The 230,686-nt window shown below is 42.8% G+C and carries 176 protein-coding genes, 11 tRNA genes, 2 other RNA genes and 1 pseudogene; 90 read left to right on the top strand and 100 right to left on the bottom strand.

All coding sequences use genetic code 11. The features are described 5' to 3' along the window. Positions 1 to 179: 179 nt before the first annotated feature. The 3 genes from ADJ77_RS01955 to ADJ77_RS01965 all read right to left on the bottom strand — a co-directional run bounded on the left by ADJ77_RS01955 (position 180) and on the right by ADJ77_RS01965 (position 4,333). Positions 180 to 1,439, bottom strand: a complete 1,260-nt coding sequence (locus ADJ77_RS01955) for a nucleotide sugar dehydrogenase (protein ID WP_050695972.1) — start codon at positions 1,437 to 1,439, stop codon at positions 180 to 182. A 441-nt stretch (positions 1,440 to 1,880) separates the two neighbouring features. Then, positions 1,881 to 2,606, bottom strand: coding sequence for a nitroreductase family protein (locus tag ADJ77_RS01960; RefSeq protein WP_025078335.1), 726 nt, complete (start codon positions 2,604 to 2,606; stop codon positions 1,881 to 1,883). 221 nt (positions 2,607 to 2,827) lie between these two features. Next, positions 2,828 to 4,333, bottom strand: coding sequence for a glutamine synthetase family protein (locus ADJ77_RS01965; RefSeq protein ID WP_025078334.1), 1,506 nt, complete (start codon positions 4,331 to 4,333; stop codon positions 2,828 to 2,830). Between the two features lie 222 nt (positions 4,334 to 4,555). Between ADJ77_RS01965 and ADJ77_RS01970 the strand changes: the two genes are divergently transcribed. Both ADJ77_RS01970 and ADJ77_RS01975 read left to right on the top strand, forming a co-directional pair. Beyond that, a complete protein-coding gene (locus ADJ77_RS01970) occupies positions 4,556 to 5,071 on the top strand; it encodes a hypothetical protein (protein WP_042740942.1) in 516 nt (171 codons plus the stop codon). Positions 5,072 to 5,443: 372 nt separating this feature from the next. Further along, positions 5,444 to 6,421: a hypothetical protein gene (locus ADJ77_RS01975; protein WP_025078332.1), complete on the top strand. Its 978-nt coding sequence runs from the start codon at positions 5,444 to 5,446 to the stop codon at positions 6,419 to 6,421. Between the two features lie 402 nt (positions 6,422 to 6,823). Here ADJ77_RS01975 and ADJ77_RS01980 read toward each other — a convergent pair whose 3' ends face one another. From ADJ77_RS01980 to ADJ77_RS01995, 4 genes are read right to left on the bottom strand one after another with little or no spacing between them, the layout of a single operon-like run. Continuing rightward, the gene (locus tag ADJ77_RS01980) at positions 6,824 to 9,367 is read right to left on the bottom strand and encodes an outer membrane beta-barrel family protein (RefSeq protein ID WP_050695973.1); all 2,544 of its coding nucleotides are present in this window, start codon (positions 9,365 to 9,367) and stop codon (positions 6,824 to 6,826) included. Between the two features lie 25 nt (positions 9,368 to 9,392). Continuing rightward, positions 9,393 to 11,945 carry a TonB-dependent receptor domain-containing protein gene (locus tag ADJ77_RS01985; RefSeq protein ID WP_244148550.1) on the bottom strand — a complete coding sequence of 851 codons (2,553 nt, stop codon included), beginning with the start codon at positions 11,943 to 11,945 and terminating at the stop codon, positions 9,393 to 9,395. Between the two features lie 4 nt (positions 11,946 to 11,949). Beyond that, on the bottom strand, positions 11,950 to 12,642 hold the full coding sequence (locus tag ADJ77_RS01990) for a DUF4974 domain-containing protein (protein ID WP_025078435.1): 693 nt from the start codon (positions 12,640 to 12,642) through the stop codon (positions 11,950 to 11,952). Beyond that, a complete protein-coding gene (locus ADJ77_RS01995) occupies positions 12,639 to 13,133 on the bottom strand; it encodes a sigma-70 family RNA polymerase sigma factor (RefSeq protein ID WP_025078436.1) in 495 nt (164 codons plus the stop codon). The genes ADJ77_RS01990 and ADJ77_RS01995 overlap by 4 nt, the downstream gene beginning before the upstream one ends. Before the next feature lie 364 nt (positions 13,134 to 13,497). On the opposite strand from ADJ77_RS01995, the gene ADJ77_RS02000 reads away from it, so the two are divergent. The 4 genes from ADJ77_RS02000 (at position 13,498) to ADJ77_RS02015 (ending at position 20,125) form a co-directional block, all read left to right on the top strand. Further along, on the top strand, positions 13,498 to 14,136 hold the full coding sequence (locus ADJ77_RS02000) for a DUF4827 domain-containing protein (RefSeq protein WP_025078437.1): 639 nt from the start codon (positions 13,498 to 13,500) through the stop codon (positions 14,134 to 14,136). A gap of 76 nt (positions 14,137 to 14,212) precedes the next feature. Then, complete coding sequence (glmM, locus tag ADJ77_RS02005) at positions 14,213 to 15,604, top strand: phosphoglucosamine mutase (protein WP_025078438.1); 1,392 nt, start codon at positions 14,213 to 14,215, stop codon at positions 15,602 to 15,604. 344 nt (positions 15,605 to 15,948) lie between these two features. Further along, positions 15,949 to 17,499: an ATP-binding protein gene (locus tag ADJ77_RS02010; RefSeq protein WP_025078439.1), complete on the top strand. Its 1,551-nt coding sequence runs from the start codon at positions 15,949 to 15,951 to the stop codon at positions 17,497 to 17,499. A 583-nt stretch (positions 17,500 to 18,082) separates the two neighbouring features. Continuing rightward, entirely contained in the window at positions 18,083 to 20,125 is a 2,043-nt protein-coding gene (locus tag ADJ77_RS02015; protein WP_050695975.1) for a TonB-dependent receptor, read from the top strand. Between the two features lie 412 nt (positions 20,126 to 20,537). On the opposite strand, the gene ADJ77_RS02020 is transcribed toward ADJ77_RS02015, so the two are convergent. From ADJ77_RS02020 to ADJ77_RS02050, 7 genes are all read right to left on the bottom strand, one after another. Next, complete coding sequence (locus ADJ77_RS02020; RefSeq protein ID WP_050695976.1) at positions 20,538 to 25,478, bottom strand: DUF4132 domain-containing protein; 4,941 nt, start codon at positions 25,476 to 25,478, stop codon at positions 20,538 to 20,540. Between the two features lie 140 nt (positions 25,479 to 25,618). Next, positions 25,619 to 26,023 (bottom strand): hypothetical protein, encoded by a 405-nt coding sequence (locus ADJ77_RS02025; protein ID WP_025078440.1) that lies wholly within the window; start codon positions 26,021 to 26,023, stop codon positions 25,619 to 25,621. A gap of 645 nt (positions 26,024 to 26,668) precedes the next feature. Then, positions 26,669 to 26,744: transfer RNA gene (locus tag ADJ77_RS02030), tRNA-His, on the bottom strand. An 88-nt stretch (positions 26,745 to 26,832) separates the two neighbouring features. Continuing rightward, a complete protein-coding gene (gene secG, locus ADJ77_RS02035) occupies positions 26,833 to 27,219 on the bottom strand; it encodes a preprotein translocase subunit SecG (protein ID WP_025078441.1) in 387 nt (128 codons plus the stop codon). A 9-nt stretch (positions 27,220 to 27,228) separates the two neighbouring features. Then, complete coding sequence (locus tag ADJ77_RS02040; protein ID WP_025078442.1) at positions 27,229 to 27,999, bottom strand: hypothetical protein; 771 nt, start codon at positions 27,997 to 27,999, stop codon at positions 27,229 to 27,231. Between the two features lie 122 nt (positions 28,000 to 28,121). Beyond that, on the bottom strand, positions 28,122 to 28,658 hold the full coding sequence (locus ADJ77_RS02045; protein WP_025078443.1) for an LptE family protein: 537 nt from the start codon (positions 28,656 to 28,658) through the stop codon (positions 28,122 to 28,124). A gap of 42 nt (positions 28,659 to 28,700) precedes the next feature. Then, a complete protein-coding gene (locus ADJ77_RS02050; protein WP_025078444.1) occupies positions 28,701 to 29,942 on the bottom strand; it encodes a sigma-54 interaction domain-containing protein in 1,242 nt (413 codons plus the stop codon). A 137-nt stretch (positions 29,943 to 30,079) separates the two neighbouring features. Between ADJ77_RS02050 and ADJ77_RS02055 the strand changes: the two genes are divergently transcribed. After that, entirely contained in the window at positions 30,080 to 31,120 is a 1,041-nt protein-coding gene (locus ADJ77_RS02055) for a hypothetical protein (protein ID WP_148301599.1), read from the top strand. 44 nt (positions 31,121 to 31,164) lie between these two features. Then, on the top strand, positions 31,165 to 32,355 hold the full coding sequence (locus ADJ77_RS02060) for a hypothetical protein (RefSeq protein WP_042740963.1): 1,191 nt from the start codon (positions 31,165 to 31,167) through the stop codon (positions 32,353 to 32,355). 6 nt (positions 32,356 to 32,361) lie between these two features. On the opposite strand, the gene ADJ77_RS02065 is transcribed toward ADJ77_RS02060, so the two are convergent. The 5 genes from ADJ77_RS02065 to ADJ77_RS02085 all read right to left on the bottom strand — a co-directional run bounded on the left by ADJ77_RS02065 (position 32,362) and on the right by ADJ77_RS02085 (position 38,391). After that, entirely contained in the window at positions 32,362 to 33,360 is a 999-nt protein-coding gene (locus ADJ77_RS02065) for a lysylphosphatidylglycerol synthase transmembrane domain-containing protein (RefSeq protein ID WP_025078447.1), read from the bottom strand. A gap of 365 nt (positions 33,361 to 33,725) precedes the next feature. After that, complete coding sequence (locus tag ADJ77_RS02070; protein WP_025078448.1) at positions 33,726 to 34,859, bottom strand: PdxA family dehydrogenase; 1,134 nt, start codon at positions 34,857 to 34,859, stop codon at positions 33,726 to 33,728. 69 nt (positions 34,860 to 34,928) lie between these two features. After that, positions 34,929 to 35,993: a 23S rRNA (adenine(2503)-C(2))-methyltransferase RlmN gene (rlmN, locus tag ADJ77_RS02075; RefSeq protein ID WP_025078449.1), complete on the bottom strand. Its 1,065-nt coding sequence runs from the start codon at positions 35,991 to 35,993 to the stop codon at positions 34,929 to 34,931. A gap of 178 nt (positions 35,994 to 36,171) precedes the next feature. Further along, positions 36,172 to 37,620: a hypothetical protein gene (locus ADJ77_RS02080; protein WP_025078450.1), complete on the bottom strand. Its 1,449-nt coding sequence runs from the start codon at positions 37,618 to 37,620 to the stop codon at positions 36,172 to 36,174. A 342-nt stretch (positions 37,621 to 37,962) separates the two neighbouring features. Further along, on the bottom strand, positions 37,963 to 38,391 hold the full coding sequence (locus ADJ77_RS02085; protein ID WP_025078451.1) for a DUF6078 family protein: 429 nt from the start codon (positions 38,389 to 38,391) through the stop codon (positions 37,963 to 37,965). A 385-nt stretch (positions 38,392 to 38,776) separates the two neighbouring features. Here ADJ77_RS02085 and ADJ77_RS02090 point away from each other — a divergent pair, with 385 nt between their 5' ends. The 6 genes from ADJ77_RS02090 (at position 38,777) to guaA (ending at position 44,823) form a co-directional block, all read left to right on the top strand. Continuing rightward, a complete protein-coding gene (locus ADJ77_RS02090) occupies positions 38,777 to 39,208 on the top strand; it encodes a DoxX family protein (protein WP_025078452.1) in 432 nt (143 codons plus the stop codon). A gap of 144 nt (positions 39,209 to 39,352) precedes the next feature. Continuing rightward, complete coding sequence (locus ADJ77_RS02095; protein WP_025078453.1) at positions 39,353 to 39,901, top strand: glutathione peroxidase; 549 nt, start codon at positions 39,353 to 39,355, stop codon at positions 39,899 to 39,901. Positions 39,902 to 40,256: 355 nt separating this feature from the next. Beyond that, positions 40,257 to 41,441, top strand: coding sequence for a hypothetical protein (locus ADJ77_RS02100; RefSeq protein WP_025078454.1), 1,185 nt, complete (start codon positions 40,257 to 40,259; stop codon positions 41,439 to 41,441). A gap of 14 nt (positions 41,442 to 41,455) precedes the next feature. Further along, positions 41,456 to 42,109, top strand: coding sequence for a hypothetical protein (locus ADJ77_RS02105; RefSeq protein WP_025078455.1), 654 nt, complete (start codon positions 41,456 to 41,458; stop codon positions 42,107 to 42,109). A gap of 338 nt (positions 42,110 to 42,447) precedes the next feature. Next, the gene (locus ADJ77_RS02110) at positions 42,448 to 43,254 is read left to right on the top strand and encodes a nucleotidyltransferase family protein (RefSeq protein WP_025078456.1); all 807 of its coding nucleotides are present in this window, start codon (positions 42,448 to 42,450) and stop codon (positions 43,252 to 43,254) included. A gap of 24 nt (positions 43,255 to 43,278) precedes the next feature. Then, on the top strand, positions 43,279 to 44,823 hold the full coding sequence (guaA, locus tag ADJ77_RS02115; protein ID WP_050695977.1) for a glutamine-hydrolyzing GMP synthase: 1,545 nt from the start codon (positions 43,279 to 43,281) through the stop codon (positions 44,821 to 44,823). A 506-nt stretch (positions 44,824 to 45,329) separates the two neighbouring features. Here guaA and mscL read toward each other — a convergent pair. Continuing rightward, positions 45,330 to 45,755 (bottom strand): large-conductance mechanosensitive channel protein MscL, encoded by a 426-nt coding sequence (mscL, locus tag ADJ77_RS02120; protein WP_050695978.1) that lies wholly within the window; start codon positions 45,753 to 45,755, stop codon positions 45,330 to 45,332. A gap of 271 nt (positions 45,756 to 46,026) precedes the next feature. On the opposite strand from mscL, the gene gap reads away from it, so the two are divergent. The 3 genes from gap (at position 46,027) to ADJ77_RS02135 (ending at position 49,066) form a co-directional block, all read left to right on the top strand. After that, positions 46,027 to 47,055 carry a type I glyceraldehyde-3-phosphate dehydrogenase gene (gene gap / locus ADJ77_RS02125; protein WP_025078457.1) on the top strand — a complete coding sequence of 343 codons (1,029 nt, stop codon included), beginning with the start codon at positions 46,027 to 46,029 and terminating at the stop codon, positions 47,053 to 47,055. Between the two features lie 110 nt (positions 47,056 to 47,165). After that, positions 47,166 to 48,134: a tRNA (adenosine(37)-N6)-dimethylallyltransferase MiaA gene (gene miaA, locus ADJ77_RS02130; protein ID WP_025078458.1), complete on the top strand. Its 969-nt coding sequence runs from the start codon at positions 47,166 to 47,168 to the stop codon at positions 48,132 to 48,134. After that, positions 48,128 to 49,066, top strand: a complete 939-nt coding sequence (locus ADJ77_RS02135; protein WP_025078459.1) for a diacylglycerol/lipid kinase family protein — start codon at positions 48,128 to 48,130, stop codon at positions 49,064 to 49,066. The genes miaA (ADJ77_RS02130) and ADJ77_RS02135 overlap by 7 nt, the downstream gene beginning before the upstream one ends. Before the next feature lie 570 nt (positions 49,067 to 49,636). On the opposite strand, the gene clpB is transcribed toward ADJ77_RS02135, so the two are convergent. Together clpB and ADJ77_RS02150 are read right to left on the bottom strand one after the other, a co-directional pair. Beyond that, positions 49,637 to 52,225 (bottom strand): ATP-dependent chaperone ClpB, encoded by a 2,589-nt coding sequence (gene clpB / locus ADJ77_RS02140; protein ID WP_025078460.1) that lies wholly within the window; start codon positions 52,223 to 52,225, stop codon positions 49,637 to 49,639. A gap of 538 nt (positions 52,226 to 52,763) precedes the next feature. Then, complete coding sequence (locus tag ADJ77_RS02150; protein ID WP_025078462.1) at positions 52,764 to 53,675, bottom strand: TIGR01212 family radical SAM protein; 912 nt, start codon at positions 53,673 to 53,675, stop codon at positions 52,764 to 52,766. A 55-nt stretch (positions 53,676 to 53,730) separates the two neighbouring features. Here ADJ77_RS02150 and ADJ77_RS02155 point away from each other — a divergent pair, with 55 nt between their 5' ends. Next, complete coding sequence (locus ADJ77_RS02155; protein WP_025078463.1) at positions 53,731 to 55,920, top strand: S9 family peptidase; 2,190 nt, start codon at positions 53,731 to 53,733, stop codon at positions 55,918 to 55,920. Positions 55,921 to 56,500: 580 nt separating this feature from the next. On the opposite strand, the gene ADJ77_RS02160 is transcribed toward ADJ77_RS02155, so the two are convergent. From ADJ77_RS02160 to ADJ77_RS02180, 5 genes are read right to left on the bottom strand one after another with little or no spacing between them, the layout of a single operon-like run. After that, the gene (locus ADJ77_RS02160; protein ID WP_081784438.1) at positions 56,501 to 56,950 is read right to left on the bottom strand and encodes a PqqD family protein; all 450 of its coding nucleotides are present in this window, start codon (positions 56,948 to 56,950) and stop codon (positions 56,501 to 56,503) included. Between the two features lie 44 nt (positions 56,951 to 56,994). Then, on the bottom strand, positions 56,995 to 57,480 hold the full coding sequence (locus tag ADJ77_RS02165) for a S24/S26 family peptidase (RefSeq protein ID WP_025078464.1): 486 nt from the start codon (positions 57,478 to 57,480) through the stop codon (positions 56,995 to 56,997). A 5-nt stretch (positions 57,481 to 57,485) separates the two neighbouring features. Continuing rightward, the gene (locus ADJ77_RS02170) at positions 57,486 to 58,388 is read right to left on the bottom strand and encodes a hypothetical protein (protein ID WP_025078465.1); all 903 of its coding nucleotides are present in this window, start codon (positions 58,386 to 58,388) and stop codon (positions 57,486 to 57,488) included. Next, positions 58,375 to 58,872: a hypothetical protein gene (locus ADJ77_RS02175; RefSeq protein ID WP_025078466.1), complete on the bottom strand. Its 498-nt coding sequence runs from the start codon at positions 58,870 to 58,872 to the stop codon at positions 58,375 to 58,377. The genes ADJ77_RS02170 and ADJ77_RS02175 overlap by 14 nt, the downstream gene beginning before the upstream one ends. A 32-nt stretch (positions 58,873 to 58,904) precedes the next feature. Then, positions 58,905 to 59,768, bottom strand: coding sequence for a sigma-70 family RNA polymerase sigma factor (locus tag ADJ77_RS02180; RefSeq protein WP_025078467.1), 864 nt, complete (start codon positions 59,766 to 59,768; stop codon positions 58,905 to 58,907). Between the two features lie 1,092 nt (positions 59,769 to 60,860). Between ADJ77_RS02180 and ADJ77_RS02190 the strand changes: the two genes are divergently transcribed. Both ADJ77_RS02190 and ADJ77_RS02195 read left to right on the top strand, forming a co-directional pair. Further along, positions 60,861 to 61,760 (top strand): DUF1266 domain-containing protein, encoded by a 900-nt coding sequence (locus ADJ77_RS02190; protein ID WP_042740967.1) that lies wholly within the window; start codon positions 60,861 to 60,863, stop codon positions 61,758 to 61,760. Positions 61,761 to 61,824: 64 nt separating this feature from the next. Beyond that, a complete protein-coding gene (locus ADJ77_RS02195; protein WP_025078469.1) occupies positions 61,825 to 62,733 on the top strand; it encodes a DUF1266 domain-containing protein in 909 nt (302 codons plus the stop codon). A gap of 305 nt (positions 62,734 to 63,038) precedes the next feature. On the opposite strand, the gene ADJ77_RS02200 is transcribed toward ADJ77_RS02195, so the two are convergent. Beyond that, positions 63,039 to 64,502: a trypsin-like peptidase domain-containing protein gene (locus ADJ77_RS02200; RefSeq protein ID WP_025078470.1), complete on the bottom strand. Its 1,464-nt coding sequence runs from the start codon at positions 64,500 to 64,502 to the stop codon at positions 63,039 to 63,041. An 802-nt stretch (positions 64,503 to 65,304) separates the two neighbouring features. On the opposite strand from ADJ77_RS02200, the gene ADJ77_RS02205 reads away from it, so the two are divergent. The 6 genes from ADJ77_RS02205 (at position 65,305) to ADJ77_RS13710 (ending at position 67,908) form a co-directional block, all read left to right on the top strand. Then, positions 65,305 to 65,952: a hypothetical protein gene (locus tag ADJ77_RS02205; protein ID WP_148301601.1), complete on the top strand. Its 648-nt coding sequence runs from the start codon at positions 65,305 to 65,307 to the stop codon at positions 65,950 to 65,952. Between the two features lie 143 nt (positions 65,953 to 66,095). Further along, positions 66,096 to 66,481, top strand: an RNA gene (gene rnpB / locus ADJ77_RS07445) — RNase P RNA component class A. Between the two features lie 93 nt (positions 66,482 to 66,574). Next, a complete protein-coding gene (locus ADJ77_RS02210) occupies positions 66,575 to 67,003 on the top strand; it encodes a hypothetical protein (RefSeq protein WP_050695979.1) in 429 nt (142 codons plus the stop codon). Between the two features lie 24 nt (positions 67,004 to 67,027). Next, positions 67,028 to 67,435: a YkvA family protein gene (locus ADJ77_RS02215; protein WP_025078472.1), complete on the top strand. Its 408-nt coding sequence runs from the start codon at positions 67,028 to 67,030 to the stop codon at positions 67,433 to 67,435. Positions 67,436 to 67,452: 17 nt separating this feature from the next. After that, positions 67,453 to 67,638 (top strand): FeoB-associated Cys-rich membrane protein, encoded by a 186-nt coding sequence (locus ADJ77_RS02220; protein ID WP_025078473.1) that lies wholly within the window; start codon positions 67,453 to 67,455, stop codon positions 67,636 to 67,638. A 199-nt stretch (positions 67,639 to 67,837) separates the two neighbouring features. Beyond that, positions 67,838 to 67,908: transfer RNA gene (locus ADJ77_RS13710), tRNA-Cys, on the top strand. A 164-nt stretch (positions 67,909 to 68,072) separates the two neighbouring features. Here the strand turns inward: ADJ77_RS13710 and ADJ77_RS02225 are convergent. Further along, entirely contained in the window at positions 68,073 to 68,474 is a 402-nt protein-coding gene (locus tag ADJ77_RS02225; RefSeq protein ID WP_025078474.1) for an FKBP-type peptidyl-prolyl cis-trans isomerase, read from the bottom strand. A 115-nt stretch (positions 68,475 to 68,589) separates the two neighbouring features. On the opposite strand from ADJ77_RS02225, the gene ADJ77_RS13995 reads away from it, so the two are divergent. From ADJ77_RS13995 to ADJ77_RS02255, 7 genes are all read left to right on the top strand, one after another. Then, positions 68,590 to 68,730 (top strand): hypothetical protein, encoded by a 141-nt coding sequence (locus ADJ77_RS13995; protein WP_167336707.1) that lies wholly within the window; start codon positions 68,590 to 68,592, stop codon positions 68,728 to 68,730. Between the two features lie 14 nt (positions 68,731 to 68,744). After that, complete coding sequence (locus tag ADJ77_RS02230; RefSeq protein WP_050695980.1) at positions 68,745 to 70,088, top strand: MATE family efflux transporter; 1,344 nt, start codon at positions 68,745 to 68,747, stop codon at positions 70,086 to 70,088. A 214-nt stretch (positions 70,089 to 70,302) separates the two neighbouring features. Further along, the gene (locus tag ADJ77_RS02235; protein ID WP_025078475.1) at positions 70,303 to 71,103 is read left to right on the top strand and encodes a polysaccharide biosynthesis/export family protein; all 801 of its coding nucleotides are present in this window, start codon (positions 70,303 to 70,305) and stop codon (positions 71,101 to 71,103) included. Positions 71,104 to 71,464: 361 nt separating this feature from the next. After that, positions 71,465 to 73,369 (top strand): amidophosphoribosyltransferase, encoded by a 1,905-nt coding sequence (locus ADJ77_RS02240; RefSeq protein ID WP_025078476.1) that lies wholly within the window; start codon positions 71,465 to 71,467, stop codon positions 73,367 to 73,369. 133 nt (positions 73,370 to 73,502) lie between these two features. Continuing rightward, positions 73,503 to 74,579 carry a glutamine-hydrolyzing carbamoyl-phosphate synthase small subunit gene (gene carA / locus ADJ77_RS02245; protein ID WP_025078477.1) on the top strand — a complete coding sequence of 359 codons (1,077 nt, stop codon included), beginning with the start codon at positions 73,503 to 73,505 and terminating at the stop codon, positions 74,577 to 74,579. Then, positions 74,579 to 77,803 (top strand): carbamoyl-phosphate synthase (glutamine-hydrolyzing) large subunit, encoded by a 3,225-nt coding sequence (gene carB / locus ADJ77_RS02250; RefSeq protein ID WP_050695981.1) that lies wholly within the window; start codon positions 74,579 to 74,581, stop codon positions 77,801 to 77,803. Before carA ends, carB begins: the two co-directional genes overlap by 1 nt. 198 nt (positions 77,804 to 78,001) lie before the next feature. Further along, positions 78,002 to 78,583, top strand: coding sequence for a hypothetical protein (locus tag ADJ77_RS02255; protein ID WP_025078478.1), 582 nt, complete (start codon positions 78,002 to 78,004; stop codon positions 78,581 to 78,583). 130 nt (positions 78,584 to 78,713) lie between these two features. Here ADJ77_RS02255 and ADJ77_RS02260 read toward each other — a convergent pair whose 3' ends face one another. From ADJ77_RS02260 to nrdD, 4 genes are all read right to left on the bottom strand, one after another. Further along, a complete protein-coding gene (locus ADJ77_RS02260; protein ID WP_050695982.1) occupies positions 78,714 to 80,021 on the bottom strand; it encodes an IS5 family transposase in 1,308 nt (435 codons plus the stop codon). Positions 80,022 to 80,520: 499 nt separating this feature from the next. After that, positions 80,521 to 81,768, bottom strand: a complete 1,248-nt coding sequence (locus ADJ77_RS02265; RefSeq protein WP_167336708.1) for a DKNYY domain-containing protein — start codon at positions 81,766 to 81,768, stop codon at positions 80,521 to 80,523. A gap of 320 nt (positions 81,769 to 82,088) precedes the next feature. After that, positions 82,089 to 82,241, bottom strand: a complete 153-nt coding sequence (locus tag ADJ77_RS02270; RefSeq protein WP_154663379.1) for a hypothetical protein — start codon at positions 82,239 to 82,241, stop codon at positions 82,089 to 82,091. A gap of 120 nt (positions 82,242 to 82,361) precedes the next feature. Further along, on the bottom strand, positions 82,362 to 84,521 hold the full coding sequence (gene nrdD, locus ADJ77_RS02275; RefSeq protein WP_025079010.1) for an anaerobic ribonucleoside-triphosphate reductase: 2,160 nt from the start codon (positions 84,519 to 84,521) through the stop codon (positions 82,362 to 82,364). Between the two features lie 483 nt (positions 84,522 to 85,004). On the opposite strand from nrdD, the gene ADJ77_RS02280 reads away from it, so the two are divergent. Then, positions 85,005 to 85,694, top strand: coding sequence for an HAD family hydrolase (locus tag ADJ77_RS02280; RefSeq protein ID WP_025079011.1), 690 nt, complete (start codon positions 85,005 to 85,007; stop codon positions 85,692 to 85,694). Between the two features lie 145 nt (positions 85,695 to 85,839). On the opposite strand, the gene ADJ77_RS02285 is transcribed toward ADJ77_RS02280, so the two are convergent. From ADJ77_RS02285 to ADJ77_RS02295, 3 genes are all read right to left on the bottom strand, one after another. Further along, positions 85,840 to 87,027: an AGE family epimerase/isomerase gene (locus ADJ77_RS02285; RefSeq protein ID WP_025079012.1), complete on the bottom strand. Its 1,188-nt coding sequence runs from the start codon at positions 87,025 to 87,027 to the stop codon at positions 85,840 to 85,842. A 714-nt stretch (positions 87,028 to 87,741) separates the two neighbouring features. Further along, the gene (gene uvrA / locus ADJ77_RS02290) at positions 87,742 to 90,570 is read right to left on the bottom strand and encodes an excinuclease ABC subunit UvrA (RefSeq protein WP_050695984.1); all 2,829 of its coding nucleotides are present in this window, start codon (positions 90,568 to 90,570) and stop codon (positions 87,742 to 87,744) included. Positions 90,571 to 90,777: 207 nt separating this feature from the next. After that, positions 90,778 to 91,461 (bottom strand): gliding motility-associated C-terminal domain-containing protein, encoded by a 684-nt coding sequence (locus ADJ77_RS02295; RefSeq protein WP_025079013.1) that lies wholly within the window; start codon positions 91,459 to 91,461, stop codon positions 90,778 to 90,780. A gap of 220 nt (positions 91,462 to 91,681) precedes the next feature. On the opposite strand from ADJ77_RS02295, the gene ADJ77_RS02300 reads away from it, so the two are divergent. The 3 genes from ADJ77_RS02300 to ADJ77_RS02310 are packed head-to-tail and all read left to right on the top strand — an operon-like array spanning position 91,682 to position 95,410. Further along, complete coding sequence (locus tag ADJ77_RS02300; RefSeq protein ID WP_025079014.1) at positions 91,682 to 93,070, top strand: amino acid ABC transporter substrate-binding protein; 1,389 nt, start codon at positions 91,682 to 91,684, stop codon at positions 93,068 to 93,070. A gap of 28 nt (positions 93,071 to 93,098) precedes the next feature. After that, a complete protein-coding gene (locus ADJ77_RS02305) occupies positions 93,099 to 93,848 on the top strand; it encodes a porin family protein (RefSeq protein WP_025079015.1) in 750 nt (249 codons plus the stop codon). A gap of 8 nt (positions 93,849 to 93,856) precedes the next feature. Continuing rightward, positions 93,857 to 95,410, top strand: a complete 1,554-nt coding sequence (locus tag ADJ77_RS02310) for a peptide MFS transporter (RefSeq protein ID WP_025079016.1) — start codon at positions 93,857 to 93,859, stop codon at positions 95,408 to 95,410. Between the two features lie 566 nt (positions 95,411 to 95,976). Here ADJ77_RS02310 and uvrA (ADJ77_RS02315) read toward each other — a convergent pair. After that, complete coding sequence (uvrA, locus tag ADJ77_RS02315) at positions 95,977 to 98,853, bottom strand: excinuclease ABC subunit UvrA (RefSeq protein ID WP_050695985.1); 2,877 nt, start codon at positions 98,851 to 98,853, stop codon at positions 95,977 to 95,979. 153 nt (positions 98,854 to 99,006) lie between these two features. On the opposite strand from uvrA (ADJ77_RS02315), the gene ADJ77_RS02320 reads away from it, so the two are divergent. After that, entirely contained in the window at positions 99,007 to 99,411 is a 405-nt protein-coding gene (locus tag ADJ77_RS02320) for a hypothetical protein (RefSeq protein ID WP_025079017.1), read from the top strand. Positions 99,412 to 99,851: 440 nt separating this feature from the next. Here ADJ77_RS02320 and ADJ77_RS02325 read toward each other — a convergent pair whose 3' ends face one another. From ADJ77_RS02325 to ADJ77_RS02345, 5 genes are all read right to left on the bottom strand, one after another. Beyond that, entirely contained in the window at positions 99,852 to 100,517 is a 666-nt protein-coding gene (locus ADJ77_RS02325) for a hypothetical protein (protein WP_025079018.1), read from the bottom strand. Positions 100,518 to 100,760: 243 nt separating this feature from the next. Continuing rightward, on the bottom strand, positions 100,761 to 101,138 hold the full coding sequence (locus tag ADJ77_RS02330) for a YccF domain-containing protein (RefSeq protein WP_025079019.1): 378 nt from the start codon (positions 101,136 to 101,138) through the stop codon (positions 100,761 to 100,763). A gap of 265 nt (positions 101,139 to 101,403) precedes the next feature. Continuing rightward, entirely contained in the window at positions 101,404 to 101,913 is a 510-nt protein-coding gene (locus ADJ77_RS02335) for a nitroreductase family protein (RefSeq protein WP_025079020.1), read from the bottom strand. 146 nt (positions 101,914 to 102,059) lie between these two features. Further along, positions 102,060 to 103,097 (bottom strand): DHH family phosphoesterase, encoded by a 1,038-nt coding sequence (locus tag ADJ77_RS02340; RefSeq protein WP_025079021.1) that lies wholly within the window; start codon positions 103,095 to 103,097, stop codon positions 102,060 to 102,062. A gap of 149 nt (positions 103,098 to 103,246) precedes the next feature. Further along, positions 103,247 to 104,158 (bottom strand): sugar phosphate nucleotidyltransferase, encoded by a 912-nt coding sequence (locus tag ADJ77_RS02345; protein ID WP_025079022.1) that lies wholly within the window; start codon positions 104,156 to 104,158, stop codon positions 103,247 to 103,249. Positions 104,159 to 105,667: 1,509 nt separating this feature from the next. Between ADJ77_RS02345 and ADJ77_RS02350 the strand changes: the two genes are divergently transcribed. The 7 genes from ADJ77_RS02350 to ADJ77_RS02380 all read left to right on the top strand — a co-directional run bounded on the left by ADJ77_RS02350 (position 105,668) and on the right by ADJ77_RS02380 (position 111,319). Continuing rightward, positions 105,668 to 105,740, top strand: a tRNA-Lys gene (locus ADJ77_RS02350). Between the two features lie 39 nt (positions 105,741 to 105,779). Beyond that, positions 105,780 to 105,852: transfer RNA gene (locus tag ADJ77_RS02355), tRNA-Lys, on the top strand. A 99-nt stretch (positions 105,853 to 105,951) separates the two neighbouring features. Continuing rightward, entirely contained in the window at positions 105,952 to 107,376 is a 1,425-nt protein-coding gene (locus ADJ77_RS02360; protein WP_025078776.1) for a S8 family peptidase, read from the top strand. Positions 107,377 to 107,401: 25 nt separating this feature from the next. Continuing rightward, entirely contained in the window at positions 107,402 to 108,715 is a 1,314-nt protein-coding gene (gene xseA, locus ADJ77_RS02365) for an exodeoxyribonuclease VII large subunit (protein ID WP_050695986.1), read from the top strand. A 121-nt stretch (positions 108,716 to 108,836) separates the two neighbouring features. After that, positions 108,837 to 109,025 carry an exodeoxyribonuclease VII small subunit gene (xseB, locus tag ADJ77_RS02370; protein ID WP_025078775.1) on the top strand — a complete coding sequence of 63 codons (189 nt, stop codon included), beginning with the start codon at positions 108,837 to 108,839 and terminating at the stop codon, positions 109,023 to 109,025. A gap of 124 nt (positions 109,026 to 109,149) precedes the next feature. Next, positions 109,150 to 110,166, top strand: a complete 1,017-nt coding sequence (locus ADJ77_RS02375; RefSeq protein WP_025078774.1) for a branched-chain amino acid aminotransferase — start codon at positions 109,150 to 109,152, stop codon at positions 110,164 to 110,166. Between the two features lie 667 nt (positions 110,167 to 110,833). After that, entirely contained in the window at positions 110,834 to 111,319 is a 486-nt protein-coding gene (locus ADJ77_RS02380; protein WP_025078773.1) for a ferritin, read from the top strand. Positions 111,320 to 111,447: 128 nt separating this feature from the next. On the opposite strand, the gene ADJ77_RS02385 is transcribed toward ADJ77_RS02380, so the two are convergent. The 8 genes from ADJ77_RS02385 to ADJ77_RS02420 form a co-directional block, all read right to left on the bottom strand. After that, positions 111,448 to 111,963: a hypothetical protein gene (locus tag ADJ77_RS02385; protein WP_042741034.1), complete on the bottom strand. Its 516-nt coding sequence runs from the start codon at positions 111,961 to 111,963 to the stop codon at positions 111,448 to 111,450. A gap of 3 nt (positions 111,964 to 111,966) precedes the next feature. After that, on the bottom strand, positions 111,967 to 113,739 hold the full coding sequence (locus ADJ77_RS02390) for an AAA family ATPase (RefSeq protein ID WP_025078772.1): 1,773 nt from the start codon (positions 113,737 to 113,739) through the stop codon (positions 111,967 to 111,969). Between the two features lie 253 nt (positions 113,740 to 113,992). After that, entirely contained in the window at positions 113,993 to 116,518 is a 2,526-nt protein-coding gene (locus tag ADJ77_RS02395; protein WP_025078771.1) for a transglycosylase domain-containing protein, read from the bottom strand. A 92-nt stretch (positions 116,519 to 116,610) separates the two neighbouring features. Further along, positions 116,611 to 117,522 carry a tRNA (adenosine(37)-N6)-dimethylallyltransferase MiaA gene (gene miaA / locus ADJ77_RS02400; protein WP_050695987.1) on the bottom strand — a complete coding sequence of 304 codons (912 nt, stop codon included), beginning with the start codon at positions 117,520 to 117,522 and terminating at the stop codon, positions 116,611 to 116,613. Positions 117,523 to 117,769: 247 nt separating this feature from the next. Further along, positions 117,770 to 118,540 (bottom strand): acyl-ACP--UDP-N-acetylglucosamine O-acyltransferase, encoded by a 771-nt coding sequence (gene lpxA, locus ADJ77_RS02405; RefSeq protein ID WP_025078770.1) that lies wholly within the window; start codon positions 118,538 to 118,540, stop codon positions 117,770 to 117,772. Positions 118,541 to 118,558: 18 nt separating this feature from the next. Continuing rightward, on the bottom strand, positions 118,559 to 119,947 hold the full coding sequence (locus ADJ77_RS02410) for a bifunctional UDP-3-O-[3-hydroxymyristoyl] N-acetylglucosamine deacetylase/3-hydroxyacyl-ACP dehydratase (protein WP_050695988.1): 1,389 nt from the start codon (positions 119,945 to 119,947) through the stop codon (positions 118,559 to 118,561). Between the two features lie 5 nt (positions 119,948 to 119,952). Further along, the gene (gene lpxD / locus ADJ77_RS02415; RefSeq protein ID WP_025078769.1) at positions 119,953 to 120,993 is read right to left on the bottom strand and encodes a UDP-3-O-(3-hydroxymyristoyl)glucosamine N-acyltransferase; all 1,041 of its coding nucleotides are present in this window, start codon (positions 120,991 to 120,993) and stop codon (positions 119,953 to 119,955) included. A gap of 50 nt (positions 120,994 to 121,043) precedes the next feature. Then, positions 121,044 to 122,264: an HD domain-containing protein gene (locus ADJ77_RS02420; RefSeq protein ID WP_025078768.1), complete on the bottom strand. Its 1,221-nt coding sequence runs from the start codon at positions 122,262 to 122,264 to the stop codon at positions 121,044 to 121,046. A gap of 1,106 nt (positions 122,265 to 123,370) precedes the next feature. Between ADJ77_RS02420 and ADJ77_RS02425 the strand changes: the two genes are divergently transcribed. Further along, positions 123,371 to 125,452: a GDSL-type esterase/lipase family protein gene (locus ADJ77_RS02425; protein ID WP_025078767.1), complete on the top strand. Its 2,082-nt coding sequence runs from the start codon at positions 123,371 to 123,373 to the stop codon at positions 125,450 to 125,452. A 408-nt stretch (positions 125,453 to 125,860) separates the two neighbouring features. Here the strand turns inward: ADJ77_RS02425 and ADJ77_RS02430 are convergent, their stop codons facing one another. The 10 genes from ADJ77_RS02430 to ADJ77_RS02475 all read right to left on the bottom strand — a co-directional run bounded on the left by ADJ77_RS02430 (position 125,861) and on the right by ADJ77_RS02475 (position 136,603). Beyond that, positions 125,861 to 126,421 carry a 5-formyltetrahydrofolate cyclo-ligase gene (locus ADJ77_RS02430; protein WP_050695989.1) on the bottom strand — a complete coding sequence of 187 codons (561 nt, stop codon included), beginning with the start codon at positions 126,419 to 126,421 and terminating at the stop codon, positions 125,861 to 125,863. Further along, complete coding sequence (locus ADJ77_RS02435; protein WP_025078765.1) at positions 126,421 to 128,097, bottom strand: S41 family peptidase; 1,677 nt, start codon at positions 128,095 to 128,097, stop codon at positions 126,421 to 126,423. Before ADJ77_RS02435 ends, ADJ77_RS02430 begins: the two co-directional genes overlap by 1 nt. 303 nt (positions 128,098 to 128,400) lie before the next feature. Further along, on the bottom strand, positions 128,401 to 128,886 hold the full coding sequence (locus ADJ77_RS02440) for a dCMP deaminase family protein (protein WP_025078764.1): 486 nt from the start codon (positions 128,884 to 128,886) through the stop codon (positions 128,401 to 128,403). Between the two features lie 123 nt (positions 128,887 to 129,009). Further along, positions 129,010 to 131,100, bottom strand: coding sequence for a M3 family metallopeptidase (locus ADJ77_RS02445; protein ID WP_050695990.1), 2,091 nt, complete (start codon positions 131,098 to 131,100; stop codon positions 129,010 to 129,012). 577 nt (positions 131,101 to 131,677) lie between these two features. Continuing rightward, on the bottom strand, positions 131,678 to 132,340 hold the full coding sequence (locus ADJ77_RS02450) for a Crp/Fnr family transcriptional regulator (RefSeq protein WP_025078759.1): 663 nt from the start codon (positions 132,338 to 132,340) through the stop codon (positions 131,678 to 131,680). A gap of 59 nt (positions 132,341 to 132,399) precedes the next feature. Beyond that, positions 132,400 to 133,416 (bottom strand): FAD:protein FMN transferase, encoded by a 1,017-nt coding sequence (locus ADJ77_RS02455; RefSeq protein WP_025078758.1) that lies wholly within the window; start codon positions 133,414 to 133,416, stop codon positions 132,400 to 132,402. Positions 133,417 to 133,588: 172 nt separating this feature from the next. Continuing rightward, the gene (locus tag ADJ77_RS02460) at positions 133,589 to 134,281 is read right to left on the bottom strand and encodes a DUF6048 family protein (protein ID WP_025078757.1); all 693 of its coding nucleotides are present in this window, start codon (positions 134,279 to 134,281) and stop codon (positions 133,589 to 133,591) included. Next, a complete protein-coding gene (locus ADJ77_RS02465; RefSeq protein WP_025078756.1) occupies positions 134,235 to 134,738 on the bottom strand; it encodes a DUF6452 family protein in 504 nt (167 codons plus the stop codon). The genes ADJ77_RS02460 and ADJ77_RS02465 overlap by 47 nt, the downstream gene beginning before the upstream one ends. A gap of 251 nt (positions 134,739 to 134,989) precedes the next feature. After that, positions 134,990 to 135,943, bottom strand: coding sequence for a glycosyltransferase family 2 protein (locus ADJ77_RS02470; protein WP_025078755.1), 954 nt, complete (start codon positions 135,941 to 135,943; stop codon positions 134,990 to 134,992). Positions 135,944 to 136,063: 120 nt separating this feature from the next. Then, entirely contained in the window at positions 136,064 to 136,603 is a 540-nt protein-coding gene (locus ADJ77_RS02475; RefSeq protein ID WP_025078754.1) for a DUF4199 domain-containing protein, read from the bottom strand. A 161-nt stretch (positions 136,604 to 136,764) separates the two neighbouring features. On the opposite strand from ADJ77_RS02475, the gene ffs reads away from it, so the two are divergent. The 3 genes from ffs (at position 136,765) to ADJ77_RS02485 (ending at position 137,917) form a co-directional block, all read left to right on the top strand. Further along, positions 136,765 to 136,857: signal recognition particle sRNA small type (gene ffs / locus ADJ77_RS13165), an RNA gene on the top strand. An 8-nt stretch (positions 136,858 to 136,865) separates the two neighbouring features. Next, a tRNA-Thr gene (locus tag ADJ77_RS02480) sits at positions 136,866 to 136,939 on the top strand. 905 nt (positions 136,940 to 137,844) lie between these two features. Continuing rightward, a tRNA-Lys gene (locus tag ADJ77_RS02485) sits at positions 137,845 to 137,917 on the top strand. Positions 137,918 to 138,042: 125 nt separating this feature from the next. Here the strand turns inward: ADJ77_RS02485 and ADJ77_RS02490 are convergent. The 3 genes from ADJ77_RS02490 to rfbA are packed head-to-tail and all read right to left on the bottom strand — an operon-like array spanning position 138,043 to position 141,930. Beyond that, entirely contained in the window at positions 138,043 to 138,468 is a 426-nt protein-coding gene (locus ADJ77_RS02490; protein ID WP_025078752.1) for a BT0820 family HAD-type phosphatase, read from the bottom strand. Between the two features lie 40 nt (positions 138,469 to 138,508). Next, complete coding sequence (locus ADJ77_RS02495) at positions 138,509 to 141,007, bottom strand: GumC family protein (RefSeq protein WP_025078751.1); 2,499 nt, start codon at positions 141,005 to 141,007, stop codon at positions 138,509 to 138,511. A 41-nt stretch (positions 141,008 to 141,048) separates the two neighbouring features. After that, positions 141,049 to 141,930 carry a glucose-1-phosphate thymidylyltransferase RfbA gene (gene rfbA / locus ADJ77_RS02500; RefSeq protein ID WP_025078750.1) on the bottom strand — a complete coding sequence of 294 codons (882 nt, stop codon included), beginning with the start codon at positions 141,928 to 141,930 and terminating at the stop codon, positions 141,049 to 141,051. 494 nt (positions 141,931 to 142,424) lie between these two features. Between rfbA and ADJ77_RS02510 the strand changes: the two genes are divergently transcribed. The 5 genes and pseudogenes from ADJ77_RS02510 to ADJ77_RS02530 all read left to right on the top strand — a co-directional run bounded on the left by ADJ77_RS02510 (position 142,425) and on the right by ADJ77_RS02530 (position 147,112). After that, positions 142,425 to 143,057, top strand: a complete 633-nt coding sequence (locus ADJ77_RS02510) for a hypothetical protein (protein WP_025078748.1) — start codon at positions 142,425 to 142,427, stop codon at positions 143,055 to 143,057. A 66-nt stretch (positions 143,058 to 143,123) separates the two neighbouring features. After that, on the top strand, positions 143,124 to 143,417 hold the full coding sequence (locus ADJ77_RS02515) for a hypothetical protein (protein WP_025078747.1): 294 nt from the start codon (positions 143,124 to 143,126) through the stop codon (positions 143,415 to 143,417). A gap of 11 nt (positions 143,418 to 143,428) precedes the next feature. Next, the gene (locus ADJ77_RS02520; protein ID WP_025078746.1) at positions 143,429 to 143,722 is read left to right on the top strand and encodes a cell division protein ZapA; all 294 of its coding nucleotides are present in this window, start codon (positions 143,429 to 143,431) and stop codon (positions 143,720 to 143,722) included. 34 nt (positions 143,723 to 143,756) lie between these two features. Further along, positions 143,757 to 145,298, top strand: a complete 1,542-nt coding sequence (gene rny, locus ADJ77_RS02525) for a ribonuclease Y (protein WP_025078745.1) — start codon at positions 143,757 to 143,759, stop codon at positions 145,296 to 145,298. A gap of 150 nt (positions 145,299 to 145,448) precedes the next feature. Further along, positions 145,449 to 147,112 (top strand): annotated as a pseudogene (locus tag ADJ77_RS02530) (IS1182 family transposase). Between the two features lie 853 nt (positions 147,113 to 147,965). Here ADJ77_RS02530 and ADJ77_RS02535 read toward each other — a convergent pair. Both ADJ77_RS02535 and ADJ77_RS02540 read right to left on the bottom strand, forming a co-directional pair. Beyond that, on the bottom strand, positions 147,966 to 148,262 hold the full coding sequence (locus tag ADJ77_RS02535) for a hypothetical protein (protein ID WP_025079256.1): 297 nt from the start codon (positions 148,260 to 148,262) through the stop codon (positions 147,966 to 147,968). 110 nt (positions 148,263 to 148,372) lie between these two features. Beyond that, the gene (locus tag ADJ77_RS02540; protein WP_025079255.1) at positions 148,373 to 148,603 is read right to left on the bottom strand and encodes a YecH family metal-binding protein; all 231 of its coding nucleotides are present in this window, start codon (positions 148,601 to 148,603) and stop codon (positions 148,373 to 148,375) included. Positions 148,604 to 148,872: 269 nt separating this feature from the next. Here ADJ77_RS02540 and ADJ77_RS02545 point away from each other — a divergent pair, with 269 nt between their 5' ends. Further along, positions 148,873 to 149,322 carry a hypothetical protein gene (locus ADJ77_RS02545; RefSeq protein WP_025079254.1) on the top strand — a complete coding sequence of 150 codons (450 nt, stop codon included), beginning with the start codon at positions 148,873 to 148,875 and terminating at the stop codon, positions 149,320 to 149,322. Positions 149,323 to 149,464: 142 nt separating this feature from the next. Here the strand turns inward: ADJ77_RS02545 and ADJ77_RS02550 are convergent. Together ADJ77_RS02550 and ADJ77_RS02555 are read right to left on the bottom strand one after the other, a co-directional pair. Further along, positions 149,465 to 149,535, bottom strand: a tRNA-Gly gene (locus tag ADJ77_RS02550). 3 nt (positions 149,536 to 149,538) lie between these two features. Further along, positions 149,539 to 149,614 (bottom strand) — tRNA-Thr (locus tag ADJ77_RS02555). 622 nt (positions 149,615 to 150,236) lie between these two features. On the opposite strand from ADJ77_RS02555, the gene ADJ77_RS02560 reads away from it, so the two are divergent. Beyond that, positions 150,237 to 151,538 carry a M64 family metallopeptidase gene (locus tag ADJ77_RS02560; protein WP_025078828.1) on the top strand — a complete coding sequence of 434 codons (1,302 nt, stop codon included), beginning with the start codon at positions 150,237 to 150,239 and terminating at the stop codon, positions 151,536 to 151,538. 366 nt (positions 151,539 to 151,904) lie between these two features. Here ADJ77_RS02560 and glyA read toward each other — a convergent pair whose 3' ends face one another. Beyond that, positions 151,905 to 153,185 carry a serine hydroxymethyltransferase gene (glyA, locus tag ADJ77_RS02565; protein ID WP_025078827.1) on the bottom strand — a complete coding sequence of 427 codons (1,281 nt, stop codon included), beginning with the start codon at positions 153,183 to 153,185 and terminating at the stop codon, positions 151,905 to 151,907. A 210-nt stretch (positions 153,186 to 153,395) separates the two neighbouring features. On the opposite strand from glyA, the gene ADJ77_RS02570 reads away from it, so the two are divergent. Then, positions 153,396 to 153,776 (top strand): hypothetical protein, encoded by a 381-nt coding sequence (locus tag ADJ77_RS02570; protein ID WP_050695991.1) that lies wholly within the window; start codon positions 153,396 to 153,398, stop codon positions 153,774 to 153,776. A gap of 197 nt (positions 153,777 to 153,973) precedes the next feature. Here ADJ77_RS02570 and ADJ77_RS02575 read toward each other — a convergent pair whose 3' ends face one another. The 5 genes from ADJ77_RS02575 to ADJ77_RS02595 all read right to left on the bottom strand — a co-directional run bounded on the left by ADJ77_RS02575 (position 153,974) and on the right by ADJ77_RS02595 (position 162,982). Then, complete coding sequence (locus ADJ77_RS02575; protein WP_025078826.1) at positions 153,974 to 154,297, bottom strand: cupin domain-containing protein; 324 nt, start codon at positions 154,295 to 154,297, stop codon at positions 153,974 to 153,976. A gap of 840 nt (positions 154,298 to 155,137) precedes the next feature. Further along, positions 155,138 to 156,217: a tRNA epoxyqueuosine(34) reductase QueG gene (queG, locus tag ADJ77_RS02580; RefSeq protein ID WP_025078824.1), complete on the bottom strand. Its 1,080-nt coding sequence runs from the start codon at positions 156,215 to 156,217 to the stop codon at positions 155,138 to 155,140. Positions 156,218 to 156,356: 139 nt separating this feature from the next. Further along, positions 156,357 to 156,992, bottom strand: coding sequence for a polysaccharide deacetylase family protein (locus ADJ77_RS02585; protein WP_025078823.1), 636 nt, complete (start codon positions 156,990 to 156,992; stop codon positions 156,357 to 156,359). Between the two features lie 209 nt (positions 156,993 to 157,201). Further along, complete coding sequence (locus ADJ77_RS02590; protein ID WP_050695992.1) at positions 157,202 to 160,522, bottom strand: glycosyltransferase family 117 protein; 3,321 nt, start codon at positions 160,520 to 160,522, stop codon at positions 157,202 to 157,204. Positions 160,523 to 161,044: 522 nt separating this feature from the next. Further along, the gene (locus tag ADJ77_RS02595; protein WP_050695993.1) at positions 161,045 to 162,982 is read right to left on the bottom strand and encodes a DNA topoisomerase 3; all 1,938 of its coding nucleotides are present in this window, start codon (positions 162,980 to 162,982) and stop codon (positions 161,045 to 161,047) included. A gap of 443 nt (positions 162,983 to 163,425) precedes the next feature. Here ADJ77_RS02595 and eno point away from each other — a divergent pair, with 443 nt between their 5' ends. Together eno and ADJ77_RS02605 are read left to right on the top strand one after the other, a co-directional pair. Beyond that, entirely contained in the window at positions 163,426 to 164,733 is a 1,308-nt protein-coding gene (eno, locus tag ADJ77_RS02600) for a phosphopyruvate hydratase (RefSeq protein WP_025078822.1), read from the top strand. 169 nt (positions 164,734 to 164,902) lie between these two features. Beyond that, complete coding sequence (locus ADJ77_RS02605; protein WP_025078821.1) at positions 164,903 to 165,103, top strand: hypothetical protein; 201 nt, start codon at positions 164,903 to 164,905, stop codon at positions 165,101 to 165,103. 938 nt (positions 165,104 to 166,041) lie between these two features. Here the strand turns inward: ADJ77_RS02605 and rpmA are convergent. Both rpmA and rplU read right to left on the bottom strand, forming a co-directional pair. Continuing rightward, positions 166,042 to 166,332 carry a 50S ribosomal protein L27 gene (gene rpmA, locus ADJ77_RS02610; RefSeq protein WP_009011165.1) on the bottom strand — a complete coding sequence of 97 codons (291 nt, stop codon included), beginning with the start codon at positions 166,330 to 166,332 and terminating at the stop codon, positions 166,042 to 166,044. A 16-nt stretch (positions 166,333 to 166,348) separates the two neighbouring features. Next, entirely contained in the window at positions 166,349 to 166,666 is a 318-nt protein-coding gene (rplU, locus tag ADJ77_RS02615) for a 50S ribosomal protein L21 (RefSeq protein WP_050695994.1), read from the bottom strand. Positions 166,667 to 167,816: 1,150 nt separating this feature from the next. Between rplU and ADJ77_RS02620 the strand changes: the two genes are divergently transcribed. After that, entirely contained in the window at positions 167,817 to 168,383 is a 567-nt protein-coding gene (locus ADJ77_RS02620; RefSeq protein ID WP_025078820.1) for an NUDIX hydrolase, read from the top strand. Between the two features lie 42 nt (positions 168,384 to 168,425). Beyond that, positions 168,426 to 168,668 (top strand): hypothetical protein, encoded by a 243-nt coding sequence (locus ADJ77_RS02625; RefSeq protein ID WP_025078819.1) that lies wholly within the window; start codon positions 168,426 to 168,428, stop codon positions 168,666 to 168,668. Here ADJ77_RS02625 and ADJ77_RS02630 read toward each other — a convergent pair. Next, a complete protein-coding gene (locus ADJ77_RS02630) occupies positions 168,655 to 169,326 on the bottom strand; it encodes a DUF4230 domain-containing protein (protein WP_025078818.1) in 672 nt (223 codons plus the stop codon). The two genes, ADJ77_RS02625 and ADJ77_RS02630, sit on opposite strands and share 14 nt — an antisense overlap. A gap of 2 nt (positions 169,327 to 169,328) precedes the next feature. Further along, positions 169,329 to 169,997: a DUF4230 domain-containing protein gene (locus tag ADJ77_RS02635; protein WP_025078817.1), complete on the bottom strand. Its 669-nt coding sequence runs from the start codon at positions 169,995 to 169,997 to the stop codon at positions 169,329 to 169,331. A gap of 527 nt (positions 169,998 to 170,524) precedes the next feature. Between ADJ77_RS02635 and ADJ77_RS02640 the strand changes: the two genes are divergently transcribed. Then, positions 170,525 to 171,733: an L-serine ammonia-lyase gene (locus ADJ77_RS02640; RefSeq protein WP_050695995.1), complete on the top strand. Its 1,209-nt coding sequence runs from the start codon at positions 170,525 to 170,527 to the stop codon at positions 171,731 to 171,733. Positions 171,734 to 172,046: 313 nt separating this feature from the next. Here the strand turns inward: ADJ77_RS02640 and ADJ77_RS02645 are convergent, their stop codons facing one another. The 4 genes from ADJ77_RS02645 to ADJ77_RS02665 form a co-directional block, all read right to left on the bottom strand. Beyond that, the gene (locus ADJ77_RS02645; RefSeq protein WP_316931909.1) at positions 172,047 to 173,063 is read right to left on the bottom strand and encodes an XAC2610-related protein; all 1,017 of its coding nucleotides are present in this window, start codon (positions 173,061 to 173,063) and stop codon (positions 172,047 to 172,049) included. An 827-nt stretch (positions 173,064 to 173,890) separates the two neighbouring features. After that, positions 173,891 to 175,249 (bottom strand): histidine--tRNA ligase, encoded by a 1,359-nt coding sequence (gene hisS, locus ADJ77_RS02655; protein WP_025078813.1) that lies wholly within the window; start codon positions 175,247 to 175,249, stop codon positions 173,891 to 173,893. Between the two features lie 100 nt (positions 175,250 to 175,349). Continuing rightward, positions 175,350 to 176,624, bottom strand: coding sequence for an adenylosuccinate synthase (locus ADJ77_RS02660; RefSeq protein WP_050695996.1), 1,275 nt, complete (start codon positions 176,622 to 176,624; stop codon positions 175,350 to 175,352). Beyond that, the gene (locus tag ADJ77_RS02665; RefSeq protein WP_025078812.1) at positions 176,621 to 177,127 is read right to left on the bottom strand and encodes a Fur family transcriptional regulator; all 507 of its coding nucleotides are present in this window, start codon (positions 177,125 to 177,127) and stop codon (positions 176,621 to 176,623) included. The genes ADJ77_RS02660 and ADJ77_RS02665 overlap by 4 nt, the downstream gene beginning before the upstream one ends. Positions 177,128 to 177,495: 368 nt before the next feature. Between ADJ77_RS02665 and nrfH the strand changes: the two genes are divergently transcribed. From nrfH to ccsA, 4 genes are all read left to right on the top strand, one after another. Continuing rightward, complete coding sequence (nrfH, locus tag ADJ77_RS02670) at positions 177,496 to 178,125, top strand: cytochrome c nitrite reductase small subunit (RefSeq protein ID WP_025078811.1); 630 nt, start codon at positions 177,496 to 177,498, stop codon at positions 178,123 to 178,125. Between the two features lie 22 nt (positions 178,126 to 178,147). Next, positions 178,148 to 179,644 (top strand): ammonia-forming cytochrome c nitrite reductase, encoded by a 1,497-nt coding sequence (gene nrfA, locus ADJ77_RS02675; RefSeq protein ID WP_025078810.1) that lies wholly within the window; start codon positions 178,148 to 178,150, stop codon positions 179,642 to 179,644. A gap of 195 nt (positions 179,645 to 179,839) precedes the next feature. After that, positions 179,840 to 181,168, top strand: coding sequence for a cytochrome c biogenesis protein ResB (locus tag ADJ77_RS02680; protein ID WP_025078809.1), 1,329 nt, complete (start codon positions 179,840 to 179,842; stop codon positions 181,166 to 181,168). Beyond that, a complete protein-coding gene (ccsA, locus tag ADJ77_RS02685) occupies positions 181,165 to 181,953 on the top strand; it encodes a cytochrome c biogenesis protein CcsA (protein WP_025078808.1) in 789 nt (262 codons plus the stop codon). The genes ADJ77_RS02680 and ccsA overlap by 4 nt, the downstream gene beginning before the upstream one ends. A 350-nt stretch (positions 181,954 to 182,303) precedes the next feature. Here ccsA and ADJ77_RS02690 read toward each other — a convergent pair whose 3' ends face one another. From ADJ77_RS02690 to ADJ77_RS02705, 4 genes are all read right to left on the bottom strand, one after another. After that, positions 182,304 to 183,872: a peptide chain release factor 3 gene (locus ADJ77_RS02690; RefSeq protein WP_025078807.1), complete on the bottom strand. Its 1,569-nt coding sequence runs from the start codon at positions 183,870 to 183,872 to the stop codon at positions 182,304 to 182,306. A gap of 181 nt (positions 183,873 to 184,053) precedes the next feature. Beyond that, positions 184,054 to 184,941 carry a dTDP-4-dehydrorhamnose reductase gene (gene rfbD / locus ADJ77_RS02695; protein ID WP_025078806.1) on the bottom strand — a complete coding sequence of 296 codons (888 nt, stop codon included), beginning with the start codon at positions 184,939 to 184,941 and terminating at the stop codon, positions 184,054 to 184,056. Positions 184,942 to 184,953: 12 nt separating this feature from the next. Further along, positions 184,954 to 185,562, bottom strand: coding sequence for a DUF4924 family protein (locus ADJ77_RS02700; protein ID WP_025078805.1), 609 nt, complete (start codon positions 185,560 to 185,562; stop codon positions 184,954 to 184,956). 15 nt (positions 185,563 to 185,577) lie between these two features. Continuing rightward, the gene (locus ADJ77_RS02705) at positions 185,578 to 186,264 is read right to left on the bottom strand and encodes a LysE family translocator (RefSeq protein ID WP_025078804.1); all 687 of its coding nucleotides are present in this window, start codon (positions 186,262 to 186,264) and stop codon (positions 185,578 to 185,580) included. Positions 186,265 to 186,395: 131 nt separating this feature from the next. On the opposite strand from ADJ77_RS02705, the gene ADJ77_RS02710 reads away from it, so the two are divergent. The 4 genes from ADJ77_RS02710 to fmt all read left to right on the top strand — a co-directional run bounded on the left by ADJ77_RS02710 (position 186,396) and on the right by fmt (position 191,551). Then, positions 186,396 to 187,397 (top strand): ROK family protein, encoded by a 1,002-nt coding sequence (locus ADJ77_RS02710; RefSeq protein WP_025078803.1) that lies wholly within the window; start codon positions 186,396 to 186,398, stop codon positions 187,395 to 187,397. A 582-nt stretch (positions 187,398 to 187,979) separates the two neighbouring features. Next, positions 187,980 to 188,549: an L-threonylcarbamoyladenylate synthase gene (locus ADJ77_RS02715; protein WP_025078802.1), complete on the top strand. Its 570-nt coding sequence runs from the start codon at positions 187,980 to 187,982 to the stop codon at positions 188,547 to 188,549. Between the two features lie 12 nt (positions 188,550 to 188,561). After that, positions 188,562 to 190,358 carry a chloride channel protein gene (locus ADJ77_RS02720; RefSeq protein ID WP_050695997.1) on the top strand — a complete coding sequence of 599 codons (1,797 nt, stop codon included), beginning with the start codon at positions 188,562 to 188,564 and terminating at the stop codon, positions 190,356 to 190,358. A 167-nt stretch (positions 190,359 to 190,525) separates the two neighbouring features. Beyond that, the gene (gene fmt, locus ADJ77_RS02725) at positions 190,526 to 191,551 is read left to right on the top strand and encodes a methionyl-tRNA formyltransferase (RefSeq protein ID WP_025078956.1); all 1,026 of its coding nucleotides are present in this window, start codon (positions 190,526 to 190,528) and stop codon (positions 191,549 to 191,551) included. A 204-nt stretch (positions 191,552 to 191,755) separates the two neighbouring features. Here fmt and ADJ77_RS02730 read toward each other — a convergent pair whose 3' ends face one another. Together ADJ77_RS02730 and ADJ77_RS02735 are read right to left on the bottom strand one after the other, a co-directional pair. Next, positions 191,756 to 193,000: an acyloxyacyl hydrolase gene (locus ADJ77_RS02730; RefSeq protein WP_025078955.1), complete on the bottom strand. Its 1,245-nt coding sequence runs from the start codon at positions 192,998 to 193,000 to the stop codon at positions 191,756 to 191,758. 16 nt (positions 193,001 to 193,016) lie between these two features. Beyond that, complete coding sequence (locus ADJ77_RS02735; protein WP_025078954.1) at positions 193,017 to 193,754, bottom strand: outer membrane beta-barrel protein; 738 nt, start codon at positions 193,752 to 193,754, stop codon at positions 193,017 to 193,019. Between the two features lie 477 nt (positions 193,755 to 194,231). On the opposite strand from ADJ77_RS02735, the gene glf reads away from it, so the two are divergent. The 18 genes from glf to ADJ77_RS02830 all read left to right on the top strand — a co-directional run bounded on the left by glf (position 194,232) and on the right by ADJ77_RS02830 (position 214,757). After that, positions 194,232 to 195,407 (top strand): UDP-galactopyranose mutase, encoded by a 1,176-nt coding sequence (gene glf / locus ADJ77_RS02745; protein WP_025078953.1) that lies wholly within the window; start codon positions 194,232 to 194,234, stop codon positions 195,405 to 195,407. 199 nt (positions 195,408 to 195,606) lie between these two features. Further along, positions 195,607 to 196,062 (top strand): DUF6078 family protein, encoded by a 456-nt coding sequence (locus ADJ77_RS02750; protein WP_042741065.1) that lies wholly within the window; start codon positions 195,607 to 195,609, stop codon positions 196,060 to 196,062. Positions 196,063 to 196,441: 379 nt separating this feature from the next. Next, positions 196,442 to 197,968: an MATE family efflux transporter gene (locus ADJ77_RS02755; protein ID WP_050695999.1), complete on the top strand. Its 1,527-nt coding sequence runs from the start codon at positions 196,442 to 196,444 to the stop codon at positions 197,966 to 197,968. After that, on the top strand, positions 197,955 to 198,998 hold the full coding sequence (locus tag ADJ77_RS02760; protein ID WP_050696000.1) for an acyltransferase: 1,044 nt from the start codon (positions 197,955 to 197,957) through the stop codon (positions 198,996 to 198,998). The genes ADJ77_RS02755 and ADJ77_RS02760 overlap by 14 nt, the downstream gene beginning before the upstream one ends. Continuing rightward, on the top strand, positions 198,995 to 200,269 hold the full coding sequence (locus ADJ77_RS02765) for a nucleotide sugar dehydrogenase (RefSeq protein WP_025078950.1): 1,275 nt from the start codon (positions 198,995 to 198,997) through the stop codon (positions 200,267 to 200,269). The genes ADJ77_RS02760 and ADJ77_RS02765 overlap by 4 nt, the downstream gene beginning before the upstream one ends. Next, positions 200,256 to 201,245 (top strand): glycosyltransferase, encoded by a 990-nt coding sequence (locus tag ADJ77_RS02770; RefSeq protein ID WP_025078949.1) that lies wholly within the window; start codon positions 200,256 to 200,258, stop codon positions 201,243 to 201,245. Before ADJ77_RS02765 ends, ADJ77_RS02770 begins: the two co-directional genes overlap by 14 nt. Before the next feature lie 37 nt (positions 201,246 to 201,282). Further along, entirely contained in the window at positions 201,283 to 202,494 is a 1,212-nt protein-coding gene (locus tag ADJ77_RS02775; RefSeq protein WP_025078948.1) for a glycosyltransferase, read from the top strand. A gap of 125 nt (positions 202,495 to 202,619) precedes the next feature. Continuing rightward, entirely contained in the window at positions 202,620 to 203,789 is a 1,170-nt protein-coding gene (locus ADJ77_RS02780) for an EpsG family protein (RefSeq protein WP_082224140.1), read from the top strand. 51 nt (positions 203,790 to 203,840) lie between these two features. Beyond that, a complete protein-coding gene (locus ADJ77_RS02785; RefSeq protein WP_025078946.1) occupies positions 203,841 to 204,836 on the top strand; it encodes a glycosyltransferase family A protein in 996 nt (331 codons plus the stop codon). Between the two features lie 25 nt (positions 204,837 to 204,861). Beyond that, positions 204,862 to 205,902: a glycosyltransferase gene (locus ADJ77_RS02790; RefSeq protein ID WP_025078945.1), complete on the top strand. Its 1,041-nt coding sequence runs from the start codon at positions 204,862 to 204,864 to the stop codon at positions 205,900 to 205,902. After that, positions 205,892 to 206,794 carry a glycosyltransferase family 2 protein gene (locus tag ADJ77_RS02795; protein WP_025078944.1) on the top strand — a complete coding sequence of 301 codons (903 nt, stop codon included), beginning with the start codon at positions 205,892 to 205,894 and terminating at the stop codon, positions 206,792 to 206,794. Before ADJ77_RS02790 ends, ADJ77_RS02795 begins: the two co-directional genes overlap by 11 nt. A gap of 26 nt (positions 206,795 to 206,820) precedes the next feature. Then, the gene (locus tag ADJ77_RS02800) at positions 206,821 to 207,936 is read left to right on the top strand and encodes a glycosyltransferase (RefSeq protein ID WP_025078943.1); all 1,116 of its coding nucleotides are present in this window, start codon (positions 206,821 to 206,823) and stop codon (positions 207,934 to 207,936) included. Positions 207,937 to 207,964: 28 nt separating this feature from the next. Further along, a complete protein-coding gene (locus tag ADJ77_RS02805; RefSeq protein ID WP_244148554.1) occupies positions 207,965 to 208,897 on the top strand; it encodes an acyltransferase family protein in 933 nt (310 codons plus the stop codon). 570 nt (positions 208,898 to 209,467) lie between these two features. Next, complete coding sequence (locus ADJ77_RS02810) at positions 209,468 to 210,439, top strand: O-fucosyltransferase family protein (protein ID WP_234398160.1); 972 nt, start codon at positions 209,468 to 209,470, stop codon at positions 210,437 to 210,439. Between the two features lie 2 nt (positions 210,440 to 210,441). After that, positions 210,442 to 211,620: a glycosyltransferase family 4 protein gene (locus ADJ77_RS02815; RefSeq protein ID WP_025078940.1), complete on the top strand. Its 1,179-nt coding sequence runs from the start codon at positions 210,442 to 210,444 to the stop codon at positions 211,618 to 211,620. Positions 211,621 to 211,626: 6 nt separating this feature from the next. Continuing rightward, positions 211,627 to 212,742 carry an ATP-grasp domain-containing protein gene (locus tag ADJ77_RS02820; protein WP_025078939.1) on the top strand — a complete coding sequence of 372 codons (1,116 nt, stop codon included), beginning with the start codon at positions 211,627 to 211,629 and terminating at the stop codon, positions 212,740 to 212,742. Between the two features lie 9 nt (positions 212,743 to 212,751). Then, complete coding sequence (locus ADJ77_RS02825) at positions 212,752 to 213,387, top strand: sugar transferase (protein WP_025078938.1); 636 nt, start codon at positions 212,752 to 212,754, stop codon at positions 213,385 to 213,387. An 8-nt stretch (positions 213,388 to 213,395) separates the two neighbouring features. After that, positions 213,396 to 214,757: a DegT/DnrJ/EryC1/StrS family aminotransferase gene (locus ADJ77_RS02830; protein WP_050696001.1), complete on the top strand. Its 1,362-nt coding sequence runs from the start codon at positions 213,396 to 213,398 to the stop codon at positions 214,755 to 214,757. A gap of 313 nt (positions 214,758 to 215,070) precedes the next feature. Here ADJ77_RS02830 and ADJ77_RS02835 read toward each other — a convergent pair whose 3' ends face one another. Both ADJ77_RS02835 and ADJ77_RS02840 read right to left on the bottom strand, forming a co-directional pair. Beyond that, positions 215,071 to 215,853 carry a tetratricopeptide repeat protein gene (locus ADJ77_RS02835; RefSeq protein ID WP_025078937.1) on the bottom strand — a complete coding sequence of 261 codons (783 nt, stop codon included), beginning with the start codon at positions 215,851 to 215,853 and terminating at the stop codon, positions 215,071 to 215,073. Further along, the gene (locus ADJ77_RS02840; protein WP_025078936.1) at positions 215,844 to 216,170 is read right to left on the bottom strand and encodes a 2-amino-4-hydroxy-6-hydroxymethyldihydropteridine diphosphokinase; all 327 of its coding nucleotides are present in this window, start codon (positions 216,168 to 216,170) and stop codon (positions 215,844 to 215,846) included. The genes ADJ77_RS02835 and ADJ77_RS02840 overlap by 10 nt, the downstream gene beginning before the upstream one ends. Before the next feature lie 116 nt (positions 216,171 to 216,286). Here ADJ77_RS02840 and ADJ77_RS02845 point away from each other — a divergent pair, with 116 nt between their 5' ends. After that, the gene (locus ADJ77_RS02845) at positions 216,287 to 217,240 is read left to right on the top strand and encodes a glucosaminidase domain-containing protein (protein ID WP_025078935.1); all 954 of its coding nucleotides are present in this window, start codon (positions 216,287 to 216,289) and stop codon (positions 217,238 to 217,240) included. 741 nt (positions 217,241 to 217,981) lie between these two features. Here the strand turns inward: ADJ77_RS02845 and ADJ77_RS02850 are convergent. The 11 genes from ADJ77_RS02850 to sppA all read right to left on the bottom strand — a co-directional run bounded on the left by ADJ77_RS02850 (position 217,982) and on the right by sppA (position 229,403). Continuing rightward, the gene (locus ADJ77_RS02850) at positions 217,982 to 219,184 is read right to left on the bottom strand and encodes a CobW family GTP-binding protein (protein ID WP_025079272.1); all 1,203 of its coding nucleotides are present in this window, start codon (positions 219,182 to 219,184) and stop codon (positions 217,982 to 217,984) included. A gap of 180 nt (positions 219,185 to 219,364) precedes the next feature. After that, a tRNA-Tyr gene (locus ADJ77_RS02855) sits at positions 219,365 to 219,446 on the bottom strand. Between the two features lie 2 nt (positions 219,447 to 219,448). Further along, positions 219,449 to 219,526 (bottom strand) — tRNA-Val (locus ADJ77_RS02860). A gap of 225 nt (positions 219,527 to 219,751) precedes the next feature. Continuing rightward, entirely contained in the window at positions 219,752 to 221,062 is a 1,311-nt protein-coding gene (locus ADJ77_RS02865) for an NCS2 family permease (RefSeq protein ID WP_050696212.1), read from the bottom strand. Between the two features lie 18 nt (positions 221,063 to 221,080). Continuing rightward, entirely contained in the window at positions 221,081 to 221,857 is a 777-nt protein-coding gene (nudC, locus tag ADJ77_RS02870; protein WP_025078910.1) for an NAD(+) diphosphatase, read from the bottom strand. 205 nt (positions 221,858 to 222,062) lie between these two features. Then, positions 222,063 to 223,811, bottom strand: coding sequence for a bifunctional metallophosphatase/5'-nucleotidase (locus ADJ77_RS02875; protein ID WP_025078908.1), 1,749 nt, complete (start codon positions 223,809 to 223,811; stop codon positions 222,063 to 222,065). 520 nt (positions 223,812 to 224,331) lie between these two features. Then, positions 224,332 to 224,404: transfer RNA gene (locus ADJ77_RS02880), tRNA-Phe, on the bottom strand. A gap of 131 nt (positions 224,405 to 224,535) precedes the next feature. Next, positions 224,536 to 225,645, bottom strand: a complete 1,110-nt coding sequence (locus ADJ77_RS02885) for a thiamine-phosphate kinase (RefSeq protein ID WP_025078907.1) — start codon at positions 225,643 to 225,645, stop codon at positions 224,536 to 224,538. A gap of 100 nt (positions 225,646 to 225,745) precedes the next feature. After that, entirely contained in the window at positions 225,746 to 226,555 is an 810-nt protein-coding gene (locus ADJ77_RS02890; RefSeq protein WP_082224141.1) for a purine-nucleoside phosphorylase, read from the bottom strand. Then, positions 226,440 to 227,618 (bottom strand): tetraacyldisaccharide 4'-kinase, encoded by a 1,179-nt coding sequence (gene lpxK, locus ADJ77_RS02895; protein ID WP_050696003.1) that lies wholly within the window; start codon positions 227,616 to 227,618, stop codon positions 226,440 to 226,442. The genes ADJ77_RS02890 and lpxK overlap by 116 nt, the downstream gene beginning before the upstream one ends. Before the next feature lie 6 nt (positions 227,619 to 227,624). Beyond that, on the bottom strand, positions 227,625 to 229,403 hold the full coding sequence (gene sppA / locus ADJ77_RS02900) for a signal peptide peptidase SppA (RefSeq protein WP_025078906.1): 1,779 nt from the start codon (positions 229,401 to 229,403) through the stop codon (positions 227,625 to 227,627). A gap of 94 nt (positions 229,404 to 229,497) precedes the next feature. On the opposite strand from sppA, the gene ADJ77_RS02905 reads away from it, so the two are divergent. Next, positions 229,498 to 230,580 carry a glycerate kinase family protein gene (locus tag ADJ77_RS02905; protein ID WP_050696004.1) on the top strand — a complete coding sequence of 361 codons (1,083 nt, stop codon included), beginning with the start codon at positions 229,498 to 229,500 and terminating at the stop codon, positions 230,578 to 230,580. Positions 230,581 to 230,686: the final 106 nt, after the last annotated feature.

Raw genomic sequence — 230,686 nt, forward strand, 5'->3', positions numbered from 1 at the left:
AATATATTAGGATAAACTCAGATAGACGCTTTACCGTATGGAAAAGTACAATATAACCTTTGTCGGAAAGCTCATTCTCTGGCAGTTGCTGCTCTTTATGGCAATAGCAACATTGCAGAGTCCCCCCTCCGCCTTGCTGCAAGCTGGATTTTGGGTTCAGACATGTTCTCAAGAGATATTTAATCCCTTTTAAAAATATCCCTTGTGTACACTTTCTCCTTCACATCATCGAGGCATTTGTCATAGCGGTTTGCGATGATGGCATGGCAACGTTGCTTGAAAGCAGAAAGGTTGTTGACAACAAGGCTGCCGAAGAAGGTGGCACCGTCCTCGAGTGTAGGCTCATAGATGATGACTTGTGCGCCCTTTGCCTTGATACGCTTCATGACTCCCTGAATGGAACTCTGGCGGAAATTGTCGCTGTTTGACTTCATGGTGAGCCGGTAGACACCGATAATACACTCTTTTTCTTCTTCGGGGCTATAGTCGCCGCGGTCGTAATAATCATAATATCCGGCTGTGTGCAACACCTGGTCAGCAATGAAATCCTTGCGTGTGCGGTTGCTTTCAACGATAGCCTGAATGAGGTTCTCGGGCACGTCTGCATAGTTGGCAAGCAACTGTTTGGTGTCCTTAGGCAGGCAATAGCCACCATAACCGAAAGAGGGGTTGTTGTAGAAGGAGCCGATACGTGGGTCAAGACAGACGCCTTGAATGATGTTTGACGTGTCAAGTCCTTTCACTTCAGCGTAAGTATCCAGTTCGTTGAAGTAGCTTACACGCAGTGCAAGGTAAGTGTTGGCAAAGAGTTTCACCGCCTCTGCCTCCGTCAAGCCCATAAAGAGGGTAGGGATGTCCTCTTTGATAGCACCTTCTTGCAATAACCGGGCAAAGAGATGGGCTGCATGGTCAAGTCGCTCATCGCCTTCAGGACGTCCGACAATAATACGGCTCGGGTAAAGGTTGTCATAAAGTGCCTTGCTTTCACGCAGGAACTCCGGCGCAAAAAGAATGTTGTTGCATTGGTATCTGGCTCTGATATTCTCCGTGTAGCCCACAGGGATAGTAGACTTAATCACCATGACTGCTTCGGGGTTCACCTTCATTACCACTTCGATGACCTCCTCAACATGGCGTGTGTCAAAGTAATTCTTTACCGGGTCATAGTTGGTAGGAGTGGCAATAACGACGAAGTCAGCATCTCTATAAGCCGCCTCAGCATCCAATGTGGCGGTGAGGTTCAGTTCCTTCTCTGCCAAATACTGTTCAATATAATCATCTTGGATAGGCGAACGGCGGTTATTGATCAGTTCAACCTTCTCCTTTACCACGTCAACAGCCGTCACATGATGGTGCTGGCTCAGCAGTGTGGCAATGCTGAGACCGACATAGCCAGTCCCGGCAACAGCTATCTTTAAGTCTTTAATATCCTTGTTCATTGTCTTGTTCAGATTGTTTGCAAAGATACGTATTTCTGTTTGAATAAGATAATGGATAGGGATAAAACCTTACTAAAATCCTTTATGTCTCTGTTTTGCTTTTCAGCTGTTTCTTCAGCGTTCTTTTTTCGTTGCTCGAAAAGCTGGCTATTTTGCATTGGTAATATTCAAGGAAGTAGACATTGCTCATCTGTCTTTACTGGTGTCCGATAAAACTATTCCATGTAAGTTAGCCATTAGTGCCTTACTATATACTATTATAATGACCATAATCAACCTCTCTTCCCGTTTTCTGCCGATGTGTTGTTGCCCAGCACATGTGGTGTTGTTGGTAAACACCAATGGTGTTGGGTGCTGAATATCTTGCAAAGTGTTGTCGGGGAAGAAGCAACTTGTTGTTAGAGAAGAGCAGTACTACCCAAAAAGCAAACAAGACTTAACCTAAACCAAGTGGTAAGTCTCCTCAAATGGTCGGCGGTAACGTGCTCCCCAGACACCATCCGGCATGCGGACACCGCAGGTAATAACCATATTTATCTCTGTATTGTAAGGCAGATCCAGGGCTTTCTTGACCATCCGACTGTCGAAGCCTTCAAGCGGACATGTGTCATACCCGGCTTCACTCATAGCTAACATGAAAGTCTGAACAGCCAAGGCACAGCTCTTGTGTACGCTGACACGCATATCACCTTCGCTTACCTGACGTATTATCGGACGGAAAAGACCAATGGATTGTACCAATATCTTTCGGACAAGTCCCCACAAACCGAAGCCGCGCGAATAGATAAAAGGTATCATTTTCGTGTAATATAGTTCCAGTTTCTTGATACGTTTCTCCTGTTTTTCGGCAGGGCTGTAGTTCTTGATGTTTCCCTTTTCAAATGCAAGTGCAGCCTCCGCATGTTGCTTATACTGGTCCTGTCGGGTTACAAACACAACCATTTGCTGTGCTGAACGTGCTGTCAGTTGGTCCAGGCATGCTGGTGCCAGCTTCTCCAGCACTTTCTTGTCAGTTACATGATAAGCCTCCCAAAGCTGCATGTTGGAACTTGTCGGAGCCAATGTTGCCTGTTCAATACATTTCCTTACAACAGCATTGTCGAGTGGCTTGGCTGGGTCGAAATGTCTGACAGCCCTTCTGTGGTTTAAAATTTCTTGTAAGCTCATGATTTCTAAGTTTTGGTTTGACTAAACAGTAGCAAAGTATATGCCATCATTCTCACCCTGTTCAATGACAGATTGCGGTTCGGTAGGGTTATATTCCATCTGTTGTTTAGAACTGTTTTGATACGTAGAAGGATAAAAAGCAAAGTCCCAGGCAACGGAGAGGTTGCCCGGGACTCTATGACAGGACTAATGTTTATCATGTTTCCGGATAAAAGTTTATCCTATCCACAGTGGAAGTACTGGCGTACCAGCTTCTCCATCATCATCTCCTTGCCCTCAATTTCCTGCCGCAGTGTACGGTCATTGAACGAGCGGAGCTGTTTGATGATACCATCAATCATGGCAGGAGAGAATACATCATATTCCTCATAAACCTTGCGTTGACGTTCCAGACAGTCAGCTGAAGCCGCACAGCTGTCAGGTAACTGAGCCAATGTAGCATAGCGTTCGGCATTCTTCGGGTCGTGGATGTCACCGTCAGCAAAGGTTCTTTCAGCCTCGGCTTCAGCATTCTCCATCTCAAACCCATGGCGGCAGGCAACACAAAGACCAGCCAAGAGCTGATAGATGTCAGCCGAAGCATCCGGAGAACGCATCTCAACGGTCTGCTTGATAGAGTAATCACGAGCAGTAAGCGGCTCGATATTATTAGCCTTATGGCACATATCTTCACCAGAAGTCCAGCCCAATGGAACACGTACAAGTACTGAACGGTTGCTCATGCCCCAGCATACATTCGTCGGAGCTTCCTGATGTGGGACAAGACGGAAGTAAGAGGTAGGATTCTTGTTGCCAAAGGCAGTGATACTCTCAGCTAAATCCATCATGCCGGCAATGGCACGACGGGCATCCACTGACAGCTTTCCGCCATCAAGCATCATGTTCTTTCCGTCCTTCATGATACGCATGTGGATGTGCATACCTGAACCAGCTTTGCCCACAGTAATCTTTGGAGCGAAGGTAACATCAAGTCCTTCCTCATAACCCAAGCTGCGGATAATCCACTTGGCAAGGAGCAGCTGTTCTGCACATTCATTAGCAGCAACTGGCAGGAACTCTATTTCATTCTGTTCATAGCAGCGTCCGTTCTCAACGAAGTTACCCACCTCGGAATGTCCGTATTTAATCTTTCCGCCACACTCGGCAATCAGCTGCATGGCACGCATACGGAAGTCATTGCCTTTAGAGAAAGGAGAACTCTCGTGATAGCCGTGCTGGTCGTCAGCAGGGAACACTCCCTCGTCCTCTCTGATTACATAGTATTCCAGCTCGCCCATAGCATGGAACTCCATACCTGTTACCTTGTTGAAGGCTGCCATAGCCTTGTGGAGTGTATGTTCCGGGGATGAAGCCAATGGATTACCGTCACGGTCAAAGAAAGAGCAGAGCATACAGAGTGTAGGAATCTCCGAGAATGGGTCAACAAAAGCAGTAGAGAAGCGTGGCATGACATAGAGGTCACTGCTTCCTGCAGCGATGAAACTGAAGAGTGAAGAGCCGTCAACACGTTCTCCACTTGTTAGAATCGTCTCCAAGTACTCGGGGGTGTGGAGCATGAAGTTCAATGTCTTCAATCGTCCGTCACCGGCAGGATACATGAAGTTGACCATTCTGATGTTCAGGTCGCTGACTACCTGCTTGATGTCATCTTTTGTAAACTTGCATGCTTCTTTGCCCAAATGTGCTTCCAGCCTGTTGGCTGAATGCTTGAAAAGGTTATTCTCCATTGTTGTAGGTTTTTATAAGTTAGTATTTGATTATGTGGACAAAAATACATATTAATTTTATTATTCGCAATTATTTTCCGTACAATTTTTCATCACCTCATTATCAATGAGATACCTGTCTTTTTCATTTTGCATTACTTTCTGGTTCATCAAGGACTTTATGTTAGATTTTTCTTTGTACTTTTGCATTATGGGATGAATAAACAAAGGAATCTTGTAATAATGGAAAGTAGAAGAATATTATCAGAAGGACGTACTGTATGTAAGGCTGGGGCAGATGATTTTTCTCTCGTAATGGAACTTATACAGCAGGGAAAAAAGAAGATGATAAAGGCAGGCAACCCTCATCAGTGGTCGGCAAACTATCCGGCTAAGGAAACCATAGAGGGGGATATAGGGCAAGGCGACTGTTACCTGCTTTGTGAAAAGGGCATGCCAATAGCAACATTCGTATTCAAGCCGGGTCCCGAACCTAATTATCGGCGCATCGACAATGGCAGCTGGCTTGATAGCCAACCTTATTATGTTATCCATCGTGTGGCATCTGTTGATGGGGTTCATGGTGTCATGGCAGACATTGTCCGCTATTGTTCGGCCTTTACATCCTCTATCCGTATTGATACGCATGCTGCCAACCGACCCATGCTGGCGGCTTTGTCCCGTTTGGGATTCGTTTACTGTGGTATGATCTATGTTGAGGATGGCAGCAGTCGTCAGGCTTACCAGCTGCTTACGTAGCTGTTCTGCCATTTTGTTCCTGTTGTTTTCTAACCATTTAAACCGTCTTTACGTTCTTGTTTTCCTCTCTTTTCACCTTTTCCAAGGTCTTTTTTATGTTTCAAAAGGGGCAGTTCCGGGAATTATTTTCATGAAAAGAAATAATTATTTTCATGAAGAAAAATATTTCTTTTCGTGAAGAAAAATATTTCTTTTCATGAAAATAACTTGTGTCAGTGTGTTAGTACAGATACGAAAGGCTGTTGCGCACAATGATGATACGCATTCTTTGTGATAGAATCTCTTGTCGGTATGGAAACAAAAGAATATCTTTGCAGGATGAAATACTGAATTTTCAGCGTCGTTACGACTCTGTCAGTAAGCTATTATATTATGATTAATTTCACTGTTATTATACTGCTTTGCCTGTTTGCCCTTGGTGTATCGCTTTTGGTGGGTAACAGGAAGAAGAATGAGAAAAAGGAAGATGTAACAGGCATAGAGGGTGCTTACAAAAAGAACTGGCATGTCTTTTTCTGGCAGTCCCTGCGTGTATTGGCTTTCGCTTTTATGACATTCTTTTTGTTGATAACGATGCTTATCTTTTATGAAGAGGATGACACGTGTGATGCCTTCTTTTGGTTAATCTGGTTTATGGCCGTTGCATGGTTCATCTCGATACCCATTGCCATTGTTTACATCTGTTCCATAGTCCAGGCAGTCAGGCAACGTAATCATATGAATAATATCTTTCTGGGGCTTCATAGTTTCAATATCTTACAGCTGTTGTGCGTTGCAGTATTTGCTGTTATCCTGCAAAAAGAGTGTACTGCTGAGGCTATGGAGACTGACTTCAAGGCAAATGAGAAAAATATAACACAACTGATTCATACGACACGAAGCTGGCTGGCTGACAGTACTGGATTCTCTGTGGAGTATTCAAAGCATGGAGAACTGACGGACTGGGGTGTTACTTCCGGGAAAGAGATTGATTGCCAAGATGGGTATGGGGAAACAGATGAATTGCAGGAAAAGGAATTGTGGAAGATAGGGTTAAGTCTGGAACGTTTGGATTCTGTTCGCTCAGCCTTGCAGAAGATGGGCTACCGTGGTTTGACTATCAGTAGAGATGAAGTGATAGGCGACTATACTGAAATTATCTATGGCAAGGATGGCGGAATGGAGTTTGACTGCCAGATATATGATAAACCACTCACCGACTCGCTTTTGCAGGAGCTGAAAAGCCGTCCCGACCTTGTTGTCTACAACCGTAATGTCGTATTCAGATGCATGGAATTCACAGGCGACTATTCTGTTTTCCCTGGAAAAGAATCCTATTTGGAAAAACGTGTAAAGTCAAAGCATAAATAGTTTGTTATAAGGGTTGCACGAACACAGATATTATGAGCTGTAGATGCTTATAGAAAAAACGCCCTCATCAGCCCGCAGTGATGAAAAATCAGCGGACGGATGAGGGCGTTCTTCGTGAAATTGTTTCCGAATAGTGTGGATGTTTTGCCAATCAGCAGATTACAGGATGATAGTTTGTTTGTTCTTTTACAACACATATCTTAAATGGTTGAAAACCATAACCAAAGATTTGTCCCGTCATTCTGACAAAGGCATCAGGCTTTATCTTTATAAAATTGCAGCTGACAACAATTTAGAAACACCTGTATTCCCAAAAAGATGTGCTTTCTTGACAAGAAGGCAGTCAAGACTTAGAGCTGTCGCCGTTAATCATTGGTATGTTACTTCTAAAGCCTGATTGTTTTACAGTCGGCTCTTCTCGGCATTGCCTGCACCCGTTCCCTTGTACTTGCTTCGCTTTGCATTGAAGTTATAGGTAACGGTCAGTGAAACAGAACGGTAATAGGTGTTGCAGTCCTTGTCCATCGTGGTACCATAACCGTTAAGAGCCCATCGCTCCCGCATGGAGTCAAAGATGTCGTTTGCAGAAATGGAAAATATGAGGCGTTCGTTGCAGAATGACTTGCGTAAAGCCAGGTTCAGGCTTGCAAAGCCGTTTACTTTCTGGAAGCCGTCGTAAAGTCTTGTGCGCGTCCGGAAGTGCAACCTGCCCATGAAGGTCTTGGAGAAGGCAAACTGGTTGAGCAAAGAGAACGTTACTGCAGGTTTGTTCTTCACCAGCGAGCCATCATCATCCGGTGCATGGAAGTTCTGTTGCAGGTAGCTTACTTCTGCCGTAGGCTGATACCATTTGAACTTAGGAGAGGCGACGACAGAGGCATAGTACAGCTCTGAATGGTCATAGTTGTAGGCTGCGGTAAAGGCAATAGCCTTGTTCTGGTATAATCCACGTGTCCAGATTATCGCATCCTTGTAGTATTTATAGCCGGCAGAAATGTTCAGCCAGCTATACACGCCGTTTACTTCTATGTTGTGTATCTGTTCCGGGCGCAGTTCCGGGTTGCCCCCTTCATAGCCGTAGCGGTTGTTGTATTGTACGAAATTGCGCAGGGAACGGTAGCTCGGACGGTTGATTTTGTTGCTGTAATTAAGCTGGAGCGACCACTTCCCGTTGTTCCATGCCAGTGACGCAGAAGGGAAGAAGTTACTGTAACGCCGGCTGGCATCGTCCTGTTTAGTCCCGAAGGAGTAATAGTCTGACACTACATGCTCGTATCTTAGTCCTGCACTAAGCGAGAACTTGCCTAAAGGAAGGCTGTAATCTGCAAAAACAGCCTGGTTCCTTTCCTTGATGTCAGTCTCCGAGGATGCTACAATCTGCTCTTTATTGGTGAAGTTTCCCCAGGAGTTGGTATAGCTGAACTCCGTTCCCCAGTTCAGATTACCACGCCATAGCGGATATTCAAAGACAAGTTTTCCTGCCCAGAGATGACTGCGCTGGTTGCCAGAAGAGTGTACTTCACGGCTGGAAAGCTGGTCGGAGTGCTCTGTCTGGGCATGGTTTTCCTTAAACCTCATGGCTACATAGGATGCGTTGAAGTCTATTCCGAGTTTTCCGAGTCTGCCAACATAATACACATCAGCCTGATGACGGGCAGGAGTACGTATCTCAACATTCCCTTTCTGTGTTATCGTTCCTTCTGACATGCCGTTTTTGTAGATATTCTGAACACCATCCATTGTTCCGTCCATGCGGTAATTGGTGTAGAAACGGTAAGAGGCACCGATTGAGTTGCTGTCATTGAACAGGTAAGAAGTACCAATGCGTTCGGAAAGGGCATTGTGCCTGCCCTTATAATTGATGTGCTGTCGAATATCAACATCATCTCCGTTTGCGTGTATCTGAGAGTGAAGGTCGTTGTTCTCCTGCTGTAGATAGTTCATCCAGTAGAGGCTGTTGAACAGCTCCAGACGCTTTGTCCGATAAGTCAGCTTGGTCGATTCCGAGCCAGTCCACCATCCATTGTATTCCACATTGGCATCATTACGAAAGCTGAAGCCTTCATCCTGCCTGCGAATGGTTTTGATGCGGATGACGGACTGTACCTGTGCATCATACTGTGAGCCGGGACTTGTGATGACATCCACACTCTTGATGTTGTCAGACTTGAGTTCCGTCAGTTCCTTCATGTCACTTATCTTGCGGTTGTTGATATAGATAAGCGGTGTTCCCTTGGCAAAGACCTGCACACTGTTGCCGCTTGTCGTCACACGGGGAAGCTGTGCCAGTACGTCCATGGCACTGCCCATCTTTGCCAACAGTGAGTGTTCAATGTCAATTGTCATGCCTCCCCGTGTCATCTTGTATTGTGGTCGGACGGTCTTGACGGTCACTCCTTTCAGCTGTAAGGCATCGGGTGCAAGCTGGATAGTGCCTGCATTCTCGGTTGGGAAGGTTCGGTAAACGGTCTTGTAGCCCACGTAGCTGATGCGTGCAATGACCTTTGCCGGCTCGTAAGGCACTACGAACACACCGCTTTCATTGCTCACTCCACCAGCAACGGCACTGGAGTCGACTACTGATAACAGCAGTACATTGGCGTAAGGTACGGGTTGCCCGGTTTCATCAACGACCTTTCCCGTCAGATGTCGCTTTGTCTTGTGCGTGCATTCCACCATGATTGTATTCCCACGGTGTGTCATCCGTATGGGATAGAAGCCTATCAGCTGCTGGATGGCATCGGTAACACGCTGGTTCTTGATGCTGGTTGTAACACGGAAGTCCTCCAGTTCGTCATAAATAAAGTTGATTGTGTAACGGTTTTGCAGGCTGTTGAGTTCTTTCAACGCCTGTGCCATGGAGACATTGTTGTACTGTCGGGTGATGCGCTGGGCATGCAGTTGTAAGCTCAGAACGCAAAGCATGGATATAATATACTTTCTCATAGTTCTTTTCAATAGTTGGAGATAACTACAGTCGGCTCTTCTCTGCATTACCTGCACCTGTTCCCTTGTACTTGCTTCGTTTTGCATTGAAGTTATAGGTGAGAGTGATTCCTATGCGGCGTATGCAGTTATAGCAGTCCTTGGTATTGATAACATTCTGTCCATACTGCGTCCATGCGTCCCGTTTTGTCTTGAAGAGATCTATGGCATATACATTAAGAAGCAGCGCCTTGTGCAGGAAGGAGAGAGTGTATCCCACATCAACGGTACCAGATGCCTTGGTTTTTACGAAGTCTGTACAGACCTCGGAATTATATTTCATGTCCAAAGTTATAAAGCTGTTGGTCGAAAGGATAAGTTTGGTATTCATCTTTATGCTGACAAATGGGTCTTGTAGGTCTTCTGTACTTCCATACTTTCGTGTATTGAAGAATGGCTTAAGGAAGTCAATCTCCAATGTAGGTTGATACCATCCGAACTTAGGTGAAGCTACAAAGGAGGTTGAGAGGCTCTGTGTATGGTGAAAGTTCTGGTTTTGTATAAGTGCTATTTCCTTTCCGTCATAGAGCCTTGACGTGTAGGCAATGGCATCCTTATTGTAAGAATAATCTATGTCCAGACTTAGCCAGCTGTGTACTATGCTGAATCCGATACTGTGATTTATGGTTGGTCGCAGATAGGGGTTGCCGGCTTCATAGGTGAACCGATTGACATATTGAACGTTGCTTCTTAGGTCTCTATAGGAAGGGCGGCTGATGTGTTTAGCATAGTTCATCTGTAGAGACCACTTGTCTTTATTCCAGGAAACAGAAAGGTTGGGGAACCAGTCATGATAAGTGCGGCTTGGTTCATCCTCCTTTATGCCGAAAGAGCGGTAGAGTGCCGATGTGTACTCATAGCGTAATCCTGCCTCAACTGTCCAATTTCCCAATGGCAGTGAATAGTCAATAAAAGGTGCAATGTTTTTTTCTACAACAGTGTTGTCCGATGCGTCGACATATTTCTCCGGGTTATTATAGATGGAATGGGAGTGGGTATTTGTCGTTTCGGTCCCAATTTCTGCTTTTCCTTTACCAATGGGATAGCTGAGAATGAGCTTGGATGCCAACATTCTTATATGTCGTTCATTCTCTGTATTCACTTTGCGGGAGGGCAGATCGTCGCTGTTTTCTGTCCAGTTATCCCTGCGTCCGTCTTTCTTCCATATACCTGTACCATTGAAGACAATGTCCATTTTCCCTACTTTTCCTATATAGTAAAGGTTGGCGGTATGGTCAGGACCGTTGAAGATGTCTATATTAAGATTCTGCTGGATAATTCCTGTCAAAACATTATCTTTCCATACCTTCTGGTAGTTGTTCACACATTCTCCTTTTCCTACTATAGACTTGACCAGCGAATAGGAAGCACCAATAGAATGTTTTGGTGTAATATCATAACTGAAACCGGCTTTGGGGAGGAAGAACGAGGCTCGGAAATCAGTATTGGCAAGCTGTTCTTGGTAAATGGTATGGTCTGGGAGAAGCAGTTTGCTGCTGACAGTATTGCGTTCACCCTCATATCGTGTAGAGCTTGTGACATCTGTAAAAACTTCAAGTCCGCCTTTTCTGTATTTCACATTAACTTCCTCAAAACCGCCCCACTTGCTGTTGTTCTTGGCATTTACTGCTGTCATTACGCTCAGTCCGTCAGCTTTTATCCCTTTTGTATGGATGCGGATAACTGATTGAACAGACGCATTGTACTGTGCGCCTGGGTTTGTTAGAATCTCAATGTTTTTTATTTCAGTGGATTTTAAGGTTGTGAGTTCCTGCTTGTCACGTATTAGTCGGTTGTCAATGTAGATTTCCGGTGAACCTTTGGCAAAAATAGTAACACCTCCATTAGCATCAACATTTACACGAGGCAACTGTGCTAAAACGTCATTTGCGGTACCCATCTTTGCCAACAGTGAGTGTTCAATGTCGATTGTCATGCCTCCCCGTGTCATCTTGTATTGTGGTCGGACGGTCTTGACGGTCACTCCTTTCAGCTGTAAGGCATCGGGTGCAAGCTGGATAGTGCCTGCATTCTCGGTTGAGAAGGTTCGGTAAACGGTCTTGTAGCCCACGTAGCTGATGCGTGCAATGACCTTTGCCGGCTCGTAAGGCACTACGAACACACCGCTTTCATTGCTCACTCCACCAGCAACGGCACTGGAGTCGACTACTGACAGCAGCAGTACATTGGCGTAAGGTACGGGTTGCCCGGTTTCATCAACGACCTTTCCCGTCAGATGTCGCTTTGTCTTGTGCGTGCATTCCACCATGATTGTATTCCCACGGTGTGTCATCCGTATGGGATAGAAGCCTATCAGCTGCTGGATGGCATCGGTAACACGCTGGTTCTTGATGCTGGTTGTAACACGGAAGTCCTCCAGTTCGTCATAAATGAAGTTGATTGTGTAACGGTTTTGCAGGCTGTTGAGTTCTTTCAACGCCTGTGCCATGGAGACATTGTTGTACTGTCGGGTGATGCGCTGGGCTGATGCTCCACACATAATGGTGAGGAGCACGAGCGTTGTTAATAACCTTTTCATAGCTTTATTCTATTGTCAGGGTGTTGTCGGAATAGGTAAGGTTCACACGGTCAAAGGCATTCAGCAGTTCAATGTTCTGCTGGAGAGATGCCTGTTTGTCCCATTTGAAGAAAAGCCGCATATGGGTTGCGCCCGGGTTCAGTACTTTCACCTCTGCATGATAGTACTGAGCCATAGTATCGACGATGGTCTTCAGTGAAACATTCTCAAAGACAACCGGCTGCATGGGGATGCTGTCTTTCTGTGGAAGAAGCGTGCGTGTAAGGCTGTCAATGACAGCTTTACGTTGTTCCCGTATCTGTTTTAATGAGTCGGCTACGGTTGTCCGCTGTATCTGTGGCTGTGGATTGATTGGCTGTTTGTTACCGAAGAAAGGCAGAATACCCAACTGTACGGTTGCTGCAAAGGCAAGTCCTGATGCAAAGACAATGCCTGCGATAGAAGCTGCTATCTTCATTCTGCTGCGCTGTTGTGGTACAGAGTGCTGGGCAGAGAAGTGTTCCCACTCTTCCTCTACGTTCACTTCTCCAGCTTCATTACGTATCATGGCACGCTTGGTCATGGCTAAATCCTGCACAAAGATACGAATCTCCTCGTCGGCAAGCAGTGTTTCAATCTGCTCATCGGTATATTTTTCGGGATGTTCCTGCATGTCAAGGAACTGTATCCTTTTCTCTTCTGACTGGCTCTTGTTCATTGTCGTGCTTGTTTTAGTTGTTCTTTGACGGTGTCGATAGCTGCTGAAAGATGATGATAGACTGTCACCCGACTCACGTCCAGTTCGTCTGCAATGCGCTGGAAAGGTAGTCCTTGCAGATGTCGAAGACGAAGAATTTGGCGACGGATGGGCGGTTCAAGAAGTTCGATGATGCTCATCAACTGGTCGAGCAGTTCGTTGTCCTGTTCGGAAAGGACAGTCTCTGCGTCTGCCAGAAGCAGCTTCGCCGTCCGTTCGCGTATGTCTTTATGCGCAATGATGTTCAGACAACGGTTGCGGACAGCCCTCACAAGGTAGCCTTCTTCCGTCTCTGGCAGCAGTATAATCTGCTCACTTAGTACGTGGGCAAATACCTCACTTACCACGTCCCTGCACTCGTCACGGTCGTAGAGAATACTCTTTGCTACCCGAAACATCGGTTGATAATAATGCTTGAACAGCCTTTCTATGTCGGTCTTTTCATGCTTCATACACTATTCTTACAGTTCAACAACTGAAAATGTAAAGCAGAACAATGATTTTTTTGTATTAGATTGCAAAGATAATTACTTTGTTGCAATTAATGTCTTTTTCTAAGAGAGTTTCTTCCGTTTTACTGTTGGAAGCTAAAAAGGCTTTGTCTTCTGAATATATTTGGATGTGATCTGTTGTCATCCTGTTGTCAATTCATTGTCATCTACGCCTGAAACGCATGCATCTCATGTCTGTTGTTCGTAGAACTTATGTTTGTTGGCTGTTAAGGTGATGTCCATTTAATATATTTTCTGAATTCTAATGTCACCTTTATAAAATAGTTTTCTTACCTTTGCACGACATATTTAAATGAAAAAGCGAATGAAGAAGATAACTTTTCTCCTTGTTATGTTGGCATCTGTGCTGGCATTCAGTTCATGTAGTCATTCTGAGACCTATGCTGATCAGTTGGAACGGGAAAATAATGCAATCCATGCTTTCATAGTCAAAAAGGGTATCAACGTAATCAGTGAGGAGCAGTTTACTAAACAGGGAAATACAACTGACACAACAAAGAACCAGTATGTTCTCTTCTCCAATACAGGTGTGTATATGCAGATTGTGGAGAAAGGTACGGGTGAAACCATTAAAAAAGGAGAGACGGCAACAGTCCTCTGTCGTTTTACAGAGCGGAACCTTCTCAGGGACACGCTGCAGCTGTCTAATCAGTTCCTCATCTTCGGTGCTAAGGTTGACAAGATGTCAGTAACAAACACAAGTGGAACCTATACGGCTTCATTTGACCCGTCTTCCAGCGTGATGTATGATGCCTATAAGAGTACGTCAGTGCCAGCAGGATGGCTGGTGCCAATGCCCTATGTCGGTATTGGCAGGTTGACTTCAGCTGCCTCTAAGCTGTCGCACGTGAGACTTATTATCCCTTCACAGCAGGGACATATCAATGCCACACGGGCGGTTTATCCGAGCTTTTTTGATTTGACCTTCCAGAGAGGACTCTGATAGAAAGGTGATAAAGTAAAAAGGTAAGAAAACAAGAAAGTAAAAGGGGCGATTCCCTTCAAACATATTTTTAGGTATGACGCTTATCAAATCTATTTCCGGCATCCGTGGTACTATCGGAGGTCGTGCGGGAGACACACTGAACCCGCTGGACATTGTTAAATTCGTTTCAGCATACGCCACTTTCATTGCGCGTAAGCATCCCGGAAAGAAGCTGAAGATTGTTGTTGGTCGTGATGCACGTATCTCTGGTCCTATGGTCAAGAACGTTGTATGCGGTACGCTGATGGGAATTGGTGCTGATGTTGTGAACATCGGACTGGCAACAACTCCTACAACTGAGCTGGCTGTACGTATGAGCGGTGCGGATGGTGGTATCATCATCACAGCTTCTCACAATCCACGTCACTGGAATGCCCTGAAACTTCTGAACGAGGAGGGTGAGTTCCTTACAGCAGCTGATGGTGCTGAGGTGTTGGATATTGCTGACCGTGAGGATTTTGAATATGCTGACGTGGATGGTATGGGTAGCTATGTTGACGACGATTCGTTTGACGAGCGTCATATAGAAGAGGTGATGAACCTTGAATTGCTCGATCTTGAGGCTGTCAAGAACCGTAAGTTCCGTGTCGTAGTTGATGCTATCAACTCTGTCGGTGGTGTCATTCTGCCTAAACTTCTCGACCGTTTAGGTGTTGAGTATAAGTTCCTTAACGGTGATGCTACGGGCGACTTCTCTCACAATCCAGAACCGATTGCACAGAACCTCACAGGTATTATGGACGAGGTTTCCAAGGGTGGCTATGACCTGGGTATCGTTGTTGACCCGGATGTCGACCGTCTTGCATTCATTCAGGAGGATGGTCAGATGTATGGTGAGGAGTACACACTCGTTACAGTGGCTGATTATATCCTCGAACACGTGAAAGGCAATACCGTAAGCAACCTCTCGTCAACTCGTGCATTGCGTGATGTAACCGAGAAACACGGCGGTAAGTATTATGCTTCCGCTGTCGGTGAGGTGAATGTTACCACGAAGATGAAGGAAGTGGGTGCCGTTATCGGTGGTGAAGGCAATGGTGGTGTCATCTATCCTGACAGCCATTACGGTCGCGATGCTCTCGTTGGTATTGCGCTCTTCCTCAGCTCTTTGGCACAGAAAGGGATGAAGGCAAGCGAGCTTCGCAAGACATTCCCAGAGTATTTCATTGCGAAGAACCGTATCGACCTTACAGCTGATACTGATGTTGATGCAATTCTCGTACGTGTGAAAGAACTTTACGGACAGGAGAAGGATGTACAGGTAACTGATATCGACGGTGTCAAGCTCGATTTCCCTGATGCCTGGGTCCACCTCCGCAAGTCAAACACAGAACCTATCATCCGTGTCTACAGCGAGGCTAACACGATGGAGGCAGCCGATGCGTTGGGTAAGAAACTGATGCAGGTAGTTTACGATATGCAGTAAACTTAACCTTGTTGTAAAACAGAAGAGGATGCTTTGGGTATGTCACGAAGCATCCTCTTTTTCGTTGACAGCCTTTTGGTTCCATCTTTCAGCACAGTATCTGTATCTGAATCAGGTGAGTTGTAAAGAGCAAGGAAGTCAGGTTTTATAAACCGATATAGGCTCTTCTGTTCTTGTGTTCAGCCGTAACACAAGTTGTGTTTACTACCGACACGCTCCGTGCGGACCTATAACACGAAAGGAAAAAGTGTGGAATTGCAATGCGAAGATGAGTCGTCAGGCGTTTTTTTGGAATATTATATGTATCTTTGCGGTATCATCCATTAAAAGAGGAGGAAACGAGTATGAAATATCCTATCGGTATACAGAGTTATGAAAGTTTAAGAGAAGAAAACTATGTGTATGTTGACAAGACTGAAATGATATTTGAACTGGCTAAAAGGGGAAAGTATTATTTCCTTAGCCGTCCTCGTCGTTTTGGCAAGAGTCTGCTCGTTTCCACGATCGAAGCCTATTTCTCGGGACGTAAGGAATTGTTCAAGGGCTTGGCAATAGATGAACTGGAAACAAAGTGGGAATGTCATCCAGTATTGCATCTTGACCTTAATACGGAGCGTTATAACACTGTTGAGTCCTTGACTGATAAGCTGGAAGCTAATCTTAATGACTGGGAACAGTTGTATGGAAAGAACCCTGTTGCAAAGTCTTTTGCTACCCGTTTCGAGTATGTCATCCGATATGCTTACGAAAAGACAGGGCACTCTGTGGTGATTCTTGTGGATGAGTATGATAAGCCGATGTTGCAGGCTATCGGCAATGAAGAGCTGCAAAACGAATACCGTGGGATACTTAAAGGATTTTATGGTGCACTGAAGTCGCAGGATCGTTATATACGTTTCGCACTGCTTACGGGTGTTACGAAGTTCGGGAAAGTGAGTGTGTTCAGCGATTTGAACAACCTGCAGGACCTCTCAATGGATGAGAGATACCAGGCTCTTTGTGGTATGACAGAGGACGAAGTTGTGCGCTATTTCGGTGAACCCATCCGTGCGTTGGCTGTCAAGAACAAGCAGAGTGAAGAAGAAACGCTTGCCAGATTGAAGAAGCGTTACGATGGCTATCATTTTGTAGAGAATGGTATCGGTATCTATAATCCATTCAGCCTGTTGAATACCTTTGAGCGGTTGCAGTTTGGCAGCTACTGGTTTGAGACGGGTACACCAACCTATCTTGTGGAACTGTTGAAGCGTGATGACTATGTTCTGCCACATCTGACCGAAGAGGTATCTACGGCTGATGTTCTGAACAGTATTGACGTGGTTTCCAATAATCCGATTCCTGTGATTTATCAGAGCGGTTATCTTACCATCAAGGAATATGATGCTGAGTTCGGTGAATATACTTTGGGCTTCCCCAATGAGGAAGTGGAAGAGGGGTTCATGCGCTATCTTCTCCCTTATTATACTGGTTTGCACGATGTGGCAACTCCTTTCTCGATGAGTCAGTTCATTGGCGACCTCCGTTCAGGTCGTCCTGAACAGTTTATGCAACGGATGGCGGCACTCTTCGCAGATACGGACTATAAGATTGTAGGTAATTCTGAACTCTATTTCCAGAATGCTTTTTATCTTGTGGCAAAGATGATGGGCTTTTATACAAAGGTGGAACGAACGACCAGTAACGGGCGGATGGACCTGACGATAGAGACCAAGGATTATGTCTATATCGTAGAGTTCAAACTGGATGGTTCGGCTGATGCAGCTTTGCAGCAGATCGATGAAAAGGGTTATGACAAACCATTCTCAATGGATAAACGCCGCCTCTATAAGATTGGTGTGAACTTCTCTTTGGAGAAACGTTGCATTGATGCGTGGAAGATAGCACCTGCAGTGTAAGTGATAATCTACTGTTAAATATCAGATAATCAATTGTTTGTTCCTTATCTATTTACCGTCAGTATCAGTCAGTTTTCGTCCGTAGTGGGGAAGTAAAGTGATACTCTCCAATATATTTTTACGCCTTTTTGTTTGCTTTTATCTGTTTTCTTTCTAACTTTGTATCGATAGTTACAAAGCCTAATGTATCAGTGCTTTTCGGTAAGCATGTCACGCATAAGTTAGTTTTTGGTGTCTTACAGTATATTATACAATGGTAAATTAAACCTCTCTTCCCATCTTCAGCCGTGGTGTTGTTGGTAAACACCAATCGTGTTGATGCTGAACACCAATGGTGTTGAGCACTAAACATGTTGCAATGTGTTGCCGATTTGGGGACAATTTGTAGTCAGGAAGAGCTGTTACTACCCAAGGTGAATAAAACTTCTTTGATTAAAAGAGGATTGCTCTACCAACGTCAATATGATATCATCAATTTAAAAGAGGTTCTGTATAGGCGAGTATGCTATTATAGTTTTATCGGACAACAAAGATAATGTTTATATCATTTACTCTTGTATATATTTGGAAAATAGCAGTTAAGATGGATAAAGCAAAGATGATTTGTGTAGCCTTATGTGCGATGCCACTTCCTGTTGCAGCACAGACAGATTCAGTCTCAAAGGGTGTTCATCTGCAGGAGGTGGTTGTTGCAGGTGATATGGTGAAGCGGGAGGTGGACTATATCAACTGTATTCCTACTCCGAAACAACGAAAGCATGCCCATTCTGGATTCGAGCTTGTAAGGAATATGATGCTGGCAGGTGTGAGTGTGGATGCTGGGAATGGTGTCATTACGACGCCAGCTGGCATTGCGACGCTGTACATCAACGGCAGTAAGGCTTCTGTGAGAGAGATAACTACGTTACGTCCAAAGGATATCCTTCGTGTTGAATACTATGATATGCCTACGGGAAAGTATGCCAATGACAAGGCAGTGATGAACTATATTGTCAGGAATTACACTTCGGGTGGTTACACACAGGTGGATGCTATGCAGGGAGTGGGCTATCTGAAGGGCGACTATAACCTTATATCGAAGTACAGTCTTGGGCATTATAATGTGAATCTCTGGGCAGGTTCCAGTGTACAGAACCCTAAGGTTTACAGTGAGAGTACGACGGATTATCTGCTGGATAACCCTATCCGAAAGCAGGAGTCATCGTATGATACAGACTTAAAGGCTGTTGGACGTTATGTTGATGCCAGTATTAGTCGGAGGACGGAGCGTACAACGTGGATGCTTAGAGGCGGTATTGAGGTCAGCACAAGCCGTGATGATGTTCTGAAAGGAAGTTTGGTATATACTGGTTATACTGCTCCGTTGGTGTTTGCCAATAATGTCCTTGAGCGTGACAAGACGGTAAAGCCTTCTTTGTTTCTTTATTATAACCGGAATTTCAAGGGCGGAAAGAGCTTTGAATGTTCGTTGAATGGTTATTATGCACGCAATACTTATAAGCGTAATACTCTCGAAGACAGAGCGTTCGTGAGTGATGTGAATGAGGATTATACATATCTAAACTTCCATACAAGCTACATGCTTCCTCTTCCTAAGGAAAATAATCTGACGTTTAGCCTGATTGAATTTCTGAAGATAAGCCAAGATGAGTATAGAGGTAGCTCTCCGAGCCTGCAGCATCTGCGTACTTCTGAATCCTTGTTCTTTGTTGATTACACGAAGCGGTGGGGTAGGAAGCTGATGTTAGTAGTGCGTCCTGGTGTGTCTTTCCTTGCTTACAAGCTGCGTGGAGAACAACAGGTGACGCATTTTGCTCCACGTTTTCATACAATGTTCTCGTGGAGTCCAGCTAAGCAGCAGGCTTTACAGCTGTTCTTTGCATTAGGAAATACGTTCCCGACATTAAACACCGTTAACGCAGCAGAGCAGCAGATAGATCGTGTCTTGGTGCGTCGTGGCAATCCGACGATGGACAATTCCACGCTGCTTGGTCCTGCTTTGACCTACACGCTCAACTTCAAGAAATGGTCAGCACTGCTGTCTGCCAATTATGAATATATGAGTAATGCCATAGCCAATGTATATCTAAGGGACAATGATAGGCTGATTAATACCTATTCGAGTGATACACGTTATCATCAGTGCCAGCTGTTGCTGTCTGCAACATGGAAACCAGTGAGTGATTTCAATGTGAAATGGGATGGTGGCTATGAGTATTACTGTGTGACGGGAGCAGCTGACGAACGCTTAGGATGCTGTTATGCACGTCTGGGAGCGAATTACTTCCTGGGCGACTTTTCGCTGTCAGCCTCTGCACGGACAGCCCGCAAGGATTTAGTAGGGTGTCAGGAGCAGATACACCTTCCGTTCTGTTATGATTTATCAGGAGAGTGGAGTCACGGAAATCTGTCGGTAGTTGTTACTACAAGAAATCCCTTTATGCAGGGAAATGAGCGTAGGCGGAGTTTTATTGCACCTAACTACCAGTTCTTCGGGCGTAAGGTCAGTGAGCTGGATAATTCCTTTGCTTCTGTAAAAGTTGCCTATTCGCTTGACTATGGCAAAAAGGTCAACCGTTCTCCTAAATACGAATCGAAGGCTGCAGAGAGTTCTATCCTGAAGTGAATAATAAGTATTGGGTAAGGCTGCTTGCTGTCTTCTTCTTATTAGGAGTTAGCATATAAATCAATTGTGGAGTTCCTCTGAATCAATTATTAGCAAAGGATGGTTTTTGTAATATTCGTGTCCGATAAACCTTTTCCCATATAGCTTAGTTATCAGTGTCTTACTGTATAAAAGTATAATGATAATAATAACCCTTTATTTCCATCTTCAGTCGTGGTGTTGTTGGTTAACACCAATCGTGCTGAGGCTTAACACCAATGGTGCTGAGTACTAAACACGTTGCAATATGTTCCCAATTTGGGTTTAAGTTTTATCAGATTGTGTAATTTTTTGTGATAAAGAAAACTGCCTGCGGAAAGCCTCCTTAGTGACGCTTTACCGTAGGCAGAATTATACAGAATATGCTTTGACGTTATTTGCGTTTAATCCATTTCAGGATAGTTGGGTCTTTCAACTTTTTGTCTTCCGCAAGAAGTACCATCTTGGAAACAATCTCCACGGTCTTCGGATCTTCATCCATAAAGGGGAGATAGAGTTTGCCACGATGCTGACTGTGTACAGGGATGATAGGAATCTCTACGCCACCAACCTGCCGGACATTGCCCGAACCGAGATGGATGGTGTAGTCGGCAAGCGAGCCTTTGACGTGGATGAAATTGTCTGAAACCGTCACATTGCTGAATTTCATCAGTTCGGCAGTGCATTCAATAATGGCTGCACGGAGTTCCTTTGTTGAGCTTCCTGTCTCCGGGTCTACACCACCAACGAAGGCGATGCTGACCGTCATATCTACATCACGCATCACTTCACTGTAGAGAATCGGGTCAATATCGGCTATCTTCAGTCGCTTGTAAGTGCGTGTAGACGAGAAGCATACATATTCAATGGCAGGTGCTTCCACATCAGCTGGTGTGAACCAGTCAGCCTGTGCATAAAGTTCAACGGAGATTCCTTGGCGATAGAACACCTTGCGTAGTCCTCCTTCGTAGTCAGCACTCCATCCACGGCTGCGCAATGCAGCGGCAGCTTGTTTCACCTGAATCTGATACCCGCTGTAACGACGTGACTCGTCCTGTTCTGCTTCGTCAGGTGTCGGGATGTAAATCTCACGGAATATCTGTTTGAAGGATTGTACAATCTTCTTGCTGAAGACGAAGCGTTGCCACGCTGCCCACGTGCTGTCAGCATAGAGTTGCTGGGCGTGGATAATGGTAATGGGTTCGTCGGCTTTCATCTTCTGGATACCATTGAGGGTCTCCAAACCATCATCGGTATAGAAGCCTGTGGTTGTACCTTGTCGGAGTAGTAGCAAACGGAACATCGGACTGACGATAGGATTCTGTGCAATCATTTTCACATCCTGTGGCTGCAATGGCGTCTGCTGTATCATCATATCCTCCAGCATCGCCCGTGCACGCTTCCTCTGCTTCGTCCATTCCCTGCTCATTGCAGCAATACTGAGGTAGTCAGGATGCTTCTTGATTTTTGCCGGTACGCTCTTCAGCACCTTCTCACCCTGCTGGATGATGAGCTTATTGGTACCATCCTCTGCCAACTGCAGTTTCAGCATATATCCCTCCACAGCAATTCCCTGTAAGTAGGCTGCGTTGTCAGTCACCTGTTGACCTTCCATGCGCCACGCCAGCTGCATCGGGTCAGCATATCCTGCGCCACGGGCAAGGTTCAACAGGGCAATCTTACACACTCGCTTTTCAGAAGCCTGGCGCTGTGAGCCGTATTGCTTGGATTCCTTCAAGAAGGCTTGTATAAGTTGATAACGGTTCTGCAATGCCTTGTCGCTCTTATCCGGGAGTAGTCCCAGTGAGCAGATGGCATCCTTATTGCGCTTAGTGTGAATCTGTTCCGTAATCGTAGCTTCGTCTATCTTGCCCAAAGCCGTGTCTGCAAAGCGGCGTGCCCGACTGTGGTAATTGCTGTTTCCGATGTATCGTGCAGCCTTGTAGAAAAGCTCGAAATGCTTTTCTCCAACCACTGTATAAGCCTCGTGGAAGAGATTTTCGTCAAAGGCTCCATCGGCAAGATCGTCCGGGTCGAGGTCAGTATAGAGTGCTATTGTTGCTCTCTTCTCGTCTGCTTCCATCTCCTTGGTATGTGCAATGAAGTAGTAATAGGCAAGGTCGAAGCCCTCCCAGTTGAGGTACGCTTTGATAAACGGAACCCATTGCGGTGCAAAGTAGGCCAGCTCTAACAGTCTGTCGTCTTTGATAGCCTTGAGTATCTCAGGCTTGTCAGTGTCCAGTGGGAATGTATGTTCAATGATGGTTGTCAGTATAGCCCGCTTTTCAGTGCCGTAGCTGTTTGCTATCAGATGGTCTTTGCCCAGTGCCTTCATAGCCGTAACCATATATTCAGCACCTTGTAAGGTCATTGCATGATTACAGCGTGAGATGATTTTGGAGACTGGTGTCGGTGCGTTGAGGCGCGTCATTTCAACCTTGAAGAGGTGTTGGGCAATCTTACCAATTACTCTTCGCAGGTTCTCGTAGGTTTCTTTGCCGTAACGTGCGTCAAACACTTCTTTATCTTCATATCTAAGTATTAGTCGATAACCTTTCTTGTCATAAATGACATCTGCTTTATAGCATAGTGTTTTTCCTGCGTCTGTCAATAGCATTTCCATGAAGGCATCATCGGACAGTCCTCCTTGGAGGTTGAGACGGGAAAGAATCAGTGGATCAACAGTGTAGTATGAATAATAACTCTGGGTCTTGAGGCGAGCCAAGGGAGTATATTTGTTATACATAGCTACTGTTATGTCAGCCAAGAGTTTAAACTCCTCCTCGGTTCTCCAATACTTTTGTACATATTCGTTTACGGTACAATAGAGGTCGCTTTGGAATACATACTCTGTCTCAATTGTTTTATAATCTTCGTATCTCTTGTATTCATTGTTTGGACAATGGAAGTATATCAGTGTGAGAAGTGTGTATGCCTGACGGAAGAGCAAGGAAGGATTGCGTGTTTCTAAATCTTTGAGCAGAACCTTTATGATAGTTTGGAAGTTCCATCCATACTTCCACTCTTCAATACTTTCCTTACCTTTAAAGGGGTAGTTTTCTGCATCAAGTACAACCATGTGTGTCGTATATGTATCTTTGAGTATGTCAAGCATCAGATAGATACCTAACAGATCCTCGTCCTTGAGCGGATGTTCTGCAAGAAAACCTTTCCAGAGTTCGGGATAAGGAAGGGTGTCAAGTGTTTCCTCGTCAGATGTAAAGTAAAGATGACCGTCACCAATTGTTTCCATGCTTCCCCAACAGCTCTTGTACTCCTTGTCAGCATTAGCTTCGATAATCTTTTCCAGGTCAGTGTATAGCTTGCGCAGTTCGTCAATGGTGTAGGTAAAGACAGAGCCTGCATCTGCACGGTTCTTGCCGGTAACCTTATTGAGCACCTTGCCTAAGAAAGATTGCGTTTTGCCCTCAGTCAGGAAGGGATCGGTAAGTGTTGTTGCCGGTATTTCGCCAATCTTGTACAGCCCGTAACCACCTTCTGCGCCGGGGTAGGTCATCGGTACGGCAATGGTTTCGTCTTTGCTTGTAGGAGCAAAGTCCTTTTCAAGCTGTTTGTTGCCCTCTTTTAGTTCAGTCAAGGCAGCAGAAATGTAGTCTCCCTTAGTAGTCTGCAGGCGTTCGTATGATGCTTTCAGCTGTTCGTAAGGTAACTTAAGGAGTACACGCACAGCCTTGCTGCGTGTATCAGAGACCTTGGAATTCAGTTTCTTCTCAATCTCCTTGATGTCGGTTGTGGTGAAGTCTTCCTTGGAGAAGAAACGCAAGAGGAATTCAAAGCCCTCTTTCTCGTAGCCAAAGATATTCTTGATAAGGAACTGACGACGTGCTTCAGGGCTGCCTAATGGGTAATATTCCTTCATAAATGTGTATAAAGGCATCTTGTTTTCCTCCTCATCGCAATAGGAATAATAATTTATAAAGTGCACTCCCCAGTTAGGTATCTTCTCAAGAAGGATGTGGTCAATGCTTTCTTGTGTCTTCAGTTGGCAGGCAAGAATCCAAAGGGTATTGATGAAGTGCTCACGCTTAAGACGGACTTTGAACCATTCAAAGCCTTTGAAGGTGAAGTCAGTTTTGTTTTTAACCTCCTTCTCCCATTTTGCAATCTCCTCAAATATCTTTTGGAAAAGCTCACGTTTTTTACCCGAAACAGAGTCAACCTTTCCATATTCATACTTGTCCTCTCTGGCTACCTTACTTAAATGCTCAATGAAGAAAGCCTTTGTGAAAGGTTCATCCAGATGATTTGCAAAGAATTCAAAGTGCTCGGTAACCTTGAAATGTCTGGAACGTTCAAGATAATAGATGGCTGCAATACGATTCTGAAGTGGGGCGTCGCCATCAATTAATTGTAAGGCATCACGCTGTGCCACCTTGAAGTCCTCAGCACCAGCAGTATATAAAGCTATATATACGAGGAGTGCATTCGGTCCTGCGTAGGCTTTTGCTCGCTCTTCTGGATGGGAAAGGAAAAGACGGATACCCTCGAAGATGGTCTTGATATCTTTGTCAGAAACAGAATCGTAGCCGATTCCTACCCACGTCTGTACAGACCGTCTGACAGAGCTGTAACGCATAAGACCTTCTTCGGCAATGACCTCAACCATCCGTTTATAGAATGTCAGACTGTATTCGTTACCGCATTCTACGATGCTCTGGCGCAGTCCTTCCTGCAGTTTTGCAGCCTTCAACACGTTCAGAAGGAGCGTGTGCAGCTCTTCGTTATTGTTGGATTCTATGGCTGTGATAAGGTTGTCTGTGAGGATACCGACGTTATTTTCGCTGGTCAACACCTCTTTTACGGCTTCTATAGTCTCCGGTTTCCCCTGCTGGATGGCAGCGGTAAGTATAGGAGAATATGAAAAGTAGAAATCTGTAACGTCAGGATATTGCCCACGGATGAGCTCATCAAGCGTGATCCCGAAGGCAGCTGCAGCAAAGAAGGAGCGCATTATATCAGATATATCACTTGCCCACTCCTGCAAATCAATGTCATCTCTCACGTCTATACGATAGATTCCTTTCGTGTGGGAAAGGTCTTTGAGCTGGTTCAGATGCAGTTCTAAAAGCTCAGAAAAGTTTTCGGGAAGGATGTGGGGAAGGTTTGCACCTGCGGAAAGAAGTTCCTCTATCGTACGGAAGGGGAATTCTTCATTGTCGTCACCATTATAAAAAAGATTCAGGATATAACAGAACTGATAGTTTTTCTCCTTGCATCGTTCTACAAGTCTCTTCTCCCATATATTGCATTTGGAGATATTGATGCGCTCTATATATTGCCGACAGTGTTCCTGTAGTTCTTCCTTTGTTTTCATATTCTATTTTTCAGTAGTTTGTAAGACTGTAAGTGCTTCGGCCTTCAAGGTGTGGAAGGTCTGGCTGGTCTTATTGGTTGATAATTTATTGTTAAGTTTTTATGTGCTGATTCTATGTATTATACATCCCAGCGTAACATTTAGAAATAAAGTCCTGTGAGCATTGTGAGTCGGAGAAAGACGATTTCTGTTCCTTGACAGAGCTTGATGGGAGCATCCCATAGAGTTACTTCTTCACCATTGATGAATACTCTGAAGAGCCCGTCATCGTATGCCTGCTTTGTTCGCTGCATCGCTTTCTCCAGTGTGTCGTGGTTTTCACCATAGTTCTCAGCAAAGCGGATGCGCCCTTCTTCAGCCTGTGCTGCTATCTCGCTGATGGACAATGCCCGGTTTTCTTTTGATGTCTGTGCTTCTGTTAAGCCTTGTTGGGTTAATGTGTAGAGTAGGGCGGCAAGTGTATTGACGGTTTTGGCAATCTCTACAGGTCGCCTGCCCAGTTCCTTTCTGCTGCCCAGCTTCTTTTGTATAATGTATATTTCCATTTTGTTTAGGTATTCCATTCTCTTTGCAAATATAGGGAATAATCAGCAAACAAATGAATCTTATCTGCAAAATACTATTATAATTTTCCTATGAGACGACGTTTCGTAGCACTTTACTTCAGTAGGGAAAAGATGTATCGGACACCAGTGTTTCTTTATCTTTTTGCAACAAATCGATAGAAGTTTCCTTGGATGCCATTGTTTGAAGTTTATTTACATGATTCATTGCCAATCTCGTTTGAATAACTGCTAAAATAAGGTTTAGTTCTTACGTGTGTAAATGGCATTCAGGCAGGTTGTTATGACTTCGTGAAGCTGATGGGTGCTTAATAGGGTCTCAATTAAGGCTTAGTTGGACTTCAATTAAGCCTCTTTTGGACTTCAATTAAGCCTCAATTAGAAGGCCTTTTAGCATCTATGAATTTCTGGGAGAGGAAAATCATGACAAAAGCTGGCCGAATTCAGCTATATGCTCATAATTTTCTGTTGAGTGATTTGATACTATTAGTATTGCAGTAATCTTATTCTGTTATGCAACAGTATGTACTGTCTTGCCAGATTACATTTTTCGGCTTGTTCTGCTGAAGTATGTATAAAAAGAAAAAGCGGAAACCTTTTTAAAAGGATTTCCGCTTAGTTTTTGAAGGGTGGAGGGTGGGACTCGAACCCACGACATTCAGAACCACAATCTGACGCTCTAACCAACTGAACTACATCCACCGTGTTGGCTATTTCTTTTTAGCGAGTGCAAAGGTACGGGTTTTATTTGGAACGACCAAATGTTTCCCGTACTTTTTTATTGTTTTTCCTTATTTTGCGGGAGCTGCAGGTGCTTTCGGAGCCTGTGTGTTACCACCCTGTGCTGCAGGAGCAGCCTGTTTCTGCTGGCTTGCGCCGAAGTTAGGCAGGTTGTTAGGGTTGGTAGTGTTGCTCTCGGTTGCAGCTTTTTCAATAACACTTTCATCGGTACTTGCTGATGGCGCAACGATAGTACTTGCAACGCTGATGACAACCATGGCGATAGCCAGACCCCATGTTGTCTTCTCGATGAAGTCAGTTGTCTTGCGAACTCCCATGATAGCATTAGATGATGAGAAGTTTGATGAAAGACCGCCGCCCTTTGATTCCTGGATCAATACAACACCGATCATCAAGAGTGCTGCAATCACGATAAGGATTACGAATAACGTGTACATTTTCTTGTCTTATTTTTTATTGTTATTTATTATCAATTTCTCCAAAAAACGTATTTGGTCTGCAAAGTAACGATTTTTTTTCGGATATACCAAATTTAATCGCCTAATTATTTCCAATGCCTTTGAATATCGACCTTGTTTGATATAAATCCTTGCCAATGTCTCTGTGAAATAGCCAGTATCCTCATTCTCAGCTTCTTCATTGTCGTCAGTCTCTTCAGGTTCGTATTCTGTTTCCTCTTGTAAAGTGATTTTACCTCCTTCGTTGAAGATGAAGTCATCAATGAGCTCCTGACCTTTCAGCTGTGGTGTAACCTCCTGCTGTTGTTTACTTTCGCTTTCCAGTAGATATGCAACATAGTCCACTGTGGCATCAGCAGGTGTTGGCTTTCGTCTTCCCTCTGTTTCCTGCGCTGTTTCTTCACCTTCGGGGATCTGCTCCAGGAAGTTGTCGATAAGTGAACTGGTGCGGTCTTCTTTTTTTTCTGCAGCTTCCTCGATGTTGGTAGGAGCTGTTTGTCTTCCAGTCTGTTTGTACTCTGATACCAGTTGATAATGCGCTTCTTCAACGAGTTTGAAGAGGATGCTGCGGTCAGATATGTAGACAGCAGCACGGCGCAATTCGTCATCGAAGGTGGAATCGTGAAGCAGGAAGAGGTTCTGCAACAACAGGATACGTGCAGGCTGATAGTAGGGATAGAGCGCAAGCATACCCCGGAGGTCGTATAAGGTCTCCTTGTTCAGATTCTCTGGATGCTTGATGAGATAGGCTATATCCATAGGGCAATAGGCGTTTATAGGCGTTGAAAAGAGGTTGTGAGTGTTGAAAAGGGTTTGTAAGCGAGGATAAGGATGCTAAGTGAGGGTCAGCGATGGTATGCCAAGGTGATACTGATGGCAGATTACCAGTTGGCAACAGTCGCATTGAATATCTGGTCCGTAAGGTCTTTTACCATCTGTGTAACGAGTTCCTCCTGTACCGAATTCAAGCTCCGGCTTGTTTCATAGCTTGAGGTGGCAGTGAACTGTCTCTCGAAATCTTCACGGTGATTCGTGTTGTTTGTAAAGCGTACGTTGACAGTAATGGAAAGTTCTGTCTGTGCAGAGTATCCTTCGCTTGATACGCTCTTGTTGCGTTGCTGGTACTGGGTAATCTCACCTTCAATCTTCATGTCGCCGTTGCGTTTTACCTGTTGCAGGCGGGTGTGATTGGCAAATACATCCTTTAACTGGTTGTTGAACATTGGACCCATTGGTCCCCATACGTAAGTGGAACGGATGGGGAATTCAGCTATTTGTATGGTGTGTACCTTATTATAATCAATACTTGCACCATTAAATTTATAGGACACGCTGCAAGCTGCCAGTAAAAACAGGCAGGTGGCTGTCACACCCCATGTCAGCGGGCGGATTGATGTGAGTTTCTTTCCTATCTTCATCGTATAATAAGAGAAATAGCGTTCCCTTTCGTAGCTTTTGTTTTAATCTTTGTCTAAACCGTATTGTCTGATACGGCGATAGAGTGTGCGGTCACTGATACCTAACTCCAGTGCTGCCTTCTTCCTGTTGCCGTTGTTGCGTTCCAATGCTTTTTCGACCAGCTGCTTGCCGATGTCATTCAGGTTGAGTGTTTCCGGTTCTGAAATCTCTTCTGCTTCGGCCTCTTCAACCTGTTCGATAGTTCCTGATGGATTGATAGCTTGCTTGTTCGAGGTGGCGGGAAGGTTGGAGACAGCTGGTGGGGCAGGCTGGAAGCCACTTGCACCGTTAAGTTGTCTGCTTTCTTCCAACTGCTTGCGGACATTGTTGAGATCACGACGTAAGTCGCTTACATTGCCTCTCAATTCATAGAGAATCTTGTAGAGAAGTTCACGTTCGCTCTCATAACTGTGTGAGCCGCTGCCTTGTATGGTAGCGAGCTGTGTGCTGTCTTGGTCACGTGGAATGAAGTGTAACAGTGTTTCTGCATCAATCTCACGTTTCTCACTGAGAACAGACATCTGCTCGGTGATGTTCTTCAGCTGGCGGACGTTACCCGGCCATTTGTATTGTAACAGAATCTGGCGTGCTTCATCCGTGAGTGTAATCTTTGGCAAGCGGTACTTCTCAGCCATCTGCATGGCAAAGAGGCGGAAGAGAAGTACGATGTCCTCGCCACGGTCACGAAGTGGCGGCATCTGGATAGGTATCGTGTTAAGGCGGTAGAACAGGTCCTCACGGAACTTGCCTTCGCTGATTGCCTTACGCATATTTACATTGGTTGCTGCCACGATACGCACATCGGTCTTGCGGATTTCCTGTCCTCCCACACGGATATATTCACCTGTTTCGAGCACACGAAGCAGGCGGGCCTGTGTAGCCATAGGCAGTTCGCCAACCTCATCAAGGAATATTGTGCCCTTGTTTGCTATACCAAAATAGCCTTCACTCTCACCGATAGCACCAGTAAAAGAACCCTTCTCGTGTCCGAAAAGCTCGCTGTCAATGGTTCCTTCGGGTATGGAACCGCAGTTGATGGCAAAGTATTTCTCACGACGGCGAGGAGAGTTGTCGTGGATGACACGAGGGATGATCTCCTTGCCGACACCGCTTTCACCAATAATCAGCACGGACAAATCAGTGGGTGCCACCTGCAAGGCGACATCCAGAGCACGATTCAGCGCATCGTTGTTACCGACGATGTTATATCGTTGTTTGGTTCTCTGTAATTCGGTTGTATTCATTTAACTGACAAAATTACCTATTTTATTTGAAAAAGCTGCAACTTTGGCAGACTTTAACAACTTTCTCAAGTAGCAAAGGGTTGTGAATTCTGAACCTTTTTATTACCTTTGCGTTCACTTAGCAATTACTTTCTAATATGAAAAGAACATTTTTTCTATCTCTTTTAGCTGTCTTCTCAATGTTTGTTTATGCACAGACAGCATTGGAAGATGTGCCCGTTGAGTGTATTAAACCTAACTTCCGTGCAGGGCAGACAATAGCTTTTAACTACTCATCCGAGAACTCAATTCGCAGTACCAATGGTAAGGAAATAAACTATGATGTCTATGGTGTTCTTGGTTCAGTTACTAACAGAATGAGCTTACAGGATGTCAGGAAGTTTTTTGGTTCCGTTGTCGCTGATGGAAACTTCACGCTGGAGGTAAAAGAGGCTACACCTTATTCTTATGTGATGGACTTGAAGATTGGAGAAATTCATGGGTATAAAACGGAAAGAGAAAGCGAAATGAATGAAGTGTTAGATGATATGGCTGAATTCTTCCGCTCTTCTCATATTACACTTACTTTTACTACGGATATGAGTTCTTGGATCTTTACGGACTCTGACGAACTCCCTTCTCTATTTTATGATTTCAATAAGCAGATAGGAACGACTCTTCTGGGGACTGAAAGTGAGTTCGGGGACAAGGAGACCTTTATGAAAAAGGCTCGAGAAGATAATAATGGAAATAATATGTTACGGGGTTTCTTTGCTGTTTTCTGTCCAGGAATATTCCGTCTTCCTGCGTTTTATAATAATGGCTTCCAGCGAGGTCATATAGAGGTTGGTGCACCATTGTCAGGGAAGAGTAAGAAAGAACAGTATGTAGTGCAGGATACAAGCGTGGATAGCTTGGGCAGCATTGTACAGAAAATAAAATTCTGTTATTATCTTGACCAGTTTGATGAGTGGGGTAAGATTTCTGATAGGCTTGAAAAAGATCCTAACTTTGATGTGGATAAGTATATGCAGAAGCAGGAAGCTGTCACCAAGGTTTCAAAAGATGTCTATCCTGTGTGTGTTGATATAAGCAGAAATGTGGATGCTGATGGTTGGATAAACAGTTATGATTGTACGATCACTGTCAGTAAAAATAATACTGTTGCAACATTCACGGAACGGTTGCGTCGTAAGTAACTTTCTCTGAATATTATGGTTTTATGTTTAAACAGTTTTTCCAAATGAAATATATCCATTTACCACTTCGTCTTGTCTTTTTTGCATTAATGCTTTGCAACACCAGTCTGGTATCGAATGCACAAAGTAAGTTCCGTCCGCAGTTGGTGGTCGGTCAGGAGATTATCTATGATTTTACCAATATGTGGAGTTGTACATCTACGGCTGACGGTCAGAAGATTACAAACCGTTTTGCTAAATGTAGTCCGAGCTTTGAGGAAGGACTTGATATTGAAAAGTATTATGATACGAAGAAAGACAGCGTGCATACAAGTTTTGCCGTTAAAGTCGTACATGTATCACCTTATGGTGTCACATTAAGTTTACGTTTACTGGAACCTTATAACGACAAGAATTCTGAAGAAATGAGTGAGGAGGATGGGGAAAGAGAGAAGCAGGAAAAGATGTTTGAAGATTCTATTTCGAGCCTTTTGGGTTCTCATCCTGTTCTTGTAACCTATACTTCGGCAATGGATAGTTATATTGTTAGTAATAACTTGGAGTTGGCATCACATCTATATCAACTTGAACAAAGATTTTATAAGAAAATAGTAAAGCCTTTTCAGTATGCTTTGATATATGCCCATCCTGATGGTGTTTATCTTCTCAACACAGGTGTTGTCGAAAAAGGTTCTGTATTCTTAGAGATGTTCCAGACATTCTGTCCTGCTATTGAGCTTGTAGTAGATGCTATGCGTAAATCCTATACTATAGGAACGACGGTGAAAGGAAAACCGCTGGATGGCAGCAATCGGAAGGCTGAGTATCAAAAGGTAGTGGCTTCTTTGACCAAGGATGGCTTTTCACAAAGGATAGAGGGCAAACGATATGTAAGAGAGGAGGCTTTTGATGACTCCGACCAGTACAGTGAATGCTTCCTGTATGATGCTGACAGCTTTGTAGAGGAGGAAGACTCTGCTGTGGTTACGGATGGTAACTATGACTTTGAAACGGATACTGCAGGTTCTGTCTCGGTTGATGATTATGTAGATGCAGATTCTATATATAATAATGAGGATGCTCCAAAGAAACCTAAGATTATTTCTGTCAAGGAGAATGACAGACCTTGGTGTACTGTTTCCCAGCTACGTATGAGCCTTACAGGAATCATTAAAGAATATACAGTCAATACTACAGTCAGCCTCCGTGATGCGGTCTGGGTTCGCCGTCTGCGCCTTGTAGGGCGGACGAAGTAAGAATGCTTATTTGTTACGCTTCTCCAGCTTGATAAGCAGTAAGCCGATAGCTGTCCAGATGAGTTCGCGGATGCGGACAAGCAGAGCAACAAAGACACCTGCGCTGGCGGTAAGTCCCAAACCGGTAATAGACATGAGGAAGCCTCCTTCACGGCCACCTAACTGCAGGGGGATGAAGAAAAGCATATTGGCAAACAGAGAGGTGAAGGCAAGAATGAGAATACAGTCAAAGTAATTGACCGATGGGAGAAGGACCAGCAGGATGAAGAAAATCTCCAATGCACTGCAGAGTCGGCAGGATAATTCGAGCAGAACAACCGTAAGGAACGTGCGAGGGTTCTGATTGTGGAGCGAAGCTATCTGTGTGTCAATCCTGTCGAGTTCTTCTTTGTGATTCGCCACAAACGGCTCTGCCCACTTCTTTATGAAAGGAATATGGCGTACAAGGTTCATCACACGGATTGCCAGCCCTTTCTTATAGCCTGTGAGAAAGAACCAGATGGCAGATACACAGAACGCAAAGGTCAGTGTCAGCATCATTCCCATAAAGAGATTGACAGGCTGTGTGAGGATATAAAGGAAGATGGAAATGAGCCAGAACCAGAAATGGCTGAAGATGTGGGTCATGGCATACAGCACGACAGATGAAGTAGCACGTTCAGTCCCGATCTTTGGTGTCAGTTCCATGATGCGGTAAGGTTCGCCACCCATCAGTCCACCAGGAGTTGCATAGTTAAGTGCAAATCCCGACACGGTAACCTTATAGAGCCAGTGGAATGAAATGCTTTTCCGTTCTTCCTGATTCTTGGTCTGACTGCGTATAATGGTGAACCATGCTGCTGTGTTGAAGATATAAAGGAATGCCCACAGCACCACTACTGCAAAAAACCAGTAGCCGGCATGCTGGATCTTCTGCCATGCGTCAGCGAAGTCGAGTTGTGTCACCATGATGATGAGTACAACCAAGCCGAAGATGAAAAAGATGTTTTGATATTTCTTGTTCATGAACTTCCTTAATCAATATTAGTACTGTCTGGTAAACATTTCACGCATAAGTCGGTCTTTAGCATCTTATAACACTATAATAATGAATCCATCTTCCGTTTTCAACCGATGTGTTGTTGCTCTGCACATGTGTTGTTGGTGGTAAACACCAATAGTGTCGGCTGTTGAATACCTTGCAATATATTGCCGGGGAAGAAGCAGCTTGTTGTCAGGACGGAGTTGTATTACCAAAAGCAAACAAACCTTATTTGGTTAGGTGGCTTACTTTTCCAAAGACAATACGATATTATCTATTGAGCATACTCTGTTCAAGTTTTATCAGACGGCAATAAATCAATGTCTGTCAATAAGCAAGGGAGACACGCTTAATGTGTCTCCTTTGTGTTATGATGTTCACCATGTGGCGTGCGGTCATCGCGTTTGCGTGGTATGGCAAAACGTACCTTGTCGCTCTCGTCCCTCTTTTCCTTGTAAAGTTTTGGAAGCGGATTGCCCATTGGCTCTTCATATTCTGCACGGTTGCGGAAGATGTCAATGGCAAGGTAGATTGCATGACGGAACGGAAGTTCGTCAGCAATGCCTTTTCCTGCCAGTGACAGACTGTCAGGAATCTCTGCAGAAGTACGGACAAGAGGCAGTCCTGCTGTATAACTGATGCCATTGCATGCTGTGAGTGTGCGGAATGGTGCCAGTCCCTGCTCGTAATACATTGCCAGTATGCCGTCAAACTGTTCTGCATTGTTGCAGCCAAAGAATGTGTCGGCAGGGTAGGGACCGAAAGCCTGTATGCCATTGTCAACAAGCTCTTCGATAGCCGGAGAGATAATTTCCTGTTCTTCAGAACCTAACAGACCGTTGTCACCAGCCTTCGGGTTCAAGCCGAGTACGGCAATGCGTGGACATGACAGGCGGAAGTCACGACGCAGGCTCTGGAAGAGAGCGTTTGCATTATTGACAATGCTTGGCTTTGAGATTGACTCTGCCACTTGGCGCAGTGGGAGGTTACGGGTAGCGAGGGCAACGCGCAGTCCTTCATTGATGAGGATAGACAGCCCTGTTCCTTCCGATTCAAGATGATCCTCGATGTATCGGCTCTGACCGCTGAAGTGGAATTGTTCGTTATTATCAATAGGAGCAGTCACCAGAACATCAAACAGCCCTTGTTGATAATCCTCCAAAGCGCAGTCAACAGCTCTCAGACCAGCGGTACCTGACTCCTCAGAAGCTACACCCAGTTCCACCTTGATTTCATCATCGAATACCGGCAACAGGTTGAGTCGTCCCTGCTGTGCTTCCCTTGCATCCTTGATGATGGTGAAGTTTGCTTCAATATCCAGTGCGTTACGATGATACGTGGCTACTTTCGGTGAACCATAGACGATGGGAGTACAAATCTCCAGCATCTCTGGCTCGGCAAAGGTCTTGAAGATAAGTTCATATCCAATGCCATTAGTGTCTCCGTGTGTGATAGCTACACGGACTTTTCTATTCTCGTTCATATATTTATATCTTGTATTATTATACTATGTTCGGTTTCCTTTTTAAACTTTCTCATCCTTTCATCTTTCTTACCCTTTTACCTTTTTACCTTTTCTTCCTCTTTCCTCCTCAATCTTCTTTGCTGTAGAGAGCAAACCGCAGGCTGCAAAAATGTCCTGTCCGCGGCTGGCACGGATAGTTGTGAAGACCCCGTGTTGTGTCAGATAGTTTCTGAATTTCTCCATCTTGTGGTCGTCAACACCCTGCAGCGGGATGTCAGGGATAGGATGGAAGCGGATAAGATTGATGCGGCAGTCCAGTCCTTTAAGCAGTTGCACGATGGCTTTCGCATGCTCCTCGCTGTCATTAAAGTCCTTGAAGACAATGTATTCAAACGATAGACGGCGTTGATGGGAGAAATCGTAATTGCGGAGTAACTCAACAATGCTCTCGATAGACATGCCCTTTTCTGCCGGCATCAGCTCTGTGCGTTGGTCGTGCAGGGGGGTGTGCATACTGATTGCAACGTGACAGTCGCTCTCTTCGAGGAATCGTTTCAGTTTCCCTTTGACGCCGACACTGCTTACCGTGATGCGCTTTGGCGACCAGCCGTAGCCGAAGTCAGCTGTCATAACTTCTGTGGTACGCAATACATTGTCAAGATTATCCATCGGTTCACCCTGTCCCATGAAGACAATATTCGTCAGTTTGTCACGTTCAGGGAGTGAATAAATCTGATTGAGAATGTCAGTAGCTGACAGGCTGCCTTCAAAACCCTGCTTTCCTGTCTGGCAGAAAAGGCAGTTCATCTTGCATCCCACCTGTGAAGAAACACAGAGTGTGGCACGGTCTTCGTCTGGTATATACACCGTTTCGACAAACTTACCGCTATCAGTAGGGAAGAGGTATTTGATGGTTCCATCCTTAGAGTGCTGTGCGTCGATAGGCTCTTTGCAGCCAATAGCATATTCAGCAGCGAGTTTCTCTCTGTTCGCTTTCGAGATGTTTGTCATCTCATCAATGCTTTTCACATGCTGTGTATAGAGCCATTTGGCTATCTGTCCGCCTGTAAAGGCTGGCATTCCGAGCGACTTGGCAACCTCTTTCAGCTCGCCAAGTGTCATCCCCAACAAATACTTCTTTGCTGTTTCCATTCTCGTTCTCAATGTTTTGTTGCTGCAAAGATAACGAAAAAATAGCTAATATTCGTGTTTTCCTTTCTTTTTTGAGTGTCGGGGTCATTAAAGGAAAAAGAGGGTGTGTCAAAACTTTAATGAACATGCTTTCTTTCAAATCTGAGTTTTGACGTACCCTCTTTCCTGTTGTGCTGCATTATGGTTTGTCAAAACGAGACTTCATGGCAGCGAAACGTTCGTGAACATCGAAATCGAAATAATCAAAATTGGAACTAGGGATGTTTTGGGAGATTTCTTTCTCAACAGTATCAATGCTACCACAGTATGTTTGGTCTATACACCCTGTATCATACATAGCTTTTATTTTCGGTAGAAGTTCTGAAGCACGTAAGTCAATTAAGTTAGAGGTTAAATGTGCAGCGAGCACACCATCAATATATTGTACTTCTGGCAGTTTCTCTATAGCAAAGGAGATGAGGTCGTCGAACCATTCTATACATGCCGGCTTCAGTTCTGGTTGTCTGAATGCTATTAGTGACATAGTTTCAGGCACATGAGCTTTACCGAACGAATACAGTCCAGGCTCTTTCATGAAATTGAGTAACTTGTTAAAACGGTCAGCTGTTGTTAATTTATATAAAGTTGGAACAAAAACTGCATCAGCACTGTCGCTAAAATGATAATCAAGGAAGTCTTGGGATTGTCTGAGACATTCTAATACCAAGTCAAGACTGCTTTCGTTGTTCCCGACTTCTCCTAACAGCATGATGGAAGAAGCAAGTATTCCGTTATAGTTTCCATCATCAAAACCGGCAGGAATGTTACCATTACTTGTTATTGTCATGACATAGCGGATGATTTCTTCTAAGTCCGAACGTAGTTCTTCCTTTGGCAGGGCAAGGATTCGGTTGATTAATGAATCTTCTAACCATAAGGAATTTTCCGGCTTGTTCAGTTCCTCTACAAGCCATTCGTTATGTACGTTCAAGGTTTCGGAATACCGTTGGGGCTTGTAGGTGTACTTTGTATTCATGCCGTAGGTAGGATGTTTCATGTATTTACTATCATCGTCTATCCAACTACTTTCAGGAACAATGTATTTGAAGTCATTACCATAAGCCTGTTTCAGTTTGGGAAGATACTTACTGGCATTGTACTGGTCGGTAGCCACAAGAAAGTGCTTGCCATCTTTACCAAATTCGTACTCAATGAGTGGTACGTCTTCAGTGTCTTCTTCCAGCATATACTTTGTGAGTTTGAAACTATCGTCTGGGGCTATGTCAATCTCTTCTGCAAAGTCTACGGCACCATAAACAATGTTATGTGCTTCCTCGTAACTGCATTCTTCTAATTCATTGGTCTTGCTGAGACATTCCAGCATATAGTCGAACTCTTCTTTTTCCGTTCTCAGCTTATATATAGAGTTTTTCACCCCTATGCAATAGGTGTCTACGAGATAGCATGCAAAGCTGATTTTACCGCCAGTATGCAATCTGGAAACTACGACATAACCTTCTCCGATGTCAAATAAATGAGAATCTCGATAGCATTTCCCAATTTGCAAAGTCCTGGCTCTTGTCTGCATGAACTTCTCTGGTGAAAGAAACTGTTGTCCACCTTTGTTTGTTTTCTTCTTCTTAGGCATATACTTTTCTTTTTATTTGTAGTTCATTTATAATACTTTAAGCTGTTTCCATGCCATTCCCCCCGTTGTTTCCTAAATGTTTTCAGCCATAAATGACTGCTGGTTCGGGGGTAGGATGTTCATACTCATGAATCAAAAATAAGAAAAAAGATATAATTCCAAGGCTAACAGCTAAAAAAATATCCGATGCCAATGTATTTTTATGTATCTTTCTTCAGTTATATAGCACAACCGTTTGGCTTGAGAAGGGTGTCTACAGAATATTACAAAGGCTTTGTAATCTCTCTACAAGCCGCTTGTAATCTTTCTACAAAGCCTTTGTAATGTTCTGTAATGCCACCTTTACCATTCCCGTTCGTCCTTGTAATTATCGAAACTGGCTCCTTCTGCGTATCCGTAAGCTATGAAGATGCTGTTAATATATTCCTGTTCAGCTGGTGTTATGCCTTTTTTGCCATTGCGGCGAACATAGTAAGAGCCGTTCCCGAAGTGCCTGACGAGCGCACCTCGAATCCTTGCAATATCGGCTGCCAGTACTTTGTCGAACGTATGTTCCATGCCGTAAGCTATGCGTACAATACGGTCTGCCTTGTAGTAGTCACAGTTTTCTCCACTGCTAACAGATGGATTTACGCATTGTACGATTTTCTCTTTATTGATGTTTTCACATGCAACTATCTGGTGCAGGCACGTCTTTGCCTTCTTGCATGTTGTGTTATAGCATAGAAGGTAGTGTTTCGGTGCATCTTGATATATGTTCTTGCTTTCCATTTCGTTTGTAGTTTTGTGAAATCTTATATTATTCTCGGTTTTATCTTTTCATGTATGGGAGTTCCAGAGTACAAAAGTAATAAATTCATCTTGTATTCGGACGGATATATAGCAATAATCTTTCAGAATGTCGGAGTATTTGTTAAGGTGGCTTAATAGTAGCAGGCAGGCATACTGAAGCTGTAAAATGATGTTAAAAACAATCCCTAATCGTTTGCGATATGACTACTTTGTCCTATCTTTGTAACACCTGAGAAAAATTGAAAAGATTTCTATAAAAGAAAGAATTGTAAAGGTGACTAATTAGTAGATAGTAGATTGGGGGCGTAACACGGACGTCGGTTAATACTGGAAAGTGATATGCCCCCATTACAAAAGACGCAGGATGAACAAAGTAAAGACGATTTTCCGCCTCCTTTTAGGGGCATTTATGACCTATGCCGGTGTGTCACATCTGACGTTCAACCGCTTGGAGTTTGTGGCGCAGGTGCCCATGTGGCTTCGTTTCTCAGACAGATTTACCGACTTTGTGGTTCTCTCTTCCGGCGTGGTGGAGATTGCATTGGGGCTGAGTATGCTCTTCTTATACAAGCATAAGGCGGTTGTGGGAGCGTTGCTCGCTCTTTTCTTCGTGCTTATCTTCCCTGGAAACCTCAATCAGTATTTCTATCATATTGATTCTTTCGGACTGAATACTGACAGTGCACGCCTTATCCGACTCTTCTTCCAGCCTGTACTGATTGCGTGGGCATTGTGGTCTACAGGTGGATGGCAGGTTTGCAAGGAATGGATTTCAAAGTTAAGAAGTAAGTCATAGGGATTAGGAATAGACTTTGGAGGGGTTGAAACGTTTTCAGTTGATACTTTTCAAGTCTATGGCAGATGATGTTTCAAAATTTGATATATAGCTTTTACGGCATATAAAAAATATAGTATTGTAGAATTTAAATAGTAAAGAATTATGGCAACAGTTTATGATTTTAATCTGAAAGACAAGAAAGGTAATGAGGTAAGCCTCGAGACATACAAGGGTAAGGTGCTCCTTATCGTCAATACAGCAACAGGTTGTGGCTTCACTCCACAGTATGAGGAGTTGGAGGAAATGTACCGCAGTCTGAAGGAGAAGGGTCTTGAGATTCTTGATGTTCCATGTGACCAGTTCGGTCATCAGGCACCAGGTACAGACGAGGAGATTCATGAGTTCTGTACAGCAAAGTTCGGTACTGACTTCCCACAGTTCAAGAAGAGCGAGGTAAACGGTGCTAACGAGCTTCCTCTCTACACATGGTTGAAGAGCGAGAAGGGCTATGCTGGCGGTGCTTATGAGGAGAAGTTGGCTGCTATCATGGAGGACCTTTACAACAAGGCAAACACAGAGCCACGCAAGCAGAACGACATCCAGTGGAACTTCACTAAGTTCCTCGTTAACCGCAATGGTGAGGTTGTTGCACGCTTCGAGCCAACAGTTGACCTCAAGGAGGTTCAGAAGGCTGTTGAGGCTGCGCTCTAATAAGTACTGACATACCTCTCCTGTTGGGGAAAACCGCATAGTTTGCTGATTGGCAGAAGGCATGGTATTCCGTCTGAAAGGCTGTGTGGATATGGGAAAATGGCAATGGAAACTTGATGAATAAGTTTCTGTTGCCTTTTTTCTATTCTCACCTGAGTGTACGGAACACCTCGGTATAGCTGTAGTCTGCTAATGAGCCACGCTGTCCGAATGATTGGTTGATAATAGGACATACGACCAACATGTGCCTTTCCAATTTAGGAAATATTCCTTCAATAATGGTGAATTTATCGGATATTATTTGTACATTTGCCATTGTCCGTTGTTTATATTAATATCTAAGTTAAAGGTCTATATGACAAAAGAAGACTTATTACTATGGGGAGAAAAGACGGTTCAGCTATATAATAAGATAGCAGACGACCGTGGTAGGGAAAATACTCCTGCATTCTATACTCAATCTGATTTAAACAAAATGATAGGAGTAGATTCTGTTGATATTTTAATAGCGGGTATTAACCCAGGGTCTGGTGGTACTTACCAGCAAATGATTGAGAATCCAAATTGGGGAATAAGCTCAGCTACGGGGATGACAGCAGAACAACTAATATCAGGGAACTTCGGTAGAGACCCTCTGCATGAGAACTGTACAAGCTGGAGTCGTCATCGCACTTGGCCTTATTTTATGAGATTAAAGAGCTACTTTAAGGATATAGAGGGACCTAATATTCTTGATGATGAAAGTAGATTTGTCTTGACAAATGCTACTTTCTTCAACACTGTTAAAGAGAAAGAATTGGACCAATCACTGTTAAAGGCAACGTTCCCACAGACAATAGATTTAGTCAGAAGAGTTAAGCCCAAGATGATAGTCTGGTTAAGTGGAAGAAAGGTATTTAACAGATTGGTCTCTATCTCAATAGATGGCTTTTCTTTTGTGTGCGTTAAAAAACATAACCCGATAATGGCGCATATATATATGGGCACATTTAATGGAATACCATGCTTTGGTGTTCCCCATCCTTCTGCACCCCTAACAACAGAAGAAAGAACTCTAATCGCTAAATTCTTTTCTTATGTTTATAATTATAAAAGTATTGAAGAGATTGATCTTAATGGTTTGGAGTCTTTCTGTATAAATGAAATCCAAGCATATCATAAACGTTTAAATGGGAAGAAAGCTGTTTCTGTAAAAAGCAATATTCATATAAAAAATATAGAACAATCTATCCTCGAAAAGAAAAAAAGCTATATTTACAATAATGGAAATAGGATACGCAAAGATGAAAATGCCCAATATGGAATTACAATCGCTAATGGTTGTATTTTTGTTCGTCAAGCTTATGAAGATAAGCATAAGGAACCTCAAATAAATCCTAATGATGGCGTTGTCATAGAGAAACTAAAAGGAAAAGGGTATAAAAGCAGGGATAAATGGCTTGGTTTTCGGAAACTTACGGACTTTGGTAGCACTGAGGAGGAAATAGAACAGAATGTTATAAAAGAGATTGATGACCTATTTGAGCTATTGGATGTTTAATTTATACTATTGTTATGGAAGAAGTTTTCTTGTTGTCTGTAAGACTAATATCTACCGATAAGGAAAGTGAACAAATTGTAGAGAGACTTAAACTTGATGGAATATCTTGTTCGGAGGATGCCGACACTGTTCTTTTGAGTATAGTCTTAGTGTCTTCAGAGGATAGCTTGAAGTATCTTGATGTGTCTTCATTGGTTCAAGATCATAGACAGAAATTGGTTCTTCTCCAGACTTCTGGAGTGTTCGATGTTGGTGAACAGCATTTTTTCAATGCAATACTCTCGTTTCATCAGAATGATGATGCTTACAGTCAAATAAAGTCTTTCTTATATTGTTCTTATAATTTTATTGAGTTTCATTCGTTAATATCTGTTGATTTCTGTGATTTTTATTCCATTATAAATGGACGAAATATAATCTCTATGCAGCGATATGTTTATGCAACAGACGTAGAAGAGGCTTTGTCTCAATTGAAGTACGATAGTACCAACAAGCAGGATAAGTATATTTATGCTATCAGGGGAGCACAAAGTATAGAAGAGGAAGGAAGACTGTTGAAAGCATTTGCCAAGCATATATCAGCAAAACTATGTAGTGATGATTTCAGATTTAACATTGTATCTGGAGGAACAAGACAAGTCGTGTTACTGACAGCAACTCCTTATTGATTAATAATAAATGGTGTCCAGTAAAACAAATGGAAAGTTTTACATGTCCTTGTTTGTTGATAATACAGGCACATTTAGCCAGTGAGGGTTTACTTTTTGTTTTAAACAGTAATCGTTACTGAAAATCATTATTAGAGTGACTTTTAGCTGATAGTTCAGAGAGTAATACTACAGCTGATACCTTTATAGGTCTTCTTTGTTGTAACAAATTGGAGCAGAAAAGTTCTGTTAGATATTGCATAATACAAAGTAAACCCTTTTCTTTTTGATTTATGTTCGTCATTCCTTTGCAGACTGAAATAAAAGCATTAATTTTGTAGGCATAAAAAGAAAAGCAAATGCAGGCAATGATTTTTGCAGCCGGACTCGGTACACGTTTGAAACCACTTACTGACACAATGCCAAAAGCATTGGTAAGGGTGGGAGGTGCGCCACTACTTGAGCATGTTGTCAGAAGGTTGATAGATGCTGGATGCAGTCGTATGGTTGTCAATGTGCATCATTTTGCTGACCAGATAACAGACTATTTGGATGCGCACAACTATGGAGTGGATATCCATGTGTCTGATGAAACAGAGCAGCTCCTTGATACTGGTGGTGGTATCAAGCGAGCTGCTTCGCTTTTTGATCAGCATCAGCCAGTGCTGATTCATAATGTTGACATATTAAGTAATGTGGATTTGGCTGCCTTCTATCGTCATTCTCAGGAGGCAAAGGCTGATGCTATGCTGCTGGTAAGCCGTCGGATTACCCAGCGCTACTTAGTGTTTGACAGCAATATGCGCTTAGTAGGTTGGACGAATGTGGATACAGGTGAGGTGAAGTCGCCTCATGCCGAGATACGTCAGCTGCATTTTGTTTCGCCAACAGAGGAAGATAGTTCTTATTATCAGAACAACTGCTACCTCTGTGCCTTCTCAGGTATTCACGTACTGGCATCCTCTGCGGTGCAGGCTGTTGAAGCTGTTGATGCGGAGAAGTTCCCGATTATGGACTTCTATCTCAACAATTGCGACAGACTTGATATCCGTGGAGAACTGAAAACCGACCTTCATCTGCTTGATGTAGGCAAACTTGACAGCTTGCAAGCTGCTGAAGACTTTATAGCAAATTCAGAGTATCGAAACTCCAAGACGGAGAACTGATATTCTTTAAATACATTCATTTACATGCAACAGAAGATTATCATTTTGGATTTCGGCTCACAGACAACACAGCTTATCGGCCGTCGTGTGCGTGAGTTGGATACCTTCTGCGAGATCCTCCCTTACAACAAGTTCCCGAAGGATGACCCGTCGGTGATTGGTGTAATCCTTTCTGGTTCACCTTATTCCGTACATGACCCGGAGGCTTTCAAGGTAGACCTCAGTCAGTTCGTCGGTAAGATTCCGGTTCTCGGTATCTGTTATGGTGCTCAGTACCTTTCCTATTCAAATGGGGGTAAGGTGGAGCAGACGGGTACACGTGAGTATGGTCGTGCCAATCTGGAGACTATCAACCTTGAGAACCGTCTCTTTGCAGGCTTTGAGAAAGGCTCGCAGGTGTGGATGAGTCACAGTGATACGATTACAGCAATCCCAGAGGATTATGAGATTATTGCCTCTACCGGTGACGTTAAGTATGCTGCCTTTGCGTCAAAGACACAGCCTGTTTGGGCTGTCCAGTTCCATCCGGAGGTTTACCACTCATTGCAAGGCAAGCAGCTGCTGGAGAACTTTGTCGTGAATATCTGCGGTAGCAAGCAGGAGTGGAGTGCAGCTTCATTCGTTGAGAGTGCTGTTCAGGAAATTCGCGAGCAGGTGGGTAGCGACCGTGTTATCCTTGGTCTTTCCGGCGGTGTTGACTCTTCTGTATGTGCAGTATTGCTTAACAAGGCAATCGGCAAGAACCTTACTTGTATCTTCGTAGACCACGGTATGCTTCGCAAGAACGAGTTTACGAAGGTGTTGGAGGCTTATAAGGTACTTGGACTGAACGTAATCGGTGTTGATGCTTCAGACAAGTTCTTCAAGGATCTTGAAGGAGTAACCGACCCAGAGCAGAAGCGTAAGATTATCGGTCGCGACTTCGTTGAGGTGTTCAATGCTGAGGCAAAGAAGATTACGGATGCCAAGTGGCTTGCACAGGGTACGATTTACCCGGACCGTATTGAGAGTCTGAGCATTACAGGTATGGTTATCAAGAGTCACCATAACGTGGGTGGTCTTCCAGAGGAGATGCATCTTCAGCTCTGTGAGCCACTTCGTTGGCTTTTCAAGGATGAGGTTCGCCGTGTAGGTTATGAGCTTGGAATGCCTGAGCGGCTCATCAAGCGTCACCCGTTCCCAGGTCCTGGGCTTGCTGTCCGAATCTTGGGAGACGTCACCCGAGATAAGGTTCGTATCCTTCAGGATGCTGATGATATTTACATCGAGAAGATGCACGGTTACACAATGCCTGACGGTACAAGCCTTTACGACCATGTCTGGCAGGCTGGTACGGTACTGCTCTCTTCCATCCGTTCGGTAGGAGTGATGGGTGATGAGCGCACCTATGAGCACCCGGTTGCACTTCGTGCCGTTACATCAATGGATGCTATGACAGCCGACTGGGCACACCTCCCTTACGATTTCATGGCAGATGTTTCCAATGAAATCATCCGTAAGGTGAAGGGAGTCAACCGTGTATGTTACGATATCTCTTCAAAACCACCTTCAACAATCGAGTGGGAGTAAGATAGAAAACAGACAAAATAGAAGGACAGGGGCGCAAAAGTGCGTCCCTGTTTTTCTTTATGTAATATTATATAGGAGTAAGAGAGGACAGGCTGTTGGCTTGTATGTTAGCTGCAAAATGCTGTTTGTAGTGTTGATAATCAGCGCATAAATCCTCGTATGAGTTGACAGGTTCTGTCTTGATTTCTTGTCTGCTGCGAATTATTTTCGTGAAAAGAAATATTTTTCTTCATGAAAGTAAATATTTCTTTTCATGAAAATAATTCTTTCTTTTCATGAAAATGATTCGCCAGCATTACCTTGTTTGCTGTAGGAATGATAATGTCAGTGAATAGGAGAAGGTGAGTCCTGTCGCTTCTATAGGCTGATATAGGGAAGACATCTGATGTTATTTCATGGTTGTCAGATGATGAACAATGATACAGGCTATAGTGGCTGGTAATAAAAAAGTCCGAAGGCTCATTACGAATCTTCGGACTTGTTGTGTTTGTTTTTCAGAGAGTTGCTTACTTGTTTTTCAGCAAGTCGCGAATCTCAGAGAGCAGTTTCTCCTCGTTAGTAGGCTCTGGTTCTGGTGCTGGAGCAGCTGGCTCCTCTTCTTTCTTTTTAGAGAGCTTGTTGATGCCCTTTACCATTAAGAACACACAGAATGCGATGATGAGGAAGTCAAGCAATGTCTGCAGGAAGTTACCATAGTTGATGGTTGCCGGTTCTGCAGCAGCCATACCAGCAATATCCACTGAAGGCAGTGTCCATTTCAAGTCAGTGAACTTAACGCCACCGATAAGCCATCCGATAGGAGGCATGATGATGTCGTCAACGATAGATGAAACGATCTTGCCGAATGCACCACCGATGATTACACCGACAGCCATGTCAATGGCATTACCCTTTACTGCAAATTCCTTGAATTCTTGAATAAGTTTGCTCATAATTATTGTTGTTAATTTGTTTGTTTACCCTGTGCTTCTATATCCTAAATACCTTCCTTTTGTCATATAGACGTTGCAATCTTGGTTTATAGCGTTGCATCTAACTCGCCTATGTGCGTGACATGTGTCTTTTTTTATAATATTTAATACGCAAAGCGTCTGCAAAAATAAAAAAAAAATTGTATCTTTGCAATCGTAACAAAGAAAATGTTTCATTAGGAGGTAAAAAGAAAATCGTTTTTATAAACTTTCATAAATAAATCAAAGTAAAATGGTAAATGTAGCTATTAACGGCTTTGGCCGTATTGGTCGTCTCGCATTCCGTCAGATGTTCGAGGCTGAAGGTTATGAGGTTGTTGCAATCAACGACTTGACAAGTCCTAAGATGCTCGCACATCTGTTGAAGTATGATACCGCTCAGGGTGGCTTCGCTGGCAAGTTCGGTGAGGGTAAGCACACTGTAGAGGCTACTGAGAATTCAATCATCGTTGATGGTAAGGAAATCAAGATCTCTGCTGAGATGGACGCTGCTAACTGCCCATGGGCTGCTAACAACGTAGACGTAGTTCTCGAGTGTACTGGTTTCTACACATCTAAGGAGAAGGCTTCAGCTCACCTCAAGGCAGGTGCTAAGAAGGTAGTTATCTCTGCTCCGGCAGGTAACGATCTTCCTACTGTTGTTTTCAATACAAACCACAAGACTCTGACTGCAGCTGACACTGTTATCTCTGCAGCTTCTTGTACGACAAACTGCTTGGCTCCTATGGCAGCTGCTTTGAACGGTTACGCTCCAATCCAGTCAGGTATCATGTCAACAATCCACGCTTACACAGGCGACCAGATGATCCTCGACGGTCCACAGCGCAAGGGCGACCTCCGTCGTTCACGTGCAGGTGCTTGTAACATCGTTCCTAACTCAACTGGTGCTGCTAAGGCTATCGGTCTCGTTATCCCAGAGTTGAACGGTAAGTTGATTGGTTCTGCACAGCGCGTTCCAACTCCAACAGGTTCTACAACAATCCTCGTTGCTGTTGTTAAGGGCAAGGATGTTACTGTTGAGGGTATCAATGCTGCAATGAAGGCAGCTACAACTGAGAGCTTCGGTTACACTGAGGATCAGATTGTTTCTTCTGACATCATCGGTATGCGCTTCGGTTCATTGTTCGATGCAACTCAGACAATGGTAAGCAAGATTGACGACGATACATATCAGGTACAGGTTGTTTCTTGGTATGACAATGAGAACTCTTACACTTCTCAGATGGTTCGTACAATCAAGTACTTCGCAGAGTTGAAGTAATACCAACCGAAAGGTCATCTGCAATCCTCTCTTGCGTAGAGAGTCATTGACGGATAAAATAATAGTCCCTGTCAGCTTGCTGGCAGGGATTTTTTTGTTATCTTTGCGACATGAAGAACGAACATACAGGTGAGGGAACGGCTGCAGGCGCAGCTTTCGGTAAGCGTATGATAACCATTCTTGGACCTACCGCCTCGGGTAAGACCGACCTTGCTGCGCATCTGGCAGCCCGTCTCGGTGCTGAAATCATCAGTGCTGACAGCCGTCAGGTGTATCGTGGCATGGACATCGGTACAGGAAAGGACTTGGCTGATTATACGGTTGAGGGGCATACGGTGCCTTATCACCTTATAGATATATGTGAACCCGGGACGAAATATAACCTCTTTCGCTATCAGCAGGACTTCCTTGACTGTTATGAAGATATACGGAATAGGGGAGTGTTGCCTATTCTCTGTGGCGGTACAGGTCTTTATATTGAGGCGGTACTGAAGGGTTATAGCCTTTCACCAGTGCCGCAGAATCCTGGACTTCGCAAAGCGTTGGAGGATAAGTCGCTTGAGGAACTGACAGCAATGCTCGTTGAGCTGAAGGCAAAGAATCATTCCGTCATGCACAATAAGACGGATGTTGACTCCTGTCAGCGTGCTATCCGAGCAATAGAGATTGAAACCTATAACCTCACAAAGCCAACGGAAGAACGGCAATGCCCGCCGATTGACTCATTGATAATCGGTGTGGACATCGACCGTGAGGCACGAAGGCGGAAGATAACAAGCCGTCTGAAGGCTCGTCTTGAAGAGGGGATGATAGCCGAGATAGCCGGACTTCTGAAGCGGGGCATCCCTGCAGAGGACTTGATTTACTATGGTCTGGAGTATAAGTTCGTGACAGAGCATCTCATCGGGAAGCTGTCCTACGACGAGATGTTCCGACAGTTAGAGATTGCCATTCATCAGTTTGCCAAGCGGCAGATGACATGGTTCCGTGGTATGGAGCGTCGTGGCTTTACGATACATTGGGTAAATGCTGCGCAGAAGATGGAAGATAAAGTAGAAGAAATAATGAACTTATGGTAGAGGAAGGAAGATGGGGCATCATTTATTGCCCTAAAGGCGGATTGCTTATCAATCCTGTAAAGCGTTGGGAGCAGGCAGAACGCTGTCTGCAGGAGCACAACATACAGTATGATATGGTGCAGAGCGAGAATCCCCGAAGTGTGGAACGGCTGGTGCGTATGCTGATTGGCAATGGTTACAAGACCATCATCATCTACGGCGGAGACTCGGCACTGAACGATGCAGTCAATTATCTTATGCTCTTAGAGCCTGAAGAGCGTGAGCGTATTACGTTGGGTGTAATTCCGAATGGAGTACTGAATGACTTTGCCCACTTCTGGGGTTTTGATGAATCACGTCTGGAACAGACCGTCGGATGGCTCAAGCAGAAGCGTGTAAGACGGATAGATATTGGTTGTATTCGCTATGAGAACAGGAAGAACGAACGCTGTCGTCGGTATTTCCTTAACTGTGTGAACATTGGTATGGTGGCAAGTATCATGAGCCTGCGCCGCCGTATGCGCCACCTTTTCATATCCCGTACCGTTTCCTTTCTCCTCTCCTGTTTCCTACTTCTGTTCCAGCGTATGGACTATATGATGTCACTGAAAATCAATACTGACAGTATCAAACGGCGTCTGATGACGGTTTGTATAGGCAATGCGCAGGGCTATGGTCAGACACCGAACGCCGTTCCCTATAACGGACTGTTGGATGTCTCCATTGTCTCTCAGCCAAAGATGCTGCAGGCAATGGAAGGAATGTATCTCTTGATGCGGGATAAGATATTGAATCATCGCAGCGTAATGCCTTACAGAACAGCGGAAATGAATGCACAGATAGCCACGCATACGCCTGTCAGCATTGATGGCCGGCTCCTGAACGGTACACCTGTCGGCACGTTCACGGTTAGCGTGGAGAAAGAAGTAATTAACTTTATCATACCAAGTTAAACAGTATATATATAATGTTTGACGTGATATGCAATCGTGTATCACGTCATTTTTATGATGTTATGTGGTATTATTATCTTTCTGTATGTATAGGGTATGATGCAGGTTTTAGGTTTTGTAGTATGAAGAAATATTTGTAGTACTCTTTTATATCATCTGTATTGCCCTTTATCGTGTAGATATAATAAAGTACACTCTCCTGCACCTACAACGTCTCAAATCGCCCCATTTACCCTCCTATGTGACATTATCGGCTCAAACACCATTCAAACGCCCCTCGAATGTAACGCAAATGTAACACGATTGTAACATTTCGTTTTGCATCTCATTCACCCTCCAATATTCTATAACTCTCTGATATACAAACAATCTAATCACGTCCACCCATACATTGTATTTACACATTTTGTTTTACCCCCCTTAGGAAGAGGGGGAGACTCAGATAGAGCCTCTCCCTCTTTGCTTAAAATTAATCAGCCTAATAGTTTCCTCCTTGTCTTATATGGTTGTCTAATTTTCTTTTCCTCGTCCTCGCTTTTGACTGTAACTGTTTATGAGAGGGGTGAGTATTTAGTTCCTAAAAACTAAGCCATCACCAAAGCTATCAATAATCACAGGCTTGTCACGGTTGACAGTGCCTGCAAGCAATGACTTACTAAGGTCATTCAGCACGTAACGCTGGATAGCTCGTTTGACAGGACGTGCTCCGAACTCTGGATCATAGCCAACTTCAGAAAGATAGTTGATGGCTGGGTCAGTCCATTGAAGTTCAATACCCTGTGGCGTAAGCATCTCCTTGACTCTCTCAAGTTGCAGACGAACAACACCACCAATCTGCTCCTTTGTTAGTGGCAAGAACATGATAGTCTCGTCGATACGGTTGAGGAACTCCGGTCGGATGGTCTTTTTCAACATATCCATTACTTCAAGTTTTGTCTTGTCGATTACTTCCTCACGGTTAGCATCGTTAAGATGTTCAAACTGTTGCTGGATATATTGTGAACCAAGGTTAGACGTCATGATGATAATCGTATTCTTGAAGTTCACCGTTCGTCCCTTATTGTCTGTCAGGTGACCATCGTCCAATACCTGCAAGAGGATGTTGAACACATCCGGGTGTGCCTTTTCAATCTCATCGAAGAGCACGACAGAGTAAGGCTTACGGCGTACAGCCTCGGTAAGCTGACCGCCCTCGTCATAACCGACGTATCCTGGAGGAGCACCGATAAGGCGCGTCACACAGAACTTCTCTTGATACTCGCTCATGTCGATTCGGGTCATCATTGACTCGTCATTGAAGAGATAGTCAGCCAATGCCTTTGCCAATTCGGTCTTACCTGTACCCGTAGTACCTAAGAATATGAAAGAAGCAATAGGCTTCTTCGGGTCTTGCAAGCCAGCACGTGAGCGTCGAACAGCATCTGCTACGGCCGTGATAGCCTCGTCCTGTCCGATGACACGCTTGTGCAGTTCATCCTCTAAGTGAAGCAGTTTGTCCTTCTCGCTCTGCAACATTCGTGTGACAGGAATACCCGTCCAGCGACTTACAACCTCTGCGATATCGTCTGACGTAACCTCCTCGCGTACCATTGCCTGTCCATCCTGTGTCGCCTGCAACTGCTGTTGGATGTTCTTGATGTCGTCTTCCAATTGCTTCAGTCGTGAGTATCTAATCTCGGCAACACGTTCATAATTACCCTCACGCTCGGCGCGGTCAGCCTCATACTTGAGCTGTTCTATCTCCTGCTTGTCCTGCTGAATCTTATTTACCAGTCCACGCTCACCTTCCCATTTAGCACGGAAGCCATGTTCCTGCTCCTTGAGTTCGGCAATCTCCTTGTCAAGTTGTGTGATTTTTTCCGTATCATTCTCACGCTTGATAGCCTCCCGCTCAATCTCAAGCTGCTTCAATCTGCGACTGATTTCATCCAGTTCCTCTGGTACAGAGTCACGCTCCATCCGCAGCTTTGCAGCAGCCTCATCCATCAGGTCGATAGCCTTGTCAGGCAGGAAACGGTCTGAGATATAACGCTCAGACAGCTTGACTGCTGCAATACAGGCATCGTCTTGGATACGTACCTTGTGATGATTCTCATACCGTTCCTTCAATCCACGGAGGATAGAGATGGCATCCAGCTCGTCAGGTTCATCCACCATGACAGTCTGGAAACGGCGTTCCAGTGCCTTGTCTTTCTCGAAGTACTTCTGATATTCGTTCAGAGTTGTCGCACCGATAGCTCTCAATTCTCCACGTGCCAATGCTGGCTTTAGGATATTAGCTGCATCCATTGCACCCTCACCACCGCCTGCTCCGACCAGTGTATGGATCTCATCAATGAAGAGAATGATGTTGCCATCAGCCTGCATTACTTCTTTGATAACGCTCTTCAGACGCTCCTCAAACTCACCTTTATACTTAGCTCCAGCGAGCAAGGCACCCATATCTAATGAATAGAGCTGCTTATGCTTCAGGTTTTCTGGTACATCACCACGGACGATTCGTTCTGCCAGTCCCTCAACAATGGCAGTCTTACCTGTACCCGGCTCACCAATAAGAATAGGGTTGTTCTTTGTGCGACGGGAGAGAATCTGCAATACCCGACGGATTTCCTCATCACGACCAATCACGGGGTCGAGCTTTCCGGCACGTGCATCTTCTACAAGATTGCGTGCGTATTTCTGTAGCGACTGATAGTTTTCGTCACCACTCTGCGTCTGCACCTTCTGTCCCTGTCTGAGGTCATTGATGGAAGCTGTCATTTCCTTCTCTGTACACCCCGCATCTTTCAGAATACGGCTTGCTGTTGAGTTCACGGCAAGCAAGGCGAGCAGCATCGGTTCGACGCTGACGAATTCGTCACCCATCTTCTGTGAAATCTCCATAGTGCGCTGTATCACCTGGTTGGTGTCTGACGAGAGGTAAGGCTCACCTCCCGAAACTTTCGGCAGGTGTCCCATCTCATTTTGAACAGCATTCTCTACAGCCACTGTGTTCACGCCCAGTTTTTGGAAGACGTAGTTTGTAACGTCCTTTCCTTTATCCATTACACCTGCGAGTATGTGCAATGGCTCAATGGTTTGCTGTCCGTTACGCTGTGCAATGTTTATCGCACTCTGAACAGCCTCTTGTGCTTTGATTGTAAATTTCTCAAATGTCATCGTATAATCTCCTTTCTTTAGTTCCTTTTTCTTGATAGTAGGGTTGGGAACTTATTGTTAATTTTATTTCTATAGGCTATATTTCAAACCTTGTGCCTATAGTATGTTGGTGACAAAGTGGCATCTGTTGTGGACAGAATGGCAGTCTTTGCCTTCATGGAAAGGAGGGGTGGGAGACGTAGGAAAATAGTTTTCTACGCTCAGCTCTTTTGCTGTTTTAGGTAGATAAACTCACTGACATAGATGCTAATGCCCCAAAGAATGTAGAAAATTCTTTCATAAGGCATATTCGATTGTTGCATCCAAAGATAAATGTAGTAGAGTAAGGATAAGGAGGAAGTAGCTAAAAAGATGTATTTTCGTTTCTTGTTTCCTCCGAATATTGAGGATGAAATTATAAAACTAATAACATAGAGCAAGGTGCTATAAAGGTATAGTATACCTGTTCCCACATCGTGACCATTCCTGAAGATAATTTGTACAAAACTTACTCCAAGGATATAGATTACAGTGAAAACAGATATTGATACAGCTTTATTCATGTGTCTGATTGAGCCTTATTGTTCAAATTCTCCTTCATATAGTTGTGAAGAAGGTGGGTAAACTCATAGTTCTTCAGTCCCCACTTTGGAGCGATGAGAAGGTCAGGAGGACTCTGGCTGACGAAACGTTCGAGCACAAGGTCGGGGCGAAGAAGGCGGATGTATGCAGCAATGAGCTTGATATACTCTTCAACTGTATAAAGATGAAAGGGATTCTCAGCGTACATCTTTGCAAGACGGGTACCACGGATAATCTGCAGCTGATGGATCTTCAGCGTTGTTAGTGGAAGAGAAGAGATGATTGGTGCTTGTCTTAGGCTCTCTTCGGCATCTTCACCAGGTAGTCCGAGGATGATATGTGCACCAACACGTATGCCACGTCGGGCAGTCTCCTCAATAGTCTTGCGAGCACAAGCAAAGTCATGCCCACGATTGACGAGTCGTAGCGTTTCATCATTGCAGGTTTCAACACCATATTCAACGATGAGAAAGGTGCGGCGGTTGAGTTCTTCAAAGTAGTCTAAGAGGTCGTCATTGATGCAGTCGGGACGTGTACCAATCACGAGTCCGACGACATCTTCCACGGCAAGTGCCTCTTCATAGAGTTTCTTGACGTGGTCGTTTGTGCCGTATGTGTTGGTATAGGCTTGAAAATAAGCAAGATATTTCATCTCAGGGTATTTCCCAGAGAAGAATCGTTTGCCGTCTTCAAGCTGTTGAGTTACGCTTTTCCCATTATCACAATAGGCAGGATTAAAGGTTTGATTATTGCAGTAGATGCAACCACCACGCCCTATTCTTCCGTCTCGGTTAGGACAGGTAAAGCCTGCGTTGACCGATATTTTCTGTACTTTATAGGGGAATTGGGAGCGGAGCCATTTCCCGAAGTCGCAATAATATTGTTCCATTCTTTTGCAAATATACAGAATATTTTATATTTTTGTGCTGTTAAAACTTGAATTTATGAAACGAATATTACTTATGTGTGCAACAGTGCTGACCGCACTTCAGTTGATGGCTGGAGAGCCCATCTCTTTGAAAGACATCACCAATGGCGTTTTTGCAGCTAAGCGTATCTCGGGTGTTAATCCTCTTGAGGGAACTTCGGAGTATGCACAGATTTCGGCTGACAGGCGGCAGGTAGTTAAGTATTCCTTTAAGACGGGTAGTCCTACAGGAGTTATCTTTGACCTTGCTGATGCTAAAGGCGAACAATTAAGTTCATTTGATGATTATCGGATTTCGACTGATGGAAGTCGACTGTTGTTGCAGACGAATACAAACCGTATCTATCGTCGCTCGTTCACAGCAGACTTCTATCTTTATGATGTGAAGACCAAACAGTTGACGAAGCTGTCCAAAGCAGGTGCGGAACAGATACCTACCTTCTCGCCGGATGGCAGGCAGATTGCTTATGTCCATCAGAATAATATTTACATTACAGATGGTGAGAATACAAAGCAGGTTACTACGGACGGTGAGTTCAATAAAGTAATCAACGGTTTGCCTGACTGGGTGAACGAAGAGGAGTTCGGCTTTAACAATGCTCTTGCCTGGAGCGCAGACAGCAAGACGCTGAGCTGGATAAGGTATGACGAGAGTGAGGTAAAAACTTTCACTCTGCAGTTTTATAAAGGCTCTCATCCTACGTTGGAAAAGTTTGATACTTATCCCGGAGATTACAGCTATAAGTATCCGAAGGCAGGTGAAGCAAACTCAAAGGTGAGTGCGTGGTCTTATAATTTGACAGATGGTGCGGTGCGTAAGTATGACTTGCCATTGGCTGCTGATGGTTATATCCCACGCGTCAAGACTACTTTTGATGCGAACAGAATTATCCTTTATACAATGAATCGTCATCAGGATGAGTTGAACCTCTATGCTGCTAATCCGCTTACGGGTGCTTGTAAGTTGCTGATTAAGGAGAGTGTGTCTAAGTATGTCAAGGAAGAAGCGATGGAAGGTATAAGTATTATGAAGGACTATATCCTTTTGCCTTCAGACCGTGACGGCTATATGCACCTCTATCTATACAATAAGGATGGAAAATTTTTACGTCAGATTGATAAAGGAAACTATGACGTGACTGATATTTACGGATATGATGAGAAGACCGGTAATACTTACTTTCAGGCTGCAGCCCGCAAACCGGTGCAGCGTGAGATATATGTTGCTGACAAGAAGGGTAAGCTGACTTGTCTTTCTGCTCGTGCTGGTTGGAATGTGGCTTCGTTCTCTGGTGATTACAAATACTTCCTCAACACGTGGAGTGACAGCAATCATCCGTACGTCTATGCCATTTATGACAACAAGGGAAAGGAGGTGCGTGAGGTCCTTAATAATGATGAACTGCAGTCAAAGATGGCGAAGTATGGTAACGGTGGTGTTGAGTTCTTCACGTTTACAACCTCTGAAGGTGTGAAGCTCAATGGCTGGATGGTGAAGCCGGCTGACTTTGATGCAACCAAGAAGTATCCTGTTATTATGCACCAGTATAGCGGTCCGGGCAGTCAGCAGGTGGTTGACAACTGGAGCGTTGGTTCAATGGGTACAGGTGGAATGTATGATTACTACCTGGCTCAGAAGGGTTATATCGTTGTTACTGTAGATGGAAGAGGAACCGGTGCACGTGGAGCAGAGTTCGAGAAGTGTACTTATCTGAAACTTGGTGATCTTGAGTCGAAAGATCAGGTTGAGGCAGCTTTGTGGCTGGGTAAGCAGAGTTATGTCGATGCTTCACGTATCGGAATCTGGGGATGGAGCTTCGGTGGCTTCAATACCTTGATGAGTATGAGCGAAGGTCGTAATGCATTCAAGGCTGGTGTTGCTATTGCCCCACCGACTGACTGGCGTTTCTATGATACAGTCTATACCGAACGTTATATGCGTACACCACAGGAGAATGCTACAGGTTATGCTATCAACCCGATTAACCGTGCCGGGAAACTACACGGCAAGTTGTTGATTTGTCACGGTACGGTGGACGATAACGTTCATCCACAGAACGCCTTTGAATATTCAGAAGCATTGGTTCAGGCAGATAAGGATTTCAAGGAGAATCTTTACACCAACCGTAATCACGGAATCTATGGTGGAAATACACGTCATCATCTGTTGAGACAGGTTGCTGAATGGTTTATGGAGAACTTGTAATATGCTGTTCTGAACTGTATATAAAGAACTCGGGCGCTGAACTATCATGTTCAGTGCCCGAGTTTTGATTTTATAGGTTTCTTCCTGTTTTATTCTTTCTTTTCTTTTTTGCTTCAATAGAAAGAATACGGGGAGAGGAGTTGGTTGATAATCCCAAGTCGGTTCATTAAATCACAGCATACATCGAATCTTATTAATTTTTACTAGTGTCTGACAACCCTTTTCCCATATACTTTATTCATTAGTGTCCTAATTATATATTGTTGTAATGACCTTAATAAACTTCTCTTCCCATTTCCTACCGATGTGTTGTTGCCCATCACACATGGTGTTGTTGGTAAACACGTATGGTGCTGTTGGTAAACACACATGGTGTTGTGTGCTTAATACGTGACAATGCGTTACTGGAATAGAAGCATCTTGTTGATAGAAAAGAGTTGTGTTACTGGATATCAATAAATTAAAAGAGTTTCCGTATGGGAAAGTATATTGTTTGTAGTTATGTCAGACAGTAATAATAAAGAAAAAATCGGACACTGATCATGTTAATCCTGTATCCGATTTTTTATATCTAATTCTCCTAAACGTGCTCTTTATCCGAAGAGACGCTTAAAGAAACACTTTTTTTAGGCTTTTCTTCTGTTGTAAAACTCTCCGTTTGTGTAGAGCTTGTTGTTCCAAATGCCTCTGTTTGGGTAGAACTTGTTTCTTCAGTGATAATCTCCTTTTCAGTAGTTGAGTTCTCTTTTGGTATATCTTCTCCCTCGATGATGCCGGCAACACCCCATTGAACAGCAAGCGTTTTGGCATCTTCACGGGCAGTGTTCTCATCAATCTCATACTGTTCACAGATTAATTCCACAAGATTGTCAACTGTAAAGGAATCCATCTTCTGCACCTCTTCCCACAGATATGCAGAGCTTTCATTCATAGATATAATATTGCTGAAGTCGATGTTTTCGTCTCCTTCAGCAACGATGATATGTTCTCCGCATACTTCACGGAGGTTAAAACCATTTTTTACTTTCATTCTTATTGGTTGTTTGTTTTATAGTCAAAGTAGTATTGGTGGATCTAAATCGGACCGAAGAGCGGAATCCATAGACGCCGATAGACACCGAGAAGGTATCTGCGGATAGGGAGAAGTCGCATCCAAAAGAAACTGTACAGCTTCCATTTCCGCCCGTCAGTACGGTCTATTTGTGTCCGTCCCTTACGGTAGAATCCGATTACACTTCCTACTATGTCCTCTTTTTTACAGTGTTCAACGGCAAGGTTACCGTCACCCCGTAATGTTACGTTGTCGCCTTCTATCCTGTCAATACGGTGAAGAACATAGTGGTGTGGGGCTATCTCTGCCAGGACAGGGTCGCCTGCTTTCACCGTTGTTGGCTTTCTTAGCAGCGCCTTGTCACGGTCGTTTTCCAGAAAAGGACGCATGGAATAACCACGAAGACGCAGCGTGACGGTATGCCCTTCTTTCAGCATCTTGACAACTTCAGGCAGGAAGTCAGCATTGGCAAACTGAACTTCAGAAGTAGTAAGGATGGTTTTTGACATAAGTCTTATTTTTGTAAGTCGTGTCCTTTCGTTACGGCTTGATAGCATACTTCAGCCGCTTCCTGGTTGGGTAAGCAGTGTAAAGTGAATATTCTGCCTGTCTCCACAATCTTTGTTATTGTATCACAGATGCCGTTGTAAATCTCCGAATCCCATTTCATGCTGGAGCAAGAGGGCAGGAGAGAGGCAAAGGCAGAGATAGGGTTTAGTTTCTCAACCGAGTTTTCTGTTGCACGGTCAATACGTGTGATAGCCCCTAAGCGTGCCTTTACATTACGGTAGCATGGTGTCTTACCACTCCATGGGCTGCCATAAATCCACGCTTCGTTGTCAATGATTCTCACAATAGGATTGTCATCATTCATGAGGTCACTGCCCGGAATATAACGTAGCCACATGCTGACCTGTGTAGACTTGCCTGTCCCACTCTTTGCGATGAAGGCATATCCATAGTCGTTGTTACGAACGAGAGAAGCATGAATCAGCAATGTTTTCTTGTGTGCACCGGCAAAGGCAAAGATGAGCATCAGTGCATTGTTAAGTCCGAAAGTGCGCATGTTCATGTTGCCGTTGAGTGCACATCGACAGTCAGAGAAGTCTTTGTTGCTCTGTACCAGGCAGCAGTCGGCACCGTTAATGTCCTTGATGACATACTGATAGCTGCCGTCATCCACACGATCAACAATCGTATCACCATTCCCTGTGTCAAAAGCCCGGATACGCTGCCTTCTTTCCTTGGGGATAGGTTGAAGCGTATCGTCGACAGTCAGTCGGAAAAAGAGTTTGTCTGAAACCTCGCTGACTCTGAAAGGTTCAAAGGAGGGTAACAGGTGCATTCCATTGACGTTTGTGTCACGGAAGATAATCTGTAGGTCAAAGTCAGCTACTCTAAAGTTATTTATTTCCATCTTTTGCTGCTTGTGCTTTCTTCGACTTTACCACTGTTTTTTTACTTACTTGTGGTTCTGTGTATGAAGTAATATCGTCCGGCTTAATTGTATTGTAGCTGAACTGATTCTCAGAAACAGGCTTGATAAAGTATTTCTTCTTGGCTTTCTCGTACCTGTTCTTTAGTTTCACATATTTCTTCATTGCACTCTTCTCGTTTTCTGCAAACATAGTAATACAGGTCGGATAGCTTACCAGACCATTGCTCTGCAGATAAGAACGAAGCTGATAAGAGTAATCCTCACGGTTGGCAAGGAAGTGTGTGCGGTCGTCTACAAGGTAAGCATCAACCTTCTGTATATTAGTCATATAGACCGTTGAGTCGTTGAAAGAAGCTGCAAAGCCGAACATGTAGACCTTTGCGGGCTTGTATCCTTTTGCGTTGCTGTTATTTACCCATCCCAGCAGAAGTGCTGTGATAATTAATACCTGGCGAAGTTTCATCATTTATTATAAATATCTTAACTGTGTTAATGTTATTGTCCTAAGTAAGCCTTCAATACCTTACTGTTGGTTTGTTGGCGCAGACGTCGAATAGCCTTTTCCTTTATCTGTCTTACCCGTTCACGCGTAAGGTTGTATTTACTGCCTATTTCCTCCAGCGTCATTTCACGTTGGTTGATTCCGAAGTAAGCCTCTATCACTTTCTTTTCCCTGTCTTCAAGAATTTGTAAGGCTCGTCCAATCTCCTCACGCAGACTCTCTTCAACCAGTCTCCTGTCAGTAGAGGGAGTGTTGTCATTGGGAATGACATCAAGTAGGCTGCTTTGTTCGTCATCATAGAACGGGGCATCTACTGATACATGGCGTGAGTTGACTTTCATTGCGTCAACAATCTTTTCTTCTGGGATGTCAGTGTTCTGTGCAATCTCGTCAATGCTTGGGCGACGCTCATTCTCCTGCTCGAACTGGTTTAATACCTTGTTGATTTTGTTGACAGAACTGACCTGGTTCAGCGGCAGGCGGATGATGCGGCTCTGTTCTGCGATAGCTTGCAGGATACTCTGCCTAATCCACCATACAGCGTATGATATGAACTTGAAGCCACGGGTTTCATCAAACTTTTCTGCAGCCTTGATCAATCCTAAGTTACCCTCGTTGATAAGGTCGGGCAGGGACAGTCCCTGGTTCTGATACTGCTTTGCGACTGAGACAACGAAACGCAGATTGGCTTTTGTCAGGCGTTCTAAAGCCTTTCGGTCACCTTTCCGTATTCGTTGAGCAAGTTCTACTTCCTCTTCAATACTAATCATTTCTTCGTGACCGATTTCTTGCAGATACTTGTCGAGAGAGGCACTCTCCCGATTTGTAATCGATTTTGTGATTTTCAATTGTCTCATGTGCGTGGCATTATGTAAAGTGACGGCAAATTTACACAAATTCAATGAGTTGAACAAATAAAAAGGTGAAAAAGTAGCCTTGGGGATATACTGATTTTAAGTTTCTTATTAAGTTTTTAGAGTACAGTCTGTTTACTGCCAACCAGCCGTCAGATATTTGCACAAGTATTAGCAATCGCAGGTAATGATGTTGCCAAGATTTGGTATAATGAATCTCTCTTCCCGTTTTTTAGGTTCTTCCGTTAAATGCGTAGATTGGAAACAGAATAAAGGCTTATACATCTGCATGGTATGACTATCCAAAATCAGACGGTCTCACAAAAAGGGATAAAGCACAAGATAAAAATGCAGAAAAGGCAAACAGACACCATGTCTTTCCGCCTTCAACAAACAACTTATTCCCATATCAACCAATGTTTGTAAACTATTTTCATGCAATTCAAAACCAATACATGGTCTATTGGCTTCTAAAAGACGCCCAATTGACTTGCAATAGATGCCCTTTTGAGGTCTAACTAACGCCCTTTTGAAGTCCAATTAAGCACCTTTTCTTGCACTGCTTTATAACCAACTGATTTACTGTTGGTTGCAAACTTGCTTTTTACACGTATTTTTGCCTTTATCTGTAGGTGTTTTATCCGAAATTATGTCATGATTTTTCAATCTGTTGCCTGCTGTTTCAAAGTATTGATATGAAAAGGTTTTCTGCATCGGAAGACAATAATAAAGTAGGTAGCCAAGACCGTCTTGGCTATGTTTATATTTAATAAATAACTTCGGCTCATCCGTTAAAGCTATACGAAAAACATCCACGCATTTAACGGATAAACCTTTTTATGCACCAGTTTCAAGGCTGTGTGTGAATAGATGTAGTGTAAATCTAAAAAATACAATATTAGGGAATAATTAAAGGTTTTTGTTTATCTTTGTTCCATTATTCACAATTTTAAAAGAAATCGCTTATGAAAGTATTTTCCTTATGTATGTTCATTGCCGTTCCTTATATGTTGGGTGTATCATCGGCAATGGCACAGTTTAATATCAAGAAAACAGTCAGTGGTACTGCAGTTTAACCTTAAACAGAACGTTAATATGAAAAAGAAAACAACGGCAATCATCGTGATGATGTTGTGTCTTACTGCACAGTATGCAGAGGCCTTTAAGATAACTGCCAAGAAAGCTCCTGTACCTGAAAGTGATGATAATACAACACTTTGGTTTATTCTTGCTTTTGGTGGAGTGATCCTTTTGATATTCTTATACAATAATTGGTCCAAGATCAAGTCATTCTTCAGTTTTATTAGTGGTAGTTTCCGTGTGGATAAAAGCACTGACTTGAGTGAAGAACAGCAGCGTAAAATCCTTCTTAGTGGTGTTTTTTCAGCTCAGAAGGGAGCTTTTATGAATGTTGTCAAGACAGGGATAGACAGGGGTGACCGGCAGGGTATCTTTGTAAAGGGTTGGGGAATAACGGATAAGGGGTCTGCATTAGATAAACTTGAGTATCTGAAGTTGAAAGGCACACGTCGTTACTTCCGCCAAGTGGTGGAGTCTCTGAAACTTAAGAACAAGCAGGATATCAAACAATATATATCCTCTTCCTTTGAAGAAGAGGAAGATATGTGTAACTGTTGGGAGCAGGTTCAATTAGCCTTTGAGTCTATAGGACCACTGCTTAAAGAAGGAATGATAAAAGATGAGGCGGATTTTGCACGCATAGGAGCAGATGCCTGGGATGCCGGCAGACTTGTTTTCATGGCAAGATTGTGTCGTGAGCATGATTATATTGATGATGAAACAATGTGGAAATACATTGATTCGGCAGACGAAATAGCCCATCATTCGCTCACATCCTGGGAAGATTTTGGAAAGAGTTACATCATCGGGCGTTGTCTGTGGTGTGGTACTGCCAACTATTTTGAGGTGATGGCTGGACATGCTAAGCGTATGTACTCAAAGGCAGAGAGTCCTTGGAAGAGTTTTTCCTTTTGAAAGTAAAGTCGTTTTAGGAATATACTGATGAAAGATAACAATAGTATCAAAGATGAAAAGTATTATGAAGAAAAAAGCATTGATTTGCATGGCACTGATGTTGTGCATGGTTGCACAAGAGGCAATGGCATTAAGAATTCGTATTAAAGTTCCTTCAGGTTCATCTGGTGATGAAAACGGTGTGGTTAATTGGATTATTTTTGCAGTTGTTGCTGTGATTATTTTGGTTGGAGCATATTACTATCTGGGCGAATTTAAAACCACTTTACGCTTGGTTTTTGGTGGAATGCGTGTGGATAGTAAGACGACATTGAGCAAGGACCAGCAGCGTAAGATTCTTTTGAGTGCTCCCTATTCTGTCCAAAGCAAGTTGCTGATGAACAGTGTTAAGACAGGAATGCAGAAGGAAGAACGCTATTTTACTCTGAGTAAAGAGTGGGATATATGGAATCATGAAACAGCTACCCGTGTTCTGAACGAACAGAAGGTAGCTGGAGTAAACCGCTACTTCGAGCACATTGCTGAGGCTTTCAAGCTCAAAGAGCAGCAGGCTGTACAGCAGTATCTTGACAACACCTTTGTACTTAAAGAGGATGCACAGGCATGTGGAAAGCAGATAGAGTATGCTTTTAAGGAAGTTGGCAATTTGGTTAAGTTGGGAATCATAAGGGATGATGCTGACTTTGTCCGTATCGGTGCAGCTGCCTGGGATGCTTCCCGCTTGGTTTATTTGGCAAGATTGTGCTTTGAATCAAAGTATATCAGTGAAGAGGAGATGTGGCAGTTTGTAGATGCAGCAGATGAAATGGCACATAAGTCAATTACTTCCTGGGAAGATTATGGTAAGAGTTATCTGATTGGATGCGTTCTTTGGGGCGGTGGACGGCTCCAGGTTAAGATGCAGTCGCGTGAAATCAAGAAGTTGACGGATAACCCAAAGAGTCTCTGGAATAGCATCCCATTTGCTAAGTAAGGCGTCTTGTTGAGAAAGATTGATAACATTGCAGGTTCTGATAACATCTCCCTTGATGTGTTTTCTCTCCGTCAGACAGGCTGTTCTGGCCTTCTTATTGGTGAGCATGACGAACTGTCCGACTGAAAGGGGTGGCAAAAAGATGCTTCGTTAAAGAGGAAAATAGAATGAGCTGACTGCTTTCTTGAATTGAATCTTTCAGCATGGGTTCAAGAATCTGCCATATAATAACCCCCATCCTTGCACTGACAGGCAAAGGATGGGGGATTTTATGCGTCAGCTTTTCAGCTGGAAATTACCTGATGTTAGTCCGCAAGAGGTACAGCGAAGTAAGCCTTTTTGCCAGTAGGGTAGATACCCTGTATGTAGAGAACAGGGTCCTTGCTGGTTGAAGCCTTTCTCACGAGGTTCTGCAGGTCGTCGATGCTCTTCACCATGTTGTCGTTTACATTCTGAATGATGAAGCCACGGTTGATGCCGGCAGACTTCAATGCGCCGCTGTTAACCTTCAGGACTTCAAGACCATAGCTGATGTTCAGCTGTTTCTTCAAGGTATCAGAAACCGGACGGTACTGACCACCGAGGACATCAATGTCAGCCTGCTCGATTACCTTTGTCGTACCCTGTGCATTCTTCAGTGTGATAGTCTTTGCAAGCTCTTTCTTGTTACGGATGTAGGTCACGGTAGCCTTATCGCCCGGACGCTTGCTGTTGAGTGCCTGCTGAAGCTCTGACATGCGTGTCACCTTCTGTCCGTCGAACTTGGTAATTACGTCACCCTTCATCAAGCCTAAAGCAGCACCATTGCCTTCCTCAGACACTTCGCTGACATAAACACCTTCGTTTGTGCCGAGGTCAGTGTTCTTGCCCTCTTCCTTCTGTGCGTTGATGAAATTCAGGACATCACCACCCTGGATGCCGAGCATTACACGCTGTACGCTACCATATTTCTTTATGTCATCAACCACCTTGTTCATAATGGTTGTAGGGATAGCAAAGCCGTAGCCGCTGTATGCACCAGTCTGTGAGTAAAGCATGGCATTGATACCTACCAGTTCACCCTGTGTGTTGACCAATGCACCACCAGAGTTACCTTGGTTGATGGCAGCGTCAGTCTGAATAAAGCTCTCGATGCCATTGCGTGTCGCCCCCAAGCCACGTGACTTTGCACTTACGATACCTGCGGTAACAGTAGAGTTGAGGTTATAAGGGTTGCCGACTGCAATTACCCATTCACCTACTTTCAGATTGTCAGAGTCACCGATGGACATGGTGGGGAGGTTTGTAGCATTCACCTTCAGTAGGGCAAGGTCTGTCTGTTTGTCAGTTCCGACGATGCGGGCAGAGAATTCGCGGTTGTCGTTCAGTGTGACAGTCAATTCGTCAGCACCCTCAACAACGTGGTTGTTGGTTACGATGTAGCCGTCAGATGAAATGATGACGCCGCTTCCCGTAGCCTCTCTCTTTGGAGTCTGTACCTGCTGGCGGCGTGATCCGCCGTTGCCAGGGTTGCCGAAGAATCCAAATGGGTCGAAGAAACCTCCGAATGGGCCTTCCTGAACTTCAACGGTCTTAGTCTTTGAGTTCTGCACGTACTTGATATGCACTACTGCAGGCAGAGCCTTTGCGGCAGCATAAGTAAGGTCAACAGGCTGACCGGGAGCTACGACAGGTGCCTCGGCTGCATAGACTTTGATAAAGGCACCAGTAGAAAAGGCAAGGGCAGTAACACATGCTGCGCCTACCAGATACTTTGATAAATTCTTCATATACATAATTATTTGTTCGTTGATTTCGTTTATGTGTCAAGTCGTCATTATTTATAAATGTCTCGCTGACATCTTTCAAGATGCAAATATAGACGCAAAAATCGTAAAACCGCCATTTTGTCAGTTATCTTTATCCGATTTTAACAATTCGTTTTTGCTCCTTAACGGCTCTTAATCAGAAGTGCGGATAAATTTACATTCGTTCAGTTTATGTGTTTCTTTTGTTTTCATCTCGTACATTTCGACCTGTATGGGTGGTATGATGAAAGGAAAAGATGGACGTATTACCGCAATTCTGATGCCTGACGGGATAGCAGTGATACGTTTTCTGACAGACTGTCATTCTCCGACCATGTCATTTGCAGGCATGATGTTGGCTTCTTGATTTACAGTGTGGGGAATTATTTTCATGAAAAGAAATATTTATTTTCACGAACAAAAATATTTTTTTTCATGAAAAGAAATGTTTATCTTCATGAAAAGAATCCTGTCAAGGTATGGTCTGGTGAACGTAAAGTATAGTGCTGCAGCTTGTAAACCATAGGTTTGAAAGGTGCGAAGAGCCCGTTTTGCAGCCTGCTGTTGTAGGAAGAGGTTGTGAAAAGTCCCATTGTGTATAAAAAACATGGATGAAGCACCTTCTGTTTATAAAATGTTTTGTAACTTTGTCTTTCATAATCTGTATTCACATGGGTTGTTGATTTAAGAATCTATCTATAATGTTATGTTTGTTTCTTCTACATTCTTCTGCTTTGTTTTTATAATTCTATTTGTACTTTTGGCATTTCTGCTTCTTCTGCTTTTGAATAAGAAGTTGCGTAAGTCTTGGCAGGATTATTTCAGGGATTTGTCTTATCGTAGATTGAAATCGAGTTGTGTAAGATGGAATGGCAGGGTATATTGGACTTTCACTGTCAATACGAGGCATCCTCTTCAGGCTTTTGTCTGGGCTGTCATCTTGGTTGTAGCTTTATATGTCAACTTCTTCACGTCTGGCACAAAATATAGTTTAGTAGCGCATTCCTTGACAGAGTTGACATGGGATGTGTGGGTTACACTGTTGTTCTTCGTGTTAGTCTTTGTATGCCTGATGTATAATGTCTACCTCGGTCTTGTTCGTGACTGGGCTGTAGGCATTGTGATGCGTGCTGATAGTTTTACCATAGAGTATAGAAGTGGGAAAAGTGAGGAACATTCTTATTCTGAGATAAAGAAAATAAAATTCAAGCTGTGGGATTCAGGCGGTGATGTCAAGAAAAACTTTTTCCCGATTTTTTATTTTTATGATGTTACCCGGAAATTAATATGTAAGGGAGAGGTGATTGATAAGGAAAGTTATCTGCTTGTTTCCCGTGAGCTTAAGATGCATGGTCTTTCTTACATTGAACCGGATGATACAATGGAGACTTTTGACGACCCTCCCATGCTACATGGTAGATGCAGGAAATGACGGAAGGGTATAGATGTAATGACTGTACGGCTAAGGATGATTATATGTTTTGCCATGTTATGTGTTTCATGGCTCTTTACTTAGATAATCAGTGAAATATTTTGGCTTTTCCATGTTTTCCATTATCTTTGCATTTTAATAAGGCAGTGTTCCGGCTCTGTCGCTGGCATCTGTAATGGATGCGAGAGGAAAGTCCGGGCAGCATAGGGCATCCTGCTTCCGAAAATAGAAGCTATTGGTGACAGTAGATGTAGGCAGAAGAAAATAACCGCCATTCAGCAATGTGTGGTAAGGGTGAGAAGGTGGTGTAAGAGACTACCGGCAGGCGGGCGATCGTCTGGCTGTGCCGTTCAGGAGCTGCAAGTTCATGTAAACCGTTGTTTGAGGGCTGCCCGCCCGAGCGTATGCACAACGGAGGGTAGAATGCTTTAATTGCAGGGTGACCTGCAATATAGATAAATGACAGGCGTCTTCCTATTATCGAAAGATGAGGAAGAGACAGAACCCGGCTTATAGGAGCACTGTTTTATTTTTCTTTCATTCATGCCGTCTTCCCATATTCTGTTTGGAATGATGCGGGGGTAGGGGGTATGGCTTTTATGGATAAAAACTTTGGATAGTCATGAAAGATTTAGAAGAGCGGTATGTTACTGTGCTGGACGATTTTCAGCATACGGTAGAAAACAGAATCAGAAACCATAAGGATGAGGCTGGTTTCCCACAGCTGCCAGCCAATGTCAGTGAGGAGGAACTTTCGGATTATCTCTTCGATTATCAGGCAGCTCTGGACAGCGAGGGTACGGAACGTTCGCGTTATACGATTGCTGGTATTCTGCTTTGCCTGCCAATATTGGTCATGTCGGGATTTCCGGATGACTCGTTGCCTTTCGAGGGGGTGTTGAATGTGCTGGTGGCTATCGGTGTGGGGCTGATACTCTTCCTTCTTTATAGAGTGTTGATGAAGGCTTTGGTTCGTAGTAAGATTCGCCGTGCAAACCGTGATTATCCGGAAGCAAAGGCTTATGTTGACCGTGTGCTGGCTTTCAAGTAAGTGTCGTTAAAAAGTTAATAGTTTATGGAATTACCTGATTTGCAGAAATATAAGGACAAGTTCACCCAGCAGGGATTCTTTGATAAGATACAGCGTATTGCAAAGCGTGCTGGTGCGAAACTGGTTTATGTGGCATTGATTCTGTATTATATGATACAGAGTGACAAGGTGTCATTGAAGGATAAGGCTATTATTATCGGTGCTTTGGGCTATCTCATTTCGCCGCTTGATGTTGTGCCGGATGCTATTCCTATCGCTGGACTTACGGATGACCTTACTGTTTTGCTTTACGCATTGGGCAAGGTGTGGACGTCTGTTGACGATGAAATGAAGGAGCAGGCACATGAAAAGCTGTCGAAGTGGTTTGATGATGATGAGGTCAACATTGCAGAAGATCTTTTTGCAGAAGACACTACTGATACACCCGTTTGATGGTGAAGGAGGTTCTTATGTGGCAGTATGTAGTCTTGGGCATAGTACTTCTTTCGGCTTTAGGATATGTTGTTTATCGGATATGGCAGTCATTTCAGGCGGCAAGTGACCCTTGTCACGGCTGTTCAGGTTGTGCCATTCATGACCAGTTGAAGGCGAAGCAGAAACTGGAGGGGCGCAAGAAGCCAGTTTGTTTCAAGTAGTTCTCTGTGAAGTTATTTGTCAAAACAAACACTTCCGTAACTATTTTGTCCGATGTTTCATGAGAAGTTCTTGAAATGGTTTTGGAAAAGAGTTCACACAATTTTTCTCGAAAAAAAAGTTCTTGAAATGTTTGGTTAAACCGATTTTATTGATTATCTTTGCACTCGCAAATCACAAATATGCTTTGCAGATAATAATGGTGCTTGGGCCGGGAGGTTAGGCAATGGTCTGCAAAACCATGTAGAGCGGTTCGATTCCGCTAGGCACCTCAAAGAAGACTCTCAATTATGAGAGTCTTTTTATATCCATTTCATTCTTCTCCTGGAAGATAAAGTTTATATTTATGAAGTGGTTTAAACTAATAGGGGTATTCAATTTAATAGTCTGCTAATACTTTTTCTTCCAGGGAATGGGGATGCTGATCTTTCTTGTCTTATCCAATCCCAAACAGCTCAACTTCAAACACCAGTGTGGAGAAAGCTGGAATTTCACCGTCACGCTTCGTGCCATATCCATCCTGATAAGGGATGTGGATACGCCAATGGTCACCCTTGCGCATGGCACAGAGCGCAATCTGGAAGCCTGTGATAAGTTCGTTTACACGGAAAGCCTCGGGGATTCCTCTCTGCCAGCTGTCATCGAACACCTTGCCTGATATGAGACTGCCACGATAATGACAGGTGACAATGGAGCGTGCAGAGACTTTTCCTTCACCAGTACCTTCCTTTATCACTTCGTAGAGAATACCATGCGGTAGAGTTCTGATTCCGTCTTTCTGACTTAGTTCCTTGAGATACTCTTCGTTCTTTAACTTGTATTCCTGCTTCTTTCCCATACACCTTATATTATATTAATAGCCGCAAAATTAGCTAATATCTTTTGAATTCACAATTAATTCAATTACTTTTGCTTCGGCATAGTATTTGTTTCACAGTCAATAAACGAATGATATGAATTTTGATAGAACAGAGAATGATACACGTCGGGCAGAGCTGATTCGTGTACTGGAACATTCGATAGAGCGTTTGTCGCTGGCAGAACTGGAGGCTTTGTATTACGACCTTGTGGCCAAGGACTATATTCGGGAGTAGGTGGAATGCAGTTAATGGATAACTGGAACAAGGAGATTCTTCGCCTTGCTATTCCCTCTATCATTAGTAATGTGACGGTTCCACTGTTGGGACTTGTGGATCTGGCGGTGGTGGGGCATATTGGTAATGAGGCATATATCAGTGCGATTGCAGTCGGTTCGATGATATTCAATGTGATGTACTGGCTGTTAGGCTTTCTTCGTATGGGTACGAGCGGAATGACATCGCAGGCGTGTGGACGGCAAGACGGGCAGGAATGTGTGGATATTCTTGTTCGTACACTGATAATAGGTGTAGGTATAGGCTTGTTGTTTATCGTGGCACAGCGTGGAATAGAATGGGGGATGCTTCGGCTGATGAATACGCCAGAAGGCTCTTGGCAGTTTGTTGCTGCCTATTTCAGAATTGTTATATGGGGGGCACCTGCAATGTTGGGACTTTATGGTCTGACTGGATGGTTTATTGGAATGCAGGACACCCGTACACCGATGGTGGTAGCAGTGTTGCAGAATGTGGTCAATATCCTTGCTTCCCTATTCTTCGTTTTTGTGTTTAACTGGAAGATAAGTGGTGTTGCAGGAGGTACAGTTCTGGCTCAATGGACAGGTTTTATCGTGTCCTTGTTTGCGGTATATAGGCGGATGAAGAAGGAAGGTGAACTGGAATTGGTAACTGGTCAAAATATTTGTGCGGGTCTGCAGATGACCTTCAGGCATATACTGACAGTGAAGAGTGGATGGGGAGAGTTCTTCCGTGTGAATAAGGATATCTTCCTGCGCACTCTTTGTCTGGTGGCTGTGAACTTCTTTTTTACCTCAGCTGGTGGAAAGCAGGGCGCAATGATGCTGGCAGTCAATACGTTGTTGATGACGTTGTTCACGCTTTTCTCTTATATGATGGATGGTTTTGCATATGCTGGTGAGGCACTCAGTGGTAAATTCTACGGTGCAAGAGACATGGCAGGGCTACGTATAACGGTTCGTCGATTGTTTGGCTTTGGTATCATTATGGTATTGATGTTCACGGCGGTTTACGTCTTTGGAGGTGTCGGTTTCCTACATCTTCTCACGGATGATACGGCAGTTGTGACAGCAGCACGTCCCTATCTGTTCTGGGCTTATTTGATACCCGTGGCAGGAATGGCTGCTTTCGTGCTGGATGGAGTCTTTATTGGGTTAACAGCAACCAAGGGAATGTTATTCTCAACAGCTGTGGCAATGGTAACATTCTTCGCAGTTTATTATCTGCTTTGGGGTAGTTTTGGTAACAATGCATTATGGATAGCCTTTCTGTCGTTTCTTTTTATGAGGGGAGTGGCTTCTGTTCTGTGGGCACGTCGGTACTCGACGATATTTTAATGTGTTTCGGAAAAATAACGAGGAGGATATGTTTAGTCTTAGGGCCAATATCTAAAAGAAAAACAGATATTAGTTTGCGGTTATCAGAAAATAGTTGTATTTTTGCAAAGAATATATTTCGACCGATGAAATAAGGATAGAAGCTCCTTTGTTTTCGTTCGTTTTTATTTTGCTAAAATTAATGTTGATAGTTGACTACACGTTATTTATTTAAATGAAAAAGATTATTTTCTCCCTCATAGTTACGGCTATGATTATGACCATGACGGGATGTGGCTCAAGTAAGGGCTTTACTTACTTAGAGAATGCTGATTCTATTAGCCTTGCTGCTTCACGTGGCTTGTATGATGCACGCATCATGCCAAAAGACGAATTGACGATTACGGTAAACACTACCGATCCTGATGCTGCGGCTCCTTTTAATTTACAGGTGCGCAATCAGTTGGGTAGTGGCAAGCAGGTTGGATCTGGTGGCGGTTCTTTGCAAGGTTATCTGGTTGATAACTCTGGTTTCATCAATTTCCCTGTCATTGGTAAGATTCATGTCAGTGGCTTGACCAAGCCTGAGTGTGAAGACCTGATCAAGAGCAAGATTCAGCCATATCTGGCTCGTACGGAGAATCCAATCGTAACAGTTCGTATGAGTAGTTATCATGTGACGGTTCTCGGTGAAGTGGGCAGCCCTGGTGTTATCCCGGTTTCAACGGAGAAGATGAGCGTGATGGAAGCTATAGCACAGGCCGGTGACCTTGGAGTTTACGGTAAGCGTAATAACATTATGTTGATTCGTGAGGATGCTACGGGTGAGAAGCATGTTGTACGTTTGAATCTCAACGATGCAAACCTGTTGAATTCACCTTATTATTATCTTCAGCAGAATGATGTCCTTTATATTGAACCAAATACTGTAAAGGCTAAGAACTCTGGTATTGGTAGTTCTACTACCCTTTGGTTCTCGTTCATTGGCATTGTGACATCAGTTGCTTCACTGCTGGTAAACGTGTTGAGAAAGTAATATTCTGTCCTTGGAGACTGTTACAAAGGTCCTCCTGTGGATAAAACATAAGTGGAATGAGAATATCTTTGACATCCATGTCTTGGATAGTAACCTTTGAGGGACTATCAGAAAGAGAGGGTGTGAGAGATGTTCTCTTTTTTCAAATACGGTAAAGGATTGTATTAGGGATATGTGTTGTATAGCTGAATACATCAGGGGAAGCGTGAAAGTTCCCTATCCTAATCAGATGCTTGGAACGCCTTGCATGAGGAGGCAGGTACAGATACAGGAGTTTTGATAGCAATTTTCTCTACAAATGGGATAGCCTGCAAAAGAGATAGACTAATTTAAAAGTAAAAGATAGACAGAAATCTTATTAATGGAAAAGAACATTCATGAAGATTGCGGTGTGGCAATGATCCGATTGCTGAAGCCGCTGGAGTATTATCAGGAGAAGTATGGCACGTGGATGTATGCACTCAACAAGCTCTATCTGATGATGGAGAAACAGCATAACCGTGGGCAGGAGGGAGCAGGTCTTGCTTCCGTAAAGCTGGCTTCTGTGCCTGGTAATGAATATATGTTCCGTGAGCGGGCAGAGGGCAAAAATGCTGTCTCTGAAATCTTTGCCAACGTTCATAAGCATTACAAAGACTTCTCGCAGGAGCAGTTGTATGATGTTTCTTTTGCAAAAACGAATCTTCCCTTTGCGGGAGAACTTTATATGGGCCACCTCCGGTACTCAACTACCGGCAAGAGTGGCCTTTCTTATGTCCATCCCTTCCTGCGCCGGAACAACTGGAAAGCAAAGAATCTCTGTATGTGTGGCAACTTCAATATGACCAACATCGGTGATGTCTTCGACAAGCTGACTGCGCAGGGACAGTGTCCGCGTATCTACAGCGACACTTATATCCTGTTGGAACTGATGGGGCACAGACTTGACCGTGAGGTGGAACGTAACTTTGTTGATGCGCAGAAGTTAGGGCTGGAGAACCGTGCGATAACAAACTACATTGAAGAGAATGTACAGATGAGTAATGTCCTCAAGACCACGATGCAGTACTTTGATGGCGGTTACGTTATCTGTGGGCTGACTGGTTCGGGTGAGATGTTCTCTATCCGTGACCCGTGGGCAATCCGTCCGGCTTTCTACTATAAGAATGATGAGATTGTTGTTCTGGCAAGTGAACGCCCGGTTCTGCAGACCACTTTCGATCTTGAGTGTGACGATATTCAGGAGTTGAAGCCTGGGCAGGCTCTGATTGTCAATAAGCGTGGTGAGTTCTCATTACAGCAGATTCTCGAACCTAAGACTTATTCTGCATGTTCGTTCGAACGCATCTACTTCTCCCGTGGCTCAGACCGTGATATATATAAGGAACGGGAGACGCTTGGACGGCAGCTGACCGAGCCTGTGTTGAAAGCAGTTGGTTATGACACCAAGCATACCGTTCTGTCGTATATCCCCAACACGGCAGAGGTTGCTTTCTATGGTCTCGTCCATGGTTTCAAGGAATGGATTGATAAGAAAAAGGTGGAACAGATAGCCGCTTTAGGTCCTAATGCTTCAGCAGAGGAAGTCTATCGTGTCATTCATCAGGATGTACGCTCGGAGAAGGTGGCATGGAAGGATATTAAGTTGCGTACTTTCATTACTGAGGGTAATTCCCGGAACGACCTTGCGTCACACGTATATGATGTAACGTATGAGTGCATCAAGCCCTATGAGGATAATCTTGTCATCATAGATGATTCTATTGTTCGTGGTACAACACTGCGTGAGAGTATTCTCCGCATCCTCGACCGCCTACATCCTAAGAAGATAGTTGTTGTATCCAGTGCACCACAGATTCGCTTCCCCGACTACTATGGAATTGATATGTCAAGTCCTGAAGAGTTCTGTGTCTTCCGTGCTGTTATCGAGCTGATTCGTGAACGTGGAATGGAAAGTCTCCTTCATGAAATCTATGCGAATTGCAAGAAGGAGCTGGAAAAGTCCAAGGGAGAGCCTGTGTTCAATGCTATCCGTGCCATTTACAAGCCTTTTACGGTGGAAGAAATCAATCGTAAGATTATAGATATGCTGCGTCCAGAGGGCATGACGACTCCTGTCGAACTTGTTTTCCAGAGCGTGGAAGGCTTGCATAATGCTATTCCCAACCATCCTGGTGACTGGTATTTCACAGGAAACTATCCGACTCCAGGTGGCATGAGGCTTGTCAATGAAGCCTTCATCAAATATTATGAGCGTGAGCATCCGCATGCTGCAGAAGCCGAATAATCGCTTGACTGTTAATTATTATCATGATGATAAATAATTATTTTCATGAAAGAAAATATTTCTTTTCACGAAAGAAAATATTTATTTTCATGAAAAGAATTTGGAAACAATCAATCCAACAATACTATAAGCAATGAGGAACGTAACTTTAGTCCTAAGTGACGGAACAAAATTCCATGGAAAGTCGTTTGGATACGATACCCCGGTGGCTGGTGAAGTAGTCTTCAATACAGCTATGATGGGTTATCCAGAGAGCTTGACAGACCCTTCATACGCAGGTCAGCTGATTACAATGACCTTCCCGTTGGTGGGTAACTATGGAGTGCCACCATTTACCATTGAGGAAAGTGGCATCCCAACCTTCATGGAGAGTGATAAAATCTATGCCTCAGCCTTGATCGTGTCTGACTATACAGAGGAGCATTCCCACTGGAATGCCGTGGAGAGTCTGGCTGACTGGCTGAAGCGTGAACACGTACCGGGCATTACTGGTATTGATACACGTGAGCTCACCAAGGTGCTGCGTGAGCATGGAGTGATGATGGGTAAGATACTCTTTGATGATGAACCAGATAATATTCCTGAGGCTGACTACGAGGGTGTAAACTTCGTAGATCGTGTTTCAACAAAGGAGATTATCCGCTACAATGAGGGTGCTGGTAAGAAGGTTGTACTTGTTGACTGTGGTGTAAAAGCCAATATTATCCGCTCACTTATTACCAGAGGTGTTGAGGTTATCCGAGTGCCTTGGAACTATGATTATACAGGAATGGACTATGATGGCCTTTTTCTTGGCAACGGACCTGGCGATCCTGATATGTGCAACGATGCTGTTGAAGTCATCCGCAAGCAGATGTGTTTGAGTAAGAAACCAATCTGTGGTATCTGCATGGGTAACCAGTTACTGTCAAAGGCAGCAGGAGCAAAGATTTACAAGCTGAAATACGGTCATCGTGGACACAATCAGCCAGTGCGCATGGTGGGTACGGACAAGTGTTACATTACCTCACAGAATCATGGTTATGCAGTTGATGCAACAACTCTGGACAAGGATTGGCAGGAACTTTTCGTCAACATGAACGATGGAAGTAATGAAGGAATCCGCCACAAGGAGAATCCTTGGTTTACCTCTCAGTTCCATCCAGAGGCTTGCTCTGGTCCGGTTGATACTTACTTTATGTTTGATAAATTCGTAGAAACACTGAAATAATGAAAGACGAGTCAATAAAGAAAGTCCTGATACTTGGTTCAGGCGCATTGAAGATTGGTGAGGCAGGTGAGTTTGATTACTCTGGTTCACAGGCGTTGAAGGCGTTGCATGAGGAAGGTGTTTCTACGGTTCTGATCAATCCAAACATTGCTACGGTACAAACATCCGAAGGTGTTGCGGACCAGATTTACTTCCTTCCTGTTCAGCCTTATTTTGTTGAGCGTGTCATAGAGAAGGAACGCCCTGATGGTATCCTACTGTCTTTCGGAGGACAGACTGCATTGAACTGTGGTGTTGAACTGGATAAGACAGGAGTTTTGCAGAAGTATAATGTAAAGGTTTTGGGAACTCCGGTCAAGGCAATCATGGATACTGAGGACCGTGAACTCTTTGTGGAGCGGTTGGATGAGATTGATGTAAAGACCATCAAGAGTGAGGCTTGTGAGGATATTCAGCAGGCACGTATGGCTGCCAAGAACCTCGGTTATCCTGTCATCGTTCGTGCAGCATACGCATTGGGCGGTCTTGGCAGTGGCTTTGCTGATAACGAAGAAGAGTTGAATACACTCTGTGAAAAGGCTTTCTCCTTCTCTCCACAGGTGCTGGTTGAGAAGAGTCTGAAGGGTTGGAAAGAAATTGAATATGAAGTTGTACGTGACCGTTATGACAATTGTATCACGGTTTGTAACATGGAGAACTTCGATCCGCTTGGAATTCATACAGGTGAGTCTATCGTTATTGCACCGTCTCAGACGCTTTCAAACAGCGAGTATCACAAGTTGCGTGCACTGTCTATCAAGATTGTTCGCCATATTGGTATTGTCGGTGAATGTAATGTTCAGTATGCTTTCGACCCGGAGAGCGAGGACTATCGTGTTATTGAGGTCAATGCCCGTCTGTCACGTTCTTCAGCTCTTGCCAGCAAGGCGACAGGATATCCGCTTGCTTTCGTTGCAGCCAAGCTGGGTATGGGCTACGGGCTCTTTGAATTGAAGAATTCTGTAACAAAGACAACCTCAGCTTTCTTTGAACCGGCACTCGACTATGTAGTCTGCAAGATTCCACGTTGGGACCTCAGTAAATTCCGTGGCGTTGATAAGGAGTTAGGTTCAAGTATGAAGTCTGTCGGTGAGGTAATGGCTATTGGCCGTAACTTTGAGGAGGCTATTCAGAAAGGTCTTCGCATGATAGGGCAGGGTATGCACGGCTTTGTTGAGAACAAAGAGTTACAGATTGACGACCTTGATGCAGCCCTGCGTGAGCCGACTGACAAGCGTGTATTCCTTATTTCCAAGGCAATGCACAAGGGATATACGGTTGACCAGATTCACGATCTGACTAAGATTGACCGTTGGTTCCTCAACAAACTCAAGCATATTATTGACATTGATGAGGAGCTGAAGCGTAAGAATATCAATACTCTTGATAAAGAACTCCTGCGAACAGCCAAGGTTTATGGCTTTACCGACTTCCAGATTGCACGCGCTGTAGGCTTGGAAGAGGAATGTCAGAACATGCACCAGGCGATGAGGATTGTCCGTCGTTTACGCAAGGGCTTTGGCATTCTTCCCGTTGTCAAGCAGATTGATACGCTGGCAGCAGAGTATCCGGCACAGACCAATTACCTCTATGTTACCTATGCTGGCGTAGCTTCTGACATAACCTTCTCTAATGACCGTAACTCGGTTATCGTACTCGGTTCAGGTGCTTACCGCATTGGTAGTTCTGTTGAGTTTGACTGGTGTGGTGTTCAGGCATTGAATACAATTCGCCGTCAGGGTTATCGCTCTATTATGATTAATTATAATCCAGAGACTGTTTCAACGGATTACGACATGTGCGACCGTCTCTACTTTGATGAGTTGACCTTTGAGCGTGTAATGGATATTATTGATGCAGAGAATCCACATGGTGTGATTGTGTCAACTGGTGGTCAGATTCCTAACAATCTTGCGATGTATCTTGATGAGGAGAATGTGCCTATTCTTGGAACATCAGCAAAGGATATTGATAATGCTGAAGACCGTGCCAAGTTCTCATCTATGCTCACGGAGAACGGTATCAACCAGCCTGAATGGAGCGCACTGACAAGCATGGACGACATTGATAAGTTTGTCGACCGTGTCGGTTTCCCTGTTCTTGTCCGTCCGTCTTATGTCCTTTCAGGTGCTGCGATGAACATCTGTTCTAACAAAGACGAGCTTACCCGCTTCCTTCAGCTGGCAGCTAATGTCAGTGTTGACCACCCTGTTGTGGTAAGTAAGTTCATTGAATATGCCAAGGAGATTGAAATGGACGCTGTTGCACAGGACGGTGAGATTATGGCATACGCTATTTCTGAACATATTGAGTTTGCCGGTGTTCACTCTGGTGATGCTACAATCCAGTTCCCACCGCAGAAGCTCTATGTTGAGACGATGCGCCGTATCAAGCGCATCAGCCGTCAGATAGCAAAGAAACTGCATATTAACGGACCGTTCAATATTCAGTTCATGGCACGTGACAATGATATTCTTGTTATCGAGTGTAACCTCCGTGCGAGCCGTTCATTCCCATTCGTAAGTAAGGTTTTGAAGCTCAATCTCATAGACTTGGCCACGAAGATTATGCTCGGTGCGCCTGTCGAGAAGCCTAACAAGAACCTCTTTGACCTTGATTATGTGGGTATTAAGGCTTCCCAGTTCTCTTTCAACCGCTTGCAGAAAGCTGATCCGGTGCTGGGTGTTGATATGAGTTCTACAGGCGAAGTCGGCTGTTTGGGCGATGATACCTCAACTGCCTTGTTGAAATCAATGCTCTCAGTGGGGCATCGTATTCCGAAGAAGACTATCCTACTCTCGACAGGTGGTGCAAAGCAGAAGGCTGAAATGCTTGATGCTGCAAAGATGTTGAAGCAGCATGGCTATGAACTTTATGCAACAGTTGGTACGTCAAAGTATCTCACAGAGAATGGTATAGAGAACACACTTGTCTATATGCCTTCAGATGAAGGACAGCAGCCACAGGCTCTTGACCTCCTGCACGAGAAGAAGATTGACATGGTGGTGAATATGCCAAAGGACCTTACTCCACGTGAGTTGACCAATGGTTACAAGATTCGCCGTGCAGCCATTGATCTCAATGTTCCGCTGATTACGAACAGCCGACTGGCAAGTGCTTTTATCTCGGCCTTCTGCAATGTCAGCTTGGATGACATTGATATCAAGGCTTGGGGAGAATATTAATAGCTCTTGGAGTTGAAGGAGCCAAGGGAGTTAGAAAGAGTTACGGTAACAGCAGGCATTTTAGTTGCTTCCTATAAGCTACAATATTTTTTGGTTAACTCCCTTGGCTTCCTCAAATGGAATCGGGAGAATAGTCTTGACAGCTTCTGACTTCCCTGACTCCTTGAACTTCCTCCAGACATCTTAACTCCTTAAAAAATGAAACTACATTCTATGATGTTGTTGCCTTTAGGTTTTGTGGCTATGGCAGCAACGGCATTCTCTTCCTGTTCCGGCTGTTCGTCACGTGGAGTAGGGCATTATGATACAACACAGATTGACACAATGATTGCAGTCGACCTCGATAGTGCCTCATCTGGTGACGGGACATACGTCTCTTCATGGACCTATCTCAACGATTCTGCTATTGCCAAGATGCAGAGTGCACCGAACAAGAAGTCGCAGATAACAGCTTCCAATCGTATGACCATCCGTGTCCGTTATCTTGGACGTGTGGGTGTAGAGGTGTGTATGATTCTCGGCGATGGAGAGCAGTTTGCAGGCAATAGTTATGACACAACCAACTTCGTCCGTGTCTATGCACATGGGGATGAGGTGGGACGCTTCACTTATAAGCCTGGTGTCAGTAAGCAGACAGACTCTGCTTTTGTCCAGAATCCTGAAGCCTTTGTTGATTGTCTTCGTAAGAACAGCTCCCTCAAGATAGAGACAACCACCTTTACCAGTGGGACGCTTGTTTATAGTTTTGATGCTATAGCTGCGTTGGCAAAGAGGAAATAGAATTCTGAATACTATGTTTTACAGTGAAGGACGGTGGTAGTAAGAATCATCTTGTCAGTCGGTAAGATTTGTTTTCATAGGACTTGATAAATATTTTTTTGTTGTCTGATAAAACTTAAATAGTCGTTCCTTAAAAAGCCCATTTTGTCGAAAAGTCAACCAAAACTGACTTTTCGATGATAGTTTTTGTAAAGCACAAAAGAGCTCTCATAGCTCTTCTGAAGTTATATGCTGCAGCTGCCAGCATTATATTCATAGCATCCCCTTTCACACCTTTATAAAAGTTGCGAGATAATCTGTAATCACTTTTAAGATGTCCTATGGTAGGCTCTATTCCTGCCCGCTTGCAAAACAGTTTGTGTTTCTTTTTCTTTTGATAGTAACTATCTTTGTCTTTAGGGGCTTGTGGTATGAGTATTTTTGTTGTTCCAACCAGATCTGTTCCTCTATATCCTCTGTCTCCTGCCAAGTTATCAATGCGCTTGCCTGTCATTCTTTCGGTTTGTTGTAAGGATGCTTCTATGGTATGCCCATCATATTCATTCCTAAAAGAAACGGCAGCAAGAATAATTCCTGATAGCGAACGGATAAAGGAAGCTTTGTTGCCAAACTCATACTTCTTATGTTCCTTACCCTTACTGATGCATTGTACTTCAGGCTCGTGAAGAGAATATATCTTATTACGACTGTTACGTTTTTGAGAAAGGACCTTATAGAAGAGCTCAAACATCTTTTCATAGCCTTTCCTGTCAGGAAGATTACGGTCAGGTTCTCTGACCAAACGACCGGCTATGGTGCGCAGACTCCGGTCAGCCTTGACAGCCTTCCTGTGACTCCTGGGGTGATTGCGAAAACGTTGGTTGCGAGAGATTGCTTTCAGTGTCCTTTGGTAGCTCTGACGTAAAGGAAGTTTCTTCTCACGAACGATTTTGAGCACTCGATTGATTATCTTTTTATGCAACTTCGCATCCGTTGGGTAAGTGATATTCTTCTCCTGTACCGTAGAATCTATAAAAGCTGTGTTAAAATGATCCTCATTATCATTCTCAGTATTGACACGGATGCTCTCAGCAAGAATGACTTCAATTCCTTCTTCGCCTATACGATTGCGGAAGTGAACCAAATCAGAAGCTTCGCAAGGTTCTTTAGGAAGAAACTCCAGTTGACCACAGAAATACTGATAATAAGCATTTTCACTCCACTGTAAAACAACACTTTCGTCAGAGATATTACGCAAGTGTTTCAAGATTAAAAGTCCGCACATCAAACGAATAGGATGCGCAGGGCGACCATTTGTACTACAATACAAACGAGAGAAGGAGTCTTCAAATCTACGCCAGTTGATTTTATTACCAAGCGTATAAAGGGGGTGATTGTGATTGAGCATATCCTCTAAGGAAGAGAATAATGATAATTGATTAGAGGTCCTTTTTAACATATATTTCTGCAAGTTTTATACTGTAAAGGTACAAAAACTTGCAGAAATATACAAATAAATAGAGAGATAATTAACTGTAAATCAGTATAATATAATGTATTTAAGGAACGACTAAATAGCTTACTCTTCCATGCTTTCATTTAAGTAGATAACATTTGTATCGTCTTTGGGAAAGTAAGCCTCTTTTATCAGATAAGTCTTGTTTGGGTAATAGAACTCTTTTCTAACAACAAGTTGCTTCTGCTTCAGCAATATATGGCAATGTATTTAGCACTCAGCACCATTGGTGTTTACTAACAACACCAATGGTGCTGAGCAACAACACATTGGTAGAATATGGAATAATAGGATTATTATAATGATATATAGTAAGGTTCTAATAACTATCTTATAAGGGAAAGTCTTATCAGTCGGTGAGATTTATTTTCATATAACGTAATAGATATACAACGTATCGCCGTGAAGCGTAGTTCATACAGCTTCACGGCGATACGTTGTTTTAATGTGCATATCCTTCTTCATAATCTCTTTCCATTTCGCTTTCATTCTTAAGTTTTCCTTTCCGGAATTTCTGAATGAGCGGTGTAGAATGTCCTTCATAGAAGCGATGCTTATCGTAGGCAAAGGCAATCTTTGCCTGTGAGTCCCAACCATATACAAAACTTGCTAAGTCTGCATCTTTAAGCATCTTGTCCCTATAGAATATGTGATAAAGATCTGCTCCGTAATCGCCGGTATCAGTACCATTATCGTAGACTACTTTTTCGGTCAGACAGATAGAAGTCAGAGGAGCAAAACTTTTAGGGTCGGCACCCAGTACAACCAGGTTCCGCCAATAGACATTTTTTGTATCAGTAATCCAATCTGTGAGATAATCTATATAGGAAAGTTTCAGCGTATCAACTCCGTCTGGCATCTTCAGCAAGTTCCTGGTATAGACACCAGCATTATCCTTGTAAAAATCGGAAGCATCCGTTAATGTAGATAATTTATCATAGTCTTTCACATCTGTGAGTATATCCATATAGTAAATACCATTCTTGTCCTTACCTATAGGCTCATAGTCTTCGATAAGGTTGAAAGTGGCAGCATCAGCCCCTTTAATGATTTTGTTTTTGTAATACACCTGACGGCTGTCATGTGCATACGTGTCATTTATGGGTGAAAAAGACTTATAATCACCCAAAGAAACTTTCAGGACTCCGTAAAAATCAACCTTTGTATCTATATAATAGGCGTAATTCTTGTCTATACACCAATGTTCATCTTTAAGTCGGAATGATTTATAATCTGATACACAGAAAGGGAGTCCAGAGGTATAATAATCTTTTCCGTCACGTGCTATCTGATCATTGACCATCACAAATGTCTTTGGTTTTGCTCCCTCTAAGACATATCCTCTATAATAGACGTGGTTTTTGTCTGTTGCATAATCTGTGTTCTTTTCCATGACCTGGAATGTTGCAGCGTCAGCCCCTTCAAGAGGTTCAAATGCATAATATACCCGGAACTTATCCCATCCATAAGACCGGTGCCCATAATCCTTGTAAGTGAACGGGTCTGCTCCTTTAGGTCGTGCATTTGCAAGTGGACTGATGTAAAGGAGGTTACTACAGATAATGATATAGAACGGAACTGTTGCTATGATATAGAATAGATAAGGATTCTTGTAGTGTAGTGCTATCTTACGCGAAAAGATTAGTAGTGGCAGGAGGTAAATCGGGTAGGGTAATACGAATAATGCCATGGTAAGTCTTATGGTATTTGATACCCATAAAACCTCAGCACCAGAGAGTGCAGTTTTAAACAATATTATAGCTGCTACCGGCCAAACCAGCAACAGGAGAAAAAGGACTTGACAGAAGGATTTTTCAACTGTTGTCAATTTTCCTCCCATTATTTTCTCTATCCATGAGAGCTCATAGTCTGTTTCATTCATCTGAAAAAATGCTTTAATTCTTACTACCAGATTGCAGCCGCTGTTTAATCTATAAATTATGTGCAATGATTTTGCGTTCAGATTGTCAGGTACTGCTTTATTCTGCAAACTTATATAAAATTCTGCAATTATACATCAGTTGGGTAAAGATTTTCTTTCTTTTCTGGTAAAAAGCGTGTTGGTGTCAGCGATTCTTTGTCAGTGGCTGCCACATTATGTTTTTTGGTATAATAATCCAGCATGGAACGGTGCACGAAGAGTAAGGCTTTACTTGATTTCATGTGTTTATATACGATACGAAGCAGGGAAACACAAGCTGTGCTTCCCTGCTTCATAATGATAGATATGTTTTCCCTGTTCTGCCGACAAGCTGCATTATTCAGGTGAATACTTTGTATTGATTATACCTTCAGAGGTTCTGCAACTGTTTCTTTTAATTGCTTTTCAGCAGTTGCTCCGACAGTGTATTTATCTCCTCCTGCATAGAAACGATGGTGTGCTTCTTCCTGACGAGGAGCAGAGAAGTTGCTGACACGCTTCATGTAGCCGATGATGCGAGTGAGATAATCAACGTTTGTTGAATGGCAATGCGGACATTCGTGTAGGTAACGCTTGTCAATATGACCGCAGTCGTTGCAGACAGTGTTGGGTATATTGAATGTAAAATAGTTGCATCCTTCCTGTGCGGCAACACGCAGAAGCTGGCGATACTGTGGCTCAGAGAGGTGTTCCTCGAGGTTTATGTGAAGTGCTGAACCACCCGTCAGATGCTCGATGTAAGGTGCACCGTGCAGCTTGAACTTGTCGAGAATTGTCAGTGAGTTGTCTTCTACACGATAGAAATAGCTGTTGTAACAGTTTCGAGGAACGAAGTATCCATCCTCGTGGTCCCATTTCGCATGTTTTACTCCCACATTCTCGGCAGGAATCATCTCACAGTTGAACATTGCTTCCTTGGTGCGGAAAGCCTTGTTCTGTGTCTCGATGAGCCCGAGGACAGTCTGCACGAACTTTTTGTAGTCTTCATTAGGAGTAATGTCAAGTCCCATGAATTCTGCTGCTTCCACAAGACCGTTGATACCAATGGTGAGGTATTGGCGGTCAATGTTGATGTACCCAGCATCAAAGAGTGGCAACATGTGATTGTGCATAAGTTCTTTAAGGTTCTCATTGTAAGCCAACTGGACCTTATGACACAATTCGATGACATGGTTTAAATATTCCTTGTAGTCAAGGTTGTGGTTGACAGCATACTGGATGCAGCGATTGAGGTTGATGGTTAGTACACTCTTTGAACCTGTTGAAACGCCACCAGCTCCGAGAGTATAGGAGAAGCCATTGTCTTGGATTTCATTGCGCAGGCGGCAGCATGAACTGAGTGAGTCAGCATTGTCACTCATATAGGTGAAGAAGCTATGTCCTTCTGAGTACATCTTGGCTGCAAAGTCGCCCCATTCTTCATCCTTGCAGTCGCCGTTTTCGGCTAAAAGTGCCATTGTTTCAACCGGGAAGGTTAGGACAGTCTTGAGACGTTCCTGGTTGAACCAGCTCATGAAACGTTTCTGTAACCATGACAGACTCTCCCAATCGGGCTGCGAACCATCAGGAAAATAGAAGTTGCCAAAGAGCGACTCGAAGTAAGGGCGGTCGTAATAAGATATGTTCCAGAATACAGCCTGATAGTTGCGGGCACCAGTCGGCTGGTTCAATGAGTAGACAATCTGCTCGAAGTTGTCGGTAATCATCTTGTCTATCGTACGTTTTCTTAGACTGAGGTCTACTACTTCGTCAGCTCGTTTCCAATAGTCCTTACCATATTCTTTCTGAATGAAATAGTTCATGTACATCAAGAACTCAGGTGTGGCGCAGGCACCGGCAAGCATGGATGAAACCATGAATACCATATTGATGAAGCCGCCACAGAAACTCTTCAGATTGGTTGGTGCGGTAGAGTTGCCGCCAATAGAGGTTGTTCCACCGATGAGCCAAGGATACATTGTGATGGAAGCACAGTAGTTGGCGAGGTTTGTCTCATCGTTCTTATATATAAAATGGTGGGTGAGGAGGTCAATATACTCGTCAGCCAAATCCTTGCCATACATTTTCTTGATGCGGTCAACAAGTAAGCGGCGGTTCAGGCGGATGAATCCCTGCTTAGGCAGTTCTCCTATGAGTGTTGCAATGTTCTTGTGTTCAACGTTGGCATTGGCGTCAAACTTTGAGCCCGTTGCAGCGTTCGTGGCTACGCAATAGTCAGAGAGAAACTTCATCTTTTCAAGCGTCTCGCGGTCTTCAGTGTGCTGCTGACGGTAGACGATGAAGCTCTTTGCCACATTGTAGTAGCCCTCTTTCATCAGTGCCATCTCAACCTGGTTCTGAATATCCTCTACCTTGATGTCGTTCTGTATGTCCAGGTCGGAGAGAATTTTCGACACCGTACCTAAATCAGTAGGCTCGTTGACACTCTCGAATGCCTTGAGGATGGCATTCATAATCTTGTCGAGGGAGAATCGTTCCTTCGACCCATCACGTTTGGTGATCGTGAAGTTCTTCATTTCCATTGTTTATGTTTTATACTTTTTTAGGCGTTTATAATCGTTTGTAAGTTGTAAGATAATTTATATTGTGGCTGAGTATAAGTTGTCAGTTTTGGATAACTTTTTTCGTTTTCTTTCTTCCTAAGTTTTCTATTTTGAAAAACTTTATGGTGCAAATTTAAGTAAAAGTATTCATTTCTCAAAGAATAATTTGACTTAAATTTATTGGATAAATTACTCATTAACTGCATTTTTTGAGTGTAAATATCAGTAATATAAAGGTTTAAGACTTATAGTTGTAGTTGAACTTTATTTTAAATATTGATTATGTTTTCAGGATAATATTGAATGTATGGGATGAGAGTTCACGATACACAGGTTTGTTTTATTTTTATTTTGAGGTTTGCGAGACATGATGTTGTCAATGAGTAAGGAGGATTATTTCTTTGATGTTTTTTGTTTTACAAAGATAAAAGGCGTACTTTTGCAGCTCAAAGCGATAAGATTATGACTGATATATCATTGATAGCCTTTGATGCTGATGATACTCTATGGGTGTGTCAGACCTATTTCGAGGCAGTAGAGAAGGCATATTGCGAGCTGCTTGCATCTTATGCTTCTGCGGACGAAATATCGAAAGCCCTCTTTGCTACAGAGACGGCAAATATGCCGCTTTTCGGTTATGGCAGCAAGGCTTTCATGCTTTCTTTGCTGGAGAATGCCACACGGGTGAGTGATGGGTTGTTGACGGCTGAGGAAGTGATGAAGATTATCAATCTGGGCAAAGGGCTGTTGCAGTTGCCAGGTAAACCGATTGAAGGTGTGGAGGAGACGTTGAAACAGTTGCGCAATTCTGGCAAGTATCATTTAGTGGTGTTCACAAAAGGTGAACTGCTTGACCAGGAAAACAAGTTTGACCGTTCAGGGCTGCGTCCCTATTTTGATGACATTGTTGTTGTGTCAGATAAGACCGAGGAGTCCTATTACCGTTTGTGTGAACAGTTTGGTGTGAAGGTTGACCAGTTGTTGATGGTTGGAAACTCTTTCCGTTCGGATATTGAGCCAGTATTGAAACTTGGAGGCTGGACGGCATACATACCTTTCCACACAATATGGCAGCATGAGGTGGTAGATGAATATGATCATTCCCACTTGTTGAAACTTGATGAGTTTACGCAGTTGAAGGGGCTTTTGTAAGGTTTTTATTAGCCTTTTTTGCCTAATTGGGCTAATTAGCCCAGAAAGACTTATAAGAGAATCCCCCATAACATGCCGTCACAAGCAATGTTATGGGGGATTTCTTCGTATCTATATTCCTTCACCTTCGTGAAAGGAATTTATTTTATTCCATAGTCTTCAGTATCTCCTGACAGAGCATATATCCCTTGATCATCATACGAGGAACATGAAACGGTCCCTTGAAGATATTGCCCTTTGCTGGCTGTGCAACTGTTCCGTCACGATGGAGGTAGCCATACCACTCTGGATAGTCTTGGTCAGGGAAGTGGGCGTAGGTCCACTCACTGATTCGCTGATGGCGATAAAGATATTCTTCATCACCAGTTCCAAGGTAAGCATAAAGAGAGGCAATGATAGTCTCGCACTGTGGCCACCAGAACTTCATGTCCTGTGAATAATCCTGTGGCGGGAGATTACGGCAGTCGCAGAAATTGATGATGCCACCGTACTGCTTGTCCCATCCCCAGTCCCATGACCAGTCAAAGATGGTGAGAGCAGTATCGAGCAGTTCCTTGTCCCAGTTGCGCAGCTTTGCTTCCTCCATGATGAACCATGCTGTTTCGATGCAATGACCAGGGTTGATGGTACGTGCAGCGTTGGTGTCAATGAATTCTCCCTTTGGACCAACCGTTTCAAGTAGTGCTTTGAATTCCGGGTGCATGAAATAGCGACGGAGCAATGAGATTGACTCGTCAATCTGCTGGGTCAATGTCAGGTCGTCAATTACCGCACGGAGACGTGACCCTACATTGATGAGAATCATAATGATGGAATGACTCTGCATCTCTACGCCAGCTTCATATTTAGCTGGAAGGAATCCCAGAGTAGAGAGGAAACGCTGTGCGTCATGGAATACCTGCAATGCTCTTTCCGCATAATGCTTGTCGCCCGTAGCCAAAGAGTATTCGGCGAAAGCTATTGCAGCGAATGTCTCTGAGAAAACATAACGACGCTTACGCAATGGCTTTCCTTCAGCTGTGACCTCAAAGTACATGTGTCCGTCCTCATCAAAGCAATATTTCTCGATGAAGTCAATGGTAGATTTGGCTGCATCGAGCCATTCCTGATTCTTCTCTACATTATTATATGCGAAAGAGCAGATGAATGCCCATCGTCCCTGGAACCACACCGACTTTGTTGTGTCCATCAATGAACCGTCACGATTCAGACAGGTGTATATACCGCCATTCTCCTTGTCCCATCCATGGTTCAACCAGAAAGGCATAATGTTGTTTGTAAGGTCGTTCTTGTAGGTCTCAGCCCATGAACGTAAATATTCTTTTTTATCCATAATTTTAGGTGATATAGACAATGTGTTGATTTTCAGATGGATAGTATGATAAACGGGGTGTCTACACTTTTGTATAGCTGTTCTTTACCATTGTGCTTTGGCAAATTTAGGACTAATTTGTCAATTATCCAAAGAAAAGAAATGAAAAATCATTCTTCTTTGTTACAGGTAGTCAGATGTTGTTGAGTTGTTTTGTTGCTATTTTGCGTGTAGTCCTCAGATTATGTTGTTTTACCGAGGGTGTAAATGATTTCGCCAACCCTTGGGCGTTGTCTTGCCAATGCCTGGCAACACCATAAGTATATGGTTAGGGCAATATAACCTGTTGCCATAAAGATCCGTTTCTCCGATAGCTGTTGTGTTATTTTATAGGTGTCTGATATTTTTCCCCATATAAGTTAGTCATGAGAGTCTCTTACTATACCTTGATTATAATGACAATAATAAACCTCTCTTCTCATTTTCTACCGATGTGTTGTTGCCCATCACGTGTGGTGCTGTTAGTAAACACCAATGGTGTTGAGTGCTAAATACAAAGCAATATATTGTCGGGATAGAAGCAGCTTGCTGTCAGGAAAGAGTCTTACTGCCAAAAGATAATTAACCTTGTTTGATGGAGAGGCTTACTTTTCCAAAGTCAATACAGTCTTGTCTATCTAAAAGAGGTTCCGCATCGGAGCGTATGCCATTGAAGTTTTATCGGACACCAATAGTTTATTTCAACACTTTGACAAGGAAGCGGGAGGTGTAGCTTTCCTTGTTCTTGGCAACAACCTCTGGTGTTCCACAGCTCAGCATCCTGCCACCACTGCGGCCACCTTCAGGTCCCATGTCGATGATGTAATCAGCAAGTTTGATGACATCGAGGTTATGTTCGATGATGATGACAGTGTTACCACGGTCAACGAGCTTTTGCAAGACATCCATAAGGATGCGGATATCTTCAAAGTGAAGACCTGTTGTCGGCTCGTCGAGAATGTAAAGTGTCTTACCAGTGTCACGCTTTGCGAGTTCTGTCGCCAGCTTGACACGCTGACTTTCACCGCCTGAAAGGGTGGTGGAGCTCTGTCCGAGCTTGATGTAACCCAGTCCTACATCCTGCAAAGCCTTTATCTTCGGCAGAATCTGTGGTACATTCTCAAAGAATTCTACAGCCATGTTGACCGTCATGTCCAGCACGTCAGCAATGGATTTGCCCTTGAAACGTACCTCAAGAGTCTCTCGGTTATATCGTTTGCCGTGGCAGACCTCGCAAGGTACCATCACATCCGGCAGGAAGTTCATTTCGATGGTTTTATAACCATTGCCGCCACAGGTTTCACAGCGTCCTCCTTTCACGTTGAAAGAGAATCGCCCCGGTTTGTAACCGCGAATCTTGGCTTCGGGAAGATTTACGAATAGTTGGCGTATGTCAGAGAAAACACCTGTGTAAGTTGCAGGGTTACTTCGAGGTGTACGACCAATAGGACTCTGGTCAACATTCACCACTTTGTCTATATTGTCAATACCTTCAATTGTCCCGTAAGGCATCGGACGTTTCAAGGAACGGTAGAAATGCTGTGAAAGAATAGGTTGCAGGGTTTCGTTGATAAGCGTACTCTTGCCCGAACCAGATACGCCGGTAACGACAATCAGCTTGCCAAGTGGGAAGGTTACATCCACATTTTTCAGGTTATTGCCTTTACAGCCAGCGAGCTGAATGAACTTTCCATTACCCTCCCGGCGTTCCTTAGGGATTTCAATAGCACGTTCACCATTCAGGTACTGTGCGGTGAGTGTGTGTGTCTTGAGCATATCCGCAGGCTTACCTTGGAATACAACCTCGCCTCCTTTGCGTCCTGCTTTCGGCCCGATGTCCACAATCCAGTCGGCAGCGTGCATCATGTCTTCGTCGTGTTCAACGACAATCACAGTGTTGCCCATATTGCGCAACTCCTTCAAAGAGTTGATAAGTCGCTCGTTATCACGCTGATGAAGACCTATGGACGGCTCGTCAAGGATGTAAAGTACATTGACAAGTTGAGATCCAATCTGTGTTGCAAGTCGGATGCGCTGGCTCTCACCGCCTGAGAGAGTGGCACTCTGACGGTTCAATGCAAGATAATCAAGTCCCACGTCAAGCAGGAAATCTATGCGTTTGCGGATTTCCTTTACGATTTCAACGGCAATTGTTCGTTGTTTCTCGTTCATGTGTTCCTCAACGTGGTCAATCCACTCTTTCAGTTCGGTAATGTCCATTTCTGCCAGTTCGGCAATATTCTTGTCCCATATTTTATATGACAAAGCCTCACGATTCAGACGGTGTCCGTGACATTCCGGGCATTGTGCTTCGGCAATGAACTGGTCAGCCCACTTCTTTCCTGCCGTAGAGTCATCGTTCTCCATAACGGTACGGAGATACTTAATGATACCATCAAAGGACACGAAATAGTCAGAGGTGGTATGCACAAGTTCCTTGGCAATCTTCAGTTTCTCCAGGGAACCGTATAAAACCTCGTCCATAGCCTCCTTGGGAATATCTTTGACAGGCGTCTTGAGGTTGCATTCATACTTCTTCAACAGTGCATCTATCTGCCAGAAGATCATCTGGTTCTTGTATTTTCCTAAAGGAATAATTGCACCACTATAGATGTCCTGCTTGTCATCCGGAATCACCTTCTTCAAGTCAATCTCATCAATGACACCCAAGCCTTTACAATGTGGACAGGCCCCCTCGGGCGAATTGAATGAAAAGATGTTCGGTGCAGGGTCTTTATAGGCAATGCCCGTGACGGGGTCCATCAGTCGTTTGGAGAAGTATTTGGCTTCATTGCGTTCGTTGTCAAGAATCATGATCAGACCTTCTCCTTGTTTCATGGCAGTCGACACCGTCTTTGCCAGTCGCTCACGTAGTGTGTCGTTCTCCGTGCCACCGAGCTTCATCTTGTCGATAACTACTTCGATGTTATGGTTCTTGTAACGGTCAACCTTCATGCCGCGTGTAAGCTCTTCTATCTTTCCATCCACACGGATGTACAGATAGCCTTTGCGGCGCATCTGCTCAAAGAGTTCACGGTAATGACCTTTGCGGTTGCGGACGAGCGGAGAAAGAATGTATATCTTTTGGTCCTGATAATCGGACATGATCATATCCACCACTTTCTCCTCGGTGTATTTCACCATCTTTTCACCACTCATATAAGAGTACGCTTCGCCTGCACGGGCATAGAGTAAGCGGAGGTAATCATATATCTCGGTGGTTGTGCCGACAGTAGACCGTGGGTTTTTGTTGGTTGTCTTCTGCTCAATGGAGATGACAGGAGATAATCCAGTAATCTTATCCACGTCAGGACGTTCCATGTTTCCAAGGAAGTTGCGGGCGTATGCAGAGAAGGTCTCGATGTAGCGGCGCTGACCTTCAGCGAATATTGTGTCGAAGGCAAGCGAACTCTTTCCCGAACCGGATAGTCCTGTAAAGACGGTGAGTGAGTTGCGTGGGATGGTTATGTCTACATTCTTCAGATTATGCACTCTGGCTCCGAAGACTTCTATCTTTTCGTTCATTGTAGGGTGTCGGGTGTTTAATGTTGGGTGTTGGGTGTTGGGTGTTGATGGAATGTTGGGTGTTGAGTGTTGAATGTTGGGTGCTGGATGTTGATGGATTGCTTAATTTTGCTGGTTGATGATTTTCCGTAATACAGACAAGTAAACACGATTCGTCAATCATAACAAACTAATCATCAACACCCATCACCCATCACCCAACACCCATCACCTCGTGTTCTGTGTATAGCCTCTCAGCAGGTTTACATCTCGTCTGATGCGGAACTCTTTGCCGTCAGCTCCTTTGGCAGTAACGTTGACAAAGTACGTTCCTTGTGCAACGTCTTTTCCTTTGTACTTGCCATCCCAGCCACCGGTAGGGTCGTCCCATTCGTATAGTTTCTGTCCCCAACGATTGAAGATGACAGCTTTAAACTCAACAATACTCTTATAGCCAGGCTTGGCACGATATATGTCATTGATGCCATCCCCGTTGGGAGAGAAAGCATTTGGCATCTGAAGACTGCTCTCGCTGATGGACAAACTGATGGCATTATAGCGTGTGGTATCACCATTGAGAATCTCATACAGCACCACTCTTGTGGTTCCTGCCTCCGTGAAAGTATATTCAGTATTTTTGTCGTAACGTATGAGATAGGCCGATCGTGGGTTACTTTGGTTAAAGAAATGCCACTCGTAATTTGTGGCAGAGTTGTTTGTAGCTGGTGGGTTGGCTGTAAAAGCTACCGTCAATGGAGCCGAACCGGCATAAGTTTCACCAGTAGCTATCGTGTTTGTTTCACCGTTTGCATCGGTATATTTACCTGTTGGCTGGCAGTTCTGTGCCTCTATTGCTATGGTAGACAGCATCGCCAGCATTACTGTAAGTATTCTGATTCGATTTTGTTTCATCCCTGTTGTTCGTTTTATACTTTCTGTAAATAGTACATTCGTGCAAATTTACATATTTTTTCTCATACAAACAAGCAAAAGTACTTACCAGTACAATATATGTAATATGAAGTAGTGTTTTTGCGTTTTTTTCATTCTAACTCCTTTTGGTTACAGAATTCTTTTGTATATTTGCACTTGTAATTTTATTTTGTTGCTGTTTGAAATCAAAAATAAGAGTATGAAAAATTATTTGAAATATCTTCTGTTATTCTTTGCTATGACTTTTAGTTGTAGCGTATTGGCACAAAGTATCCAGTGGCGTGACCAGCATAAAGTGAAGCGTAAGGAAACAATTTTTGGTATCGCAAAGAGTTATGGCGTAACGATACCACAGCTTCTGGATGCTAACCCTGTCATGAAGCAGTCGGGCTACGAATTGAAGAAAGGTGACATTATCTTTGTTCCTTATTCAAAGGAGGGCGACATTCTTCCTGATGGTTCTGTGAGGGGTAAGTCGGACAAGAAGTCTGCTTCAAAGACATCTGTTGCCCAAGCAGCCAAGGCTGTGAATGCAATCCGTGTTGGTGTGATGCTTCCTTTGCATAATCAGGATGGTGATGGAAAGCGTATGGTTGAGTATTATCGTGGTGTACTCTTGGCTCTCAATCAGTTGAAGAGTGAAGGGATAACAACAGACGTGCATGCCTGGAATGTGCCGAAGGGTGCTGATATTCGTACTACGTTACTTGAACCGAACGCATCGAAGTTAGATATTATCTTCGGTCCTCTTTATTCAGAACAGGTAAAACCATTGGCTGATTTCTGTCGTGCCAATGATATAAAGCTCGTCATTCCGTTCTCTATAACGGGCGATGAGGTTGAGACGAACCCTAATATATTCCAGGTTTATCAAACTGATGCTTCGCTCAACAACAAGGCGATTGCTTCTTTTCTGGAGCGTTTCCAAAGAACACACCACCCGGTGTTCATCAACTGCAAGGATCCAAATAGTCTGGTTGGTAATTTCACTGCAACTCTGAGGAAGCAGCTTGACCTACAGAAGATAAAGTATGATTTGACAAGCACCAAGTCTTCAGCGGCAGACTTTTCAAAGCACTTTGATGCCACCCGTCCTAATGTTGTGATTCTCAACTCGGAGAAGAGTCCACAACTCAATGAGGTGTTTGCCAAGCTGGAACAGATGAAGAAGTCACGTCCAGGCATAGCCATCAGTCTTTATGGTTACAACCAGTGGTTTGTTTATCAGGATTATGACCTTGACCAGTTCTTCAAGTATAATACCTATATTCCGTCCACCTATTATTATAATAAGTCTGCCGACAAGACGAAGGATTTGGAAGCAAAGTATATTGAACAGTATGACGAACCTATGTCAAAGCAGTATATTCCACGTATGGCAATTACAGGCTACGACCAGGCACAGTTCTTTGTACGTGGTTTGAAATTACATGGAAAGAACTTCACAGGTACTGCGTCAGAGGTGAAATACCGTCCGTTGCAGACACGTTATAACTTTGTTCGTGTAGGACAGGGCGGATATATCAATGACAACTTCCAGCTGGTTCACTTCAAGACAGACCAGACCATGGAGAACCTTGTCTACTAAGACAAGCGAAGGAGACCTTGTTTAAATGATGAAGAATATAATCTCTATAATATTATTCACTGTCCTGCTTGTGTTGCCGCATACTGCTGCTGCACAAGTGGGACAGCATCGTAACGACCTCTCTATAGGTGTGAATGGTGGTTATGTCCTTTCCAACGTAGGATTCAATCCGAGTGTAACACAGTCACTGCATGGTGGCATAAGTGGTGGATTGAGCGTGCGTTACGTGTGTGAGAGGTATTTCAATACCATCTGTTCAATTTATGGTGAGGTAAACTATGCCTCTGTCGGATGGAAAGAGAAGATTCTGACGGGTACTGACCAGCCGGTAATCAATTCCAATGGTTTGGCAGAGGAGTATTCACGCACGGTCAATTATGTTCAGATTCCTGTCTTTGCACATCTTGCATGGGGACGTGAACATGACGGATTCAGCTTTTTCTTCCAGACTGGTCCACAGATTGGAATCTATCTGAATGAGTCTACTTCTAAGAACTATGATACTCCAAATCTTGCAACTGACGGTACAGGACGAAGCAATGTCACCGTAGCACAGGAATCAATGCCAGTAGAGAAGAAACTTGATTATGGCATTGCAGCAGGTCTGGGCATGGAATACAGCAACCGCCGTGTAGGTCATTTCCTGCTTGAAGCCCGCTATTATTATGGGCTCGGTAATATCTATGGAAGTTCAAAGAAAGACTATTTTGGTAAGTCTAACTATGGTAATATAGTTGTCAAGGCTACCTATCTTTTTGATATAACCAAAACTAAATAAGATAAGCTATGTTTAAAAATCACCCAAAAGGATTGCTTCAAGCAGCCTTCAGTAACATGGGCGAACGCTTCGGTTACTACATTATGAATGCGGTTCTCGCATTATTCTTGTGTTCTAAGTTCGGTCTTTCAGATGAAACGTCAGGTCTGATTGCATCCCTTTTCTTGGCTGCAATCTATGTCATGAGCTTGGTAGGTGGTGTTATTGCTGACCGCACACAAAACTATCAGCGTACTATTGAAAGTGGTCTCGTCGTGATGGCACTGGGGTATGTGGCATTGTCTATCCCTGTTCTCGCTACACCTGAAAATAATTCCTATCTGCTTGCCTTCACTATCTTTGCTTTGGTATTGATTGCAGTTGGTAACGGCTTATTTAAAGGTAATTTACAGGCAATCGTCGGTCAGATGTATGATGATTTTGAGACTGAAGCGGCAAAAGTTTCACCCGAGCGTCTGAAATGGGCGCAGGGACAGCGTGATGCTGGTTTCCAGATTTTCTATGTCTTCATTAATTTGGGTGCATTGGCTGCTCCATTCATAGCTCCTGTATTGCGTAGCTGGTGGCTGGGACGCAATGGTCTGACTTATGATGCAGCTTTACCACAGCTTTGCCATAAGTATATCAATGGTACTATTGGTGACAATCTCAGTAATTTGCAGGAACTTGCAACCAAGGTGGGTGGTAATGCTGCTGATTTAGCATCATTCTGTCCTCATTATCTTGATGTGTTCAATACTGGTGTTCATTATAGCTTTATTGCCAGTGTTGTTACCATGCTCATCTCTCTTGTTATCTTCATGAGCTCAAAGAAACTCTTCCCAATGCCAGGCAAGAAGGAGCAGATAGTCAATGTTGAGTATACCGAGGATGAGAAGGCGTCAATGGCAAAGGAGATTAAACAGCGTATGTATGCTCTTTTTGCTGTATTGGGTATCAGTGTATTCTTTTGGTTCTCATTTCATCAGAATGGTCAGAGCCTTTCTTTCTTCGCACGCGACTTCGTCAATACGGATTCTGTAGCACCGGAGATATGGCAGGCGGTTAACCCGTTCTTTGTAATCTCTCTTACTCCATTGATTATGTGGGTCTTTGCCTATTTCACCAAGAAAGGTAAGCCTATTTCCACACCTCGTAAGATAGCCTACGGTATGGGTATCGCAGGCTTTGCCTATCTCTTCTTAATGGTATTTTCACTGGTTCATAATTATCCTTCAGCTGAGCAGTTTACTTCTCTTGAGCCTGCTGTCCGTGCAACGATGAAGGCTGGTCCGATGATTCTTATCCTCACTTACTTCTTCCTCACCGTTGCTGAGTTGTTTATCTCTCCACTGGGTCTGAGTTTTGTAAGTAAGGTTGCTCCTAAGAATCTTCAGGGACTTTGTCAGGGATTGTGGTTAGGTGCTACAGCTGTTGGTAATGGCTTCCTTTGGATTGGTCCATTGATGTATAACAAGTGGTCAATTTGGACTTGTTGGCTTGTTTTTGCCATCGTATGTGTCATTTCTATGGCTGTTATGTTCGGTATGGTGAAGTGGCTGGAGCGTGTAACGAAGTCTTAACGTGAAATAATTATCTCAATAAGGGATTTACAGCTAATTAATTCTGAATATTTCGGGCATTGTCGATTAATCAATTGAATCCTGACGGGTTTATTAAATATTTGAGTCAATGCTATTAAGAAAGGGGATGTGTCATAACTTATATAGTTGACACATCCCCTTGTTTTGTCCTTATTTTTCAAACGCTCAAATTCAATAGATGCTCAATAGCACTTCAATTAACCCTTAATTGGAGTTCAAAAGATGCCCTTTTGAGGTCTTACTAACGCCCTTTTGACGTCTAACTAAGCACCTTTTCTTGCATGTCTTTATAATAGTTTGATTCATAGATGATTACAAAACAAGGAAAAAAGGCTTTTAAAGCCAGTTTTTGAGCATGGGTGGCAGTGAAATGTGTAAATATATTTCACAGTTTAAGATGGGCTTTTCCACCAATTCGTTAATAGGATAGTTAATCCTATGGTTGGAATATGACACAGTTCATTAGATGTACAGTTGGAGTACTCCGTGAAAGCTCATTGCATTGCTTCAGAAGCTCTATGCAATATAATGGCTACATACTTTATCTATTTTAGCTTTTCAATTAAGTACTTACCCGTCAGACTCTCCTTGCAGCGAGCCACTTCCTCTGGTGTTGCAGCAATTATGAGATGTCCCCCCTTGTCGCCACCGTCGGGACCAAGGTCGATGACGTGGTCGGCACACTTAATGACATCGAGGTTATGTTCAATGACCAGTATACTATGTCCACGGTCAATAAGCGCGTTGAAAGCGTGAAGCAGACGCTGGATGTCGTGGAAATGCAGACCCGTTGTCGGCTCGTCAAAGATGAAGAGTGTTGGTTCCTGCTGTTCCTGTCCGATGAAGTAGGCAAGTTTTACGCGCTGGTTTTCACCGCCGGAGAGGGTTGAGGAACTTTGTCCGAGCTTGATGTAGCCCAGCCCGACATCCTCCAAAGGCTTCAGTCTGTTGACGATTGCCTTGCGCTTATGCTCGCTGAAGAACTGGATTGCCTCTGATACGGTCATGTTCAGTACGTCATTGATATTCTTTCCTTGGAACTGCACGTCAAGGATCTCACGCTTGAAGCGTTGTCCGTGACATTCCTCGCATTCCAGAACAAGGTCTGCCATGAACTGCATCTCCACCGTGATGACACCTGCACCCTTACATTCCTCGCAGCGTCCGCCATCGGTATTGAACGAGAAGTATTGCGGTGTGAAGCCCATCTGTTTTGAGAGTTGCTGCTCCGCAAAGAGCTTTCTTATTTCGTCGTATGCCTTTACGTATGTTGCAGGGTTCGAGCGTGTACTCTTGCCGATAGGGTTCTGGTCTACAAACTCTACGTGTTTTATCTGTTTCCAGTCGCCACTGATGGATGAGTATTCGCCTGGTGTTTCGGCAACCTCGTCCAGGTGACGCTTGAGGGCAGGGTAGAGGATTCCCTTTACGAGGGAGGACTTGCCGCTACCGCTGACTCCCGTCACCACAGTAAGGACGTTCAGGGGAAACTTCACGTCTACTCCCTTGAGATTGTTCATGCGTGCGCCCTTCAGTTCTATTGCCATGTTCCAGGGACGACGACTTACAGGTGTGTCGATAACCTCTGTTCCTGTGAGGTACTTGATGGTGTATGAATGTGGGTACTGTTCCAGTAGTTTCTTTGAAACAGCATTTTTTTTATCCTTGATGGCTCCTTCTATCCGCTTTATATCAGATACTTTACCTTCAAATACAATCTCTCCACCGAGTCGTCCGGCATCTGGTCCGACGTCAATCAGATAATCGGCAGCACACATAATCTCCTCATCGTGCTCCACGACAACCACTGTGTTTCCCAGTGCCTGAAGTTCCTTCAGCACGTGAATGAGGCGGTCGGTATCCCGACTGTGCAAGCCAATGGAAGGCTCGTCAAGTATGTAGAGTGAACCGACGAGGGAAGAACCGAGGGAAGTTGTGAGGTTGATGCGCTGACTCTCACCACCACTGAGCGAGTTCGACTGGCGGTTAAGGGTGAGATAGCCCAGTCCTACATCCAGAAGGAACTGCAGACGGCTCTTTATTTCGGTCATCAGTCGTTTGCTTACCTCCTGCTCATGCTCCGTTAGTTCCAGCCTGTCGAACCATTCCTTGAGATTAATGACTGGCATATCAACAAGGTCGGTGATAGCCATACCGCCTATCTTCACCCATGTTGCCTCCTTTTTCAGCTTCGTGCCGTGGCAGTCTGGACATACCGTCTTACCACGATAGCGGCTGAGCATGACACGGTATTGAATCTTGTACTGGTTTTCCTTTACCATCTGGAAGAAGGTGTCGATACAGATGCGCTCGTGTATATCTTTCTTCCTTTCGCTGGGCAGTCCCTTCCAAAGGCATTCTTTCTCGGTCTTTGTCAGTTCAAAATAAGGTTTGAAGATGGGAAAGTTATCTTTTGCAGCACGTCGGCAGAATTCGTCTTTCCATGTAGCCATCTTATCACCGTGCCAACACTGTACGCATCCATCATAGACAGAAAGAGAGGAATCGGGGATAACCAGTTTCTCGTCAATTCCAATGATGCGTCCGAATCCTTCACAGGTAGGGCAGGCACCGAGGGGGGAATTGAACGAAAACATATTGTCATTAGGTTCTTCAAAACGCATTCCGTCAGCTTCAAAGCGTGTTGAGAAGTCGTAGGTGAGTTTGGCTGGAAGAATCATCAATTGCATGTTGCCGTCGCCTTCATAGAAGGCTGTCTCACAGGAGTCGGTGAGGCGTGTCAGTGTGTCTTTGGAACTGTCAACCGACAGACGGTCAATGACGAGATAGATGTTCTTCGCCTGGTCTTCAGCAGTGCCTTTACTGTCATCGTCGGCTGGGTTCTGTGCAAGCCAGTCTTCTATGCGGATGAAGTCATTGTCCACATAGATGCGGGCATATCCTTCCTGCATTTCCATCTCAAGTTGGTTCTGTATGCTTCGTCCTTCGACAATGTGGAGCGGCGCAAGAATACAGAACTTTGTGCCTTCCGAGTACGTCATCACCTTCTCAATGACGTCTTCAACGGAGTGATGTTTCACTTCTTCGCCAGATACAGGGCTGAAAGTGCGCCCTATGCGAGCATAGAGAAGGCGGAGATATTCATATATTTCGGTAGAAGTGCCCACTGTCGAGCGTGGATTACGTGAGATAACCTTCTGCTCGATGGCAATGGCCGGAGGAAGCCCTTTGATGAAATCTACCTCAGGTTTTGACATTCTGCCTAAGAACTGACGGGCATAAGCCGAAAGACTCTCCACATATCGGCGTTGTCCTTCAGCATAGAGTGTGTCAAAAGCAAGCGATGATTTGCCAGAACCCGATACGCCGGTAATGGCAATGAATTGACCTTGAGGGATTTTTACATCAATATTCTTCAGGTTGTTCACCTTGGCACCTTTTACCTCAATATATTTGTTCATACTTTTCAACTTAATTCTATAATTTATCCTTACAGACTCTTAAAAGAGTTTTAGAGGAATAATGGTAATCTGCAAAATTACAAAAAAACTTTGGTTCTTTCTGATATTTACTTTATATTTGCAGGCAATATTTATTTTTTAAAGAACACAATTATGAGAGTTAAGAAATTATTGGTTATCGCTTTGATAGCCTTCCCTATGATGGGTATGGCACAGAGTTCATACGAGCAGATTGGTGAGTCTGCAAACAGTACACAGTTTGAGAACAAGAGGGTTAATCCAGCTTACCAGCGATGGTTGAGCCAGTACGAAGAGTGTGGTCGTAGAATCAACGAGGTATCTGAGCAGTATCAGCGTGAGGTGGACAAGCGGGGTTATCCAAAAAAGAAGACCGTGAAGGCAAAGATGGAATTGGTAAGCCTGTATATTGACCTCTTGATACAGGAACGTGACTCGCCAGAGTTGAATCAGAATCTTGATATTGATAAAGTTAACAGCAAGATTAGTATGTGGCAGAGTCAGCTTGATGGTCTGGCAGCTTTGTTGAAGAAGATTTAACCAGATGTTATTATCTTATATTGTTGTCCGATAAAACTAAAACAGCATGTTTCACTATATGGAGTCTAAATTTAACAGATAGTATCGTTTTGTCTATGAAATAGTAAGTTGCATAATCAAATGTCTTTTACTTGCTTTGGTAGTACAACTCTTTTCTAACTAAAAGTTGTTCCCATCCCGGCAACATGTTGTAAGGTATTCAGTACTCAACACCATTGGTGTTTACCAATAACACCATATGTGTTTACCAATGGCACCATATGTGATGGGCAAGAGCACATTGGTTGAAAACGGCAAGAGAAGTTCATTGTGGTCTTAATATATTGTGTAATAAGACACTATAGACTAAGTGGTGGGTGTGGAGTATTTATCGGACAGCACTGATTATAATGCGAGAAGAGCTGTATCTGTTCGCAGATACAGCTCTTCTTTTGGTTATCTTACTGCTCTTTTCCATCGGTATTCAGCAGTATTTTCTTTTTTCCAATCCTCGCCTCGAAGTAGGGAGGTTCGTCTCTTAATGAGATACCGTCATAGATGAATGGTGCGACGACAGTGTCCTTTCCGTCAGGAAGTATCAATCCGAGCTTGCCATCCAGCTGTGCTATGAGCGGCATTGTCCGCAGGTCGTCCACGTAGACATAGCATGTGCGCAGGAACTCATATTTAGGTTCAACGAGTGTACGCCCTCTGTGGTCGAGGATGCCGAACTTACCCTTGCGCTCTATCACCTCATGATACTGGATATAAATCTCACGGATAAGGTTCAGGTATCTTACCATCTTGCGCTTGTCGTTGACCAGTGTGACGAGATATTCAAAGGTGTCAGAGTAGTTGGCCATTGCGCGAGCTAATACAATCTTCATGTCCAATCCCTTGATAGCCTTGCGGTTCAGGTCGATGTATCGTGCAATAGCAGTTTCCTTTTCCTTCATAGGCAGGTCTTTCAGATGTTCCTCAAAGCGTAGCATCTGTTGCTTGCTACCGTGCATAGCCTTGATATATCTGTGTATCTGTCGTCCCATCTCCATGCAGACGAAATGGCGAATCTGCTGTTCCTCTATCGGGTCAGCGTATTCCTGGTTGAAGTTATCTTGCGTAATCATGGGCTTTGTCTTTTATTGTTTTTGCCAAAGTTACTGACTTTTCGTTGTTCTACCAAGAATTTACATGACTTTTTTAGTCCCGTTTCCTTACCTCTTTCCCTAAAGGAAGAGCTTGCAATGAGTTGTTTGTGGTGTCTTGCGCAGTAAGGTGGCGGGAATAGCAGTGTAGTAGAGGTTATATCTATGATTTTTAGAGCGTTATAGCGAAATGTCTTTCTCCTCTCGAGTGGAGTAAAGAGGGATTTAGAAATTCAGCTCCACATTCTTGCCAAATGGTGCAAGTGATAGTCCTGCCATCTTGAAGTGCTGTTTGGCAAAAGGGATTCCGATGATTGTGATAGTGAGGAGAATGCCGAATAAGATGTGATTGAGACATGCCCACAATCCACCGAAGATAATCCAGATGATATTGAGTGGAACTGTGATGCAGCCAGAAAGACTTTCACCTTTCTTTACTTCAGCTCCGAAAGGCCACAGGCACAACAGACCGAGCTTGAATGTCTGTAGGGCGGCAGGTATGCCGATGATGGTTATGGCAAGTGCCAAACTGCCGGTGAAGTAACCAATGGCAGCTTCCAAGCCGCCGAATATCCACCAGATGATATTTCCAAGAATACGCATGATTTATTTGTTGATGTATAGACTGTGTGTCTGTTTGAAAGTTTACGAGTTAAGTTTCTGATATATTCTCAGCATGCAAGCAGTATCTGATTCGTCCTTGTCCTGTGGGTGTTTTTGTCTGCTTATTGCTTGTGATGATGTAGCCAATGCTTTGGAAGATTCTTGCTGTATATCAATGCCTGATAACTACATTGCCAGTGTTTGGTGACAAATCATCCTTTCTTTGGAATCCTTCTTCTGAATCCGAAACTTTGGTTGCTTCTGTCTATATTGTTTCTGTGATTTCTTCCAGTGTTTTCCGTTTCTTCTCATTTATAGGACAATCGTCGGCAATGTGTCCGATTGGTATGATGGCGACGGGCTCATAACCTGTATGTGGAAAGGTTTCCTTCAGTTTGGCAACATTGAAGTTGCATACCCAGCAGCTTCCTAAACCACGTTCTGTTGCAGCCAGACAGAGATGCTCTGTAGCAATGGCAACATCAATATCACCATGTTGTTTACCGTCTTCCTGCCGTATCCAGTTTGTTTCAGGCTCTCGCAGGCAGATGAAATAAAGCGGTGCCGACTTGAACCATTCACGGTTGTAGCATTCCTGTAGTTGCTTGCGAGCCTCTTCTGACTTTACAACGAGGAACTTCCACGGCTGTCTGTTGACAGCTGATGGTGCCATACGTGTTACCTCGAGGATATAGTTCAAGTCTTCTTCTGAGACAGGCTCATCAGTATATTTGCGTGCGGAAAATCGCTTTTGGGATAATTCTAAGATGGTCATGATGTGGAAATGGGGAAGTTGCTTTAACCCTTTAGGGAAGGAAAGGATGGGTGTCGGTATGTGAGAGTGGTGGTGATAAGTTGTGATAGGCGATGATAGGGTTGTAGCCCGGTGAGATGTGGAGGGGCTGTCTTGTAGCGGGATGCTTACAGCAGTTCCTCCTTATAATACAGTATCGCTTTGATGGCAATCTGTTCAGCCTCTTCGATGGTACAGTTCAGTCTGCCACCTGATGCGTCAGCATGTCCGCCACCATTGAAGAACTTTGCTGCCATAGGCTGACAGTGAAAACCATTGCAGGAACGAAGACTCACCAATACGGTCTTCGGTTTCTCGGTATCTTCACGTAGTGAGATACTCAGCTTGAGTCCTTTGATCTGCTGCGGAATGTTCACAAGTCCCTCCATGTCACCTTTAATGAAATGGAATTGTGCCATCTCTTCCTTTGTTACCGTATAGTAGGAAGCGTGCAATTCCTCGATGATTTTCATCTTGTTGAGAATAATATGTGCACGCAGGCGGAGAGCATTGGTTGAGTAATTATGGAACACACGGTTATAAATCTCATCCTTGTCAATACCCTTTGTCAGAAGCAGTCCGATAATATAAAATATCTCTGGGCGTGAAGAATTATAGGTGAAACCGCCTGTGTCAGTCATCATACCGCAATAAATGCAGGATGCACACTGCCTTGTCATCTTGTCGAACCCGTCTAATTGGTTGATTAGCCGGAAGACAATCTCACATGTGCTTGACATTTCTGGATGTGAAACCGTCAAAGCATTGTCTGTTTTAGGCTCTAAGTGATGGTCAATAAGCAGGCGAGGGGCTTTGGAAGCCTCAAGTACCTCCTGCATGGCTTCCACTCGTGAGCTTTGGTTGAAGTCGAGGCAGCATACGAGGTCGGCTTCCCTGAAAGCCTTTTCAACCTCCTTGGGGCGTCTGTCGTAGCGGATAACAGAATTATGACCAGGTAGCCAATGCAGGAAATCGGGTGTGGCGTCAGGCATACATACTTTAATATTCGTCTTGCCAATCTGACTCAGATAGTGCATCCATGCCAGTGACGAACCTGTAGCATCACCGTCTGGCGACTTATGGGCGCAGATTACGATGTTTGTTGCATTAGAGAGGAGTGTGCGTAGTGTCGCAATTTCTTCCTGGCTCAGTAGGTTTAATTCCATTATAGCTATAAGCGTTGATAGGGGGATAGGACTGCTATGCCCATCGTGTAGATATGAGATATAAGTGAAAAGCCCTGCCCGTATATCCGTCTTATACCTTAATATATAAAGAGGTATGTGCGGAGAAGCTATGCGGGCAGGGCTAAATGTCAGAATAATTTGGCTGGATAAGTACCTTCGTCAACCAGTGACTGAATCTTGTCAACTACGCTCTGACGGTCGGCAGCATAAGTAACACCAAACCATTTGCTGGTAGTATCGAGTACTTTTACGGTAGATGTGCCATCGTTGATGAGCTTGTTAACCATCAATGGGATGAAATATTCAGACTTTTTGTTCTCCATATTCTTCGGGTCAGAGAGGAACTCCTTGAAGTAAGCCTCGCTGTAATCGAAGTAGTCCGGTGTGAAGCCCCATACGTTCATGGACACTGGTGTGTTCTCATCGACAGCAACCCACTCGCCATTCTCGTCTTTGTACTTGATTTCACCTTCGCGGCGTTCAATCTCTGTGCGCTCAACAACAGTTGTCAGGTTGCCTTCTGCGTCTGTAGAGCAGATGCCACGGGCAACGGTACCATTCTCGCTCAGCGTGTTTCCTACACGGAAACCAACCATTGCATACTTGTCTGTTGCGCCTTCTGGGAGATCAGCAAGGAACTTGCCGATTACCTTGAAGCAATCGCGGTTGTAGAAGTCATCACAGTTGATGACACAGAAAGGTTCCTTGATGACATCCTTTGCCATCAGTACAGCATGATTGGTACCCCATGGCTTCTCACGACCTTCCGGTACAGAGAAACCTTCTGGCAGTGCATCAATGCTCTGGAAAACAAGTTCTGCAGGGATATGACCCTCATACTTTGACAGGACCTGGCTGCGGAACTGCTCCTCGAAGTCCTTGCGGATAACAAAGACAATCTTGCCGAATCCAGCCTGAATAGCGTCATAGATAGAGTAGTCCATGATGGTTTCACCGTTTGGACCCAGTTCGTCGAGCTGCTTCAACCCGCCGTAGCGGCTTCCCATACCTGCCGCAAGAAGTAATAATGTAGGTTTCATTTTTGTTTTAATATTGTTAAACTTTATGATTATTCTGATTGCAAAGGTAACAAAAAGATGGGATATTTTGCTATTTTGAGTTATGAATTATGAGGTTCATCCGACATTTGGAGTGATAACCAATGAATGATACTCAAATTTTGAGATAAAAATCTCTTCATAACCTTCTCATTAATAAATGGATTTAGACTAAATGAAGTGAATTTATAAGTTATAGTAACTCCTGCACTACTAATTAGCACATTATGATTATAATTCTCCGTATATAAAGGGTTTAACATATATGAGCAATGGTGTAAGTAGTTGATTATTAATAACTAATTATTATCACTCCAAATTCCGGAAGACCCAATTATGAGAGTTGAGCTTGAAGTTAGTCGGAATTTAGCAACAAATGAACTGGTGTTTTAGAATGGTCTGGGATTCTTCGGGCAGCCTGTACTGTTGTTCCCGACAGGTTGTCAGGGATGTTCAAATGAAGTTGTTAATATCTGATAAAGAATAACAGAATCTCTGCAAGTCTTTGCTTATCAGAAAAACAGGTACATTCAGCCAGTGGTGGGGCTTAACTTTTTTATATCGAACAGCAACCTTTAAAATCGCTTTTCATCATAAGACAAGGATTATGTGTCCATAAAAATACTCCAATAATCCTTTCAGTCATATCTTTTCTTACAATGATTTGAAGAGAGAACTTTGCTTGTGTCAAGTTCGGGTTGTTCATCATCACTGTCCCTCAATAGTAACCATTCATCATCAATCATCCATCACTTTGTAATGTTTTTTTTATCCCCGGAAAGCGTATAGGTGCTTAATAGCATTCCAATTAAGCCTTACTTGCTGTCCAATAGATGCCCTTTTGAGCTCTAATAGATGCCCTTTTGAAGCCTAATTAAGTACCTTTTCTTTTGCTGTTTTGTAATCAGCTGATTGTCTGTTAGTTATCCGTTTGTTTAAAAAGACTGTTTTATCTCTTTTTTAAGTGGTGACGAAAGCTGTATGTGTAAATATTTTTCAGCAGTTAGTCGCAACTTATTCTATCTTGCAAAACGCTGTTTTTTGCAAATGCGGTTAAGATTGAATGAAGTCAAGGACTTTATTTTGGTTGAGTCTATGCACGGTTTAAAAGGCTTGTGGAGAAAAACGATATTGTGATTGAAGATAAGCTGAAGCATAAGCAGAGATGATAGAATGGTGTTTGTCATGTCCAAGATAAAGTAGTATGTGGCTGTTTCAGATAGTATTTGCACAGTATCTGAGCCAAAAGGCTACGTGTGTGAACAGCATGAATCTTATCCATGGAGACAGGAAAGATTATCGTAAACAGATAAATTTAACAGTAATATCACATTCTTTAGATGATTTGTAAATATCATATTATCATGTAGTTATCAAGTGATTGAAACTTGTTTGAAAGAATTAAGCCTTTGAAAAGTGCCTAAAAAAAGACAGAAAAGTTTGGTCAGTTCACAAAAAAGTAATACCTTTGCACTCGCAAAAACGAAATGAGCACCCTTAGCTCAGTTGGTAGAGCAACTGACTCTTAATCAGTGGGTCTAGGGTTCGAGTCCCTAAGGGTGTACAAGAATAGATTTCTGCCCCAGGTCTTTTCGTTTAGCATGCACCCTTAGCTCAGTTGGTAGAGCAACTGACTCTTAATCAGTGGGTCTAGGGTTCGAGTCCCTAAGGGTGTACAAAAAGGATTTCCAAGACTGGAAATCCTTTTCTATTTTTACTACTTTTCTTGTCCTGTCTGCTGCATAATCCAATTATTTTATGTAAGTTTGCATATTATGACGAAAGAACACCTTAAAGTATATATCGCATTCCTGCTTCTTGCTGTTACCTCTGCTGTGTGGGCTGGTAAAGGAAGTGTGGGGCTTGCTGACTATCCTGAAGGGAAGTGTTATATGTTCCGGCTAATGCTGAAAGATAAGAACGGAACTCCCTTTTCGCTGAATAAACCGGAATATTTCCTGTCAAAAGCATCCATTCTTCGCCGTCAACGTCAGGGCTTGAAGCTCGATTCTACGGATCTTCCGGTGTCGCCCGACTATCTCCAACGAATCAGAAAAGAAGGCGGTAAGATAGTAGCTGTGAGCAAGTGGAATAATTCTGTGCTTGTCCGTGGTGATAATCGGCAGACGCTGGAAGACTTGAAGATACTGCCATTTGTCACCGACTGTAAGCTGGTGTTTACTTCTCCGGATTCAATCCGCCTGTCATCACAACGTGCACGTTATCGTTCTGATTTGCAGATTCTTGATTCTACTGTGCATGACTATTATGGTATGGGTAAGGAACAAATCGAGAATGTGAACGGCAGAAAGCTGCATAACCTTGGCTTTATGGGGCAGGGAATGACTATTGCTGTGCTGGACGCTGGTTTCATGAATGTGGATAAGATGCCTGCTTTCAAGAATGTGAACATACGTGGTACACGCAATTTTGTTGCAGGATATGACGATGATGTCTTTAAAGAGATGGATCATGGCACCAAGACGCTGTCTACTATCGCAATGAATCAGCCCGCCGTTTTTGTGGGTACAGCTCCAAAAGCAGCTTTCTGGCTGTTGCGTACGGAGGAGTATGCTACGGAGAGCTCGGCTGAAGAAGACTTCTGGATTGCAGCTGTTGAGTTTGCTGATTCGGTAGGTGTGGACGTTATCAGCTCTTCCTTGGGTTACCACGGCTTTGACGATAAGTCCTTGAACTATCATTATTCTGATCTGGACGGTTGGACAGCTCCCATATCGAAGGCTGCTTCCCGCCTGGCAGGCAAGGGAATGATTCTTGTCAATAGTGCAGGTAATGATGGCATGGGAGCATGGAAGAAGATTAATGTTCCGGCTGATGCCTGTGACATCCTCACTGTCGGGGCAGTGACTCCTGATAGCTTGAATGCCCCTTTTTCGTCAATTGGTCCTACGGCTGATGGACGTGTAAAGCCTGACGTGATGGGTTATGGCTGTCCGACGAATGTGGTATCAGGCAGGGGATACATTACTCCTGATACTGGAACATCATTTTCCTGTCCGCTCGTTGCGGGCATGGTGGCTTGTTTATGGCAGGCATTTCCACATAAATCAGCGTTGGAGATTATAGAACTTGTACGGCGGGCAGGGAATAATCATAGTAAGCCCGACAATATCATGGGGTATGGTATTCCTGACTTCTGGTCAGCATATCAGTATGCCAGTTCTAACAGACAGGAATGATTTGTTATAATAAGATTTCAGAAAGATGACCAAAGCACTTTCGCTTTATGAACTGAACAGTCTGGTGGCAGATGTTATAAACACTACCATGGCACGTTCTTACTGGGTTGAAGCTGAACTGTCTGAAGCTCGTGAGAACCGTGGTCACTGTTATATGGAACTGATTGAGAAGAACCAAGGAAGTAATGTTCCTGTGGCTCGTGCTTCAGCCAAGTGCTGGAGCAATGTGTGGTCGGTCATCATGCCTTACTTTATGCGTGTTACCGGGCAGCAGATTCATGCAGGTATGAAGGTAATGTTACAGGTCCATGCCCAGTTTCATCCCCAATATGGCTTCTCATGGATAGTAGATGATATTAACCCGGAGTTCACGATGGGTGATATGATCCGCAAACGGCAGGAGATTATACGACAGTTGAAGGCGGAAGGAGTGTTTGAGCTGCAGAAAGAACTTTGCCTTCCGATGTTTTGTCAGCGTATCGCTGTTATCTCCTCAGAGACGGCTGCTGGCTATGGTGACTTCAGTAATCAGTTGGAAACAAACGAGTATGGACTCTGGTTTCATGTAGAACTGTTCTCTGCTGTGATGCAGGGAGACCGAGTGGAACAAAGTATTATAGAAGCATTGAATATGATTAACAGCCGTGAGGATGAGTTTGATTGCGTTGTTATTATCCGAGGAGGTGGAGCAACGGCTGACCTCAGCGGCTTTGACACACTCGCCCTGGCTGAGAACGTGGCGAACTTTCCATTGCCGATTATAACTGGTATCGGGCATGAACGTGACGAGAGCGTGCTGGATATGGTTTCGTTTCTGTGTGTTAAGACACCGACTGCGGCGGCGGCTTATCTCATTGACCAACTTGCTACAACGCTTATGAGAGTTGAGAATGCACAAACTGCGATTATCGAAGGGGTCAGAAGAAAGTTGGAAGTAGAGCAGATGCGTATCCGACATATTGGCACGCATATTCCAGTATTGTTCTCAGTTGTCCGCACAAAGCAGGAAGCTCGGCTCGATGGCTTGTCCCAGCGTCTTGTTGGGAGAATGACAGAGAGTCTGAGTCAGTCTCAGTTCTATCTTAATACGTTGAGACAACGGATGTTGCCAGCAGTACAACGCCATCTTTCCGATGAGTCTCACAAGCTCGATATGCTTGAACAAAGAGCACGGTTGCTCGACCCTTCTCTGCTTCTGAAGCGTGGTTACAGTATTACGTTATACAACGGTAAGACCGTTCGCAGTGCAGAGGAATTAAAGGAAGGTGCTCTGATTACTACGAGATTTGAAACTGGAGAGATTGAAAGTAAGGTGGAACGATTGAAGAAGATGTCCTGAAACACATGGTGACAATAGCGGTTATGGATAATATAAGCCATTCTTTTTTCAAAGAAAACGACATATACAGCTTTTATTCGCAACCCCTAAGCATCTCCATAAACTCTTTAAAATAAGAACAATGAAAGAAATGAAATACGAAGAAGCTGTCCGTCAGCTGGAAACCATCGTCGATAAGATGGAACGTGGTGAACTTGATGTTGACTCTATGGCTGCACAACTGAAGCAGGCACAGGAACTTGTGAAGCTCTGCAAACAGAAGCTAAAGCATACAGACGATGAGATTCAGAAGCTGTTGGGCGACCAATAGTCTCCTGTTTCTATTGTTGAAAGTAATATGTTGTTAATAAATTAAGCAATTGGTTGCATCGTATGATATTTTTGTTTACTTTTGTACATCATTGTCATGAATAATATATTTAATACGCAATAATATGAAGAATATAGATTGGTCGAGCTTAACATTTGGCTATATGCCAACTGATTATAACGTTCGCTGCTACTATCGTAATGGCAAGTGGGGTGAGGTAGAAGTATGTTCAGATGAGTATCTGAAGCTGCACATGGCAGCTACTTGTCTGCACTATGGACAAGAGGCTTTTGAAGGTTTGAAGGCTTATCGTTGCCCAGACGGGAAGGTGCGTGTCTTCCGTGTGGAAGAAAATGCTGCACGCATGCAGCAGACAAGCCGTGGCATAGTAATGCCTGAGGTGCCTACAGAGCTGTTTGTTGAGATGGTCAAGAAGGTTGTTCGCCTTAATCAAGAGTATATCCCACCTTATGAGAGCGGTGCTTCGCTCTATATCCGTCCGCTGTTGATTGGAACATCTGCCCAGGTTGGTGTCCGTCCCGCTGCGGAGTATTGCTTCCTGATCTTCGTCACCCCTGTTGGACCTTACTTCAAGGGTGGTTTCAGTACCAATCCTTATGTCATCATAAGGGATTTTGACCGTGCTGCCCCATTGGGCACAGGTATGTATAAGGTGGGTGGAAACTATGCCGCATCATTGAGAGCTAACCGTCGTGCACATGAACAAGGCTATGCTTCAGAGTTCTATCTTGATGCAAAGGAGAAGAAGTATGTAGATGAATGTGGTGCTGCCAACTTTTTCGGCATTAAAAACGATACCTATATCACACCGAAGTCTACTTCAATCCTTCCCTCTATTACGAACAAGAGTCTGATGCAGATTGCTGAAGACCTTGGTATGAAGGTTGAGCGTCGTCCTGTTTCTGAGGATGAACTGGACAGCTTTGAAGAGGCAGGTGCTTGTGGCACGGCTGCTGTTATCTCTCCGATATCACATCTTGATGATATGGACACTGGTAAGGTCTATAACTTCGGTGATAAGCCGGGACCTTGGTCAACCAGGCTTTATGAGACACTGCGTGGCATCCAGTATGGCACGGTAGAGGACAAGCATGGCTGGATAACGGTTGTAATCGAGTAGTCTTGGGCAAACAATAAGTTTTAATATATGGAGAGCGTGTAAACGCTGCTGTAGCCATATAATACATATCAGGAGTTACATCAAAAACTGGGATTGCCTTAGGCAACAGCTTTGATGCAACTCCTTTTTGTTTTTGGGAGATAATATTTGAATAAGTTTACGCTGATAGAAAATATTTCTTGATCATTACTGTCTGATAAAACTTAAATACCATACGCTCCAATGCGGAATCTATATTCAAATAGATAGCATCGTGTTGTCTTTGGAGAAGTAAGCCCCCTGGTCAAATAAGGTTTGTTTACTTTTGGTAGTATAACTCTTTTCCGACTATAAGTTGCTTCCATCCTTGCAACATATTGCAACGTATTTAGCCCTCAACACCATTGGTGTTTACCAACAACACCATGCGTGATGGGTAACAGCACATCGACAGGAAAAGATAAGAGAGGTTTTTAATTGTCATCAGTAAATTATAGTAAGTTGCCAATGACTAACTTGTATAGAAAAAGACTTATCGGATACCAATACTTCTTCATGATGATTGATAAGGAGATATTTGTGTGTGTTTTATTTGGAATAATAACAATAAATTGGTAAATTTGTAGTCGGAATTATTATTGGTGACTAACGTGTAAAGTGTTTAATTGCTAATTTAAAAAGAAAGAAAATGAATATAACAAAGAAGATGCAGGATGCGTTTAATGCGCAGATAGCAGCAGAAATGTGGTCGTCAAATCTCTACTTACAGATGGCATACTGGTTCCGCAAGGAAGGCTGGAAGGGCTTCTCAAGCTGGATGTACAAGCAGGCAGAGGAGGAGAGGCAGCACGCAATGGACATGGCTCAGTTCGTTCTCCATCGTGGTGGTGAGGTCCTTCTTACCAGTATTGATGCTGTCAAGACCAGCTGGACGGATGCCAAGGAGGCTTTCGTTGACACACTGGCACATGAGCAGAAGGTCACAGAGCTTATCAATCAGTTGGCAGACGTTGCTGATGAGGAGAAGGACCGTGCATCACAGAACTTCATTGCAAAGTACATAGACGAGCAGGTTGAGGAGGAAAGAAACGTTCAGGACATTCTGGATTCTTTCTCTCACTTGTCATTCCATGCTGTTGCACATATTGACAGCAAGCTCGAGCAGCGCCAGTAATATTGAAAGGATATAACAGAAAAAGTGTCAAAGCAAGCAGCTTTGACACTTTTTTTATGCTTTCTATCCTTAGTAACTATGGAAGTCTAAGAAGAATAGACGGTTGTTTTATATGGTTTTGAAAGATTCTAACGCTTGTTCTTGATTAAGTCTTTATTCAGATGGGTGACAAAAATCTGCTGACCACCTTTGCTGAAAACAATTTTATACATACCACCTGTTTTCTCCTTGCATTCGTAGGTATAAGCGAATTGATTGATAATCCAGCATGTGTCATGTTGTGCAGCAAGGTCGATTGACTGATAGAACTCCTTGCTGGGAATGGTGTCAAGAAGCAGTGTGGCTGTGTAGTTACCGCTTGCAACAGTCTCTTCATCAGCTGCTAAACTGACAGAGTCGGGTATGAAAGGAGTCGCCTTCGCTACTTTGTATTTTGGAAAACGAATGGAGGTTATGCTTCGCAGGTCGATGGTAAGTTTTCCATTCTCCATCATCGGTGCAAACTCCTTGGCTGCAACAGTGTCGCCATTGTCACTTCCTTCGATAGGTTTACTTTGATGACAGGATGCAATCGTAATGATTACGAGTGCAATGGCAAAGATAATGGATGCTATTATTCTTGAAAGATTCTTTTTCTTTTCCATTGTTTATTTCTTCTTATCGGTTGAAGGTTTCAGTTTCTCCAATCTTTTCCGGGCTGTCGGGTTGTCAGGATAAAGTGCAACGGCTTTCTCGTAGTTGGCGATAGCCGCCTCAAACATCTCTTCCCGTTCACATTCTTTGCCCATCATGACATACTCTACTGAAAGTCTCTTGAGAAATTCATTCCGTTCAGCTTGTTGTTTCCGAAGCTCTTTGTTCTCGTTGCGTAGCTGGTTGATGATATTCAGTTTCCGTCTGATAAACCGCTTGACAGCAGGTCGTTCGATATCATAACGGCTGTGAATGGCAAGGAAGAAGTTGCGCAGGAAAGCATCGAAGTCGCCTGCGTTGAAAGCACGTGTGGCATCGTAATACTCCTTGTCAGCCTTGCTTTGCTTGAGAGCTGTTGATATGATATTATGGTCGTTATAGTGTCTGGCAAACTGTGTCACTTCACTTCTGACGAATACTTCATTACGGCGAAGTGGTTCCTTGAGTGTGATACCTTCAAGACTCGTGCAGCGTGAGAGGGCAACGTATGCCTGTCCGCCTGCAAAGACACCGCCCGTGAAGTCGATATTTACGTTTTTGAATGTGAGTCCTTGACTCTTATGTACTGTGATTGCCCACGCCAGTTTGATGGGAAATTGCACATAAGTACCAATCTGCTCTTCTTCAATCTTCTGTTCAGCTTCATTGAAGCGATAGCGCACATTCTCCCACATTTCGCGTTGCACCTGCAGGTCATAGCCGTCTTCAGTGTGTACATAGAGGATGCCTGCCTCCTCATCAATGCCGATGATAATGCCTAAAGTTCCGTTTACCCATTGTTTCTCAATGTCATTCTTAATGAACATAATATGTGCTCCCACCTTGAGATTCAGCTCGATAGGGGTAGGGAGACTGCTCTCGGGGAACTCCCCTTTGATTTCGCCTAAGAACATCACCGGGTCACCATTGAGGTTGTCAAGCCCTTGGTTGTTAATCCAGTCTACTGTATCCCGCTTCGTTGATAAGGTGATCGTGAAATTCCCTTCAGGCTTGTTGGCATCTTCCAATCGTGCGCCGACACATGCATTGATGAGGTTGAAATCAGTGTCAGAAACCTGATTGGTGCGTATATGGTCAAGAATGGAGATAAAAGAAGGGTCGTTCTGTCGATAAACCTTGTTCAGCTCTATGCTTACAAGCGGGTAATCCTGAAACACCTTTGCATCAAAGAAATAACTGCTTGCATAATAAGGTTGCAGTAATCGACGGTCCTCTTCCTTTAGTACTGGTTCCAGCTGATATATGTCGCCCACCAGCAGGAGCTGTTTTCCGCCGAATGGTTCACGCATATTGCGATTGTAGATGCGTAGGACTTTGTCGATGAAGTCAATGATGTCAGCTCTGACCATACTGATTTCATCAATGATAATAAGCTCTACCTCGCGCAGAAGTTTACACTTGTCACCATTGTATTTCATCGTACTGCGCAGGTTTCGTGCAGAGTATCGTTTGTCATTGGGGACAAGCGGATAGAAAGGAAGTTTGAAGAAACTGTGCAGCGTACTGCCGCCTGCATTGATGGCTGCAATACCTGTCGGTGCGAGAATAACATGTTTCTTCTTTGTTGTCGCAGAGATATAGCGTAGGAATGTGGACTTTCCTGTTCCTGCCTTGCCCGTCAGAAACAGGGAATTATGGGTGAACTGGATAATCTGGAGTGCTTTCTGCAACTCCGGGTTATCCAGGTCTATTCCATTTATGTCTATGTTTGCTTTCTTCTCTGACATTGAGTTTGGGGCTTGTTAGTCCCTCAATAGTTTATGATTATGCTTCCTTCCGATTCGGTATTTATAATCCAAAGTTCCCAAGTATACTTACGGAAAAAGTGTCATGCTTAAAACTTAGCTTGGAGCCTGTAGTCAATTTGTTTTTCGACAGTAGCTTTCTCGCTTGTTCTCATTGTCTGGTAATTGGATTACCAACGTCTGGTCATTGTATTGCCAGCGGTTGGTAATCTTTCAATTACTTTGAATCTTTACTTTAAATCTCCATGTCTTCAGTACGTGGTCTCTTTGCCTTCTTTATGATCTGCTGTGATTCGTTACCGGAGTTGTTGCCCTGTCGTTCTGGTGCAGGTTGCGGCATTGGCTCTAACATGAAGCCGCCCTCATTCCCTCCTTCATTTCCTTCCACAGGTTCTTCCTCATCATCCTGGTGAAGTCCGTGTCCTGTTGAAAGACCTTGCAGTGAATCTGGCACTTGACGACGAGTCACCGTAGGCTGGCAACCATACATTGACGGGTCTATATCTTCGTCTGGATCCAACTGCCATTTGGCATGATACTTCTGGAAAGCCTTGTCGCGCATCAGACTATAGATAAAGTTTCCACAGATAGGCAATGCTGTCTTTGAGCCTTGACCTAAAGCACCTGTGCGGAAGTGGATGGAGCGGTATTCACCGCCCACCCATGCGCCTACAACGAGGTTGGGACTGACAGCCATGAACCATGCGTCAGAGTGGTTGTTACTTGTTCCCGTCTTGCCACCCCAGTCAGTGTCGCTGAGGGTGTATTGGCGCAGTGCCTGACTTGTGCCGCCGGCTTCATTCACACCGGCTTTCAGCATCTCCTGCATGAGGAAAGCAGTCTTGTAAGGTAATGCTTTCTCGTGGTCTTTTGGTGCAATGTACACTTCGTTTCCATCCTTGTCCAAGATATGTGTTACAACAACTGGCACATGGTATTCACCGTCATTTGCAACTGTACTGTAGGCATTTACCATCTCCAGGAGGTTAACATCGCTGGAGCCGAGTGCCAAGGAAGGTTCTTCATCCATTGGACTCTTGATACCCATGTCCTGTGCTGTACGGATAATATTCTTTATACCCATCTCCTGTCCTAAGCGGACTGCAACGGAGTTGATACTACGAGCAAATGCACTCTTCAACGTGATAGAGTCATTGGAGAACCTGCCATTGGCATTGTGTGGTGTCCATGTCTTCATCTGTCCCGTCTTCTTGTCGGGAACCTGCATGCTTATATACTCGTCACGGCGTTTGTCACATGGAGTAAGTCCCTGGTTGAAAGCCTCTGAATAAACAAAGAGCTTGAATGTTGAACCTGGCTGACGCTGTGCTACAACCTTGTCATACTTCCATGTCTTAAAGTCGATGTCGCCCACCCAAGCACGTACAGCACCGGTCTGCGGCTCCATCGCAACCATTGCACAGTGCATGAACTTCACCATGTATCGGATAGAATCCATTGATGACATCTCTTTTTCTATCTGTCCTTTCTGATAGTCAAAGAGCTTTACCTTGTGTGGTTTGTTGATATAGTACAGAACGCTGTCGGGCTGGTTAGGAAACTTCTGCAGTAGTTTCTTATAGAAAGGCTGTCGCTCGGCTATACTCTCAATGAAGCCGGGAATCTCATTACCTTTTGCATCACGCCAAGGCTGTTGACCACGCCAGTGGTTGTCGAACGAACGCTGTACCTTTTCCATCTGCTTGGTTGCAGCCTGTTCGGCATACTTCTGCATACGGGTGTCAATGGTAGTGTAAATCTTCAGACCGCTGCTATAGAGGTCGTAGCCATTTTCCTTCATCCATTCCTTGAAGTAATCGGAGATGTACTCACGGAAATATTGTGCCTGCCCGTCATAGTTTTCCTCAACGTGTACATCCAGTTTCAACGGAAGCTGAGAGTATGCCGTGTATTCGTTGCGGGGCAGTACGTTGTGCGTAACCATGTTGTATAACACGGTGTTACGGCGTCGGATAGAATTCTTTGGATGCAGAATTGGGTTGTAATAGGTCGTTGCTTTCAGCATACCTACCAATGTTGCAGCCTGGTCAACAGTCAGCTTTGAAGGGTTGGTGTTGAAATAAGTCTTGGCAGCTGTCTTCACTCCAAAAGAGTTGTTGCCAAAATCAACGGTGTTGGCATACATCGTCAGAATCTCTTTTTTGGAATAGATGAGTTCTAACTTTACAGCAATAATCCATTCCTTGCTCTTCATAATGAGCATGCGCAAGCCTGGAACGTGTCCTAAAAGACCAGAGGAATACTGCGTGCGGACACGAAACATATTCTTTGCCAACTGCTGTGTGATGGTTGAAGCTCCACGTCCGCCACCACGGGTCACAGCATCCTTGATTGCACCACCTATGCCCATGAAATCAATTCCATGGTGGCTGTAAAATCGTTCATCCTCTGTGCTGATAAGTGCATTCCAAAAAGCAGAATCTACCTCTTCGTATTTTACAGGTGTACGGTTCTCTTTATAGAATCTACCGATAAGCACGGAATCAGCACTATAGATTTCTGATGCAGCGTAAGTTGGTGGAGTCTTGATTTCAATAAAGCCTGGCGATTTACCAAACAACCAGAGGAAATTGATGTCGACCATACCCAAATATAGGAAGATGGCGACAAAGAAAGACACAATTCCCACTGCTACTTTTGTGTACCAGGCACGACCTTTATAGAGATTAGCATACCAGGGGAAGAAATGAATAATCCCACGGATGATACTCCTAATAAACTTAAAGAATTTCTTTACCATTGATTGACAATCTTCGTGTTGATAATTCTCCTTGTTAGAATTTGCTCTAAACAATCTTTATAAGAAGGCATACTACCTTTATACAAAGGTACTTATTTACTTGTATTCGATAATGTTGTATGGATATAATTTAAGATTTCTTCAACGTTGTCGGGGCTGAACCATCGGAAAGCTACATCTTTTTTGTACCATGTGAGCTGTTTCCGGGCGTATCGCCGTGTGTTACTCTGTATCTTGAATATAGCTTTGTCGAGTGTGGTAAGTCCGTCAAGGTACTCAAAAAGTTCCTTATATCCTACAGTGTTGAGAGAGTTCAACTCACGTTTTGGGTAGACGTGTAGTGCTTCCTCTATCATTCCTTGGTCTATCATCTGTAGGACACGCTGGTTGATTCGGCTGTATAATTCTTCCCGGTCACGGTTCAATCCTATCTTGATGATGTTGAACGGGCGTTTCTTTACGGTATTTGAACGGAAAGAAGTGTATGTTTTTCCTGTCTGTATACAAATCTCAAGCGCATGGATAACACGTCGTTGATTGTTCCTGTCAACTGTTTCCCAGTGCTCTGGGTCAAGTTTTCGTAACAGCTTGCACATCTCTTCCAGCCCTTCTGTTTCCAACCGTTGCATCATTTTTTCCCGTATCTCGGGCAGGATGGTCGGTATGTCGTCAATGCCTTTGCACACAGCATCAATGTACATCATTGAACCACCAGACAGTAATGCGATAGGGGAGTGCTGGGCATTAATAATCTTCAGCACATCCTGTTCATACAGACTTGCTGAATAGTAATCTTCCAAATGGTGGCTGCCAACGAAATAGTGTTGCACACGTTGCTGCTGCTCTGCGGTCGGTGCAGCCGTCCCTATGGGAATCTCTGAGAAAATCTGACGGGAGTCAGCATTGATGACAGGCACACCAAAGTGTTCGGCGATATGGAGAGTAGCCTCTGTTTTGCCAACTCCTGTTGGACCAGTGATGACAATTAAAGTTTTGTCTTGCAAGCTGATGTGGAATGATAAAAAACCTTTTTAAGCTCCTTGAACCAATAGATTGTAACCTAAGGGATGTTATTTGCCGAAGAAAGAATTGGTAGGAGCTGTTAAAAGGATGACAGGTAATTATAGATGTGATAAGCAGCGGTAGGTGGAATAAGTGAAGAAAGACAGTAATAAGCAACGAAAGGCATTACTTTATTCACTTTTCATCAAGTAATTCCCCATCTCTTTAGGGGGAGGGATGGGTGTTTTTTTACTTTATAATACCACGCTCTGAAGTCTCAACAAAGTCAATGATGTACTGGATTTCCGGCGTAACCTGTAATTCGTTCTTGATTTTCTCAATGTTCTCAGCACGAGTGCCAGTTCCATAAAGGATGCGGTAAGCGTTGTGGATAAGCTCAATCAGTTCGTTGGAGAAGCCACGACGACGGAGACCAATAAGATTGATACCCATGTAACGTGCAGGTTCCTTACCTACTATAATATACGGCGGAATATCCATAGAGAAGCGGCTTCCACCCTGTATCATGACATAACCTCCGATATGACAGAACTGATGACAGAGGATATTGGCAGAGATGATGGCATTATCATCAACTGTAACTTCCCCAGCAAACTTCGTCGAATTACCAATGATGTCACCTGAACCTATGACGCAGTCGTGTGCTATATGCACACATTCCATCAGCAGATTGTTGCTCCCAACCTTTGTTGTTCCTTTTGAAGCAGTACCACGTGAGATGGTAACATTCTCACGGATAGAGTTGTTGTCACCGATTTCGCACAGCGTCTCTTCGCCTCTGAACTTCAAATCCTGAGGTTTTGTTGAAATACTGGCACCTGGGAATATCTCGTTGTTATTGCCCAATCGTGCACCAACGTTGATGGTTACACTATTCTGGAATACATTGTTATCGCCGATAACCGTGTTCTTGTCGATATAACAGAACGGACCAATAATATTGTTGTCACCAAGTTTTGCCTCTGGATGAACAAAGGCCAATGGGCTTATCTGGTTCATGATAGTCTTGTGTTATGTTTATTTGTTCTTTACAATCTGGGCGGTAAATGTAGCCTCGGCAACGACATGGTCGCCGACGAACATATAACCCTTCATCGAACTGATGCCATGGCGGACAGGACCAAGAAGTTCGACGCGGAACATGAGGGTGTCACCAGGTACTACTTTCTGGCGGAACTTTACATCATCAATCCTCAAGAAATAGGTTGACCAACGCTCAGGTTCTTCCACCTGTGAGAGCACCAGAAGACCGCCGCACTGTGCCATAGCCTCTACCTGTAATACACCTGGCATGACAGGCTCTTGTGGGAAATGCCCCTGAAAGAAAGGTTCGTTGCTGGTTACATTCTTGATGCCAATGATGCTTGTCGAACCCATTGCGATGACCTTATCCACCAACTGCATTGGATAACGGTGTGGTAGAAGTTCACGAATGCGGATGTTGTCCATCAATGGTTCATCATTCGGGTCATATATAGGTGCCTGCACCTCATGCTTTCGGATTTCCTTACGCATAAGGCGGGCAAACTTGTTGTTGACTGTATGACCGGGACGGGTTGCAATGATACGTCCCTTGATAGGCTTTCCAATCAGTGCCATATCACCGATGATGTCAAGCAACTTATGACGTGTACACTCGTTATCCCATTGCAAAGGCTTGTGCTGGATATAGCCAATATTGTTGGCATCCATGCGGGAAACCTTCAGAAGGTCAGCCAATTGGTCGAGTTTCTCCTGTGAAACCTGCTGTTCATAAATAACAATAGCGTTATCCAGGTCACCACCCTTGATGAGGTTAGCTTGCAGCAATGGCATAATATCACGTACAAAGACGAATGTACGGGCAGGTGCAATCTCTGTTGCATAAGTGTCAATGTCGTCCAATGTTGCAAACTGACTGCTGATGAACTTGGAGTTGAAATTGCACATGGCAGTAATAGAAAACTGCTCGTCAGGAAGAATCGTGATGACAGAACCGTTATCATCCTTGATTTCAATTTTCTTACGAATGATATAGTAGTCCTTTGGTGCATTCTGGTCAACAATACCGACTTCGTTGATTTTGTCAACGTACATAGTTGCAGAACCATCGAGAATAGGAAACTCCGGACCATTAATCTGGATAAGACAGTTGTCAATTCCCATAGCATAGAGGGCTGACATGCCGTGTTCAACCGTGCTGACACGGGCATCACCTTTTGCCAGAACTGTTCCACGCTGTGTGTCAACAACATTCTCAGCAACGGCATCGATGATGGGCTGACCGTCAAGGTCAATTCGTTGAATCTTATAGCCAGTATTTTCTGGGGCGGGATTGAAAGTTACGGTAAGGCTCAATCCTGTGTGAAGTCCCTTTCCGAAAAGAGAAAAGCTCCCCTTCAGTGTTTTCTGCTTAACTGTCTCCATGTATGTTATTTGTTCTTTTTCAATTCTTCAATTTCTTTCTGCAATGCGTTCAACTGCTTGTACATCTCGGGCAGACGCTGGAAAATAGCCTGTGACTTGAAGTAAGGCCGCTGTTCCATCGGTGGAGTACCGATGAGCTGCTGGTTGCTCTTCAGACTGCCAGGCACACCTGACTGTGCGCCGAGGAATACCTTGTCACCGATGGTTATATGTCCGGCAATACCGACCTGGCCGCCGAACATGCACCACTGTCCCACCTTGGTTGAGCCGGCAATGCCCACCTGTGCTGACATGACAGTGTTCTCGCCGATGTCGTTGTTATGCGCAATCTGTACGAGGTTGTCGAGTTTCACACCCTTACGAAGGTATGTGCTGCCCATTGTTGAACGGTCAATGCAGGTGTTGGCACCAATTTCTACGTTGTCCTCAATGGTAACGATGCCAATCTGTGGTATCTTGTCATAGCTGTTAGTCTCTGGGTTTGGTGCAAAGCCGAAGCCGTCAGCACCGACAACACAGCCCGAATGAAGGATGACATTATTGCCAATCCTGCAGCCATGATAGATGCTGGCATTAGGGTAGACGATACAGTTGGTTCCCAACTGTGCGCCGTCCATGATTGTTGCATGGGGATAGACCTGGCAGCCGTCACCCAATGTAACTCCGTCACCGATATATGCAAATGCACCGATATAGACATCCTTGCCGATTGTAGCTTTGGATGATACGAATGCAAGTGAGTCAATACCCTGTCTTTTCGGCTTCATGCTTTCATAGAGCTGCAGCAGCTTTGCCACGCAGTCTCTTGCATTCTTGACGCGGATAAGGGTAGGCTTCGCATCCTTTTCCAGCTGGATGTCCTCATCTACAAGGACGATTGAAGATTCGGTTTCGTATAGATAATGTGTATATTTTGGGTTTGCAAGGAAGGAGATAGCTCCTTTCTTACCTTCTTCGATTTTGGCGAAAGTGTTAATGGTAACGTTCTCATCACCTTCAACACGACCTTGTATGAATTGCGAGATTTGTTTCGCAGAGAATTCCATTTATATAGCCTTTTGTTGATTATTAGTTGTGCAAAGATAGGGAATTTTTATTAGAAACGTTGATAACAGAGGTAATATTTGCATATTTTTTTAGAGAGCAGTTCAATGTTCAGAATCTCTGAGGCTTCGGTTATGTCTTTCAATGTTCCGTCTTTGTAGAGGATGCTGATGTGGTCGTCGAAAGGATTATACATGTCTTTCTGTACACGGTTGACTCCCATGAGGTAATCGCAGTCGGCAATATCCACCTTGTGTCGGTCGGATATCTGTTCCTTGAGCAGTGTGATTTCCTCAGCTGTAGGTTCCTCTTCTCTTACTTCTACTTTGAAGAGTTTTCTGTTGATAATATTTGACGATAAGAGAGCGAGGATCCTGTCCTCATGATGCTGCCACACCTTCAAGGCACTCCATATATCGTTGTCGTCCAGCGCAATATAGTTATCCAGTGCTTCGGAGTGTGACTGGAACGAACGGGCTGTTATGTCCTCATACAGGAAGTAGCGGAGAGCAGGAGAAGCGAAAAGCTCAACGCCTTGTTTTGCCAGTTGCTTGGCACGGCGCAGGGTATTGATAAGAATGTTCTCACAGCCCACAGTGGTCTTGTGCAGGTAAACCTGCCAATACATCAAACGTCGGGAAGTGAGATAATTCTCTATAGAATAGATGCCATTCGATTCTACGACCAGCGTGTCGTCCACCACGTTGAGCATCTTGATGATACGTGCCGAACCGATGTTCCCCTCAGTCACACCTGTGAAGAAACTGTCACGGCGCAAATAGTCAAGCCTGTCCATGTCAAGCTGGCTGGAAATCAGTTGATGGAGGAAAGACTTGGGATATTCATTCTTGAAGATGCTGATGGCAAGGTTCAGCGCACCGTGCATCTCCTGGTTGATACGGTCCATCATCAACAGCGATATTTCTTCGTGTGTAATACCGCTGATGAGCGTATTCTCCAGTACATGAGAGAACGGACCGTGCCCGATGTCGTGCATGAGTATGGCTGCCTGCACAGCCTCTGCCTCACTGTCAAAGACAAAAACTCCTTTTTGTTGCAGCGATACAAGTGCCTCGCTCATGAGATGGAATGTGCCTAACGAGTGTTGGAAGCGGGTGTGTTGTGCGCCCGGATAAACCTCCTGTGTCAGTCCTAACTGTTTGATGCGTGTCAGTCGTTGCATGAGCGGGTGGCGCACAATGTCAAGTAACAATCCACGTGGCATCTTGATAAACCCGAAAACCGGGTCGTTGATTATCTTTGAGTCGGTCATTTTGCCTGTATTATCTTCTTTTTATCATTACTTTGCAAAGATAGCACATAATAACGTAACGGACAAACTTACGCTATTATTTCGGGCGGAAAGCACAGGCTTTCGTTATGTTTTATAGTTTGTCAGTCTTCCCGTCTTCTACAAACAACTTATTCCCATATCAACCAATGTTTGTAAACTATTTTCATACAGTTCAAAACCAATACATGGTCTTTTGGCTTCTAAAAGACGCCCAATTGGCTTGCAATAGATGCCCTTTTGAGGTCTAACTGACGCCCTTTTGAAGTCCAATTAAGCACCTTTTCTTGCGCTACTTTATAACCAACTGATTTACTGTTGGTTGCAAACTTGCTTTTTACACGTATTTTTGCCTTTATCCGTAGGTATTTTACCCGGAATTATGTCATGATTTTTCAATCTGTCGTCTGTCTTTTCAAAGTATTGACATGAAAAGGTTTTCTGCATCGGAGGATGATAATAAAGTAGGTAGCCAAGACCGTCTTGGCTATGTTTTTATTTAATAAATAACTTCGGTTCATCCGTTAAAGCCATACGAAAAGTGTCCACGCATTTAACGGAAGAACCATAATTAGGCTGTAACTAAGAACTAATTGAACCGCAATTAAGGCTTGATTGGGATGTAAACAGGCATTAATAGTTTTACACGTAAGGGATTTGTTTTTAAAAAACATGTTCATTTTTGATTCCATAATCTTTCCCTGTATTACTGTGATTGTGCTGTGTTTTTTTATGATAGGAGGAACTAAAGAGTGTATGTTAAATAAAAAAGCGATGACCTTCGCAGGTGATCGCTCTTAATTCAATAGGTATTAGCCTTTAAAGGTAAAAGATTGTTTTCAGGATAACAGTTACAAAGATATGTCATTTTCCTTTACCATGCAAACTTTTTGTTTATTTTTTTGCACTTCATGATAATGTGTACGAACACATCATGAAAGGAATTGTTCGATATGTGTTTTTGGAACCAATTTTAATACTTTCCAATAGAATTTCTGTTATTCGCAGAATATAATTACCTTTGCATAGCTCTTATGAGTGAATTACCTTTCAATTAAAAAGCTATATCTTCAGTTACTATATTATTAATGAATATGAAGAAAAGAACAATCGTCTTGTTTGGACTACTTTTGATGGTGCTTACAGTTGTTGCTGGCGGCAGAATCAAGGTGGCATGTGTGGGAAACAGTGTGACATGGGGCATGACAATTACTGACAGGGAGAAGTATTGCTACCCGTCACAGTTACAACAGATGTTAGGAGAAGGGTATGAGGTGAGAAATTTCGGACACTCCGGTACTACTTTGCTTTGTCGTGGACATCGCCCTTATGTGAATCAGAAAGAGTATAAGGAGGCGTTGGATTTCAAGGCAGACCTTGTTGTTATTCATCTCGGACTCAATGATACTGACCCACGTAACTGGCCAGAACACAGTGAGGAGTTCAATACAGATTATATCAGTTTGATTGACAGCTTCCGGCAGGCAAATCCTAAGGCAAAGATTTGGATATGCCTTATGACGCCTATTTTTGACCGTCATCCTCGTTTTGAGAGTGGTACACGTGACTGGCATGAGCAGATTCAGAAGCATATACGTCAGGTAGCTAAGGCGGCACGGCTTCCATTGATTGATTTGAATACGCCTTTGTACAGTCGTCCTGACCTTCTTGCTGATGCAATTCATCCGAATGCTGAGGGCGCAAAGATTATCGCCGAGACTGTGTATGGAGCCTTGACCGGCAACTATGGTGGTCTTGCTCTTTCTCCACTTTATACGGATGGCATGGTTGTTCAGCGCAGCAAGCCTGTTATCTTCCGAGGCAAAGCAAATACAGGTGAGACTGTCAGGGTGAATTTCAACGGTCGTACACTCTCAGCCATAGCTGATGGGGCAGGGAAGTGGAGAGTTTCTTTCCCGGCAGAAAAGGCAGGTGGACCTTATCATGCAGTGATAAGTACGAAGAAAGAGAAACTTACAATTAAGGATATATATGTTGGTGAGGTGTGGCTTTGTTCGGGACAATCGAATATGGAATTGCCTGTGAACGCTGTACAGAGCAGAAAACAGGACTTGGACGAAGCTGACAGACAGACTCGCCTGCATCTGTTTAATATGTCTGCCATCTATCCAACAAATGCCGTTGCATGGTCGGCTGCAGCCTGTGACTCAGTAAATCGTCATCAGTACCTTCGTGTCGGACCATGGCGCAACTGCTCCCGTGAGTCATTGAGCGGCTTCTCAGCCGTTGCTTATCACTTTGGTAAGAAGTTGGCTGACAGTCTGCAGGTACCTGTGGGCATCATTTGTAATGCTGTTGGCGGAACGACTACGGAGTCGTGGATTGACCGTAGGACGTTAGAACAGCGTATGCCTGCTATCCTCCGCGACTGGTATCATGGTGATTTCGGTATGAAATGGGCACGAGAGAGGGCGTTGCAGAATGTCAGTGTGAGCAAAAATCCGCTGCAGCGTCATCCCTATGCACCAGCTTATATGTTTGAGGCAGGTATGCTTCCTTTGAAGGGTTATGATGTCAAAGGCGTTGTATGGTATCAAGGTGAATCCAATGCGCACAATATGGAATTACATGAACGGTTATTCCCCATGTTGCAGAAGAGCTGGCGCAGGTTCTTCCACAATCCGGAACTGCCGTTCTATTTCGTACAGCTTTCAAGTTTGAATCGTCCGTCATGGCCACGTTTCCGTGACTCTCAACGTCGTATGGCATCAACACTGCGTAATACATGGATGGCTGTGACAACGGATGTAGGTGACTCCCTGGACGTACATTATACGAACAAGAAGCCTGTTGGTGAGCGGCTTGGTTTGCAGGCATTGCATCATAGTTATGATTACAAGATTGAGTCTGAGGGACCTGTCTGTCATTCGGTGTCGGTGAAGGACAATGGTCTTGAACTTCAGTTCACCCATGCTCAATCGCTGTCTGCCAATGGCAGCCGTCTTGTTGGCTTTGAAGTAGCAGGTGCTGATGGTATCTACTTTCCTGCTGAGGCACAGATAACATCGTCAAACACACTCCTTGTCAGGTCTTCCTCTGTTACACGTCCTCTCTATGTCCGTTATGGCTGGCAACCCTTCACACGTGCCAATCTTGTGAATGAAGCGGGACTGCCATGTAGTACATTCCAATGGAAGGTTAGGAAGTGAACGTTTTAAGTAGTATTTCTCCTTTGTGAATAAAAGGATAATACAAAGCCAGACTGGGTTGCAGTCTGGCTTTGTTGTTTATGAAGACGGACTAAATAATGTATTCCTCTGTATTCTATAATTATAAAGTTGGTAGCTGTCCGATAAAACTTAAGCAATTTGTGTTCTAATGTGGAATCTCTTTTAAACAGATAGCTTTGTGTTGTCTTTAGAAAAGTAGGTCAACTAATCAAAAAAGTCTTGTTTGCTTTCGGTAGTACAACTCTTTTCTAACAACAAGTTACTTACATTCCGACAATATATTGTAAGGTGTTTTGCACTCAACACCACTGGTGTTTACCAACACCACCACGTGTGTTGGGCAGCAGCACGTCAGCTAAAGATGAGCAAAGAGGTTCATTATAAACATTATAATATACATTGTAATATACTAATACATTCATCCACTTTTATGTCAGTCTCTTCGGTCGGAATACTTGGAAGAAATTGGAAAGGGAAACAGATACCGAGCTTATAGGCATTGGTGAGAAGAGGCAGAAAGCGGTCATAATAACCTTTTCCACGACCAAGACGGTTACGTTGCGCATCAAAAGCCATGCCTGGGATGAGTGCGAAATCTATAGACGAAAAGTCGGTGAAGGCTTCACCGGTAGGTTCAAGAATTCCGTAAGTACTTGTCTCAAATGCTTCTGAGCCATGATAGAGGCGGAGTTCCATCTCAGTATCACTGATGACAACGGGAAGTAGAACTGTTTTCCCATCGGTATGGAGCTGCTGGATAAGGTCGTGTGTATAGACCTCATCAGGCAGAGAATTATATAGAAGAACTGTCTTGGATTCCTTCAGACGCGGGTGGCCCAGGACATGCTCAATAATCGGACGGGACTGCTCTATCAGCTCTTCCGTAGAAAACTTTTTTTTACGTGCTCTCACCTCTTTCCGTAGGGCTGCTTTATCAAACTGTTTCATCAACGTCGGGGAGTTGTTTTATGTAAGGAGTCTGTCTGACGATGAGCCTTCTGTTGTGAATTAAGCAACAGGATAGAAGGGCTGCGGAAGACGTTTACAGCAGCCTTTATCGTAGTATCATCTCGGTTCACATATTCTATCCATGCCTGTTCGTCAAGAATGTTATATATGATGCGACTGTTAAGATAGTCTTGTAGGAGCGAGTGTGAACGCATAATCATGAGATTGCGCCGACGCAGTCCATTCTTTTCTGCAAAGTTGACGAAGTCACTCACAAGGTTCTGATGTTCCAGATAGTTAGCCAAAGGCAGCATCTTGCCAAAGCCACTGAGTTTCTTTCTGTTGCTGTCCGTATAATTAAAAGCATATTGGAGTATCAATCCGCTCATTACCGCCTCCTTATAATAAGAGGTTACCTTTGAAGTGTCTTCAGGAACGAATGTGTCAGGTGTAATACCACCACCACCATAGACGATACGTCCATTCTGTGTATGATAGGCTGGGCCTTCGTGTTTGATGCTATCCTGTGAGAAGAATTCACCATGCTGGTAACGTGTGAGAATATCTTTCTCATAATCAGCATTGTCACCAGGTTTGAACGGCTTTTGTATGCAGCGCCCCGATGGAGTGTAATAACGTGCGATAGTCAGTCTTATCAAGCTGCCATCATTAAACTGTATCTGTTGTTGTACCAGTCCTTTACCAAAGGAACGGCGTCCGACAATGACAGCTCGGTCATTGTCCTGCATAGCACCTGCAAAGATTTCTGCAGCCGAAGCTGAGCCCTCATTGATAAGTACTACCATTGGAATATGCTGGTAGCTACCTTTGCCATCGCTACGGTAGTCAATACGAGGGCTCTTTCTTCCCTGCGTGTAAACAATAAGGCGATTCTTGGGCAGGAACTCATTTGACATCTGCACAGCCGACTCCAAGATGCCTCCACCATTATCTCGAAGGTCAATAACTAAATGATCAGCTCCCTGGATGTTCAGTGTCTGTAAAGCTGCAAGCATTTCAGCATATGTACGTTCGCCAAAACTCTTGATGCGGATATAACCTGTAGAGTCGTTGAGCATATAAGTTGCAGAAACACTCTTCACCGCAATGTCGCCACGTGTTACGGTGAACATCTTTACACCTTTCTCACCATACCGTTTAACACCTATCTTTACCTTTGAGTCTTTCGGTCCTTTAAGACGGTGCATAGCCTCCTCGTTGGTTACCTCTTTACCCACAAACGCTTTACCGTTAACACTCACTACCTTGTCACCTGCCAACAGTCCTGCCTTGTCAGCAGGTCCGTCCTTGATGACATTCTGTATTCGTAACGTATCCTGTCGGATATTGAATTCTATTCCCACACCAGAGAAAGAACCCTTCAAATCGTCTGTAGCCAACTGCACATCCTTTGCACTGATATAGACTGAATGTGGATCAAGTTCTGATAGAATCTCTGGGATAGCCTTGTCTACAAGCTCGTCTATATTGACTGAATCGACATACTGATCGTCAATAATATGTAGCAGATTGCTCAGCCGACTGCTACCGCTATTGATGATATTCAGTCGGTTACCAGAGAAATGATTGGCATAGAAAGTACCAATAAGAATACCGATGACAACACAAAGTGCCATCAGCAGTGGCATGAAACGGTTATTCTTGTTTTGATTCATAAAAGCCTCACCCACGCTCTCCCGTATAAGAAAGATGCATTGTCAGGGTGCTCGTTGATTTACTTGTTATACATTGTTCTATTATAAGGCTCGGTTCTAAAGAGGATAAGTGAAAAGAGGAAATCTCAATAAGCCATGGAAGCCATAGGAGGCAAATAGGGTAAATTAGGTTAATGAAGTAAATTAAATTAATTCATCATATTCAGCAATTTAGTCTTGTCAGGCTTATATTTCCAATGCCAAATAACCCTCAATACTTAAAAGCCTACTGGCTAATTATATTCTTTTTCACTCAAGAAAGACTCAACGGGTGCCGTCAAGACTCCTGTATTCCACTTCAATTCCTGCTCGTGTCAGCAGGTCTATACCATCTGTAAGGCGATACTTCTCGGCATAAACAACGCGACGGATACCAGCCTGTATGATAAGTTTTGCACACTCAATGCAAGGCGATGCTGTTACATAAAGCGTTGACCCCTCACTGTTATTACCACTTCGGGCAAGTTTTGTGATAGCATTTGCTTCTGCATGAAGGACATAAGGTTTCGTTACGCCCGTCTCATCTTCACACACGTTCTCGAATCCACTTGGTGTTCCGTTGTAACCATCGCTGATAATCATCTTGTCCTTCACTACCAATGCGCCCACCTGCCGGCGTTTGCAATAGGAATTCTCTGCCCAGATACGTGCCATACGAAGGTAACGATAATCGACAGCAGTCTGTCCTCTCCCTTCTCTAATGGAAGCGGAAGATGTTACTGCTTGCTCAGTAATATGTTCGTTGTTCATTATCTTTATAGGATTTTATAAGCGATGATAAACATGAATAAGCTACGATAGGGGAGAATTAGAGGGGAAAAGCCAGACTATAGCTAACAGCCACACCTTATCCCTTGGAGAGGTCCGAGGAAATTACTGTGTCTTGAGAAGTCCGTCCCTTTCCTTTAACGCATCAATCGTCGGCTCCCCTCCACGGAAACGCTTGTAAAGCGTCATAGGATGTTCAGTTCCTCCACGTGAGAGGATATTATCACGGAAACGCTGGGCAGTAGCAGGATTGAAGATTCCTTCTTTCTTGAATACACTGAAAGCATCAGCGTCAAGAACCTCTGCCCACTTGTAACTGTAATATCCTGCAGCATATCCACCTGCCATAATATGAGAGAACTGTACCGTCATACAGGTATCCATACGCTGCTCATCAATGATAGCTGGTGCCCATGCTTTCTTCTCGAACGGGATAATGTCATCTGTAAACTCATCTTTATGAGTATAGTAAGCCATATCCAACAAGCCGAAGCTGACCTGTCTCAGACAGGCCGTTGCAGCACCGAAATTACGGCTGGTAATAACTTTCTCAATCAGTTCATCAGGCATAGGTTCACCTGTCTGATAATGGAAAGCAAAGGTACGCAGGAACTCTTTTTCTATAGCAAAGTTCTCCATAAACTGCGAAGGAAGTTCTACAAAGTCCCACCATACATTCGTTCCTGACAAACTCTCGAAGCGGGTATTGGCAAATATACCATGTAGAGAATGCCCGAATTCATGCAGGAAAGTCTCCACCTCACCTATTCTCAAAAGTGCCGACTTGTCCTCTGTAGGCTTGGAGAAATTCATCACGAGTGACACATGTGGGCGTACATTCGTACCATCCCGCTCTATCCACTGTCCCTGAAACTCCGTCATCCATGCCCCATCACGCTTTCCTTTGCGTGGATGGAAGTCAACATAAAGTACAGCCAGGTAGCTGCCATCCTTGTCAAACACCTCATACGGCTTCACGTCAGGGTGGTAAACAGGTATCTCCTTATTCTCCTTGAAGCTGATACCATAGAGACGTGTAGCTAAACCGAAGACGCCTTTGATAACATTTCCCAATTCAAGATAAGGGCGAAGCATCTCTGGGTCAAGGTCATATTTCTTCTTCTTCAGCAGCTGGCTGTAATAAGCTACATCCCACTGTTCCATCTTGAAACCGTCACCTTCTTCTTCTCGTGCTAATGCCTCTATTTCTTCACGTTCCTTGATGGCAGTCGGCTTATATGCCCCAATGAGGTCGTTGAGAAGTTTGTACACGTTCTCAACCGTTGTTGCCATACGATGTTTCATCACATAATCGGCAAAAGTATCGTAACCGAGGAGCTGAGCCATTTCACGGCGAAGATTAACCAGACGCTTGCAAAGTTCAAGGTTATTCGTGTCATTATCTTTTATGCAGAGCGTATTGCGTGCCATGTAAAGGTCTTTACGCAGTTCGCGCTGCGTGCTGTACATCATAAACGGACCATAGCTTGGAGCATCCAAAGTGAAGACCCAGCCCTCCATTCCATGCTCTCTTGCAGCTTCCTGCGCAGCCTCACGTGCCGTTTCGGGGAGTCCGTCAAGCTGTTGTTCATCCGTAATATGCAGCGTATAGGCTTTATTCTCTTTCAGCACATTCTGTGAGAACTGCAACGAAAGCATGGATGCCTCTTCCGTGAGCATGCGCAGACGTTCCTTTCCTGCTTCATCAAGCAGTGCACCACTGCGAACAAAACCCTCATAGCTTTTCTCCAGCAGACAGTTCTCTTCTGGTGTCAGCTCACGATGATGCTCATATACATGCTTGACACGCTCGAATATCTTTGGGTTCAAGCTGATGTCATTACTGTGTTTGGTAAGGATTGGACTCATCTTCTGCGCCAATGCGTCCATCTCGTCATTGGTCTCGGCACTGAGCATATTGAAGAATACACTCTCCACACGATTCAGAAGATCATAGTAATGCTTGCGTCCTTTGACCTCATCCTCTGGTATAATCGTGTTCTCAAAGGTGGGTGGTTCTTCAGGATTGTTGATAATCTTCTCAACCTGTTCGTCCTCACGGCGGATACCTTCCATCATTGCCTCCTCGTAGTCGGCAAGCGTGATACGCTCGAATGGTGCCGTGTAGTGCGGTGTATCATAAGGTAGGAAGAAAGGATTTACACGTTCTTTCTTCCCTGATGTATTATCTGTCATTTTCTTTTTGCTTTCTCTTAATTTAAAGTACAAAGATAACTCAAAAAAAGGAGAAACACTATATATAAAGGTGGATTTTAACGCAAATTTGTTTCTTGGTAGAGGAACAGTTGATATTTGGCGAACTCGATAATAATAATGAAGCCAATAAGAAACCCTGGGAACATCTTTCTGTTTTCAGAAATCAGTTGAACAACTATTGCTAATTATCCGATGTCAGCCATTCCCTATCAATATGAATTGTGTCAAAAAAAATCATAGCAAGGAAATCTATTGATGCTTAACTGCATTCAAATTAAGCCTTAATTGACGTGCAAAAGGTGCTTGATTAAGTCCTAAGTAGTGCTTAATTGAAGTCCAATTAGGCACCTATTCTTGCATGACTTTATAATCGTCTGTTCTTCTGATAGTTACGAACACGTTGTTTTGTTCTTGTTTTCTCTGTTTTTAAACAAAAGTGGCAATCATTTATGTAAATATATTTCAAATCCCTCGTACGGGCTTACTCCTTTATATTTCTTCAATAAGTGCTTGTTGGTTTCAAAGGGTTGAGGGGAGGCTGATGTAGAATTGGTTACTACCGTAGCTTCTCCAATTGTGGAACTGTAATGATCCCCCGGCTTATTGTCAGCAGTCCTTCACATTGCAAGTCATTGAGCATGCGAGAGATGTTAAGACGACTTTGGTGCAGCTCATGAGCAAGGTCTTCCATTTTTATCCTAAGAACCTTATGTCCTGCCTGCGTCAGACAGCGGAGACGGAGGAAGCTGACGAACTGCTGGCGAATGTCATCAGACTGCTGTCGCCATGGGATGCGCCCCATGCGTTGTGCCTGCATGGAAATACAGTTGAGAAGGTTCAGACGGAAGATAAGATAATTGTCAAGAAGCCGTAACACCTCAGACTTATCCAATGAAAGCAGGCTACAATCGGTCTGCGCTGTAAAATCCTTGGTGTAACGTTGCATAAGTCCGAAGAAATGTTCAGGTTGGATAACAGCCGGTGCCGACAATTCTTCCTCTATACGATAACGATGGCTGTCAGCATAGCTGACCACACGGAGTGTTCCGCTCATAAGAAAGAAGAGCTGTGTACATTTTTCCTCCTTGCTTACGAGCGGTTTGTCAGCTGCCAGCTTATGAAAACTAAACTTCGTCTGTCCCACGATATCCGATAGTTCGTCAGTGCTTATACCGATGAAAAGAGGTAGTTCGAGGAGTTTATCGTAAAGTTGGAGCATTGTTCAGGGCTTCGGTGATGAATGTTGGGTGATTGTGGAATATCTGGTAAGAGACTACTTCATTCTACTATTTTTCCCTCCATTGACGGACTATACCAGACTTTCAGATTTCCTTTTGTATCTGAATAGATGAAATAAGCCATCAATTCAGGATGACGGTCAAGCAACTTGCATGCTTTCTCAATACCCATCACCATGAATGATGTGGCGTAAGCGTCAGCTGTAGCGCAGTTCTTTGCCAAGACTGTGGCTGAAAGCAGGGAGTGCTGGACAGGATAGCCTGTCTTTGGGTCAATGGTATGAGCGTATTTCTTCCCACCTTTATAATAGAAGTTACGATAGTTCCCACTCGTTGCCATCGCCTTGTCAGTAACGTTCAGAACCGTCTCAAACTCCTGTTTTGTGTTCAGACTGTCTTCCGTCGGCTTCGTGACACCAATCTTCCAAGGCAGCCGTTTTTCACTGTTTCCTTTCGTGACAATCTCACCACCAATCTCAACCATGAAGTTCTCAACACCATTACGAAGCAGGAGACGGGCTATGGCATCCGACCCATAACCCTTGGCAATGGCTGAACAGTCGAGCATTGTGCGGGAATCCTGCTTGCGGATAGTATTGCCAACAAGTTTCACCTTATTATATCCTACAATCTGATGCAGACTGTCAATCTTCTGCTTAGACGGATGCAGACCCGTCTTGAAACCAAAGCCCCACATGTTTACCATTGGTGCAACGGTAATGTCAAAAGCCCCGTCTGTTTCTTTTGAAATCGTTTCAGCCAGCGTGAACACTTCTCTGAACATCTGGTTAACCTTCACAGGCTTGTTCTGGTTCACCTGTGAAATGAGCGATTTAGAGTCAAAAGTAGAGAAAGTCTCATCCACTTTCTTCAGTTCTGCTTCTATCTGAGACTGCAGGTCTTCATCGCTTTGATAGGTAATATTATATACTGTACCAAAGATGAAGCCCTTGTTATGCTGATAAGGCATGGCATGCTGGCGGCGGACAATGACTATCGATCCGATAATCAGCACAAGGAGGAACGGTACCTGCCAATATAATTTTTTCTTATTCATGACGCATTTATTATTGAGTAGTTAAAGATAGGGATTTGTTGTGAAAGAATTGGGAACACACGACTTGTGCGTCCGGCAGACATTATTCATGAACACAAAAGGCGTACATCCCTACAGTATTACTGTCAAGTAAAGACTTTGATATAGCTACTTATATTCAAAAGGCTCTTTGTTACAGCTCAAAAAGGACATTGAATGTGGCGCCAAGCTGCGATGAATCTCCACGACCAAACCCTGGAACATACCATGGTTCACCTATTTCGCCGGCCTTGTGGGCGAGTCGGAGTTTATAGCGGACGGACCATCCCATACGGATAGGTCCCCATATCTTTGCATCCACACCACCAATCAGCTCTGCCCAAAGCTGGTTTCCCTTGCTGTCAAGTGCACCATAGGCTGACTGTGTTCCCCAGATGGGGTCGGCAATGCCCGGACTTAGAACGTCATACTTAAAAGAGGTGTATCCTACTCTGCCACCAACCAGGAAGCGATAGACGTCGTGTTTATCCTTGAGCATATTGAAGTCGCAGCCCACACGTGCATAAGGTGCATTGGTCTTGAAGCATGTCCTGGTTGTTTCATCAGTCTTGTCAGCCTGTCCGATACCTGCTTCGATGATAGGGAAGAACCTGTCCTTGATGTTCAAGCGCAGCAGGGCTTCATACTGGCCGTATGATGCAAGCGAACGCATAGCAGGTCCGACGAGGTCAATGCCCACAGCAACACCTCGGAAGAACGCAACGGTATCTTTCTTCTCCTTCGGCACTGTTGGTCTGCGCTGTGCGTTGGCTCCAGTAGGGAAGAGCAGGAACAGTGCGTTAAGGATTAGTAAAAGTGATAAGTATATGTTCTTTCGTACCATCATAATCAACGTTAGGATTACTGATTTCTATCTTACTTACACGTGTGCCCTTTGCCTTCACAGCAGTAAGTGTATGGAAAAAGGCTGGCGGACAGTCAACACTTTCAAAATGACTCTTGCTCGTCTTTGACACTGTTACAGTGTCAACTGTTGTAACTCCAGCCTTGCTTTTGAAGGCAAAGCGTAACTTGTCACTGTCGGCACTATAGCTCATCGGCAAACTGAACTTCGTCGTATTGACCTGTTTGTTCAACAATACGGTGTCGGATTTATTCTCACGAATTGCTGAAATGGTAAGTGTATCACGCAATGTGTCGCCTTGGACAATGTAATTAGCCCACACACCGTTGTTTATAGGACAGTTTATGTCGGAACAGGAACTTATCCAACATATCCCTCCCAATAGAAGAGTGAACATACTGACTCTTCTTACTGTATGTCTGATCTTTCTATAGTTCATAGTTTACCTATTATCGTCTTTAAATAAAGCAAGCTGATATGCTTTTCGCATATATCATGCGCCTATCTCCAACAGCAAGAGCATTGTATCTCCAACTTATTGTCGAAAAGATTCCCACACAGGGGTAGTCAATATGCACAAAACCTCCTAAAGCATAATAACGCAGGTGAATATGTCCACAATCGGGCGTAATTACAAGCACGCATGCTGTGCATCCCTACTTAAAACACCCACGAAGCAGAAGATTTCTTTTACATTTCCTTCTCAATCTGATAGTCATTTCTTCGAGGATTGCTACGACTGATAAGGTCGCCGATAAAGCCGGCAAGGAAGAGCTGTGTGCCCAGCACCATCGCAACAAGGGCTATAAAGAAAGAAGCATGATTTGATAGCAGGTCGCCATAAACACCATTGATGAGCATTATGGTTTTCTCGACAATGAGCCAAAGAAAGGCAATAAAGCCGATAAGGAACATAAATGACCCCATCAGACCAAACACATGCATTGGTTTCTTACCAAAGTTGGTGAGGAACCAGAGTGTCAACAGGTCAAGATAACCATTAAAGAAACGGTTGATACCAAACTTTGACTTACCATACTTGCGTGCCTGATGGTGCACCACTTTCTCGCCGATGCGTGCAAAGCCAGCCTCCTTGGCAAGATAAGGGATATAACGGTGCATCTCACCATAGACCTCGATATTCTTCACTACGTCATGACGATAAGCCTTCAAACCACAGTTAAAGTCGTGCAGATTATGCACACCACTGATCTTACGTGCCGTAGCATTGAAAAGTTTTGTAGGAATCGTCTTCGTCAACGGGTCATAACGTTTCTGCTTATAGCCACTTACAAGGTCGTACTTCTCCTCCATTATCATACGATAGAGTTCTGGAATCTCATCGGGAGAATCCTGCAAATCGGCATCCATCGTTATGACAACATCACCCTGTGCAGCCTTAAAGCCACAGTAAAGTGCAGGACTCTTGCCATAGTTGCGACGGAACTTGATGGCGTGTACATGCTCGGCATCCTTGCGGTGTAGTTCCTCAATGACATCCCAACTGTTATCCTTGGAACCGTCATTGATGAAGATTATTTCATACGTGAAGCCGTTGGCGTTCATCACGCGTTGAATCCACGCGTGTAATTCTGGTAGACTTTCTTCCTCATTGTAGAGAGGAATGATTACTGATATATCCATGTTCTGAATTAGGAATTTTCAATTAGAAGTCCGGGAATGCTGAATTGGAACTTTTGAGTCAGACATGATGAATTAGTTGAATGATAAATTAAAACATCATTTGCAGCAGACACCCTGAAGTCACAACTGCTGGTTCTTGACTTTCTTAGACATTACTGCCGCTATGAACAACGAATAGACCCCACCCAGCATAACAGCAATGATGAAGCTGCTGGATGCCAAAGAATAAGGCTGGAAAGCCTCTGGCAGCACTGCCATGAACTTTTCATAGGGAATATCCATCATGGCAAGTATCTTTCTTCCCTCACTTCTGGAATAAAGACTTGTAACCATCATAAGCAGTTTCCCGTTGTCAACATAGTGCATATAGAGCCACTGCAGCAGACTGAAAATAATCGCAGCATTGAAGAACACACGAATACAGTAGAACAGACTACGACGAAAGGAAATCACCCCATTACGTCCTTCCTCACGAAATATCTTCAGTCGGTATGCAACGAAGAAGGGGGTCGACAATGACAGCAGCAAACTGAATTGTGCCAGAACTGGCAGAGCAGTCATACCCAGCAAGCATGCAAAACTCGCTACCCAGACGATAGCGAGATAGAAACCATCATAACGGGTATAAGCCGCCAGTTGTTTAAAATCTTCATAAACCATGATACAAAAGTACGGATTAATTATTATAAATAATGTAGAAGGTTACCAAAATTATGTTTTTTTGTTAAAAACGGAAAAAGTTTCGCTCCCTCTTTGCTGATATTAAATAAAATCCGTACCTTTGCACCCGCTTTTACGATGATGGTAAGAGTGTAGAACACGGGCAAGTCTCCTACGACCAGCTCCCTTTGAATCCCCCAGGACGGGAACGTAGCAAGGGCAGAAGGTTGTAGCGGTGCGATAGGAACAGCTTGCCCACCTCGCCTCTTTAGCTCAGTTGGCCAGAGCACGTGATTTGTAATCTCGGGGTCGTTGGTTCGAATCCGACAAGAGGCTCAACGTAATAAGATGACTAAGAACACAGAAGAAGGTATGTCGTGAGGCATACTTTCTTTCGCTTTTATATGCAGCCAGAACATTCTGAAAACTCAAACTTAGTCCCATAGATAAGCCAGATGTTTAAATCCAAACCGGATGTTAACGCCTGGACAGTTCTTGTTTGAGTGACGAGCTGCAACAAATGTGTAGCAGTGCACGTCAAGTTTGCAAGGCTGACAAGATGCCTACAAGGGAATAAAAGATGTCAGGAAACAATACTGCTTAGTAAGAAATTATGTGTGTTGCTGTCTATTGAACTGTTTAGGGTTAAGTTCATTCCTCATTCAATTCATTGAAATATATTGTCGTTCGAATAAGACTTTTCCATATAAGGAGTTCATTAGTGCCTTACTATAATATTGTTATAATAGACGATAACAACCCTTTTTTCTCTTTTCCTGTCGATGTGTTGTTGTCCATCACATGAGGTGTTGTTGTCCATCACGCGATGTGTTGTTGGTAAACACCAATGGTGCTGAGAACTGAATACTTTGCAATATGTTGTCGGGATATAGGCTGCTTGTAGTCAGATAATAGTCATACTACCAAAAGTAAACACAAATTATTTGATTGAGCGAGTTTTTTTTCAAAGCCGATACGATGTTCTCCATTTAAAAGAGCATGGGAGCATATGTTATTTGAGTTTTATTGAACAATAGTATTTGAAATAGATTTTTACAGATGAATGTTTACAACTCATTTTAAATCTGGCTATGCTTACGTAATCCTCTGAGAAAAGGTTGGAAAGTGTCATCTCCTGTTTATCAGTTTTAAAACAGGAAATGCAAGAAAAGTTATAAATTATTTGGTAATATCAGAAAATCTCACTACCTTTGCACTCGCTTTTACTAAAAGCATAGGGAGATCCGCTAGCTCAGCTGGTAGAGCACAACACTTTTAATGTTGGGGTCATGGGTTCGAGCCCCATGCGGATCACATAAAAAGAGAATAGCTTACAAGGCTATTCTCTTTTTCTTTTCTGTATGTTACCATCTTCTTATAGCAAAAAACAGGATGTCATTAGGACATCCTGTTTTATTTTGTCAACTTATATAAAGTTCTCAGAAGTTCCACCAACGTTTTTTCTTGGGTGGTTCATGATCTTCAAATGATTGATGTGCAAAGTTGCGACTTTCCCATGTTTCACGGTTGGTTATCATCTGATAAATTGTCCCCCAGTCTGGTAGTCCGCCTAAGTTGCGGTCATCAATGAACATGTCTACTTTGAGCTTTCTGGAGAAGTGATTGTTATTCTCCTTCTCTTCTTCAGGGTAGTCCTTGTTTACAGCCCAGAAGTCAACGCCATGCGCATGACACCAGTCAACAGCTTCCTGAAGCAGCTCGCCTTCCCTTACGCTCCATAAGATGAGTTGATGTCCATCCTTGATAAGCATTTTCAGTGTATCGGTAGCGAATGGGATTTCGCTACCGATTTTAGGGTATCTATGTTCTACGATGGTTCCATCGAAATCAATTGCAATTGTCATTGTCTGTTTAGATTTATTCTCTTTATATTACATTAGAGATTTATCTCTTTACAGAGTGGTCGTTCTTGTTACCATAGTGACTATTGCTGTAGTTGCCATAATTACCATAGTTTCCATGACCATAGCCAGCTTTTCCATATCTTCCATACTTGCTATAGCCACCATAGCCATAGTAATAGCTGTACTTTCTCTTAGACATGTCAATACCGTTGAGTACGACAGCCATGTTAGGCAACTTGTTTTCGTTTGCAAGTGCGTTGACCAAGTTGAAACTTGATTTTGGCGTGTAGTCGGCACGACACATGTAGATTGAAGCATCAGCAACACGGGAAATCTGAAGAGTATCTGTTACCAGACCAACTGGAGCTGTGTCAATCATGATATAATCATATTTATCTTTCAAGAGGTTGATGATTACATCCAATGACTTGCGGGCAATAAGCTCTGCTGGGTTTGGAGGAATAGGACCAGCCATGAGGAGGTCCAGATTCTTATTGACTCCAGAAGGTAAAATCTGTTCCTGTAACTCTTCAGCTGTCGGTGCATCCTTTACAAGAAGGTTTGTAATACCATGCTTGTGGTCATTGATATCGAAAAGCTCTGCCAGACGTGGACGACGGATGTCAAGACCGATTAAGATTACCTTCTTGCCCAAGAGACCAAAACTGACAGAAAGGTTGGCAGCGATAAAGGTCTTACCTTCACCAGAAGTAGATGATGTGAAGAGGACAACCTTTTGACCCTCTTTCAGCATGAACTGTAAGTTGGTACGTAAAGAACGGAAGATTTCTTCCATCTGGTTATTCTGGTTCTCGTGTACAACGATGTCAGCTTTACCCTTTGCTGTATTGCTTGCGATAGCCACGTCAGCAATAATAGGCAATTTGGTAAGGCGTGCAACATCATCGTGACCTTCAATCTTATAGCGGAAGAACTGCAGGAGAAGTATTACCACTACAGGAATTGCCAAACCGATTAGCAAGGCGATAAGCATGATCATTGTAGAATCAGGACTAATCTTGCCTACGAGCTGTGGGTCATCAATAAGTTTACCTTTATCGGCTGTAGCAGCTAAGGAAATGCTGTTCTCCTCACGTTTCTGAAGCAACATGAGGTACAGGCCAGACTTGACTTCCTGCTGACGATCAATCTGTGTCAGCATACGTTCCTGCTGTGGGGTCTCTGCTACCTGTGCATTAAACTTATTCACCTGTGTCAAGACTGCGTCACGCTGAATCTGCAAGTTCTGGCGTGCTGCTGCAATAGCACGGCGGATGTTACCATTCAGCTCACGGATCTGGATGGTCAAAGGCTCTACTACAGGAGAACTCTCTGAAGCACTGCGGAGCAAACGATTACGCTCAAGAACCAGCTCATTATACTTATTAATCAATGAAGTAGAACTCTGGTCGTCCAATCCTACATTAGATGGAATAACCTGAGAGAGATTACGAGAAGAACTTTCAACTTCCTTTGCAATGGTATTGAAAAGTTCAATTTGTGTTTCTACTTCGGCAAGTTTCAGCTCTGAAGAATTCTGGTTGGCAACAGAGTTACCAGCATTCATCTTCAACTCAACAATACCGTTCTGCTGCTTATAACTCTGCAGCTGACCTTCTGTCTTACCAAGCTCAGCGTTGATTTTCTCCAAACGAGCATTGATAAACTTCTCTGTACGAAGTGCTACAGTATTCTTATCTTCGTTAGCCTGGCGGTTGTAAACAATAGACAATTGCTTGAGGTAGTCGAGAGAACGCTGTGGAACTTCATCTCTAAGTTGCAGCTGTGCGATTGAAGTAGACTTTGCGGTCTGTGCAACCTGAAGTTCACTGGCATACTTGTTGGATGCCATTCTTGGTGAAACAATGCTTACCTTCAGAATCTGTGCTTTTTGCAGGGTATGTCCGTTGTTGGAACTGATTGTGATGATACCGGCACGGGTTGCAATGGTAGCAGGAAGACTTGTTATCTTTCTGTTGATAGAGAAAGGACCTTCGCTGGAGTTCTCATCAGTTGGTACAAAGTATGTTCCGCTTACGTTGTAGGTTAAACTGTCTTTTGTAATCGTCAGATTGATAGGAGCATTCAGTCTGTCCAAATGTGCCTGGTCAACATCAACGTTAAGAGGCTGGTTGCGATAGAGAATGACGTCCTTTACTCTGCCTTGTGTTGCATAGTTGACATACAACTTCAAGTCTCTGATAGCATCTTCTGCAATAGAGTGTGAAGTGAGAATCTCCATCTCATTGTCAATACCCGCTGAGTTTGAAATGATACCGAGGTTTGTCATGTTCTGCAAAGACTGTCCACGTCTGTTGTTACTGTTGTCATCCTTAATCAGCAACTTGGCTGTAGACTGGTACATTGGTGTAGCATATCTGAGATAGATTGCTCCTAAACCACCGAAAATAATCAATGACAGAACGAACCAGTACCAGTTAAGTACAATGGTTCGATAAAGCGCAGCAAAGTCAAAGGACAAATTTCCTTCGTGAACTTCCTGCTCCTTTCCTTGTTCTAATTTTGTTGCTTCTTCCATATTTATTACTTTTATTTATTCTGTAACGGATTAATATAAAGCTATCTACCCTCCTCAGCAAGTCGAAATAGATATTTGCCATAGTTGTTCTTTGCCATAGGCTGAGCTATTTCCTGCAATTTGTCAGCAGAAATCCAACCTTTTTTGTAAGCGATTTCTTCCAGACAGGCAACTTTCAGTCCCTGTCGTTTTTCAATACATTCTATAAAAGTGCTTGCCTCTGCAAGACTGTCATGTGTTCCTGTGTCAAGCCATGCAAAACCACGTTGGAGTGTTTGAACCATCAACGTGTCCTCCTTTAAGTAGCACTGATTGACTGTTGTTATTTCCAGTTCTCCACGTGCAGAAGGCTTTATGTTCTTGGCTACTTCTACAACACTGTTAGGGTAGAAGTAAAGTCCCACAACGGCATAGTTGCTTTTGGGGTGTTCTGGTTTTTCCTCTATGCTGAGACATTTGCCGTCCTTGTCAAATTCAGCAACGCCATATCTTTCCGGGTCGTTTACATAATAGCCGAAGACAGTTGCTTTATTATCCTTCTCTGCTGTTTGTACGCTGTTGTGTAGCATACTGCTAAAACCAGCTCCATAGAAGATGTTGTCACCCAAGACCAGGCACACGGAATCGTCTCCAATAAACTTTTCACCAATTATAAAAGCCTGTGCCAACCCGTCAGGTGACGGTTGTTCGGCATATTCAAAGCGTACGCCAAGGCTGCTACCATCTCCTAACAGACGTTTGAAACCTGGTAGGTCAAAAGGAGTAGAGATAATCAGAATTTCTTTTATTCCCGCCAACATCAAGACTGATATTGGATAGTAAATCATGGGTTTGTCATAAATGGGTATAAGCTGTTTACTTATACCTTTGGTGATAGGGTAAAGGCGTGTACCTGAACCTCCTGCAAGAACTATTCCTTTCATAATAGCGTGGTTGTATTTCTGTTATTTAATTTAGTAGTTACTGTTTATTTTATAGTTTTGGTAACTTAGTGATATGTTCAGACTTAAATAATAAAAGCATCTGGAAAGAGATGTTGCAAAGATATAAAATGGCGATTGGTTGAACCTATCGAAAGCCATTGTGTTGTTGACGAGGAAGAAGAATATTCCCTGTTTTGGACTGATGAATCAGATTTGTATTCTATAAATACAAACACAAATACCATCAGGATTATTTTCAAGATGACAAAGTCTTTGAAGATAACCGCTTCTTTCGTTAAATCATTGTTGCTATACTCTCTCATTGGCAATATTGCATGTCTTGCTTGCAAAGGTAAAAAAAATAATTTAATTAAAAGGTGTGAAAATGAGAAATCATCTACTCAATAGATGTTTTTCATGTTTTTTTATTAACTTTGCAATCGAGTAAAAAATAAAAGTTCATCTTAATAACTTAAAAACTTTAAACAAAAGATATGGGATTCTTATCAAAAATCTTTGGAAAGAATGATACTGTACAGTCAAAGACTGGTGGTATGGAGGACTATATGACACTTGTTCGAGTTTACTTTCAGGCAGTTCTTGCAACTCGTTTAGGTATCAATAATTTAGCAATGCTTCCAGACCTTCGTACATACAAGCAGACATTCCGTGTCCCAACACTGAATAACAAGTTGGGACTGGGTGAAAAAGCAAGTGTGCGAAAAACTATGAAAAATATTTATAATGTTGATGACAACTTCTTTGATGAGATAGATGCAAGCATCAAAAAGAATTGTAAGAAGATGCAGGATGTTCAGCCTTATCTTTATCAATTTCAAGGCTTCACACAGGATCTGATGATGCTGGTTGGTAACCTGATGAAGTTCAAATTGCGTGTTCCAGGTTTTTTCAAGAAGGCAATCTATACGATGACGGAGAAGACGGTAAATGATATTTATGACAAGAACAGCTTCAACGACCCTGGGGTAATCAAGGCTGTAATGTCAGTCCGCCAGTATAATCAGCGTCTTGGTTTCAGCCGTAAGTGGACAACTGATTTTATTTATCAGATTGTTACTTTAGCTAAGAAAGAGCCAAAGCCGTCAGAAGAAGCAGGGGCAAAATAATTAGGTATATATTTGCTTAAATAGAAACTTTAATGTAATTTTGTAGCCAAAACGAATAGATTAGCTATGAATGCAAATGAGAAGATTCTGAATACGTTTGCGACGCGTGCACGTCAGATGATTCTTCAGTATGAAACACTGAAGAAAGAGAATGACGAACTGTACTCGCTTGTCGACCAGCGTGATCAGGAAATAAAGCAGCTTCAAGGAGAGTTGTCTCAGGCGCAGGCTGATTATAATTCGTTGAAAATGGCAAGAATGCTTGAAGTTACGGATGGGGATATGGAAACTGCTCAGAAGCGCATTGCTAAACTCATCCGGGACGTAAATAAGTGCATCACGCTTTTAAGTGAGAAATAAAACAGAATATAATGGCAGACGATAAGCTACATATAAGGTTGCACGTTTATGATGCAGAACTTTCTGTAAACGTCCCACGTGAGGACGAGGAGTTTTATCGTTCGGCAGCCAAACTTGTTACAGACACAATTAATACATATTCCACTCGTTTCAAAGGTAAGAAAGGAGATAAGGATATCTTATATATGGCAATGATAGACATAGCATTACGATATAAGAAGGAAGGTGTACGTAATGACACGGCTCCATTCATTGATATTCTCGGCAAGCTCACTTCTGAAATCGAAGATGCGCTGAAGAAATAACGAGAATATTTAATTAAATCATAAAATAGAATCAATGAGTCCAATAGTAACAGTTGCAATAGCTGTGTTATGCCTTGCGGCAGGTTGTGCTGGTGGATTTGCTATTTTCCGTTATATCTTGACAGGAAAGTACAAAGACACAATGGAAAAAGCAGAGAAAGCTGCAGAGGTTATCAAAGAAAAGAAACTTCTGGAGGTAAAGGAGAAATTTCTTAATAAAAAGAGTGAGCTCGAGAAAGAGGTTCAACAGCGTACATTGAAGATACAGCAGGGTGAGAACCGACTGAAGCAACGTGAAGTTGCTCTGAATCAACGTCAGGAAGACATTAACCGTCGTAAGCAGGATGTTGATCAGCAGCAGCAGCGTGTTGATAATGAGAAGAAGTTACTGCAGATTAAGCAGCAGGATCTTGAGAAGATGCAGGAGCAGGAGAGAATGAAACTCGAGGAGCTCTCTGGTCTTAGTTCTGAAGAAGCAAAGAAGAGATTGATTGAGAGTCTGAAGGATCAGGCAAAACTTGATGCAGCTTCTTATATCAATGAAATTGTCGACGAAGCAAAGTTGAATGCCAATCAGCAGGCTAAAAGGATAGTCATCCAGACTATTCAGCGTGTTGCTACCGAGACTGCTATTGAGAACTCTGTAAGTGTTTTCCATATTGACAGCGATGAGGTAAAGGGACGTATCATTGGTCGTGAGGGTCGTAACATTCGTGCCTTGGAGGCAGCAACAGGTGTTGAAATTGTTGTTGATGATACGCCGGAAGCCATTGTTATTTCAGCTTTTGACCCTGTTCGTCGTGAGGTCTGCCGTTTGGCACTTCACCAGTTGGTTGCTGACGGGCGTATTCATCCTGCACGTATTGAGGAGATTGTTGCAAAGGTTAAGAAACAGCTTGATAATGAAATCATTGAAACAGGTAAGCGTACAGCTATTGATCTCGGCATCCATGGTTTGCATCCAGAGCTTATCCGTATCGTAGGTAAGATGAAGTATCGTTCTTCTTATGGTCAGAATCTCCTGCAGCATGCTCGTGAAACTGCAAATCTCTGTGCTGTCATGGCAAGCGAATTAGGCTTGAACCCAAAGAAGGCAAAGCGTGCCGGATTGTTACATGATATAGGTAAGGTGCCAGATGAGGAAACCGACTTGCCACATGCACTTTATGGTGGCAAGATTGCTGAGAAGTTCAAGGAGAAGCCAGACATCTGTAATGCAATTGCAGCTCACCATGATGAGATTGAGATGACAACACTTCTTGCACCAATAGTACAGGTTTGTGATGCTATTTCCGGTGCTCGTCCTGGTGCCCGTCGCGAGATAGTTGAGGCGTATATCAAGCGTCTGAACGATCTTGAAGCAATTGCAATGAGTTATCCAGGCGTAACTAAGACCTATGCTATCCAGGCTGGTCGTGAGCTTCGTGTCATTGTTGGTGCAGATAAGATGGATGATGCAGAGAGCGAGAAACTTAGTTCAGAGATAGCTGAGAAGATACAGAATGAAATGACTTATCCAGGTCAGGTTAAGATTACAGTAATACGTGAGATTCGTTCTGTTGCTTATGCAAAATAACAATTGATGATTATTTCTAAATACAAAGAAAGAGGGTGTGTCAAAATGTACACATCCTCTTTTTTATGTACAAAGCCCCGACTTTCTCAAGCCAGGGCTTTGCTATTTCCTAAAGTTTTTGTACCTTTAGGCATACAAAAAAATCTCATTATGGCAAAGGTACACTTTCGTTCTTACATACACAATAAAATGATTCTTTTTCCTCAAAGAATTGATAAGGATATTGCAGAAGATGTCCCTGTTCGTCTTCTGAATGCCTTGGTGGATAACCTTATGTTGGATAATGTTTACAAGCTCTACAAGCCCAGTGGACGTAATCCATATCATCCGCAAATGATGCTTAAGGTAGTTCTTTATGCCTATATGAACAACATCTATTCCTGCCGTCGCATGGAGTCGCTTCTCAAGCGAGATGTCCATTTCATCTATCTGGCAGGATATGAACAGCCCGACTTCGCTACCATCAACCGTTTTCGCAATCGTGTGAAAAAGGAAATCAACAATATCTTCACACAGGTCGTATTGATACTTGCAGCCAAAGGTCTGATAAGTCTTGACGTTGAATATATTGATGGCACAAAGATAGAATCGAAAGCCAACAAGTATACTTTCGTTTGGAGAAAAACCGTAGAGAGAAGAACCGTGCCAGGTTGCAGGAACAAATACGCACACTCCTGCTTCAGGTTGACGATGTCATAGCGCAGGACAATGCAGCAAAGAAAGAAGGTGTCGGGTTCACCGCAGACCTGCTCAGTGAGATATCCGAGGAGTTGAACAAGTCTTTGGAATCAGTCCCTGAGCCTGAGACAAAAGAAGAAAAGCAGGCTATAAGAGCCAAGAAGAAACAGCTTAAGGAGCTTGAGAAGAAACGTAACAAACTCCAGGAGTACGACCAGCACCTTGAGATTATGGGCGAGAGGAATTCTTACAGCAAGACTGACTCTGATGCCACGTTTATGCATATGAAGGAGGATGCTGTGCGGAACGGACAAACCAAGCCGGGATATAATCTGCAGATAGCAACGGAGAACCAGTTCATCACCGACTTTGCACTCTATGCCAATCGTACCGATACACTCACACTACCTTCATTCCTGGAGTCTTTCAACTCATGTTACAATCATTATGCCAAGACAGTCGTAGCCGATTCGGGGTATGGTTCCGAGGAGAACTATCTGTTCATGGACACACATAATATTGAAGCTTACGTAAAATACAACTACTTCCACAAAGAGCAGCGTCCACGTTATACACCTAATCCCTTTAGTCCTACAAGTCTCTATTATAACAAGGAACAGGATTTCCACGTCTGTCCGATGGGACAGCACATGAGTCGTATTGGCATAAAGCGTTCCATCAACTCCAATGGGTTCGTTACTTACAGCGTACGTTATCAGGCAGAACGCTGTGAGGGCTGTCCGCTGAGAGGTTCATGCTTCAAAGCAAGAGGAAACAGAATCATAGAAGTAAACCACCAGCTACAGCAATATAAACAAAAGGCAAGAGAACTACTGACCTCTAAAGAAGGCATCAAGCATCGAGGACAAAGGTGCATGGAACCAGAAGCTGTTTTTGGACAAACAAAATATAATAAAGCCTACAAGAGGTTTAGACATTTTGGGAAAGACAAGGTCAATATGGACTTTGCCTTCTTTGCCATTGCGTTTAACATAGGAAAAATGTGCAAAAAAACCAATCTCAAGGAACTAAAAGCCCTTATGGAGGTATTTTTAGTCAACTTTATATGTTACATAGAAGTTCACATAGGCTATTTGAAGCCCAACAAACAATTTTATTTGAAATTAGCAGCATAGCTGCAGTAAATAACGAATTATGCGACAGACGAAATAAAGGGGGATAAAAAAGAGGGGGTATCAATTTTGACACACCCTCTTTCTTTATGCCATTATGGTTTGTCTCATCATTCTTAATTGATTGATGATATAGTACCATATGTCATATTCTTTCGCTTTTATGTTCAAGTCGGTGGTAACATGATTGCCAAGAGTTTATGATGATATACTTGTACCGTTTTGTTATTATAAAGTGCTGTTTAGTAATTTTTTCCCTTATAAATTAGTTGTTAGTCTCTTATTATATACATTATAATGCCCATGATGATTTTATATTCCCATTTCCTATCGGTGTGTTGTTGCCCATCACATGTGGTGATGTTGGTAAGCACCAATGGTGTTGATGGCTAAATACATTGCAATATGTTGTCAGACTGGGAACAATGTTTGGTTAGAAAAGAGTTATACTACTAAAAACAAATAAAGCTGATTTGATTAGGGGCATACTTTTTCAAAGACAATACGATATTATCTATTCAAATGAGATTCCGTATTGGAGACTATACTGTTTTGGGGTTATCGGACACAGCAATAGTAATTATTTAAGGTAATCCCTGCTATTATCCAGCAGTTCGCTGCTGTGTACTTTATATAGAATTTATAAAGATTGAAAGGTTAGAACCGTAAGTTAGGGATGATAGGAGTATAGCCAGATCTGCAATAAGTCGTAAGAGGTCTCTGAAAATCCTATTCCCATTGATAGGGAGTTCATAATCCTCCCTGATCTGGGAAAGTTGATAACTATAGAAACAAAATATTCTCGTCTGTCCGCAAAAACATGCGGACAGACGAGAATATTCTTGTGCCTCTTCAATCAACAGCCAGAACCGTCCAGACGGCAAGAAGCTGCTGGTGCTGAGTCAAGGAAAATCCCTGCTTCTTCTGCTGACAAGGTTACTGTTCCATCCTCCAGAACGAAGCAGGGAATACCTGCATAGCCATGCTCTCTGGCATCATTGAATACAGTGTTGCTGTCACGAAGACGAAGAAACTCCTTAAGATACTTCACGTGTGAACCTATATCGATTACTTCATAACGGTCGTTACCCTCTACATACTTGTCAACAGCTATACAGTCTGGACAAGTGCTCATTCCATAAATTTTAATCATAACTTAATGTTCTAAATCAATTATCCCTGTTCAGGATTGTTTTCGACTGGATTGAACAGACTGTTAAAACTGTTCTGTTGGTCCGTCAATCTGGTTATAAAACTTAAAAATCAATGATTGCAAATCTTGCTTGAATCCACTGTGAATCCTTCTTCAGCAGGCATGAACTTGCCGCGTTCTGTAAGGAAATCAACCAGTTCTGTGGCGTCCATGCCCTCGACAGAACAGGTGTTAAAACGTTCTTCAACCCCGAAATTCTCAATGATAGCCTTTACCAGTTCTTCTTTTGACTTGTAGCTATTGCCCTCCATCATGTGTAGGACATCATGTCCATGTGCCATATTTTCTTTTTTTATCTTATAAATTAATGCTGGGCAAAGAAATATTCTCTGCACGAATTAGGTATCAACAAAAGTTGTGCCATGAATGAAATTAATTAATTTTAATGAATTATAAGCGTTAATATGGCATAATTTAATTACTTTTGTGACTGCTGATAGAATACATTGGCAATATGTCAGTTTTACACCTGACTTTGTGAACGGAAATAGTTGATGTACAGAGAAAAGAATAAATCATATTAAAATATTTGATAATAGACCCGTTTATAATGAATAGATTATTACTTGCTTTCATTGCTGCCATGCTGCTCTTCTCATCATGTGGCACAAATAAGACAGTATCAGAGAGTCTTAACCCTGTCAGATTTTCTGAAGCTCGTAATTATTTTCACATTGGTAATGAAACAAAAGCTGTAATCAAGAAGATACCATCACAGGCTGTTCTTGAGAAAGAGTTTGGTGAGGCGGCTTTCATGGGAAAGGGTGGCGAACCGACGAGAATAGATTTCAGCAGGAATTTTGCAATTGCCTATATCCTCCCTGAAACCAATAGAAAGACTGTTCTTGCTCCTCTCTCGCTAACTGCAAAAGGAAACAGACAGCTTCTTTTGAAGTTTAAGCTGGAACAAGGGAAAGTACAAACCTTTTCCACACAGCCATTCTTCATTATTATTGTTGATAAGAAGTATGCTGGTTATAAGGTAATAGAAAGTCTTTAAAAGAGTCCGCAGAAAATAGAAATAGGATATATTATAATTACAAAAGGATGTTTTCTTCCGTTGTAATTGCTAACGTAAAGGTAGGTAAGCAAAAAAGACAACTCATATCGAGTTGTCTTTTTTGCTTATGTCATAATTGGTGAGCGGAATACGGGAATCGAACCCGCCTCCCAGGCTTGGGAAGCCCGTGCACTACCGATGTGCTAATTCCGCAAATGGAGCCGATACCCGGACTCGAACCGGGGACCTACGCATTACGAATGCGTTGCTCTACCAACTGAGCCATATCGGCGGTATTGCAGTGCAAAGATACATCAAAAAAAACAAACAGCCAAATTTTTGATTTATGAATTTTGATATATCTTGTGGTATGGAATATTGATACCTTGTTGTGGTTATGAGGATAGAACATGATGTTATTACTGTTTGTATCATGATTATTGCTGTTGCACTTCTCTACAGTTTGGCTTGTCAGTATAATTTATAAATACAGCATCTCAGTTCTTTTACATTTTTCTATCTTACGCTTTTATCTGTAGTGCCTGTGAGCTGTTGTTTGGTAGGTATTATAGTGTTACTTTATGCATGAAACTATTGCTAATAATAGGAACGTAAGTGCTTAATATGGCTTATCTAACGGTCGGCTGAGTACCATGAAGAGTTCTGAAGGCATGATGATTTAAAACAGGATAACTGATTGGTTGTAGTAGACGATTGGACGATAAGACAATCATAGGTATAAATTATGGCGTTAAGTCTTGTCTTTTTTCATTATTATTGATAACTTTGTATTTTGTAATGAGTTGCAAATGAACATACAGAAAAGAAACTTCAACAGTCCTTGACACCAATAAAAAACCTGTTCGTATCAAATTCAACAAACAATAACAAAAACCAGATTTAGTTATAGACCTATGAGAAAAATTATCACCCTTCTGTTCCTGACAGTCACGCTTACAGCAGCAGCACAGGACTTTAACCGTTACTTTGAGGATGCAACACTCCGTCTTGATTACATCTTTGCCGGTAACGCGAAGCATCAGACCATCGCAGTTGACGAACTGTCACGTATTCCTCGATGGTATGGTAAGCACGAACGACTGGCAGAAGTACCTGTTGAAGGTAACGGGCAGGTTATTGTCCGTGACCATCGCACACAGAAAGTCATCTATCGTAATTCCTTCTCTACGCTCTTTCAAGAATGGTTGACGTATGATGAAGCGAAGAAACCATCTGGTAAGGCGTTTGAGAATGTCTTTCTTGTGCCTTATCCGAAAGATTCTGCCGATATTACCGTGGAACTGAGAAACAATCGCCGTGAGGTAACGGTGTCGATGACACATACCGTAGCACCACGTGACATCCTTATCCGTCACATCGGCGAACGCTCTGTTACACCATACGAAACACTGCAGAAGGCAGCCGACACAATACGTTGCATTCATATTGCCTATGTAGCAGAAGGATATACAGAGGCTGAAATGTCTAATTTTATAGAGGACTGCCGCACTGCCAACGAAGCTCTTTTTGCTCATGAACCTTTCAAGTCATTGCGTCAGCGTTTCAACGTCGTAGCAGTCAAGTCGCCCTCTGCAGAGAGTGGGACTTCAGAACCTTCCAAGGGCATCTGGAAGAACACGGCTTTACATTCGCATTTCGACACTTTCTATAGTGACCGATACCTTACAACACTGCATCTCAAGGAGCTGCATGACTGGCTGGCAGGTACTCCTTACGAGCATATTATTGTGCTTGTTAATACAGAGAAGTATGGTGGTGGCGGTATACTGAACAGCTACAACCTCTCCATGGTACGCAATTCATATTTCAAGCCGGTTGTCGTTCATGAGTTCGGACATTCCTTTGCAGGGTTGGGTGATGAGTATGCTTATGATCAGGAAGAAATAAACATGTATCCTACTGATGTCGAACCGTGGGAACCTAACCTTACGACTTTGGTGGATTTACATGGTAAATGGGAGAATCTTATTGACAAGAAAACACCTGTTCCTACACCTCAGCCAGCCGATCTTGACAAAGCCAATGCACGTCGTGACAAGTGGAAGGTGGGGGCTTATGAACCTGCAGGCTATTCTCAGCATGGTGTCTATCGCGCTTATCCCGATTGCCGCATGCGTACCAACATGCACCCGGAGTTCTGTCCGGCATGCAGCCTGGGACTGACAAAGCTGATAAAGTTCTATACAGGAGAGTAGGAAAAGCATCTGTTCAGCCTACGTTCCTTATCATTAAGGTTTCATAAAAAGTATTGATATACATGGCTTATGCACTCCCAACAGCATTATTCTGCGAGCGGCATGAGCCGTTTGTTTTGCAAGAACTTACAGACTTTGTCTTTGAGTTAAAGACTAACATTGTGCTATTGTAGACAAAGGGGGCATTATAGTTTTCTTCTAAACACATTAGAACATACACTTTATTTGGTCTGTTAGTGCTATGCTGATGGATAATGTCAGGTTTGTTTCATGAGGAATATAACACGAACAGAGGTGTGCCAAATTATCAGCACACCTCTGTTATTATTTTGCATATATCGTTTTGATACAGTATGGATTATGCTTTTAATAAGCGAAGAGAGGGTAATCCTTCATTGTCTCGTTCACTTTCTCACGTACACGCTTGATAACCTGCTCGTTCTCTGGATCAGCCAAAACCTCGTCAATGAGGTCAGCACAGAGCAACATCATATCTTCCTTGCAACCACGGGTAGTCATGGCTGCTGTGCCAAGACGTAGACCACTTGTCTGGAAAGCTGAACGCTCATCGTATGGTACCTTATTCTTATTGGCTGTGATGTCAGCTGCAACAAGTGCTGTTTCAGCCACCTTACCCGTAAGGTCAGGATACTTCTGGCGCAGGTCGAGCAGCATAGAGTGGTTGTCAGTTCCACCGCTGACAATACTGAAGCCCTTGTCAACAAGTGCCTGTGCAAGGACCGAAGCGTTTTTCTTCACCTGCATTGCATATTCCTTCCAGCTTGGCAAGAGGTTCTCACCGAAGCCTACAGCCTTAGCTGCAATGACATGTTCCAACGGACCGCCCTGGTTTCCTGGGAATACAGCAGAGTTGAAGAGCATAGACATTGGTTTAACGACACCCTTCTTTGTTGTCAAGCCCCAAGGATTATCGAAGTCCTTGCCCATGAGGATAATACCGCCACGAGGACCACGGAGTGTCTTATGGGTTGTAGTGGTAACGATGTGTGCATATTTCACAGGATTGTCAAGCAGACCAGCTGCAATGAGACCTGCCGGGTGAGCCATGTCAACCATCAGCAACGCACCAACTTCGTCAGCAATCTGACGCATACGCTTATAGTCCCATTCACGACTGTAAGCCGAACCTCCACCAATGATGAGCTTTGGTTTGTGTTCACGTGCAAGACGTTCCATCTCATCATAGTCAACACGTCCAGTCTCACGGTTGAGCGTATAGCCTACGTGGTTATAAAGGATACCTGATGTATTTACCTCACTGCCATGAGAGAGGTGACCACCCTGGTCAAGGTCAAGTCCCATGAAGGTGTCGCCAGCTTTCAGCACGGCAAGCAGTACAGCCTGGTTAGCCTGTGCGCCAGAGTGTGGCTGCACGTTGGCATACTCTGCACCAAAGAGCTGCTTAACACGCTCAATAGCAAGTGTTTCAACTTGGTCAACAACCTGACATCCACCATAGTAGCGTTTGCCAGGATAACCTTCTGCATACTTGTTTGTCAGGTAAGATCCCATGGCCTGCATTACTTCGTCACTGACGAAATTCTCTGATGCAATCAGCTCCATACCTTTGAGCTGGCGTTTGTGTTCCATCTCAATAAGGTCAAAAATTTCTTGATCTCTTCTCATGTGTATTGAAATGTTTATGGGGGGCATTTTCAGCAAATGAGCCCCTTGGTTAGTGTTACATTGCAAATATACGAATTAATGTTCTAACTTGCAAGTGTATCAAAAAAATAATGTAACTTTGCATGTACAACAGGCTGTTTGCAGTCTGACTATTTTAAAGCAGTAAACTATATAATATATTAGAAATCAATAAATTATAAGGATAAATATATGAAGCTAAAAGAGTTATTCCAGGCTTACGAGTTTGATGAGATTTACCCGCAGATTGGACTTATGTTTCCGAAAGGTCGCCATCTACGTGCACAATTCTGCAATGCCTACAACTTGTTACTGGAACTGAAGCCGGTGATGTCAAAGAAACAAATCCGTTATCAGCTGATGGAGGATCCCGATTCTAATGAAATGTTCTTTGGTGCTGATGACCGTGATTTCAATGGTCCATGGGAAGTCCTTCTTGGTAAGGAAGTGAAGAAAGACCCGAAAGTTGATCTTACAAGTGAGGAAATGGTTGCCAACTGTTTGCTTAACACAGTTCTGATAGGTCGCCATCCACGTTCATTTGAGAAGGATTATCAAGCTATTGTAAAGTAAACAAACATATTACAATATCTTTTTATAGGCATATAAACAACGAGTTGATAAGTTGAGATGAGCTGAAGGCTTTGAAACCTTCTCGTCAAACAACTTATCAACTCGTTTGCTTTTAATTTGTCAACTAACTGAGTATGGCACTTCTGCAGCTGTTCTATCACGCAACTTGTCAACCCCTCAACTTGACAACTCAATGCTTATTCTCTAATCATCGTGATAATCATCTTGAACCGTTCAGGTGCATTTACAGAGTGATGTGCTCCGCTGGGAATGACAAAACTCTCTCCTGCACTGATTACATGCTTGACTCCTTCAACCGTCAGTTCCATCTTTCCGTCAATGACCTGGATAAAAGCATCAAACGGTGCTGTGTGCTCCGAAAGTCCCTGTCCAGCGTCGAAACTGAACAAGGTGATGCTGCCAGCTTTGCTGTGTACCAGTTCTTTACTTACTACGCCACCTTCCGCATAGTCAATTGCATTGTTGGAGTTAAACACAATCCCTTTTTCTAACTTAGCCATGTACTAATCTATTTAATTTGTTTGTTATATATTATTTTATCGTTGTAATATGCAGTACAAACCAAATGCCAAGAAAGGAAGTGGGAACAAATGTTACTTTTTGTGTGGTACAGTGGCAATTCTGTCATTATATTTTTGAGTCGGAATTGCAGTATTCTTTTGTTGCTGTCTGATATGTGGGACGAAAAATTTGTGGTTCATCCGTTAAATGTGTGGACACTTTTCGTATAGCTTTAGCGGATGAACCGGAGTTATGTGTTAAACAAATAGATAGCCAAGACGGTCTTGGCTACCTACTTTATTATCATCCTCCGACACAGAAAACCTTTTCATGTCAATACTTTGAAACCCGCAGACAAGGGATTGAAAAATCATGACATAATTTCGGATAAAACACCTGCAGATAAAGGCTAAAACACGTATAAAAAGCAAGTTTGCAACCAACAGTAAATCAGTTAGTTATAAAGTAGTGCAAGAAAAGGTGCTTAATTGGACTTCAAAAGGGCGTCAGTTAGACCTCAAAAGGGCATCTATTGCAAGCCAATTGGGCGTCTTTTCAAAGCCAAAAGACCATGTGTTATTTTCTACAATTGATTTTATTATTACAAAAGTAAGTGCTTTTCTCCATTTTTCATTATGAACTCCCAGTATTGGTATTGTAAGATATTCCGATAATCAGTTTGGGTTAAAATATCATTATAAGCTCTGTACCGGTTACTATCGAACGTTAGTAATAGAGCTGTCAAACCTCTCTTACATGAAATAAGATAGCTGTATAGATACTAATCCATGGTCAAAAGCCTTTTGAGAGGTAATCGGCACACTATCAATGCGTTGTCCTTATGGTTTCTTTACAGTAATGTTCCGTTTCAGACCTTCAAATTTTACACGTTTGACAGCTGACCCCTTGAATAACCGACGATAATCTTCAACTGTTAGATTATGCCACTTTTCTTTACTCATATTGAGCAGTTCAGGCTTCGGCTGCAGAGCTGGCTCGGTATTGGGTGTGGCAAAACGGTTCCATGGGCAGGCTGTCTGGCAGCGGTCACAGCCATAGATGGTGTCGCCCATGGCGGTCTTGGCTTCTGCAGACAGTTCTCCACGATTCTCTATCAACTGATAAGACAGACAGCGTTCTGCATGAAAATCTTCACCGGGAATAATCGCTCGGGTAGGGCAGGCGTCAATACAACGGTGGCAACTTCCGCAGCGGTTGGCCATCGGTTCATCATACACATCAACTTCAAACGGCAGGAAAATCTCCCCCAAGAAGAACATTGAACCGGCATGAGGGATAATAAGCTGATGATTACGTCCTATCCAACCAATTCCAGCTTTCTGTGCCCAGTAGCGTTCAAGAACGGGAGCCGTATCGCAGAAACATCCCCACCCCCTCTCTCCTCGAGGAGAGAGGGGAACTTTCTTACCACATTCTTTGATATTCGTCTCGTTATCTTTCGTTCTTGTCTCCCTGTTCAAAGGCTGATTTTCCTCTGTTTCTTGGAAGGAATGGAACTTAGCAGCTATCTTTTCTGCCAACTCTCTCATCTTCACTTTCATCAAATCATGGTAATCCAGTCCGAGGGCATAGGCTGCAATCTGGTATTCCCCTTCGGGCAACTGTTGTGCAGGGGCATAATTAAGAGCGAGGGATACAATGCTTCGCACACCTGGGACAAGAAGACGAGGGTCAAGGCGTTTCTCCAGATAGTTAGCCATGTATGCCATAGATGCTTCTTCACCATTCTCCAACCATTTACGATATTTCTGCGCTACGGCTTCGTCAACAGGTTCAGCCTTGGCTATACCGCATGCGAAAAATCCAAGAGAATGTGCTAAGGATTTGATAACCGATGAGTTACCAAGTCCATAACTATCTCTGGGGGTAGGCAATTTGGCTTGTTCAACAGGTGACATAAGCGGTGAAAGAAAAAACAACATAAATCCTTTCAAGAAGAAAGGACGTTAGAGTAATGATGAATAATACTGAGCAATAGCAGCTAACATGAATGATAATACTATCTGTCTTGAGGATGGGGTAAGGTGGAGTTAAGTTTTAAAGATACGTCCCGGCTGGGTCATCGGGGAAAACTTTGAACGCATACCCCTGTTCCTTGAGCCATTGTAATGATTCGGGGAGGGCAGTGCGGAGCTTGTCAATACTTTTGAGAGAATCATGGAAAGTGATGATAGAACCGTTGCGAGTATATCGTTTAACATTGTTCACGACATCTTCTGCTGTCAGCCACTTGGAGTAATCGCGTGTAACGAGATCCCACATTACAACACGATAGTTCTGCTTTACCCACCAGTAAACTGTATGACGCAGCCATCCATGTGGCGGACGGAAGTAAGGACTGTGGAGTAGGCCATCAGCCTTAGTCACGTCAACGGCATAGGTCAGTGTCCAATGCCTGAAAGAACCAAGATGATGGTAGGTGTGGTTGCCAACCTTATGACCACGACGGATGACCTCTTCGTATAGTTCCGGATGTTTCCTTACATTGTCAGCAACCATGAAGAACATAGCCTTTGCCCCGAATTTGTCAAGTATGTCGAGGATGAGAGGGGTAGCTTCTGGTATCGGACCGTCATCGAATGTTAGATAAACAGAATGATCGTTCTTGTCCATACGCCAAAGAGCATGTGGATAGAAGAGGCGGAGCCAGCGTGCGGGTTGTTCAATTAACATATTATATCAAACTCCTGATCCCTCCCAACAAAGGACAGGGAACAAAGTGAATTGTTGGTTTAATACTCTATAACCTGTTCAACCGATGAGTCTGTCGGACTATGGAGACAGAAGTCAAAGGGAAGAAAAAAGCCGGAGAATGGCAGTCTGTTGAGGACAACCAGATTCCGGCTTTTAGTTATTATTTCTCTTTTAATATTTCAAGAATCTTAATCAAACGAACCATTCAGACTCTGGAACCTCTTGAAGAGGTTGTCAAGCTGGGCTGCATGCTTGTTAGCCCATGTGCGGTCAGTACGTTCGTAGTCGTTAACAAGATTCATCATAATCTGGAAGTGCATTTTACATGAACCTTGAGACATGTTGAAAAAGCGTGGAGAAAGGCTCATGTAGTAGTTTGCATACTGCAGAGAAATCTTCCACAATTCATCATAGAGCTGACGTGCCTTAGCCTTTTCACCCAGCAATGCGTATGCACGAGCCATGTCAGCCGAGCCACTCATATAGCTGACAGGAACATTGTAGGCTGGTACTTCCTTCTCAACTTTCTGCAACACCTTCAATGCCTTAGCCTTCTCACCTTTCTCGATGAGGTGGAGCGCAAGGTCAGCCATCTCGCGGCGGTGCGTGTAACACATACGAGACAATGTCTCATCAATATAGAGTCCTGGCTTGCTGAGACCGCCCCACTTGAAGCGGTTCATCATTACATCGTATGTCTTCTCAGTATCGAAGTTACGCATATTGATGCCATTTGTATTTGTTTCACCCGCTGTTGAGAACGGAGTGATACGATTTACCAGACCTTCCTGGATGAAGTTCTCGCCTAAGTTCATGAAGTTATCTGAACCAACCGTGATTGCTACATAGAGAGGGCGTGTCCAGTTGCAGTTAGCAATCATTTCAAGCATCATCAAATCATTCTTGTACAGTGCCTGCTTTCCTGCCAAAGAGATAACCATACGGTCAGGAATAGAGTCTCCCGGACGCATCATACCACTGCGGCGGACAGCCTCCTTGTCGATAGTCATGTAAATGGTATCGGTAGGGATGACATGAGTCTCTGCATCCTTTGAGCGTACCCAGTACTTGAGAATGTTCTTCAATTCAAATGGTTCGTCACCGAATTGTGCCTTTGCTGTAGCTGGATCCTGCGTGTAGAACTCACGAATCTGCTCCTTGAACTCTGGTGCTATCTGTATATATTCATTCGTACCACTTACATAATCCAGGCGTGACCATGAGATAGGTACACTTGGTGAGTTGTAAGCAGGACGTCGCATCTGGTCAATGTACCAGTCAGTCTGCAGGTAAGAAAGGTTACAGACACGTGTATCCGTGCGTACCCCCTCAACCTCCTGGTTATACCAAAGCGGGAAGGTATCATTGTCACCATTGGTAAAGATGATCGGATTACCCTTCTGTTGTAGTGAGTTAAGGTAGTTCTGACCAAAGTCACGACAGGTGTAACGACCCGAACGGTCATGGTCATCCCATGTCTGTGATGCCATCTGAATAGGCACAAGCAGGCAGGCAAGTGAAATGACTGATGCTGAAAGCACAGGTGCAACCTTCAGCTTACGTGCCCAGTCATAGAGTGCCAATACGCCCAATCCACACCATATTGCGTATGCGTAGAACGAACCAGCATAGGCATAATCACGCTCACGAGGCTGACTTGGAGTCTGGTTCAGATAGATAACGATTGCCAGACCTGTCATGAAGAACAGGAAGAATACCACCCAGAACTGCTGGATACCACGCTTTCCACGCCAAGCCTGCCAGAAGAGACCAAGCAGACCGAGCAATAACGGCAGACAGTAGAATACGTTATGCCCCTTGTTAGCCTTCAAGTCATCAGGCATCAAGTTCTGGTCGCCATAGAGTGCATTGTCAATGAACGAGATACCTGTAATCCAGTTGCCATGCTCTGGCTCGCCGTTACCCTGAATATCGTTCTGACGACCTGCAAAGTTCCACATGAAGTAACGCCAATACATGAAGTTACACTGGTAAGAAAGGAAGAACTTGATGTTTTCCCATTGTGTAGGCATCTTCACACCGTCAACATCATGACCAGTGACACCACCCATCCATTGTTCATATTGGGCAGCATGACCTGGGTCATGCATACGTGGAAAGACCATATTCTGTTCAAACACCTGTGTTGCCTTATGACGAACGAGGAAGTAAGAATCCTTCTCATCCTTGGAAGCCTTCTCCTTACGTTCATAGATTGGTGCACCTTCTTTAAACTTATAGTGCATACCATCCTCTGCTACAGCAGGCTGGCTTGAGTAAGCCTGTCCGTAGAGCAATGGGCGGTCACCATACTGGTCACGGCTCAGATAACTGCCTAAAGTAAAGATGTCCTCTGGTGAGTTCTGGTCCATCGGAGGGTTAGCCGTTGAACGGATAACGATTACTGCGTATGAAGAATAGCCGATAATCAACATCAGCATACACAGCAATGCCGTATTCTTCACACGTGAAGAGATGAGTGCCACACGCTGTTTCTTGCCCTCGCTGTTGAAAGGACGCTGCCACTGGAGCAGTACATAAACAAGGGCAAGCACGACAATACCCGTGAAGAACGCTGTCCAGCCATAGCCATAGAAAGGAATACCTATCAGTGCCAATGCTGCCAGGAACGCAATGTTCTGACGGTAAGTACTCTTGTCCTGATAGGTTTCATAGATAGCCCAGGCAAAAGAAGCGATGAGTAACGCTATATATATAATAGTACCCGTGTTGAACGGCATGCCAAGCGTATTCGTAAAGAACAGCTCGAACCATCCACCTACAGTGATAATGCCTGGAACGACACCATAAAGAACGGCTGCTACGAGAATCACTGAAAGAAGAAGTGCAAAGAGCGAACCTTTCAGATTGGCATCTGGCACCTTCTTATAATAATAAACCAGTACGATGGCTGGAATACAAAGGAGATTGAGCAGGTGCACTCCGATAGACAGACCCGTCATATAGGTAATCAGCACCAACCAACGGTCGGAGTGTGGCTTGTCAGCACTGTCTTCCCACTTCAAGATAAGCCAGAATACAACAGCTGTAAAGGCTGAAGAATAGGCATATACCTCACCTTCAACGGCAGAGAACCAGAATGTGTCGCTGAAAGTATAAATCAGCGCACCGACAAGACCTGCGCCTTCGATAGCAATGGTCTTTGCAAGTGAAGGAGCTTCACCGTCACGGACAATCAGGCGACGTGAAAGGTGGGTAATGGTCCAGAAAAGGAACATGATACACGTTGCAGAAAGCAATGCGCTCATTGTGTTGACCATGCGTGCAACCTCTGTCGGGTCGCTTGCAAAATGTGAGAAGAGATTAGCTGTAAGCATGAAGAATGGTGCCCCCGGGGGGTGTCCAATCTCCAGTTTGTAGCCTGTTGTAATGAATTCGGGACAGTCCCAGAAGCTGGCTGTCGGTTCAATTGTGGAACAATAGACGAATGCTGCAATCAGGAATGCAACCCATCCGACGATGTTGTCCACCAGTCTGAATTGTTTCATTTATACGATTAGAATTTACAGTCTGCCAATCAGTATCAGATAAGCAGAGACATTTTATTTCGAAATAACCGGTGCAAAGATAATAATATTAATCAAAACAGCATAAAGACAAAAGAGAAATTATAATAAAACACGGGGATTTTTAGCAAGTCAATGTCTCCGAGGGGCTTTAATCTGCATGGTTATATCTCTTGCTTTGAATCCAAAACACGCAGAAGACAGCGTTTCATATATTGAAAATACCGCTTGACTAAGTACAAATATTAAGACGGAAGACTAACTGTTGCTGGCTGTTAACACCATAGCAGACCGTTGAAACAAAATTATTTACGTGAAAAGAAATATTTATTTTCATGAAGAAAAATATTTCTTTTCACGTAAATAATTTCTTTTTTTCATGTAAATAATTTGCAGCAATGTGGCTTGTGTATCCATTTTTGTGAATCGTCTACAGATGGAAGAGGCATGTTTTCCTGCCTGACAAAGCTGTTTAACAACTGGAGTACATTAAACAATGCCAGGTCATTTCCCCTCGTGTCCCTCCGTCTGACCAATCTTTCGGTTAGAATTGTCAGCCAACACATCATTGACAATATTGGCAAGCTGCTCCTTCAATTCGTTAATGAATTGTGCAGCATCGTATTTTCTGGCTTCAATATCACGGAGTTTTTTCTCCCATATACCCGTCAGCTCAGCTGATGTAAGGAGTTTCTCGTGAATTGTATCAATGAGGGCAATACCTGTCTCAGTAGCTTCTATGTTCTTCCGTTTACGACGGATATAGTGACGTTTGAAGAGTGTCTCGATGATTCCTGCACGTGATGACGGGCGTCCGATACCGTTCTCCTTCATTGCAGCACGCAAAGTCTCGTCTTCGACAAGTTTGCCCGCTGTTTCCATCGCACGGAGCAGTGAAGCCTCTGTATAGTGCTTCGGAGGGGTTGTCTGCTTTTCAGTGAGGGTAGGAGTGTGCGGACCTGATTCCCCTTTAGTGAAAGTTGGTAGGAGTGCCTCTCCCTCGCCTCCTTTCTGACTGGATAGGGGAGTGGGATGTTCTGTTTGGTGTTCATCTTGCGTAAGAGTCTGCTTGTCACCAGAGTTATCACGGTGTTCACTTCCCTCTCCACTCTGAGAGGAATCGGGAGTGAGGCAGACTCTCCACCCTAAATCCAATATTTCCTTTCCTGACACCTTGAATTCAATCTCATCTACCTTGCCCAATACTGTTGTTGTAGAGAATTTACAATCGGGATAGAACGCAGCGATGAATCGGCGGGCAATGAGGTCATAGACTTTCTGTTCGGCATCTGTCAGTCCTTGTGGCAGAACACCTGTCGGAATGATAGCATGGTGGTCGGTCACCTTCGAAGAGTCGAAAACACGTTTTGTCTTGGGCAATGGCTTGCCGCCTAAAGTCTTCACGATGTCAGCATAGGGCTTTTTACCGGCAAAGGCAACCTGAAAGAGTCCGTTCATTATCTGTGGACACTTCGGATAGATGTCATCCGAGAGAAACTGTGTGTCAACACGTGGATATGTAGTGAGCTTACGCTCGTAGAGTGTCTGAATTGTATTGAGCGTCATCTCGGCAGAGAAACCGAACTTGCGGTTGCAATCCACCTGCAGTGAGGTGAGGTCATAAAGCTGCTTGGGCTGTTCCGCCCCTTTCTTCTTGGTTATACTTATAATGGTGAAAGGCTTTCCTTCAATCGTAGAGAAAGCTTTTTCGCCCTCTTCCTTGGATGTGAATTTACCCTTTGTTGCCGTGAATTGTGTGTCACGATAGACCGTAGCCAGCACCCAATACGGTTCTGGCTTGAAGTTGTCAATCTCTTTCTGGCGCCGTACGATGAGTGCCAGGGTTGGTGTCTGTACACGACCAATAGACAAGACCTGTCCTCTGCCATAGCTGTTGTTGCCATATTTCAAGGTATAAAGGCGTGTGGCGTTCATTCCCAGCAGCCAGTCGCCAATGGCACGGGAAAGTCCTGCAAGGTAAAGCGGTTGATATTGTTCCTGTTCTTTCAGATTGGCAAAGCCTTCACGGATAGCCTCGTCGGTCATGGATGATATCCACAACCGCTTCACCGGACACTTCACACCGGCTTTCTGCATCACCCAACGCTGAATCAATTCACCTTCCTGGCCGGCGTCACCACAGTTGATAATCATCTCAGCAGAATGATAGAGCTTCTCAATGACAGCAAACTGCTTCTTGATGCCTTCGTCCTCAATGAGCTTGATTCCAAACCGCGGTGGTATCATCGGCAGTGCAGCCAGACTCCAATACTTCCAGTTGGTGAAGTAATCATTAGGTTCCTTCAACTCACAAAGGTGGCCGAAAGTCCATGTAACCTGGTAGTTGTTGCCCTCCATGTAACCGTTACAAGGCTTGTTTGCTCCAAGGATTCGGGCTATATCTTTAGCAACGCTGGGTTTCTCTGCTATACAAACTATCATACTTTTCTTTAGATGGTTTCGGGTAGAGGACAGGAAGTTATGAAGTTGAAGGAGTAGGGGGTTATGCTTGTTCCTGCTCTTTTATTCTTGTTCTTCTCTTCCTCTGTTTTGTGGATTATGTTGTCTTCCACAGATGCAAAGGTAAGAAAAATATTCCACAGCAGGATTTATACGTTAATCTTTGAACCTTTTTTCATTTAATTTTGTATCATGGTAGATTATGAGAAACATTTTGATTCAGGTGGCTAAGCATATTAAACAGGTTCTTTTTACAGATATACAGACTGCGCAAGGTGTTTCATTTGTTGTCGTTGAGTAAACGTTAATTTTGTCAAAATAATAAATATAACGTGTTGTTAGGAGAGGATTACAAGTTTTTTTATTAACTTTGCAAGGAGAAACGAAAGATAAAATATAACTGATTTTTAATAAACATATAAGTTATGAAGATTGAAAAAGTACATGCTCGCGAGATTCTTGACTCACGTGGCAATCCAACAGTTGAAGTAGAGGTAACTCTCGAAAATGGTGTAATGGGTCGTGCAAGCGTTCCATCTGGTGCATCTACCGGTGAGAACGAGGCTCTGGAGCTTCGTGATGGTGACAAGAACCGTTTCTTGGGTAAGGGTGTCCTCAAGGCTGTTGAGAACGTAAACAACGTTATCGCTCCTGCATTGAAGGGTGACTGCGTGCTGAACCAGCGTGCAATCGACTACAAGATGCTTGAGCTCGATGGTACTCCAACCAAGAGCAAGCTCGGTGCTAACGCTATCCTCGGTGTTTCTTTGGCTGTAGCTCAGACTGCTGCCAAGGCTCTGAACATTCCTTTGTATCGCTACATCGGTGGTTCTAACACTTACACCCTCCCAGTTCCTATGATGAACATCATCAACGGTGGTGCTCACTCTGACGCTCCTATCGCTTTCCAGGAGTTCATGATTCGTCCGGTAGGTGCTGCAACAGAGAAGGAAGCTATCCGCATGGGTGCTGAGGTATTCCACGCACTTGCTAAACTTCTGAAGAAGCGCGGTCTCTCTACCGCAGTAGGTGATGAGGGTGGTTTCGCTCCTAAGTTTGATGGTATCGAGGATGCACTTGATTCAATCATTCAGTCTATCAAGGACGCAGGTTACGAGCCAGGCAAGGATGTTAAGATTGCTATGGACTGTGCTGCTTCAGAGTTCGCTGTATGCGAGGATGGCAAGTGGTTCTATGACTACCGTCAGTTGAAGAACGGTATGCCTAAGGATCCTAACGGTAAGAAGCTCACTGCTGACGAGCAGATTGCTTACCTTGAGGAGCTTATCACTAAGTATCCTATCGACTCTATCGAGGATGGTCTCGATGAGAACGACTGGGAGAACTGGGTTAAGCTGACATCTACTATCGGTGACCGTTGCCAGCTCGTTGGTGATGACTTGTTCGTTACTAACGTTAAGTTCCTCGAGAAGGGTATCAAGATGGGTGCTGCAAACTCTATCCTTATCAAGGTTAACCAGATTGGTTCATTGACTGAGACTCTCGAAGCTATCGAGATGGCTCACCGTCACGGCTACACATCTGTTACTTCTCACCGTTCAGGCGAGACAGAAGATACAACCATCTCTGACATTGCAGTTGCAACAAACTCTGGTCAGATTAAGACTGGTTCTATGTCTCGTACAGACCGTATGGCTAAGTACAACCAGCTTATCCGTATTGAGGAGGAACTCGGTGCTTGCGCAAAGTACGGCTATACTAAGCTGAAGTAAGTATCTCTCACCACATTATGTGGTTGACAGAATAAAACAAGGGATTGTCTCGCTAAAGGCAATCCCTTTTTAAATGAGAGCCCGATGTTGCTCCTTGTGGATGAAATGATCTTTATTGAAAATCATTATTATAATTTAGTTGATAACAAATTATTTAAGTATCAGGTTTATGTTAGCACCACAAATTGAATATTCTGACCGTGAAGAGCGACTTGAGTTCATACAGGAGCGTTTTCATTGTAAGGCACCATCCTGTGGAGGATGCGGGTCATGCAATCTTCCTGACGGTATGCCTGCTGCAGAATACTTTGCAGATTACATAGATGGTAAGGTTGAATTCGTCAAACTTGCTGCAAAGATATGGGAGTAGGGCTAACTGCTGTATAATCAAGAAGGGATTTTTTGAATGATCGTCAGCCAGTGGCAGCATCATTACCAAGGCTTGGTAATAATAAATGATGAAGAATGTTGACTTTTCCTGATTTGACCAGACACTTTCTTTATTAGTGCTGCATGATAAGAACTTTCTGTATATTTTACTCATCAGTGTCTTACTATATACAATATAATGACAGTGAAGAATCTTTCTTCCCACTCCCTACCAATGTGTTGTTGCTCATCACGCATGGTATTGATGGTAAGCACCAATGGTGCTGGTGGTAAGCACGTGTGGTGTTAGTGGTAAGCACCAATGGTGTTGAGAGCCAAACACCATGCGGTATAAAGTCAACATGTAAGTAGCTTGCTGTCAGAAAAAAGTCATACTACCAAAAGTAAACAAAACATACTTGATGAGGGGACTTACTTTCTCGTGACAATACGACATTACCTGTTTGTTTGTAAGAGATTCTGCATGAGAGAGTATACAGTTTAGGTTTTATCGGACAACAATATTTCTTTATACAAACAGAATCTGTGAGAATTTGTTGTCTATCATTTGTGATGTTATGCTTTAAGAATTCTCTAATGAACTGATATGGTGTCAATAGATTATTAAATAGAAATCTGACTGTTTGATAACTGATGTAGAATTTTATTTTCCTTTCGCTCTTCTATTCATCCTTCTTATAAGAAATCTCTTGTGCAACCTTATCTTTTTAGGATTGCTACATCTTACGACTGATCCCTATCTTTCTCCTATTGATTTGGCTTTGTCCATCCATTAAATCCAATTGGTTTCTTTGTCTTCTTCTGTTTGTACTTGCAAGTTTATGGATAGGATAGCCTTTATAAACGCATGAATCCCGGCTCCAAAAGGAAACCGGGATTATGTTGTTTGTTTGGAATAGTTGTTTTGTTTGTTTCGCTTTATGCTTCTGGCTTTACAGTCTTAGCAGCGTAAACTTCCTCAGAAAGGACTGAAACAGTACTCTTGTTGTACTTGCCCTTGTGGAAGTAAACAACACCGTCTGCAAGTGCATACAATGTGTCGTCCTTACCCTGTGCAACGTTCTCGCCTGGGAAGTGCTTGTTGCCGCGCTGACGAACAATGATGTTACCAGCAACGATCTTCTGACCACCCCAGATCTTAACACCTAAACGCTTTGAAGCTGATTCGCGACCGTTCTTAGAACTACCTACACCTTTTTTATGTGCCATTCTTAAGTCCTCCTTTTTAAGCGTTAATTGATTTAATTTCTACCTGAGTGAAGTGGGTACGATGACCGTTCTTCTTTCTGTAGTCCTTGCGACGTTTCATCTTGAAGACGATTACCTTGTCGCCCTTTACGAGAGGAGCTACAACCTCGGCTACTACCTTTGCGCCCTCAACAGTTGGTGCGCCTACTGTGACTGCTCCGTTGTTGTCAACCAACAGAACCTTGTCAAACTCAACAGCCTTGCCTTCTTCCGCATCCTTGATGTGGTTTACGAAGAGCTTTTTGCCCTCCTCAGCCTTGAACTGCTGACCGTTAATTTCTACAATTGCGTACATTTTAATATTGTAAACGGGTTTGTACCGTTGGGCGGCTGAGCATCTTTCCAGCACTTGTTCTGAGCCCATTACGGCATAATCAGGTGCAAAGTTACTAAAAATTAATGTTATGCAACATAATAATGTGCGATAATTCTATGCTAATTAACAATAATTAGAGCATTGCTATCGTTTCTCTTCTTTGCAAAGTGTTTCTTTATTGATGAACTGAAGAATAATAACTGCTTGCTGTATGCAGCGAAAAATCATACAACAAATTCCATGTTTACCTCTGACAGCAATGTACAAAAGTAAATAGCATTATCTTACAACAAGATTTTTAGTCAGATTTACAACTGACATCAAGGCTGTAACATAGATATTTATCTTGCGTTCTTACAGAACAGCGTGTTCTATGTTGCAGCCTCATTGTTTTTATTTATACGTTATGTCAAAGGGACGGTCGTCCATAATGTCGAGTTGACGCTCATCTTCCTGATAGATGTTATCAATGTCAAACTCATGCTCATTGTGCATCTTCGGTTTACGCTTCATAGTTATGTCCTCCATAGGGCAAGCCACTGCCGCAGGGCATGCCTTTGATGATGAGTGATAGAGGTTGCGGCAATCCCCTGTTTCCTCGGTTACAAATATATAAATTAATTCTGAGATAATTGTCAATAAATAAGAAATATTTATATTCTATCAAGATTACATCTATCAGAAGTCATAGGACTAAAGGAATAAAAAGAAGTGAAGCCATCATCTTTCCTTTGCCGAAATTGGCATTCTTAGAAGAGAACACTGCCAGCTCTCCTTATATCTATTGACAATATATTTGACTCCTGCCTTTTTTACTTATTATAATCCTTTGCTTTATATATGGCTCTCTTCAAACAATCCTTGCTGGAGGCTTTATCTAATGAACGTAGTCAGGTTCTCGTGTCTTTTTACTTTCTCATTCAGTTGCACAGCCTGTCATGCACATTACAAGAAGAAAGCAAGAGTTGTTTGTTGACGGCTAAGATTCTTCAAAAGTGTTTTCTAAGGATTGGTCATGTATTTTGAAATTTGATATTGAGCTTGGATGAATCACAAAAAGGACATTTATTTGCTTATTAAAAAGGAAAATAATAACTTTGCGTTATCAAAATCAACAGTTTATTGTGTTATGGATAATAAAAAGCAACGCAGTGATGAAGAGATGAAATGGAATACGCTCTCTTCCGAACAGCTTATTAACCGCCCCTGGCTGAAGGCACGGCGCGACACTGTCCAGCTGCCCAATGGAAAGGTGTATGATGAGTATTATGTACTTTCGTACCCAACATGGATAAACGTTATCGCCGAGACAGAAGACGGAAATATCATTTTAGAGCGTCAGTACAGGCATGGACTTGGCGTTGTTTCTACAGAAATATGTGCTGGGGTGATGGAAGAAGGAGAAACCCCACTACAGGCTGCACAACGCGAACTGGAAGAAGAAACGGGATATACAGGCGGTGTATGGCAGGAGATAATGACAATTTCTCCCAATCCAAGTACTATGGACAATCTCTGTCATTGTTTCTATGCTCACGGTGTGAAGAAGACGAGCAGGCAGCACCTTGATGATACAGAGGATATTGAGGTGTTACTCTATCCCAAAGAAGAAGTAAAACAAATGCTCCTTCGTGGCGATTTCATTCAGGCATTGATGGTTGCTCCCCTGTGGAAATACTTCTCTATCAACACCTAACCCTTGTACAAAGAAGGGTATATTATTTCCAATCTTTAGAAAATGATAACAAAAGACAGTATCGAAGCAGCCTATTGCTTCTTTCATCAGAAATATCAGGTTTATGCCTTTTCGAACTGCGAACAGCAGAAAGACGACATTGAATATGCCATCAGTTCGTATGTGGAAACTATGAATCCCGACCTCTATGCAAGGCTTGCTGCAGGAAAAGAAGACTTCCTGCTGACACACTCAAGGTTTGCAGAAGACATGAAAGAGGCAATACACAGTCTTACCTTGGAGTAATCGTCACCTCTACATTCTTATATCCCATTGCTTTCAGGAACTGCGTGAACTGCTGTCTGGCATTCTCTTCAGCTGTCTTGATGTTTGCAGCTGTCATACAACGGGCAAGCATCTTCTTGTAAGCACGGTTGTAAAGTTGCTCCCGGTCAGCAGCAGACCAGTTTCCTTTCTCGAAAAATGAGCGCGACTTAGCCTCATCTATAAAGTTAGTGTCAAGCAACTCTATAGGTGGCAGTTTTGCGACAATGACACTGTCGTTCTCAACACGAATCCAATGTGGTTTGGCTTTATGAAGATTAATGCCTAAACGCACAGTCCCATAATAGATGCGGACAAGTTCAGCATCAGAAAAGAAACCACGGCTTATCGTGTCAATGAGTTCTTCATTATTGATAGAAAGGAACTCCCATTGCCCGATGTCTTGTATCTGTCGTATCTGTGTGGGTGTAATGTCAATACGCTGGTCGGCTTCTATACTTATCTCATTGGATGAATTAAGCCATAGGAATAGCCCCGTGCCCAGACAGGCAAGAATGAAAAGCGTGAGCATACGGCTCTTGCGAAATGACAAGATACGTTTAAAAAGACCTTTCTTTTCCGTCTTTTCACCTTTCTTCTGATTCTTTATAATGATATTTTCAGGTGTTTCCTTCTCCATTGTCAATCCTTTTTGTTTACTTCAACCACCTGTCCTAAATCCTTAATTGTAAACTTCTTACGAAAGGATATTGTTATGTCTGCTTCGTTGTATCCCATAGCTGTAAAGATTGGGACAAGTTGCCGGGCAGCACTTTCTTGTGCCCGTTCGATAATTCCCATCTGTGGGATCGAAGCTATTATCTGTTTCCTGCCCTGTGCTTCATAACTTGTCAGCTCGGCATCCGTAAAGTTATGTCTTGTCAGTGCCACATATTGCTTCACCTCTTTATGGTCAATCTTCGTAGATGTAAGTATGATTTTAGGGTCGGGTAGAGTGACGGCAAGTCTTTTTCCTTGTTTTTGAATGTTCTTCTCGCTGAAATCAGACATATCAATATATGCCTTCAAGGTAGCATTCATTGGAATTGCAATGCGCCGGTCACCCAACGGCAGGTTCACGCTGAATTCATGTTTCATGAACGAGCCGGACACTTTCATCTTGTCATCGTGTGTGATAATCTTGTGAATTTGATATTCTGTGGTGTAAAGACGGGAGCATAGCTGCACCTGCGTCACCAATGTCGGAATCGTATCAATGACTTCCGAAGATGGTTCTTCAGTGCTTTTCTTGTCTGTACAGGCTGTTGCCAGCAATGAAAGAAGCGATAAAACGACGATTATCTGTTTCATTCCTATCATATAATTGAATGCTGCAAAGATACGAAAAATAGCCAACATGAAACACTTATACTATGCAAATAAAGGTGAAAGAAGAGGAATGATGTGGGTATGTCAATGTGTTTTCTGAATTTTCTTCATGAAAAAAAATATTTCTTTTCATGATAATAATTATTTCTTTTCATGACAATAATTATTTTTCTTCATGAAAAGAAATTGTAGAGCATATATCAAGTGACGCTTTTACTTCGGTATATTCTTACCTTAGATGCCAAATTATCTTTTCTTGGCAAGCATTGATTTTTATGATAGCCTGGTGTAGGAAGTATAAAAGAAAGAGTCAGGAATTCAACTAACTATCTACTGACAAAGTGCTCTTGCGGATAAGAACACTGACAGTTTACGTAATAAAAATACGATCTTTAGATGTTCAAAAAATCTTATCCGATAATTTATGAGTTGTTTCTCTGCACCATTGCCGTTTTTTTTCGTAATTTTGCAGCATAATTGTATTAAGAAGTATTTGGGACAAACCATATATGGAATCATTAAGAGAGATATTTAGAATCGGCAAAGGTCCATCGAGCAGTCATACGATGGGACCACAGCGTGCAGCTATCATCTTTGCTGAACGTCATCCAGAGGCAGCACGGTTTGATGTTACACTGTTTGGCAGTCTGGCTGCAACAGGCAAGGGACACATGACAGACAAAGCCATCATAGACGTTTTGAAACAGGTAGCACCAGTAGAAATTAAATGGGAACCAGATGTTTTTCTGCCTTACCATCCCAATGGTATGATGTTTCAAGCCTATAGCGGCAGCCAGGAACTGGTAGACGAATGGACTGTCTATAGTGTTGGCGGCGGTGCCCTGTCAGAAGGGAAGGCTAAAGATGATTTTTTTCATCAGCCCACAGTCTACGACATGCACACGCTCAGGGACATCCAGTCTTGGTGTGAACACCATGGACGGGGCTACTGGGAATATGTGAAACAGTGTGAGGATGATGACTTTTGGGATTATCTCCGTGAGGTATGGCATACTATGCAAGCTGCTGTAGAGCGTGGTCTTGACAGTGAGGGAGCATTGCCCGGTCCGTTGAATCTGGCACGAAAAGCTCCCACCTATTATATTAAGGCACGTGGATATAAGCCTTCGTTGCAGAGTCGTGGAATGGTTTATTCATATGCCTTGGCGGTCAGTGAGGAGAATGCGTCGGGTGGTACGATAGTCACTGCACCTACATGTGGTGCCTGTGGCGTTATGCCTGCTGTTCTCTATCATCTGTCAAAAGGACACGAATTCTCTGAAACAAAGATATTGCATGCACTTGCAACGGCTGGTCTCTTTGGCAACATCGTGAAGTACAACGCATCTATCTCTGGCGCAGAGGTAGGCTGCCAGGGAGAGGTTGGCGTGGCTTGTGCAATGGCATCAGCCGCTTCCTGCCAGCTGTTTGGCGGCAGTCCTTCCCAGATTGAATATGCTGCAGAGATGGGACTGGAGCACCACTTGGGCATGACCTGTGACCCTGTCTGCGGTTTGGTACAGATTCCCTGTATTGAGCGCAATGCCTTTGCAGCCTGCCGTGCTTTGGATGCTCAGCTTTATGCGTCGTTCAGTGATGGCAGTCACCGTGTTTCATTCGACCGTGTTGTCGAGGTGATGAAACAGACGGGACACGACATTCCGTCGCTCTATAAGGAGACAAGTGCGGGTGGACTGGCAAAAGATTACCAAATGTAACCCCCTCTTCTTGCTGCTATTAAAGGGGTTGTTCTTTGGCACATCTGACTGATTCCATGTGACAGAATAATGTGGATAGATAATCGTAACGCCCGAGAACCATATTGCCAAGTGTTGGTAAATTAGTTGTCGGGCGTTGGTAATATCTTTATTCGCTAAATAATTTTCAAAAAGCTGGCAAACATTCAATGATAACATACGAACAGGCTTGGCCACTTCTGAGGATATATCCGAACAAATTACTCTTAAATGCGTCTGTGACAAAAGCAGAAGTACTGTTCTGAAAAGGTACAAGATGTAGTCAAGTTGTTGTTTAGCGATATACGACATTGTCAAGTTTAGCCTTTAACAGCTTTCCTATACTCCCCCGGCGACTTTTGGAATTACCTTTCCAGTGATGCGTTTTTCCCTTGAAAGTAATGTCAATGCCAATATTGCCTGCTTTATCGTAAATGGTATAGTACGCATCCTTGTTCTTGAAGCTCACTTTACCGTTTGTCTTATCGTATCTGAAGTCGGGTGACTTGTAAGGAGAATCGACAGGGTAGTATAATTCCACATTACCTTTATCATTTGTAATAGCATAATAGAGCATACGGTCATTGATATTGTAGTAAAGTATAATGTCTTTGTTTACTTTATCCACATGAAACTTGAAATACTCTTTGATATTTTCACTTTCAAGTTCAATGGAAGTTGAAACCGTCTCAACCATCTTTTTGCCATCCCATTCTTTAGTTCTTTCAATATAGATAGGGTCATTCTGGCCGTCAACAGTGTATGAACTTATAAGTTTTGGCTCATTATTCTTTACAATATAGTTGGAGAACTGGTGCCAACAGCAACCGCTTTTCACCATTGTAGATATTATTTCGTTTTCATGGTCGACACTAAACATCCCACAATAATCTTGAGCTAACCTCGTGAAACTATCACTATATACAAAGCCATTCTTTGAAGCCAGATAGATCTGAAAGGAGGGTCCATGATAGCAGCTATTGAATCCATCCATAATCGCAAAGTCTTTCTTGCCGTCAAAATTATAGTCTTTATAGAGTAACACACTGTGTTCTCCATAAGGAATCTCTGCTATGTCTGCCTTTAACTCTCCATCATGAAGGTTGAACGACAGTTCATCGGCATCGACATGGATAAGTTTCTTTTCTGTGACTCGGTCATACACTTCGACCCAGCCTTCAGAAGTTATTTCTGTTGTATCAGAGAAATAAACCTTACCATAATATTGTTTGGAGAAGCCATCAATCTTAAATGTAGCCTGACCAAAGGCAGAATATATCCAGCCTAATAATGCAAGGCAAAGTATAAGCATTCTTTTCATCATCCTATTTTATAAGTTAAGATATTCCTTGTGCGATTAATAGGCTTCTTCCGTTAAATGTGTGGATACCCATCATTATGCTTGTTTAAAAGCTGTCATTATGCATCTTTGTAGTGACCCTAACAGCATTTTTGTTCAAATATTTCAAATCGTGAAATCGAATTGATGCTCTTCTGGCTTTGAAAAGATGCCCAATTGGCTTTGAGAAGACGCCCTTTTGAGGTCTTGTTAACGCCCTTTTGAACCCTAACTAACGCCCTTTTGAAACACGGTTGTGCAAGTCTTTGATTCACTGCAGGTTACAACGTTGCTGAAACCCGTCATTTTTGTACTTCTTTTTGAGCCTGATAGCCGCACGATTGTCAAGATATTTCAAATGCATTTCTTTCGTATCTCACAAGGAAAAGCGAACAGGCGAACAGTTGCAGATATAGATAAAAGGTCTATTGTCACAATGATATGGATTTAGAAATGAAGTACACTTCACTTTGAGGCTATATCCATTATATGCGTAGGCGTCGATGCATTTAACGGAAGAACCATTTATAGGGTATTAATCTTTTGTTAACTTAATATTATGATTTATATTTGCAAACACAATTGGTTCTGTTGACTTTTTTATCCATTTACAGTTTACAATGCTGGTGCATATTCTATATAGAATGTGTGAAAAGAGGATAGGGTAGTAGTTTTGTTTTCTCTTAAAATCCTTACTGCACTAATTAGCCTGTATGGACTTCTATTATGTCAGCGTACTGATATAATCCTACGGGGTATAGAGGAGTCCCCTCTCCTTGACAAGGGAGGGGACAATACTTCTAAATTCTATTTATCATTTCCTCTGGTGAAACAAGTTCTTGTTCACCAGTAGACATATTCTTCAGTGTAATCTTGCCTTCCTGCATTTCTGTTTCGCCTGCAAGAGCAACGAAACCTATGTTTTTTGCGTTGGCATAGCTCATCTGCTTCTTCATCTTCGCCTTGTCAGGGAAGATTTCTGTACGGATGCCAGCCTTTCGTGCGGCTGCAACTATTGGCAGACAGTAGGCTGTTTCCTTCTCACCAAAGTTGATGAAGAGAAGCTGTGTACCCTGTACGCTCTCTTTTGGATAGAGGTCGAGAGTGTTAAGGACATCATAGATACGGTCAGCACCGAAGCTGATACCAACACCGGAGATACCCGGCATGCCAAAGATACCGGTGAGATTGTCATAGCGTCCACCACCAGTAATTGAGCCAATCTGTACATCAAGTGCCTTAACCTCAAAGATGGCACCAGTGTAATAGTTCAGTCCACGTGCCAAGGTAAGGTCAAGTTGTATCTCATTCTTCAGTCCTGAGTTCTTCAATGTATCAAGGATAAAACGGGTTTCTTCAACACCCTTCAGCCCTGTTTCACTCTCCTTCAGAACCTCTGCAATAACATCAAGTTTTTCTTCATTGGTTCCTTCTAACTTAATGATTGGCTGTAACTTTTCTATTGCTTCATCAGAGATACCGTTTCCACGTAACTCTTCGTTTACATTGTCAAGCCCTATCTTGTCAAGTTTGTCAATAGCAACGGTGATGTCAACAATCTTATCCTTCTCGCCAATCACCTCTGCAATACCTGTGAGAATCTTTCTGTTGTTAATCTTTATCTGTACACGTATACCAAACTCGGTGAAGATGGTATCAATTATCTGCATCAGTTCTACCTCATTCAGTAATGAGTCCGAACCAACCACGTCGGCATCACACTGATAAAACTCACGATAACGCCCCTTCTGTGGACGGTCAGCACGCCATACTGGCTGGATCTGATAACGTTTGAAAGGTAACTGCAACTCCTCACGGTGCATCACCACATAGCGGGCAAAGGGCACAGTAAGGTCGTAACGCAAGCCCTTTTCACAGAGTTTAGTCTGCATTTTGAGCGTATTACGCTCCTTGAGTTCGTCATCGCTGACAGACTTCAGGTAATCTCCCGAGTTCAAGATTTTGAAGAGAAGTTTGTCACCTTCTTCACCATACTTGCCCATGAGCGTCTGCAAAGTTTCCATCGCAGGGGTTTCAATCTGCTGAAAACCATAGAGCGCATAGACACGTTTGATAGTATCGAATATGTAATTTCTTTTTGCCATCTCCTCAGGACCGAAGTCACGTGTTCCCTTTGGAATGGAAGGTTTGTTTGCCATTTGTCTTTTTGTTTATTTTTTAGGAAAAAGGAAAGGCTGTAACAAGCGGTTATAAGCTCTGCAATATACTTATAGCCACCTGTCACAGTCTATTAGGAGTTTATAAAACAATCGTCTGCTCACGGTCAGGACCGACTGAAATGATACCGATGCGAGTGTTAAGATAATCCTCGAGGAAAGCAACATAGTCACGGAACTCCTGCGGAAACTCATCCTGTGACTTACATTTCGTCATATCTTTCCTCCAGCCACGGAACTCCTTGTAGATTGGCTTGACGTTATCAATCTCGTAAGGGAACTCCTTTGTCTCGGTTCCGTCTGGCAACTCGTATGCAACACACGCCTTGATGGTCTCGAAGCTGTCAAGAACATCACTCTTCATCATGATAAGTTCAGTCACACCATTTATCATTACTGAATAACGAAGCTGAACAAGGTCAATCCAGCCGCAGCGACGTTCACGTCCTGTCACGGCTCCATATTCATGACCGAGGTCACGGATGTTTTTCCCAGTCTCATCAAAAAGTTCCGTAGGGAATGGACCAGCACCCACACGGGTACAGTAGGCTTTCATGATACCGTAGACATTACCCACTTTGTTAGGACCAATTCCAAGTCCTGTACAAGCACCGGCACATACTGTATTAGATGAAGTGACGAAAGGATAAGAGCCAAAATCTACATCCAACATCGTTCCCTGTGCACCTTCGCAAAGGATGCTCTTGCTGTCACGAAGCAGGCGGTTTATTTCATGTTCGGAGTCAACAAATTTAAACTCCTTCATGTATTCAATACCTTCCAGCCAGAGCTTTTCCGTTTCATCAAAGCATTCAAAGTCAGTCCACCCAAGTGCTTCGAGCATCTTCATGTGTCGCTCCTTGTGGGCAGCATACTTGCGATCGAAGTCACAGAGGATGTCGCCGACACGCAAACCATTACGGCTGATTTTGTCGGTATAGGTAGGACCAATGCCCTTGCCGGTCGTTCCCACCTTATCCTTGCCCTTTGCAGCCTCGTAGGCACGGTCAAGAATACGATGTGTAGGCATGATAAGATGTGCCTTCTTTGAGATATGCAGACGCTCCTTCAGCGGATGTCCGCTCTTCTCAAGGTCTTTTGCCTCACCCATAAAGAGATCTGGAGCCAGAACAACTCCATTGCCAATGATGTTTACCTTGCCACCCTGGAAGATACCGGACGGTATGGAACGCAGGACGTACTTCTGCCCTTCGAACTCCAGTGTGTGCCCGGCATTAGGACCTCCTTGGAAACGAGCTACTACGTCGTAGCGTGGTGTAAGCACGTCTACGACCTTTCCTTTACCTTCATCACCCCATTGGAGACCCAACAGGACGTCTACTTTACCTGTGTTCATTTGCTTTTATGTGAGTTTTTAACTTGTTTCTGTGTAAGAAACTTGCTTCTCTGACGCGACAAGACAGCCTGACAGCGTGAACATATACCATATATATATAAGGAGAAACCATCCCTGCGGAAGCGGTGGAACTTTGTATTCTTGATAGCATCCGCAATCTCGGGAGAATCAACCTCGGTCACAGTCCCGCATACCGTACAGATCTGATGGATATGATCTTCATTGTCGTAACATGCCTCATACTTGGTCTGACCTATGAAACGGTGTCTGACAACAAGGCGCAATTCAATGAAAAGTCGCATCGTGTTATAAAGCGTGGCACGTGAGACCCGGAAGTTCCTTTCCTCAAGTTCTTCGCCCAGCTCATCCAAGGAGAAATGTTCCCCCATGTCATACACTGCATCCAGAATGGCATACCGCTCTGATGTCTTGCGATGATTGTTTGCTTCGAGGTATTCATCCAGAATATCCCGAACTCTTTTTTTGACTATATCTTTAGTCACAGCTTACTGATTAAATTCGCACAAAGTTACCATTTTTTAATGATATAACTACTATATGGTAATAAAAAAAAGTTAAATACATGGAGGCGGAATGATATGCTTTTCTCCAGTCTGTAAACCTTTCTGAAAGTCAGTAGAGCAGTGTGACTTGCCTTTAGTCACATGCTTTGTCGAATTATTTTCATGAAGAGAAATATTTTCTTTCACGAGTATAACCATTTCCCTTCATGAAAAGAATTATTTCTCGTCATGAAAGTATTTTATTAGAATTAGTCTAAATCATAATTTATGATGATTTTTTCTTTTATCTTTACTTGCATATTTAAATTTAATAGCTATATTTGTACGCAAAACAAGACATAACTCCTATGAAGCTAAAAACCATCTCTACCAAATTTAAAAGTGTGCTGGGAAACTTTCTGGCACGCATTTCATATCGACAGAAAGTAGCATTGACTCTTTCACTTGGTGTGATTGTAGGATTGACTGGGTTATTCTTTTATTTGCTCCGCATGCACACCTATATAATAGGTGATGACCCTGCTGCATGTATCAACTGCCACATTATGTCGCCCTACTATGCTACGTGGGCACATTCCGCACATGCCCGAAACACCACCTGTAATGACTGTCACGTGCCTAACAACAACATCGTATCCCACTATGCTTTCAAGGGTATGGACGGCATGAAACATGTTGCTTATTTTGTCACTCACAGTGAGGCACAGGCAATCGAAGCTGAAGAAGCATCCGCAGAGGTTATAATGGACAACTGTATCCGTTGTCATAAACAGCTTAACCAGGAGTTTGTCAATACTGGAAGAATTGATTATATGGAGGCACAGCGTGGTGAAGGAAAAGCATGCTGGGACTGTCACCGTGATGTTGCTCACATGAACAAGAACTCCCTCTCCAGTACGCCTGGAGCTGAATATGTGGAGCCCATGCCACCTTCTCCAGTACCAGATTGGTTGCAGAAAGTTTTAGGAAAGAAATAATAAAAACTAAAAACCTATAATTATGGCAAAGACATTAAAGAAATGGCAAGGCTGGCTACTCTTCGGAGGGGCAATGGTCATCGTGTTCTTACTTGGATTGCTCTGTTCATCTATGCTTGAAAGAAGAGCCGAGGTGGCAAGCGTATTCAATAACAGACGTACACCGATGACAGATTCCATTGTTGCTCAGAACGAGAAGTTTGCAGCAGATTTTCCACGTGAATACCAGACGTGGGCGATGACGGAAGACACAAGTTTCGTGAGCAAGTATAACTCTTCTCAGGAGGTAGACGTGCTTGCAGAGAGACCCGAGATGGTCATTTTATGGGCTGGTTATGCGTTTTCAAGGCATTATAACACCCCACGTGGTCACCGTCATTGTATAGAAGATTTACTAAAGATTCTGCGTACAGGAAGCCCTGGGGTTGATGGACAGGATGATATGCAGCCTGGTACTTGCTGGACCTGTAAGAGTCCAGACGTCCCACGCCTTATGCGTGAAAAGGGCACTGACAAGTTCTATGCTGCCAAGTGGAGCGACTGGGGACCAGAGGTCATGAACACCGTCGGTTGCTCTGACTGCCATGATGCTCGGACGATGGAGCTCCGCCCTGCTCGTCCTGCACTCTATGAGGCTTGGGCTCGTGTCGGTAAAGACGTGAAAAAAGCCAGCCATCAGGAGATGCGTAGTCTGGTCTGCGCACAGTGCCATACGGAATACTACTTCGAGAAGGAGAATGGTAACTATCTCCACTTCCCTCAAGAAAAGGGTATGACGTGTGAGGCAGCAGAAGAATACTACGATAGTATCGGATTCTACGATTACATCAATCCGCTTTCAAAAGCTAAGATTCTCAAGGCTCAGCACCCTGGCTATGAAGTGTTCCTGCAAGGAATCCACGGTCAGCGTGGCGTTTCATGTGCCGATTGCCACATGCCTTACATCTCTGAAGGTGGCGTGAAGTACACGGATCACCATATTACAAGTCCGTTGGCAAACATCGACCGTACTTGTCAGACCTGTCACAGGCAGGATGCCGAGACACTTCGTCAGAACGTTTATGAGCGTCAGCAGAAGGTTTATGAGTTCCGCACAAATGTAGAGAAGGAACTTGCAGCCGCACATATCGAAGCGAAGTTTGCCTGGGAGAAAGGTGCTACTGAAACTGAAATGCAGCCTGTCCTGACCGACCTCCGCAAGGGACAGTGGCGTTGGGACTATGCTGTTGCCAGCCACGGTGCAGCATTCCATGCTCCACAAGAGACGATGCGTCTGCTTGCAAGTGCAATGGAATATGCAAAGGATGCCCGTTTACAGATAGCACGTGTCGTTGCCCGTCATGGCTTTACAGGACAGATTCCTCTTCCTGACATCTCAAGCAAGGCCAAGGCTCAGTCTTATATTGGTCTTGACATGAAGAAGCTCAATGGTCAGAAGAAGCAGTTCCTTGATACTGTAGTACCAAAGTGGATTGAGACAGCCCGCAAGAACAAACGGTTTATAACCAAGCCTATGTAATATTACTATCAGGATTCCTTCCTTTCCGGGGAGGAATCCTGTCAGTAGAAAACACAAATGCTTAGTCATTATCATATCTTGTTAATTTTTGTATTTTATCTATCACATATAAATCATTATACTTGCTCATGCTCTATGACAACCATCTAAAGAACTTTTCCATTTTGGGAAGGGTGGAGCAGAGCTTCTTTTACTATGTGGAATAAACCTTATACACTGAAAGAAGGTACAGCTGTTGTTGTTGGATTATTGGTTACAGGTGCATTGTTACAGATGACAATGGGACCTTTAGAGTGGGGTATCTTTGTCTGGCCTGCCAACCTTATCATACTTATCTTATTTATACTGATACTTATTGCAATCTTTGCATTGCGTAAGCGGTCTTATTTCTGTCGTTTCATGACTACCATGCAAGCGGCTATTCCTGCTATTGCTGCAGCGGTGGTACTAACCATCATAATGGGATTAACCAAGCAAGTAGCAGAAGGTAAAAGTCCTGTTGACCCAATAGGACTGTCGAAGATGCTTAACTTCTGGTCTTTCATCTTCGTTTACCTGTGGATGACGGCAATTGTTGGGGAAGTAACATTAAATCAGATAGCACACTTCTCATGGCGCAGGTTACCTATACTAACCAGCCATGTCGGACTGTTCCTTGTCCTTACACTTGGTAGTGCAGATATGCAACGCTTGAAGATGTACTGTGAAACCGGGCAGGTAGAATGGCGTGGACTCGACGCCTTTGGTAAAGTTCATCACCTCCCTGTAGCTATTCAATTAGAAAAGTTCACTATTGATGAATATCCTCCTAAGCTCATGCTTATCGACAAGATGGGGTTTCCGCTTCCAAACGGAAAACCAGAAAACATCCTTGTAGACAAGAACGTGAAATCCAGTCAGTTGTTGGACTGCAAGATTGAGATACTGAAACGTGTTGACAATGCCATTCCTGTCATGCTCAGCAAGATGGTAGGCAAGATGCCTGGAGGTATGATGGCCAATATCCGCATGGACTCTTTAGGACAGGCACGTAACAAGGAAGGGTATATAACAACGGACGGCTCTGGTTCAGCCTGTGCATTATTTGTGAAAGTGACAACAGGCGTAAGCTCGACTGCCAGCAAGGGTTCTGAAACGAAAAAAAGACAACAACGCACCAAAACAGGTTGGCTAACCTGTGGTAGTTATCTGTTTCCTTATCAAGCCTTGAATCTTGATGATGGCAGAAAACTGGTTATGCCTAATCGTGAGCCGCGCCGTTTTGCCTCACTTGTAGACATCTATACACAGGAAGGAAAAAACATACACACCGAGATAGAAGTCAACAAGCCGTTTAGTATCGAAGGATGGAAAATCTATCAGCTCAGTTATAATGAACAGATGGGTAAGTGGAGCAACCTGAGTGTCTTTGAGTTAGTAACTGACCCTTGGATGCCATGTGTTTATGTGGGTATATTCCTGTTGTTGTTTGGAGCTGTCGGAATGTTCCTGACGGCAAGTCGTAAGAAGGAGGTGAAGCTATGACCTGGAGTTATTTTATCATATTTGCAGTGGTATCAGTAGTTTTATGGGCTGTAGGTGCATGGGGTGCATGGCGCAATCGTCGTATTTTATCCTTCACAACGACAGGTCTTGGCCTTGCTGTTTTCTTCGCTTACATTCTTATAATGTGGATAACATTAGAACGCCCGCCACTCCGTACAATGGGAGAGACACGTCTCTGGTACATCTTCTTCCTTCCCTTGGCAGGCATTATCGTCTATAGCCGTTGGCAATATAAATGGATATTGAGTTTCTCAACACTTCTTGCAACAGTCTTTATCTGTATTAATGTTTTCAAGCCAGAGATACATTCCAAGACACTTATGCCGGCATTGCAAAGCCCGTGGTTTGCTCCTCATGTGATTGTCTACATGATGGCATATGCACTCTTGGGGGCAGCTCTTGTCATGTCTGTGTATCTGCTTTTCTTCAAGAAGGGAACAGATGTTGACAAGGAGATGGAAATAACCGACAATCTTACTTACGTTGGTCTTTCCTTCATGACACTCGGCATGCTCATGGGAGCCATCTGGGCAAAGGAAGCATGGGGACATTACTGGGCATGGGATCCTAAGGAAACGTGGGCGGCCATCACCTGGATGTCTTATCTGGTCTACGTTCATTATCGGGAATATCATCCACACTCGATTCGTCCAGCCTTATGGGTGCTTATAATTTCATTCATCCTGCTGCAGATGTGCTGGTGGGGGATTAACTACCTGCCCTCAGCACAAGGTATGAGTGTACACACGTATAACCTGGGCTGACTCTTCTTTTCTGATAGGTAAGCCAGTATTGTTTTGTTGATTGCAAACATTTTTTTCACACAAAGGTAGTGACGAGATGAAATAGAAAAAGACGGATAATATTGGATGCTTACCAAGCAAACCCAATTTCTTTCTGAGTAAACGAAAAGAGGGTGTGTCAAAATGCAAATACCATTTTGATAATCTTACAGTTTGAAATAATTCATGAAAAAATACCATTTCTGTACTCGATTTTGAGTAAAGAAATGGTCTTTTCTTTGCTTTTAGGAAAAAACTACTTATAGTTTGAGAGTTGTCAAGTTATTAATTTGCATTTTGACACACCCTCTTTTATGTTGTTTCATCTTTGGTTAGAACTCACTTGTAAAGTGGAAGCGGATGTGTTCAAAGTCTTGCTGTGCCATGCTTAGCACGTAGCTGGAATCAGCAAGGAACACATCACGTCCTTCAATATCCTTTGCCATATACTGATACTTACGCTTCTTGAAGTTCTCTAATTCAGCCTCATCTTCAGCCTCAATCCAACAAGCCTTGTAGAGATGGACTGGCTCCCAGCGACACTTGGCATTGTACTCATGCTCCAATCGATACTGGATAACCTCAAACTGAAGCTGTCCGACGGTTCCCACAATGCGTCGGTTGTTGAACTGGTTGACAAACGACTGTGCAACACCTTCGTTCATCAGCTGCTCGATTCCCTTAAGGAACTGCTTGGATTTCATAGGATCATCATTCTCAATGTACTTGAAGAGCTCTGGTGAAAAACTTGGCAAGCCACGGAAGTGGATGTTCTCACCCTCGGTAAGTGTATCACCAATTTTGAAGACACCACCACTATCCGGCAAACCAACGATGTCGCCAGGGTAAGCCTCTTCTACGGTGCTCTTGCGCTGTGCCATGAACTGAGTAGGGGAGGAGAAGCGCATGGTCTTACCGTTACGTATGTGAAGGTAAGGCTGGTTGCGCTGGAACTTACCAGAGCACACCTTGCAGAAGGCAATACAGCTGCGGTGGTTAGGGTCGATGTTGGCTGTAATCTTGAAGATGAAACCAGTGAACTTGGGTTCTGTCGGTTCAACCATACGCTCTTCAGCCTTTGTAGGACGTGGACTTGGGGCTATCTCGACGAAGCAGTTGAGCAATTCCTGTACACCGAAGTTGTTAAGTGCAGAGCCAAAGAAAACCGGTGCAACCTCTGCACGGCGGTAAGCCTCAACATCAAACTCTGGGTAAACTCCATTTACCAGTTCAAGGTCGTTGCGGAGCAGTTCTGCAAAGTCTGCACCAACATGCTCGTCTAATTCCTTAGAGTTGATATCCACTTCAACCTTCTCTGTCACACGCTGTTTGTTTGGAGTGAAGAGGTTTAGCTGCTGTTCGTAGATATTATATACACCCTTGAAACGTTGTCCTTGTCCGATTGGCCATGAAAGTGGGCGCACACTGATTTTAAGTTCTTCTTCCAGTTCATCCAGTACATCGAAAGGATCACGACCTTCACGGTCCATCTTGTTGATAAAGATGATAACCGGTGTGTTGCGCATGCGACACACTTCCATCAGCTTACGTGTCTGCGCCTCAACACCTTTAGCGGAGTCAACAACGATGATGGCAGAGTCTACAGCGGTAAGTGTACGGTAGGTATCCTCGGCAAAGTCCTGGTGACCGGGAGTGTCAAGGATGTTTACCTTATAATCTTCATAGTCAAACTCCATCACAGAGGTTGATACCGAGATACCACGTTGTTTCTCAATATCCATCCAGTCAGATGTTGCAGTCTTTCGTATCTTGTTGTTCTTCACCGCACCGGCAACCTGAATCTGACCACCAAAGAGAAGGAATTTCTCAGTCAACGTAGTCTTACCAGCGTCCGGATGAGAGATAATGGCGAACGTTCGCCTGCGTTCTATTTCATTCATTTGTTTTATTTTCTTTGGGAGTTAAAGTGTTGTCGGCAGTTGCTATGATGCTAAGCGAACCGTTCCCTTTTATGTTCATGGAGTACAAGGATTTTTCTGTAGTTATATGGAGTTTGCTCCAAACCTCCTTTTACGTCCTTGGAGAAAAGGGTTGTGACTTAACTTCTCCACTTCTTAACTCCTATTGTTTGTCTTGTTCCTGCAATCCTTTCATACATTTCTTCAGCGAATCAACCCAATAAGGAATCTTTATGCCGAAGGTTTCCTTTATCTTTGTCTTGTCAAGTACTGAATAGGCTGGGCGGGTGACAGGCGAAGGGAATTCGTCACTGTGGCAAGGCTGAATGTCACAGGCTGAGTTGCCTGCAAGTTCTGCAATCTTAATCGTGAAGTCATACCAGCTGCATACACCTTCATTGGAGAAATGATAGACACCGCTATTATCTTCATACTTGCGGTTCTCAACAATATCATAGATGGCTTCTGCCAAGTCACCGGCATAGGTAGGTGTGCCGCACTGGTCAAAGACAACTTTAAGTTGTGGCTTTGTTGCTGTCAGGTTCATCATTGTTTTGACGAAGTTGTGACCGAACTCACTGTAAAGCCATGCTGTGCGAAGGATAATATGGTTTACCCCTGTTGTCTGAATCTTCTCCTCGCCATGCAGTTTGGTCAAACCGTAAACGCCAGTTGGTGTACCTTTCATATCCTCTTTACAGGGTGTGTTGTAGGGGTCTCCGCCAAAGACGTAGTCCGTACTGACATGAACAAGCAGTCCGTTCACTTCTTTCATTGCCTTGGCAAGGTTCTCTGGTGCGACAGCATTGAGCTTCTCAACAATCTCGCCTGCCGTTTCAGCTTTGTCAACGTTGGTCCATGCAGCGCAGTTGATAATACATTCTACATTGTTGTCATGCACCATCTTGCAGATGTCCTCAAGATCAGTGATGTCCAACTTTGTATATCCCTCGCATACATCAGTGAAGATATAGTGGTCCTTACTATGCTTGGATACAAGCTGTATCTCGTTGCCAAGTTGTCCGTTTGCTCCTGTAACTAAAATATTCATAACCTTTCTGTTTTACTCTTCGCCAAAGTCCAAGCCCTCTGCCTTATCCTTTATGTAGTAATCGGACAACATTCCTATGAAGGTTGTAATCTCTTTCAATGCACGTTTTGTCTCGGGTGTGATCTCCTTCTTCTGTAGTCGGAGCATCATCACACCATAAAGTAGGTCGAAGCAGGTCTCAACTTCGCTCTCTCCTAATTGTGAGGCAACGCTCTTCAGACGCTCATCATTCGTACGTGCCATCTTGTCTGCGGTACGCTTTGCCTTCCCTCTCAGCTCTACAATGAATGGTAATACACGATAATATTCTGCAGAATAGAAGGGAAACTTCGATGACTGTAGTAACTGTGCGTGCAGTTCCGTCAGGTCCTGCATGAGTACCTTGTTTATTTGTAAGTGCCCGCCTTCACGGCAACCCTCCTGATTCATCATACGTACAAGGTCACCGAACCAGTCTTCCTCTTCCTCCTTTTGTTCTTCAGAATATTGGAACTGGTCGATATATTCTTTACGGATTCGTGTCAGTGAACAACCGTAGGCACGGATTGTATCTTCTATCTGCCACATATACAGCAGATATTCTGCAATGCTCTTCTTTCTTAATTCCTTAGCAACAAACATAAACTGTATTTGTTCTTAGTCCATCAACCCGTCAACGGTTGGCAGGTGATAAAGATTAAATACTGTTCCCAGCAGTATGATGATGGAGAACAGAATAACAACAGAGCCAATTACCTTATTGATAATAAGTACACCGTTGACATCGAATTTACCCCTGATTTTATCAATCAGCCATGTCAGTCCATACCACCACAGCAGTGCACCGGCAGGAACACAGGCAAAGCCGATAATCATTTCCAACGGCCGGTCAGGCTGTACGAATGCGAACTGTGCATAAGTTGCAACGAAAAGGAAGATAATCAACGGGTTTGAGAATGTCACCAGAAAGGCGGTAAGTCCGTTGTGGAAGATAGATCCTTTTTCCTTACCGCTCTTATGTGCCTTCTTCATCGGGTCGGAGCGGAAACAGTAAATTCCGAATAACAGAAGCAGGACACTGCCGGAAATCTGAAGGATGAGTTTATATGTAGGATTCTCTAAGGGTCCCATGATGAAACTCATACCTAAACCTACGATAAGCGCATAGATGGTATCACTGACAGCAGCTCCGATACCTGTTACAAAACCGTACCAGCGTCCCTTGTTCAAAGTACGCTGTATACATAATATTCCGACTGGACCCATAGGTGCTGATGCGATGATGCCAATCAGCAGCCCCTTGAAGATGAAATCCAGTATATCTAATTGGATGGGAAATTGCATGTTTGTTATTTTAAGTGCAAAATTGCAAAAATAATACGAGATAAGCAAATTTAGCTGACAAAACTTTGTGGTATTCCACTTTTTTCATAACTTTGCCAATAGTATATTTAAACTAAAAACTTATTTATGTCATGGACGTAACAGAGCAGAAACCAGTTGTAACTGGATTGGAGAAGCCATTTGTAATTGGCTTGGATTTAGGAGGAACAAACGCTGTATTCGGTGTTGTTGACCAGCGTGGACAGGTGCTTGCAACCAATTCTATCAAGACACAGGCTTATAAGACCGTTAATGATTTTGTCGAGGCAGGTGTTGAGGCTATCAAGCCCCTCATTGCAAAGTATGGTGGTATCGGTCAGTTCCGTGCTATGGGTATCGGTGCTCCTAATGGTAACTTCTATCGTGGAACGATTGAGTTTGCACCTAACCTGTCATGGGGTCACGATGGCGTTGTGCCATTGGCTGATATGTTCTCTGAGAAGTTAGGAATCCCGGTTGGTCTTACCAATGATGCCAATGCTGCTGCTATCGGCGAGATGCAGTATGGTGTTGCCCGCGGCTTGAAGGACTTTATCATGATTACTCTTGGTACTGGTGTTGGCTCGGGTATTGTCATCAACGGCCAGATGGTTTATGGTTCCGACGGCTTTGCTGGTGAGTTGGGTCACATGGTAATGGTTCGTGGGGCGAACGGTCGTACTTGCGGATGTGGTCGTACAGGCTGTCTGGAGACTTATTGCTCTGCTACTGGTGTTGCCCGCACAGCCCGTGAGTTCTTGAAGGAGAGCAAGGAAGATTCTTTGTTGCGTGAGATCAATCCGGAAGATATTACATCTTTGGACGTTTCTATCGCAGCTGGTCGTGGTGATGCACTTGCTAAGCGTGTCTACGAGTTCACTGGTAAGATGCTGGGTGAGGCTTGTGCAGACTTCGCAACATTCTCTTCTCCGGAGGCATTCATCTTCTTCGGTGGCCTGACCAAGGCTGGAGACTTGTTGATGGAGCCTATCATGCGTTCTTACAAGGAGCATGCTTTGGAAATCTTCAAGGAGAAACCAAAGTTCCTGGTAAGCTCGCTTGACGATGCTGCAGCTGCTGTTCTTGGTGCTTCAGCTATCGGTTGGGAATTGTAATTTATGATATAGAATTTATATTTCTTTTAGACTGTACGTATAGTTTATCTGTATGTAAGGCTTGAAAGAGTTTAAGACTTATATTTTAAATGTAGGGACAAACACCCTCGTCAGCCATCCTTCATTACTAAGAAGAACTGACTTTCGAGACTGTTTGTCCCTATTGTGTTTTGTTCATGTTACCAATTAGCGTGACATTCCTCTTGTAATGGTGTATTTATTCTTTATCAGTGTTGCCCGCTAAACATCTCCGCTATAAATCAGCCTTTAGTGTCTTGCTATATTTATAATGACAATAATGAAACTCTCTTTCTATATTATGCCTATGTGTTGTTGCCCAGCACATGTGGTGCTGTTGGCAAACACCAGTGGTGTTGAGTGCTAAACACCTTGCAATATATTGTTAGAACAGAATCGTTCTATCAAAAGCAAATATCGGGATAGTATGCTGTTTAAGTTTTATCGGACAGCAATAACTCTTTGCATACTTTCTTTTTATAGTTTTTGTTTTGTGTTTTCGTTTTTTTGCTCTAACTTTGCGACTACTTATAATACTTAGAAAGAAATTACAATAACTTAAGGATGAAACAGGAAGACGACATCAAGAAAGCAATTGAAGTGATGAGAAAGGGTGGTATTATCCTTTATCCAACTGATACTGTGTGGGGTATAGGGTGTGACGCTACCAATGCGGAGGCAGTGGCAAAGGTATATGCCTTGAAACGTAGAGATGACTCAAAGGCACTTATCTGCCTGGTTGATTCTGAAAATCGTCTTCAGCGTTATATACGTAACGTACCTGATGTTGCCTGGCAGCTGATAGAAGCTGTTGAGAAACCGACAACATTGATTCTTGATGGCGCTGTGAATCTTGCACCAAACCTGATAGCTGAAGACGGTTCTATTGGTATTCGTGTTACAAAGGAACCTTTTTCCCATGAGTTATGTTACAGATTTCAGAAAGCAATTGTAAGTACTTCGGCAAATGTCAGTGGTGAACCAGCTGCACAGAATTATTGTGATATTTCACAGGAGATTCTTGATGGCGTTGATTATGTTTGTGAGTCACGACGTCAGGAACACAAGCCACATACACCATCCAGTATTATCAAGTTGGCTGCTGATGGCGAAGTAACAATCATAAGGAAATAATTGAATAGATAGATGAAAGTATCAGATAGCCTGGGGTTTATATCTCTACTTGATAATTGGCGGAAGAAGTATGTTTCTGACCGTGAGCTTGTCTTGGTACTGGCATTCGCAGTCGGCTTCCTTGCTTCGTTGGCAGCTTATTTTCTTCACGTAATAATCAAGTTGATAGAGGAACTGGTTACCTCGGGATTTCAAGTCAAAACCATTAACTGGCTCTATCTTATCTATCCAGTCGTAGGTATCTGGCTGACGAGTCTGTTTGTGAAATATATTGTGCGTGATAATATTTCGCATGGTATAACACGTGTACTCTATGCTATCTCTACGAAACAATCCCGCTTGAAAGCTCATAATACATGGTCATCCATCGTTGCTTCTGCTATCACGATTGGTTTTGGCGGTTCGGTAGGAGCAGAAGCTCCTATTGTGCTGACGGGTTCGGCTATTGGAAGTAATCTGGGGCGTATATTTAAGTTAGATAACCGCACCCTCATGCTTCTTGTTGGTTGTGGCGCAACGGCGGCAGTCTCAGGTATTTTCAAGGCCCCAATAGCAGGACTGGTATTTACACTTGAGGTGTTGATGGTTGATTTGACCATGGCGTCTCTCTTGCCTATTTTGATAGCATCTGTGACAGCTACGTGTTTCTCCTACTTCTTCACAGGAGGTTCGTCGATGTTCCATTTTCAGATGGATTATCTTTGGGGACTTGATCGTGTACCACCAACAATCCTGCTGGGTATAGCTTGTGGCTTTGTTTCGCTTTACTTCATGCGATTGATGTCATGGTGCGAAAATGGTTACGGCAAGTTGTCTTCTAAACCTTATCTGAAATTACTTGTAGGTGGTTTGGTGTTATCTTCACTAATTTTTCTTTTCCCATCTCTTTATGGTGAAGGATATAGCAGTTTGAGATTGTTTATTGAAGGAAAGACAGAAGCTGACTGGATGCAGGTGATGAGTGGCTCTATGTTCGCTGGAGAGGCAAAGTTTCTTTTGCTTTATGTAGGCTTTGTTATGATGACTAAGGTCTTTGCAACAAGTGCTACGAACGGTGCAGGAGGTTGTGGTGGAACCTTTGCCCCATCATTGTTCATCGGTGGCTTTGGCGGTTTCTTCTTTGCCCGTTTCTGGAATATGCAGCAACTTGGTGTGTATGTTCCGGAGAAGAACTTTACGCTTTATGGTATGGCAGCAGTGATGGCAGCAGTGATGCATGCACCGTTGACGGGTATTTTCCTCATTGCAGAACTGACAGGTGGCTATCAGCTTTTCATTCCATTGATTATCGTGACCATCAGCTCCTATCTTACTATCAACATCTTCGAGCATCATAGTATTTATGCTGTCCGTCTGGCAAAGCAGGGGAAACTCCTTACACACCATACGGACAAGTCTATTCTCACGTTGATGAGCATGGATAAGATTATCGACAGTGAATTTACATCAGTCGATTCTGATATGGAGATGGGAAAACTTGTCCATGCACTCAGTTCCAGTCGTAATGATTATATTCCTGTGCTTAACGACTGTGGCAATCTCTTGGGCGAGATAGATATTAACAAACTCCGTCATATTATCTTCCGTACGGAGCTTTATCACCGTTTTCACGTCAGTCAGCTTATGACCCCTCCTGCAGCAACACTCGGTGTCAATGACCCAATGGAGGATGTCATGAAGACTTTTGACCGTACTGGTGCACAGAATTTACCAGTTGTGAGTATTGATGGGCGGTTGATGGGATATATATCACGTGCTCGCCTTTATAGTATGTATCGACAGTTGGTAGCTGACTTCAGTGCGGAGTAAACCTCCACTTAACAGGAACTGCGAAGTCTTGTAACCGACAGTCAACCTTATTATAACCACTGTCGTCACTTGACTCACTTATCAACACTATTCCCTGCCTGCCTCTTTTTACTTTCCTTTAGGCAGCAGCAGTTGGGGATCTTCTTATTATCAAACCCTCAAAGACAATGAAAAAGGAAAATATACGTATCGTTTTCATGGGAACTCCAGAGTTTGCTGTGGAATCGTTGAAGGCTTTAGTTGAGAATGGTTATAATGTTGTAGCTGTTGTTACTCAACCAGACAAACCCGTTGGTCGTCATCAAGAAAAGCTGCAGCCATCAGCAGTGAAACAGTATGCCTTGGAACATAATCTGCCTGTTCTACAGCCTGTTAAAATGAAAGATGCAGACTTTATAGAAGAATTGCGTTCTTATAAGGCTGATTTGCAAGTGGTAGTAGCTTTCCGTATGTTGCCAGAAGTGGTGTGGGGAATGCCTCGACTGGGTACATTTAACGTTCATGCAGCCTTACTCCCACAGTATCGTGGTGCTGCGCCAATCAACTGGGCTGTTATCAATGGGGAGACGGAAACGGGTGTGACGACCTTTTTCCTTGACAAGGATATTGATACAGGACGCATCATTCTTCAAAAACCTTTCAACGTTCCTGATACGGCAGATGTTGAGTATGTCTATGACGGCTTGATGTGTTTAGGTGCAGAGACAGCTTTGGAGACAATCAATCTTATTGCTTCAAAACTGCCTGAAGATAATCTGGATAGTATTGATTTCCCATCTGTCCTTGACGAAATCAGTGTTCCGCAAGCGTATGAGAATATTGAACTCAAGGCTGCGCCGAAGATTTTTAAGGAGACTTGCGAAATTAATTGGAACCAGTCTGCCAAGAAGGTTTATGATTTTGTGCGTGGACTCAGTCCATACCCGGGAACATGGAGTATACTTCGTCCTGTTGAAGACAATGGAGAAAAGCCTTTGGTTATGAAGGTTTACAAGACTGCAAAGACAGGTAGCCCATCTACAGGTGCTCCTGGCTCGCTTGTTGTAGAGAAGAACCGTCTTTATGTTAACACATCTGACGGCCTTTTGGAACTTCTTGACATTCAGCTGTCAGGAAAAAAAAGAATGGATGCTCGCTCGTTCTTGAATGGTTTTAAGGAGATAGAGAAGTTCCGCTTTAGACAGAATGTATAAGTGATGATAATAGTTTAGACAGAATGACATAAAGACATATTCAATATGGGATGCGTAGATGGCAGATTAAATATGTCTAAAAGACTATATACCACATTAATAAACCTAACAACAAAAGAGAATATGTCTTCATGTTATTCTGTCTAAAGATATACTCCATGTTCATTATGTATTCGTGTAATTTGAGAAATTCGTAGTCCATCTCTATAATTTCACTGGCATTGCTATCTGCAGTTCAGTGAAGTCGGCTTTGGTGGCATGTGCATTGACACTAAAGCCTAATGTTAGGTTCTTTAGCTTAGGGAAACTATAGAAAACACCCACCTGCTCGTGGTAAGGTTTTTCCAAGCCGTTATGCGATTTATACCCCATGTGGCGGTACAGGTAATAGCCCAAGCTGACACGGACAGACATGTTCCCATAGAAGACTTCATGTCGAGCCTCAATACTAGCTGACCATGGGCTATGTTTCTCCCCAGTGTATCCGTTTTTGTTGTCAAGTTCTGCAACCCTACTGGCATAATCTCCATAGAATAAGCCGAAGCCTACCCCGGATGCCCAACGACGAGCATAGCGATAGAGTAGGTGTGCATGGAAGGAATAAGCTCCGTAGAAAGCGAACCGCTCCTTTCGATAGTCGGGATGCCCTTGCGGTGTAGCGAATTGTGTATGCAGCCACTCTTCAAGTAATGTTTTCCCACCGACACCAAAGGTAAATTCTGTAAACCAATACTTCTTGAGGGGGGCTGTGGCAATAGTGTTGTGCTTTGCTATCTTTGTCGTTTGCTTCTCTGGTTCATACATGATGCCAACGAAAGGACCTAAGTAGTTAGCTCCTTTGTTTGGTCGTGCCATTGCGCCATTGCTATGATGTGCAAAGTCTAATCCAGCCTTTACGTCCCACTCCTTTGCTATTTTATATTGTCCGTACACTCCTGCAGTAAAGAAGATATTGAAGTGCGAGCCGATATATTCGTTGTCAATATTATTCTTTTGGTTATATTTAAGGGTAGTGTAGCCAACACCAGTACCTAAGTAATAGCCCCATTGCCAGTGTTTGCTGCGATAAAGCGGACGGGTGAAAATGCCATAAAACGTAAGGAAGTCCCCTAATTTACTGGTATAATTAACAGGCTGTGCTTCTCCCCACGGATTATCTCGGTGCATAGTGGTTCCATGGTTAAAGTTGTAGCGCAGTCCGATAGAGAATATCGGATAGTTGTAATCATGTGCAAAAGCATTCTCTGTAGGTGTAATGTTTACTTGTGCTGCTAAGGCATGTGTTTCTTTTGTCTTAGTCCAGATGCGTGGCTCCCTGTCCAAACATAAGGTCTGGGCAGGTATATAACGCATCTCTATACCAGCCTTGGGTATAGAAATGCTGTCACACTCTTCTGCTGAGATAACAGCAGAGGGAAGTAAAAATAGTATGGAAAGGAAGCCTCTCACTTGGTTTCAGCGTGTGTCAGAGAACTTGTATTCTGTAGCCAAGTGTCACTTCCAACATGTTATTGCGTGCATTCCTCATTAATTCCTTTGCCTCATTGCTTCGTGCTAACTTTCTGAAGAACACGTTGTAGCGAGCTTCCAGTTGCCATTGTTTCCACTCGTAGCTGATGCCAAGAGGAATAGCTACGTCGCCTCTGTAGATGCCTTTCTTTAGATTCATGTCTGCGCCATGCTTCAGTTTCGCATGTGCGCTGATAATATATTCTGTATTCAATCCTGTTGTGAAACTCCATGGCAGGTCTGCCCATGGGTACCAGCGCACCAGGTAGCTCATGTTGAAATAGTCTAACTTGAAGTCGTATGGGCCATGCTCCTGTATGACAATATTGCCTGTTGCATCAGTCGTGGTAAAGTTACGGTAGACACCCGAAGAACCTTGCCGACTGTACTTTATTTCCGCATCAACAGCGATATTCTTGGCTACGAACACTTCAAAATACCCACCAGCAATAAGTCCTAATTTTACTTTTCCATCAATACCCGGTAGGTTTGATAAATTCAGTCCGACTTTAGGTGCAGCATATATATCCCATATGGTATGTTCTCCTGACGGTTTAGCGTCCTGCACAATAGCTTCTTTGACATCTTGATAACCCTCCTTTACCGCTTGTCCTATGCGCTTTGTTAAAACCTGAGCTTGTCCCTTTGTCAGTGCTCCCAGAAGGATGGCAGCAATTAATATAATCTTTTTCATTTTTAGGATAACTGATTTTGATGCAAAGGTAGTTATTTTTCTTCAAATCATTGATATATTATGGTTTTTTCCCTCATTGAAAGTGCCTATCTTGCCTTTAAACATTAATTTATATCGTTTGCCTACAATTATTCTTTTCGTATTCTTTCATTTTCTCAAAGTTTTTGTTTAATTTTGTAGCCGTAATAAAAGAATTAAAACTATTAACAGAAAGATTCTGCGAGCGAATCCACCAACTGAATTGACCAGCACAGTTTATTGTTTGAACTAATGTTCGTTACTGTACCAAGTCTTTTTGTGTTTGCGTATTTGTTCTTATGTGGAAGAACCGTGATAGTAGCAGTCTGTGAGCTTTTATCATAGCTTGTAGGGAGGAGAGATTGTATGCATACTCGTTCATAGTCTGATGATTATATAATGTTTTCTTATTTGAATTTTTCTGTAGAATTTTGTTTTCGTTGAATTATTTTCAGTAGTATGGATGTAAAACTATATGATTATGTCATTGTTGGCGCAGGTCTTTTCGGTGCCACCTTTGCTCATTTTGCAACTAAGCAAGGAAAGAAGTGTCTGGTGATAGATAGACGGTCACAGCTGGGTGGAAACCTTTATTGTGAGAATGTAGAAGGGGTCAATGTGCACAAATATGGTGCACATATTTTCCATACATCAAGCAAACGCGTGTGGGACTTTGTGAACTCTCTTGTTGAGTTCAATCGTTTTACTAATGCTCCTGTTGCTAATTATAAAGGTAAATTCTATAACCTGCCTTTCAATATGAATACATTCTATCAGATGTGGGGTGTAACTACACCTGAAGAAGCGCAGGCAAAACTTGATGAACAGCGGGCAGAAGCTGTTGCCAGAATGAAGGCAGAAGGTGTTGAGGAACCTCGTAACCTTGAAGAGCAAGCTTTAGCATTAATTGGTAAAGATGTTTATGAAAAGCTAATTAAAGGATATACGGAGAAACAATGGGGGAGGAAATGCACAGAACTTCCATCTTTTATTATAAAGCGACTTCCCGTTCGTTTAGTTTATGACAATAACTATTTTAACGATAAATACCAGGGTATTCCTATAGGTGGTTATAACAAGCTGATAGAATCTTTGCTTGATGGAGTAGAAACAATAATGGACATAGACTTTTTTGATTGTCAGCATACTTATGATACAGAGGCTGGTGTTCATAAAGTTCAAAGTTCAAGTTTTAATGTTCAATGTAAAAAACTTGTTTTTACAGGTAAGATTGATGAGTATTTCGGATATCGTTTAGGTAAGCTGGATTATCGTACCGTTCGATTTGAACATGAAGTACTCAATGTTGCCAACTATCAGGGCAATGCAGTTGTCAATTATACAGAGGCACAAGTGCCTTATACACGTATAATAGAGCACAAACATTTTGAATCATTTGGTCAGGAGGTTTATGCTAACCCAAAGACTGTCATTTCACGTGAATATTCTACGGAATGGCAAGAAGGTATGGAGCCTTATTATCCCGTCAATGATGAAAAGAACAACCTGCTCGCAAAGCGGTATCGTCTCTTGGCAGCAGAGGAATCTGGGGTAATTTTCGGTGGACGACTTGCTGAATACAAGTATTATGATATGGCACCGATTGTAGAACAAGTAATGAGGTTGTTTCCATAAAGTATAAATACCTATTGGGGGAATTAAATTAAGGTAGTTTCAATAAATAACTTTTGATAGTTTTTTACTAAAGTAGTCATAAAGTGAATGTTACTGTAGAATTTTTAGGAGTTTCCCAATATCTATATTACAAAGTCAATGAAGTTGTATAGTTATTTTTTATTAAGTTACTATGAGAATGCTTTAATATAATATACCTATGGATTCAATTAAATCATTGAACTTGGACTTTTTCCCTAAAAGTTATGAAGTCTGCTTTCTTGAAAGTTGTACTGTAAAAGAAAACTGTCTTCACCATTTGTATTTTAAGTTACAACCATCAAGTAATACATGGGGAGAAGCAATTTATCCTTCAGCTCTTATGGCAGAAAATCTTGTGAATGGTTGTTGTAAGAAATTTCAAGAGAAGAAACTTGTCACTTGTCATGCAGGCTTTGCTCATTTCTTCGATGAGGTGCGTCGCAAGGATTTACCAGATCTTCGCAATGAAATCTACAGATATTTTCGTGGACGTAGCAACTTTTATCGTTACAGCAAAGCTGAGAAGGGCTATCTTTTCACTCAGCTGATGGCAGATGATGTAAAAGCTCTATTCAAGAAATATGGATATGACGAGCCCGAATATGAAAGAACTTTTGAATCAGTATCTTTTTAAGAATAAGTATTGAGTCAGTTTTACAATAACAGTGTTTTAATTCAATCTAATAAACTATCATTTATCGTTGTCCGGCAGTCTCGTACACTCTGTCCGAAGCCTTCGTACAATATGTCCGAAAGTGTCGGAAACATTAAAAAGAGTTCTTAGGGGGAAGTGTGATAATTATCCTTTATAGCCTCGATATTTTCAATTATTATTTTATAGATAATAATAAGGATAGTTAGACTTATCTTACATTGTTTCTTTTTCACAATATATAAGTGAGAAAACTTATGATAGTTTTGTTGGTACGTCTTATGGTTATACATCTAAAAATATTTGGAGTAGCCTAAAAGAGTACTAGTTTGTTTCTACTGAATATTATTACTATAATTTTATGTCATCCAACAAATTAATTGTTAAAAATGCAGGTATGCTCTATTTGCGCATGTTTATTAGCATGGCAATTGGCTTTTATACCTCTCGTATTGTTTTACAGGCACTGGGTGTATCTGATTATGGTATTTATAATTTAGTGGGTGGTATAGTAGTCTTGGCAAATATGCTTACTTCTTCTCTTAGTGGAGCAACCAGCCGTTATATCACTTATAGCTTGGGTGAACATGATTTTGAGAAGACCCAGAGAACCTTTTCTACTGCTTTAAGCATTCACATAGGCTTATCTATTTTATTTATTTTAGTAGCAGAAACAGTTGGACTTTGGTTTGTCAATACCCAGTTAGTTATATGTCCTGACAGGATGGTTGCCGCTAATTGGGTATACCAGTCTGCCATTATTTCTACGGCATTGAGTATAACACAGGTTCCTTATAACTCTTTGATAACTTCACATGAACGGTTTGGTGTATTTGCTGTTATTGAGGTTCTAAGTGCTTGCTTGAAATTGGTAATAGCTTTTGTAACTCTTTATAGTATGCTTGACCATCTTGTTTTGTATAGTATACTGTATATGGTCGTATCTGTCTGTATCATAGTTTACTATCGCATATATTGTGTCAGAAGTTTCTCTGAGAGTCGTTTCGTCAGAATCTTAGATAGAGAACTATTACCAAAATTGCTCAAGTTTTCAGGTTGGACATTGTTAGGAAATGTGTCATTAACTGTTTTACAGCAAGGTGTTAATATTATTGTCAATCTTTTTTTTGGAACAATCATTAATGCTGCCGTAGGAATTGCTACGCAAGTTCAGGGGTTGTTGTATTCTTTTATTGGAAATATAACTACAGCATTCACTCCACAAATCATAAAGGGCTATGTGGAGTCTGATTTTAAACGAATGAATTATTTGATTTCAATCGGCGGAAAATTCTCTTCAATTTGTATTCTACTTATCTCTATCCCTATTATTATTAAAATGGATTTTTTAATGGGGGTGTGGTTAAAAGAAATCCCAACAGGTGCTGTTGTGATATGTCAGATTTTATTGATAAAAAACTTTTTTAATAGTTTCAATCCTTTACTATATTCGGCAATTACAGCAACAGGAAATATAAAAAAAGCTAATATCTTTTGTGGTTTAGAATATTTGTTATCTGTAGCAATAACTTATCTTATAGTTTTCTGGACGCACTCCTATGTATATGCTTTCATGTTTAACCTTATTACTTCCTTAATAGCATGTGGGATTTTTTTGTGGGTTTTGAAACATGAATTAGAATGTTTCTCGGTTTATGACTATGTTGTACATACTGTTTTAGCAGTAACTCTATTGGGGGGAATAACTTTTGGAGTGGTGTCGTTTATTGATAGTTCTTTCCAAAGCGATATATGGGCACTTGTAACCATTACTTTAATTTCTACTACTCTTATAACAATATTATCTTTTTATTTTGTTCTAGATAGTAATTCACGTAGTTTCGTCGTTTCAAGAGTTAATTCTTATTTACATAATGGGCGTAAGTAAAAAAACAAGAGATTCTAACATTGAACTCTTAAGAATTATATTGATGGTATTTATTGTAATGCATCATATAATTTCTTCGGTAATTGCTCCTGGGTTTAGTAGTAAGGGGTTCGCTTGTATTGATGTTATATTTCATACAGCTGTTATTATTTTTGTTTTAATATCAGGCTATTTTGGTATTAATTTACGAATAAAAGTACTTATAAACCTAATCTTACAAGTAACTTTCTATTCTTTATTATTAACTTTAATAGGTGTCTATGTTTTTAGTCTTGGGTCTTCTATAGATGTCATTAAAAGTCTGTTGCCTATAAGTGGTAATTATTATTGGTTCATAACTGTTTATATTGAATTACTTTTATTAAGTCCATTTGTCAACAAGTTACTTGTTAATCTATCAAATCGCCAGTATAAATCTTTGGTTCTTATTCTAGCATCTTTAATATTCTGGTTTGGTTTATTAAGGAAGACTAACATATCTATTGATGGTAAAAATATTGTGTATTTTATCTTTATATATATAGTAGGTGGAGGAATCCGGAGAATTTCTTTAACAGATGAAAGTAGTAAGTTCCTTACTAATCGTTTTCACTTTTTTATTCTTCTACTTTCTTTAATGGTGCTCGGGGGGGGGTATCTTCTTCCTGATACTCATTCTCTTTTTATTCATTTTATGGCATATACTTATGTGTATAATTCTCCTTTTCTTTTGATAATGTCTATCTCTATTTTCTGTTTGTTTAGAAATTTATCTTTCAAAAACAGGTGGATTAACTATATGGCAAGTTCTTCTTTGGCAATTTATTTGATACATGAGCACCCATTAATGAGAGAAGTTATATATGTTCAACCTTTTATGAAACTTATACACATGAATCCATACTTCTTGTTTGTTATAGTCATAGCTTTTGCTATAATTGTGTCAGTAACATGTATGCTAATGGATAAGGTGAGAGTTTTTCTTTTTAGTTTAATAGATAAACCGATATCTTTTTTTACTAACAAAATTGAAAATAAAATAGAATTATGAAATTAGAAAATATTAAAATTGCCGTTATTGGCTTAGGGTATGTCGGCTTGCCACTGGCAAGATTGTTTTCAACAAAGTTCAAGACTGTTGGCTTTGATATGAATCAGAGTCGCATTGATGCGTTGATGGCTGGTCATGATGCTACATTAGAAGTATCAGACGAATTATTGCAGTCAGCATTGAAGAATGGATTTGTCTGTACAACCAATCTTAATGAAATTAAAGATTGTAATTTCTATGTTGTTGCTGTACCAACTCCTGTCGATGTAAACAATCGTCCAGACTTGAAGCCTCTTTGGAGTGCAAGTGAGACTGTAGGTAAAGTTATTTCCAAGGGAGATATTGTTGTTTATGAGTCAACAGTTTATCCTGGTGTGACAGAAGAGGAATGTTTGCCTGTTGTAGAGAGAGTTTCAGGTTTGATTTTTAATAAAGATTTCTTTGCTGGTTATTCTCCAGAACGAATTAATCCAGGTGACAAGGAACATACTGTAGAGAAAATTAAGAAAGTAACATCTGGTTCTACTCCAGAAGTTGCAGACTTGGTTGACAGTGTGTATAATGCAGTTCTTATTAACGGAACGCATAAAGCATCTTCTATTAAGGTTGCTGAAGCCTCAAAGATCATTGAAAACTCTCAGCGTGATGTGAATATTGCATTTATGAATGAGTTGGCTAAGATTTTTAATGCAATGGGTATTGATACAAGAGACGTTATAGATGCTGCTGCTTCTAAATGGAATTTCATTAAGTTGAATCCAGGTTTAGTTGGTGGTCATTGTATTAGTGTAGACCCTTATTATCTCATTCAGAAAGCACAGGTATATGGTGTTTTGCCACGTATTATGTCTGCAGCACGTAGATTGAATGACGGTATGGGAGATTATGTTGCAAATCAGACAATCAAGTTGATGAATAAGAAAGGCGTACTTGTCAAGGATTCTAATATCTTGATACTTGGTATTACCTTTAAGGAGAATTGTCCAGATGTTCGTAATACGAAAGTTGTTGATATCTATTCAACATTGTCAGAGTATACCTCAAATATCACAGTCTTTGACCCATGGGCTAATGTTGGTAAGGTGAAGAAAGAATATGGAATTGAAGCTGTTGAGACTTTACCGAAAGACAAGAAATATGATGCAATTATTCTTGCGGTATCTCACAAGCAATTTGCTGATACAGACTGGCGAGAGAGATTGAATGAGAATGGTGTTATCTATGATGTCAAAGGCTTCTTAAATAGAACTCTTGTAGATGGTAGACTATAAATATAAACTTAGCATAATAATCCCAATGTATAATGCAGAGAAGTACATAGGGGCTTGCTTAGACTCCATTCTTGACTCTGATTTACTAAAAGAGGAGTATGAAATTGTTATAGTTAATGATGGATCAAAGGATAATTCTCCAGAGATTGCCCAAAACTATGCTTCAAAGTATTCAAATATAACATACTTAAGTCAAGAAAACCAAGGGCAAAGTACAGCCAGAAATCATGGAATAAAAACTTGTCAAGGTGAGTATGTCTGGTGTGTAGATGCTGATGATAAACTTATAAGTGAACAGTTGTCAAAGATTATTGAGGCTATAGATAAGTATAATAACTTGGATATTTTAGCTGTTCAACTTCAGAATGTAACAGAAGGAGGAGAGAATTTAGATCTTGAATGTTGCCAGCCTACTCTTGAACATAATAAGATCTTATCAGGCGTAGAGGCTGTTCTTTCTGGTTATAATCCTTCTTCTATCTGTGCTTTAATTACAAAAAAACAGTTATTTATTGATAATGATATATTCTTCGTGAAAGGTATTACACATCAGGATGTAGAACTAACATATAGACTAATGCCATGTGCGCAACGTGTTGTGTTTAGTGATATAATTCCTTATCTGTATATCTATCATCCAAATTCCACCAGCAAATCAATGGTGCCGGAAAAGAAGATAAAGTATATTAAGGATGATATCTATATAATTAAGTCTTTCCGTAGATTAGCACTTTCTTTTAAAGTTACAAATCCACAGTTAAGTAGTGTGATATTTAATCGAAGCCAGAATGTTTTATTTGGCTTGGTATACTCTCTATATCGAAACAAGAAGAGTTGGCGTATATTAGGGATAAATTCTGCTATTATTGCTGAACTTAAGAAAGAAAACTTATATCCTATGCATGGAAAATTTGACTCAGTAAAAAAAATGTTATTTGTTAGGTTTATCCTAAACATCTCTTTTTTAATAGAGTGAATTTATGTAAAACTTTTTAACTTAACTATATACTGCTATGAGAATTATTATGATATCTATGATGATGCCTGCTGCAGAAAACATTCGTGGTACGAGTGCATTGCCTTTTCATTTATTAGCAGGTAGAGAAAAGAATATAGAAGTTATTTTGTATTCGTATAATTTAAATGGGTTGTCAAAGGAACAGATAGATTCCGTTGCAAAAGAACTTGATATAAAGATCCACATGTTACCAGTACCATGGTGGTATAATTTTATACTTAAGTTTCTTTCACCTTTTAGGTTTTTTATGAAGTTCCCTATTGGTAATTATTTCCGTTTAACTGCTTCACAATTATATTTTATTGTCAAAGAGAATGCTGATGGTATATGGATTTATGGTGAGGAGCTTTCTTGTGTCAGCAAGCAGTTAAAGGATTTTAAACGAGTACATACGTTGCCTGATTGTGAGTCTCTTTATTACTATAGAATGCTTGGTAAGCGTTTTACGATGATGAGCACACAAGGATATTTGAGGATAGCATCTATGTATCCGAAGTATTTAGGAATGGAAAGGAACTTTGATACTTCTTCATCAGTATATTATCATTTAGTAGGTGAAGCAGATGTTGCTTTTTTGAAAGAAATAAATCCAGAGATTCAAGCACGTTTTTTAAGGCATCCTCATTATCATGTTGCTGTTCCTGCAAAGTCTATCTCTTTTTCATCACCTAAAATAAAGATTTTAATAGCTGGGCAGTATAATATATATATGCGTCAGGATTCAGATGAATTGATAGAAAGTTTGGTAAATACCAAATCTTTATCAGAGTTAAAAAATCATTATATTATTACTTTCTTGGGAAAGGGCTGGGAAAGTCATGTTAAAACTCTAAGTGATGTGGGATATGAAGTTTGTCATATTAAGTTTGCTCCTGATTATATAGATGAGATCTGCAAGCATGATATACAGATTACGCCTATTAGTATTGGTACTGGCACTAAGGGAAAAGTTCTTGACGCAATTGCTAATGGTTTATTAGTTATAGGATCATGGTATGCATTAGAGAATATAGCCGTAGAAGATAAAGTCTCCTGTTTGCAATATAATAAAGTTAATGAAGTTGTTACAATGTTGCAGCAAATATGTTCAAGTCCTTCTCTGTATGAAAATATTGCCGAGAAGGGGCGACAAGCAGTACTGAGCTTTCATGCTGGAAGTAGTATTGCACAGCAGCTTTATTCTTTATTTTATAATAAGACTCATTAGTATCTAATAAGAAGTAGATGAACTAAAAATAAGTATATCGTCTGCTTGTAATGCGAGAACACAAGAAGGATTATTCACACGATTCGTTATAGAGATGTTTTTATTATTGTCTAAAATAATATGATATGTTATTTGTTTTTTTATACATAGTTGTTTCTGCCATTTGTTTTTCCTTGTTTAGAAGTCGACGTGACCTCACTATTGAATGGCTTATAGGTATTTTGTCAATATTGGCATTAGTTGTAGGTTTAGGTGATATGCTGGGCGGTTATGACCGTTATATTTATTGTGATCTTTTTGATTCAAATGCTGATAGAATTCGTGCAGGTGGTCCTTTCCTAAATCCAGAAAGTCCTCTTATGGGATATAGTAAAGAAATGTCGTATGTAATATGGAATTGCTTAGTAGCTTATATAACTCCTAATCGATATATATTTATTCTTATTACAACACTCTTCGTCTATTCACTTTTGTTTTTTTCTCTCCGTGATATCTTCATGAAGTATCCTATTTCTATCTTAATTTTTATGGGACTATGGTTCTTCTTTACATTTACTTATTTGCGACAAGTAATGGCGGCAAGTTGTGCTTGGCTGTCTTATCAATATGTAATAAAAAAGAAATTTGTTCCTTTTTTAATACTTTGGTTTATTGCTTACAAGTTCCATAATTCTGCTATTATATTTTTTGTGTTCTATTTTTTACCAGAAAGGAAATGGAAGAAATCAACTATTGTTACAGTTTTAATACTGTCATTTCTTATAGGTGCTTCAGGATTGCCGATGTCTGTATATCATCTTTATGACGATGCCTTGGATATTCAAAGAGCTTCCAGTTATGCTGATGATTATCCTGGTATCCGAGTTGATTATGTGCTTGAGGTTCTGGTTATGATATACTTAATTTTTTCTCGTTATGATGAAATACCGAAAGATAGAAAAAATCTTATATATTTGAACGCATCTCTGATGTTTTGTATTATCCTCCTAATCTTTCTCCACTCTTCTAATGCAGGTCGACAAAGTTGGTATTATATGTTAGGTATTATATATACACTCTCTTTCTTGTCCTCAAAAAGGGGAAAGTTAGATAATTATATGAAGATGGTATATATGCTTGTAACAGTACTCTATCTGCGTATAATATTTGATTGGGGGATACTTTTAAGTCCATATAAGTCTTTCCTCACAAATGGTCATCGGACTAATGACCCTATTTATTATAAGTACGAGTATGACAATGGATATGATGCTGATAAGTTTTATAGGCCAGCCATTGATATATATATACCATAATGATTATTTATAGTATAGGCTTATTGCTACTGATTAATAAATTCTATTTTTATGCAGAATTCTAAATTCAAATATTCTGTTGCTATCCGTACAGTTGGAAAAGCTGGGGATAAGTACATTCAAGAGTTGCAGTCACTTCACAATCAAACAGTGAAGCCTGAACATATTTATGTGCATCTTGCTCATGGGTTTGAACGTCCGAAAGAGCAAGTGGGTATGGAGGAGTATATAGATACTCCAAAGGGGTTAGTGCATCAACGAGCTGCCGCTAATATGGTAGAAGAAGAGTATGTGCTAATTATTGATGATGATGTTTATTTCCCTGAAGATGCTGTTGAAAAGATGTATAATGCTTTACGAAAGTATAATGCTGATGGTATTGCACCAGATACTTTTCCTTCTCAAAGTATGAGTTTTTTTTCAAAGGCGGGAGCATATCTGACTAATACGGTTAAAGGACGAAAAAACGATGGATGGGCTATACGTATTCAACGTTCTGGAGCATTCTCCTTTAATAGTAATCCCGAGAAAGGAGCAATCTATCCTACAGAAAGTGCTGCAGGAACTGCAGTCTTTATGAAGACAAAAGTATGGAAAGCTATTCATTATGAACATGAGGTATGGATTGACAAGTATCCTGCTGGTACGTTTGGTGAAGACCAGTTGATGTATCAGAAGATAATAGAGAATGGATTTAAACTATTAATGTGGTATGACTCTGGAGTTCTTCATTTAGATGCAAATACTAATAAAGCCAGTCAGAAATCATACGATAAGATTTATTATCGTGCCATGTCACAGTACTTGACTTGGTATCGTTGTGTTTATGACTTGCCAAGAAACACATCAGTCGATAAATTAAAAAATCAATTGGCTTATGCTTATAGATTTCTATTGAGTTGTAGCGTTAGATTGGTTTATTCCATCCTTCAATTTTCTCCAAGATTTTTGACAGCACATATCAAAGGTAATCTTGATGCCAGAAAATTCGTGAAAAGTGAGGAATATATCAGTTTACCTCATTTTATTCTTTCACCAAAAGAATAAATTTGTATAAGAAGTTTCTGTAGCTATGGATAAACCAAAGTTTAGTATCGTTGTTCCTGTTTATAATGCAGAGGGATATTTGCGTAAATGCCTTGATTCACTTCTTCGCCAAGGTTTGTATAGTTATGAGATTCTATTAGTTAATGATGGGAGTACTGATAGTTCTCTGTCTATATGTCAGGAGTATGCAGAAAATAATCATAGGATAAAAGTGTTGAGCCAAAACAATCAAGGTGTTTGTGCTGCACGGAACAATGGTCTAGAACATTCGACAGGGGAATGGATAGTATTGGTAGATTCGGATGATTATCTTTTAGATAATGGATTGTATACAGCTTTTTCTGCTGTTAAATGTCAAGAAGAGTATGATGTCATTCAGTATAAGAGCAGCTATGATTTTTGGCCAAAGAAAGCCCTTACATCTGATGTGATTTTTATGGGGAGTGGACATGATTTGATTAGACAGTCGGGTTTTGTTTCTTTCTGTTGGTTATGTTTTTATAGGAGAGAGTTCTTGATTCGCAACCATATTCACTTTAATAATAAGTATATTGTAGGAGAAGACCAATTGTTTGTTGCTAATGTGTTTCTTCATAACCCACGAACAGCTGTGGTTTCAACAGACATTTATCGTTATGTTGTACATGAAGATAGTGCAACAACCAAGCGTGATGTAAAACATACAAGACGATGTGTTGAGGATTATCTGTCGTCTTTCTATGATATATTAAGTATAGCTAAGAGTGTAAAAGGTGATGAAAAGGAAGGTGTTGTGTTAGCTTGCTATAATGCACTGAATGCAAAGAAAATGTTTGGGTTCAGTAGAATGTTGTCTTCTCAATATGATTATAGAAATTTTAAGCGAATCAGGTCTCGAGCAAGAGAAGTAGAATTTTATCCAATCTTTCCGAATGGGGCAGGAATGAAACCTCTGTGTATGGCTTGGATGATTAATTTGATACTTAAGCATTATTTTTTCTATAAACCTGCTTCTTGGCTTTTTAATAGTCTTGTTGTAAAATATATTCTCCCACGATTAAGAATAAATCTGAAGAATGAAAAATAAAATCATAACAATTGTTACACCTACTTATAATAGGGCTGATAAACTATCTCTATTATTTGAAAGTCTTTGTCAGCAGAGTTGCAAAGATTTTGAATGGTTATGTATAGATGATGGTAGTTCTGATAATACAGAGGAACTTGTCGGACAATTTATTCAGAAAATGTCATCATCATCAGAAGGCTTTCCTATAAAATATATTTATAAGAAGAATGGAGGAAAACATTCTGCATTGAATGTTGCTTTTAAAAAGGTACAAACAGAGTTGCTTTTTATTGTTGATTCTGATGATGTTTTGATACAAGATGCAGTTGCTACAATCATTTCAGATTGGAATAGTATTGCTAATAAAGAAAATCTTTGTGGAATTGGGTATTTGCGAGGATTTTCCAATATAGATCGAATTGGTGATGCTTATACAGGAGATTACATTGGCAATTTTATAGAAGAACGTTTCAACAAGAATGTTAATGGAGATAAGGCAGAAGTGTGGGTAACAAAGAAATTACGTAATTTCCAATTTCCAGAAGTTGAAGGTGAGAAATTTATTTCGGAATCGGTTGCATGGATTTGGCTTGCAAAAAAATATAATATGCTTTTTGTGAATAAAATCATTTATATAACAGAATATTTGGAAGGTGGCTTATCTGATTCGGGACGTGCGTTAAGATTTAAATGTCCAACTTTAATGGCGTATGGTTCTTTAATGACTATGTCTAAGGAGTTCTCTTTCAAGATACGTATTAAAGAAACTTTGCTGTATATAGTATATTCTCTTTTTGGTAAAAGAAGTCTTAGAGAACTCTTTCAATGTGAATATAAACTGCTTGTTTTTCTCAACCTTGTTCCAGGACTTCTGCTTTATAAGTATTGGAAATGGAAGTATATGAAATAGAAATAATTTTAAAGGATTGAGTTTTAATGAGAATTTTACAAGTCATTACATCCTTGGAAATGGGCGGTGCTGAAACTTTGGTAGTTAATTTAATACCAAGGTTGCAGGCATTAGGGCATACTGTAGATTTGTGCGTTTTTAATGGTACAGAAACGCCATTGACTAATAGACTGAAGAAAGAGAGCCCACAAACGAAGATATATGCGCTGGGACATGGGGTTTACAACCCGCTCTATATATTGAAGCTGGCAAAGATAATGAGAGGGTATGACATTGTTCATACACATAACTCATCGCCGCAACTGTTTGCTGCTATTGCGAAAGTGTTATGCTCGGTGGAGCTCGTCTCCACCGAGCATAACACTTCCAATCGCAAACGCGATTGGAAGTGGTATGCCCCGGTTGAAAGCTGGATGTATGGAAAATACCGACACGTAATTTGTATAAGCCGGATTGCTGAAGAGAAACTGCGGGAATATATGAGAGGAGACTGGCAGGACGAGACGAAGCCACGATATAACCGCATATCAACCATTAATAACGGGGTAGATGTTCATGCTATCAGCAACATTGTTCCCGATGCCGGACTTTTGTCTCTGAAAGAGCAGAGGAAAGCGATTCTCATGGTTGCCGGATTCAGGGAAGCCAAGGACCAGGACACGATAGTAAGGGCTTTAAGCCTTTTGGACAAAAACAGTTATGAAGTCTGGTTTGCCGGTGTCGGTGTGCGTCAGGCTCTTGTCAGTCAGTTGGCTGGTAAACTTGGTGTCAGCGACCGGGTAAGGTTTCTGGGTTTGCGCACGGACATACCGAATGTGCTGCGGGCAGCGGACATCATTGTGATGTCTTCTCACTGGGAAGGGTTGAGCCTCAGCAATGTGGAAGGGATGAGTGCCCACCGCCCTTTTATTGCTTCTGACGTGAACGGACTGCGAGAGGTGACAAAGGGATATGGACTTCTTTTCCCGCATGAGGATGCAGAGTCGCTGGCTGCGGAAATCAATTGTCTGGCAGCTGATGAGGCTTACTATCATGAGGTTGCTGAACGCTGCTATAAACGGGCGTTGGAATTTGATATTTCAAAGACGGTAAGCGGATATAACTCTGTCTATCAAAGTGTGGCTGCTGATGGGAAAAGATAGGATAGCATATCTGGATCTTGTGAAGTTTATGGCGATACTTCTTGTTTGTATAAGTCATTGTTATTTCATGATGTCAGTTTTAGAGAGTGATCTCAGTCCGATTATACGTTCTTTAAATATGCCGCTGTTTATGCTGGTGTGTGGCTATTTCTCCAGTCGCAGTCTGGAAATGCCGATGAAGGAGCTTTGTGTGAAAAAGGGTAAGCAGCTGTTGATTCCGGTTATATCCTGCACAGCGGTTACCGTTTGTCTATATAGGGGGGGTATTCATAGAGAAATAATAGGATGTGTATGGTTTCTTAAAACGTTGTTTGCCTGTTACCTTGTGGCACGAGTTGCCAAAAGTATCAAACTGCCTGTAGAAATTATGTTCCTGCTTTCATGGATAGTGCTTTTATTCATTCCGTATGGCGGAACTTTGATGATTAATTTCCTGTATTTCTATTTCTGTATCGGGTATTTCATCCATAAGTATCAAGGACGTATCCAGGCTTACAGAGCAGCTCTGTTTTTTGGCTCGGCGGTTTTTTTCATCGTTTCTGTCTGCTGTCATTGGGCAGTTCCCTGTGCGAAAGTTGATGCTGGTTTCATTCTTCACAGTCCTATGGCGTTTGTTCTCCAGCTGCTGGTGGGGTTGTCCGGCTCGATAGTTGTAATAGGGCTTTGCGAGATAGTCTATAAGATGTCGGGAAAGGGACAGGTTGCGGTTAAGGTTTTGTCAAAGCTCAGTACGGTTGGAAGATATACCTTGGGGATATATGTCATTCAGACTTTTATCATTGAGCGGACACTGACAGTATTTGTAAAATTGAATGAAGTTGTCATTTCATCAACTTTTACAGACTTTGTTTTGATCCCGTTGATTGGTAGTGCCTTGTGTTTTGTGTGTTATTATGTGGTTCGGTTAACACAACCAATTAAAATAATTAACATCCTCTTCTATGGCGGACAGAAATGTTGAAATTAAGTTTCTGAACCTCATTTGTGTTATGTCTTGCGCAGAGTGGTGTGAGAGAGTTGTAAGATAATTGTATTGATGGGTGTCTTTTCTATGTGAAATTTAGAAAAGACTTCTTGCATTGAAAGTTTTGAAGTATCTTTACATAACTTGTTGCCGGTTTTGCTTGGAGGGCAGAGGAAAGAAAGGATAATTCGCGCATTTGTAACTGTCAGGTAATCTGGCGGTTATAATGTTGTGCAGAAAAAGGTGCTTAATAGGACTTCAATTAAGCACCAGTTGGGCTTCAATTAAGCACCTATTGGACGTCAATTTGTGCTTAGTTGAGAGGCAACTTACCATTGAGACTTTTTCTTGGTGAATTATTTTGACAAAAGAGGTAGATGTGGATGACTGACTTTGAGCGATTGGCAATGGCTATCAGCCTGGTCGCTGTGACAGTCATGGCATAAGAGGTCGGTAGAATTATAGAATCGGTAAATGGTTGCTCCCCAATTATTTGTTACTGCCTTAGGGCAATGGGACTGAAAAGCGTATTCCAGAAGAAGAATTTAGAAACTTGAATATTAATATATGATAGGAAGAGATATTTTAGTTAAGCTCATGGATTGCTGTTATCGTGAACCTTTGATGAAGTTCAGGATAATGAAGGAGAAAAGGTTCTCTTTATATGCGACGGGCAACAGTTATCCATTTGTATTTATGGTTGATGGTAGAATCCCACATGGTGGAATGTTCGACAGGCTTAAAGGACTTATTACCATTTTTGCTATATCCAAAGCATTGGGCAAGCCGTTTAAATTGAATTGGAATTATCCGTTTGTATTAAGCAAATATCTTGAACCATATCAGTATGATTGGTTAATTGATGAGAGCCAAATGAACTTTGGTCTTTTGTCATATAATAATATTATAGCTTATGGGGAAATCGTAAATCCTTCCCGTTTATACAAGAAACGTTCGTCGGAGACTCATTTCTATTATGGCTATAACTCCTTGGACAAGGTAAATGCTCATTTTGGAACAGACTATAAGTGGGGAGAATTATATAGAGAACTTTTCCGTCCAACAGCTTATCTTCAACGTTATTTAGACCAGTATCAGACAGAGATAGGAGACAACTATATTGCAATCCATACCCGCTTTATGAACCTCTTAGGCGATAAGACAGAGACAGCTATCAATCCAGAGTTAGGTTCTGACAATCAAAAGAACGCGCTGGTAGAGTCTGCTATCAATTCTGTAAAAAAGATTTCTTTACAGCATCCTGGTATAAGGATTATGATAGCTTCGGATTCTATGGTATTCATTGAGGAAATTAAAAAAGCAATGCCTGATGTATATATAGTTCCCGGAACTGTAAAGCATATAGATACTACTGGTGAAACTGATGATTCTGAGAATATAAAGATGTTCACAGACTATTATTTAATCAGTGGTGCACAAAAGGTATATAGCTTATGGCATGAAGGGATGTGGAAGAGTGCATTCCCAGAGTATGCTGCAAGAATTGGAAATGTGAATTTTGAACGTGTTGAGTTCTAAGTATGAAGAAGAAACTAATTCGCGTTACCACTGCAGACATATCTTTAGATGGATTGTTGAAAGGGCAGCTAAAGTTCTTGAACCAGTACTTTGATGTCATTGGTGTTGCAAAAGATACTGGTGTCCTGCAGAAAGTCCGAGAGCGGGAGGGGATCTGTGTTGTGGATGCCCCGTTGGAGCGTCCTATCAGCTTAGTGAAAGATATTAAGGGCTTGTGGTTCTTGTATCGTTTGTTCCGTAAAGAGAAGCCATGGTGTGTGCATGCTAATACTCCTAAGGGAAGTCTTTTAGCGATGATAGCTGCTTGGTTTGCTGGTGTACCTCATAGAGTTTATACGGTTACAGGACTACGTTATCAGGGGGCTCATGGTTTTTTCAGGAGAATTTTAAAAGGAATGGAAATCTGTACCTGTTTCTTTGCAAATAAGGTAATTCCAGAAGGAAATGGAGTAAAGCAAATTTTGCAGGAGGATCATATAACAAAAAAGGAGTTGAATGTTATTCTGAATGGAAATATAAATGGAGTTGATATTGACTACTTTTCTCCGGACCACTTTACAGCCAAAACAAGAATAAACGGAAAGCCATATACAGGAAGTAAAGAAGATATTCGTAAAGACTTAAATCTTAGTAAAGATGATTTTGTTTTTATATTCATAGGGCGAATCGTTGGTGATAAGGGTATGAATGAACTATCTGATTCTATGAAACGTTTTCAAAAAGAAGGTAAGAACGTAAAGTTACTTCTTGTTGGACGCTTTGAAACAGAACTTGACCCTTTGAAGAGTGCTAATGAGGATTTTCTTAGGAATAATCCAGATGTACGTTTTGTTGGCTATCAAACAGATGTACGTCCATTCTTTATTGCAGCAGATGTTTTAGTTTTTCCAAGCTATAGAGAGGGTTTCCCTAATGTAGTATTGCAAGCTGGTGCAATGGGAATTCCATCAATTGTGACCAATATAAATGGATGTAATGAGATTATCAAAGAAGGTCAGAATGGTAAAATATTTCCTTCTAAAGATGCAGATGCATTATTTAAGGAAATGAATTGGTGTATAGAAAATAGAGATTTTATAAAGGTGATGGCTTCACAGTCTCGTAAAATGATAGTTGATAGATATCGTCAAGAAGAGGTTTGGAAGGCAACACTCAAAGAATATAAAAAACTTGAAAAGTAGTTGACTATGAAATGTGATGTTATTGTAACATATTGTTGGAACCGAGTAGGTTATAACATTATTCGTAGCCTTTATGAAAAAGGATTAAAGGTTGTTGTTGGAGATACATCATCTTATAATATTTGTAGTATCTCTAAATTTAGTGTAGGAAAATTTGTTTATCGAGATTTCAAAAAAGATGAAAAAGGCTTTATTGAAGACTTGAAGAAAGCCCTTAAAGAGTATTCCCCTAAAGTCCTTATGCCTACGCATGATGAATCTTTAATTATAGCGAAACACATAGACGAGCTCCCCAAGGATGTTATATATACAATAGAATCCTATGAGAAACAGATTCAGCTGTCTGATAAGCATAAAGCAACTATTTTATCAAATTCTGTTGGTGTACCAGTTCCTCGCTTTATAGATGATATAAAACAAGCAACATATCCGATAGTCATTAAAACGAAATTTGGCAATTCTGCAAAGGGTGTGTTCTTTCCTAAAGATTATACGGAAGCTAAAAATATTTTACTTCAATACGATAAAAAAAATATCTTAATAGAGGACTTCTTTGCTGGTATAGACTATAGTGTAGATTGTGTTAGGCATGATGGGTTCTTTCAAGCATGTACTTATAGATCTTTAGTGACGAAGACAGATGGAGGAGGTACAACAACACAGAGAATCTTGGTTGAAATGCCTGAATTAGAGAGATATTCTAAACTAATTTTAGATAAAGTTAATTATAAAGGAGTTTGTGGTATAGATTTCAAGGTGAACGAAGAAACGAAGGAGGCTGTATTTATTGAGGTTAATGCTCGATTCACAGGTGGTTTAGCAACACCAATGGCTGGTGGTTTTGATATTCCTTATATTGTATATTCTCTTTTCACTTCAGGGAAGTATGAACACAAAATCCAACCTCGTATGGGGACAAAAACTAAGTGGATACTTGGTGATATAATAACTCTTGTTGGCAAGATTCTTCGTTGTTCGTTGACTATGAAAGAGTTCAAGCAGATAATGAGTTGGAACTTTGATGCTTTCGATGATTATAGAAAAGAAGATAAGAAAGCTATTTTGGGTGAGTTCCTCTATTATTTTGTAAAGTTGGTAAAGAATAGAAACCTGAATCCGTAAATTAATATTATGTTTTTAAAATGGTTATTTGATAAACTTGCATCTTTGTTCGGTTTGCTATTTCTCTGTCCAGTATTATTGGTTGTAGCAATTCTAATCAAGGTGAAGATGCCTGGTCCTATTTTGTTTTGTCAAAAGCGAGTGGGACAGTATGGTAAACTGTTTACTGTATATAAGTTTAGATCGATGACTGTCAAGGCTGAGGCTTCTGTGGCAAGTCGGGATTCTGATGCAACTTCTATTGCCTCAACGGAACAATGCCGTATAACTCCACTTGGTGAGAAACTCAGACGTTACAAGTTGGATGAGTTACCTGAACTGTGGAATGTTCTCAAGGGCGATATGAGCTTTGTTGGTCCACGTCCGGATGTGCCTGGCTATGCCGATCAGCTGCAAGGTGAAGAAAGAGAAATTCTGAAGTTGAAGCCAGGTATTACGGGACCAGCCAGTCTGAAGTATAGAGACGAGGAGGAGCTGTTGGCTTCAGTTGATAACCCCACGCAGTATAATGATGAGGTCATCTTTCCTGACAAAGTCAGACTGAACCTCTATTACTTGAAGCATTATTCATTCATAAAGGATATTCAAATGATTATCTGTACGGTTCTCGGTAAGAAGATGGACTATGCAGGTGAAAAAATATAATTAGTAAAATGGAAAGAAACCGTATTTTACTTTGTCTCGCTCACATGAGCGGTAATGAAATGAAATACATCCAAGAGGCGTTCGACACCAATTGGGTTGTACCATTGGGACCAAATGTCAATGGCTTTGAAGATGACTTGAGACGTTTCTCAGTGTCTGTAAGTCCTTCAGATGAAAGAGGAAACTTCCTTGCAAAGGAGGCGTATCCACAAACGATTATGCCGCATGAGGATAATCCTGATAATCTGTGGAAGGAGTCTTTACCTGGATTGGAGGATAAGCGTGTCGTGGCACTCTGTTCTGGTACGTCTGCTGTACATCTCTCTTTGGTGGCATTGGGAGTGAAGGCAGGTGACGAGGTCATCTGCCAGAGCTTCACCTTCTGCGCCAGTTCACACCCCGTAACTTACCAGGGGGCTACGCCTGTCTTTGTTGACTCAGAGCAGGAAACATGGAATATGGATCCTGTGTTGTTGGAGGAAGCTATCAAGGACAGAATTGCCAAGACTGGTAAGAAGCCAAAGGCTATCATCGTGGTTTATCTCTATGGTATGCCTGCAAAGATAAAGGAAATCCTTGCAGTGGCAGATAAGTATGATATTCCTGTGGTTGAGGATGCAGCCGAGGGCTTAGGGTCAAGATATGCAGGACAGGTTTGCGGTACGTTCGGTGCGTATGGTGTTCTGTCATTCAATGGTAATAAGATGATTACCACATCAGGTGGTGGTGCGCTTGTCTGCCCTGATGAGGCTGCCCGCAACAATGTGATGTTCTATGCTACACAGGCACGTGAGGGTTATCCTTACTATCAGCATGAGAAGATAGGCTATAACTATCGCATGAGCAATGTCTGTGCAGGTATCGGTCGTGGTCAGATGACTGTTCTCGATGAGCATATCGCCCATCACCGTCATATTGCCCATTTGTATGAAGAGGCTTTCAGCAAGATAGAGGGTATTACTTTCCATGCCAATCCTTCACCGGAGTATGATTCCAACTTCTGGCTGAACACAATGGTTATAGACCCTTCTGTCAAGGTAAAAGGACAGGAGAACGCCTACAAGACTACGGTGCAGGGTGCTGTAGGTGGTGCTGCTGGTGTTATTCATTCTGTAGACGATGCACATACTGATTGCGAGCCGAATGCCAATGTTGAGGCTATGCGCGTATTCCTTGACAAGGCTAACATAGAGTGTCGTCCTCTCTGGAAACCAATGCACAAGCAGCCTTGCTATAAGGATTGTCCATCATATGTCAATGGTGTCAGTGAGAGTCTCTTTAAGGTTGGCATGTGCCTGCCAAGCGGTCCACTGGTAACAGATGATGATGTGAAGTATATTGTAGAAAAGATAAAAGAGGCAATGGCATAAACAACATCTTTTTTGAACTCATATTAAGGGCTGACGTCGTAGATCTTATTGTCTTCGGTGCCAGCCCTTTCTGTGTTTTCCCATAGATACTAGATTATGGCAATATCTTGTTTTGCCGAATTCAGAATCCAATATAAGAGTCATTGGGATATATGTCAGTGGATGTTGAAGTAGCGTTTTTTGTGCAGGTTTATTAAGCAATAAGATACCCTGGCGGAGTATCCATGCCATAAATAGATTCGTTTAGGTCTATGTGTCGCAAAAGTACGATAAAAAAACCGAATAGACGAAGAAAATACAAGAAAAGTAGTATTTATTTTTCAAGTTTTATATTCTCATCCTCCTTGATAATCTCTTTTATAGAAACGGGGATAACAGGTGGTAATAACATTGTAGAAGTCAGTGAGTTGAGGATTGTCGATATACTTTTATGTTGTATCGTTATATTGTTGTTATTGGTCGTTTTGTCAGTTATTTTCCTCAAGGAGTCTTTGGGTAGTGTTACCTCATATTTTGCCCAGCAGGCAGCTGCCATCCGTTTAAGCTGGGCAAGTCTTCCCTGTACGTCTTCTCCTTGTCTAAATTGATTATATTTTTTCTCAGCATTCATGTATTGGTCATATGCAGTTTTCCAAGATTGCAGGAACATGTGGCACAGACCTAACCGATAGTAGACGTCACCTTTCTCCCGTTCATAACATACGGTCAGCGTTTTCTCATAGTAGGGGACAGCCTCTTTGTACCGCTTCAGGTTAAAATTACTTTCTGCTGCGGTATAATAATAGACGGAACGTTCGTGTGGAGCAAGTACTTCCAGCTTCGGGATGGCATCTTCCAGATAATCTGCTGCTGCTTCATAGTCCCATTCATGATAATAGCACAGTCCGATATAGGCTTTGAAACGGTCGTTAAGTTGGTATGCCTTGTCCAGACGTTGGAAGATAAGCAGTGCCTCATGGTACTTTGCGGAAGTAAAGTACTCCAGCGCTTTTCCCAACTCTTCTGCATCCTTGCTCTTCTGTGCAGTAGCAGGAATATAGAAGTTAAGGAACAGCACAAACGTAATGATTATTCTTCCCGTTATTCTTACAGCCATATTATCTCCTTTACAATCTTCCCACCATATTGTGCAAGGTCAATGTCAATCAGGACCTTTCCCTGCTGATGGTTCTCATGTGAGTCACCCATTGACTTCTCAACTTCCTTCAGGCATTGTTGCACTTGTGTAAGTGTCCATGTTGTTTCAAAAGTTCCTATACAGTTCAGAAAGTTGTCCGACTCTATCCCGATAGGTTCTGTACATTGAGCTTCAGTGAATCTGACATCCTTGAAATATTGTTTCAACAATGCCTGTGCTTTGGAAATATTTTCCGTCTGATTGAAATTTGAACCAAGTGCAATAACCGTCTTCATAGAATACAAAGTTAAGCATAAGTTTTGATATGTTTGTGAGATTTTAAGACAAATAGTTTTGCATTATATAATAAAACGTGTATTTTTGCAGTTATATAATCCAAAAAGAACTTTTTATGCGACGATATATCTTCCTTTTTTTCTCATTCCTCTATATGTTGTCAGCCATAGCGGCTGGTCCGGCAAAATGGAATCAGGTCTATCAGGCTTATATTGACCAGTACAAGGACATGGCTATTGAGGGTATGCTGAAGTATGGCGTGCCTGCCAGCATCACCTTGGCACAAGGTCTGTTGGAGAGCGGAGCTGGTCGTGGAAGGCTTGTCCGTCAGGGTAATAATCACTTTGGTATCAAGTGTCATGGTTGGAAAGGACGTACGATTACTCATGATGATGATGCGATAGGAGAGTGTTTCCGTGCATACGACAGTGCATTGGAGAGTTATGAAGACCACTGCAAATTCCTTCGTGATCGTCCACGTTATAGAAGTCTGTTTAGTCTGGACAGGAGTGATTATCGTGGATGGGCACATGGACTGAAGCGTGCCGGATATGCAACTAATCCTGCATACGCACAGAGTCTGATAAATCTTATCGAGCTTTATAAACTTTATGAGTATGACAAGGCGAAGCATTATGACCGCTTCATGGCTCATCATAGTGGAGAGAACATGTCTGCCCGTGATGCTGGTAACAATCGCACAACTACTACTCAGATAGCAGGAGCGCATGCAATCCATAAATACAATGAGAACTACTATGTAGTTGTAAGGCAAGGTGATACGTTTAAGTCTTTGAGTAAGGAGTTGGATATCAGTGCTCGTAAGTTGGCTAAATATAATGAGCGTGATAAGAAAGACCGTCTTGTTGAGGGTGAGTTTATCTGGTTGAAGAAGAAACTGTCGAAGGCACCGAAGACCTTTAAGAAACGTCCATATTATGTGCGCAAGTCAGAAAGTCTGTATGATATAGCGCAGAAGTATGGTATCCGACTGAAGAGCCTTGTTAAGAAGAACGAGAAGATTGCTGAGCGTGGGCTGCAGATAGGAGATGAAGTTCGGTTATACTAAAATGTTTGGGTCAAATCAGTCATCTGATCATATTAGTATTGCCTCCTGACTTCTTTAATTTGCCTGTCGGTATCTTGTATGTCTATCTAACTTGACGTAGCCTGTTATGCCTTCGTTACAAAGACAAACAATCTCCCGGTTATCAAACAAAATCTGTTCAGGCTCTAATGATTGATTTGTATTAAACTACACCTGCAAAGAATTATCTTCACGGTAATAAATATGGGTCTTCCGGAATTTGGAGTGATAATAATTAGTTATTAATAATCAACTACTTACACCATTGCTCATATATGTTAAACCCTTTATATACGGAGAATTATAATCATAATGTGCTAATTAGTAGTGCAGGAGTTACTATAACTTATAAATTCACTTCATTTAGTCTAAATCCATTTATTAATGAGAAGGTTATGAAGAGATTTTTATCTCAAAATTTGAGTATCATTCATTGGTTATCACTCCAAATATCGGATGAACCATAAATATTTATTATCGTGAAGAAAAATATTTTTCTTCATGAAAAGAAATATTTTTTTTCATGAAAATAATTTCTCTCCGATGCTGAAATTAACTGTGCGGGTGTAGTCTCATGGGGTTTTTAAAGTACCAGTTACATTGTGATTAGGTGTCTTTTGTGAATAAAGATTTATCCTTCCATACTTATGAAAGCGATAATAGTAAAAGGCGGGGATCGCACAATAAAGTGCGGCCCCCGCCTTTTGCTATTTACAGAGATACTTAGAAGTCAGTCAGGCATGTATCAAGTGCTTTTGTGATAGCCTCTTTGTCGAGGTCCTGACCAATGAAAACCAACTTTTGCATACGGTCACCGTAAGGTTCTTCCCAGTCTTTCTTCAGTTTAGGATTTTTCTCCAAGAATTCACGTAGTTGGAACTGTGGCATGGTGGCATACCACTGACCGGCATTGCGTAGGCTCACTTGTTTGCCTGCCTGCTCGAAAACATAACAGACATCCTTCTCGTTGGAGAAATAGCACAGTCCCTTACAACGGATAATCTGCTTAGGCCACTGACGTGCTACGAAGTCATCAAAGAAGTTGATGTCAAATGGTTTACGTGCGTAATAAACGAAAGTCTGGATGTTATATTCCAAGGCTTCTCCGCTCTCTTCATTCTCCAGATTGTGATGATGGTGGTGATGCTCATGATGGTGACCATGTTCTTCATGTTCATGCTCTTCTTCTTCATCATGTCCTTCAATCTCAGCAATCCACGAAGCAGATGTTGCTACTTTGTCAAAGTTGAAATCCCTGGTGTTGATGATTTTGTCAAGGTCAACGTCACCATAGTTGCATTCAATAATCTCAGCCTTGGGCTGGAGTGAACGGATGATGCTCTTTACCAGTCCCAATTCTTCTTTGTTTACATCATCAACCTTGTTAAGGAGAATAATGTTGCAGAATTCAATCTGCTGGATAAGCAGGTTCTCAAGATCGTCTTCTTGCAGGTCTTTCTTCAAGAGGTCGTTACCAGCAGAGAATTCATCGCACATACGTCGTGCGTCAACAACGGTCACGATGGAATCGAGTATGGCTTTACCGTTCTTTGCCAAGTCCGGGTACATCTGTGGGTAAGCGCAGATAGTCTGTGCAATCGGTGCCGGTTCACAGATGCCACTTGCCTCAATGACAATGTAGTCGAACTTCTGCTGTGATACGATCTCGTTCAGTTGCTGGATTAAGTCCATTTTCAGCGTACAGCAGATGCAACCATTCTGGAGTGCAACGAGTGAGTCATCTTTCTGATCAACAACACCACCAGCCTCAATCAGGTCGGCATCAATGTTCACCTCGCCGATGTCATTGACGATAACGGCAAACTTAATTCCTTTTTTATTTGAAAGGATTTTGTTTACTAATGTAGTCTTTCCGCTGCCTAAATAGCCTGTGAGCAGTAGGACAGGTGTTTCTTTTATCTTCATTTTATGCGTCTTTTGTTTTGTAATTCAATGTCTGCAAAGTTACAAAAAATGTGCCAAGTGTGATGCGGTATGAATGTGAAAGTACAACAATATTATTTGAACTATTGCCAACTGGATGGTAGGAGTGGGGCTGGGTATATAAAACAAAAGAGCTGTAATCTGATGATTACAGCTCTTTTGTGGGTAGTGATGGATTCGAACCACCGAAGCTAGAAGCAGCAGATTTACAGTCTGCCCCATTTGGCCACTCTGGAAACTACCCAATGGTGGGCGTTGACGGATTCGAACCGCCGACCCTCTGCTTGTAAGGCAGATGCTCTAAACCAGCTGAGCTAAACGCCCTTACTTTTCGTAAGCGGTTGCAAAAGTAGTCATTTTATTTTAACTGTGCAAACTTTATCAAGTTTTTTTGCTTTTTTCTTTTGAACAGGTAGTTATGATTGGAGGATGAAACGCAATGGTAATCGGTGATGTGGAGGGTGCTAAGTTGTTGTGCGACAAAACAAAACCTCCCTGTCAAGATATGTATTTCTGCATCTTGATAGGGAGGGTGTTTCTTTTTGTATGTCAGGTATGTTTTTCAATAACGAAGTTTAGAATAAATAGGACTGCAAGAACGAAAAGTGTCCAGTTAAGGTCTTTCCATTGGCGGGTACATGTCTTCATAAATACGAAAGACAGGATTCCCAGGCAGATTCCGTCAGCAATGGAATAGCAGAGTACCATTGTTATCATAGTGATAAAAGCTGGGAATGACTCGGTAATGTCTTGGAGGTCGAGCTTCTTCACAGAGTCAATCATCAGCACACCTACCATAACCAGGGCACCACTTGTTGCAGCACTTGGTATAAGCATGAAGATAGGGGAGAGGAAAAGTGCTATGATGAAGAAGATTCCGACCGTCAATGAGGTGACTCCAGAGCGGCCACCTTCAGCAATACCGCTGGCACTCTCGACGTATGTTGTCAATGTGGAACTGCCTAACATGGCACCGCATGTTGTACCGATGGCATCACTCATCATGGCTTCCTTTACACGAGGAATATTGCCATTCGGCTCAATGATGCCAGTCTTGTCAGCCAAGCCCATCAATGTACCGATTGTGTCAAAGATGTTAATCAAGAGCAGGGAGAAGATTACCAGTAGTGTCTTGAGACTTATGAGCCCCGAAAAGTCGAACTTGCAGAAGATAGGGCTTATGTCTTGTGGTGCGGAGATGGGAAGCCAGCTGTCTGGAATAATGGTTACTCCCATTGGTATGCCTATGATTGTTGTGATGATAATGCTCCAGAACAGAGAGCCTTTGACGTTCTTTGCCATGAGTGCTCCACTGAGCAGGATGGCAATTATGCCAAGAATAGATGTAGGGGTAAAGGCTCCCAGACCGACGAGGGTTGCTTTATTATCAACTATGATGCCTGCATTCTTCAGACCGATGAAGGCAATGAACATACCGATACCTGCCGATATAGCATAGCGAAGATTGTTCGGGATGGAATCGAGAATCATCTCACGCACATTGAAAAAGGTGATTATGATGAAGACCACGCCTTCAATAAGCATGATGGCAAGGGAATGCTGCCAAGAGTATCCCAATGTCTGGCAGAGCGTATATGCAAAGAAGGCATTAAGACCCATGGATGGAGCCTGTGCGAAGGGCAGCTTTGCCATGAAAGCCAGCAGTAATGTAGCTATGGCAGCAGCAAGAGCAGTACCTGTGAAGAGTGCTCCTTTGTCCATGCCTGTGTCTGAAAGAATGTCAGGATTGACGGCTAAGATATAGCTCATTGTTAAGAATGTCGTTGCTCCAGCAATAAACTCAGTACGGAGCTTCATGGATTTGGGATCAAATCCGAGGGCTTTTTCTAAGAAAGTCATCATTGTGTTAGGGTTTATTTATATTGAAGTTTCTTTTATCCAGTCGTCAAGAATCATCCGTGCAATAGACAGGCGTTCGGGAATGACAGGCAGATTATTCTTTTTGAACCATGCTCCTTTAGACAGTTCGCTATGTTGTAAGTGAAGGTCGCCGCCATCATAATCGGCATTGAAACCAATCATCAGACCGCAAGGGTAGGGCCAGGGTTGTGACCCAAAGTAGCGCAGATTCTTTATTTTTATTCCAGTTTCTTCAGCCACCTCACGGTGTACTGCTTCTTCCAATGTCTCACCTGTCTCGACAAAGCCTGCCACAAGACCGTAGAAGTCGGACTTGAAGTTGCGTGCATGTACCAACAGAACCTCATCATCACGGTGTACAAGGACTATGATAGCTGTTGCCAACTGTGGCCACACTTCTTTCCCACAGTTCGTGCATCGCTTGGATATGTCGGTGTGCATCTTCATAGGTGCACCGCATACACCGCAGAACTTTGTGTTGTTGTCCCAGTAGAGCAGCTCATGGCACTTACCGGCCTTGAGATAGAACTCGGTAGAAAGGAGGTAGAAGGAGGGGCGTAAGCCGCACATTTCAAATTGCGGATTGTCTGTTACGGGTTGGTCGACCATAACCGCCTTCACCTCTGTGCCGTTCTCCATAGGTGTGATGTTCAGGGCGTGTGTCCACGGCTGCAGTGGTATCGGGGCTTCTTCAGAAAGTGGAATGGTATAATTTTCACCGACTTTCTCCAGCATGACATCTGTCTTGCAGAAAACAAACCAGTATTTCTTCATCAGTCTATGTGTTAATACATTGACATTACTTAAACTCTGTTCTTGGAAAAGTTGAGGATGTCTGAAAAGGTGATGGGGGGGAGTTAAGTGTGCTCTGTTAGAGTAGAACAGTCCCGGAGCGAGAGCCCGTTTAATACCATCAGCCCTTTCCTTTATCCTAAACCCTTGACTCTTTTCTTGTTCTTTTTTCTTCCTTTCCCACAGTTTATTCTCCAAAAAGAAGTTTACGGTCACGTGTAGCCGCAGGAACAGTCCATTCTTCTGGGACAAACTTCCAGTTGTTATGTGGCTGTGGGTTCATCACACCGGCTTTCTTGATTTCTTCCATGAGATAATATCGCTGATCCTTAGGGCTTTCCCAGACAATGCGGCTTTTCAGAGAATCACGTGGAATGCCAGCACCTTTGGTCAACAGTTCGCCGCCACCATTGGCACGGTAACTGTTTACGGCAACCGTGTACCATTTATTTTCATCAAACGGTTCTCCGTTACTCATGCGAAGGATGCGCACCTTCTCACCGTCGGGTTTTGTGACATCCACCTCATAGTCGATACCTGCAGCCGAATCAAAGTTAAATGAGAAGTTCTTGAATCCCAGACGCTGTGCATCATTCTGTGTGTCAGAGAGGAGGAGCAGGTAATCGTCAGGACTCTTCATCGTGTTGCACCAAAGGTCGTAGCTCATCTCAAGGTGTTTGCGGATTTCTTTTCCTGTGAGCCGCATAGTGCAGAGATTGTTCTCGTACTTGTAGAGGTTGAACATATCCGCAATAGTGACCGGACCAGCCTTGATGGAAGAGTTGAAGAGCAAAGGTGCATTGAATGCAATGTCAGCCTTGGTAATCTCCAGTTCCAAATCGAGGATAAGGTCATTGAATGCAGAGTTGCCGAAATAGCTGTCCTTTGTATAGATAGTATTCTCAAATTTTCCAATCACCTGCTCACTCCAAGTCTTGACATCATCAATTTCTGACTGGAAGTGCTTGAGGAAAGCCTCATCAGCCTTTAGTTCCTTGACGTCAACAAGTTCACCAGTAGCTTTTGCCAGTGTATATCGCCGCTTACCTTTAACGGTCTTGGGTCTGAGAGTCAGTGTTGCCATGGCTATGCGCTGCGCATTGTTGGCAGGGTCGAGACAGATAACATCCTTACCTGAAACATTCTTTACGACCGAGTTATGAGGTGTGTGGTCATGTCCAAAGAAGACAACGTCAAAGCCCGGTACTTCCTGTGCTACTTTCTTTGAGGCATCTTCATCGTAGGTTGCTGTCTTGATACCGCCATCCCAGCCAGAATGGAACAGTCCGACAATGACATCAGGCTTCTCCTTTGCCTTTACTTCAGTCATTGTTCTTCTTGCACAAGACACCATTTCCTCAAAACGCAGACCACTCCAGATACTTTCTTTCAGCCAGTTAGGTATAGCAGGGGTGAGCATGCCGATTACGCAGACCTTTATGCCGTTTCCTTTTCTGATTGTATAATAAGGCAGGATATAAGGCTTGTTGGTCTTTGTGTCGATTACATTTGCTCCAAGAATAGGGAAATTCAGTTCTTTGAACCATTTGTCATATACCTCATGTCCCGTCTCGATGTCATGATTTCCGACCGTTGCGGCATCATATCCCATATAGTTAAGAACACTTGCGGCGATGTTTGTCTTTTCATGTGCTACGTAATTATAATAGTAGGAAATGGGTTGTCCTTGCAATATGTCTCCATTGTCCAGCAGATAGATATTTTCCTTTCCGTTCTTCTTGCGAAGTTCTTCAATCAGTGTGTAGACCCTTGCCATAGAACCACTTTTAGCTTTTCGGGTGATAAAGTTGTATGGGAAGAAAGACCCATGAACGTCAGAGGTTTCTACAAGTCTTATCGTGATGTCTTTCGGTTGTGCCATAGTGGAAGAACTGAGTCCTAACATGATGGTGAGTGCAATTGTAGATAGTTTCATAATTTTGTTTTTAATTCTGTTGCAAAAGTACTAAATTAAACGGAAATAAACGAACTTGCAATATCATGTTTTCTTGTGTTTTCATGTCTTGGGTAGTGGGAAATGACAGGGATACCGGAAGTGTTTTCGCTATTGAGATAGGTTTAGCTGATAAATTGGAGTGCATCAGAGGACGCTTGCATGAGTCAATTTTGCAACGAGTTACAAACCACCCGACGTAGAATCCTACTCTAAAGCATTAGTGTTCGATAAACCTTTCCCGTTTTCTACCGATGTGTTGATGGCAAGTACCAATGGTGTTGAGTATTAAAAACCACCTTGCAGTATGTTGTTGGGATTGAATCAATTATATATCAGAGAAGAAACTAAATACCTACTGTCCCGAACTATTGAATGGCTAAACGCAGGAATGCTGTTGAATCTACAGTCACGTTGAATCCCTGATGCACTTTGCATATAAAATATAGATGCATAAAAAAAGAGCGGCCTCTTACGAGAACCGCCCTGATGAAAGGAGGAGTGGTACCACCAGGAATCGAACCGGGGACACAAGGATTTTCAGTCCTTTGCTCTACCAACTGAGCTATGGCACCATTATTTTGCAATCTTTATTAGTAAGCATTAGCACTATTTCTGAATTGCGATGCAAAGGTAGTGCTTTTGTTTGATTCCTCCAAACTTTTCTAAATATTTTTCTTGCAGTTTGTATGCTTTAACAAATATCTTAATTTTTATTTACAACCCATCCTTGAGCTTTTAATTCAAACTCATTACCATCTCGGGTAATAAGGAATGTACCTAAATTTTCTTTTGTAATGTAACCTATTTGTTTGATATTCTCAATTTTATCTATTTTCTCATGATCGCCGATAGGGACTGTAAAGAGTAGTTCATAATCCTCTCCACCGTTCAAGGCTGCTGTTGTCAGATTCATATTGAACTCCTCGCATGTAGCAGCAGTCTGGTAATCGATAGGGATATTCTTTTCATATATCCTGCAGCCGCAGTGGCTTTTCTCGCAGATATGTTTCAGTTCACTTGCCAGGCCATCAGATATATCTATCATGGAAGTTGGCCGGATACCTGCTTCACGAAGCTGGTTGAGAAATTCCCCACGCGCTTCTGGTTTCAGTTGTCGGTCAATGAGGTATTCCTTACCTGCGAAATCTGGTTGGAATCCTTCAATGGCTGCACGTTCCATACGCAATGCTTCAAGTCGTTTCTCGTCCTTATTGCGCTGTGCTTCCTTTACCTTATTATTATACTCTTCCACCTGCTGATAGTAAACACTCTTCTCACGTTCAAGAATCTGCAATCCCATATAAGCTGCTCCCAGGTCACCTGTCACACAGATAAGATCAGTTTCATTCGCACCATTGCGATATACAATATCTTCCTTTGCAGCTTCACCAATACACGTGAGGTTGATAGCGAGTCCGGTATATGAAGATGTCGTATCACCACCCACGATGTCTACATTCCATTTGGTGCAGGCTTTGTTCAGTCCGGCATAGAACTGGTCAACATCTTCCACCTTGAAACGCTTGCCCAGACCTAATGACACGATGAGCTGGCGTGGCTGCCCGTTCATAGCAAAGATATTACTCATCGTAATCATAGCCACCTTGTAGGCAAGATGTTCCATGTCTATGTAGGTCAGGTCAAACTGCACCCCTTCCATGAACATCTGTGAAGATACGAGTGTTTCCTTGTCTGTATAGTGAAGAACGGCTGCATCGTCACCCACGCCCATGATGGTTGAGTTGTTGACGGGGTGGATATCTTTTGTCAGACGGTTGATAAGTCCGAATTCACCGAGTTCCTTTATTTCCATTTACTTTATTGATAGCTTAGTGATATAATGTCTAAGACGTCCTTTATCTATAAACTTATAGAATAAAGAACGCCTTAGTTGAATGTTGTTTATGTATGTTTTATGAACGCTTGATCATCTCACGCATGATTTCGGTCATACGTGGTTGTGCTGCATTGGCTGCTTCTTGCACTTCCTCATGGCTCACTTTGACAGGTACGTCAAAGCCGCCGAGGTCAGTGATAACACTGATGCCGAACACCTTGATCCCGCTATGGCGGGCTACGATAACCTCTGGCACAGTACTCATACCAACGGCATCGGCTCCCATCTTGTGATACATACGATATTCAGCAGGCGTTTCAAAGGTTGGTCCCTGTACACCCATGTAGACTCCATGCATAACCCGGATGTTCTTTTCCTTCGCAATAGAGTCTGCCAGCTCTACCAATTCATGGTCGTATGCCTCGTGCATATCCGGGAATCGGGGACCAATCGGGAAGTTACGACCACGCAGCGGATGCTCCGGGAACATATTGATATGATCGGTAATAATCATCAAGTCGCCGATCTTGAACTCTGGGTTCATACCGCCAGAAGCATTAGAGACAAAGAGAGTCTCGATACCTAATTCATACATCACACGGATAGGGAAGGTAACGTCCTTCATGCCATATCCTTCATAGAAATGGAAGCGTCCTTCCATCGCCATGATGTCCTTGTCTCCAAGTCTTCCAAAGATAAGTCTGCCAGCGTGTCCCTCTACTGTTGATACAGGAAAATTAGGTATGTCCTGATAAGAGAATGCATAACTGTCAGTTATCTCTGAAGCTAATTGTCCGAGGCCTGTGCCCAGAATGATGGCTGTCTTTGGACTTGTGGTCATCCTCTCTTTTAGCCAAGATGCTGTTTCTTGAATTTTTTCGTACATAGGATATTATTTTTTGATTGAATGTCTCCTCCTTATCAAGCATGAATCTTACTTTGATAGGAAGCGCATAAATGTTTTCTTTTACTTCGTCTGATAGTCTTTCAACGTCAATGAGACGTGCCTGATCCTTTTCCGTTGTAACAATCAACTTTGGCTCATCCATATTTGCAAAGGTCTCGTTAATACGGTTGATATCCTTTGCTGTGAAAGCATGATGGTCAGGGAAAGAGAGGATTGTTAAGGCGTTGTTGCCCGTGAAGGAATTGAGGTCAAGCTCCAGCTGTTTGGGTGATGCAATACCTGCAAGCAACAGGATATTCTTTCCTCGTATTTCAGTCAGCGGTATATTCTTGCCTTTATTGAAGATAGGTTCAAGGTCGCAATATTCCAATGTCGTGAAATAAAGTTGCTGGAAGGGATATAGTTCCATAGCCTTACTAAGCACACGGTAGTCTATAGGATTGAGACTTTTAGGACACTTCGTGATAATCACAATGTCAGCACGATGCTTTCCCGAAAGCGGTTCACGCAGTCTTCCTGCCGGAAGGAGCTTGTCGTAGATGATAAGCCGGTGATAGTCTACCAATAGTATATTGATTCCTGGCTGTACATAGCGGTGCTGGAAGGCGTCATCCAAGAGGATAACATCAGTATCTTTCGTCTCTTCATCAGATGTCAGCCGGTCTATTCCCTCACATCGTTTCTTATCTACTGCTACACGAATATCAGGGAATTTGGTCTTCATCTGATATGGCTCATCGCCAATCTCACGCATTGGCGTGTCTTCATTCGCCAGCACATATCCATGACTCTTACGCTTATAGCCACGTGAGAGAACAGCCACCTTCATCTTGTCCTTCAGTAGTCGGACAAGATACTCTACATGAGGGGTCTTCCCGGAACCTCCCACGGTGATGTTTCCGACGGATATGACAGGAATGTCAAACCGTCGGGTCTTGAGAATGTTCAGCTCAAACAGTTCGTTGCGAAGCCCCACTACCAGCCCATAGAGCCAGCTGAAAGGCAACAGCCATTTGTTTATTTTGATATGGTCACCTTCCATATATACTTAATGGATGTTTGGATAATAAGGCAGTCTTGCCTGAATAGCACTCTGATGATTGAGTGTCTTCAACAATGAGAACGGTCCATAATAATCGCCTAAGTTCGCACGCAACTGCTCACTGAGGTAGTTATCTGACTTTGACTGGTCCAACAACTGCTCAAAGAAGTCTGGCTCTTTGGGATAGGCACGGGTCATATGGTTAGCCAGCTTTGCCAGCTTTGCAGCTTTTTTCACCGCAATATCCAGTCCGCCAAGCTGGTCGACCAGCCCTATCTTCTGTGCATCCTGTCCTGTAAATACATGTCCTTGTGCTATTTTTTCAACCTGCTCATCGGTCATCTTACGTCCTTCTGCCACACGATGGCGGAAGAGCTTATAACCACGGTTGACGTACTGGCTAAGGTATGTCATCTCATCTTCTGTAAATGGGCGTGCCCGTGTACTGAAGTCTGCATATTTATTGGTCTTTACTTCATCAAATTTCAATCCCAGCTTCTCTGTAAGCAGGCCGCTGACGTCGGGGAACATACCAAAGATGCCTATTGAACCAGTAATCGTCGTAGGTTCTGCTACTATCCAGTTTGCCGGAGCTGACATATAATAACCACCTGATGCAGCCATTCCGCCCATGCTTACAACGACGGGCTTCAGCTTCTTCAGTGCCATAATCTGATGCCAGATCTGTTCGGATGCGTAAGCAGAGCCACCGCCGGAGTTGATGCGGACCACGACAGCCTTTACATCTTTGTCCTTTGCCAATTTCTCCAGATCCTTGCAGACAACCTGTGCATCTATAGTGTGGTTTTGTGCAAAGATACCGCCTACAACACCATCAACGATGTCACCATACGCATAGTAAACTGCAATCTGATTACTTTCATCACCCTGACTTTTGTCTTCAACATTCATCATGTCGGCAACTGTGACCTGATTGATTTCTTTATCCCCTGCAATGCCTAACTGTTTCTTCACCATGTTTTTTATCTGATCCGTATAAGCCAAGCCATCGACAAGTTTCAGTTTGACGTAATCTTCAGGTGCGGCAAAGGTTACCATACTGTCAGCATAGGCATTCAGTTGTTCAACTGACAAATGTCTGCTTGCGCCAACTTCCTTTGTTATATTTCCCCAGATACCATTCAGATAGGCAGAAGTCTGTTCACGATTGGCATCACTCATCTTGTCACCTGTGAACATCTCAGTGGCACTCTTGTAAGCACCTACTTTTACAACCTGCATCTTTACTCCGAACTTTGCCAAGAAATCCTTGATGAAGACAGGCTGGGAAGCCAATCCATGCCAGTCAATCTGTCCTTGCGGATTCAGATACACTTTGTCTGCAACAGATGACATGTAGTATGTTCCCTGTGTATAGGTGTCAGCGTATGCAATAATCCACTTTTTACTCTTCTTAAAATCAAGCAGGGCATTGCGCACAGCCTGCATTGAAGCGTATGAGTCAGCAGCAAACGCACCTGCCTCGATGTATATTCCCTTGATATTGTCGTTTTCCTTGGCTTTTCTGATACCCTCAAGCAGATTGTCAAGACCGATGCTGCGTGTTGCGCTACCTTGCAGCTGGCTGATGAAATTGTTCTCACTTCGCTCTTCCAACTGTCCTGAAAGATTCAGTACAAGTACGGAATTCTCCTCAGGTGTTGTTGTTGAATCCTGCGATGCAAACATACCTGCTATGGTAATGAGTGCGAAGATTCCTGTGACAATGCTGAACAGAAACATTCCCACGAAAGAAGCAAAAACGAATTTGAAAAATTGTTTCATAAAAGGTATCTAATTACTGTTTATCATGCAAAGATATACATAATAGATGTAAATTCCAAATAAATCAAGAATTCTTAATAACTTTGCTCCCAATATGAAGCATATTGTTTTAGCCATTGATAGTTTTAAGGGCTGTCTCACTTCAGTTGAAGCTGAAGATGCTGCGGAGACAGGTGTCGGAGAAAGATGGTCGGAAGCAGAGATAATAAAAGTGCCGGTTACAGATGGAGGGGACGGGATGATGAGCGTCTTCTCACAGCTGTTACCCTGTCAGGAGGTCACAATTGACAGCCATGATGCACTTATGCGTCCCATCCGTGCAGCCTATGCTGTGTGTGCAGACAATACCGTTATCTTGGAGACGGCTTTGTCTTGTGGCATCAGTCTTCTTAATCCGCAGGGGCTTAATTCTTTACGTGCAACCACTTATGGAGTGGGTGAACTCTTTGCTGATGCTCTCCGGCGAGGTTACAGGCGATTTGTAATTGGACTCGGAGGTTCAGCGACAAGCGATTGTGGACTTGGAATGCTGGCAGCATTGAGGGATGTGTTAGGTGAGAACTGGCGTAACCAGTTTTTGCATGAATTGGATATAACATTGGCGTCTGATGTTGACAATCCGCTCTTTGGTAAGCGTGGTGCAGCTGCTGTTTTCGGTCCTCAAAAGGGAGCAACGTCAGAGGTTATAACCTGTTTGGACCGTCGGGCACGCACTTTTGCACGTATGGCTGCATCCCAACTGGGCTTTGACCATTCGCAGGACAGTGGTGCCGGAGCAGCAGGTGGACTGGGTTATGCCTTTCTTCAGTTTATGAATGCGAAGGTGAGGTCAGGTGCAGATGTGCTTTTAGAAACTGTCAACTTTGATTCACTCATCGAAAATGCCGACTTGATTATAACGGGAGAGGGGAGTGCTGATGTTCAGACGTTAATGGGAAAGATACCCGCCAAGGTTTTGGAGTATGGTCTTCGTAAGGAAATTCCTGTCGTGCTCATAGCAGGGAAGGTGACAGGCACTGCATCTTTACTCAAAGCTGGTTTTGCACAAGTTCAATGTATTACACCGCCAGGCATGCCACTTACAGAAGCATTAAAACCTGGCACTGCAAAGGAGAATATCCGTAAAACTGTTGGCAAGATATTAAGGTATAAAACTGGTTGCGGGTGTCTACCGTAATATTCTTTTTGTTTTCTCCATGGTAGTTAAAGAACATTGAATAGTTTTGACGAATGAAAGATTTATCTACATGATGATATTTCTTTATGTTTCACCTCTAATAGCT

The organism is Prevotella fusca JCM 17724, assembly GCF_001262015.1.
Lineage (GTDB): Bacteria > Bacteroidota > Bacteroidia > Bacteroidales > Bacteroidaceae > Prevotella > Prevotella fusca.

Excerpts from the sequence above, each read along its gene's own strand:
- carA (WP_025078477.1), top strand. The coding sequence starts at position 73,503 with ATGAGGAACGTAACTTTAGTCCTAAGTGACGGAACAAAATTCCATGGA.
- ADJ77_RS02045 (WP_025078443.1), bottom strand. The coding sequence starts at position 28,658 with ATGAAGATAGGAAAGAAACTCACATCAATCCGCCCGCTGACATGGGGT.
- secG (WP_025078441.1), bottom strand. The coding sequence starts at position 27,219 with ATGTACACGTTATTCGTAATCCTTATCGTGATTGCAGCACTCTTGATG.
- rfbA (WP_025078750.1), bottom strand. The coding sequence starts at position 141,930 with ATGAAAGGAATAGTTCTTGCAGGAGGTTCAGGTACACGCCTTTACCCT.
- uvrA (WP_050695985.1), bottom strand. The coding sequence starts at position 98,853 with ATGAACAAATATATTGAGGTAAAAGGTGCCAAGGTGAACAACCTGAAG.
- ADJ77_RS02885 (WP_025078907.1), bottom strand. The coding sequence starts at position 225,645 with ATGGAAATAAAGGAACTCGGTGAATTCGGACTTATCAACCGTCTGACA.
- ADJ77_RS02635 (WP_025078817.1), bottom strand. The coding sequence starts at position 169,997 with ATGAAACAGATAATCGTCGTTTTATCGCTTCTTTCATTGCTGGCAACA.
- lpxD (WP_025078769.1), bottom strand. The coding sequence starts at position 120,993 with ATGGAATTCTCTGCGAAACAAATCTCGCAATTCATACAAGGTCGTGTT.
- ADJ77_RS02000 (WP_025078437.1), top strand. The coding sequence starts at position 13,498 with ATGAAGAAGATAACTTTTCTCCTTGTTATGTTGGCATCTGTGCTGGCA.
- xseA (WP_050695986.1), top strand. The coding sequence starts at position 107,402 with ATGACCAAAGCACTTTCGCTTTATGAACTGAACAGTCTGGTGGCAGAT.
- eno (WP_025078822.1), top strand. The coding sequence starts at position 163,426 with ATGAAGATTGAAAAAGTACATGCTCGCGAGATTCTTGACTCACGTGGC.
- ADJ77_RS02520 (WP_025078746.1), top strand. The coding sequence starts at position 143,429 with ATGGCAGACGATAAGCTACATATAAGGTTGCACGTTTATGATGCAGAA.
- ADJ77_RS02110 (WP_025078456.1), top strand. The coding sequence starts at position 42,448 with ATGCAGGCAATGATTTTTGCAGCCGGACTCGGTACACGTTTGAAACCA.
- ADJ77_RS02590 (WP_050695992.1), bottom strand. The coding sequence starts at position 160,522 with ATGAAACAATTCAGACTGGTGGACAACATCGTCGGATGGGTTGCATTC.
- nudC (WP_025078910.1), bottom strand. The coding sequence starts at position 221,857 with ATGAAGAAATACTGGTTTGTTTTCTGCAAGACAGATGTCATGCTGGAG.
- ADJ77_RS02160 (WP_081784438.1), bottom strand. The coding sequence starts at position 56,950 with ATGAAAGTAAAAAATGGTTTTAACCTCCGTGAAGTATGCGGAGAACAT.
- ADJ77_RS02595 (WP_050695993.1), bottom strand. The coding sequence starts at position 162,982 with ATGATAGTTTGTATAGCAGAGAAACCCAGCGTTGCTAAAGATATAGCC.
- ADJ77_RS02320 (WP_025079017.1), top strand. The coding sequence starts at position 99,007 with ATGAGAGTTAAGAAATTATTGGTTATCGCTTTGATAGCCTTCCCTATG.
- ADJ77_RS02450 (WP_025078759.1), bottom strand. The coding sequence starts at position 132,340 with ATGCTCCAACTTTACGATAAACTCCTCGAACTACCTCTTTTCATCGGT.
- ADJ77_RS02755 (WP_050695999.1), top strand. The coding sequence starts at position 196,442 with ATGTCATCCAACAAATTAATTGTTAAAAATGCAGGTATGCTCTATTTG.
- ADJ77_RS02215 (WP_025078472.1), top strand. The coding sequence starts at position 67,028 with ATGGAATTACCTGATTTGCAGAAATATAAGGACAAGTTCACCCAGCAG.
- clpB (WP_025078460.1), bottom strand. The coding sequence starts at position 52,225 with ATGACATTTGAGAAATTTACAATCAAAGCACAAGAGGCTGTTCAGAGT.
- ADJ77_RS02090 (WP_025078452.1), top strand. The coding sequence starts at position 38,777 with ATGAACAAAGTAAAGACGATTTTCCGCCTCCTTTTAGGGGCATTTATG.
- ADJ77_RS02750 (WP_042741065.1), top strand. The coding sequence starts at position 195,607 with ATGGATTCAATTAAATCATTGAACTTGGACTTTTTCCCTAAAAGTTAT.
- ADJ77_RS13995 (WP_167336707.1), top strand. The coding sequence starts at position 68,590 with ATGAATTTTGATAGAACAGAGAATGATACACGTCGGGCAGAGCTGATT.
- ADJ77_RS02180 (WP_025078467.1), bottom strand. The coding sequence starts at position 59,768 with ATGAGACAATTGAAAATCACAAAATCGATTACAAATCGGGAGAGTGCC.
- ADJ77_RS02785 (WP_025078946.1), top strand. The coding sequence starts at position 203,841 with ATGCAGAATTCTAAATTCAAATATTCTGTTGCTATCCGTACAGTTGGA.
- ADJ77_RS02390 (WP_025078772.1), bottom strand. The coding sequence starts at position 113,739 with ATGTCAGAGAAGAAAGCAAACATAGACATAAATGGAATAGACCTGGAT.
- ADJ77_RS02305 (WP_025079015.1), top strand. The coding sequence starts at position 93,099 with ATGAAGAATATAATCTCTATAATATTATTCACTGTCCTGCTTGTGTTG.
- ADJ77_RS02780 (WP_082224140.1), top strand. The coding sequence starts at position 202,620 with ATGTTATTTGTTTTTTTATACATAGTTGTTTCTGCCATTTGTTTTTCC.
- ADJ77_RS02840 (WP_025078936.1), bottom strand. The coding sequence starts at position 216,170 with ATGAAGACGGTTATTGCACTTGGTTCAAATTTCAATCAGACGGAAAAT.
- ADJ77_RS02255 (WP_025078478.1), top strand. The coding sequence starts at position 78,002 with ATGAAACTACATTCTATGATGTTGTTGCCTTTAGGTTTTGTGGCTATG.
- ADJ77_RS02715 (WP_025078802.1), top strand. The coding sequence starts at position 187,980 with ATGAAACAGGAAGACGACATCAAGAAAGCAATTGAAGTGATGAGAAAG.
- nrfA (WP_025078810.1), top strand. The coding sequence starts at position 178,148 with ATGGCAAAGACATTAAAGAAATGGCAAGGCTGGCTACTCTTCGGAGGG.
- nrfH (WP_025078811.1), top strand. The coding sequence starts at position 177,496 with ATGAAGCTAAAAACCATCTCTACCAAATTTAAAAGTGTGCTGGGAAAC.
- ADJ77_RS02020 (WP_050695976.1), bottom strand. The coding sequence starts at position 25,478 with ATGAAAACAAAGGAAGAACTACAGGAACACTGTCGGCAATATATAGAG.
- ADJ77_RS02360 (WP_025078776.1), top strand. The coding sequence starts at position 105,952 with ATGACGAAAGAACACCTTAAAGTATATATCGCATTCCTGCTTCTTGCT.
- ADJ77_RS02165 (WP_025078464.1), bottom strand. The coding sequence starts at position 57,480 with ATGTCAAAAACCATCCTTACTACTTCTGAAGTTCAGTTTGCCAATGCT.
- ADJ77_RS02170 (WP_025078465.1), bottom strand. The coding sequence starts at position 58,388 with ATGGAAATAAATAACTTTAGAGTAGCTGACTTTGACCTACAGATTATC.
- ADJ77_RS02620 (WP_025078820.1), top strand. The coding sequence starts at position 167,817 with ATGGATAATAAAAAGCAACGCAGTGATGAAGAGATGAAATGGAATACG.
- ADJ77_RS02190 (WP_042740967.1), top strand. The coding sequence starts at position 60,861 with ATGAAAAAGAAAACAACGGCAATCATCGTGATGATGTTGTGTCTTACT.
- ADJ77_RS02425 (WP_025078767.1), top strand. The coding sequence starts at position 123,371 with ATGAATATGAAGAAAAGAACAATCGTCTTGTTTGGACTACTTTTGATG.
- ADJ77_RS02210 (WP_050695979.1), top strand. The coding sequence starts at position 66,575 with ATGAAAGATTTAGAAGAGCGGTATGTTACTGTGCTGGACGATTTTCAG.
- ADJ77_RS02135 (WP_025078459.1), top strand. The coding sequence starts at position 48,128 with ATGGTAGAGGAAGGAAGATGGGGCATCATTTATTGCCCTAAAGGCGGA.
- ADJ77_RS01975 (WP_025078332.1), top strand. The coding sequence starts at position 5,444 with ATGATTAATTTCACTGTTATTATACTGCTTTGCCTGTTTGCCCTTGGT.
- ADJ77_RS02905 (WP_050696004.1), top strand. The coding sequence starts at position 229,498 with ATGAAGCATATTGTTTTAGCCATTGATAGTTTTAAGGGCTGTCTCACT.
- ADJ77_RS01960 (WP_025078335.1), bottom strand. The coding sequence starts at position 2,606 with ATGAGCTTACAAGAAATTTTAAACCACAGAAGGGCTGTCAGACATTTC.
- ADJ77_RS02640 (WP_050695995.1), top strand. The coding sequence starts at position 170,525 with ATGGAATCATTAAGAGAGATATTTAGAATCGGCAAAGGTCCATCGAGC.
- ADJ77_RS02815 (WP_025078940.1), top strand. The coding sequence starts at position 210,442 with ATGAAGAAGAAACTAATTCGCGTTACCACTGCAGACATATCTTTAGAT.
- ADJ77_RS02645 (WP_316931909.1), bottom strand. The coding sequence starts at position 173,063 with ATGCTTATACTTTGCCTTGCATTATTAGGCTGGATATATTCTGCCTTT.
- ADJ77_RS02465 (WP_025078756.1), bottom strand. The coding sequence starts at position 134,738 with ATGAACTATAGAAAGATCAGACATACAGTAAGAAGAGTCAGTATGTTC.
- carB (WP_050695981.1), top strand. The coding sequence starts at position 74,579 with ATGAAAGACGAGTCAATAAAGAAAGTCCTGATACTTGGTTCAGGCGCA.
- ADJ77_RS02345 (WP_025079022.1), bottom strand. The coding sequence starts at position 104,158 with ATGAAACCTACATTATTACTTCTTGCGGCAGGTATGGGAAGCCGCTAC.
- ADJ77_RS02470 (WP_025078755.1), bottom strand. The coding sequence starts at position 135,943 with ATGGATATATCAGTAATCATTCCTCTCTACAATGAGGAAGAAAGTCTA.
- ADJ77_RS02625 (WP_025078819.1), top strand. The coding sequence starts at position 168,426 with ATGATAACAAAAGACAGTATCGAAGCAGCCTATTGCTTCTTTCATCAG.
- ADJ77_RS02155 (WP_025078463.1), top strand. The coding sequence starts at position 53,731 with ATGAAACGAATATTACTTATGTGTGCAACAGTGCTGACCGCACTTCAG.
- glf (WP_025078953.1), top strand. The coding sequence starts at position 194,232 with ATGGATGTAAAACTATATGATTATGTCATTGTTGGCGCAGGTCTTTTC.
- ADJ77_RS02795 (WP_025078944.1), top strand. The coding sequence starts at position 205,892 with ATGAAAAATAAAATCATAACAATTGTTACACCTACTTATAATAGGGCT.
- ADJ77_RS01980 (WP_050695973.1), bottom strand. The coding sequence starts at position 9,367 with ATGAGAAAGTATATTATATCCATGCTTTGCGTTCTGAGCTTACAACTG.
- ADJ77_RS02280 (WP_025079011.1), top strand. The coding sequence starts at position 85,005 with ATGACTGATATATCATTGATAGCCTTTGATGCTGATGATACTCTATGG.
- ADJ77_RS02040 (WP_025078442.1), bottom strand. The coding sequence starts at position 27,999 with ATGGATATAGCCTATCTCATCAAGCATCCAGAGAATCTGAACAAGGAG.
- rpmA (WP_009011165.1), bottom strand. The coding sequence starts at position 166,332 with ATGGCACATAAAAAAGGTGTAGGTAGTTCTAAGAACGGTCGCGAATCA.
- queG (WP_025078824.1), bottom strand. The coding sequence starts at position 156,217 with ATGTCACCTGTTGAACAAGCCAAATTGCCTACCCCCAGAGATAGTTAT.
- ADJ77_RS02810 (WP_234398160.1), top strand. The coding sequence starts at position 209,468 with ATGATAGGAAGAGATATTTTAGTTAAGCTCATGGATTGCTGTTATCGT.
- ADJ77_RS02060 (WP_042740963.1), top strand. The coding sequence starts at position 31,165 with ATGAAATATATCCATTTACCACTTCGTCTTGTCTTTTTTGCATTAATG.
- ADJ77_RS01970 (WP_042740942.1), top strand. The coding sequence starts at position 4,556 with ATGGAAAGTAGAAGAATATTATCAGAAGGACGTACTGTATGTAAGGCT.
- ADJ77_RS02150 (WP_025078462.1), bottom strand. The coding sequence starts at position 53,675 with ATGGAACAATATTATTGCGACTTCGGGAAATGGCTCCGCTCCCAATTC.
- uvrA (WP_050695984.1), bottom strand. The coding sequence starts at position 90,570 with ATGAACGAAAAGATAGAAGTCTTCGGAGCCAGAGTGCATAATCTGAAG.
- ADJ77_RS02890 (WP_082224141.1), bottom strand. The coding sequence starts at position 226,555 with ATGTACGAAAAAATTCAAGAAACAGCATCTTGGCTAAAAGAGAGGATG.
- ADJ77_RS02690 (WP_025078807.1), bottom strand. The coding sequence starts at position 183,872 with ATGAATGAAATAGAACGCAGGCGAACGTTCGCCATTATCTCTCATCCG.
- ADJ77_RS02585 (WP_025078823.1), bottom strand. The coding sequence starts at position 156,992 with ATGTTAATTGAACAACCCGCACGCTGGCTCCGCCTCTTCTATCCACAT.
- ADJ77_RS02735 (WP_025078954.1), bottom strand. The coding sequence starts at position 193,754 with ATGAAAAAGATTATATTAATTGCTGCCATCCTTCTGGGAGCACTGACA.
- ADJ77_RS02660 (WP_050695996.1), bottom strand. The coding sequence starts at position 176,624 with ATGAACACAGGTAAAGTAGACGTCCTGTTGGGTCTCCAATGGGGTGAT.
- ADJ77_RS02705 (WP_025078804.1), bottom strand. The coding sequence starts at position 186,264 with ATGCAATTTCCCATCCAATTAGATATACTGGATTTCATCTTCAAGGGG.
- ADJ77_RS02515 (WP_025078747.1), top strand. The coding sequence starts at position 143,124 with ATGAATGCAAATGAGAAGATTCTGAATACGTTTGCGACGCGTGCACGT.
- ADJ77_RS02025 (WP_025078440.1), bottom strand. The coding sequence starts at position 26,023 with ATGGAAATATACATTATACAAAAGAAGCTGGGCAGCAGAAAGGAACTG.
- ADJ77_RS02820 (WP_025078939.1), top strand. The coding sequence starts at position 211,627 with ATGAAATGTGATGTTATTGTAACATATTGTTGGAACCGAGTAGGTTAT.
- ADJ77_RS02375 (WP_025078774.1), top strand. The coding sequence starts at position 109,150 with ATGAAGAATATAGATTGGTCGAGCTTAACATTTGGCTATATGCCAACT.
- ADJ77_RS02490 (WP_025078752.1), bottom strand. The coding sequence starts at position 138,468 with ATGACAATTGCAATTGATTTCGATGGAACCATCGTAGAACATAGATAC.
- glmM (WP_025078438.1), top strand. The coding sequence starts at position 14,213 with ATGACGCTTATCAAATCTATTTCCGGCATCCGTGGTACTATCGGAGGT.
- ADJ77_RS02095 (WP_025078453.1), top strand. The coding sequence starts at position 39,353 with ATGGCAACAGTTTATGATTTTAATCTGAAAGACAAGAAAGGTAATGAG.
- ADJ77_RS02825 (WP_025078938.1), top strand. The coding sequence starts at position 212,752 with ATGTTTTTAAAATGGTTATTTGATAAACTTGCATCTTTGTTCGGTTTG.
- ADJ77_RS02835 (WP_025078937.1), bottom strand. The coding sequence starts at position 215,853 with ATGGCTGTAAGAATAACGGGAAGAATAATCATTACGTTTGTGCTGTTC.
- ADJ77_RS02070 (WP_025078448.1), bottom strand. The coding sequence starts at position 34,859 with ATGAACGAGAATAGAAAAGTCCGTGTAGCTATCACACACGGAGACACT.
- ADJ77_RS02175 (WP_025078466.1), bottom strand. The coding sequence starts at position 58,872 with ATGAAACTTCGCCAGGTATTAATTATCACAGCACTTCTGCTGGGATGG.
- ADJ77_RS02845 (WP_025078935.1), top strand. The coding sequence starts at position 216,287 with ATGCGACGATATATCTTCCTTTTTTTCTCATTCCTCTATATGTTGTCA.
- ADJ77_RS02475 (WP_025078754.1), bottom strand. The coding sequence starts at position 136,603 with ATGGTTTATGAAGATTTTAAACAACTGGCGGCTTATACCCGTTATGAT.
- rplU (WP_050695994.1), bottom strand. The coding sequence starts at position 166,666 with ATGTACGCAATTGTAGAAATTAACGGTCAGCAGTTCAAGGCTGAGGAG.
- ADJ77_RS02460 (WP_025078757.1), bottom strand. The coding sequence starts at position 134,281 with ATGATGGTACGAAAGAACATATACTTATCACTTTTACTAATCCTTAAC.
- ADJ77_RS02100 (WP_025078454.1), top strand. The coding sequence starts at position 40,257 with ATGACAAAAGAAGACTTATTACTATGGGGAGAAAAGACGGTTCAGCTA.
- ADJ77_RS02805 (WP_244148554.1), top strand. The coding sequence starts at position 207,965 with ATGGCGATACTTCTTGTTTGTATAAGTCATTGTTATTTCATGATGTCA.
- rny (WP_025078745.1), top strand. The coding sequence starts at position 143,757 with ATGAGTCCAATAGTAACAGTTGCAATAGCTGTGTTATGCCTTGCGGCA.
- ADJ77_RS02605 (WP_025078821.1), top strand. The coding sequence starts at position 164,903 with ATGTTAGCACCACAAATTGAATATTCTGACCGTGAAGAGCGACTTGAG.
- ADJ77_RS02285 (WP_025079012.1), bottom strand. The coding sequence starts at position 87,027 with ATGGATAAAAAAGAATATTTACGTTCATGGGCTGAGACCTACAAGAAC.
- ADJ77_RS02790 (WP_025078945.1), top strand. The coding sequence starts at position 204,862 with ATGGATAAACCAAAGTTTAGTATCGTTGTTCCTGTTTATAATGCAGAG.
- ADJ77_RS02230 (WP_050695980.1), top strand. The coding sequence starts at position 68,745 with ATGGATAACTGGAACAAGGAGATTCTTCGCCTTGCTATTCCCTCTATC.
- ADJ77_RS02770 (WP_025078949.1), top strand. The coding sequence starts at position 200,256 with ATGGTAGACTATAAATATAAACTTAGCATAATAATCCCAATGTATAAT.
- ADJ77_RS02330 (WP_025079019.1), bottom strand. The coding sequence starts at position 101,138 with ATGCGTATTCTTGGAAATATCATCTGGTGGATATTCGGCGGCTTGGAA.
- ADJ77_RS02335 (WP_025079020.1), bottom strand. The coding sequence starts at position 101,913 with ATGACCATCTTAGAATTATCCCAAAAGCGATTTTCCGCACGCAAATAT.
- ADJ77_RS02830 (WP_050696001.1), top strand. The coding sequence starts at position 213,396 with ATGGAAAGAAACCGTATTTTACTTTGTCTCGCTCACATGAGCGGTAAT.
- ADJ77_RS02055 (WP_148301599.1), top strand. The coding sequence starts at position 30,080 with ATGAAAAGAACATTTTTTCTATCTCTTTTAGCTGTCTTCTCAATGTTT.
- ADJ77_RS02570 (WP_050695991.1), top strand. The coding sequence starts at position 153,396 with ATGAAGCTAAAAGAGTTATTCCAGGCTTACGAGTTTGATGAGATTTAC.
- ADJ77_RS02325 (WP_025079018.1), bottom strand. The coding sequence starts at position 100,517 with ATGATTACGCAAGATAACTTCAACCAGGAATACGCTGACCCGATAGAG.
- ADJ77_RS02240 (WP_025078476.1), top strand. The coding sequence starts at position 71,465 with ATGGAAAAGAACATTCATGAAGATTGCGGTGTGGCAATGATCCGATTG.
- ADJ77_RS02560 (WP_025078828.1), top strand. The coding sequence starts at position 150,237 with ATGAGAAAAATTATCACCCTTCTGTTCCTGACAGTCACGCTTACAGCA.
- ADJ77_RS02310 (WP_025079016.1), top strand. The coding sequence starts at position 93,857 with ATGTTTAAAAATCACCCAAAAGGATTGCTTCAAGCAGCCTTCAGTAAC.
- lpxK (WP_050696003.1), bottom strand. The coding sequence starts at position 227,618 with ATGGAAGGTGACCATATCAAAATAAACAAATGGCTGTTGCCTTTCAGC.
- ADJ77_RS02455 (WP_025078758.1), bottom strand. The coding sequence starts at position 133,416 with ATGAATAAGAAAAAATTATATTGGCAGGTACCGTTCCTCCTTGTGCTG.
- ADJ77_RS02080 (WP_025078450.1), bottom strand. The coding sequence starts at position 37,620 with ATGCCTAAGAAGAAGAAAACAAACAAAGGTGGACAACAGTTTCTTTCA.
- ADJ77_RS02300 (WP_025079014.1), top strand. The coding sequence starts at position 91,682 with ATGAAAAATTATTTGAAATATCTTCTGTTATTCTTTGCTATGACTTTT.
- ADJ77_RS02440 (WP_025078764.1), bottom strand. The coding sequence starts at position 128,886 with ATGAACAACGAACATATTACTGAGCAAGCAGTAACATCTTCCGCTTCC.
- gap (WP_025078457.1), top strand. The coding sequence starts at position 46,027 with ATGGTAAATGTAGCTATTAACGGCTTTGGCCGTATTGGTCGTCTCGCA.
- ADJ77_RS02495 (WP_025078751.1), bottom strand. The coding sequence starts at position 141,007 with ATGGAAGAAGCAACAAAATTAGAACAAGGAAAGGAGCAGGAAGTTCAC.
- nrdD (WP_025079010.1), bottom strand. The coding sequence starts at position 84,521 with ATGGAAATGAAGAACTTCACGATCACCAAACGTGATGGGTCGAAGGAA.
- ADJ77_RS02850 (WP_025079272.1), bottom strand. The coding sequence starts at position 219,184 with ATGAAGATAAAAGAAACACCTGTCCTACTGCTCACAGGCTATTTAGGC.
- ADJ77_RS02085 (WP_025078451.1), bottom strand. The coding sequence starts at position 38,391 with ATGGAAAGCAAGAACATATATCAAGATGCACCGAAACACTACCTTCTA.
- ADJ77_RS02775 (WP_025078948.1), top strand. The coding sequence starts at position 201,283 with ATGAGAATTATTATGATATCTATGATGATGCCTGCTGCAGAAAACATT.
- ADJ77_RS02535 (WP_025079256.1), bottom strand. The coding sequence starts at position 148,262 with ATGATTAAAATTTATGGAATGAGCACTTGTCCAGACTGTATAGCTGTT.
- ADJ77_RS01985 (WP_244148550.1), bottom strand. The coding sequence starts at position 11,945 with ATGAAAAGGTTATTAACAACGCTCGTGCTCCTCACCATTATGTGTGGA.
- ADJ77_RS02545 (WP_025079254.1), top strand. The coding sequence starts at position 148,873 with ATGAATAGATTATTACTTGCTTTCATTGCTGCCATGCTGCTCTTCTCA.
- ADJ77_RS02410 (WP_050695988.1), bottom strand. The coding sequence starts at position 119,947 with ATGGAGACAGTTAAGCAGAAAACACTGAAGGGGAGCTTTTCTCTTTTC.
- ADJ77_RS02380 (WP_025078773.1), top strand. The coding sequence starts at position 110,834 with ATGAATATAACAAAGAAGATGCAGGATGCGTTTAATGCGCAGATAGCA.
- ADJ77_RS02575 (WP_025078826.1), bottom strand. The coding sequence starts at position 154,297 with ATGGCTAAGTTAGAAAAAGGGATTGTGTTTAACTCCAACAATGCAATT.
- mscL (WP_050695978.1), bottom strand. The coding sequence starts at position 45,755 with ATGAGCAAACTTATTCAAGAATTCAAGGAATTTGCAGTAAAGGGTAAT.
- ADJ77_RS02435 (WP_025078765.1), bottom strand. The coding sequence starts at position 128,097 with ATGAATCAAAACAAGAATAACCGTTTCATGCCACTGCTGATGGCACTT.
- guaA (WP_050695977.1), top strand. The coding sequence starts at position 43,279 with ATGCAACAGAAGATTATCATTTTGGATTTCGGCTCACAGACAACACAG.
- ADJ77_RS02260 (WP_050695982.1), bottom strand. The coding sequence starts at position 80,021 with ATGTTAAAAAGGACCTCTAATCAATTATCATTATTCTCTTCCTTAGAG.
- ADJ77_RS02050 (WP_025078444.1), bottom strand. The coding sequence starts at position 29,942 with ATGAATACAACCGAATTACAGAGAACCAAACAACGATATAACATCGTC.
- ADJ77_RS02265 (WP_167336708.1), bottom strand. The coding sequence starts at position 81,768 with ATGGCATTATTCGTATTACCCTACCCGATTTACCTCCTGCCACTACTA.
- ccsA (WP_025078808.1), top strand. The coding sequence starts at position 181,165 with ATGACCTGGAGTTATTTTATCATATTTGCAGTGGTATCAGTAGTTTTA.
- ADJ77_RS02445 (WP_050695990.1), bottom strand. The coding sequence starts at position 131,100 with ATGACAGATAATACATCAGGGAAGAAAGAACGTGTAAATCCTTTCTTC.
- ADJ77_RS02720 (WP_050695997.1), top strand. The coding sequence starts at position 188,562 with ATGAAAGTATCAGATAGCCTGGGGTTTATATCTCTACTTGATAATTGG.
- rfbD (WP_025078806.1), bottom strand. The coding sequence starts at position 184,941 with ATGAATATTTTAGTTACAGGAGCAAACGGACAACTTGGCAACGAGATA.
- lpxA (WP_025078770.1), bottom strand. The coding sequence starts at position 118,540 with ATGAACCAGATAAGCCCATTGGCCTTTGTTCATCCAGAGGCAAAACTT.
- ADJ77_RS02710 (WP_025078803.1), top strand. The coding sequence starts at position 186,396 with ATGGACGTAACAGAGCAGAAACCAGTTGTAACTGGATTGGAGAAGCCA.
- ADJ77_RS02385 (WP_042741034.1), bottom strand. The coding sequence starts at position 111,963 with ATGGAAAAGAAAAAGAATCTTTCAAGAATAATAGCATCCATTATCTTT.
- ADJ77_RS01955 (WP_050695972.1), bottom strand. The coding sequence starts at position 1,439 with ATGAACAAGGATATTAAAGACTTAAAGATAGCTGTTGCCGGGACTGGC.
- ADJ77_RS02700 (WP_025078805.1), bottom strand. The coding sequence starts at position 185,562 with ATGTTTGTTGCTAAGGAATTAAGAAAGAAGAGCATTGCAGAATATCTG.
- ADJ77_RS01995 (WP_025078436.1), bottom strand. The coding sequence starts at position 13,133 with ATGAAGCATGAAAAGACCGACATAGAAAGGCTGTTCAAGCATTATTAT.
- hisS (WP_025078813.1), bottom strand. The coding sequence starts at position 175,249 with ATGGCAAACAAACCTTCCATTCCAAAGGGAACACGTGACTTCGGTCCT.
- ADJ77_RS02430 (WP_050695989.1), bottom strand. The coding sequence starts at position 126,421 with ATGAAACAGTTTGATAAAGCAGCCCTACGGAAAGAGGTGAGAGCACGT.
- sppA (WP_025078906.1), bottom strand. The coding sequence starts at position 229,403 with ATGAAACAATTTTTCAAATTCGTTTTTGCTTCTTTCGTGGGAATGTTT.
- fmt (WP_025078956.1), top strand. The coding sequence starts at position 190,526 with ATGAAAAAGGAAAATATACGTATCGTTTTCATGGGAACTCCAGAGTTT.
- glyA (WP_025078827.1), bottom strand. The coding sequence starts at position 153,185 with ATGAGAAGAGATCAAGAAATTTTTGACCTTATTGAGATGGAACACAAA.
- ADJ77_RS01990 (WP_025078435.1), bottom strand. The coding sequence starts at position 12,642 with ATGAACAAGAGCCAGTCAGAAGAGAAAAGGATACAGTTCCTTGACATG.
- ADJ77_RS01965 (WP_025078334.1), bottom strand. The coding sequence starts at position 4,333 with ATGGAGAATAACCTTTTCAAGCATTCAGCCAACAGGCTGGAAGCACAT.
- miaA (WP_025078458.1), top strand. The coding sequence starts at position 47,166 with ATGAAGAACGAACATACAGGTGAGGGAACGGCTGCAGGCGCAGCTTTC.
- xseB (WP_025078775.1), top strand. The coding sequence starts at position 108,837 with ATGAAAGAAATGAAATACGAAGAAGCTGTCCGTCAGCTGGAAACCATC.
- ADJ77_RS02195 (WP_025078469.1), top strand. The coding sequence starts at position 61,825 with ATGAAGAAAAAAGCATTGATTTGCATGGCACTGATGTTGTGCATGGTT.
- ADJ77_RS02340 (WP_025079021.1), bottom strand. The coding sequence starts at position 103,097 with ATGGAATTAAACCTACTGAGCCAGGAAGAAATTGCGACACTACGCACA.
- ADJ77_RS02270 (WP_154663379.1), bottom strand. The coding sequence starts at position 82,241 with ATGAAATCAAGTAAAGCCTTACTCTTCGTGCACCGTTCCATGCTGGAT.
- rlmN (WP_025078449.1), bottom strand. The coding sequence starts at position 35,993 with ATGGAAACAGCAAAGAAGTATTTGTTGGGGATGACACTTGGCGAGCTG.
- ADJ77_RS02875 (WP_025078908.1), bottom strand. The coding sequence starts at position 223,811 with ATGAAACTATCTACAATTGCACTCACCATCATGTTAGGACTCAGTTCT.
- ADJ77_RS02105 (WP_025078455.1), top strand. The coding sequence starts at position 41,456 with ATGGAAGAAGTTTTCTTGTTGTCTGTAAGACTAATATCTACCGATAAG.
- ADJ77_RS02235 (WP_025078475.1), top strand. The coding sequence starts at position 70,303 with ATGAAAAAGATTATTTTCTCCCTCATAGTTACGGCTATGATTATGACC.
- ADJ77_RS02295 (WP_025079013.1), bottom strand. The coding sequence starts at position 91,461 with ATGAAACAAAATCGAATCAGAATACTTACAGTAATGCTGGCGATGCTG.
- ADJ77_RS02510 (WP_025078748.1), top strand. The coding sequence starts at position 142,425 with ATGGGATTCTTATCAAAAATCTTTGGAAAGAATGATACTGTACAGTCA.
- ADJ77_RS02200 (WP_025078470.1), bottom strand. The coding sequence starts at position 64,502 with ATGAAGAATTTATCAAAGTATCTGGTAGGCGCAGCATGTGTTACTGCC.
- ADJ77_RS02010 (WP_025078439.1), top strand. The coding sequence starts at position 15,949 with ATGAAATATCCTATCGGTATACAGAGTTATGAAAGTTTAAGAGAAGAA.
- ADJ77_RS02630 (WP_025078818.1), bottom strand. The coding sequence starts at position 169,326 with ATGGAGAAGGAAACACCTGAAAATATCATTATAAAGAATCAGAAGAAA.
- ADJ77_RS02800 (WP_025078943.1), top strand. The coding sequence starts at position 206,821 with ATGAGAATTTTACAAGTCATTACATCCTTGGAAATGGGCGGTGCTGAA.
- ADJ77_RS02540 (WP_025079255.1), bottom strand. The coding sequence starts at position 148,603 with ATGGCACATGGACATGATGTCCTACACATGATGGAGGGCAATAGCTAC.
- ADJ77_RS02765 (WP_025078950.1), top strand. The coding sequence starts at position 198,995 with ATGAAATTAGAAAATATTAAAATTGCCGTTATTGGCTTAGGGTATGTC.
- ADJ77_RS02760 (WP_050696000.1), top strand. The coding sequence starts at position 197,955 with ATGGGCGTAAGTAAAAAAACAAGAGATTCTAACATTGAACTCTTAAGA.
- ADJ77_RS02420 (WP_025078768.1), bottom strand. The coding sequence starts at position 122,264 with ATGACCGACTCAAAGATAATCAACGACCCGGTTTTCGGGTTTATCAAG.
- ADJ77_RS02065 (WP_025078447.1), bottom strand. The coding sequence starts at position 33,360 with ATGAACAAGAAATATCAAAACATCTTTTTCATCTTCGGCTTGGTTGTA.
- ADJ77_RS02225 (WP_025078474.1), bottom strand. The coding sequence starts at position 68,474 with ATGGGAAAGAAGCAGGAATACAAGTTAAAGAACGAAGAGTATCTCAAG.
- ADJ77_RS02865 (WP_050696212.1), bottom strand. The coding sequence starts at position 221,062 with ATGACTTTCTTAGAAAAAGCCCTCGGATTTGATCCCAAATCCATGAAG.
- ADJ77_RS02015 (WP_050695975.1), top strand. The coding sequence starts at position 18,083 with ATGGATAAAGCAAAGATGATTTGTGTAGCCTTATGTGCGATGCCACTT.
- ADJ77_RS02220 (WP_025078473.1), top strand. The coding sequence starts at position 67,453 with ATGTGGCAGTATGTAGTCTTGGGCATAGTACTTCTTTCGGCTTTAGGA.
- ADJ77_RS02395 (WP_025078771.1), bottom strand. The coding sequence starts at position 116,518 with ATGGTAAAGAAATTCTTTAAGTTTATTAGGAGTATCATCCGTGGGATT.
- ADJ77_RS02680 (WP_025078809.1), top strand. The coding sequence starts at position 179,840 with ATGTGGAATAAACCTTATACACTGAAAGAAGGTACAGCTGTTGTTGTT.